At 44.6% G+C, this 230,686-nt stretch carries 197 protein-coding genes, 6 tRNA genes, 5 rRNA genes, 1 pseudogene and 1 riboswitch (2 of these 210 only partly in view); of the genes and pseudogenes, 95 read left to right on the top strand and 114 right to left on the bottom strand.

What is annotated here, in order from left to right:
* Nucleotides 1-591, bottom strand: the 5' portion of a protein-coding gene (locus J7649_RS11365) for a sterol desaturase family protein (protein ID WP_219308119.1). Its footprint begins 66 nt before the window's first position; only the first 591 of its 657 coding nucleotides appear in the window; its start codon is at nucleotides 589-591; the stop codon falls past the left edge of the window.
* Nucleotides 592-699: 108 nt separating this feature from the next.
* On the opposite strand from J7649_RS11365, the gene J7649_RS11360 reads away from it, so the two are divergent.
* Complete coding sequence (locus tag J7649_RS11360) at nucleotides 700-1,710, top strand: AraC family transcriptional regulator (protein WP_005105389.1); 1,011 nt, start codon at nucleotides 700-702, stop codon at nucleotides 1,708-1,710.
* Nucleotides 1,711-1,986: 276 nt separating this feature from the next.
* Here the strand turns inward: J7649_RS11360 and J7649_RS11355 are convergent, their stop codons facing one another.
* Complete coding sequence (locus J7649_RS11355; protein ID WP_005250397.1) at nucleotides 1,987-2,232, bottom strand: hypothetical protein; 246 nt, start codon at nucleotides 2,230-2,232, stop codon at nucleotides 1,987-1,989.
* Nucleotides 2,233-2,311: 79 nt separating this feature from the next.
* Nucleotides 2,312-3,394 carry a DNA/RNA non-specific endonuclease gene (locus J7649_RS11350; protein ID WP_180180831.1) on the bottom strand — a complete coding sequence of 361 codons (1,083 nt, stop codon included), beginning with the start codon at nucleotides 3,392-3,394 and terminating at the stop codon, nucleotides 2,312-2,314.
* Nucleotides 3,395-3,658: 264 nt separating this feature from the next.
* Between J7649_RS11350 and J7649_RS11345 the strand changes: the two genes are divergently transcribed.
* A complete protein-coding gene (locus J7649_RS11345; RefSeq protein WP_219308118.1) occupies nucleotides 3,659-4,312 on the top strand; it encodes a hypothetical protein in 654 nt (217 codons plus the stop codon).
* A 76-nt stretch (nucleotides 4,313-4,388) separates the two neighbouring features.
* Here J7649_RS11345 and J7649_RS11340 read toward each other — a convergent pair whose 3' ends face one another.
* Nucleotides 4,389-6,269, bottom strand: coding sequence for a potassium transporter Kup (locus J7649_RS11340; RefSeq protein ID WP_004729217.1), 1,881 nt, complete (start codon nucleotides 6,267-6,269; stop codon nucleotides 4,389-4,391).
* Between the two features lie 122 nt (nucleotides 6,270-6,391).
* Between J7649_RS11340 and J7649_RS11335 the strand changes: the two genes are divergently transcribed.
* The 3 genes from J7649_RS11335 (at nucleotide 6,392) to J7649_RS11325 (ending at nucleotide 7,450) form a co-directional block, all read left to right on the top strand.
* Nucleotides 6,392-6,482: transfer RNA gene (locus J7649_RS11335), tRNA-Ser, on the top strand.
* Between the two features lie 460 nt (nucleotides 6,483-6,942).
* Nucleotides 6,943-7,170, top strand: a complete 228-nt coding sequence (locus tag J7649_RS11330; protein WP_004647282.1) for a hypothetical protein — start codon at nucleotides 6,943-6,945, stop codon at nucleotides 7,168-7,170.
* 204 nt (nucleotides 7,171-7,374) lie between these two features.
* A tRNA-Thr gene (locus J7649_RS11325) sits at nucleotides 7,375-7,450 on the top strand.
* 75 nt (nucleotides 7,451-7,525) lie between these two features.
* Here the strand turns inward: J7649_RS11325 and J7649_RS11320 are convergent.
* The 6 genes from J7649_RS11320 to J7649_RS11295 form a co-directional block, all read right to left on the bottom strand.
* Nucleotides 7,526-8,374 carry an SAM-dependent methyltransferase gene (locus J7649_RS11320; protein ID WP_219308107.1) on the bottom strand — a complete coding sequence of 283 codons (849 nt, stop codon included), beginning with the start codon at nucleotides 8,372-8,374 and terminating at the stop codon, nucleotides 7,526-7,528.
* Between the two features lie 3 nt (nucleotides 8,375-8,377).
* Entirely contained in the window at nucleotides 8,378-9,685 is a 1,308-nt protein-coding gene (locus J7649_RS11315; RefSeq protein WP_005250386.1) for an FAD-dependent oxidoreductase, read from the bottom strand.
* 621 nt (nucleotides 9,686-10,306) lie between these two features.
* Entirely contained in the window at nucleotides 10,307-10,870 is a 564-nt protein-coding gene (ahpC, locus tag J7649_RS11310) for an alkyl hydroperoxide reductase subunit C (RefSeq protein ID WP_004278673.1), read from the bottom strand.
* A gap of 311 nt (nucleotides 10,871-11,181) precedes the next feature.
* Complete coding sequence (gene ssb, locus J7649_RS11305) at nucleotides 11,182-11,769, bottom strand: single-stranded DNA-binding protein (RefSeq protein ID WP_004281391.1); 588 nt, start codon at nucleotides 11,767-11,769, stop codon at nucleotides 11,182-11,184.
* 51 nt (nucleotides 11,770-11,820) lie between these two features.
* Nucleotides 11,821-13,185, bottom strand: a complete 1,365-nt coding sequence (locus J7649_RS11300; protein WP_219308105.1) for an MFS transporter — start codon at nucleotides 13,183-13,185, stop codon at nucleotides 11,821-11,823.
* A gap of 153 nt (nucleotides 13,186-13,338) precedes the next feature.
* Nucleotides 13,339-14,427 (bottom strand): DUF475 domain-containing protein, encoded by a 1,089-nt coding sequence (locus J7649_RS11295; protein WP_004647275.1) that lies wholly within the window; start codon nucleotides 14,425-14,427, stop codon nucleotides 13,339-13,341.
* A gap of 222 nt (nucleotides 14,428-14,649) precedes the next feature.
* Here J7649_RS11295 and tenA point away from each other — a divergent pair, with 222 nt between their 5' ends.
* The 4 genes and pseudogenes from tenA (at nucleotide 14,650) to J7649_RS16990 (ending at nucleotide 19,859) form a co-directional block, all read left to right on the top strand.
* On the top strand, nucleotides 14,650-15,321 hold the full coding sequence (gene tenA / locus J7649_RS11290; RefSeq protein ID WP_219308102.1) for a thiaminase II: 672 nt from the start codon (nucleotides 14,650-14,652) through the stop codon (nucleotides 15,319-15,321).
* Nucleotides 15,322-15,543: 222 nt separating this feature from the next.
* On the top strand, nucleotides 15,544-15,912 hold the full coding sequence (locus tag J7649_RS11285) for a hypothetical protein (protein WP_004729209.1): 369 nt from the start codon (nucleotides 15,544-15,546) through the stop codon (nucleotides 15,910-15,912).
* A 181-nt stretch (nucleotides 15,913-16,093) separates the two neighbouring features.
* Nucleotides 16,094-18,925 carry an excinuclease ABC subunit UvrA gene (uvrA, locus tag J7649_RS11280; RefSeq protein WP_219308100.1) on the top strand — a complete coding sequence of 944 codons (2,832 nt, stop codon included), beginning with the start codon at nucleotides 16,094-16,096 and terminating at the stop codon, nucleotides 18,923-18,925.
* Nucleotides 18,926-19,013: 88 nt separating this feature from the next.
* Nucleotides 19,014-19,859: pseudogene (locus tag J7649_RS16990) on the top strand (AbiJ-NTD4 domain-containing protein).
* Nucleotides 19,860-19,981: 122 nt separating this feature from the next.
* Here the strand turns inward: J7649_RS16990 and J7649_RS11270 are convergent.
* Complete coding sequence (locus J7649_RS11270) at nucleotides 19,982-21,688, bottom strand: GGDEF domain-containing protein (protein WP_219308098.1); 1,707 nt, start codon at nucleotides 21,686-21,688, stop codon at nucleotides 19,982-19,984.
* Nucleotides 21,689-22,823: 1,135 nt separating this feature from the next.
* On the opposite strand from J7649_RS11270, the gene omp33-36 reads away from it, so the two are divergent.
* A complete protein-coding gene (gene omp33-36, locus J7649_RS11265; protein ID WP_219308095.1) occupies nucleotides 22,824-23,702 on the top strand; it encodes a porin Omp33-36 in 879 nt (292 codons plus the stop codon).
* Between the two features lie 141 nt (nucleotides 23,703-23,843).
* Nucleotides 23,844-24,785, top strand: a complete 942-nt coding sequence (locus J7649_RS11260) for a putative porin (protein ID WP_219308085.1) — start codon at nucleotides 23,844-23,846, stop codon at nucleotides 24,783-24,785.
* Between the two features lie 68 nt (nucleotides 24,786-24,853).
* Here the strand turns inward: J7649_RS11260 and J7649_RS11255 are convergent, their stop codons facing one another.
* The 4 genes from J7649_RS11255 to J7649_RS11240 all read right to left on the bottom strand — a co-directional run bounded on the left by J7649_RS11255 (nucleotide 24,854) and on the right by J7649_RS11240 (nucleotide 30,000).
* The gene (locus J7649_RS11255; RefSeq protein ID WP_219308083.1) at nucleotides 24,854-26,824 is read right to left on the bottom strand and encodes a BCCT family transporter; all 1,971 of its coding nucleotides are present in this window, start codon (nucleotides 26,822-26,824) and stop codon (nucleotides 24,854-24,856) included.
* A 175-nt stretch (nucleotides 26,825-26,999) separates the two neighbouring features.
* On the bottom strand, nucleotides 27,000-27,713 hold the full coding sequence (locus tag J7649_RS11250; RefSeq protein WP_219308081.1) for an ion channel: 714 nt from the start codon (nucleotides 27,711-27,713) through the stop codon (nucleotides 27,000-27,002).
* A 246-nt stretch (nucleotides 27,714-27,959) separates the two neighbouring features.
* On the bottom strand, nucleotides 27,960-29,666 hold the full coding sequence (locus tag J7649_RS11245) for a cation acetate symporter (protein ID WP_082180539.1): 1,707 nt from the start codon (nucleotides 29,664-29,666) through the stop codon (nucleotides 27,960-27,962).
* A gap of 1 nt (nucleotide 29,667) precedes the next feature.
* Nucleotides 29,668-30,000 carry a DUF485 domain-containing protein gene (locus J7649_RS11240; RefSeq protein ID WP_004281374.1) on the bottom strand — a complete coding sequence of 111 codons (333 nt, stop codon included), beginning with the start codon at nucleotides 29,998-30,000 and terminating at the stop codon, nucleotides 29,668-29,670.
* Between the two features lie 182 nt (nucleotides 30,001-30,182).
* On the opposite strand from J7649_RS11240, the gene J7649_RS11235 reads away from it, so the two are divergent.
* Together J7649_RS11235 and J7649_RS11230 are read left to right on the top strand one after the other, a co-directional pair.
* Nucleotides 30,183-33,674, top strand: a complete 3,492-nt coding sequence (locus J7649_RS11235) for a hybrid sensor histidine kinase/response regulator (protein ID WP_219308079.1) — start codon at nucleotides 30,183-30,185, stop codon at nucleotides 33,672-33,674.
* A gap of 410 nt (nucleotides 33,675-34,084) precedes the next feature.
* Entirely contained in the window at nucleotides 34,085-34,846 is a 762-nt protein-coding gene (locus tag J7649_RS11230; protein WP_004647267.1) for a hypothetical protein, read from the top strand.
* An 89-nt stretch (nucleotides 34,847-34,935) separates the two neighbouring features.
* On the opposite strand, the gene J7649_RS11225 is transcribed toward J7649_RS11230, so the two are convergent.
* The gene (locus J7649_RS11225) at nucleotides 34,936-35,586 is read right to left on the bottom strand and encodes a response regulator (protein WP_004281370.1); all 651 of its coding nucleotides are present in this window, start codon (nucleotides 35,584-35,586) and stop codon (nucleotides 34,936-34,938) included.
* A 374-nt stretch (nucleotides 35,587-35,960) separates the two neighbouring features.
* On the opposite strand from J7649_RS11225, the gene msuE reads away from it, so the two are divergent.
* The 3 genes from msuE to J7649_RS11210 all read left to right on the top strand — a co-directional run bounded on the left by msuE (nucleotide 35,961) and on the right by J7649_RS11210 (nucleotide 39,391).
* On the top strand, nucleotides 35,961-36,695 hold the full coding sequence (msuE, locus tag J7649_RS11220) for an FMN reductase (RefSeq protein WP_219308076.1): 735 nt from the start codon (nucleotides 35,961-35,963) through the stop codon (nucleotides 36,693-36,695).
* Nucleotides 36,696-36,721: 26 nt separating this feature from the next.
* On the top strand, nucleotides 36,722-37,834 hold the full coding sequence (sfnG, locus tag J7649_RS11215; RefSeq protein ID WP_219308074.1) for a dimethylsulfone monooxygenase SfnG: 1,113 nt from the start codon (nucleotides 36,722-36,724) through the stop codon (nucleotides 37,832-37,834).
* A gap of 147 nt (nucleotides 37,835-37,981) precedes the next feature.
* Nucleotides 37,982-39,391 carry a cryptochrome/photolyase family protein gene (locus tag J7649_RS11210; RefSeq protein ID WP_219308072.1) on the top strand — a complete coding sequence of 470 codons (1,410 nt, stop codon included), beginning with the start codon at nucleotides 37,982-37,984 and terminating at the stop codon, nucleotides 39,389-39,391.
* A 61-nt stretch (nucleotides 39,392-39,452) separates the two neighbouring features.
* Here the strand turns inward: J7649_RS11210 and J7649_RS11205 are convergent, their stop codons facing one another.
* Both J7649_RS11205 and acs read right to left on the bottom strand, forming a co-directional pair.
* On the bottom strand, nucleotides 39,453-40,634 hold the full coding sequence (locus J7649_RS11205; RefSeq protein ID WP_219308070.1) for an acyl-CoA dehydrogenase family protein: 1,182 nt from the start codon (nucleotides 40,632-40,634) through the stop codon (nucleotides 39,453-39,455).
* Nucleotides 40,635-40,764: 130 nt separating this feature from the next.
* Nucleotides 40,765-42,711 (bottom strand): acetate--CoA ligase, encoded by a 1,947-nt coding sequence (gene acs, locus J7649_RS11200; protein ID WP_219308068.1) that lies wholly within the window; start codon nucleotides 42,709-42,711, stop codon nucleotides 40,765-40,767.
* A gap of 269 nt (nucleotides 42,712-42,980) precedes the next feature.
* On the opposite strand from acs, the gene J7649_RS11195 reads away from it, so the two are divergent.
* Nucleotides 42,981-43,559: a DUF805 domain-containing protein gene (locus tag J7649_RS11195; protein WP_219308066.1), complete on the top strand. Its 579-nt coding sequence runs from the start codon at nucleotides 42,981-42,983 to the stop codon at nucleotides 43,557-43,559.
* A 106-nt stretch (nucleotides 43,560-43,665) separates the two neighbouring features.
* Nucleotides 43,666-44,646 (top strand): mechanosensitive ion channel family protein, encoded by a 981-nt coding sequence (locus tag J7649_RS11190; protein ID WP_004281355.1) that lies wholly within the window; start codon nucleotides 43,666-43,668, stop codon nucleotides 44,644-44,646.
* On the opposite strand, the gene J7649_RS11185 is transcribed toward J7649_RS11190, so the two are convergent.
* From J7649_RS11185 to prfB, 5 genes are all read right to left on the bottom strand, one after another.
* Nucleotides 44,620-45,333, bottom strand: a complete 714-nt coding sequence (locus tag J7649_RS11185) for a 16S rRNA (uracil(1498)-N(3))-methyltransferase (protein WP_219308064.1) — start codon at nucleotides 45,331-45,333, stop codon at nucleotides 44,620-44,622. The two genes, J7649_RS11190 and J7649_RS11185, sit on opposite strands and share 27 nt — an antisense overlap.
* A 228-nt stretch (nucleotides 45,334-45,561) precedes the next feature.
* On the bottom strand, nucleotides 45,562-46,842 hold the full coding sequence (locus tag J7649_RS11180) for a 3-deoxy-D-manno-octulosonic acid transferase (protein ID WP_219308062.1): 1,281 nt from the start codon (nucleotides 46,840-46,842) through the stop codon (nucleotides 45,562-45,564).
* Between the two features lie 82 nt (nucleotides 46,843-46,924).
* Nucleotides 46,925-48,010, bottom strand: coding sequence for an alkene reductase (locus J7649_RS11175; RefSeq protein ID WP_004729181.1), 1,086 nt, complete (start codon nucleotides 48,008-48,010; stop codon nucleotides 46,925-46,927).
* A gap of 15 nt (nucleotides 48,011-48,025) precedes the next feature.
* Nucleotides 48,026-48,325, bottom strand: coding sequence for an ArsR/SmtB family transcription factor (locus J7649_RS11170; RefSeq protein WP_004281346.1), 300 nt, complete (start codon nucleotides 48,323-48,325; stop codon nucleotides 48,026-48,028).
* Between the two features lie 147 nt (nucleotides 48,326-48,472).
* Nucleotides 48,473-49,568, bottom strand: a protein-coding gene (gene prfB / locus J7649_RS11165) for a peptide chain release factor 2 (RefSeq protein WP_101627160.1) whose coding sequence is annotated in 2 segments (ribosomal slippage) — nucleotides 48,473-49,495 and nucleotides 49,497-49,568 — 1,095 coding nt in all. Because the reading frame shifts where the segments join, the coding sequence is not laid out codon by codon here.
* A gap of 500 nt (nucleotides 49,569-50,068) precedes the next feature.
* Between prfB and J7649_RS11160 the strand changes: the two genes are divergently transcribed.
* Entirely contained in the window at nucleotides 50,069-50,848 is a 780-nt protein-coding gene (locus tag J7649_RS11160; RefSeq protein WP_219308060.1) for a putative porin, read from the top strand.
* Nucleotides 50,849-51,023: 175 nt separating this feature from the next.
* Complete coding sequence (locus J7649_RS11155; RefSeq protein WP_219308058.1) at nucleotides 51,024-51,902, top strand: putative porin; 879 nt, start codon at nucleotides 51,024-51,026, stop codon at nucleotides 51,900-51,902.
* Between the two features lie 53 nt (nucleotides 51,903-51,955).
* Here the strand turns inward: J7649_RS11155 and recJ are convergent, their stop codons facing one another.
* The 10 genes from recJ to J7649_RS11105 form a co-directional block, all read right to left on the bottom strand.
* The gene (gene recJ, locus J7649_RS11150) at nucleotides 51,956-53,656 is read right to left on the bottom strand and encodes a single-stranded-DNA-specific exonuclease RecJ (protein ID WP_219308055.1); all 1,701 of its coding nucleotides are present in this window, start codon (nucleotides 53,654-53,656) and stop codon (nucleotides 51,956-51,958) included.
* 2 nt (nucleotides 53,657-53,658) lie between these two features.
* Entirely contained in the window at nucleotides 53,659-54,315 is a 657-nt protein-coding gene (gene pdxH / locus J7649_RS11145) for a pyridoxamine 5'-phosphate oxidase (protein WP_219310108.1), read from the bottom strand.
* Between the two features lie 14 nt (nucleotides 54,316-54,329).
* Nucleotides 54,330-55,661 (bottom strand): phosphoglucosamine mutase, encoded by a 1,332-nt coding sequence (gene glmM / locus J7649_RS11140; RefSeq protein ID WP_004281334.1) that lies wholly within the window; start codon nucleotides 55,659-55,661, stop codon nucleotides 54,330-54,332.
* 123 nt (nucleotides 55,662-55,784) lie between these two features.
* Complete coding sequence (guaB, locus tag J7649_RS11135) at nucleotides 55,785-57,251, bottom strand: IMP dehydrogenase (RefSeq protein WP_004281332.1); 1,467 nt, start codon at nucleotides 57,249-57,251, stop codon at nucleotides 55,785-55,787.
* Between the two features lie 224 nt (nucleotides 57,252-57,475).
* Entirely contained in the window at nucleotides 57,476-57,841 is a 366-nt protein-coding gene (locus J7649_RS11130) for a YkgJ family cysteine cluster protein (RefSeq protein ID WP_219308053.1), read from the bottom strand.
* Between the two features lie 96 nt (nucleotides 57,842-57,937).
* Nucleotides 57,938-58,735 carry an oxygen-binding di-iron domain-containing protein gene (locus J7649_RS11125; protein ID WP_219308051.1) on the bottom strand — a complete coding sequence of 266 codons (798 nt, stop codon included), beginning with the start codon at nucleotides 58,733-58,735 and terminating at the stop codon, nucleotides 57,938-57,940.
* 184 nt (nucleotides 58,736-58,919) lie between these two features.
* The gene (locus J7649_RS11120; protein WP_004729168.1) at nucleotides 58,920-59,495 is read right to left on the bottom strand and encodes a TMEM165/GDT1 family protein; all 576 of its coding nucleotides are present in this window, start codon (nucleotides 59,493-59,495) and stop codon (nucleotides 58,920-58,922) included.
* Nucleotides 59,496-59,567: 72 nt separating this feature from the next.
* A riboswitch (yybP-ykoY riboswitch) is annotated at nucleotides 59,568-59,709 on the bottom strand.
* A 129-nt stretch (nucleotides 59,710-59,838) separates the two neighbouring features.
* Nucleotides 59,839-61,845, bottom strand: a complete 2,007-nt coding sequence (locus tag J7649_RS11115) for a 2-oxo acid dehydrogenase subunit E2 (RefSeq protein ID WP_219308049.1) — start codon at nucleotides 61,843-61,845, stop codon at nucleotides 59,839-59,841.
* 2 nt (nucleotides 61,846-61,847) lie between these two features.
* Complete coding sequence (gene aceE / locus J7649_RS11110; protein WP_219308046.1) at nucleotides 61,848-64,550, bottom strand: pyruvate dehydrogenase (acetyl-transferring), homodimeric type; 2,703 nt, start codon at nucleotides 64,548-64,550, stop codon at nucleotides 61,848-61,850.
* Between the two features lie 332 nt (nucleotides 64,551-64,882).
* Nucleotides 64,883-65,566 (bottom strand): M23 family metallopeptidase, encoded by a 684-nt coding sequence (locus J7649_RS11105; protein ID WP_004281322.1) that lies wholly within the window; start codon nucleotides 65,564-65,566, stop codon nucleotides 64,883-64,885.
* Between the two features lie 107 nt (nucleotides 65,567-65,673).
* On the opposite strand from J7649_RS11105, the gene J7649_RS11100 reads away from it, so the two are divergent.
* Nucleotides 65,674-66,114 (top strand): DciA family protein, encoded by a 441-nt coding sequence (locus tag J7649_RS11100; RefSeq protein WP_004729162.1) that lies wholly within the window; start codon nucleotides 65,674-65,676, stop codon nucleotides 66,112-66,114.
* A 99-nt stretch (nucleotides 66,115-66,213) separates the two neighbouring features.
* Here the strand turns inward: J7649_RS11100 and lpxC are convergent, their stop codons facing one another.
* From lpxC to murG, 7 genes are all read right to left on the bottom strand, one after another.
* Nucleotides 66,214-67,116: a UDP-3-O-acyl-N-acetylglucosamine deacetylase gene (lpxC, locus tag J7649_RS11095; RefSeq protein WP_219308044.1), complete on the bottom strand. Its 903-nt coding sequence runs from the start codon at nucleotides 67,114-67,116 to the stop codon at nucleotides 66,214-66,216.
* 126 nt (nucleotides 67,117-67,242) lie between these two features.
* Nucleotides 67,243-68,439 (bottom strand): cell division protein FtsZ, encoded by a 1,197-nt coding sequence (gene ftsZ, locus J7649_RS11090; RefSeq protein WP_219308042.1) that lies wholly within the window; start codon nucleotides 68,437-68,439, stop codon nucleotides 67,243-67,245.
* Between the two features lie 159 nt (nucleotides 68,440-68,598).
* Nucleotides 68,599-69,861, bottom strand: a complete 1,263-nt coding sequence (gene ftsA, locus J7649_RS11085) for a cell division protein FtsA (protein WP_004647239.1) — start codon at nucleotides 69,859-69,861, stop codon at nucleotides 68,599-68,601.
* Between the two features lie 70 nt (nucleotides 69,862-69,931).
* Complete coding sequence (locus J7649_RS11080; RefSeq protein ID WP_005108153.1) at nucleotides 69,932-70,786, bottom strand: cell division protein FtsQ/DivIB; 855 nt, start codon at nucleotides 70,784-70,786, stop codon at nucleotides 69,932-69,934.
* Nucleotides 70,787-70,788: 2 nt separating this feature from the next.
* Nucleotides 70,789-71,718 (bottom strand): D-alanine--D-alanine ligase, encoded by a 930-nt coding sequence (locus J7649_RS11075; RefSeq protein ID WP_219308040.1) that lies wholly within the window; start codon nucleotides 71,716-71,718, stop codon nucleotides 70,789-70,791.
* A 57-nt stretch (nucleotides 71,719-71,775) separates the two neighbouring features.
* Nucleotides 71,776-73,224, bottom strand: a complete 1,449-nt coding sequence (gene murC / locus J7649_RS11070; RefSeq protein WP_213686551.1) for a UDP-N-acetylmuramate--L-alanine ligase — start codon at nucleotides 73,222-73,224, stop codon at nucleotides 71,776-71,778.
* Between the two features lie 12 nt (nucleotides 73,225-73,236).
* The gene (gene murG, locus J7649_RS11065) at nucleotides 73,237-74,334 is read right to left on the bottom strand and encodes an undecaprenyldiphospho-muramoylpentapeptide beta-N-acetylglucosaminyltransferase (protein ID WP_219308038.1); all 1,098 of its coding nucleotides are present in this window, start codon (nucleotides 74,332-74,334) and stop codon (nucleotides 73,237-73,239) included.
* Nucleotides 74,335-74,758: 424 nt separating this feature from the next.
* On the opposite strand from murG, the gene J7649_RS11060 reads away from it, so the two are divergent.
* Nucleotides 74,759-75,958 carry an MFS transporter gene (locus J7649_RS11060; protein WP_219308036.1) on the top strand — a complete coding sequence of 400 codons (1,200 nt, stop codon included), beginning with the start codon at nucleotides 74,759-74,761 and terminating at the stop codon, nucleotides 75,956-75,958.
* A gap of 51 nt (nucleotides 75,959-76,009) precedes the next feature.
* Here the strand turns inward: J7649_RS11060 and gshB are convergent, their stop codons facing one another.
* A complete protein-coding gene (gene gshB, locus J7649_RS11055) occupies nucleotides 76,010-76,960 on the bottom strand; it encodes a glutathione synthase (protein ID WP_071850283.1) in 951 nt (316 codons plus the stop codon).
* Between the two features lie 143 nt (nucleotides 76,961-77,103).
* On the opposite strand from gshB, the gene J7649_RS11050 reads away from it, so the two are divergent.
* The 4 genes from J7649_RS11050 to J7649_RS11035 all read left to right on the top strand — a co-directional run bounded on the left by J7649_RS11050 (nucleotide 77,104) and on the right by J7649_RS11035 (nucleotide 80,586).
* Nucleotides 77,104-77,304, top strand: coding sequence for a DUF3565 domain-containing protein (locus J7649_RS11050; protein ID WP_005250311.1), 201 nt, complete (start codon nucleotides 77,104-77,106; stop codon nucleotides 77,302-77,304).
* A 124-nt stretch (nucleotides 77,305-77,428) separates the two neighbouring features.
* Nucleotides 77,429-77,740, top strand: a complete 312-nt coding sequence (locus J7649_RS11045) for a hypothetical protein (protein WP_228738641.1) — start codon at nucleotides 77,429-77,431, stop codon at nucleotides 77,738-77,740.
* 145 nt (nucleotides 77,741-77,885) lie between these two features.
* Nucleotides 77,886-79,652, top strand: coding sequence for a copper resistance system multicopper oxidase (locus J7649_RS11040; RefSeq protein ID WP_219308034.1), 1,767 nt, complete (start codon nucleotides 77,886-77,888; stop codon nucleotides 79,650-79,652).
* Nucleotides 79,639-80,586 carry a copper resistance protein B gene (locus tag J7649_RS11035; protein WP_219308032.1) on the top strand — a complete coding sequence of 316 codons (948 nt, stop codon included), beginning with the start codon at nucleotides 79,639-79,641 and terminating at the stop codon, nucleotides 80,584-80,586. Before J7649_RS11040 ends, J7649_RS11035 begins: the two co-directional genes overlap by 14 nt.
* Nucleotides 80,587-80,757: 171 nt before the next feature.
* On the opposite strand, the gene J7649_RS11030 is transcribed toward J7649_RS11035, so the two are convergent.
* Nucleotides 80,758-81,090 carry a hypothetical protein gene (locus J7649_RS11030; RefSeq protein WP_005105347.1) on the bottom strand — a complete coding sequence of 111 codons (333 nt, stop codon included), beginning with the start codon at nucleotides 81,088-81,090 and terminating at the stop codon, nucleotides 80,758-80,760.
* A gap of 546 nt (nucleotides 81,091-81,636) precedes the next feature.
* Here J7649_RS11030 and J7649_RS11025 point away from each other — a divergent pair.
* Entirely contained in the window at nucleotides 81,637-81,846 is a 210-nt protein-coding gene (locus J7649_RS11025) for a cold-shock protein (protein WP_004281299.1), read from the top strand.
* A 54-nt stretch (nucleotides 81,847-81,900) separates the two neighbouring features.
* Here J7649_RS11025 and J7649_RS11020 read toward each other — a convergent pair whose 3' ends face one another.
* A complete protein-coding gene (locus J7649_RS11020) occupies nucleotides 81,901-83,052 on the bottom strand; it encodes an IS4-like element ISAbe18 family transposase (protein WP_004645517.1) in 1,152 nt (383 codons plus the stop codon).
* A gap of 607 nt (nucleotides 83,053-83,659) precedes the next feature.
* On the opposite strand from J7649_RS11020, the gene J7649_RS11015 reads away from it, so the two are divergent.
* Nucleotides 83,660-84,811, top strand: coding sequence for an IS4-like element ISAbe18 family transposase (locus J7649_RS11015; protein WP_004645517.1), 1,152 nt, complete (start codon nucleotides 83,660-83,662; stop codon nucleotides 84,809-84,811).
* Nucleotides 84,812-84,864: 53 nt separating this feature from the next.
* On the opposite strand, the gene pyrE is transcribed toward J7649_RS11015, so the two are convergent.
* Nucleotides 84,865-85,515 carry an orotate phosphoribosyltransferase gene (gene pyrE / locus J7649_RS11010; RefSeq protein ID WP_005267676.1) on the bottom strand — a complete coding sequence of 217 codons (651 nt, stop codon included), beginning with the start codon at nucleotides 85,513-85,515 and terminating at the stop codon, nucleotides 84,865-84,867.
* 40 nt (nucleotides 85,516-85,555) lie between these two features.
* Here pyrE and J7649_RS11005 point away from each other — a divergent pair, with 40 nt between their 5' ends.
* Both J7649_RS11005 and J7649_RS11000 read left to right on the top strand, forming a co-directional pair.
* Nucleotides 85,556-86,374, top strand: coding sequence for an exodeoxyribonuclease III (locus J7649_RS11005; RefSeq protein ID WP_219308029.1), 819 nt, complete (start codon nucleotides 85,556-85,558; stop codon nucleotides 86,372-86,374).
* 473 nt (nucleotides 86,375-86,847) lie between these two features.
* On the top strand, nucleotides 86,848-87,198 hold the full coding sequence (locus tag J7649_RS11000) for a Spx/MgsR family RNA polymerase-binding regulatory protein (RefSeq protein WP_219308027.1): 351 nt from the start codon (nucleotides 86,848-86,850) through the stop codon (nucleotides 87,196-87,198).
* Nucleotides 87,199-87,271: 73 nt separating this feature from the next.
* Here J7649_RS11000 and J7649_RS10995 read toward each other — a convergent pair whose 3' ends face one another.
* The gene (locus J7649_RS10995) at nucleotides 87,272-87,709 is read right to left on the bottom strand and encodes a DUF2147 domain-containing protein (RefSeq protein ID WP_005105342.1); all 438 of its coding nucleotides are present in this window, start codon (nucleotides 87,707-87,709) and stop codon (nucleotides 87,272-87,274) included.
* 156 nt (nucleotides 87,710-87,865) lie between these two features.
* On the opposite strand from J7649_RS10995, the gene J7649_RS10990 reads away from it, so the two are divergent.
* On the top strand, nucleotides 87,866-88,777 hold the full coding sequence (locus tag J7649_RS10990; RefSeq protein ID WP_219308014.1) for an alpha/beta hydrolase: 912 nt from the start codon (nucleotides 87,866-87,868) through the stop codon (nucleotides 88,775-88,777).
* Nucleotides 88,778-88,839: 62 nt separating this feature from the next.
* On the opposite strand, the gene J7649_RS10985 is transcribed toward J7649_RS10990, so the two are convergent.
* Complete coding sequence (locus J7649_RS10985) at nucleotides 88,840-89,409, bottom strand: FMN-dependent NADH-azoreductase (RefSeq protein ID WP_005267680.1); 570 nt, start codon at nucleotides 89,407-89,409, stop codon at nucleotides 88,840-88,842.
* A gap of 342 nt (nucleotides 89,410-89,751) precedes the next feature.
* On the opposite strand from J7649_RS10985, the gene J7649_RS10980 reads away from it, so the two are divergent.
* Nucleotides 89,752-90,948 (top strand): GGDEF domain-containing protein, encoded by a 1,197-nt coding sequence (locus J7649_RS10980; protein ID WP_219308012.1) that lies wholly within the window; start codon nucleotides 89,752-89,754, stop codon nucleotides 90,946-90,948.
* A gap of 28 nt (nucleotides 90,949-90,976) precedes the next feature.
* Here the strand turns inward: J7649_RS10980 and dsbD are convergent, their stop codons facing one another.
* From dsbD to J7649_RS10960, 4 genes are all read right to left on the bottom strand, one after another.
* On the bottom strand, nucleotides 90,977-92,818 hold the full coding sequence (gene dsbD / locus J7649_RS10975; RefSeq protein WP_219310106.1) for a protein-disulfide reductase DsbD: 1,842 nt from the start codon (nucleotides 92,816-92,818) through the stop codon (nucleotides 90,977-90,979).
* A gap of 19 nt (nucleotides 92,819-92,837) precedes the next feature.
* Nucleotides 92,838-93,593, bottom strand: coding sequence for a transporter (locus tag J7649_RS10970; RefSeq protein ID WP_219308010.1), 756 nt, complete (start codon nucleotides 93,591-93,593; stop codon nucleotides 92,838-92,840).
* Nucleotides 93,594-93,614: 21 nt separating this feature from the next.
* Nucleotides 93,615-94,157 carry an ankyrin repeat domain-containing protein gene (locus tag J7649_RS10965; RefSeq protein WP_219308008.1) on the bottom strand — a complete coding sequence of 181 codons (543 nt, stop codon included), beginning with the start codon at nucleotides 94,155-94,157 and terminating at the stop codon, nucleotides 93,615-93,617.
* Nucleotides 94,158-94,284: 127 nt separating this feature from the next.
* Nucleotides 94,285-94,650 carry an HPF/RaiA family ribosome-associated protein gene (locus tag J7649_RS10960; RefSeq protein ID WP_219308006.1) on the bottom strand — a complete coding sequence of 122 codons (366 nt, stop codon included), beginning with the start codon at nucleotides 94,648-94,650 and terminating at the stop codon, nucleotides 94,285-94,287.
* A gap of 1,005 nt (nucleotides 94,651-95,655) precedes the next feature.
* On the opposite strand from J7649_RS10960, the gene J7649_RS10955 reads away from it, so the two are divergent.
* From J7649_RS10955 to J7649_RS10940, 4 genes are all read left to right on the top strand, one after another.
* Nucleotides 95,656-96,381, top strand: a complete 726-nt coding sequence (locus J7649_RS10955) for an outer membrane protein OmpK (RefSeq protein WP_219308004.1) — start codon at nucleotides 95,656-95,658, stop codon at nucleotides 96,379-96,381.
* Nucleotides 96,382-96,460: 79 nt separating this feature from the next.
* Nucleotides 96,461-96,973, top strand: a complete 513-nt coding sequence (locus tag J7649_RS10950; RefSeq protein WP_219307994.1) for a GNAT family N-acetyltransferase — start codon at nucleotides 96,461-96,463, stop codon at nucleotides 96,971-96,973.
* A gap of 137 nt (nucleotides 96,974-97,110) precedes the next feature.
* Complete coding sequence (locus J7649_RS10945; RefSeq protein WP_219307992.1) at nucleotides 97,111-97,833, top strand: hypothetical protein; 723 nt, start codon at nucleotides 97,111-97,113, stop codon at nucleotides 97,831-97,833.
* Nucleotides 97,834-98,010: 177 nt separating this feature from the next.
* Nucleotides 98,011-98,568, top strand: coding sequence for a hypothetical protein (locus J7649_RS10940; protein WP_005250272.1), 558 nt, complete (start codon nucleotides 98,011-98,013; stop codon nucleotides 98,566-98,568).
* 45 nt (nucleotides 98,569-98,613) lie between these two features.
* Here the strand turns inward: J7649_RS10940 and urtE are convergent, their stop codons facing one another.
* From urtE to J7649_RS10905, 7 genes are all read right to left on the bottom strand, one after another.
* Nucleotides 98,614-99,312 carry an urea ABC transporter ATP-binding subunit UrtE gene (gene urtE, locus J7649_RS10935; protein ID WP_219307990.1) on the bottom strand — a complete coding sequence of 233 codons (699 nt, stop codon included), beginning with the start codon at nucleotides 99,310-99,312 and terminating at the stop codon, nucleotides 98,614-98,616.
* 10 nt (nucleotides 99,313-99,322) lie between these two features.
* Complete coding sequence (gene urtD, locus J7649_RS10930) at nucleotides 99,323-100,141, bottom strand: urea ABC transporter ATP-binding protein UrtD (protein ID WP_005245659.1); 819 nt, start codon at nucleotides 100,139-100,141, stop codon at nucleotides 99,323-99,325.
* Nucleotides 100,138-101,211 (bottom strand): urea ABC transporter permease subunit UrtC, encoded by a 1,074-nt coding sequence (urtC, locus tag J7649_RS10925; protein WP_219307988.1) that lies wholly within the window; start codon nucleotides 101,209-101,211, stop codon nucleotides 100,138-100,140. The genes urtD and urtC overlap by 4 nt, the downstream gene beginning before the upstream one ends.
* 4 nt (nucleotides 101,212-101,215) lie before the next feature.
* A complete protein-coding gene (gene urtB, locus J7649_RS10920) occupies nucleotides 101,216-102,847 on the bottom strand; it encodes an urea ABC transporter permease subunit UrtB (protein ID WP_219307986.1) in 1,632 nt (543 codons plus the stop codon).
* A 94-nt stretch (nucleotides 102,848-102,941) separates the two neighbouring features.
* The gene (gene urtA, locus J7649_RS10915) at nucleotides 102,942-104,222 is read right to left on the bottom strand and encodes an urea ABC transporter substrate-binding protein (RefSeq protein ID WP_114540927.1); all 1,281 of its coding nucleotides are present in this window, start codon (nucleotides 104,220-104,222) and stop codon (nucleotides 102,942-102,944) included.
* Nucleotides 104,223-104,581: 359 nt separating this feature from the next.
* Nucleotides 104,582-106,462 (bottom strand): DNA topoisomerase IV subunit B, encoded by a 1,881-nt coding sequence (gene parE / locus J7649_RS10910; RefSeq protein ID WP_219307984.1) that lies wholly within the window; start codon nucleotides 106,460-106,462, stop codon nucleotides 104,582-104,584.
* A 1-nt stretch (nucleotide 106,463) separates the two neighbouring features.
* Nucleotides 106,464-107,057, bottom strand: a complete 594-nt coding sequence (locus tag J7649_RS10905) for a YqiA/YcfP family alpha/beta fold hydrolase (protein ID WP_219307982.1) — start codon at nucleotides 107,055-107,057, stop codon at nucleotides 106,464-106,466.
* Between the two features lie 246 nt (nucleotides 107,058-107,303).
* On the opposite strand from J7649_RS10905, the gene J7649_RS10900 reads away from it, so the two are divergent.
* The gene (locus tag J7649_RS10900; protein ID WP_044108803.1) at nucleotides 107,304-108,635 is read left to right on the top strand and encodes a PGAP1-like alpha/beta domain-containing protein; all 1,332 of its coding nucleotides are present in this window, start codon (nucleotides 107,304-107,306) and stop codon (nucleotides 108,633-108,635) included.
* Nucleotides 108,636-108,688: 53 nt separating this feature from the next.
* Here the strand turns inward: J7649_RS10900 and J7649_RS10895 are convergent, their stop codons facing one another.
* Both J7649_RS10895 and gshA read right to left on the bottom strand, forming a co-directional pair.
* Nucleotides 108,689-109,216, bottom strand: a complete 528-nt coding sequence (locus tag J7649_RS10895; protein ID WP_219307980.1) for a disulfide bond formation protein B — start codon at nucleotides 109,214-109,216, stop codon at nucleotides 108,689-108,691.
* An 18-nt stretch (nucleotides 109,217-109,234) separates the two neighbouring features.
* On the bottom strand, nucleotides 109,235-110,812 hold the full coding sequence (gshA, locus tag J7649_RS10890) for a glutamate--cysteine ligase (protein WP_219307978.1): 1,578 nt from the start codon (nucleotides 110,810-110,812) through the stop codon (nucleotides 109,235-109,237).
* Between the two features lie 211 nt (nucleotides 110,813-111,023).
* Between gshA and J7649_RS10885 the strand changes: the two genes are divergently transcribed.
* Genes J7649_RS10885 through J7649_RS10875 form a run of 3 tightly spaced genes read left to right on the top strand, consistent with a single transcriptional unit; the run spans nucleotide 111,024 to nucleotide 113,480 of the window.
* Nucleotides 111,024-111,563, top strand: a complete 540-nt coding sequence (locus J7649_RS10885) for a DUF924 family protein (protein ID WP_219307976.1) — start codon at nucleotides 111,024-111,026, stop codon at nucleotides 111,561-111,563.
* Between the two features lie 52 nt (nucleotides 111,564-111,615).
* Entirely contained in the window at nucleotides 111,616-112,167 is a 552-nt protein-coding gene (locus J7649_RS10880; protein ID WP_004647203.1) for a CC0125/CC1285 family lipoprotein, read from the top strand.
* An 11-nt stretch (nucleotides 112,168-112,178) separates the two neighbouring features.
* A complete protein-coding gene (locus J7649_RS10875; RefSeq protein WP_219307974.1) occupies nucleotides 112,179-113,480 on the top strand; it encodes a DUF445 domain-containing protein in 1,302 nt (433 codons plus the stop codon).
* A gap of 118 nt (nucleotides 113,481-113,598) precedes the next feature.
* Here the strand turns inward: J7649_RS10875 and J7649_RS10870 are convergent, their stop codons facing one another.
* Nucleotides 113,599-113,886: a DUF2798 domain-containing protein gene (locus J7649_RS10870; RefSeq protein WP_004647201.1), complete on the bottom strand. Its 288-nt coding sequence runs from the start codon at nucleotides 113,884-113,886 to the stop codon at nucleotides 113,599-113,601.
* A 259-nt stretch (nucleotides 113,887-114,145) separates the two neighbouring features.
* Here J7649_RS10870 and argS point away from each other — a divergent pair, with 259 nt between their 5' ends.
* Together argS and J7649_RS10860 are read left to right on the top strand one after the other, a co-directional pair.
* A complete protein-coding gene (gene argS, locus J7649_RS10865) occupies nucleotides 114,146-115,936 on the top strand; it encodes an arginine--tRNA ligase (RefSeq protein WP_004281266.1) in 1,791 nt (596 codons plus the stop codon).
* Nucleotides 115,937-116,293: 357 nt separating this feature from the next.
* A complete protein-coding gene (locus tag J7649_RS10860; RefSeq protein ID WP_005245641.1) occupies nucleotides 116,294-116,911 on the top strand; it encodes an SPOR domain-containing protein in 618 nt (205 codons plus the stop codon).
* Nucleotides 116,912-117,017: 106 nt separating this feature from the next.
* Here J7649_RS10860 and J7649_RS10855 read toward each other — a convergent pair whose 3' ends face one another.
* From J7649_RS10855 to J7649_RS10830, 6 genes are all read right to left on the bottom strand, one after another.
* Entirely contained in the window at nucleotides 117,018-118,169 is a 1,152-nt protein-coding gene (locus tag J7649_RS10855; protein WP_004645517.1) for an IS4-like element ISAbe18 family transposase, read from the bottom strand.
* 207 nt (nucleotides 118,170-118,376) lie between these two features.
* Nucleotides 118,377-119,228, bottom strand: a complete 852-nt coding sequence (gene asd, locus J7649_RS10850) for an archaetidylserine decarboxylase (RefSeq protein ID WP_004729088.1) — start codon at nucleotides 119,226-119,228, stop codon at nucleotides 118,377-118,379.
* Entirely contained in the window at nucleotides 119,225-120,073 is an 849-nt protein-coding gene (locus J7649_RS10845) for a sulfurtransferase (RefSeq protein ID WP_219307972.1), read from the bottom strand. Before J7649_RS10845 ends, asd begins: the two co-directional genes overlap by 4 nt.
* Before the next feature lie 184 nt (nucleotides 120,074-120,257).
* A complete protein-coding gene (gene pncB, locus J7649_RS10840) occupies nucleotides 120,258-121,463 on the bottom strand; it encodes a nicotinate phosphoribosyltransferase (RefSeq protein WP_219307970.1) in 1,206 nt (401 codons plus the stop codon).
* A gap of 119 nt (nucleotides 121,464-121,582) precedes the next feature.
* On the bottom strand, nucleotides 121,583-122,113 hold the full coding sequence (locus J7649_RS10835; RefSeq protein WP_219307968.1) for an ankyrin repeat domain-containing protein: 531 nt from the start codon (nucleotides 122,111-122,113) through the stop codon (nucleotides 121,583-121,585).
* Nucleotides 122,114-122,298: 185 nt separating this feature from the next.
* Nucleotides 122,299-123,813, bottom strand: a complete 1,515-nt coding sequence (locus tag J7649_RS10830; RefSeq protein WP_219307966.1) for a catalase — start codon at nucleotides 123,811-123,813, stop codon at nucleotides 122,299-122,301.
* Between the two features lie 227 nt (nucleotides 123,814-124,040).
* Here J7649_RS10830 and dtd point away from each other — a divergent pair, with 227 nt between their 5' ends.
* Nucleotides 124,041-124,481 carry a D-aminoacyl-tRNA deacylase gene (gene dtd, locus J7649_RS10825; protein WP_219307964.1) on the top strand — a complete coding sequence of 147 codons (441 nt, stop codon included), beginning with the start codon at nucleotides 124,041-124,043 and terminating at the stop codon, nucleotides 124,479-124,481.
* 131 nt (nucleotides 124,482-124,612) lie between these two features.
* Here the strand turns inward: dtd and J7649_RS10820 are convergent, their stop codons facing one another.
* The 3 genes from J7649_RS10820 to serB form a co-directional block, all read right to left on the bottom strand.
* Nucleotides 124,613-125,092, bottom strand: coding sequence for an SCP2 sterol-binding domain-containing protein (locus J7649_RS10820; RefSeq protein WP_004647189.1), 480 nt, complete (start codon nucleotides 125,090-125,092; stop codon nucleotides 124,613-124,615).
* Between the two features lie 141 nt (nucleotides 125,093-125,233).
* Nucleotides 125,234-125,569: a ciprofloxacin tolerance protein AciT gene (aciT, locus tag J7649_RS10815; RefSeq protein ID WP_004647188.1), complete on the bottom strand. Its 336-nt coding sequence runs from the start codon at nucleotides 125,567-125,569 to the stop codon at nucleotides 125,234-125,236.
* 414 nt (nucleotides 125,570-125,983) lie between these two features.
* Nucleotides 125,984-127,204: a phosphoserine phosphatase SerB gene (gene serB / locus J7649_RS10810; RefSeq protein ID WP_180180787.1), complete on the bottom strand. Its 1,221-nt coding sequence runs from the start codon at nucleotides 127,202-127,204 to the stop codon at nucleotides 125,984-125,986.
* A 77-nt stretch (nucleotides 127,205-127,281) separates the two neighbouring features.
* On the opposite strand from serB, the gene J7649_RS10805 reads away from it, so the two are divergent.
* Nucleotides 127,282-128,535, top strand: a complete 1,254-nt coding sequence (locus J7649_RS10805) for a hypothetical protein (RefSeq protein ID WP_219307962.1) — start codon at nucleotides 127,282-127,284, stop codon at nucleotides 128,533-128,535.
* A gap of 94 nt (nucleotides 128,536-128,629) precedes the next feature.
* Here J7649_RS10805 and ppk1 read toward each other — a convergent pair whose 3' ends face one another.
* From ppk1 to mhpT, 4 genes are all read right to left on the bottom strand, one after another.
* Nucleotides 128,630-130,693: a polyphosphate kinase 1 gene (gene ppk1, locus J7649_RS10800; RefSeq protein ID WP_219307960.1), complete on the bottom strand. Its 2,064-nt coding sequence runs from the start codon at nucleotides 130,691-130,693 to the stop codon at nucleotides 128,630-128,632.
* A 177-nt stretch (nucleotides 130,694-130,870) separates the two neighbouring features.
* Nucleotides 130,871-131,818, bottom strand: coding sequence for a bile acid:sodium symporter family protein (locus J7649_RS10795; protein ID WP_219307958.1), 948 nt, complete (start codon nucleotides 131,816-131,818; stop codon nucleotides 130,871-130,873).
* A gap of 126 nt (nucleotides 131,819-131,944) precedes the next feature.
* Complete coding sequence (gene pncA / locus J7649_RS10790; RefSeq protein WP_219307956.1) at nucleotides 131,945-132,574, bottom strand: bifunctional nicotinamidase/pyrazinamidase; 630 nt, start codon at nucleotides 132,572-132,574, stop codon at nucleotides 131,945-131,947.
* A 296-nt stretch (nucleotides 132,575-132,870) separates the two neighbouring features.
* A complete protein-coding gene (gene mhpT, locus J7649_RS10785) occupies nucleotides 132,871-134,076 on the bottom strand; it encodes a 3-(3-hydroxy-phenyl)propionate transporter MhpT (RefSeq protein ID WP_219307954.1) in 1,206 nt (401 codons plus the stop codon).
* Between the two features lie 724 nt (nucleotides 134,077-134,800).
* Here mhpT and dapA point away from each other — a divergent pair.
* Genes dapA through purC form a run of 3 tightly spaced genes read left to right on the top strand, consistent with a single transcriptional unit; the run spans nucleotide 134,801 to nucleotide 137,076 of the window.
* Nucleotides 134,801-135,700 carry a 4-hydroxy-tetrahydrodipicolinate synthase gene (dapA, locus tag J7649_RS10780; RefSeq protein WP_004281249.1) on the top strand — a complete coding sequence of 300 codons (900 nt, stop codon included), beginning with the start codon at nucleotides 134,801-134,803 and terminating at the stop codon, nucleotides 135,698-135,700.
* A gap of 14 nt (nucleotides 135,701-135,714) precedes the next feature.
* A complete protein-coding gene (locus tag J7649_RS10775; protein ID WP_004281248.1) occupies nucleotides 135,715-136,320 on the top strand; it encodes a hypothetical protein in 606 nt (201 codons plus the stop codon).
* Between the two features lie 36 nt (nucleotides 136,321-136,356).
* The gene (gene purC / locus J7649_RS10770; protein WP_219307952.1) at nucleotides 136,357-137,076 is read left to right on the top strand and encodes a phosphoribosylaminoimidazolesuccinocarboxamide synthase; all 720 of its coding nucleotides are present in this window, start codon (nucleotides 136,357-136,359) and stop codon (nucleotides 137,074-137,076) included.
* 302 nt (nucleotides 137,077-137,378) lie between these two features.
* Here purC and J7649_RS10765 read toward each other — a convergent pair whose 3' ends face one another.
* Complete coding sequence (locus J7649_RS10765) at nucleotides 137,379-138,653, bottom strand: replication-associated recombination protein A (protein WP_004281246.1); 1,275 nt, start codon at nucleotides 138,651-138,653, stop codon at nucleotides 137,379-137,381.
* A 263-nt stretch (nucleotides 138,654-138,916) separates the two neighbouring features.
* Between J7649_RS10765 and J7649_RS10760 the strand changes: the two genes are divergently transcribed.
* Nucleotides 138,917-141,055 (top strand): putative bifunctional diguanylate cyclase/phosphodiesterase, encoded by a 2,139-nt coding sequence (locus J7649_RS10760; RefSeq protein ID WP_219307943.1) that lies wholly within the window; start codon nucleotides 138,917-138,919, stop codon nucleotides 141,053-141,055.
* A 19-nt stretch (nucleotides 141,056-141,074) separates the two neighbouring features.
* Here J7649_RS10760 and J7649_RS10755 read toward each other — a convergent pair whose 3' ends face one another.
* Nucleotides 141,075-141,527 (bottom strand): YcgN family cysteine cluster protein, encoded by a 453-nt coding sequence (locus J7649_RS10755; protein WP_005105303.1) that lies wholly within the window; start codon nucleotides 141,525-141,527, stop codon nucleotides 141,075-141,077.
* A 192-nt stretch (nucleotides 141,528-141,719) separates the two neighbouring features.
* On the opposite strand from J7649_RS10755, the gene J7649_RS10750 reads away from it, so the two are divergent.
* Nucleotides 141,720-141,878 carry a DUF1328 domain-containing protein gene (locus tag J7649_RS10750; RefSeq protein WP_004647174.1) on the top strand — a complete coding sequence of 53 codons (159 nt, stop codon included), beginning with the start codon at nucleotides 141,720-141,722 and terminating at the stop codon, nucleotides 141,876-141,878.
* Between the two features lie 125 nt (nucleotides 141,879-142,003).
* Here the strand turns inward: J7649_RS10750 and murJ are convergent, their stop codons facing one another.
* Both murJ and ampD read right to left on the bottom strand, forming a co-directional pair.
* Nucleotides 142,004-143,554, bottom strand: coding sequence for a murein biosynthesis integral membrane protein MurJ (murJ, locus tag J7649_RS10745; RefSeq protein WP_219307941.1), 1,551 nt, complete (start codon nucleotides 143,552-143,554; stop codon nucleotides 142,004-142,006).
* A 60-nt stretch (nucleotides 143,555-143,614) separates the two neighbouring features.
* Nucleotides 143,615-144,205 carry a 1,6-anhydro-N-acetylmuramyl-L-alanine amidase AmpD gene (ampD, locus tag J7649_RS10740; RefSeq protein ID WP_219307939.1) on the bottom strand — a complete coding sequence of 197 codons (591 nt, stop codon included), beginning with the start codon at nucleotides 144,203-144,205 and terminating at the stop codon, nucleotides 143,615-143,617.
* A 182-nt stretch (nucleotides 144,206-144,387) separates the two neighbouring features.
* Between ampD and nadC the strand changes: the two genes are divergently transcribed.
* Nucleotides 144,388-145,233 carry a carboxylating nicotinate-nucleotide diphosphorylase gene (gene nadC / locus J7649_RS10735; protein WP_219307937.1) on the top strand — a complete coding sequence of 282 codons (846 nt, stop codon included), beginning with the start codon at nucleotides 144,388-144,390 and terminating at the stop codon, nucleotides 145,231-145,233.
* Nucleotides 145,234-145,333: 100 nt separating this feature from the next.
* Here the strand turns inward: nadC and J7649_RS10730 are convergent, their stop codons facing one another.
* Together J7649_RS10730 and rph are read right to left on the bottom strand one after the other, a co-directional pair.
* On the bottom strand, nucleotides 145,334-145,531 hold the full coding sequence (locus tag J7649_RS10730) for a hypothetical protein (protein WP_219307935.1): 198 nt from the start codon (nucleotides 145,529-145,531) through the stop codon (nucleotides 145,334-145,336).
* Nucleotides 145,532-145,712: 181 nt separating this feature from the next.
* A complete protein-coding gene (gene rph, locus J7649_RS10725) occupies nucleotides 145,713-146,429 on the bottom strand; it encodes a ribonuclease PH (RefSeq protein ID WP_219307934.1) in 717 nt (238 codons plus the stop codon).
* A 210-nt stretch (nucleotides 146,430-146,639) separates the two neighbouring features.
* Here rph and J7649_RS10720 point away from each other — a divergent pair, with 210 nt between their 5' ends.
* A complete protein-coding gene (locus tag J7649_RS10720; protein ID WP_219307932.1) occupies nucleotides 146,640-147,341 on the top strand; it encodes a TetR family transcriptional regulator in 702 nt (233 codons plus the stop codon).
* 54 nt (nucleotides 147,342-147,395) lie between these two features.
* Here J7649_RS10720 and J7649_RS10715 read toward each other — a convergent pair whose 3' ends face one another.
* On the bottom strand, nucleotides 147,396-148,010 hold the full coding sequence (locus J7649_RS10715; protein WP_004281236.1) for a thiol:disulfide interchange protein DsbA/DsbL: 615 nt from the start codon (nucleotides 148,008-148,010) through the stop codon (nucleotides 147,396-147,398).
* Nucleotides 148,011-148,237: 227 nt separating this feature from the next.
* On the opposite strand from J7649_RS10715, the gene ubiG reads away from it, so the two are divergent.
* The 14 genes from ubiG (at nucleotide 148,238) to J7649_RS10645 (ending at nucleotide 160,269) form a co-directional block, all read left to right on the top strand.
* Nucleotides 148,238-148,966 carry a bifunctional 2-polyprenyl-6-hydroxyphenol methylase/3-demethylubiquinol 3-O-methyltransferase UbiG gene (gene ubiG, locus J7649_RS10710; RefSeq protein ID WP_004729050.1) on the top strand — a complete coding sequence of 243 codons (729 nt, stop codon included), beginning with the start codon at nucleotides 148,238-148,240 and terminating at the stop codon, nucleotides 148,964-148,966.
* Nucleotides 148,963-149,652 carry an HAD family hydrolase gene (locus tag J7649_RS10705; RefSeq protein ID WP_004281234.1) on the top strand — a complete coding sequence of 230 codons (690 nt, stop codon included), beginning with the start codon at nucleotides 148,963-148,965 and terminating at the stop codon, nucleotides 149,650-149,652. Before ubiG ends, J7649_RS10705 begins: the two co-directional genes overlap by 4 nt.
* Nucleotides 149,653-149,691: 39 nt before the next feature.
* On the top strand, nucleotides 149,692-150,438 hold the full coding sequence (locus tag J7649_RS10700; RefSeq protein WP_005094903.1) for a YciK family oxidoreductase: 747 nt from the start codon (nucleotides 149,692-149,694) through the stop codon (nucleotides 150,436-150,438).
* A gap of 156 nt (nucleotides 150,439-150,594) precedes the next feature.
* Nucleotides 150,595-151,014, top strand: a complete 420-nt coding sequence (locus tag J7649_RS10695) for a hypothetical protein (protein ID WP_219307930.1) — start codon at nucleotides 150,595-150,597, stop codon at nucleotides 151,012-151,014.
* A 184-nt stretch (nucleotides 151,015-151,198) separates the two neighbouring features.
* Nucleotides 151,199-151,354: a hypothetical protein gene (locus J7649_RS10690; RefSeq protein WP_004281231.1), complete on the top strand. Its 156-nt coding sequence runs from the start codon at nucleotides 151,199-151,201 to the stop codon at nucleotides 151,352-151,354.
* A gap of 315 nt (nucleotides 151,355-151,669) precedes the next feature.
* Entirely contained in the window at nucleotides 151,670-152,056 is a 387-nt protein-coding gene (locus J7649_RS10685) for an RcnB family protein (protein WP_004281230.1), read from the top strand.
* Nucleotides 152,057-152,298: 242 nt separating this feature from the next.
* On the top strand, nucleotides 152,299-152,685 hold the full coding sequence (locus J7649_RS10680) for an RcnB family protein (RefSeq protein ID WP_005261495.1): 387 nt from the start codon (nucleotides 152,299-152,301) through the stop codon (nucleotides 152,683-152,685).
* A 132-nt stretch (nucleotides 152,686-152,817) separates the two neighbouring features.
* A complete protein-coding gene (argA, locus tag J7649_RS10675) occupies nucleotides 152,818-154,161 on the top strand; it encodes an amino-acid N-acetyltransferase (RefSeq protein ID WP_004729045.1) in 1,344 nt (447 codons plus the stop codon).
* 333 nt (nucleotides 154,162-154,494) lie between these two features.
* Nucleotides 154,495-155,451 carry a sulfonate ABC transporter substrate-binding protein gene (locus J7649_RS10670; RefSeq protein ID WP_219307928.1) on the top strand — a complete coding sequence of 319 codons (957 nt, stop codon included), beginning with the start codon at nucleotides 154,495-154,497 and terminating at the stop codon, nucleotides 155,449-155,451.
* Between the two features lie 24 nt (nucleotides 155,452-155,475).
* Nucleotides 155,476-156,471 (top strand): aliphatic sulfonate ABC transporter substrate-binding protein, encoded by a 996-nt coding sequence (locus tag J7649_RS10665; RefSeq protein ID WP_219307926.1) that lies wholly within the window; start codon nucleotides 155,476-155,478, stop codon nucleotides 156,469-156,471.
* A 36-nt stretch (nucleotides 156,472-156,507) separates the two neighbouring features.
* Nucleotides 156,508-157,683 (top strand): FMNH2-dependent alkanesulfonate monooxygenase, encoded by a 1,176-nt coding sequence (ssuD, locus tag J7649_RS10660; RefSeq protein WP_219307924.1) that lies wholly within the window; start codon nucleotides 156,508-156,510, stop codon nucleotides 157,681-157,683.
* The gene (gene ssuC, locus J7649_RS10655) at nucleotides 157,683-158,498 is read left to right on the top strand and encodes an aliphatic sulfonate ABC transporter permease SsuC (RefSeq protein ID WP_219307922.1); all 816 of its coding nucleotides are present in this window, start codon (nucleotides 157,683-157,685) and stop codon (nucleotides 158,496-158,498) included. Before ssuD ends, ssuC begins: the two co-directional genes overlap by 1 nt.
* Nucleotides 158,499-158,519: 21 nt before the next feature.
* Complete coding sequence (locus tag J7649_RS10650) at nucleotides 158,520-159,326, top strand: ABC transporter ATP-binding protein (protein WP_219307920.1); 807 nt, start codon at nucleotides 158,520-158,522, stop codon at nucleotides 159,324-159,326.
* Nucleotides 159,327-159,648: 322 nt separating this feature from the next.
* Nucleotides 159,649-160,269 carry a TetR family transcriptional regulator C-terminal domain-containing protein gene (locus J7649_RS10645; RefSeq protein WP_004281222.1) on the top strand — a complete coding sequence of 207 codons (621 nt, stop codon included), beginning with the start codon at nucleotides 159,649-159,651 and terminating at the stop codon, nucleotides 160,267-160,269.
* A gap of 66 nt (nucleotides 160,270-160,335) precedes the next feature.
* On the opposite strand, the gene J7649_RS10640 is transcribed toward J7649_RS10645, so the two are convergent.
* Nucleotides 160,336-160,899: a 5'-methylthioadenosine/S-adenosylhomocysteine nucleosidase family protein gene (locus tag J7649_RS10640; RefSeq protein ID WP_005105280.1), complete on the bottom strand. Its 564-nt coding sequence runs from the start codon at nucleotides 160,897-160,899 to the stop codon at nucleotides 160,336-160,338.
* Nucleotides 160,900-161,130: 231 nt separating this feature from the next.
* On the opposite strand from J7649_RS10640, the gene ribF reads away from it, so the two are divergent.
* From ribF to J7649_RS10615, 5 genes are all read left to right on the top strand, one after another.
* Nucleotides 161,131-162,132, top strand: coding sequence for a bifunctional riboflavin kinase/FAD synthetase (gene ribF / locus J7649_RS10635; RefSeq protein WP_219307918.1), 1,002 nt, complete (start codon nucleotides 161,131-161,133; stop codon nucleotides 162,130-162,132).
* Between the two features lie 64 nt (nucleotides 162,133-162,196).
* Complete coding sequence (ileS, locus tag J7649_RS10630; protein ID WP_219307916.1) at nucleotides 162,197-165,043, top strand: isoleucine--tRNA ligase; 2,847 nt, start codon at nucleotides 162,197-162,199, stop codon at nucleotides 165,041-165,043.
* Nucleotides 165,036-165,575, top strand: a complete 540-nt coding sequence (lspA, locus tag J7649_RS10625) for a signal peptidase II (protein WP_005105275.1) — start codon at nucleotides 165,036-165,038, stop codon at nucleotides 165,573-165,575. Before ileS ends, lspA begins: the two co-directional genes overlap by 8 nt.
* Nucleotides 165,568-166,050, top strand: a complete 483-nt coding sequence (locus J7649_RS10620) for an FKBP-type peptidyl-prolyl cis-trans isomerase (protein ID WP_004281217.1) — start codon at nucleotides 165,568-165,570, stop codon at nucleotides 166,048-166,050. Before lspA ends, J7649_RS10620 begins: the two co-directional genes overlap by 8 nt.
* A gap of 137 nt (nucleotides 166,051-166,187) precedes the next feature.
* Entirely contained in the window at nucleotides 166,188-166,730 is a 543-nt protein-coding gene (locus J7649_RS10615; RefSeq protein ID WP_219307914.1) for an NADPH-dependent FMN reductase, read from the top strand.
* Nucleotides 166,731-166,998: 268 nt separating this feature from the next.
* On the opposite strand, the gene J7649_RS10610 is transcribed toward J7649_RS10615, so the two are convergent.
* The 9 genes from J7649_RS10610 to tyrS all read right to left on the bottom strand — a co-directional run bounded on the left by J7649_RS10610 (nucleotide 166,999) and on the right by tyrS (nucleotide 177,527).
* Complete coding sequence (locus J7649_RS10610; protein ID WP_005261480.1) at nucleotides 166,999-167,394, bottom strand: tautomerase family protein; 396 nt, start codon at nucleotides 167,392-167,394, stop codon at nucleotides 166,999-167,001.
* 460 nt (nucleotides 167,395-167,854) lie between these two features.
* Entirely contained in the window at nucleotides 167,855-169,027 is a 1,173-nt protein-coding gene (locus tag J7649_RS10605) for a PQQ-dependent sugar dehydrogenase (protein ID WP_219307912.1), read from the bottom strand.
* Nucleotides 169,028-169,233: 206 nt separating this feature from the next.
* Nucleotides 169,234-169,348: ribosomal RNA gene (gene rrf / locus J7649_RS10600) — 5S ribosomal RNA — on the bottom strand.
* Between the two features lie 191 nt (nucleotides 169,349-169,539).
* Nucleotides 169,540-172,434 (bottom strand): 23S ribosomal RNA (locus J7649_RS10595).
* 494 nt (nucleotides 172,435-172,928) lie between these two features.
* Nucleotides 172,929-173,004 (bottom strand) — tRNA-Ala (locus tag J7649_RS10590).
* A 71-nt stretch (nucleotides 173,005-173,075) separates the two neighbouring features.
* Nucleotides 173,076-173,152, bottom strand: a tRNA-Ile gene (locus J7649_RS10585).
* A 60-nt stretch (nucleotides 173,153-173,212) separates the two neighbouring features.
* Nucleotides 173,213-174,750: ribosomal RNA gene (locus J7649_RS10580) — 16S ribosomal RNA — on the bottom strand.
* 735 nt (nucleotides 174,751-175,485) lie between these two features.
* On the bottom strand, nucleotides 175,486-175,779 hold the full coding sequence (locus J7649_RS10575) for a hypothetical protein (protein WP_219307910.1): 294 nt from the start codon (nucleotides 175,777-175,779) through the stop codon (nucleotides 175,486-175,488).
* 533 nt (nucleotides 175,780-176,312) lie between these two features.
* Nucleotides 176,313-177,527 (bottom strand): tyrosine--tRNA ligase, encoded by a 1,215-nt coding sequence (gene tyrS / locus J7649_RS10570; protein WP_219307908.1) that lies wholly within the window; start codon nucleotides 177,525-177,527, stop codon nucleotides 176,313-176,315.
* An 80-nt stretch (nucleotides 177,528-177,607) separates the two neighbouring features.
* Between tyrS and J7649_RS10565 the strand changes: the two genes are divergently transcribed.
* Complete coding sequence (locus tag J7649_RS10565) at nucleotides 177,608-178,735, top strand: anhydro-N-acetylmuramic acid kinase (protein WP_219307906.1); 1,128 nt, start codon at nucleotides 177,608-177,610, stop codon at nucleotides 178,733-178,735.
* A gap of 103 nt (nucleotides 178,736-178,838) precedes the next feature.
* Here J7649_RS10565 and J7649_RS10560 read toward each other — a convergent pair whose 3' ends face one another.
* From J7649_RS10560 to purE, 3 genes are all read right to left on the bottom strand, one after another.
* The gene (locus tag J7649_RS10560; RefSeq protein WP_219307905.1) at nucleotides 178,839-180,131 is read right to left on the bottom strand and encodes a lytic murein transglycosylase; all 1,293 of its coding nucleotides are present in this window, start codon (nucleotides 180,129-180,131) and stop codon (nucleotides 178,839-178,841) included.
* Nucleotides 180,132-180,845: 714 nt separating this feature from the next.
* Nucleotides 180,846-181,967 carry a 5-(carboxyamino)imidazole ribonucleotide synthase gene (locus J7649_RS10555; protein ID WP_004281903.1) on the bottom strand — a complete coding sequence of 374 codons (1,122 nt, stop codon included), beginning with the start codon at nucleotides 181,965-181,967 and terminating at the stop codon, nucleotides 180,846-180,848.
* Between the two features lie 15 nt (nucleotides 181,968-181,982).
* Nucleotides 181,983-182,495 (bottom strand): 5-(carboxyamino)imidazole ribonucleotide mutase, encoded by a 513-nt coding sequence (gene purE / locus J7649_RS10550; RefSeq protein ID WP_004647147.1) that lies wholly within the window; start codon nucleotides 182,493-182,495, stop codon nucleotides 181,983-181,985.
* Between the two features lie 289 nt (nucleotides 182,496-182,784).
* Between purE and J7649_RS10545 the strand changes: the two genes are divergently transcribed.
* Nucleotides 182,785-184,065: a DUF2254 domain-containing protein gene (locus tag J7649_RS10545; protein WP_219307903.1), complete on the top strand. Its 1,281-nt coding sequence runs from the start codon at nucleotides 182,785-182,787 to the stop codon at nucleotides 184,063-184,065.
* Between the two features lie 6 nt (nucleotides 184,066-184,071).
* On the opposite strand, the gene J7649_RS10540 is transcribed toward J7649_RS10545, so the two are convergent.
* Complete coding sequence (locus J7649_RS10540) at nucleotides 184,072-184,413, bottom strand: DMT family protein (RefSeq protein ID WP_219310104.1); 342 nt, start codon at nucleotides 184,411-184,413, stop codon at nucleotides 184,072-184,074.
* Between the two features lie 242 nt (nucleotides 184,414-184,655).
* Between J7649_RS10540 and mpl the strand changes: the two genes are divergently transcribed.
* Together mpl and J7649_RS10530 are read left to right on the top strand one after the other, a co-directional pair.
* A complete protein-coding gene (mpl, locus tag J7649_RS10535) occupies nucleotides 184,656-186,020 on the top strand; it encodes a UDP-N-acetylmuramate:L-alanyl-gamma-D-glutamyl-meso-diaminopimelate ligase (protein ID WP_219307901.1) in 1,365 nt (454 codons plus the stop codon).
* 359 nt (nucleotides 186,021-186,379) lie between these two features.
* A complete protein-coding gene (locus J7649_RS10530; RefSeq protein WP_219307897.1) occupies nucleotides 186,380-187,462 on the top strand; it encodes a zinc-dependent alcohol dehydrogenase family protein in 1,083 nt (360 codons plus the stop codon).
* 62 nt (nucleotides 187,463-187,524) lie between these two features.
* Here J7649_RS10530 and J7649_RS10525 read toward each other — a convergent pair whose 3' ends face one another.
* Nucleotides 187,525-187,998 carry a BLUF domain-containing protein gene (locus tag J7649_RS10525; protein ID WP_219307895.1) on the bottom strand — a complete coding sequence of 158 codons (474 nt, stop codon included), beginning with the start codon at nucleotides 187,996-187,998 and terminating at the stop codon, nucleotides 187,525-187,527.
* A 196-nt stretch (nucleotides 187,999-188,194) separates the two neighbouring features.
* On the opposite strand from J7649_RS10525, the gene J7649_RS10520 reads away from it, so the two are divergent.
* Entirely contained in the window at nucleotides 188,195-188,542 is a 348-nt protein-coding gene (locus tag J7649_RS10520; RefSeq protein ID WP_219307893.1) for a hypothetical protein, read from the top strand.
* Here the strand turns inward: J7649_RS10520 and J7649_RS10515 are convergent.
* Together J7649_RS10515 and J7649_RS10510 are read right to left on the bottom strand one after the other, a co-directional pair.
* Nucleotides 188,535-188,825, bottom strand: a complete 291-nt coding sequence (locus J7649_RS10515; protein ID WP_005108225.1) for a GNAT family N-acetyltransferase — start codon at nucleotides 188,823-188,825, stop codon at nucleotides 188,535-188,537. The two genes, J7649_RS10520 and J7649_RS10515, sit on opposite strands and share 8 nt — an antisense overlap.
* 31 nt (nucleotides 188,826-188,856) lie before the next feature.
* A complete protein-coding gene (locus tag J7649_RS10510; RefSeq protein ID WP_219307891.1) occupies nucleotides 188,857-189,135 on the bottom strand; it encodes a GNAT family N-acetyltransferase in 279 nt (92 codons plus the stop codon).
* Between the two features lie 155 nt (nucleotides 189,136-189,290).
* On the opposite strand from J7649_RS10510, the gene J7649_RS10505 reads away from it, so the two are divergent.
* Together J7649_RS10505 and J7649_RS10500 are read left to right on the top strand one after the other, a co-directional pair.
* On the top strand, nucleotides 189,291-190,484 hold the full coding sequence (locus J7649_RS10505; protein WP_219307889.1) for a sugar transporter: 1,194 nt from the start codon (nucleotides 189,291-189,293) through the stop codon (nucleotides 190,482-190,484).
* A 331-nt stretch (nucleotides 190,485-190,815) separates the two neighbouring features.
* The gene (locus J7649_RS10500; protein ID WP_004728997.1) at nucleotides 190,816-191,781 is read left to right on the top strand and encodes a TerC family protein; all 966 of its coding nucleotides are present in this window, start codon (nucleotides 190,816-190,818) and stop codon (nucleotides 191,779-191,781) included.
* A 40-nt stretch (nucleotides 191,782-191,821) separates the two neighbouring features.
* Here J7649_RS10500 and J7649_RS10495 read toward each other — a convergent pair whose 3' ends face one another.
* Nucleotides 191,822-192,394: a nucleotidyltransferase family protein gene (locus tag J7649_RS10495; RefSeq protein WP_219307869.1), complete on the bottom strand. Its 573-nt coding sequence runs from the start codon at nucleotides 192,392-192,394 to the stop codon at nucleotides 191,822-191,824.
* 98 nt (nucleotides 192,395-192,492) lie between these two features.
* Between J7649_RS10495 and guaD the strand changes: the two genes are divergently transcribed.
* The 3 genes from guaD (at nucleotide 192,493) to J7649_RS10480 (ending at nucleotide 195,003) form a co-directional block, all read left to right on the top strand.
* Nucleotides 192,493-193,821 carry a guanine deaminase gene (gene guaD / locus J7649_RS10490; RefSeq protein WP_219307867.1) on the top strand — a complete coding sequence of 443 codons (1,329 nt, stop codon included), beginning with the start codon at nucleotides 192,493-192,495 and terminating at the stop codon, nucleotides 193,819-193,821.
* Nucleotides 193,822-194,045: 224 nt separating this feature from the next.
* On the top strand, nucleotides 194,046-194,573 hold the full coding sequence (gene hpt / locus J7649_RS10485) for a hypoxanthine phosphoribosyltransferase (protein ID WP_004647133.1): 528 nt from the start codon (nucleotides 194,046-194,048) through the stop codon (nucleotides 194,571-194,573).
* Nucleotides 194,574-194,745: 172 nt separating this feature from the next.
* Entirely contained in the window at nucleotides 194,746-195,003 is a 258-nt protein-coding gene (locus J7649_RS10480) for a GlsB/YeaQ/YmgE family stress response membrane protein (protein WP_004281926.1), read from the top strand.
* Nucleotides 195,004-195,074: 71 nt separating this feature from the next.
* Here J7649_RS10480 and J7649_RS10475 read toward each other — a convergent pair whose 3' ends face one another.
* Both J7649_RS10475 and J7649_RS10470 read right to left on the bottom strand, forming a co-directional pair.
* A complete protein-coding gene (locus tag J7649_RS10475; protein ID WP_004645517.1) occupies nucleotides 195,075-196,226 on the bottom strand; it encodes an IS4-like element ISAbe18 family transposase in 1,152 nt (383 codons plus the stop codon).
* A 148-nt stretch (nucleotides 196,227-196,374) separates the two neighbouring features.
* Nucleotides 196,375-197,076: a DsbC family protein gene (locus tag J7649_RS10470; RefSeq protein WP_004728989.1), complete on the bottom strand. Its 702-nt coding sequence runs from the start codon at nucleotides 197,074-197,076 to the stop codon at nucleotides 196,375-196,377.
* A gap of 346 nt (nucleotides 197,077-197,422) precedes the next feature.
* On the opposite strand from J7649_RS10470, the gene J7649_RS10465 reads away from it, so the two are divergent.
* Nucleotides 197,423-198,601: an MFS transporter gene (locus J7649_RS10465; protein WP_441298329.1), complete on the top strand. Its 1,179-nt coding sequence runs from the start codon at nucleotides 197,423-197,425 to the stop codon at nucleotides 198,599-198,601.
* A gap of 43 nt (nucleotides 198,602-198,644) precedes the next feature.
* Here J7649_RS10465 and mnmE read toward each other — a convergent pair whose 3' ends face one another.
* From mnmE to rpmH, 5 genes are all read right to left on the bottom strand, one after another.
* Nucleotides 198,645-200,003 (bottom strand): tRNA uridine-5-carboxymethylaminomethyl(34) synthesis GTPase MnmE, encoded by a 1,359-nt coding sequence (mnmE, locus tag J7649_RS10460; protein WP_004728985.1) that lies wholly within the window; start codon nucleotides 200,001-200,003, stop codon nucleotides 198,645-198,647.
* Nucleotides 200,004-200,095: 92 nt separating this feature from the next.
* Entirely contained in the window at nucleotides 200,096-201,859 is a 1,764-nt protein-coding gene (gene yidC / locus J7649_RS10455; protein ID WP_004728983.1) for a membrane protein insertase YidC, read from the bottom strand.
* A 5-nt stretch (nucleotides 201,860-201,864) separates the two neighbouring features.
* A complete protein-coding gene (gene yidD / locus J7649_RS10450; RefSeq protein WP_004281931.1) occupies nucleotides 201,865-202,185 on the bottom strand; it encodes a membrane protein insertion efficiency factor YidD in 321 nt (106 codons plus the stop codon).
* A gap of 9 nt (nucleotides 202,186-202,194) precedes the next feature.
* Nucleotides 202,195-202,587 carry a ribonuclease P protein component gene (gene rnpA / locus J7649_RS10445; RefSeq protein WP_004728981.1) on the bottom strand — a complete coding sequence of 131 codons (393 nt, stop codon included), beginning with the start codon at nucleotides 202,585-202,587 and terminating at the stop codon, nucleotides 202,195-202,197.
* A 29-nt stretch (nucleotides 202,588-202,616) separates the two neighbouring features.
* On the bottom strand, nucleotides 202,617-202,751 hold the full coding sequence (gene rpmH, locus J7649_RS10440; RefSeq protein WP_000831329.1) for a 50S ribosomal protein L34: 135 nt from the start codon (nucleotides 202,749-202,751) through the stop codon (nucleotides 202,617-202,619).
* Between the two features lie 660 nt (nucleotides 202,752-203,411).
* Between rpmH and dnaA the strand changes: the two genes are divergently transcribed.
* The 4 genes from dnaA (at nucleotide 203,412) to gyrB (ending at nucleotide 209,682) form a co-directional block, all read left to right on the top strand.
* A complete protein-coding gene (gene dnaA / locus J7649_RS10435) occupies nucleotides 203,412-204,788 on the top strand; it encodes a chromosomal replication initiator protein DnaA (protein ID WP_004281934.1) in 1,377 nt (458 codons plus the stop codon).
* Between the two features lie 109 nt (nucleotides 204,789-204,897).
* Nucleotides 204,898-206,046, top strand: coding sequence for a DNA polymerase III subunit beta (gene dnaN, locus J7649_RS10430; RefSeq protein WP_004647129.1), 1,149 nt, complete (start codon nucleotides 204,898-204,900; stop codon nucleotides 206,044-206,046).
* Between the two features lie 28 nt (nucleotides 206,047-206,074).
* On the top strand, nucleotides 206,075-207,154 hold the full coding sequence (gene recF, locus J7649_RS10425) for a DNA replication/repair protein RecF (RefSeq protein WP_004728979.1): 1,080 nt from the start codon (nucleotides 206,075-206,077) through the stop codon (nucleotides 207,152-207,154).
* Between the two features lie 56 nt (nucleotides 207,155-207,210).
* On the top strand, nucleotides 207,211-209,682 hold the full coding sequence (gyrB, locus tag J7649_RS10420; protein WP_114541697.1) for a DNA topoisomerase (ATP-hydrolyzing) subunit B: 2,472 nt from the start codon (nucleotides 207,211-207,213) through the stop codon (nucleotides 209,680-209,682).
* A 1,188-nt stretch (nucleotides 209,683-210,870) separates the two neighbouring features.
* On the opposite strand, the gene J7649_RS10415 is transcribed toward gyrB, so the two are convergent.
* Together J7649_RS10415 and J7649_RS10410 are read right to left on the bottom strand one after the other, a co-directional pair.
* Complete coding sequence (locus J7649_RS10415) at nucleotides 210,871-212,034, bottom strand: zinc-dependent alcohol dehydrogenase (protein ID WP_001202407.1); 1,164 nt, start codon at nucleotides 212,032-212,034, stop codon at nucleotides 210,871-210,873.
* A gap of 341 nt (nucleotides 212,035-212,375) precedes the next feature.
* Nucleotides 212,376-214,307 carry an ATP-binding cassette domain-containing protein gene (locus J7649_RS10410; protein ID WP_219307865.1) on the bottom strand — a complete coding sequence of 644 codons (1,932 nt, stop codon included), beginning with the start codon at nucleotides 214,305-214,307 and terminating at the stop codon, nucleotides 212,376-212,378.
* A 217-nt stretch (nucleotides 214,308-214,524) separates the two neighbouring features.
* Here J7649_RS10410 and J7649_RS10405 point away from each other — a divergent pair, with 217 nt between their 5' ends.
* The 4 genes from J7649_RS10405 to erpA all read left to right on the top strand — a co-directional run bounded on the left by J7649_RS10405 (nucleotide 214,525) and on the right by erpA (nucleotide 218,452).
* The gene (locus J7649_RS10405; RefSeq protein WP_004647124.1) at nucleotides 214,525-215,529 is read left to right on the top strand and encodes a putative solute-binding protein; all 1,005 of its coding nucleotides are present in this window, start codon (nucleotides 214,525-214,527) and stop codon (nucleotides 215,527-215,529) included.
* 254 nt (nucleotides 215,530-215,783) lie between these two features.
* Nucleotides 215,784-216,794 (top strand): putative solute-binding protein, encoded by a 1,011-nt coding sequence (locus J7649_RS10400; RefSeq protein ID WP_005094844.1) that lies wholly within the window; start codon nucleotides 215,784-215,786, stop codon nucleotides 216,792-216,794.
* A gap of 193 nt (nucleotides 216,795-216,987) precedes the next feature.
* Nucleotides 216,988-217,995: a putative solute-binding protein gene (locus J7649_RS10395; protein ID WP_044111666.1), complete on the top strand. Its 1,008-nt coding sequence runs from the start codon at nucleotides 216,988-216,990 to the stop codon at nucleotides 217,993-217,995.
* A 121-nt stretch (nucleotides 217,996-218,116) separates the two neighbouring features.
* Nucleotides 218,117-218,452, top strand: coding sequence for an iron-sulfur cluster insertion protein ErpA (erpA, locus tag J7649_RS10390; RefSeq protein ID WP_004281944.1), 336 nt, complete (start codon nucleotides 218,117-218,119; stop codon nucleotides 218,450-218,452).
* A gap of 56 nt (nucleotides 218,453-218,508) precedes the next feature.
* Here erpA and J7649_RS10385 read toward each other — a convergent pair whose 3' ends face one another.
* From J7649_RS10385 to J7649_RS10360, 6 genes are all read right to left on the bottom strand, one after another.
* Nucleotides 218,509-218,886, bottom strand: a complete 378-nt coding sequence (locus J7649_RS10385; RefSeq protein ID WP_016806936.1) for a hypothetical protein — start codon at nucleotides 218,884-218,886, stop codon at nucleotides 218,509-218,511.
* 105 nt (nucleotides 218,887-218,991) lie between these two features.
* Nucleotides 218,992-219,900 carry a matrixin family metalloprotease gene (locus J7649_RS10380; RefSeq protein ID WP_004647120.1) on the bottom strand — a complete coding sequence of 303 codons (909 nt, stop codon included), beginning with the start codon at nucleotides 219,898-219,900 and terminating at the stop codon, nucleotides 218,992-218,994.
* Nucleotides 219,901-219,970: 70 nt separating this feature from the next.
* Entirely contained in the window at nucleotides 219,971-220,801 is an 831-nt protein-coding gene (locus J7649_RS10375) for an OXA-134 family carbapenem-hydrolyzing class D beta-lactamase OXA-283 (protein WP_004647119.1), read from the bottom strand.
* A gap of 146 nt (nucleotides 220,802-220,947) precedes the next feature.
* Complete coding sequence (gene dnaK, locus J7649_RS10370) at nucleotides 220,948-222,888, bottom strand: molecular chaperone DnaK (RefSeq protein WP_004647118.1); 1,941 nt, start codon at nucleotides 222,886-222,888, stop codon at nucleotides 220,948-220,950.
* A gap of 118 nt (nucleotides 222,889-223,006) precedes the next feature.
* Nucleotides 223,007-223,555, bottom strand: a complete 549-nt coding sequence (gene grpE, locus J7649_RS10365; RefSeq protein ID WP_004647116.1) for a nucleotide exchange factor GrpE — start codon at nucleotides 223,553-223,555, stop codon at nucleotides 223,007-223,009.
* Between the two features lie 1,002 nt (nucleotides 223,556-224,557).
* Nucleotides 224,558-225,058, bottom strand: a complete 501-nt coding sequence (locus tag J7649_RS10360; protein ID WP_219307863.1) for a cell envelope integrity TolA family protein — start codon at nucleotides 225,056-225,058, stop codon at nucleotides 224,558-224,560.
* Between the two features lie 217 nt (nucleotides 225,059-225,275).
* On the opposite strand from J7649_RS10360, the gene J7649_RS10355 reads away from it, so the two are divergent.
* Nucleotides 225,276-226,346, top strand: coding sequence for an alpha/beta hydrolase (locus J7649_RS10355; protein WP_219307861.1), 1,071 nt, complete (start codon nucleotides 225,276-225,278; stop codon nucleotides 226,344-226,346).
* A gap of 71 nt (nucleotides 226,347-226,417) precedes the next feature.
* On the opposite strand, the gene J7649_RS10350 is transcribed toward J7649_RS10355, so the two are convergent.
* Entirely contained in the window at nucleotides 226,418-227,092 is a 675-nt protein-coding gene (locus J7649_RS10350) for an acetoacetate decarboxylase family protein (protein WP_219307859.1), read from the bottom strand.
* Between the two features lie 103 nt (nucleotides 227,093-227,195).
* On the opposite strand from J7649_RS10350, the gene J7649_RS10345 reads away from it, so the two are divergent.
* The 5 genes from J7649_RS10345 to J7649_RS10325 all read left to right on the top strand — a co-directional run.
* Nucleotides 227,196-227,768 (top strand): peptidylprolyl isomerase A, encoded by a 573-nt coding sequence (locus J7649_RS10345; RefSeq protein ID WP_004728951.1) that lies wholly within the window; start codon nucleotides 227,196-227,198, stop codon nucleotides 227,766-227,768.
* A gap of 429 nt (nucleotides 227,769-228,197) precedes the next feature.
* Nucleotides 228,198-229,735, top strand: a 16S ribosomal RNA gene (locus J7649_RS10340).
* 60 nt (nucleotides 229,736-229,795) lie between these two features.
* Nucleotides 229,796-229,872 (top strand) — tRNA-Ile (locus J7649_RS10335).
* A 71-nt stretch (nucleotides 229,873-229,943) separates the two neighbouring features.
* Nucleotides 229,944-230,019: transfer RNA gene (locus tag J7649_RS10330), tRNA-Ala, on the top strand.
* A 494-nt stretch (nucleotides 230,020-230,513) separates the two neighbouring features.
* Nucleotides 230,514-230,686 (top strand): 23S ribosomal RNA (locus tag J7649_RS10325); it runs 2,721 nt beyond the window's last position.

Here is a 230,686-nt window from a genome sequence, read left to right as displayed (position 1 = left end):
AGAGTAAGCATCGGCCGATTTAACTGGAAAATATTGTTCTGCCCAGCGGTTGAGTTTTTTCGAGATCGGTGCAGGCAAGCTCAGACCTAAAGGATTCTGTTCCTGCAAATCTGCCGAGGAAATCACACGGGTACCGAGCAGATAATCAAACCAGGGCTTGGTGACGCACCAGTTGGCATCCTGATTACTATTCATATGATGATCATAATGCCAGGGCAATTTCTTTTTGGCCCATTCCGGCTCCAGATGAGCCCGGCGATGTAAATAATAATAGTTGCCTGCACCATATAAGGCAGCCAGTGACATACCTTTGGAAAAAGGATAAAAACTGAGTCCAAAAACGGTCGCGACGACTGCCAGTGAGGCAATTTCATTGCGGGTACGCCAGTTGTCCAGTCCTTCTACATAGCCGAAATCGGAGAATTCTGTTTTGCGCACAACCCGGTGATGCTCCCAGTGTGAGCGCATACTCTCGGGTACTGGACTATAACGGCTCTGTCCCGGCCGGTGAACACCATGCAATACATATTTATGCGCAAACCATTCAAATCCATTTGCGACGACGAGCCCTGCCAGAAAACCTTTCCACATAATCTTTTACCTCTTGGTCTATTTTTAATATAGGCTAAATAAAAGACTAGATATTGACCAAAATATTCAATATGATTGACAAAATACGACAAAATAAAAGAATTAAAAATGCTGGTTCTAAAAAACTACGTAGGTTCAGTATACGGTGGTTTAGGACATTTACTTTTGGACTATTATCAGTTGAAACAGCTTGAAGTCCCTGAGAAATTATTGGCCATTCAAAATCTGGAACGCTTTGATTTCGCCCTATGGCGTGATCTGTTAACAACACTTGATCAACAGCTGCAACGACCAGCTTTAGGCCTGGAAATCGCCCAACTGGTTGAAGCTAAACACCTTGGTATTATTGGCTATCTGGCACTCTCAAGTGAGACCTTGGGTGAAGCCTTCATGCGCTATCATGATTATCATCGTCTGATTTATGATGGCGGCCTACTTCAGCTGCAATGGCAAGGCGATTATCTGTCGATTGGCTGGGTTGAAGTTCCGTTTCATCTGAATACCCAATTGACCGATGAAATCGCGATTGCGCTAATGACGGAATTCGTGAAAGCCAATGTGCAGAACCCGCACGGGGTTCAGTTATATGAAGTGCATTTCCAGCATGCAATGCCTAAAAATATTGCACTCTATGAGCAGTATTTCGGCTGTAAAGTCCGCTTTTCTCAAGCCAGAAATCAGGTATTGATGCATGTCAGTGAACTGTCCAGACCGCTGAAACAGGGCGACCAGAGCTTGCAGAAACTGCTGATGCAACAGGCCAAAGCATTGCTAGAAAAATTTCCGCACTCCACTCTCATTGATCAGCAACTGCAACAGGCAATTCTGATTGGCCTGCAAAAAAACCTGTTTCAGATCGAGCATATTGCCGAGCAGATGAATTTTTCCGTGCGTCAGTTACAACGCCATTTGCAGAAACAGGGCAAAACCTATCAGCAATGTATGCAGGAAATCCGCTGCATGATGGCGATGCAATATCTGAAAGATCCGCACTTGAGTTTGCAGGAAACTGCCATGTTACTCGGTTATTCTGAACAGAGTGCGTTTCAGCGCGCCTTTAAGCAATGGACTCAACTGACGCCGCAGCAGTGGCGCCAACAGAATATGTCAGCCGCTTAAACCACAAGCATGTTGGTTTGATAGATGGGCTTCAAGCAGCGTTGATAATTTAAATCCATTACCCCTATGACCTAATAATAAATATAAAAATAAGAATTTAAAATATGGATAAATATCTTGCCGAATTGCTCGGCACGTTCTGGCTAGTGTTTGGAGATATTGTGGGAGCAGAAAATTAGGCTTTTTAATAAAAACCCTCTAAAAAGCCAGGATTTCCAAATACCATTTTTCTGCATGTTTCACATGGAGCATGCAGATCATCGCGCTTAAAAATGCTTATAAAAATGGATTTTCAATTTCATCCAGGTCATCACGCTGAATTTTTTCTGGCAAATCCGGTGTATTTTCCAGTTGTTGCACCACATCATTCAAAAAAGCCTGCAAGGCTTTGGCCACTTTCAGTCCCTGCTGATCCTTGGTGATTTGCAAGTTGCCATACACGCTGACGCAGTCCAGATCATTTTCCAAAGTCAGATCATGAATGGCATGGGATTCGCTGCCATTTTCAAACGCTTTAAACATATCCTCTTCACCTGTCTTTGTTATTTTTCAATGAACGTCTGATGTCGATGCTACCCGAATCCTGGTTTTTTCAGCAAGCTTATTTCAACAGCTGCAAAATATATTGCAACAAGGCATCAATCAGCTGTTTTACGATGGCATCTTGTGTCGCGTTGTCTATCGCGCCACCAGTCGCTGAGGAGGTCGAACTGCCTGAACCGGAAGACTTAAACTCGCGTTGTAATGCCTGCAGGTTTTCTTCAGAAACCTCTTCGGCACACTGGCTTTCTGCATCCCAGTTGGAGTATTCAATTTTCTGGTTGGCTTTTACGGCATTTCCGGTCAGTGGTAGCTTATAGGTATTGCGCTTCTGCTCTTCGGTAAGCTGCGGAAACAGGTTAATTCCAAGCTGTTCTTCCAGATAGCAGACACTGACAATACGCACTTTCAGTGAATTGTCATTCGGTGCATAGTAAGCACCAATAGCACCGGTTTTCGGCATATAAACCGCCTTATAGACCGCGGTTGGCACGATCACGCCATTGCCAATGGTTTTCAGCTTCTTCCCAGCAAAGACCGGCCCGGTTACCACATAAACATCCTGTTTCTGCTTGGTCACAATGGCACGGGTGGCTTCTTCCAGCTCTCGCCAGACTTGCTGATTATTCTTGGGCGCTTGCGGCACCATATTGGCCAGTGAAAAACTGTCAGACTGCGCGGCCTTGTTAGGCATATCCGCATTCGGCGCCATATGACCGCGGTCATAACCTGAACCACGATAATCCGCCAATGTGGCACGATGCTTCGCACTGACCCGATCTTCTTCATGAAAATTATCTTCACGGGGAATTTTCTGGCTTAAGCGTGCTGGCGTTAAGGCTTCTGCAACCCAAAGTGGCGTTTTAGATACCCCGGAATAACCGACATTAAAGCCATTAAAACACAGCGAATAGCTGTCTTTTTTCAGGCTGTCTTTCATCAAATATGGCGGCACATCCCGATAAAACTGGTTCAGACAGGCAGAATCACTGGAAGAGGATAGTGACACCCACTGACTGATTTTTTCCTGACCAAAAGCGATGGCGAAGCTGCTCGAAGCCACCACGCCCAGAATGACTTTAATACTATTATCATTTAAAAACTGAAAAAAAGAGTTCTTGGATTTACGCTGCTTCTTGGCCATTCTTACACGTACTTTTTAGATCAATACAGATTTTGACCGAGCTTAACAAGCTGTATAAGTGAAGTATATCTTGGCTCTACCATTCGTTTACTAAATAAACAATAAGTATCCAAAATCCCGGGCAGTTGTAACAAACTGTCTAATTTTATTTCTTTTTAAATGAGGTTTCTCGGTGTTTGCGTAGCTTTGTTTGGCTCAGTAGATTGAGTGTGTAAAGCTAACGGCCTATCTCAATTCGTACAATTATTAGCAATGGTGTCAATCATGAATTCCAAACTCTCTAAAGCATTAGGTTTAGGATTATTCACAAGTGTGATCAGCGTAGCTGCATTTGCTGAGCCACCGGTTCAACCAGGTGAAACACTTGAAAGCTTGTCTAAAGCTAAAATTAGTACCAAGGTGAATGGTCAGGAAGCCTCTTTAGAAAGCTTGGTGAACTCTGGTCAAATCCGTCTGGTCGATCCGCGTGCAGCAGTACCGCAACCAACCATGCCAAACACACAAGCACCGATGCCCAATGATCCAACAATGACTCAGGCACCAAACTCAGGCACTGTTTCCCCTCAACCGCCTGTCACAGAACCAGGCATGAATGAATCAGAGGTGCCGGCCAATCTGGTTGAACCAGCCATGGAATCAGAAGTAGAAGCAAGCACGTCTATGACGATGCCTCAACAACCAGCATTGGAAGAACAACAAGCTGCAGTACCAGCAATGTCTGAAGAGCAACAGCAAGCAGCTATTGCCTCAGAACAACCGATGCCTGAAGCACAGCAACAAGCGGCTGCGACTGAAGCAGACGTCAGTAATGAACAAACTGAAATTGCGGCTCAATCTGATGCAGAGCCAGTGCTGATGGAAGAACCTTTGAATGCTGCACCTGAAATGCCAGCAGCTGCGGTAGAACTTGAGCAATAATCTGAAGCTCATTTATTATTTCTCCCATAAAAAAACCAGAGTGTGCCTCTGGTTTTTTTATGCTTTTTTATTTTATTTACATCTGAATCTGGGTGCCCAGCTCGACCACACGGTTGGGTGGAATCTGATAGAAATCACTGACCGGACTGGTATTGCGTTGCATAGAAATAAACAGCTTTTCCCGCCACGGTGCCATACCCTCACCCACAGTATGCATAATCCGTTCACGTGAAATAAAGAAACTGATCTGCATCAGGTCATATTCAAAATCCCATTGCTCATAGGCCTGCTGTAAAGCTTCCGGAATATTCGGCTGATCCTTAAAACCATAATAGATAAACACCCGGTAAAAATGTTCACTCAGTTTTTCCAATTCAATCCGCTCCTGCCTGTCAACAAAAGGAATATCCCGGGTAATCACTGTCAGCATGATATTGCGTTCGTGCAAGACCTTATTGTGCTTAATATTATGCAACATGGCATGCGGAACAATATTTGGTGTACCGGTCAGGAAAATGGCATCGCCTGGCACAAACTTGGTGCCTTCCCCCATCGAAATACTTTTAATAAACAGATCAATCGGCAAGGCATCCTGTTCCAGCCGGTTCAGTACCAACGCACGCCCATCTTTCCAGGTCATGAGAATCGTAAACAGTACCGCGCCAATCAGAATCGGCACCCAGCCACCCGAAGCAATTTTCAAGGACGTTGAGGCCACAAAGACTAAATCCAGTGCCAGGAATGGCACAGCAAATAAAGCTACTTTCCAGACCGGCCAACGCCAGAATCCATAAGCCAGAATCGAGATCAAAATGGTGCCACAGAGCATGGTCATGGTCACCGCAACGCCATAAGCACTCGCCAGATTGGCACTATTTTCAAACAGTAAAATCAGGATCAGCACCGAGATAAACAGCATCCAGTTAATGAAAGGCAGATAAATCTGGCCGCGTTCCAATGCAGAGGTATGCTTGACTGACAGGCGCGGTAAATAACGCAGTTGAATGGCCTGATTGACCATAGAAAATACGCCAGTAATGACCGCCTGTGAGGCAATCACCGCCGCCGCAGTCGCCAGTCCAATCATCGGGAACAAAGCCCAGTCTGGCAGCAGCATATAGAAAGGATTCGCCAGTGCTTCAGGACTACGCAGTAACAAGGCGCCTTGCCCGGCATAATTCAATAATAAACAGGGCAAGACAATAATGAACCAGGCCAGACGAATCGGCAGACGGCCAAAATGCCCCATATCGGCATAAATCGCTTCACCCCCAGTCATGGTCAGAATCACCGCCCCCATGGTCAGAAAAGCCACATAAGGCTGGTCAACTACAAAATGATAGGCCCAGTAGGGATTCACCATCCAGAGTACAAATGGGGTCTGGATAATGCTCCACAAACCAAAACCGCCAATGGACAAAAACCAGAGCATGGTTAAAGGCCCAAAAAATTTGCCCATCGTGGCTGTGCCGTGTCGCTGTACCATAAACAGTCCGGCCAGAATCCCTATCGATAAAGGCACCAACCACTGATTGAAAATGGGCGTGGCAATACTCAGGCCTTCAATGGCTGATAGCACGGAGATTGCTGGGGTAATAATCCCGTCACCGAAAAATAGCGATGCGCCGACAAAACCCAAAGCGATCAGGAATATTTTCTTTTGATCAGAGATTCGTGTGGTACGCAGGTTTAATGCCAGTAGTGACATGATCCCGCCTTCGCCGTTGTTATCGGCACGCATGATTACCATGACATATTTAAAGCTGATGGTAAGCATCATGCACCAGAAAATCAGGGACAGGATGCCGAGTACAGAAGCTTCGCTAATGGCGAGGTGTGCGGTGAGGAAGCATTGGCGCAGTGCATAGAGCGGACTGGTACCAATATCTCCGAAAACGACCCCAAGCGCAGCCAGTGTAATCACTGGGAGAGCTGCCTTTTGTGCAGTGCTTTGCATATATTGTCTTCGTTTTTTAACAAGCATTTTTGCGAATCATAGCACCGCATTAAAAGTTTTTCTGCAAATCAATTGTTTCAGCTTGGCACAGCTGGTTTTTTTCGCTATTATCCTCGGCCTATGGTGAGGTGTCCGAGTGGCTGAAGGAGCACGCCTGGAAAGTGTGTAAACGTTTATAGCGTTTCGAGGGTTCGAATCCCTCTCTCACCGCCAGAATTTAAAAACCCGAATCACATGATTCGGGTTTTTTTATATTTAATTTTATCCATCATCCCATCAGTAAAAAAAATTATCTGCTTAGATCTTAAAATATTATTATCTATCGCCTTAGGCAAAGGCATTGAATTAATACCAGTCCTCGTTCATAAAAATCTTTTGCAACACAACACTTACGCTCAATTCTATTTTTAAAAATCTTCATTTTTCATCAGCCAAAAAACTGATGAATTGTGCAGTTTCTGTACGCCATTCATTTCAGGTTTTTATTTATGTGTTCAAACAAAAAACTGGCACAGAAATAGCTTAATTTTATTGTCATCAAAGCTATGTTATGTTGCTTATAAATCAACTAAAAGGAGAATAAAAACCACAGGATAGAAAGAAATAACCAAGTGAACCGAGCCATTCAAATTTGAAGTTAAAAAATAGATACACTGCTATTCGGAGAGCGAACATGAATAACAGCGCAAACTATGCCAAACAGATTAAAAATGCAAAACGTGGCGGTTATACCCCAACTATTGCCAAGGACATCAATAAACATAAAATTCAAAAAGCCTTGAGACTCATCGAACAGTGGAGAAGCCTCGCTCAAGAACTCAAACCTCAAATGCAGTTTGATATGGCCTTTACTTTAGAGGAATGTGCACAAGAATTAGATCGCATCCTGAAAAACAGATAAACCTTATAACCGACTCATATCCAGAACCAATCCTGTGCTTTCACCCTCGCCCATATCTGCACATATGGGCCATTTCTTTGCACATAATCAAAAACAGAACTTTTCATCCATTCGGTCAAAATAAACAAATCCTGCCGAAACAGTTTAAACGGTTATTTTTTGGCTTGCGTGACCCAAAAAAATCTGTAAAATGCACTCCACCATGCCGGCATAGCTCAGTTGGTAGAGCAACTGACTTGTAATCAGTAGGTCCACAGTTCGAATCCGTGTGCCGGCACCATATCTTAGCCTCGCTTTTAGTGAGGCTTTGATGTTTCTGGGTTTTAGTATTTTGAGCTGAGTCTTCTTGCACTTTCTAGTGCTTCGATTGTGCCGTCACTTGCACATATCTCACAATCCCTTCCTGATATAATTTTCGGCATAGTTTCGCTGTCATCTGAATTTTAAAATGATCCAGTTTTGAACCTTGAGCCTGATCATCTGATGCTTTTGAATTCAAAGTTTTTTGCACATAATCCGCAAAGCCTGAAAATACCGGCTCGGACAGATCCTGAATCTGGATATTTTTAAATTCAAAACGATCCAGACAGGCATACAGTGCCCCCACTGTCATTAAATCTTTTAAATTCACATCAGCAGATTTCAATAAAAACTGATATTTACGCCGTTGTAAGGCATTTAAATTTTCCCAGCGCTCGGACAAAACCAGATGATGAAAACCAATCCGCGCATTTGAATTTAAAACACTACGGATCTGCTCCAAGAATAAAGGCACAGGACTGTGATAAGCCGCATCTAGGCATAGCACCACATCAAAACGCTGGGAAAATGGCAATTCTTTTAAACGCAAAAATGACGCCTGATAAATGGCATTCAGTTCTGGCAGATGTTGCTGAATATTAGCTACACAAGCAGCCTGCAGCTCAACCCCCGCCAGATATTGCACCTGATAGTGTTGTTGCCAGTACAGCAAACTTGCACCCTGACCGCAGCCTAAATCCAGCAGTTTATCTTTTGAATTTAAATTTACAGTTTGTGCAAGGTGATCGACCAGCATACAACAGGCAGCCGCATAATCCTGCTGACCTGCTTGCCAATACCCTAAATTGCTCCAGGGCAATTGCGCATGATCGCCCAACATAGCGGCATCGATTGCATACTTGTGCTGGGGAAGACGCTGACGCAGTGCCTGAAGCCATTGCATGGATTAATAACCCAGTTGCGGAGCAACCTCAACCACAGGTTTTAAACCCTGAAATGGTAAAGGCGCACCAAAGATTTCTGCAATCTTCATCGCTGAGGTCACTGCCGATTCCAGAATCGGCAAACCGTCACATGACCATGAACCGCAGAAGAAGACCTTACGGTTGGCATCCAGATGACGTTGCTGCAATTCCTTATTCAGTGCCACCGTATTAGCATCGACGACTGCACGTGTCAGCATTACCGATTTGATCACTTTCTTCGGATCAATGTCGGTTACCGGACGCCAGGTCTGAAACACGGCCGACTTGCCAACCAAAGAAGGTTCAATCGAGTTAAGCCACACGGTAAATTGCTGACGAGTAAATTTACGGTCCATCATATAGCTGAGTACGGCCCAGTCTTTACGTTTTGGCGGCATTACGCTGGCATCGGTATGAATCACCAGTTCGCCTTGTTCGAATTTGAATTTCTTCAATAATTCAATTTCACTGGCGAATTGTACCGGATCCAGGAACTCCTCAATTTTGGTGGTCGGTGTCGCGACAATCACCCGGTCAAACAGTTTTGAATAACCGGCCGCATTTTCAACTTTGACCTGATCGCCCTGCTCTTGTACCAGTGTAATTGCTGAACCGTCTTCAATTTGAATGCCTTCAATCAGCTTATCGACCAACGCTGGTGTACCGCCTTGCAGACGCAGTAACGCATCGCCATCGGTTAATTGACGCAGAAAAATTAACAACGGTTTAGCTGGCCATTCACCAATGGTTTTCGGATTGCAGGTACAGATGGTATATAGCACCGGCATCACCGCACCGTGCCAGAACACTTCTTCAATCTCGTTACGATTGATAAATTCTGCCAGGCTGATGTCCTGATTTTTCGATTTAAAGAATTTGGTCAATGCAACTTTTAACTGCAACAGGCCTTTGACCAGACGCCAGCCATATTGTTGCAGGCCTTTCCGGTTATTGATGATCGGGATATTGCCAATTCGGCTACGCGATGTGGTCAGCCAGGTTTCAGTTTTATCTTCAAATAACCAGCTGCAGGCCATATAGGTCCGCACCGGATAAGTTTTAATGCCCAGATGTGTGGCTAGACTCAGGGTGTTTTTCCACAGATAGGGGTTCATCACACGTAAAGGTGCGTCAATCAGGCCCCCTTCAAATTCAAGGCTATGACTGTCCATGCCGCGACCTGGAAGTGCTTCAAAAATCGTGATGTGATGCCCTGCGTCCTGGAGAATTCTGGCTGTAGCCAGTCCGGCCATGCCACTACCAATTACTGCGATATCCAAACTGATCATCCGTCATTGAAAAACTACAGAAATTATGTACCATGCGCCAATCAAACAGGTTATTAAAATCTTCCAGAATATATGTTTTTCGTAAAGGCCTTTTTGTTCAATTTCACCTGCTTTTTATTCATTTTTCTGCCTTAGTTAAAATTCCATCAAATCTAAGATTTTATTCATATTTTTATCTAAAAACTTGAAAATTCGCTTTAAAAACAAATAATTTAATTAACCATTTTTATAATCCTTGGTTGACAAATACTTTTTAAATACCTATGATTCGCAGCATAAGAAAACCATAAATTCATCCGGTTCCATTCAGATGCGTTTATGCGAAAATTGTTTAAAACGACAAGAAACTACAGCGCCTTATAAAATAAAAGCCTCTGCGAAAGCAGAGGCTTCTTTGTTTTCAGGCCTAGTCAATCATGCAGCAGGGTATTGCGCTTACTTGATTGCCTCGCATAAGCCGCTTAAAAAGCATAGAGTGCAATTCCTCAATCCTCATGTTGTTCTCAAATAGAAATCAAATGGCATGATGTTTTTGTCTAGAATTCATAAATCTCTAAACTAAAAAAATAAAAAATCCAGCAACTTGTGCTGGATTTTTTGCTTCAAAGAACTAGGTTTGAATTAGATTTTACCCACCAGGTCGATTGATGGAGCAAGTGTTGCTTCACCTTCTTTCCATTTTGCCGGACAAACTTCACCTGGGTGCGCATGTACATATTGTGCAGCTTTCACTTTACGCAGAAGCTCTTGTGCATCACGGCCGATACCACCCGCGTTGATTTCAATGATCTGGATTTTACCTTCTGGATCAATCACGAAAGTACCACGATCTGCCAAACCCTCAGCTTCAATCAGTACTTCGAAGTTTTTAGACAAAGTCCAGGTTGGATCACCAATCAATGGATACTGGATTTTACCAATCACGTCAGAGGTATCATGCCAAGCTTTATGGGTGAAATGAGTATCGGTAGACACGCCATAGATTTCTACACCCATTTTCTGGAATTCAGCATACTGATCAGCAAGATCGCCTAATTCAGTTGGACAAACAAAGGTGAAATCTGCAGGATAGAAAAACACCACTGACCATTTACCTTTCAGGTCTTGCTCAGAAACTTCGATGAACTGACCATTGTGGTAAGCAGTTGCATTGAATGGTTTGATTTCAGTATTGATTAAACTCATGAGATATTTCCTCTGGCTTATTTCTGGGATTGCTTATCTTGTGAAGCTAGAATACGAAAAATTTTAAAATAGGTAAAACCGCAAGTTTTTATAAAAATGATCGCTTTTTTAGATCATAAATTTCTATCAGTATTTATTATCTTATTTATTTTCTCGATGCAGAGTTGTGCTGATCAAAAGCAAGATAATGCTTTAACACTTATGATTCTTCTAATAAGTCGGGCTTTATGCAAACTCAATACCAATCTTCAAGACATAAAAAACCCACCGCATTCAGGTGGGTTTTAATGATGATCTACCGTTCTAATAGATCAAAATGGAAGGTCATCATCTAGATCTGCTGCAGGTGCTGCTGTTGGAGCAGGTGCAGATTTTGGCGCAAAACCACTCGGGTTATTGTTGCCATAACCGCCGCCCTGGTTGTTGTTAAAACCGCCTTGCTGTGGTGCTGAACCATAACCTGATTGCGGGTTATTGCCATAACCGCCTTGGTTGTTGTTCGCCTGATTATTGTTATTAAAGCGTGGCTGGTTAAAGCTGCTCTCGCCCTGATCATTTTGAGGACGGCTAGAGTCTAGCATCTGCATTTGTTCACCACGAATTTCCGTCGTATAGCGTTCCTGACCATTCTGGTCAGTCCACTGACGGGTACGTAATGAACCTTCAATATATACTTTTGAACCTTTACGAAGATATTGCTGCGCAATTTCACCTAAACGGTTATGCAACACGATACGGTGCCATTCCGTTTGTTCTTTACGTTCACCGGTACTTTTATCTGTCCACGAATCGCTGGTTGCGATCGAAAATTGAGTGAGAGAGCCACCATTTGCAAAAGTTTTGGTTTCCGGATCTTTACCCAAAGTACCCACTAAAATAACTTTATTTACACCACGCATTTGCCGTTTACTTCCTATATATTTCTGTATTTTACTTTATAAGAGTTATGCTTAAATGGCTACCTCTTTACCCAACAAGTGCGTTAATTGTTGTCGCGAAGCATCATCAATCTGCTGTTTATCGACTTTTACATAGGCAACTTGCTGTTCAGACATCACCACGACCTCTTCAATACCACGAATCGCCAAAAGCTGAGAAGTCCATTCGTCAGTTTGTCTGCTTTCCGGCAAACGCAACACCAGTGATGACAGATAGCGTGGCTGAGCCAGGCCAAAACTCATCAGCAGCCAGATTATCGCGATCCCTGTCAGGATACTCCAGCCCATCGAGGTATTGTTCATCAGTAATAATTGTCCGCCAATCATACCGCCAAAGAAAGCACCTAAAAACTGGCTGCTGGCATTTACGCCCATCGCGGTGGCTTTGGACTGGATCGGTGCCGCTTTCGACAACCAAGACGGCAACAGAGCCTCCATGACATTAAAGGCAATGAAGAACAGCCCTAGGCCAATCAGCAAGACATATTTTGATTCAAAACCAAATGCCATCACTATCAAACCCAGAATAATACCGGTAATGGCCACCAGAAAAATTGCGCGCATTTTGTGGTATTTTTCTGCCAGGATAATACTTGGAAAGGCAAAAAACAGGCTCAGTACCAACAGCGGCAAATATACCCAGCCATGACTGGAAAGTGGCAGATCCGCAAATTCGATCAGCTGTGAAGGCACATAGATAAACATGGCGGTGAGCAATAAATGCAGGGTAAAAACCGACACATGCAGACGGTTCAGATCACCGATTTTGAGTACCTGTTTCAATTGTGTCAGATAGCCCTGCTGAAAGTTTTTATGATGTCGCGTGACTTTCGGCACCATCAGCAGCATGGCAATCGCCGCCAGGCCCATCACCGTGGTGACCCAGAACAACCCAGAGATACCCACCAGACCTGTCAGCCAGGGCCCCAGACTAAAGGCCACCACAAAAGACAGGCCGATACTCATGCCCATCATCGCCATGGCTTTCATGCGGTTTTCTTCACGGGTGACATCTGCCAGCAACGCCATCACCACAGCAGATACTGCACCACCACCGGCGATTGCTCGGCCGATAATCACGCCATAAATGGTGTCCGACATGGCCGCAATTGCACCGCCCAGCGCAAATAGTAGCAGCCCTAAAACCACCAGTGGCTTACGGCTGTAACGGTCGGCAATCAGGCTGAATGGAATCTGCAATAAAGCCTGGGTCAGACCATAGACCCCGACCGCCAAACCGATCAGTGCAGGTGTTGCATATTGATATGCCTGCCCTGCCACAGAAAACACCGGGATAATCATAAACAACCCCAGCATGCGCAGTGCAAAAATACTGCTCAGGGCAAAGGTTGAACGACGTTCTAAAGCATTCATCATAAATTATGGCGATTGGGTTAATTAATCTGGAGCCCAGATTATAGGACATTCAGCTCATTAATAAGACATGAATTTTATTTGAAATAAAGATGATGCCAATCTAAAAACAAAAAAGCGCAGCCGGAGCTACGCTTTTTATTCAGGAACAGCGCTTTATTTGTCTAAAGCCGCCTGACGCTTTTTGTATTGAATCGAGGCAAATACTGCCCAGACAATAAAGGCTACACCGATCAGACCGGTTACCACTTCTGGCACATGCAGACCGGTTCCGCTGGCAATCATAATGAAAGCCAGTGCACCGATGGCATAATGCGCACCATGTTCCAGGTAGATATAAGCATCCAATGTGCCCTGTTCAACCAGATAGATGGTCATTGAACGGACAAAGATCGCACCAATTGCCAGACCGAGCATGATGATGACCACGTCTGAGGTAATCGCAAAAGCACCGATTACGCCATCAAAACTGAACGAGGCATCCAGGACTTCTAGATAGAGGAAACCACCAATACCGGCTTTCACTACACCGGTCGGTACGCCATTTTCATCATGACGAATCGCATTGCCTTCTTCATCGACTTCCGGTTCACCACCGAGCATATGGCTCAGAACCTGCACCCCGATATAAATTACGATGCCCCAGATCCCCGCCATAGTCACTGCCAGACGCTTAGCTTCATCGACATTGGCTGCCATGATTAACAAGGCTACCAGTGCGATAAACACCGACATCGCCGGTACATTGGCCAGATTGGACAGACGGCGTTCCACCCGTCTGAACCAATGCGTGTCTTTTTCTTCATCCAGGAAGAAGTTCAGGAATACCATCAACAGGAAAGCACCACCAAAAGCAGCAATTTCAGGATGATGTGCCATTAAACGTGCTGAATATTCTTTCGGATCATTCAGGGCCAGACGTACTACTTCCATAAAGCCCAGGTCTGCAGTCACTGCAACAATGACCACTGGGAAGATCAAACGCATCCCGAAGACTGCAATCAGAATACCGACTGTCAGGAACAGCATTTTCCAGAAATGATCCCAACCCCGTAGGACTGAGGCATTGACAACCGCGTTATCAAAGGACAACGACACTTCCATAATCGCCAGAATAGCGGTAATGGTCAGCGCTGTGAGCATGGTTTGCAGACCTGCGTCAGGACCATGGGTATAACCCCAATATGCAGACAAACCAAGACACACGATCGAAAATGCAATCGAGAAACCAAAATGTTTCAACATACACAACGACCTTGGATAAATTAAATAAATGTATGGCTGCGAAAGAGCAGCAATACGAATAGGAAAAGTTAAGCTAATTATGAAACTTTTAGCGCATAAACCAAAGCACTTCCTGAGCCGTTTTATCTTATTTTCTGTTTTTAAAATTTGCCGATCTTTTAAACAGCCCGATCTTTGCTATAGTGCCGCATGGTTTAACTTGAACTGCGAAGGATTTTCAGCATGAGTTTTTCACAAGAGGTATGGCAACGTAATCTCGGACTTTATCAGAAGACCCTGGCCCTGCCCTTTAATCAGCAACTGGCGCAAGGTACTTTAAGCCGTGAAGCCTTTAGTCATTATGTGATTCAGGATGCGCATTATTTACTGGCCTATGGCCGTGCACTGGCCGTGTGTGCCGCCAAAGCTTTTGAAGCGGACGATGTAATCCAGTTTGCCGAGGCAGCCAAAATTGCGATTGTGGTGGAACGTAGCCTGCATGATGGCTTTATGCAAGATTTTGGCATTAGCAAAGAGCAATTTGAGCAGACACCGTTGACGCTGGCATGTCATCACTATACTTCTTATCTGACTTCGACCGCCTGGTCAGAAAGCTACCCGGTGGTGCTAGCCTCGTTGCTGCCTTGTTTCTGGATTTATGCCGAAGTTGGTAAAGATATTGTCGACAACTCTGCGCCGAATAATCCGTATCAGGCTTGGGTGGATACCTATTCACGAGAAGAATTCCACACTGCGGTGCGGAATGTGATTGCGACCGTTGACCGTGTTGCGGCGCGTGTTGATGCCGATACACTAGAAAAAATGCATGCAGCTTATACGCATGCGGCCCGTCTGGAATGGTTGTTCTGGGACAGTGCCTTTGAGCAACGCCAGTGGCCTGGTCTGGATGAATAAGACGGACGAATAAAAAAAGCCCTGTTTAAGATAGGGCTTTTTGGTTATAGCTGATCAAAAAATTTCTACTGTCATAAACCGATCATAAAAACGGCTTAGTCTGAAAAAAACAAGGATAGAACTGGCCGGTACGCTAGACCTAGCTATAAGCCCCAAATTGCCGAACAATAATTGAGAATAATTATCAATTAATAAAATCAATCCCGGAAAGAGGCAGATGATATGCACACTTTAGGCACCGAAGCGATTCGGGCATTTTTTACCCTGCAATGTTGCTGGCTCAATAATGAAGAAATCTATTTGGAACAAGGCTGTCCAGATTGTAGCTCGGCAGCGACTTATCTGATTTACCATACCAACACGCATATCCAGAAACATCTGCTGAAATTTATTGAAAAGTATCGCTGTCATCAGGCGCGACGTAACGATTTGCTCGACCTGGATTTTTTCCAAAAAGACTATGAGGACTTTCTGCACATTCTGGAAAATGAAGTCAATTTTTATGCACGTCTGCATCATGATGTGTCACGTGAACGCTGCTTTGAAGAGATCGAGTCTATCTTTGAACGCCATTATGCAATGGCTTATTAGGTATTGGCCTTGTACATGATCATTGTGAATATTTAGGCAATCGACTACTGCGTTTGTTAATGTTGTGATGAATTGACCAATCACCGACATAACTTGACGTTTAAAATACTTTTATTTGCACTTGAACATTTTTCATCCGGTATCATATAAGGGTTTTTGATGAATATTCTAGGATCCTTGCATGAGCCAAAGCCACATCCGTATTCGAGGCGCACGTACCCATAACCTGAAAAATGTGAACCTTGATATACCACGCGACAAGTTTGTGGTGATTACGGGACTGTCTGGTTCAGGAAAGTCCTCGCTTGCCTTTGATACCTTATATGCCGAAGGTCAGCGCCGTTATGTGGAATCGCTGTCTGCCTATGCCCGCCAGTTCCTCTCCCAGATGGAAAAACCGGAAGTGGATTCTATTGAAGGCTTGAGTCCAGCGATTGCCATCGAACAGAAATCTACCAGTCATAACCCGCGTTCGACCGTGGGTACCATTACCGAAATTTATGACTATTTACGCCTGCTGTATGCGCGTGTCGGTACACCGTTCTGTCCTGAACATGATCTGCCGATGGTGGCACAAACGGTTACTGAAATGGTCGATGCAGTCAAAGCATTAGAAGAAGGCACTGCACTGTTATTGTTAGCACCAGTCGTGCGCGAACGTAAGGGCGAATATACGGCACTGTTTGAACAGCTACAAAGCCAGGGTTTCGTCCGTGCCCGTGTGGATGGCGAGATCATGGAAATTGATCCACCACCAGAACTGGACAAAAAGAAAAAACATACCATTGAAGTCGTAGTTGACCGCTTTAAAGTACGTGATGATCTGGGCAACCGCATTGCAGAAAGTTTTGAAACCGCGCTGCGTCTTGGTGGCGATATCGCCATTTTGTCCTGGATGAAGGGCGAGCATAACGATCGCGTGTTTTCTGCCAAGCATTCCTGCCCGGAATGTGACCGTGCTGTGGCTGAACTGGAACCGCGTTTATTTTCGTTCAACAATCCCTTTGGCGCTTGTCCGGTCTGTGATGGTTTGGGAACCCGTAGCCATTTCAGTGCCGACAAACTGATTCCCAATCCTGAAGTCAGCGTTAGCCAAGGGGCCATTCGTGGCTGGGATCGTCAGCGTCCATATTATTACAGCATGATCCAGAAAGTCGCCGAGCATTTCGGTTTTTCTCTGGAAACGCCATGGAATGAACTGGAGGCCGATACCAAGAAAAAATTTCTGTATGGCACCGGCAAAGAAAAAATTGATCTAAGTTATATCGATGAGCGTGGCCGTCGCCATAATCGGGTGATTCCGTTTGAAGGAATCTTGCCGCATCTGGAACGCCGTTATCGTGAAACTGAAAGCAATTATGTGCGTGATGATCTGGCTCAATATCTGTCCAATGCTGCCTGTGATGCCTGTGATGGTTCACGTCTAAATGAAATTTCGCGTAATGTGAAAATTCTGGACAAGACTATTGCTGACATTACCCGCATGTCGATCGGCGATGCTGAAAGCTATTATCAGGGCATTCATCTGGAAGGTGCGCGGGGTGAAATCGCGGACAAGATTTTCAAGGAAATCCGTGAACGTCTGCACTTTCTGGTTTCGGTCGGCCTGAATTATCTCAGCCTGTCCCGTTCTGCCGAAACTTTGTCTGGTGGTGAAGCACAGCGAATTCGTCTGGCCTCACAGATCGGTGCCGGTTTGATGGGCGTCATGTATGTGCTGGATGAGCCATCAATTGGTCTGCATCAGCGTGATAACGACCGTCTGTTACAGACCTTGATCCGTCTGCGTGACCTAGGCAATACCGTGCTGGTGGTCGAGCATGATGAAGATGCGATTCGTGCCGCCGATCATATTATTGATATCGGTCCGGGTGCCGGTGTGCATGGTGGGCATGTGATTGCCGAAGGAACGTATGATGAAATTCTGGCCAATCCGGACTCGCTGACCGGAAAATATTTATCCGGAAAATTAAAAATTGAAGTGCCGAAAAAACGGATTCAACCGCCTAAGCCTAAAGAACAGATCAAGCTAATGGGAGCATCCGGGCATAACCTGAAAAAAGTCGATCTGACCATTCCTTTAGGTATTATGACCTGTGTTACCGGGGTGTCCGGTTCAGGTAAATCGACCTTGATTAACCGGACTTTGTTACCTTTGGCGGCGACCCAGCTCAATGGTGCCACCACTTTAACTTCGGAAAAGTTTGAATCGATTGATGGTTTACAGTTTCTCGACAAAGTGGTGGATATTGACCAGAGTCCGATTGGACGTACCCCGCGTTCCAATCCGGCGACTTATACCGGCCTATTTACCCCGATTCGTGAACTGTTTTCACAGACGCAAGAAGCCAAGGCACGCGGTTATGCTGCCGGTCGTTTCTCGTTTAACGTGAAAGGTGGCCGCTGTGAAGCCTGTGAAGGTGACGGCATGATCAAGGTAGCGATGCACTTCCTACCGGATATGTATGTGCCATGTGATGCCTGTCATGGCAAACGCTATAATCGTGAAACGCTGGAAGTGAACTATAAGGGCAAGAATATTTCCGATGTCTTGCAGATGACTGTTGAAGATGCGATGCATTTTTTTGATGCCATTCCGGTGATTCACCGCCGTCTAGAAACATTGCATCAGGTCGGTTTGGGTTATATTCGTCTGGGTCAGTCTGCGACCACGCTTTCTGGTGGTGAAGCGCAGCGGGTCAAACTGGCGCGTGAGCTGGCCAAACGCGATACTGGTCAAACCCTGTATATTCTGGATGAACCGACCACAGGTCTGCATTTTCATGATATTGCCAAACTGTTGGATATCCTGCATCAGCTTCGTGACAAGGGCAATACCATTGTAGTGATTGAGCATAATCTGGACGTAATTAAAACTGCCGACTGGGTGGTGGATTTAGGCCCTGAAGGTGGTTCGGGTGGTGGTATGATTGTTGCGGAAGGTACGCCTGAACAGGTCGTGAAAGTCAAAGCTTCACATACGGGTAAATTCTTGAAGCCGTTGTTGAAATAAAAATCTCCTCCTAGCCTCCTCTTTGATAAAGAGGAGGAATTCCCTCCTTTCGCAAAGGAGGGTTAGGGTGGATTAAAAAAATAAATCTATTCTTAAATTTGTTGGGGAAACAAAATGCGCTTTTCAGAAAGAATCAATTAATAAAAACTTAAAAAATTCGTTATGGAATACAATTAGCGAATGTATTTTTAATAAATATTCTCGCCCTTATCGTGCTCGAGCTAATCTTATTTCTGGCAGTAATCTAGAGTCATTTTTCAAATTACTATTTCATAGCCACTTCAAAAAAAGAATTGACCAAATCCCATATTCAATAGAATCTACTATTACTGAAATTGACACTTTATTTTTTGAAACATACAAATGGTATGAAATTTACGACTTTATTAAAGCATTTTTGGATTATTTTCCTTTCGATCTCGATGAGAAAGAAATTTTTACTACTTTAATAAATTCTTGTTTAGAAATTGAAAATTCTGTGTATAGAATAATTAATTATAGAGTTACAGAAATAACATCTTAACAAGAAATCTAATCCATAGAAAATGCTTTAGAACAAGCCAATTCTTATTTAGGTGTGCAACAACATCTTAATCAAGCCTTAAAACTGATGTCTGATCGTCAAAATCCTGATTATCGAAATTCAATTAAAGAATCTGTTTCGGCATTAGAAGGTATGTGTCAAAAAATATTAAAGAAAGACAAAGTAACTTTAGGTGATGCAATTGGTCAAATTGAAAAACAATATCCAATACATCCTGCATTAAAAGCTAGTATTAAATCTTTATATGGGTATACATCAGATGCAGATGGTATTCGCCATGCAATGTTAGACGAATCAAATCTTTCTTATATCGATGCCAAATTTATGCTTGTTGCCTGCACAAATTTTATTAACTATCTCATAGACAAAACCAAAGATTATCAAAATTAGATCACATGACTAGCGACATGGATGTCGCTCGTTCGACTGTGCTAAAGGGACTTAGCATCAGTCGAACAAATGCATTTTGCTACTTTTGTGCAATTCAAAAGTAGAGAAAGCAGTCTTTTGAACTAAACCTCAGCCACCGCATTACGTCCTTTGGCCTTTGCTGCAAACAGAGCATCATCTGCATTTGACAATAAAGCCATCCACGACACGGCACCAATGGCAACCCCGATACTGACCGAAATCTGAATCTCGTCTCCTGCTGCAGTCACAATATGACGCTCAGCCACTTCAGCGCGGATTTTATTGGCCACAATCAATGCCTGCTGCATCTGGATATTTTCAATCAGCACCAGAAATTCATCGCCCCCATAACGTACCAGCAAATCTGTAGCACGGACATTGGCCTTTAAACGCTCGGCCACCAGCTGAATCACCTGATCGCCAATAATATGCCCATATTGATCATTCACCTGTTTAAAATGATCAATATCAATAATCATCAAACAGGTTTGGCTCAATTGACCCGGCTGATTTTCCATAAAACGAATATATTCTTCTAGCGCGAAACGGTTGGATAATCCGGTCAAAGAATCGGAATGGGCAATATTCTTTAAACGGAACTCTAGCGCATCACGTTCTTGCAACATCTGTTGCAATTTCTGAATGGCAGCGAATAAGGAATCAGAATGATTCACTTCACGCAGCCGCATATCAATTTTCTGACGACCCGAGTTTTTAGACAAACTCAACAACATGCGGCGTGCCTGAATCAGCGGCAAAAATACCTGTTTGCGTGCAAAGACCATGGTGGAAATCGCGGTCAGTAATGAAATCAACGATACCAGTACACTCCAGATCAAACGCTGCATATTGCTGTTCATTTCCTGAATAGCGGCATCTCTGCTGTATTGCAGTAGGTAAGTTTGCAGGTCTACCACAGTCGCAAATTTATCTACCATCCCTTCAGTCAGCTCTGTTCCGCTCAAACGGTAGTCACGTTGCTCCAGACTGTCACTGATCAGTTCACTCACAATCGGTAAGCCTTGCTGAATAAACTCGGTTTCTACCCGTCGATGTAAACGAATGAACTCCTCTGTTTTATCTTGAACAGGCTGAATGGTATCAATCAAGGCCCACAAATAACGCACCTGATGTTGGGTCTGTAAAGAACGGGTAATATTTTCAGTGGGAAGCGGCGCTTCAAAAGTCACATGCGCCATGATAGACGAGGCAACCCGCCCCGCCTGATCACGTAAATCAGATAAAAATAGAATCTGGCTGATATAGTTATTCAGAGGGGTGGACGAGCTATCTGAAGCCACCGCCACGTCACGCAAAAGTTCACGGCAACTTTCCCAGGCAGCAAACATGGCCAGAATTGCCTGATCAAGCTCTTGCGCACTGCGTTGCTGACGTGGCATCCGGGTATAGGCATCAACCTGTGCACGTCCTTTTTTCAAACTATTTTCAAGCTGTGAAAGTTGCTGACTCAGGTTGTTAAACCCGACCTCCGTCAAGACATCCGCGGTCTGGGACAATTGCCGATCCACCTGTTGACGATAGCTGATTAACTCTTGCTGATGCTGGGCAAATTCCTGCACCGAACTGGACATGGCTTTATTGGCAGGCGCACGCTCACGCGAAATTTTATTCGCCAGATCAGCGACCTGCTGTAAGGCATTCAATTGTTGATAAGTTTGTCTGGATTTTAAATAACTTTGACTGCTACTCACAATTAAGGGAATACAGATGCAAAGTAAACATAAAATAATAATCGACATCGACCAGTACAAACGTTTACTGATCCACTCAGAGCGTAAGGTATTCATGCTGTTGTATTACGCCCCAATATGACAAGCAAAGCTAAATAGATTGATTATTATACAAATAAAACAGGATGGTCTTAAAGCCTTTAGTCTTACTTCACTTATGTTTTTAATGAATTTTTATCATCTATTATTTTTCAGATACTTAAGTTGGTTTATTTAAAATGTTAATGCAGGGTTTCATGACTACAATTCCCTATAAACTCTTACAAAAACAAGGGAATTTAAGCAGCTAAAAAAATATAAAAACTTGCTTTCTGCACTATTTACACCTGCAACAAATAGGTGCATAATGCACCGCATTAGGGCGAGTTAAATTATTCCTCAGCAGATATTTTAGTTTACCCGCAAATTTTGGCGAAAAAACCCCGATTTTCTATGAAAATTGGGGTTTTTTTTAGCTATTGAATTTTAGACCTACATTTTTACTTTTTAATATGCACTATTTTGGTGCTTAAAATTATTATAATATTTCTTTATCCTCATGTTGTTTTGAGTTGAAGGTTTTTTCACAAACAGAGTGATCTGAAATAAAAAATACTGGACAAAAAAAAGCCCAACCTTGGGGAAAGCTGGGCGATAAAACAAAAAATTGTGGAGAATCAGGCTAAATCACTATGAAAGTGTGAACTCTAACTTGATTTTCATATTATGTAAAATTCCCCTAAAAATGTAAAGTCGATTGCTTCAGTCAAGATTATAAAACATGCCCATTTAGCTCAAAAAACAAACATCCATTCTAAGACCCAAGCTGATGATGCTTTAAAATCAAGCAATCCAATCAAAGACCTGATGCGCCAGACATTTTGCACTTCTTGACACATTTATGAATTAACTCACCTATTATTAATTGTTTTAATAGATAAATATAATATAATTAATCGTATTAATTGATTAAAATAACAACATAATTTCTCCTTAATCTTTAGTCCCGATTCTATATTTAAAGTCTAGATTTTTGTTATACAAGAGTTTTTATATAAAATAGCTTCGGAGCCTAATACTTGAATTTTACACAAAATTAATACAATGATTTAGCTTAAAAAAATAGCGATTTCGAATTGGATTGACTTAATAAATTGTTACAATACAATATGTTCAAAAGTTGTACACATCTTGTAACAAAACGGTAAATATCATGAAAAAACTCGGTTTAGCCACTGCTTTATTATTAGCCATGACCGGTGCTCAAGCATATCAATTTGAAGTTCAAGGTCAATCAGAGTTCATCGACAATACTGCGAATGAACAAGACTTCACTGGTGCAGTTCAAGGTACTTACTACTTCAACAATGTTGATGCTTCTAAAGGTCCTTTAGCTGAAGCTGCTTTTTTAAACCAAGCATCTAATGTTTCTGCTGCTTATACATACGGCGAAGACGGACAAGAATTTGGTGATCGCACTGTGCACCATACTTTCGGTGTAAAAGGTGAAGCGTATATCCCGACTAACGTTGTTCCTGCTTATGCAAGCGCTTCTTATAGCCATACCATCACTGATAACAAAGCTGGTAACCCAACAGATGATAATGGCGACCGTTATGCATTAGAACTGGGTGCTCTAGTTGCTCCTAACTTCCTGGTAGCTGTAGGTTACACAAGCGTTGCAGACCAAACTTCCTATGACGCTTTCAACATGTTCAACAACGGTGTTGCTAAAGCTGCTCTTGAATCAGAAACCATTGCTGATAAGAAAGATGCAATCACTGCCCGCACTAAATATGTAGGCGCGATTGACGGCACTAACATGTCAATTGGTTTTGAAAGTGGCCTGGTTTATGGCAAAGATACTGCCTACAACTTAGGTACAACTCTTTTCCTTAACCCACAGTTAAGCGTTGGTGCATCTTATATGGAATCTAGCTTTGCTGGTTCTCCAGACAAAGCTTGGGGCGCGAACGTAAACTACTTCATCACTCCTGCTGTTGCAGTTGGCGCATCTTATGTAAATGCAAATGCTGAAGGCCAAGCACTGGATACACAAACGATTGGTGTAAATGCCAAATTCCGTTTCTAATTTCTGATTAGATTCTGAATCAAAAAAGGACACGATATGTGTCCTTTTTTGTTAGCAATTTTACTACTGATTAAAGGTTGACCTTTTGTCTTTTATTCATGAAAATTCAAATGTTTTTTCATTAATTTAATTGGAATGCGTATGAAAAAGGTTTATTTAGCATCGGCATTATTATTTGCTGTGACAGGTGCCCAAGCCTACCAAGCTGAAGTTCAAGGTACTGTAGGCTATTACGATGCTGAACTTAACGATGGTAACTATAATGTTGGGGTACAAGGGACTTACTATTTTAAAGATATCGACACCTCTAAAGGACCATTAGCTGAAGCTGCTTTCTTGAATCAAGCGAGCAGTATTTCTGCAGGCTACAATTTTGGCCAGCTTACTGCAGATATTAACCAAACGGTTAATGGTGGCGGCAATTCAGTTACTATAAATGAAGAATTTGATGTAGAACAACAAACTTATGGCATTAAGGGTGAAACCTATATTCCTACAAATGTTGTGCCTGTATATGCAAGCGCATCCTATAACCATTCTAAAACTGATGCTAAAAACGATTTTACAGCTTTAATTCAAAATGATGATTCTGGCGATCGCTACGCACTTGAGCTTGGTGCTCTAGTTGCTCCAAATTTCTTGATGGCACTTGGTTATACGAATATTGCTGCTACGGAATCTCTGGATACATTCAACATTTTAAATAATGGTTTGATGAGTGCTACGATGGAAGCACGCAGTATTAGTGACAAGAAAGATGCTATTACAGCACGAACTAAATATGTAGGTCCAATCGATGGTACTGACATGTCAATTGGTTTTGAAGCTGGTCTAGTTTCTGGCGAAGATACGATGTATCAACTGAAAACAGACCTTTATGTAACGCCTAAACTTGGTCTAGGGGTTTCTTATACAGATGGTAGCTACAAAAGCGCTACTGTTCCAACATCTGCAGTTGGTTTAAATGCGAGCTACTTCGTCACTCCAGCTGTATCACTAGGTGCTAGCTACGTTTATGCTGATGGTAAATATGGCGCAAATGATGCACAACTTGGTGCGTTCAATGCCAAATTCCGTTTCTAATTTCTGATTAGGTTCTGGATCAAAAAAGGACGCATATTGCGTCCTTTTTTATTGTTTTATGACTTCGTTTACTCAGGCGTACGTACCAGACTTAAGAAGTGCAAATGACGTTCATATTGGTCAATAATGTCCTGTAATAGATCTTCTTGCGTCCATTCCATCACATCATAGCCCTGCCCGCCTTCTCTTAAAAAGACTTCTGCCTGATAGGAATCTACGCCCGCATTCTCCAGTTCAGACATAAAGCTTGGACTTAACGTCTGGGTGGCATTGACCTGATAGATAAAATTAATTTCATCCTGATGATCAACCCGGAGCTGTATACCATCTTCTAGCGGGCTAATCGCCACGTGTAATCGGCGTCGTTTCAATTCACTTTGAAAGCTGAGAAATGCCTTATTCACTGTATTGTGAATATACTGCTGCACCTCTTCCTGAGTGTGCGGATAATGCATGATCAGGCCTAAGCGCTGTTGCCAGCTGCGCGGATTCTGGATCGCACGCGGGGTAATCCGTGCGGCTTGCAGTGCATGCATTTTGGTGACATCCAGATGTAGGGCTTTGATTAATCCCCAACACATCAGCAGCATAATGAATGTAAATGGCAAAGCACTCATGATCGTGGCCGATTGCAAAGCCTCTAAGCCTCCTGCCAGTAAAAGGATGATAGCCAGTAAAGCCATGAGTACGGTCCAGAACAGACGCTGCCAGGTCGGTGAATTTTCACTTTTTGCTGTCAGATAATCAGTCACCAATGCTCCTGAATCGGCAGAAGTCACAAAGAACAGCATCACCAGTAAAGTTGCAATGATACTGGTCACTGAGCTGAAAGGCAGATTAGCTAAAAATTCGAATAGAGCCACAGAGGAATCACGTTGAACTGCTTCTAGCAAGCTGGTATTGGCTTCATGCATAATGCTATACAGCGCAGCATTGCCCATAAAGCCCATCCAGATCAAGGTAAATCCAGTCGGGATCAGCAATACACCCACGATAAATTCACGAATACTGCGGCCTTCCGAGACCCGGGCAATAAACATCCCAACAAATGGCGACCAGGAAATCCACCAGGCCCAGTACATGATGGTCCAGCCCCCAATCCAGCCACTTGGCTGGTAGGCATACAGATTAAAGGTCATACTAAACAGATTAGAGACATACTGGCCGGCATTCTGAATAGTTGTCTGTAACAGATAAATACTCGGACCTGCCACAAAGACAAAAATCAGCAACAGCAGTGCAAGTACCAAATTTAGTTCAGATAAACGTTTAATTCCTTTGTCTAATCCAAAAAATACGGAAGTAGCCGCCATGGCACTGACCACAATAATCAAAATGATCTGAGTACTGGGTGCCTGTTCAATGCCAAACAAATAGTTCAAACCTGAATTGATTTGGGTCACCCCGAAACCAAGCGTGGTGGCCACACCAAATACCGTACCAATGGTGGCAAAGGTATCGACGCCATCTCCAATCGGACCATAAATCTTTTGACCAATCAGTGGATACAAGGCCGAACGGATTTTTAAAGGCAATTGATGCCGGTAAGCAAAATAAGCCAAGGATAGGCCAACAAGCGTATAAATAGCCCAGGCATGTAAGCCCCAGTGGAAAAAGGTGACCCGCATAGATTGTTGTGCAGCCAGTACAGTTTCCGGTTCACCGGCAGGTGGCGTGACATAATGCATCACCGGTTCGGCCACGCCAAAGAACATCAGTCCAATCCCCATTCCTGCGGTGAATAACATCGCAAACCAGGAGGCACTGCTATATTTCGGCTGGCTATGGTCGGGTCCCAGTTTGATTTTGCCCATATCCGATAGGGCAATATAAACCAGAAGGATGAGAAATATCGCCACCGACAATACATAGAACCAGCTAAAGGAGGTGGTAATCCACTGGTTCAGTTGCTGGGTGAAAACTGAAAAAGCATCGGGTGCAAATACGACCAACGCTAAAAATATCGCAATAATGGCGACAGTACTAATAAAAACATTTGGATTGATATTGGCAAACCAGGATGGTTTTGTGGAAGGCATACCTCCTCCATTTTTTAAAAATTGGATCGACAAACAGCGTCAAATAATTATTGGTAAGGTCAAAATGATCAGACAGATTCAGTCTATGGAAGCTAGATCTCCTGCTATTTTAGGATGTGACACAAAATAAAGCCGTTAAGTTACTGTAACCAATACAATAAAAGGATGAACTTCATTACTCAGGCGGGTTTTCTCTATTTTTCACGTTCTTTTTATGAGGTAGACGTGCGATATATTGCAAGGCAATTAAGCGGGATACAATCAGCGCCAGATACATCACCCCGACAAACATCTGAATAATCGCTAACATCCGTGCGACCGGACTGACCGGCATGATATCGGACAGTCCTGTTGCAGACTGTACACTGAAACTGAGAAAAATCAGATCCAGCCAGGGTTGATAGGCTTGTAAATCAGGGTCTGAAAAGCTGTATGGCACCAGAAGCTGGCAGATACTGTAGAGGAAGGCAAAGCCCCAGGCCAGTAAGGTAAATACTGCGCCAGCGGCAAAGAGTTCATCCTTGGTCAGATAACGGTCATGGAACATATAACGTAGCAGGCCATAGGCTGCACTGAAATAAGCACCGGCTTCAAACAGGTTGGCGGTGACATGGATCCAGGTATAATGCAGCCCCAGCACAATCAGAGAGGAGAAGAAAATCGCGCCGGCGACAAAGCTGAGTCCTAAAATGGTAAACATCGGAGTCTGGCGAATGACTCTGGCAATCACCAGTAAAACCAGAACACCCAGTACCCAGGTTCCCGCCCGATAAGACACGCTTTCATAACTCAATACCGACAAGATCAAGATCAGCAATTGCAGGCACAACAGCCATGCCGAAGGCAGATGGGTAAAGCTGTTCCAGAACTGCTGCAGAGATTGCTTCATAATGCCCTTCTTGTTGCTCTTCTTGTCACTATCTTCATGTAGGGAACACATTGTTATGGTTAGCCGCTTTTAACATAGCATGCTCAAAGCAGCTTGCAGATATGCGATTTGTATGAAAATTACTGAAATAACACTGCACAAATCCAGCCAGCTCAATTCAATACGGCGTTTATACTAAAGAAAAAACTTGATGATATCTCCATAAAAAAAGCCCCTGACGGGGCTTTTTTTAGCGTAGCGCAGATCTTAGTGATCCGATGCGCCTGAGATACCAATACCGGTTTGTGAACGTACAAACTGGGCATCAAAGGCTTTGCGTTCTGCCTGAGCCTGTGCCGAATTATCCGTCACAGAGAACAACCAGCAGCACAAGAATGACAATGGCATCGCGAAGATTGCAGGACCATTGAACGGGTTCACTGGCGTATCAGAAATACCCAAAGTATCGACCCATACTGCTTTAGACAGCACAATCAAGGTTACTGCGGTTACCAGACCGGCAACACCACCAATAACTGCACCACGTGTCGTCAAACCTTTCCAGAACATAGACAATACTAGTACCGGGAAGTTGGCACATGCCGCAACCGAGAATGCCAGACCGACCATGAAGGCTACGTTTTGTTTCTCGAACAGAATCCCGAGAATCATCGCGAAGATCGCAAGACCTAAAGTCGCAATTTTAGACATACGTAGTTCAGATTCAGGCGTGGTTTGGCCTTTCTTCAACACGTTGGCATACAAGTCATGCGAAATTGCTGAAGCACCTGACAGGGTCAAACCAGCAACCACTGCAAGAATCGTGGCAAATGCAACTGCAGAAATGAAGCCCATGAACAGGTCGCCGCCCACTGCATCAGACAGGTGCACCGCCGCCATGTTATTACCACCCACCAGCTCCAGCTTGCCAGTCACAGCCATTTTCGCAACATCAAGGAATTGCGGGTTGTTCGATACATATAGAATCGCACCGAAACCAATGATGAAGGTTAATAGGTAGAAATAACCAATAAAACCTGTAGCAACTACGACTGATTTACGCGCTTCTTTGGCATCTTTTACCGTGAAGAAACGCATCAGGATATGTGGCAGACCTGCGGTACCAAACATCAATGCCAGACCTAAAGAAATCGCATCAATCGGATTAGACGCCAGACTACCCGGACCCATGATCTTGGTCGCATCTGCCAGGCTCAAGTCATGCACTTTTGAATAAACACCAATCGCCTGCTCAAACATGTTGGTAAAGCTGAAGCCCACGCCTTTCATGACCATAAATGCCATAAAGGTCGCACCAGACAGCAACATCACCGCCTTGATGATCTGTACCCAAGTGGTTGCCAACATACCGCCGAACATCACGTAGGCCATCATCAACAAGCCAACGATCACGACTGCAATGTTATAGTTCAGACCGAATAGAAGTTTGATCAGCTGACCTGCACCCACCATCTGTGCAATCAGATAGAACGCGACCACAACCAGTGAACTTAGAGCAGCCAAGGTACGTACCGGTTTTTCCTGCAAGCGGAAAGACACTACGTCTGACAGGTTGTATTTACCCAGGTTACGCAGACGTTCTGCCACCAGGAACAATACAATCGGCCAGCCCACCATGAAACCCAGTGAATACAGCAAGCCATCAAAACCGGACAGGAATACCATCGCGGAAATACCCAGGAACGATGCAGCTGACATATAGTCACCAGCAATCGCCAGGCCATTCTGGAAACCGGAAATACCGCCACCGGCAGTATAGAAGTCTTTGGTATTGGTGGTTTGTTTTGCTGCCCATTTGGTAATAAACAGCGTAGCACCTACGAAAATCACAAACATGATAATCGCGTGCCAGTTGGTCGCCTGCTGTTCTGCTGCACCCAGATCAGGACCAGCGAATGCAACGCCTGAAGCCACTATCGTGGTCGCCAGGGCAATAAGAGAATTCCATTTCATCTTAGTGGTGTCCTTTTTCATGCGCAATCGCTTCGACTTCACGGATTGCTTCTTCAGTCAATTGATCAAGTTTGTTATTGGCAATGTAGGAATACACACCACACAAGATAAACGACAGGACAATGATACCTAGACCAAGTGGAATACCCCACGTGGTCACACCACCTGAAATTGAAGACAATAGAAATTCTTTGTTGTAACCAACCAGCAACATGAAACCCACATAGACAAATAGCATAATGCCGGTCAACGTCCAGCTGAGCATACTTTTCTTGCGGACCATTTCCTTGAATTTTGGATTTTGTAGAATACGATCTACTTGTACCTCATCCATAATTACTCTCCTGTAGCCCAACCTTGGGCTGCCTATTTTTTAATTTGAATTATCACTGTTGCAAGTTAACAATAATCGTAGGTGCTTGTAATTTAGACTTTGGTCGTTAAAAAATGATCAATTTAAACTGTAGCGTTCACGATGCGTTATCATAGCGGCATGCTCAGTACACATCAGGCTATATGAACAGTTGGCTCATCATAGGGGTACTCGCCCTCTATATCGCATTACTCTTTATCTGCGCTTTCTACGGGGAAAAACATGCCAGCCGGCTGAGTACCCGTGGGCGCATGCTATTGTTTAGTTTAACTTTAGGCGTCTACTGTTCCTCCTGGACCTTTTATGGCGCCACGGGTGCTGCGGTACGTGAAGGCATTATTTTCCTGCCGATCTATCTGGGTCCGCTGCTCTTCGTTGCCGTCGGCTATGACATCTGGCGCCGTCTGGGACGGGTGAGACAGCATCATGCCATTTCTTCGATCGCTGACTTTGTCGCAGCACGCTATGGTAAAAGTGGTCCCCTCGCCTCGCTGGTGACCATTCTGGCGGTGGTGGCGATTGTGCCTTATCTGGCCTTACAGTTACGTGCGATTGCCTTAAGTGCCGCCGTCATTCTGGAACCTTCCGCAGGTGTAACCGGCACGACCAATGGCGTACTGTTTCTGACTGGGGTTCTGGCAATACTGGCGATGATGTTTGGTACCCGGCAGATTGCCAATACTGAACAGCATGGCGGGCTGATGCTGGCCGTAGCATTTGAGTCTTTTGTTAAACTCTTCGCCCTGTTGGCAGTCGCCTGTTTCTTTATGTTTGAAGCACCAGAAAATCTGGCACAGATCAGTAGCGATATCAGTACCACTTTTCATGATGTACAACTGTTTGGCGTGCCACAAAGTTTCTGGATTCAGACCCTGCTCGCGGCACTGGCCATTATCTGCCTACCGCGTCAGTTCCATGTAGCTGTGGTTGAGCTACGTGATGAAAAACATATTCGTGGTGCGCGGCGTTGGTTTGCAGTTTATTTGATTCTGACTACCTTGGCGATTATTCCAATTGCCAGCTGGGCGCTACATGCTGCACCGCAATATCTGGCCATTCCGGATGTGGCGGTCCTGTCCTTACCACTTAGCTATAATCAGGACTGGCTCACTTTATTAGCCTTCTTAGGTGGTTTTTCTGCCTCTACCGGGATGCTGCTGGTGTCTTCTGTGGCACTGTCAATCATGCTCAGCAATGACTTGATCATGCCGGCGTTGTGGCGTTTAAAGCTGATTTCCCGGCATGACAAACGCTTGCCGCTGGTGCTGAAATTTACCCGCCGGGTCTGTATCCTGGGCGTGATGTTGATGGGCTTCCTGTTCTTCAATTTCTTTAATGATATTGACCAGTTGTCGGTTTTTGGTCTGTTGGCATTTAGTGCGGTGGCGCAATTCGCCCCAGCATTAATTGGTGGCCTGTACTGGCGTGGCGGCAGTAAACAGGGTGTCTATGCCGGACTGTTGACCGGTTTTGCCTTGTGGGCTTATACCCTGCTGTTTCCGACCATTTTGCGCAGCCTGCCCGAAGCCTATAGCAGCTTTAGTCAAAGCCTGCTGAATCAAGGTCCTTTTGGCTGGAACTGGTTAAGACCGGAAGCCCTGATCGGTTTTGAGTCTTTTGATCCGCTCACGCATGGAGTAGTCTGGGCACTGGGCTTAAATACCCTACTGTATATCTGGATTTCCCGTATTTTCCGCCCAAGTATTGCCGAACACATTCAGGCCGAAAGTTTCTTCTATTATGAAACCAAGCCACTACCCTCGCAGAGTCCTTCTACCGAGGTCAGCTATTCGCATCAGGATGTTGCCCGTTTAAAAGTCGGCGATCTGATTACCCTGGCCAAACGCATTACCGGCGAAGGCCCAACCACACGCGCTTTCCAGCAATTCTGTACCCAAAACAGCGTTGAGCTGAATGAAAACAGCAGTGCCAATGGCATGTGGTGGCGTTTCACTGAACAGTATCTGGCGGGGACTATCGGGGCAGCTTCAGCACGTACCCTGCTTACTACCGCCATGGTCAATAATGGCCTGGCCTTGGGTCAGGTCGCCAATATTCTCGATCAGGCCTCGCAATGGCAACGCTTCAATCAGAATCTGATCATGACCATGATTGATCACATGACCCAAGGGGTCAGCGTAGTCGATGAAAACATGTGTCTGGTCGCATGGAACAATCAGTATCTGAAACTGTTCGATTATCCGACCGATATTGTCTATGTCGGTTGTCCAATCGCAGACCTGATCCGTTATAACGCTGAACGTGGTGAATGTGGCCCGGGCTCGGTTGAAGAACATGTACGGAAACGGATTCACTGGATGCAGGTCGGCAGTGCCCATGAATTTGAACGGATTCGTAAAGATGGCCGCGTCATTCAGATGCGCGGCAATCCGATCGAAGGCGGCGGGTTCGTTACCACTTTCGCCGATATTACTGCGTTCCGTGAAAATGAAGCCGTGCTTGAAGCCCGCGTTCAGGACCGTACCCAGCAGCTGGCCGATGCATTGTCCGAGCAGCAACTGGCGCGTGAACAGGCCGATAAGGCCAATATGTCAAAAAGCCGCTTCATTGCAGCCGCCAGTCATGACCTGTTGCAGCCAATGCATGCCGCGCGCCTGTTCAGTACCGCACTCGAACAAAGCGTGCAGAATGATGAAGACCGCAAGACCTTACAACAACTGGATCGTGCTTTGCATGGTGCAGAAAGCATGTTGTCTGCCCTGCTGGATATTGCCCGACTGGAAGGCGGCACCATTCAGCCGAAACGTCAGGCTTATCCGCTGCATGACCTGCTCAGCGATCTGGAACTCCAGTTCAAATCCATCGCTGCACAGCGTGGTATCAAGTTCAGTGTGCATGATGCACAGTTCTGGATTGATACCGATCCACAATGGATTCGCCGCATTATCCAGAACTTTGTCAGCAATGCGTTGCGTTATACTGCCAGAGGTAAAGTGGTGGTCGGTGTATTACGTTCGAGCAGCAGACCGAATCATATCCGTATTGGCGTCTGGGATACTGGCCCGGGCATTGCCGAAGAACAGCGCATCAAACTGTTTCAGGAATTTGAACGTTGCGGCCACACCTCGCCTTGGGGTGAACAGGGTCTGGGCCTAGGTTTGGCGATCGTACAACGCATGACCAGCATGCTGGACTATCCGGTACATGTGTCTTCTGCGCTGGGTAAAGGTTCCTGCTTTATGATTGAAGTGCCTGTGATCGAAGCACCAAAAGTTGTCGCAGCACCGGTTCAGGCCGTACCTTTAAAGAGCAAGGCCTTTAAGATTCTGTGTCTGGATAATGATGAAACCATTCTGGAAGGCATGTCGACCTTATTGACCAAATGGGGCTATCAGGTATTTAAAGCCACCGAACCTGAGCAAGCAGCCATGCTGATTCAGCAGGAAAATATTCAGGTCTGGCTGGTGGATCAACATCTGAATCAGGACAAGATCGGTCTGGATTTCATTCTGGAACACCGTTCGAAGGATATTCCGGTCGCCCTGATTACCGCCGATTCCGATCCAGAATTGCCGCAACGTCTGAAAGAGCTGAACATTGTTCTGCTGAAAAAACCGCTAAAACCGGCATCATTACGTTCATGGTTATCCGGACTGAAGATTTCCGACTCCTAAGTAGATTACGATCTGATCAATGCCCATTTCAGACCATGAAATGGGCATTTTTTATACTCAACTGCCACATAAACTTACCTAGGTTGCATAAAATTTATTCTAATGTGCTAAAAGCAGCAAATATGCCGAAAATACAGCTGAATAAATTGACCAAAATGCTCATTTTTTAATTCACTATGGCAAAAACTGACGAATGTATTAATGTACATGTGTACACTTAGTTACAATTAGTTATCTTATTGTTTTTAATAAAAATTAAAGAGTAATTTTCCACTACTATAACTTTAGTCGTATTTTTTATCCCTTGCACTTGGCTCTAAAAATAGAGGAATAAGAAACGATCAGTTCCCATCTCATGCAGCCTTAATTTTTTGGTCGCTGATCTATTTCTGCATATCGGAGTTCTTCACATGAACATAGATCAAAACCATGGCCTGAATCAGACCCAGCAGTTTCACCGTCAATATGGCGCCAATGCCTTATTGCCAAGCATTGACTGGGCACAGATCTTTAAATACAGCAAGCTGAATGATGCCCAGTATCAGGCACTGGAAACGCTGTATCAGAGTGCAGTCCCTCTGGCACTGCAAGTCTTTGATGAATTACATTTTGATGTCTTTGAACCTTATGCCTACAAGCCGCAAGGTCTGGGTCTATTTGAAAAGATTGCTGAACAGGAAGACAAGCTGATTCAGTCTTTAGAAGCTGAAACAGAGGATCTTCCGGCAAAGACCCGTCATCAGATCTGGAGCATGTTGCTGCGTGGTGGCGCGGTACTGGTCTTTAAGGCCTGGCTGGGTAAAGTCAAAAATGAAGAAGATTGCCTGGACACCAGCCAATTTGATGAGCTGTCTGATCTGTTATTTATCAAAACCTGCCCACATGAACTGGCACAACGTTTACATGTCGATCCGAATACGCGCGACGAACATGTCTTCCTGATGTATGATAATGAAGTTTATCTGGATCGTTTTAACAGTCTGGAAACTGCAGCACTATTTGTCGATCTCGGTGTTTATGATGCGACTTTCCTGAGTCTGCGTGATGATCGCGTGGCGGAATATCTGAAATCGAAAGGTTATGTCACCGAAGAGCAGATTGACGAATTGCAATGTGCCTTAAATCCATTGTTTTGTGATGATTTCACCCGCAAGCAGGATTATATCGCCTAGCTGATTCAGGCCTTTGCACTCAATTTTGCAGATTTTGCCCATAAAAAAAGACCTCCAAGGAGGTCTTTTTCAATTCGTATATGCAGAATTTACATTTTGCGGTCTTCAATATTCAGTGCATTAATGGCCAATACCGCTTGTGTCCGGTTTTGTACGCCAAGCTTACGGAAGATTGCAGTCACATGCGCTTTAATCGTCGCTTCTGATACATCCAGTTCATAAGCAATCTGCTTGTTTAATAAACCTTCAGCCACCATCATCAATACCCGGAACTGTTGCGGCGTCAAAGACTGGATCCGTTCTGCCAAAGCCGTTTCATCGGCAGCACGCGGATCAAAATTCATATTGGCTGGCAGATTTGGCGGTAACCAGATTTCACCTTCCAGCACTTCACGAATCGCTTCACCGATATGGCTTGGGTGAGCAGATTTAGGAATATAGCCCATCGCACCATGCGCGATCGCACGCTGGATGATGCTGACTTCTTCATGTGCAGACACAACAATAATCGGTAAAGACGGATACTGTGCGCGGACATGCACCAGGGCAGAAAAGCCGGAAGCGCCCGGCAGGTTTAAATCCAGCAGCACAAGATCAGGCTCAGGGCCATTTTCTAGACGTTCATAAAATTCATTGACTGCCGCAGTTTCATGAATCTGGGCTTGTGGCAGGCTATAACGTACAGCTTGAATCAAGGCATGACGAAATAGTGGATGATCATCAACGATTAAAATATTCATAGGCAACGTGAGAGATCTTGGCACGGTAGTCCCTATTCTAACCACACAACCCGGTTAAGGATATGCAAGACACTACAATTTTTAAAATAATATGCAGTTTTTCTTCAAAATTGCCCATTTTTGCACTATTGCAATAATTGTTTAATTCTCATCACTTTTTTATATATCACTTATTCCTCACTGAAAAAGCTTATCTTTATTCAATATAAATATAAATATCATTCACTTACCCACAAAACCTTCCTTAAAAATCAGGCCTTTGTCGTATATCGCAAAATCAGATAACTTTTCAGCTTTTCGTTATTTTACAGCCCTTCGCTGAATCGGGATTAATAGGGTCATTCCGAGATTAACCCTATTTTCAGGTTCTAAATATGTCTAATTTTAATGCGCAAAAACCCTTAAATATTGTTGCCGTATCTGGCGGTTTAAATCACCCCTCAAAAACCGAAGCCTTGGTTCAGGCCATTCTGGATGAGCTTGGGGAAGCGACACCAATCAATGTGCATTTCATTAAATTTAGTGAAATTGGTTCGCTCTTGGGCGGCGCGATTTATCGCAATCAGTTGCCGCAACGCGTTCAGAATGATCTGGCAGCAGTAGAAGCCGCAGATGCGCTGATTGTTGGCACTCCTGTGTACCGCGCTTCATTTACCGGCCTGTTCAAGCATTTCTTTGACTTTGTTGAGCAAACGGCGCTGGTCGATGTTCCGGTATTACTGGCAGCTTCTGGTGGCAGTGACCGTCATGCGCTGGTGCTTGAACATCAACTGCGTCCTTTATTCAGCTTCTTTCAGGCACAGACTTTACCGATTGGGGTCTATGCCACCGACCGCGATTTCACCCCTGAATATACCATTCACAGTGAACTGCTTCGCGACCGGATTACCCTGGCTGTGGCACGTGCCTTGCCGATTCTTGAATGGGCACCAGCCAAAGGACAACGTGCTGAAGTCATTAAAGAAAAAACCATTCAAGCCAGTCAAAATCTGGGCATTAACAAGCAGATCGAACAGGAAGAAGTGCTGCCTTCAGCAGCCGTGCCGAGCCTGGATGCCGCAGAATCACGTTTACATAGCAAGAAAGTACCAAAGACTCAAGTGGCTTGAATACAGCATTGCAAGGGGTGATGAATATGTCGAATGATAAAAATATCGTATTTGCCTATTGGGTGCCGAATGTCAGTGGCGGCTTGGTGGTCAGTAACATCGAGCAGCGCACCGACTGGAGCTATGATTATAACGTGCGTCTGGCACAAACGGCTGAACAGGCAGGCTTTGATTATGCCCTGACCCAGATCCGTTTTACTGCCGGCTATAACGCAGAAAACCAGCATGAATCGGTGAGCTTCAGTCATGGCATTCTAGCCAAAACTGAACGTCTGAAAGTCATTGCCGCGATTCTACCGGGTCCATGGAAGCCAGCACTGGCTGCCAAACAGCTGGCAACCATTGACCATCTGAGCAATGGCCGGATCGCGATCAATGTAGTGAGTGGCTGGTTCCGCGGTGAGTTTGATGCGATTGGTGAAGAATGGCCGGAACATGACGAGCGTTATGCCCGTTCGGAAGAGTTTATCCGTAGCCTGAAAGGAGTCTGGAGCCAGAATAACTTTAATTTTGAAGGTAAATATTATCAATTCAAAGACTATACCCTGAGTCCTAAACCATTGCAGAAGCCTCATATAGAAATCTTTCAGGGCGGCAGTTCCCGGGCAGCACGTGATATGGCTTCGCGTGTGTCTGACTGGTACTTCACCAATGGCGATACCCCCGAAGAGCTGAAAAAACAGATTGATGATATTCGCGAAAAAGCCAAAGCGAATCATCACTCGGTGAGAATTGGCGTGAATGCCTTTGTGATTGCACGGGATAGCAAGGAAGAAGCGCAGGCCGTCTTGCAGGAAATCATTAGCAAGGCCAACGTGCAGGCGGTAAAATCTTTTGGTGAAGCCACCCGTGAAGCCGGCGCAGCAAGTCAGGAAGGTGAAGGCAACTGGGCCAAATCCACCTTTGAAGATCTGGTGCAATACAATGATGGTTTCCGCACCAATCTGATCGGAACACCGCAGCAGATTGCTGAACGGATTATCGAACTAAAAAAAGTGGGCGTAGATCTGATTCTGTCAGGCTTTTTGCACTTTATTGAAGAAGTCGAATATTTTGGCCAGAAGGTGCTGCCTTTGGTCCGTGAGCTTGAAGCACAACAGGCAACGCCTGTACAGCAAGAAGAAGCTGAGCCCGTATAATCCTTCCAATAAATCTCAGCAGACTCACTCCCTCCCTCAAGGCTCGGCTTGGGGGATTTTTTTATGTGATAAAATTGTTGTCTGGCTAGGTTTGAGACCAGCAATTCCTTAAAATTCTGCACTAACGACTTTCCAAGAATTTTAACAATGCAACTGATCTGGTTTCGTCAAGACCTCCGCATTCATGATCATGCCGCGCTTTGGCATGCCACCCAGCAAGGACCCTGTTTTGCTCTCGTGGTTCTCTCTCCCGAACAATGGAAGCTGCATCAGGATGCCCGGATTAAAATCGATTTTTATCTGCGTCGACTCATTATCTTAAAGCAGCAGTTAGCGCAGCTGAATATTCCGTTAATCATTTTAAATGTTCCCTTATGGCAAAACCTGCCTGCCGAAATGCTAAGCCTGTGCCAAAAACTGCAGATTGATACGCTACATGCCAATATTGAAGTGGGCGTGAATGAACTGCAACGTGATGCACAGCTACAGCAGGTGCTGGAACAGCAGCAGATCCGGGTCGAGCTGTATCATGATCGCAGCCTGTTTCCACTGACCAGTATCCGCAATCAGTCCAATCAGCCCTATCAGATCTATAGCGCATTCAAGAAAAAGTGCTATGAACGACTGATTCAGAATATACCGGGCTGCTATCCTGCCATTCAGCCTCAAGATCCGTTTGAATTACCAGACCAGCTGACCAGCTTTAATCTGCAAAAATTTGCGGCTGATTATAAGGTTGATCATGCTGCCCAGCTCTGGCCTGCAGAAGATCAAGCTGCCTTTGAGCTGCTCGATGATTTTATCGAGGATAAAATAGCTCACTATAAAACCGAGCGAGAGCTACCTGCAGTCGATGGTACCAGCCGCCTGTCACCGTATCTGAATATCGGTATTCTCTCGATCCGTCAATGTATGCAGACCCTGTTTAAGGACAGTTATTTCCAGATTGATGATATCGGTCAGCAGACCTGGCTGGATGAACTGCTCTGGCGCGAGTTTTATCTGCATACCCTGTTTGATTTTCCCCGTGTATCTAGGCATCGGCCTTTTAAGGAAAATACCGATAACATCCAGTGGCGCAATGCACCGGATAATTTGGCTGCCTGGCAACAAGGACAAACCGGGATTCCAATTGTCGATGCCGGCATGCGGCAAATGCGGGCCACTGGCTGGATGCATAACCGGGTGCGCATGATTACTGCGATGTTTCTATGTAAAAACCTGCTGATTGACTGGCGCTTGGGAGAAAGCTGGTTCATGCAGCATCTGATTGATGGTGATCTGGCGGCGAACAATGGCGGTTGGCAATGGTGTGCTTCGACCGGCATGGATGCCGTGCCCTATTTCCGGATTTTTAACCCGGTCAGCCAGTCACAAAAGTTTGATCCGAATGGGGATTATATCCGTCAATGGGTGCCGGAACTGGCGCATCTGAATGCTAAATTTATTCATGAACCTTATGCCAAAAATCCGGATCTTGAACTGGATTATCCGAAACCGATCGTGGATTTAAAGTCTTCTCGTATACGGGCGATTGAAGCGTTTAAGCATATTTAAAACCAAACTTTTTCATCCCGAATAAAACAGTCTCCGTTAAAGAGGCTGTTTTATTTTCAGATCAGGAATAAAAACTTGGATCAGGCACTTTTCCGGTCAGCACCCATTCGCCCACTTCCTGATATTTATAATCTACCGGATCATGCAAGGTCTGAGTGCGGACATTGCGCCAGAAACGGTCCAGATTGAGCTTGGCAGTGGTGGCCCGCGCACCCATCACCTGGAAAATATTCTGGGTAATATAGAGAGAGGTATTGGTTGCGGCAATTTTGGCTGTGGCAATGGCAACCGAGACTTCACCGCGCTGTTCAGCACTTAAATCATTCCCAAGCTCCCAGGCTGCCTGTAAAGCCTGAACCGCTTTATCTGCCAGTAAGCGTACCCCTTCCAGTTGTACATAAAACTCAGCGAAATGCTTCTGGATAAAAGGATCATTCACCGCATCGTCTGTCAGTGATTTGGACCAGGCTTTTTGGGTCTGTACGCCCTGTCTGGCGATTTCAAATGCTCCTTCTGCCACGCCCAAAAACAGATGCACGAAAATCAGCTGGGCAATCAAAGGCCGTAGACTGGAATACGGCGTACTCAGTGGACCTGGATTTAACAGCAATTCATCTTCATGAATGTTGACCTGCTCAAAATGGCTGGTACCACTGTCGGTCTGGCGTTGGCCTATATTGTTCCAGTCACCCAGAAAACTCACACCCTCTCGCTGGGTCGGAATCACACCTATCAGCAATTTTCCGGCTTCGTTATAGCCCGAACACAACAACATATCTGAATCGATCGAACCCGAGCAGAAGCTTTTATCACCATGGAAAATATATTTGTTTTCTGAAACTTTTATGGCTGTGGTACGACGATCCAGTGGATTTAGAGTATTACCCCAAAACAGATTATTTTGGGCAGTCTGTTCAAACCACGCACCATATTGTTCAGGTTGAGAAAATAATTGAACGGTCGCAATCAGCAAATGGTGAAAGCCGTAGACATGGGCCAATGAACTGTCGACTTGGGCAATGGTCTGAATGGTGCTAAAAATGGTCTGCCAGTCGGCACCCTGACCGCCGTACTGTTTTGGAATGGACAGGTCAAGCAAGCCACTCTGACGAATCAGGTCACGCTCGGCTTTGGGATTACCCCCCTGTTTGTCCCGTTCTGCTGCAGTTTGGGCAAAAGTTTCAGCCAGTTCCCGGGCAATCTCTAAGGGCGACTGATCGAGATATGATTGTCGTATATTCATTGTTTTTGGACCTATATTCAGCATGGCTCGAGCTTAGCAGATTGCAGCCTGTCACTATATCCGAAAGCATGCAGAGCTTATTCCCGATATAAAAATACCGGCAGGATGCCGGTATTTAAAAAGTTTAAATTTAAGCTTTATTACGCTGTACCTCTGCGATCAGATGATCCACCACTTGCGGTTCAGCCAGGGTCGAAGTATCTCCGAGACTATCCAGCTCATCGGCTGCAATCTTTCGCAATATCCGGCGCATGATTTTGCCGGAACGGGTTTTCGGCAAGGCCGGTGCCCAGTGCAAGGCATCGGGAGTCGCCACTGGCCCGAGAATCTTGCGTACCCAGCTGACCAGTTCTCCACGTAATTGATCTGAACTGGCAACATCAGCCTGTAAGGTCACAAAGGCACAAATTCCCTGACCTTTAATATCATGCGGCATACCGACTACAGCGGCCTCTGCTACCGATTCATGCGCCACCAGTGCACTTTCAATTTCTGCAGTACCTAAACGGTGTCCGGATACATTCAGGACATCATCCACCCGGCCGGTAATCCAGTAATAACCATCTTTATCGCGACGCGCCCCATCTCCGGTAAAATAAGTACCGGGATAGGTAGAGAAATAAGCTTCAATAAAACGCTCCGGGTCTCCCCAAATGGTACGCATCTGACCCGGCCAGGAATCCTTAATCACCAGATTTCCCTCAGCTTCACCCTCCAGTTCCTTGCCATCGGCATCGACAATAGCCGGTTGTACCCCGAAGAAAGGCCGTGTCGCAGAACCTGGTTTTAAATCAGTCGCACCCGGCAATGGCGTAATCATAAAACCGCCAGTTTCGGTTTGCCACCAGGTATCGATGACGGGACAGCGGCTTTCACCGACCACGGTGTAGTACCAGTTCCAGGCTTCCGGATTAATTGGCTCACCGACCGATCCTAAAATTCTCAGGCTGCTACGGTCACTTTCCCGTACAAAAGCATCGCCCTCACGCATCATGGCGCGGATCGCGGTCGGTGCAGTATAGAGAATGGTCACGTTATGCTTATCAACAATATGTCCAGTACGCGCCCAGCTTGGATATTGCGGCACACCTTCAAACATCACGGTGGTGGTACCATTCGAAAGTGGCCCATACAGTACATAGGAATGCCCGGTGATCCAGCCCACATCTGCGGTACACCAGAATACATCATCCTGCTTGATATCAAATGCTTCACGGAAGGTGCAATTCACATAGGTCAGATAACCGCCAGTGGTATGCATCACGCCCTTGGGCTTGCCGGTGGAACCTGAGGTATACAGGATAAACAGCGGATCTTCGGCATTCATCGGTTCGGGTGGACAGATGTCATTCACTGACATAATTTCCGTGTGATACCACAGATCACGTCCTTCCTGCATTTCAATTGGGTTACCGGTGCGGTGTACCACCATTACATTTTGAATCGAGTCTGTACCCGCCAGTTTCAGTGCTTCATCGACATTGGCTTTCAGTGGAATGGCCTTACCGCCGCGCATGCCGGAATCCGCAGTAATCACCATTTTCGCCTGACAGTCTTCAATCCGGCTGGCCAAAGAATCTGGCGAGAAACCACCAAATACCACGCAATGCACCGCCCCGATCCGGGCACAGGCCAACATAGCAATCGCAGCTTCAGAAACCATCGGCATATACAGCATGACCCGGTCGCCTTTCTGGATGCCATTTTTCTTCAACACATTGGCAAAACGGCAGGTTTCATCATGCAGTTCGGCAAAGGAAATAATCTTGTGCCGCGAAGGATGATCCCCTTCCCAGATGATCGCCGGTTTATAAGGATGTTCTTTCAGGTGCCGATCCAGACAGTTGGCACTGACATTGAGCTGACCATCAGCAAACCATTCGATTTTAAAATCGTCTTTATTAAAACTGGTATTTTTGACTTGGGTAAAGGGCTTGATCCAGTCCAGACGTTGCGCCTGTTCTGCCCAAAATTTATCTGGCTGTTCTATAGAATACTGATAACGTTCGAAGTACTGGTCTTCAAGCGTACGTGCTGTTTTTTTAAATTCTTCGGGTACTGGATAGATCTCTTGCATAGGTCACTTCCTTGATTTTGTTCTATCTCATCACGAGAGGTTAATGCGGCGTTGTTGATTGTTTTTTATGCATAATGGCAGTATGGCCTGCTTATTTCAAATCCGGCAATCATGCTTTCGTCGTAGATTATTTATACAAATTCAATCAAAATAAACCACAACTTACAGTACAGAATCTTCTGCGCAACTGTGTATGATCTGTAGCACAGTCCTTAAAAATAAAACTGACCGCTTGTGGTTATTTCATCTGATTTAGCAGGATACACTTTATGAAATCGCCTGAATCTCCCTACTTTAGCCCGCCTGCATTGCCCGCAACCGATCATCCCCTGTCGATGAAAGGCCGCTTCGGACGCTTGAGCTTTATTGCCTGGTCGGCATTTCTGTATTTCATTTTTTTATTTGGCAGTATCGCACTGGGTCTCAGTATTGATATTGTGAATATTTCTACCCATTCCCTAGATCCCAACTGGCTGATTTCATTGCAAGGCTTGGCCAGTATTGTTGTACTGACCATGGTTCTGGTCTATGTGTATTTCGCTTTAGTGGTGACCGTTCGCCGTTTGCATGATATGAACCGCAGTGGCTGGTGGGCGCTATTATTTTTGCTGCCGCTAGTAAACATTTTTGTATGGCTTTATATCGTTTTTGGTTCGGGCGATCGAGGCACTAATCAGTATGGCCCGGCACGGATGACCTTGCTCTGGGAAAAAATTCTGGCCTGGCTGATGATTATCCTGACCCTGCTTAGCTTGTTGGGATCTATCGCTTTATTCAGTTATATGAGCGGTGAAGAACAAACCCCTACCCCCACGGAAATGATGCAAAAAACCACCAAATACTTTTAACAACAGCGCCGTTATTTTTAAAATTATCTACTGGTGACTTCGAGTCCTTATTAATTTTTTGCTGAACATCAGGCAAAATAGGCGAAATTTGAATTGTGGAATTTTTGTGGCAGAGCAAAACAATACCTTAAGCCAGGTAACTGAGGGCACCACGGAGTTGTTACATCAGGCAACTGAGAAAACGACCCAGACCGTGATTGAACATACCGCCAAGTATAATGATGCTTACAGCACCATTGACAAGATCATGGAGGGCTTCTGGGAGCGTGTGCCTTATTTTTGTATCGCACTGATCGTGATTACGATTTTCTGGTTACTCTCCAAAGTCTTCAAGTTTTTCGTACGTAAAACTTTGGAAAACCGTTCTTATACCCGCCAGAATCTGGTGTTGGTACTCAACCGTGTCGGCAGTACCTTTATTATTTTCTTTGGTATTCTGATTGGACTGGTGATTGCTGTTCCTGGCTTTACCCCGGGTCAGCTGATGAGTGCCCTCGGAATTGGTTCGGTCGCGATCGGTTTTGCCTTCAAGGATATTTTCCAGAACCTGCTCTCTGGCGTGTTGATTCTGCTCAGTGAACCGTTCAAGATTGGCGATGACATTATCGTGAATGGCATGGAAGGTACGGTTGAAGATATCCAGATTCGTGCGACCTTCTTACGTTCACCAGATGGCCGTCGTATTGTCATTCCGAATGCCACGGTCTACACCAGTGCGGTCACGGTGAATACTGCCTATACCCGTCGCCGCTGCGAATTCGTGGTGGGCATCGGCTATGAAGATGACATCCAGAAAGCCAAGGACCTGATCACCGCTATTTTAGATAAAGATCCAACCATCCTGAGCCAGCCAGGCTTTAGTGTCAACGTAACGGCGCTGGCTGACTTTTCTATTACCCTAAAAGCTTTCTGGTGGGTCGATACCACTGAAACCGGCACCGGAACTTCAATCAGTGCGGTGCAGGAACGGGTAATTCAGGCTTTTGCCGAGCATAATATTTCGATTCCTTATCCGGTACAGGAAGTTAAAGTCTATCGTGGTGAGGGCAATGAAGAAGCTTCAGCACGTGCTAAACAGTCGACCTAAAACATAAGGAATCACAGTTTCTGTACGGATAATACGGTTGCCCAATCTCACAGCCTGGCAGCCGTTTTTTATGAGTAAATCAACTTCATATGGAATAAATCCACCCTCCGGACCAATAATAATCGTACAGGGATGCTCAATCGCAAATGGCATCGCTTGCTCTGCATAAGGATGTGCCACATAAGCCGGACCATCCGTACTAATCAAACCCGGCAAGATATCTTCAACAAAGGGTTTAAAGCGTTTATATAGCTCGATTTTCGGAGCAATCGTATCGCCTGCCTGTTCCAGTCCCAGCTCGATATAATGATTTAACTGCTGTAAAAATGGGGTTTGCCAATAGCTTTTATCGACGCGATAGCTATGCAGTAAAATGATTTTTTCAACGCCCAAAGTGACACTGTCCATGATCAGACGGCGCAGTACTTTCGGACGTGGCAAGGCCACAATTAAAGTCACTGGCAATTTTTCTGGAACAGCTTCTTCTTGCAGCGGTTTCAAGCGCACTGCTTTTTCAGAGATTTCGACAATCTCAGTCAGGTAACGCAGACCTTCCCGAATTCCGACTTTTAACGTATCTCCCACCTGGATCTGCAAATGCTGCTGTAAATGTTCCAGTTGCCGAGTTGAGGTAATGGACCAAAGTTCAGTTTCGGTTTGACGTGGGTCAAGCAGGACGATATTCATAAGGAAGATAAAACCAAAACATTAACATGCAAAATATTCAAATTAGGTATTATCGCCAAATTTGAAATCGTGTGTGGCGACATGGATGTTGCCCGCGGTACTGAGGTACAGGAAGTACCTTCAGTACCGCAAAGGATTTTTGCTACTTTTAATCCCTTAAAAGTAGAAATCTTCTACGAATGACCAGTTGTCTCAGAAAGGTAGATTGAGAATATGACTAGCACACACTTAGAGATACTGATCAATCACCTGAATATGCTTGGCAAGTGACCCCGTATTTAATTGCATAATTTGCTGCGCTGCTGCATTCAAATTTTCCGCCTTGAGCGGATCTTGCAAAAGTTCCAGTAATACCTCTGCAGCCTGCTGGGCATCCTGTACTACTGCGACTGCGTCTGCCTGAACAAACTCATCCACGATGGTCTGAAAATTAAAATAGTTTTTGCCTAAAACAGTCGGCACATGCAGCGCAATCGGCTCCAGAATATTATGTCCACCACCTGGTTCATTTAAAGAACCACCCACATAACATGCCTGACTCAAAGCATACCAAAGCCACATTTCACCCATAGAGTCGGCCAGATAAACCTGGGTATCTGCCTCAATATGTTGCCCCAAACTACGGCGCCGGGTTGTTAAACCTAGTAACTGTGTCGCCTGAAACACCTCATCAAAACGTTCCGGATGACGCGGCACTACAATACAGACCAACTTAGGATCAGCCTCTAAAGCAGCTTTTAAAGCACTCAGAATTTCTTTTTCTTCAGGAGCATGAGTACTGGCCAGCGTAATAACTTTATGACCTGCTAAAGACCATTGCTGTTTTAACTGAGCTGCCTGCTGGATAAAGTGCTCGGGCGCAATAATATCAAATTTGATATTGCCCAAAACCTGTGTTTTTTCGGCTGCTATTCCTAACTGGATATAACGTTGCTGGGTGGCTGTATCCTGTGCCAAAAGACCAGTTAAATTCTTGAGCATGCCTCTAGTCAAACCTTTGACCTTGGCATAACCTTTGGCAGATTTTTCAGACAGACGCGCATTCAACAATACACTTGGTATATTGAACTGAGGTGCCTGATCCAGCAGATTCGGCCAAAGCTCGGTTTCCATCAGCAATAAAAGTTTCGGCTGATATTTTTGATAAAATTCACGAATTAAAGTTTTCTGGTCAGCAGGCAAATACACGGCTTGAAACAAATCGAGATAAGGCGCTTTTAAAAAAAGTGATTTAGCGCGTGCCTGACCGGTTTTGGTGGTATTGGTGACCAGCACCGGATGGCCAAGTTTTAAATAATGTTCAATTAACGGTTGGGCAGCATTGGTTTCACCCACCGACACCACATGAAACCAGATGGCATGCAGGTTTTTGGGTGGCTGAAACGGGCCGAAACGTTCTGTCAGTTCTTGTTGTAATTGTTCAGGATCGGTCGCACGTTTACGGATACGCGATTGATATAAGGGTTTAACCAGCGCCAAGGCTGCGTTATACCAAAATGGAGTGGCCACATTGCGCCCCTGTCCAAAGATTCAATGGGCAGAATATAGCAGAGCCACATCAACATGTTAATCAATGTGGCTCATTTTTAGATTATTCTACTGTAGTTAAAGCTTCTGCTTCAGCCAATGTCGGATAATCAATATAGCCTTCCGCGACATTGGTTCCGATCATATTTTCCAGCTTCAGTTCATTCAGCGGCGCATCTTCGAGCAGACGTTCGTATAGATCCGGATTGGCAATATAAGCCTTACCAAAAGCCACCGCATCAGCCTTGCCTGATGCCAACAGCTCAATCGCATCTTCACGACTTAGTTGCATATTGGCAATATAAGGCACTCCATTTGAGCGCTGTTTCATATATTCAGAAATACTGTCTTCTGCCAGATATTCACGGGTAAAGAAGAAGGCAATCTTGCGCTTACCCAGCTGCTCCATGGCATAGCCAAATGTTTCACGTGGATCATTGTCGCCCATGTCATGGTCATCACAACGCGGCGCAAAATGCACCCCTACACGATCTGCGCCCCATACTTCAATCAGTGCATCAGTTGCTTCTAGCAGGAAACGTGTACGATTTTCCACTGAACCGCCGTATTCATCTTCACGCTGATTGGTTTTGCTTTGCAAGAACTGGTCAATCAGATAACCATTGGCAGCATGTAATTCAACACCATCAAAACCGGCCTCTTTAGCACGAATCGCGGCTTGCTTATATTGCTCGGTAATGGCATGAATTTCCGAAATTTCCAGCGGACGCGGCAACACATAAGGACGTTTTGGACGTAACAAGCTGACATGACCCGCCTGTTGTACTGCACTTGCAGAGACTGGTGTTTCACCATTTAACAGATCCGGATGCGATACACGACCAACATGCCAAAGCTGGGCAACAATCAGACCGCCCTTCTCATGAACCGCTTGAGTGACCTTTTTCCAGCCTTCGACCTGAGCATCGGTAAACAATCCTGGAGTATTTAAATAGCCATTGGCTTCTTCAGAAATCACTGTGGCTTCAGAAATAATCAGGCCAGCACTTGCACGTTGCGCATAGTACTCAACCATCATTGGGGTTGGAACGCGATCAGCAGTTGCGCGGTTACGGGTCAGCGGCGCCATGATGACACGGTTTTTAAGCTCTAACGCACCGAGCGTTAAAGGAGAATTTAATTCAGCCATCGTTACTCCCACCTGTTAAAGGTGTTGTTGTAGGTGTTCGATAAATTGTTGAATCAAAGTTTCATTGCGGGAGAAATATGACCACTGTCCATGCTTGGTCGCAGTGATCAGGCCAGTCTGCTGTAATACAGACAAATGATTGGACATGGTGGACTGGGAAACCTGGCCCAAACGTTCAATTTGACCTGCACAGACCCCACGTTGAAAGCCACCACACTCTTCCGCAGACAGATATTGCTCCGGAGATTTTAACCACTCCAGAATTTGTCGACGGGTCGGATTGGCTAAGGCTTTAAAAATTAGATCAAGGTCCATAGGCACATCACAATCAGTGGCGCAACGAAACTTTATTCAGCATCTGCGACCATTATATCGTATTTTTACGATTTATATATCGAATAATTTAGATATAAGAGTCACAATCTGTACAAGCTTGGTTACGCCAGCTATTTAAACAACTTCTTACAAGCCCTGTTTCAAGCTTGCTTCGATAAATTTGTCCAGATCACCGTCCAGAACTGCGCCAGTATTGGAATTTTCCACACCTGTACGCAAATCCTTAATACGTGAATCATCCAGGACATAAGAACGGATCTGGCTACCCCAGCCGATATCAGACTTGGAATCTTCCAGTGCTTGTGCCGCTTCGTTACGTTTGCTCATCTCGAGCTCATAAAGTTTGGCACGTAACTGCTTCCAGGCGTGGTCACGGTTGGCATGTTGTGAACGCTGGTTCTGACAGGCCACCACAATTCCGGTCGGTGCATGGGTTAAACGCACGGCAGAATCTGTTTTGTTAATATGCTGACCACCCGCCCCTGATGCACGATAAGTATCGGTACGAACATCGGACGGATTGATTTCAATTTCGATATTGTCATCAACTTCCGGTGACACAAACACGGCAGAGAACGAGGTATGACGACGGTTGCCCGAGTCAAAGGGCGACTTACGCACTAAACGATGTACACCAGATTCGGTACGTAACCAGCCATAGGCGTACTCACCTTCCACACGAATCGTCGCAGATTTAATCCCGGCAACATCGCCATCAGATTCTTCCATCACTTCTGCTTTAAAGCCATGACGTTCAATCCAGCGTAAATACATACGTAGCAACATAGACGCCCAGTCCTGTGCTTCTGTACCGCCTGAACCAGCTTGAATTTCAAGATAGCAAGGGTTTGGATCCATCGGATTATTGAACATACGGCGAAATTCAAGCTTGGCCAGTTCTTCTTCAGCCGTGCTCAGTTCAGCCTGTACGTCTTCTAGCAAGCTTTCATCATCCGCTTCAACCGCCAGATCAAGCAAAGCCTGTGCATCTTCAAGCTGGGTACTTAAGCGATCCAGCACATTTAATACATTTTCAAGCTCGCCTTTTTCTTTGGCCATTGCTTGAGCACGACTCTGATCATTCCAGATCGTTGGATCTTCTAATTCACGCAGGACTTCTTCTAAACGCTCTTTTTTCAGATCGTAGTCAAAGATACCCCCGTAGTGTTTGACCACGTTCGTTTAAGTCTTTTAATTGGTTTAGATACGGATTAATTTCCACGTGAATTACTCTCAATCAAAATTAGGCACAAAATTCTTAGCCCGATATTATAGCACAGTCTATTTCCGCTATTTTAACGATCCATTCAGTCTAAAGCTCGAATATCTTGAGCATTTAGACCTGTATTTCCCTCATCCAATTTTCAACATCTCATAGACTCTTTTGCGTCTTTTTATCCGAAATTTTTATCGGCTTTTTAGCCCCGTTTTATGACCGAAATATAATTTTGCAATTGATTTTATAATTTAGGATTTCTTATTGGTCTGTATAAAAAATCAGCGAATTCAATAGATTCCACAATATCTACACACTTTTAATAAAACACTACATTATAAATTTAATTTTATTATTCAGTCACTTGTTCAGAAAAAATTACACAAGATTACGCTATTCACATTACTGTAACTTTCCTTTGATTGACGATCTTTGGAATTGCTCTAGACTGAAAGTTGTAACAAAAAGTGTAATGTTTTTAACTCACGATTTGAGGGGTAGTAACCATGAAAAAATTAGCGATTACTTCGGCACTACTTTCAGCAATAGCAATGACTGGTACAGCAGCACATGCTTACCAAGCAGAAATTGGTGCATCAGCAGGAGTGGTTGATCCTGACAACGGTGGAACTAGCGGTTCTTTCGGCGTTGATGGTACATATTACTTCAATCCAGTTCAAACACGTAATGCACCATTAGCAGAAGCAGCATTCCTTGATCGTGCTAGCAACGTGAGTGCGCAATATCAATATAATGAAATTGGTGATTCTGAAGCGCATCGTTATGGCGTAGGTGCAGAGTACTTCGTACCGAATTCTGACTTCTACTTAAGCGGTAACGTCAATGGCCATGATCTGCAGGACAATGATGATCTAGAAAATGATTTAACCACCTATGCAGCTGAAGTCGGTTATCTGCCAGCGCCAGGTCTATTGATTGCGGCTGGTGTGAAAGGTTGGGATAACGACAATGATGATGGCGTAGATCCAACACTTCGTGCTAAATATGTGACGACATTAAGCAATGGTAAAGATATCAACCTGGAAGCAGGTGCAGCGTTTGGTGATCTAGATGAATACAATCTGGCAGCAGATTATTTCATCGACAAAACCTTGAGTGTCGGTGCTGATTATCACAATAATGATATTACCGACAAGAGCGAATTTGGTATCAATGCACGTAAGTTCATTAACCAGCAAGTGAGCTTAGAAGGCCGTGTCGGCTTTGGCGAACAGTTTAACAATGACTACAATACCTTTGGTGTAGCAGCGAAGTACCGCTTCTAATCTAAAACCAAAAGTTAGTCATGCATAGAAACCCATCCTCGGATGGGTTTTTTTATTGCACTCTTAACAAGCATTTAGGTATTTTTTGCACATTGACGGAGCGAATATAAACTGTACAATTTGTTACAACTGTTCATCAAACAGTCATATTTTTATAACAAAGAGAGAAACCTAAATGCTTAAGAAACTTGCTCTTGCTACAGCACTTCTTGCTGGCTTGGGAACTGCACATGCTTACCAAACTGAACTTAATGTTGGGTATGAAAACACTGACTTTGAAAATAATCTAGGTGGATTTGAACTTGACTCTGATGGGGATTTATTTTTTGTTAACGGTAAATACTACTTAAATACCGTAAATACTAAAAATGCTCCTCTAGCTGAAGCTGCCTTTTTAAATAAAGCTAGTAATATTGGTTTAGGATACGTTAATGCTCAAAATGAATTGAGCGAAGCTGGTATTAATGCAGAAGAAGAGTTTGAGATTATTGGTGTTAATGGTGAATTCTTTATTCCTAACTCTCAATTTTATATTTCTGGTAGTTTAAACCAAGTGGATTATACAGCTAGCGCACGTGCTCCTGGGTTTACTTATGATGAATCTGATGACACTACTGGCTATTCTTTAGAAGCTGGTTACTTACCAGTTAATGGGTTATTGTTGGCTCTAGGAGTTGCTAAAGAAAGTGTAGATCCTATGCTTGCTTCTAAAATTGGATTTGCTAGCACCCTTGGTTACGGTGTAGCTGTAGGTGAAGACACCGCTGTTTCTTTGCGAGCTAAATATGTGACTCAAATTGGTAATCATTTTACTAATTTCGAGGGAGTAACATATTTCGGTGATGAAACTGCTTATCGTTTAGCTGCTGATCTTTATATTGATCCTACACTTAGCGTTGGTGTTTCTTTTGCTGACTCTACTGCTGATGAATCAGATACTATTTTTAGTGTTCGTACTCAAAAATTCTTTACCCCTGCAATTGCAGCTGGCGTTAACTACACAACTACTGACGGTGCTGACTCTTTCGGTATTAACGGTACTTTCCGCTTCTAATCCCTCCGATTAAAAGCAAAAAAACCGCTCACCCGAGCGGTTTTTTTTATGGCCTATTGTTCCAAATGGATAATCCGCATTTGCAAGCTGACATTACCATTAAAGATATTTTTATCCAGCTCATAAACCAAGCGCGTATCTTTCATCGGATCAAAGTCATATTTATCCGCTGCATTGAAGGCGATTGCATCCACGACCTGCTCATTCTCCAATGCCACACGTAATTTAAGATGCACATCTTTGAGCCAACGATAGTCCATGATTTTGAACACACCATCAAAAATCGGTTGGGGGAATTTTTGCCCCCATGGACTTAAATTCTGTAATAAATCGACTGTTTCAATGTGAAAAGCAGAAGCTGGTAGCTCTCCATCAGTCCATAAAGTCGCAGTGAATAAGTCCTCATCCATCGCACCAATCAGTACTTCAAAGACCTGCTTAAACTCGACGAAATTTTCTTTTTTCAGGGTTAAACCGGCTGCTGCTGCATGGCCACCAAAATGACTGACTAAATGAGGATATTGCTCTGCCACCTGTTCAATCGCATCACGAATATGAATACCTTCAATCGAACGCGCCGAACCTTTGATATGAATCCCATCCTGATCCGCGGCAAAAACAATACTCGGACGATGGAACTGCTCTTTTAAACGCCCTGCTACAATCCCGATCACTCCCTGATGCCAATGCTGTTCAAACATGATCAACGCAGCAGGTAGTTCAGTGGCATCCCACTGGATTTTATCCAGCTCAAGCAAGGCTTCCTGCTTGATTTTACCTTCCACCTGACGGCGTTCGACATTGAGCTGATTCAGCTGTTCAGCCAGTGGATAAGCAGTTGTCAGATCAGGAGCCAGCAAACATTCGATCCCGATATCCATGGTTTCCATGCGTCCAGCCGCGTTAATCCGTGGGCCTAAAACAAAGCCCAAATCTTGAGCTTTCAGACCAGCAGGATCACGCTTTGCAATATCAAGTAGCGCACTGATTCCTGCTCGGCATAACCCTTGCTGGATCCGTTTCAACCCTGCATCGACCAGAATCCGGTTGTTATAGTCCAGACTCGCGACATCGGCATAAGTACCGAGTGCCACCAGATCAAGATAATTGGTAATTACCGTAGAGGATTTTCCAAGTTTCTTGCGATGGGTAGACAGATTGGCCAGTATATAAAAAGCCACCCCGACCCCAGCCAGTGCTTTGCTTGGAAAGTCGCAACCGAGCTGATTGGGATTGACCACGGCTTCGGCTTTTGGTGTCGGCTTGGTCGTCAGATGGTGATCAGTAATGATCACCTGCATGCCATGATCCTGCGCCTGTTTTACTCCGTCATGGCTGGAAATGCCATTGTCCACGGTAATCAGTAAATCAGGCGTGAAATTGACAAAGGCCAGATCTGCAATTGCGGGCGTCAATCCATACCCATATTTAAAACGGTCTGGTACCAGATATTCAACATTGGCGCCCATATCGCGCAGTGCCAGCACCATGAGTGCAGTACTGGTCGCGCCATCGGCATCATAATCGCCGACAATCACGATTTTCTGGCCATGATCAATCGCCTGATCCATCAATTGAATGGCTTCAGGCAAGCCTTTCATGGTCGGTGCCAGCAAATGCTTCAGCTTGAGCTCAAGTTCCTGCTCGGATTCCACCCCACGACGAGCCAGAATCTCGGCCACAAATGCAGGGACGCCCGGTAAATTTTCAGGGCGTGTCAGCAATGGACGTTGTTTGATTTCCAGTTTTTGCATGGTTATGGCATTAAGCGCTCTAAAGTCCAGCCGGCATCGGTTTTGCGATAACTTAAACGGTCATGCAAACGGTTGGGACGACCCTGCCAGAATTCATAATAATCGGGTTCTAGACGATAACCGCCCCAGAATACCGGCTTGTCCAACTGTTGGTGATTCGCGACCTGGGTATGCAAATCCCAAAAACGTTGCTGCAATTCCTCACGACTGGCCACGACGCCACTTTGCGGGGTACTGATATGTGCAGCAATCTGGCTTTCTCGTGGACGTTTATGATAATAATCGGTCGATTCTTCTTCCGATATTTTCTTTACACGACCTGAAATACGAATCTGGCGCTCCTGATCCTGCCAGTACAACAACAGTTCGGCATAAGGATTTTCAGCCAGATCCAGACCTTTTTGACTATCATAGTTGGTATAAAAGTCATAACCCGCTTCAGTCGCTCCACGTAGCAATACCGTACGCACATGCGGACGACCTTGTGCATTGGCTGTTGCCAAAGACATGGCATAGGGTTCATGCAATTTTGCTTCCAGTGCATGGTTAAACCATTGCAGGAACTGCATATGTGGATTCGGATTGACTTGCTGTTCCTGTAACTCGCCTTTTTCATAATTCAGGCGTAGTTCACTCAGATCCTTGATCAGATCACTCATCATCTATGTTCCTGTTAAGCGGCATTGGCACGCACAGCATCTGCCAGGCTGTTTGCAAGTGTGGTGACTTCAGCCAGATCATCGCCTTCGACCATCACACGAATGACAGGTTCTGTGCCAGATTTACGAATCAATAAACGGCCACGACCTTTAAGCTGCTGTTCGGCTTTTTCAAATTCAGCTGCCAGTGCAGGCACTGAATAAGGATCAAACATGGCATTTAAACGTACATTGACCAAGACATTGGGCAACAGTTTAAAGTCAGCCACAAGTTCATGCAGAGCTTTTTTCTGCTCAACCATCACGGTTAAAACTTGCAGGGCTGCAATAATGGCGTCGCCTGTGGTGCTCTTGTCTAAAGTCAGAATATGACCAGAAGGCTCACCGCCAATTACCCAGCCATTTTCTTCCAGACCTTGCAATACATAACGGTCGCCGACTTTGGCACGTAATAACGGCACTTGTGCTTTTTCCAGCGCCAGTTCCAGCGCCATATTGCTCATTAAGGTACCGACGATACCTGCCGGTTTTTTCGAGCTTTGAGTCGCAAGAATATAAAGAATATGGTCGCCATCAATCAGATTACCGGCTTTATCTACGAGAACCACACGGTCAGCATCCCCATCAAAGGCAATACCCAAATCCGCTTGATGTTGAATCACGGCTTGTTGCAAGCTTTCCGGATGCGTTGAACCACAGCCCTCATTAATATTTAAACCGCTCGGCTCATTGTGAATCGCAATTACACGTGCGCCCAGTTCACGGAACACTGCAGGTCCCACGTTATAGGCTGCACCATTGGCACAATCCACCACAATGGTGAGTTCATTCAGATCCAGATGATACGGGAACGTCGATTTACAGAATTCAATATAGCGACCGTTGGCATCTTTAACCCGGATACTTTTACCCAGATTCGCCGTATCTTCAATCACAAAATCTTTTTCAAGTTCCTGATTAATTTCGTCTTGTAAAGCATCTGGCAATTTTTTACCTTCCGCAGAGAAGAACTTAATGCCGTTATCAAAATACGGGTTATGCGAAGCGGAAATGACAATACCCAAGCTGGCATGTAAGGCACGGGTCAAGTGAGCAATCGCCGGTGTCGGTAGTGGACCTAAAAGATGAACATAAACGCCAGCGGCATTTAAACCTGCCTGCAAGGCTGCTTCCAGGATATAGCCAGACAAACGGGTATCTTTACCCAGAACCACCAATGGTTTGGATTTTTTACTATGACGTTTTAAAACTTTACCAGCCGCAAATCCCAGTTTCAGGGCAAACTCAGGGGTAATCGGCAATTCGCCAAACTTTCCACGAATACCATCCGTACCAAAATAACTCATCTTTATCTCACTTCTTAGCGGATGATTGATATCACCCATTTTTTTCCTTGAGTCACACTTTACACTAAAATAAAAAAGCCGTCATTTGCATGACGGCTTTTTAAAATTTTAAATCACGAGAGATTAACCCACGCGATAGTTTGGTGCTTCTTTGGTAATGGTCACATCATGCACATGCGATTCCGACATACCGGCAGAAGTGATTTTCACAAACTTGGCATTCTGACGCAGATCTTCAATCGTCGCAGAACCGGTATAACCCATCGAAGAACGTAGGCCGCCCATCATCTGATGTACGATATTACCCATTGGGCCTTTGTACGGTACACGACCTTCAATACCTTCAGGAACCAGTTTTTCGGCCCCAGCCTTGGAGTCCTGGAAGTAACGGTCAGCAGAACCTGTTGCACCCGCCATCGCGCCCAATGAACCCATACCACGATAAGCTTTGTAGTAACGGCCCTGGAAGAATTCAACTTCGCCTGGTGCTTCTTCAGTACCGGCCATCAATGAACCAACCATAATCGTGCTTGCGCCCGCACCAATCGCTTTAGCCATATCGCCAGAGAAACGAATACCGCCATCCGCGATCAAAGGAATCTGATCTTTCAGCGCATTGGCAACAGAATCAATTGCGGAGATCTGTGGCATACCAATACCCGCCACAATACGCGTGGTACAGATTGAACCAGGACCAATACCAACTTTAACGGCATCCGCACCCGCATCAAGCAACGCTAGCGCAGCATCACCTGTTGCGATGTTACCGCCAATCACCTGAACTTGTGGATAGTTGGCTTTCACCCAACGTACACGCTCGATCACACCCGCAGAATGACCGTGTGCAGTATCGACTACAATCACATCTACACCTGCATCAACCAAGGCTTCTACGCGACTTGGCGTTTCTGCACCGGTACCGACAGCAGCACCAACACGCAGACGACCCAGATCATCTTTACAGCTGTTTGGATACAATTCAGCTTTACGGAAATCGGTTACCGTAATCAAGCCTTTCAGCTCTTGCTGATCATTGACCACCAGTACTTTTTCAATACGATGCTGTTGCAATAAGGCTTGAATGTTTTCTTTCGATTCGCCTTCACGAACCGTCACCAGACGATCCTGACCAGTCATGATATTGCTGACTGGCTGCTCAAGATTGGTTTCAAAGCGTGTATCACGACCGGTCACGATACCCACCACTTTGCCGTCTTTCACAACGGGCACACCACTGATATTGTTGGCTTGAGTCAGCGCAATCAGTTCACGTACTGTGGTTTCAGGAGTCACTGTAATCGGGTCTTTGACCATACCCGCTTCGAATTTTTTCACACGGCGCACTTCTGCAGCCTGAACAGCGATATCCATGTTCTTGTGCAAAATACCGATACCGCCATTTTGCGCCATTGCAATCGCCATACGGGACTCAGTCACCGTATCCATTGCTGCAGACACAAGAGGAATATTCAGGTTAATGCCACGAGTTAAACGTGTCTTTAGGGAGACATCTTTTGGAAGAACAGTAGAATAGGCAGGGAGTAATAGGACATCATCGAAGGTTAACGCGTCTTGAACGATGGTCAACATAACAGTCTCACTGGTAATTTCCGTGCACTATTATAAACAAATATCGGCTTAAATTTCATTGCAATTGCAAAATTATTTTTTATTCAAGCTTTGTACAAACAGATCTATGTGGGTGCTAAAACAGTATCAATAATACGTCCGATCATGAAGTTCCCTATTTTTAAATAGACCCCGATCATTTTAATCAAGTGAAAAGCAGAGCCTAAGCTCTGCTTTGGGTGGATTTAGCTGACGTATTCAAAACTGTCATCATTGTCGGCTTCATCAGTTTCAATCTGGACAAAGGGCAACATATTGTGTGCAACACGAGCCTTATTGCATTGCTCATCGGCAATCTGCACTTCTTTGCAGGATGAACTTCGCTGCTCATACATACCGCAGCTGACCTGCTGGCCGATGGTGCCATCAAGTGCGATACAGCGTGGATTTTTTTGATTGGTTCCAGCCATACATGAATAGAGTGCTGTCACAGGTTCGGTATAGTGCTCAGGCATATGAATACCTTCAGCCCAATAGAACGAAACCCTGAAATAGGCGCAGCACGCCCCGCAGCTTAAACACGCATCCGGTTTTGGAACTTGAGACAACATTTCTTATAAGTTCTCGTCATCAAAAAAAGTTTTTTGGAGAAGAAATATAAAAAATGTTGTTTTTCCACACAAGAAAAAAATTATTTTTTGTGTGAACTATTCAGGACAGGTAAAAACCGTTTCATCCATCAGGTCAGTGCCGCATTCCAGCGTTTCAATCCAGTCCAGAAACTGGGTAATCTGCTCTTTGCCGATAAATGGTGTGCCATGCTGCGGCACAATCATCTCGATTTCCATGCTGCGTACCATTTTCACCCAAAGACGAATCACCTTGTTATTGCACATATAGCGTTGATGGAAGCTTTTCATTTTTGGGATATGCGCGGCAAAGTTTTCCAGTGGCTTGGCGGCATCTTCAACCATGGACGCACCCATATCACCTGAAAACAGGATTTTGGCAATCGGATCATAAAACTGGAAATTCCCCACCGAATGCAGAAAATGCGCCGGCACCGCCACAATGTGTGATTGACCCAACGGGATGATTTGACCATGATCCGGAAGCTCCACCAATCGATCTAACCAGTTACCTTTCATCCGGTCACTCATAAAGGCCGAGTTTAAGTGCGGCAAGAAGCGCGCCCACAGCTTGGATGCCACCACTTTGGCGTCCGTATACACTAGCCAGCGCGGCATCGAGGTGATGATATCCGGGTCCTGGTGCGAGGCCATGACATAATCCAGGTTGGTCAAACGGGTGTATTTATTCAGTTCCATGGTCAGCGGCACATAGGTTAAATCACCACCCGGATCAAGTACTGCTGCGCGCTCATGATCAATGATCAGAAACTGATTTGCCTGAACGCCTTCACCTTTGACCAGACTGGTAAAACTGATGCACTTATGTGTCCCGTTATCAAACAGAACCTGCGATGTGGTGCGTTCAAAAGCCATGTAAATTCCCCAATTTATAATAAAAATAACGTTTTTATACCCGTATAAAATATAAGGAATTAATCAAACTTACAATCAATAAAACTAGCCATATCACAGTATTTATCAATGTTTTGAGAGAATTTTAACCATAAAAAATCCCGAGTTTTCAGCTCAGGATTCATGTAATTTGTTATTTTATAATTTAAAAGAAATAATGTTGGGCTAGGGTCGCGACACCAATTACCAGGAAAATCGCCGCACCAATTTTATGAATCAGGCTGATCGGCAATCTGTTTGCCAGCTTATCTCCCAAAAACACTGCAGGTGCATTGGCCAGCATCATGCCCAAAGTAGTACCGAGCATGACCCAGAACACGCTATCGAAACGTGCTGCCAGTGCAACTGTGGCAATTTGGGTTTTGTCACCAATTTCTGCCAGAAAGAACAGAATAAAGGTCGCACCAAATACCCCGAATTTTTGCCATTTATTGATACTGGCATTTTCATCCCCGAGTTCATCTGGAATCAGCATCCAGACAGCCATTGCGATAAAGCCAATCGAGACGATCCACAGTAGCACCTCCGGCCCGATCACCGTGGTCACCCATTGTCCCAATACTGCAGAAAGGCCGTGGTTAATCAGCGTTGCCAATAAAATGGCAACTAAAATAGGAACAGGTTTGCGAAAACGTGCGGCAAGCAGCAATGCCAGCAGTTGGGTCTTATCACCCATTTCAGCCAGTGCTACGATTGCAGTCGACAGTAGGAATTCATACATGAGGTTTTTCTCTGGCTAGCATCCAATACCAATGACTCACCGCTCCTGCTAGCCAAAATCTGCAGAGTGGTAAATCAAAGGTCTTGCCAACAAAAGAAAGCTTGGAAAAGCTGACTTGGTTCTTTGCTATGATGACCATGCTCGGTTGAGCAAATATGTTGACCATCACCCTTCTGCTTTGCGCAAAAGGCGGCTACTCCCCAATGAAGTGCGCCAAGTATAGAATCAAATAGATTATTTTTCAATGCAGCAGCAAAAAACCCTGCCGAAGCAGGGTTTTTCTCTTTACACCCTCTTTATATTTCTCCCAGAGAGAGAAAATAAAGGGCATATACATGATTTTTTAGATCAATAAAGTACGGATATCTTTGAGCAGCTTGGTCAGCTTGTTGGTGAAACGAGCAGCATCTGCACCATTGATCACACGGTGATCGTAGGACAATGAAAGCGGCAGCATCAAACGTGGATCAAAGCCTTCACCATTCCACACCGGTTGCATGGTTGCAGGAGAAATCCCCAGAATTGCCACTTGCGGCCAGTTCACCAATGGCGTAAATGCCGTACCGCCGATTGAACCCAGGCTAGTGATAGTGAAGTTCGCACCTTGCAGATCTTTCGGCGACAATTTCTTGTCACGCGCTTTTTGACCCAAGGTTCCTAGCTCAGTGGCAATCTGTTTAATTGACTTCTGATCTGGGTGACGCAGCACAGGCACGGTCAAACCATCTGGCGTTGCGACCGCGATACCCATATGGATCTCATTACGTAGCAATACTGACTTACCATCATCGGCCAAGTGACCAGCAAATTCACGCTCTTCTTTTAACAAGTGCGCAACTGCTTTGATGATGAATGCCATAATGGTCAGGCTCAGGCCTTCTTTCTTGAAGTTGCCTTTCAGTTCATTACGCCATGCTTCGAGTTCAGTAATATCTGCTGCATCAAACTGGGTCACTTGCGGAATGAAATTATTCAGCGACAACTGTGGAATAGACACTTGTTGCAAACGCGTCAAGGCTTTCTCTTCCACACCACCAAAAGCGCTAAAGTCTGGCAGTTTTGGTAGACCTGCGACTTGAGCAGCAGCGGCTACAGGAGCCGCCTGTGGCGTAGTAAGACGCGTTTTGACATAGGCTTTCAGGTCTTCTTTCATGACGCGCGCATGTGGGCCAGATGCTTTGACATCTGCCAACACGACGCCCAGTTCACGTGCCAGTTTACGCACAGCAGGACCGGCATAGACTTTCGAGTTAGCCACACTCTGCTCTTTGGTCAGCTTATCGGCATTATCCGACGTCGCGACTGTTTGAGTAGAAGATGCAGCAGGTGCCGATGCTGCTTTTGCAGCAGGCGCTTTAGGTTCTTCTGCTTTGGCTGCAACAGGTACAGCAGCTGCTTGCGCTTCAGCTTCAATTGTTACCAGTGCAATGCCTTGAGAGACATTTTGACCCAGTTCCACATGAATGGCTTTAATCACGCCGGCTGTAGTGCTTGGCACTTCAACAGTCGCCTTGTCTGATTCCACCACGATGATGCTTTGGTCTTTTTCAACCGTATCACCGACCTGAACCAAAATTTCAGCCACAGCCGCCTTATCTACACCCAGGTCAGGCACCATCACTTCAACATTACCTGCAGGTGCTGCTGACATTTGTGGTGCTTCAACTGCTTTCTCTTGGGCCGCCGCTTGAGCAACTGTTGCTTGAGATGCTTCTGTCTGTGCTGACGCTGCCGAAACAGCCGTTTTCACTTTCAGAATGACCACACCTTCTTTAATGGTATCGCCTTCTTTAATCTCTATGGATTCCACCGTGCCGGAAACCGTACTTGGCACTTCAACAGTCGCCTTGTCTGATTCCACCACTACGATACTTTGATCTACCTCGATTTCATCACCGACAGCGACCAGGATTTCACCGACAGTGGCTTTTTCTACGCCAATATCGGGGATTTGTACATCAACCACTTGTGAGCTTGCTTGAGCCTCAGGAGCAGCAGAAGCTTTAGGCTGATGCGACGCCAGTTCCTGTATGATTTCCTGATCCGGCAATGAAGTCGGAGTATTTTCTGAAGTTTTTTCAGATGCATCTGCTTGCTGTGGCTCTACCACATCCGTGTTGCCATCTTCGGCCTGTAACTCAATCAGTACCGCGCCTTCAGCGACTTCATCACCCTGGCTGACCAGAATGCTTTTTACCACGCCTGCTGAAGTGCTAGGCACTTCAACAGAGGCTTTATCAGATTCAAGCAATACAATGCTGTCATCAATCGCGATCGTATCACCGACTTTGACCAGAATTTCGGCCACTGTTGCCTTATCTACACCAATATCAGGAGTCGTAATTTGCATGCTTAGTTCTCCTCTTTGTAGTCAGCAACAGCATGTACAGATGGGGTTTCTTGAGGTGCCCAAGCCACTGGACGATCTGTATCAAGCTCAAAAGTCGAGATCGCATCTTTTACCAGACGCGCATCAACTTCACCTTCATCTGCCAGTTTTTTCAGGGTTGCAACCACAATATGGGCAGCATCGACACCGAAGTAACTACGCAAGTTGGCACGTGTATCTGAACGGCCATAACCGTCAGTACCCAATGCTACGAATGGACGGCCATCTGGAAGATAAGCACGGATCTGTTCGCTATAAGCACGCATATGATCGGTTGCAGACACCACAATACCTTCAGTACCGCGGAGCTGTTTCGATACCCATGCTTCTTTCACATCTTCAGTCAGCGGATGCAAGCGGTTGTATTCTTCACATGCCATACCGTCACGTGCCAGTTCATTGAAGCTGGTTACGCTGTAGACATTTGAATGAATTTGATATTCCTCACGAAGAATCTTCGCTGCCTTGATCACTTCACGCAGAATCACACCTGAGCCCAGTAACTGAACAGTGGCTTTTTCATCTTCCTCAAGCAGGTACATACCGCGCTTGATGCCTTCTTCAACACCTTTTGGCATTTCCGGATGTTCGTAGTTTTCGTTCATCACGGTCAGGTAATAGAACACACGTTCCTGGTTCACATACATACGTTGTAAACCGTCATGCACGATCACTGCCAATTCATAACCGAAACATGGGTCATAAGAAACACAGTTTGGAATGGTATTAGCCAAGATGTGTGAATGACCATCCTGATGCTGTAAACCTTCACCGTTCAGTGTAGTACGACCCGCAGTTGCACCCAGCAAGAAGCCTTGTGCCTGTGCATCGCCTGCTGCCCATGCAATATCACCAATACGCTGGAAACCAAACATCGAGTAGTACATGTACATCGGAATCATTGGCAGGTTATTGGTTGAATAACTGGTTGCCAATGCTGCCCATGCACTCATCGCACCGGCTTCGTTAATCCCTTCCTGCAACATGTGACCGTCTTTGGCTTCACGGTAATGCATCAGCTGTTCTTGGTCTTCCGGGGTATATTTCTGGCCATGCGCGGCATAAATACCGAGCTGACGGAACATCCCTTCCAGACCGAAAGTACGGGCTTCATCAGGCACGATTGGCACAACACGGTCTTTAATCGCTTTCTCTTTAAGAAGTGCAGAGATTAAACGCACCATCACCATCGTGGTCGATTGTTCTTTACCATTTGAACCGGCCAAGACCGAATCAAATACTGAAAGTCCAGGAATCGCCAGCTGTTCACTTTCTTTACGACGTGCAGGCAGGTAACCACCTAAAGCTTCACGACGTGCCTTCATATATTTCAATTCAGGTGAGTTTTCGCTTGGACGGTAGAATGGTACTTCTTCAAGCTGTTCATCGGTGAAAGGAAGATTGAAACGGTCACGCACGTATTTCAAAGAATTGATTTGCATCTTCTTGATTTGGTGAGTTTTGTTGACTGCTTCGATTTCCTCGGACAAACCATAACCTTTCACGGTTTTCGCCAGAATCACGGTCGGCTGACCTTTGGCCGTACATGCTTCGGCATAAGCAGCAAAGACTTTGTACGGGTCGTGACCACCACGGTTCAGATTATCAATATCTTCGTCACTTAAGTCTTTAACCAACTCAGCTGCTTCTGGATATTTTCCGAAGAATTTTTCACGTGCATAAGCACCACCTTTTACCTGGTAACGCTGGAAATCGCCATCGACGGCTTCTTCCATCACTGCTTTCAGTGCGCCGGATTTATCTTTATCCAGTAGTGGATCCCAATGACGGCCCCACACAACTTTAATCACACGCCAGCCTGCGCCGCGGAATAGTGACTCAAGTTCCTGAATGATCTTGCCATTACCACGTACCGGACCATCCAGACGTTGTAAGTTACAGTTTACTACCCAAATCAGGTTGTCGAGCTTTTCACGACCTGCCAGAGAAATTGCACCCAGGCTTTCCGGCTCATCCATCTCGCCATCGCCCAAATACGCCCAAACCTTACGATCTTCTTCTTTGATCAGGCCACGGTTCATCAGGTACTTTTGAATATGTGCCTGATAAATCGACATGATTGGGCCCAGACCCATCGATACGGTTGGGAACTGCCAGTAGTCCGGCATCAAATAAGGATGCGGATAAGATGGCAGACCTTTACCGCCTACTTCACGACGGAAATTATTCAGATGCTCTTCAGTCAAACGGCCTTCTAAAAATGAACGCGCGTAAATACCCGGTGCACAGTGACCTTGATAATAGATCATGTCGCCGCCAAAGCTGTCGCTGTTGGCACGGAAGAAGTGGTTAAAGCCCACATCATAAAGGGTTGCGGAAGAAGCAAAACTCGCTAGGTGACCACCGAGATCGTCACCGGTTTTATTCGCGCGTAATACCATTGCCAAGGCATTCCAGCGGATCAGCGCGCGAATACGGCGCTCCATGTCCTGGTCGCCTGGCATTGCAGGCTGTTCTTCAACAGAAATCGTATTTAAGTAGGGAGTATTTAAACGCTGAATAGGAACATGCTTTGCAATTGCGCGTTGATAAAGTTTTTCTAACAAAAATGCTGCACGCTCAGTGCCCATGTGCTGCAAAACAGAGTCAAATGCATCTTGCCATTCTTGGGTTTCTTGCGCGTCTGTATCGCCATAAAACGCCATAATCTACAGTTCCTAAAAGCCTAATCTAATCTCTTATATGTACCATATTTGAGACCTCAGCAGGTATGGCCTCAGCTGAATGCGATTTAGCAGTACTATTTAGGAACTAAATGATGGGTGACGTATAATTACACTACATAACAAAAAATAGTCAATAAAGGCGATTTATTATACAATCATTATAATAGTTGGTGATAATATGAGACTTAACTTAAAAGTGATAAAACAAAAAGCCCTTCAAGTTGACTTGAAGAGCCTGCAGTTTAAACGCTTTAAAATGCTTATTGGAGGTTTTTATGTATAGAGATGCTTCTTGTTATTCAGGTCTATACTTAAGGTAACATGGCCAAATAAGTAGATGGGTTTTTACGTTGACCGTCTTTTACTACTTCATAATGTAAGTGTGGACCGGTACAGCGACCAGTACAGCCAACGTTGGCAATATGATCACCTGCTTGCACCTGCTCTCCCACACGTGCAATAAGACGTGAAGCATGGGCATAGCGCGTTAAATAGCCATTGCCATGATTGATTTCAACGTATTGACCATAACCTGTGCCCCAACCTGATTTGGTCACAATCCCTGGACCTGTTGCATAGATTGGTGTACCACTTGGCGCTGCAAGATCAAGGCCTGAATGATTTTCAGCACGGCCACTCATGGTACGGCCACCGTAATTTGAACTTACGCGAGAATTAGGTAAAGGATGAGAAATTAGCCAAGAATAAGCACTGTTTGCTGCCGCTTTATTGGATGAAGTATTGGCATACTTCTGAGCAAGCGTTCGATTGTTCAGTTCAACTGGTTTCTCACGAAGTTGAACATTCAATTTAGTCTGTGCTGGAATATCGATATCATCTGGATGAGTATATGCACCCTGTGCCAGAGTACGCGTCAATTGCTCGATACGATCTGTTGAACCATTTTCTTGATTTAGATTGACTAAATCTGCGAACGCAACCGAAGCCGCTGAAACTGATAAAGAAAATGCCAACAAAATACGTCGCATATGCATAAAAAACCTCTCTAAACTGCTTTAATCGAGTTCCTTGAAGATCTCTATCCTTGATATCCACTAAAAGAAGCGCATAAGATTAAGACATAAATATGTAGGAATTATGTATGTCGGAACCTGTCAACGTTTTTCAACAAACAAGAAAACAGATAAAAACAGGAAACTTTTCGTTTCTCTCGTCACAAGTCGCTGCCTGGCAGAAACTTACGAAACTCGTACAACCGCTATTGCCCCAACCGGAACGCTGGCAAGTTGTCTGCTATCAAAATGGTGTGTTAACGATTACCGGTGAAAATCAGGCCATGATCAGTCAATTGGCCTATCTTCAAAAGCAATACATTTCACAACTCTCTCAAATAAATGAATTAACAGATCTTACTAAACTTCAAGTTTGCTTGCGGAATCCTTCGCAAACGCCACCTGTTTCAGCAACACCTGAAAGAGCCTTAAATGCAGAAACACAAGAATTACTTCGTAGTGCTGCTGACTTTATAAGCGACCCTAAGCTTAGCCAAGCTTTACTACGTTTGGCAAGCAATAAAAAGTAACATCGCAATCAAATGTAATAAATTAAAAAGCGAACATTATGTGATGTGTGTCACAGTATTAAAGCAATAACAAAAACATAAAGACACAAACACAATGACTTATGTCACATTCACATACATGATTGGACAATTGGCTTCGTCATCAAATGTTACAATTTCATAGCAGCTTGGATCACTTTTCACATTGCGTAAAAGTTGATTATTCAAGGCATGTCCAGATTTGTAACCATCAAATTTGGCAATAATCTGATGTCCGAGCAGGTATAAATCACCCACGGCATCCAGAATTTTATGACGTACAAATTCGTCCGAGAAACGTAAACCTTCTTCATTAACGACCCCGGTTTCATCCACACCAATGGCATTTTCCAGACTGGCACCCAGCGCCAGGTTATTGGCTTTGAGATAATCCAGATCTTTCATAAAACCAAAGGTACGCGCTTCACTGACTTCATAAACGAAGGTTTCAGTAGAAAAATCGATACTGGCAGACTGATGTTCTTTTTTAAAGGCAGGATGATCAAAATCAATGGTGAAGTTCAGCTGAAAGCCCTCATGTGGGCTAAAAATGGCACGTTTGTCATCAATCAGTGCTTCAACCGGTTTAATAATCTTGACGAATTTTTTAGCAGCATCCAGCTCTTGCAAACCGCCCTGCATCAACAGGTAAATAAACGGACCTGCACTGCCGTCCATAATCGGGACTTCAGAAGCCGATACTTCAATAATTAGGTTATCAATGCCCAGACCAGCGATCGCACTCATGACATGTTCAATGGTGCCTACTTTGGCATTTTCCTGAACCAGGTTTGAGCACATAAAGGCTTCCTGAATCAGCATGGCATCAGCAGGAATGTCCACCGGCGGAGTCAGGTCTATACGACGAAACACAATTCCCCCATCGGCATGGTGCGGCACAAAGTTAATCATGACTTTTTGCCCACTGTGAAGACCGATTCCGCTCGCTTTCACGACACGTTTTAGGGTACGTTGTTTCAACATGCTTTTATCATCTGTTCATCTATAAAACCGCTATACGTTAGCATATTTGGCCATTGATAAAAAACAAAAAGGTGGCTTAAAAGCCACCTTTCCTGTCTAATCCATCTAAACACATGATGTTACATGTTATTTACGCTGTTGATTCTTAAGATAATCCTGAATGCTCATTGGCGTTGGGCGCGGGCTAGAAACTGAAGCTGCTGCTGGATTCGCTGCTGCACCTGTTTCATGCTGCTGACGCTGAATTGCCGGTACATCATCATCTTCTACCACAGCCTGTGCAGCTGCTGCTGGACGAGTTGCCTGTTGTACATTGGTACGTTTGGTCGGTTCAACTGAATCCGCTGCATGACGGGTTAGACCTGTTGCAATCACAGTCACGCTGATTTCATCACGCGCATCCGGATCAAAAACGGTACCGTAGAACACCTGACCTTCATCTAAATCGACAATCTGGTTCACGACATCGGTAATTTCTTCAATTTCGCCGAAAGTCACATCATCGCCACCAGTCACGTTGATCAGAATACCTTTAGCATTCATGATAGTCACGTTGTCGAGTAATGGACTACGGATTGCCTGTTCAGCAGCCTGACGTGCACGGTTCTCACCACGACCCAGACCGACACCCATCATGGCATAACCACGTGTGCTCATGGCTGTTTTCAAGTCAGCAAAGTCAAGGTTGATATGACCAGGACGGACTACCAAATCAAAAATACTGCGTACTGCATTCAGTAACACATCATCTGCTTTTTTATATGCATCTTTCATTGAAATATCACGGAAGACTTTCAATAGACGCTGGTTTGGAATGATGATTAATGAGTCTACATGCTGCTCAAGGGCTTCGATGCCTTTTTCGGCAGACTGTAGACGGCGTTTGCCTTCAAAGTTAAATGGCGTGGTCACGACACCAACGGTCAAGATACCCATTTCTTTCGCAATTTCAGCCACGACTGGCGCCGCACCGGTACCGGTACCACCGCCCATACCCGCAGTAACAAAGACCATATCGGTCCCTTCAAGCTGCTGGCGGATCAGTTCACGGCTTTCTTCTGCTGCTGTCTGGCCGACTTGCGGATTTGCACCTGCACCCAAACCACGGGTACTTTGCTCGCCCAGCTGAATTTTAAATTCGGCTTCCATGCGATCCAATGCCTGCTTGTCCGTATTGGCACAAACAAACTTTACGCCCTGGATATCGGACTGCAACATATGTTGTACAGCATTACCACCCGCACCACCTACACCAAACACAGTGAAACGGGCTTGACCATTGCTATCGCTATGATCGTCTTCGAAAAATTCAAATGAGGCCATGACCTATAAAATTCCTAATTCATAATTGGCAGTCACTAAGCCCGTATACTGCCTTAATCTTAATAAAATTGTTTTTAAGAATGCTGCTCATGCGTTCACTTGTCAAGTACAAGCCCGATTAACTACATCTTCCCAACAATATTCACAATAAAAATCGACTTAAAAGATTGATTTCAGGGTGTCATTAAAGCCAAACAAGGCTCTTTTGACCCGCTTAGCCAATGACAACCGCTCTACATCATCCTGTTCCACAATCGTGTCCTGGGTATCACTCTGACTAAACATCAGCAAGCCAGCCACCGTACTATATTGCGAGCGACGTAAAGCAGCCTGATGTTGTTCGTCTGCATACACCTGAGTCGGCGGATTACCTAAATGCGCCGAGACCCCCATGGTACGGCGAACAAAACTCACCATCCCTTCGATATGACTGGCATCACCGGTCAATACCACACCATGATACAAGCCCTGGATGGCACCATTTTTCACCAGCTCATCACGTACTAAACCTAAAATTTCTTCATAACGCGCCATGATGATTTCAGTCAGTTCAATCCGGCTGATGGTTTGCGGCCCGTCAATCCCCTGGAACTGAATCATATGGTCCGGCTTGACCACTTTCAGGTCGACACAGCCATACAATAATTTCAGGCGTTCAGCTTCTTCGGTCGTGGTTTGCAATACTGCTGCAATATCGCGGGTCACATGTTCACCGCCACGCTGGAAGGTATGGGTTAGAGCCAAACGACCATCTACATACACCGCAACATTGGTCGTGCCAGCACCGATATCCACCAGACACACGCCATATTCTTTTTCATCTTTGAGCAGGCTGGCTTCAGCAGTGGCCAGGCTCGACACCACCATTTTTTCTACGCCAATATTGGCACCTTTCAGGGCGCGATCAATATTCTGCATGGTACTAATCGGTAGCATCATCAGATGATAATGCCCGGTCATGCTATGTGCCGACATACGAATCGGGTTTAGCACCCATTCCGGTGAATCATCCAGCTCAAAACCCAGAGGCACAGCACTGACCAGATAATGATCTGAAGTCAAATGACTGGCTTTGGCCAATTCCAGTGCACGCACCACTTCACTGGTGGTAATCGCATGTTCGCTATTGTCGATCGAGGTACGACCTGAAGCATAAAAGCTTTTTAATTCGGCACTTGGAATAGAGACCCAAGCAGAATGTACACGACATTCCGCCATATCTTCTGCTTCTTGAACGGCATTTTTAATTGCAGTAATAACTTTATCGAGACTGACAATTTTCCCTTTACTCATGCCTCGGTTACGAGCGGTGGCCATACCAATCACTTGGATATTGTCTGGCGCGTGTACCTTGCCAATCAAAACTGAAACTTTGTGTGTCCCAATGTCAATCGCCACAACCGAGGGAACAGCTTCACTCATTATTCACTACTACCATTACGTGTTTGTTAGATTTATGGCTTTAAATGCCTCTATTTTTTAAAGCCGGTCATTATGGCTTTACTGTTACCTTATTCTCAACGCCCGTGTCATCAATGGTTACAATAAAATGTCCATTTACAATTTTAGGCGGAATTGAATTTTTCCACTGGATCGACAATCCATTGCGATAACGCAGGTCGATGGCCGAAATTTTAGACCAGACTGGCTTTAGATCGCTCTGAGACAGATGGCTCAGGCGTTGTAATTTGCTCATGGTCTGATCTTTATCCACAATTATTCTTAAACCCGAATCAAACTGCATAAACCAGGTCATTCGCTCGGTGAGATATAATTCTTTTAGACGAATGCCTTGTGGCAAAAATAATTGATTAATTTCATTATAACGACGCATCATGGTTTCTGCATGGCTCGCCGGCCCATGTAGTAACGGTAATGCCTGATAATTCTTGGGTGTGACTTCCGTGAAAATCACACCACTGTCACTCAATAAACGTCCCGTTCCCCAACGCGCAATCGCATGATGCGGCATCACCCGCACCCGAATGCCATTTGGCCAGGCTCGGGAAACCACAACCCGATCTACCCAGGACAATTCCAGGGTACGATCACGGATCGCTTCCAAATCCGAAGTAAAATAGTTTTCGGTCACAATCGGTGACACATACTGCATGACCTGACGCTGTTCAGCAGCCGAGCGCGTACCCACGACACCCAGCTCTGCCACGTCACTATTGGTCATGACTTTATATAAGCCCAATATTCCAAAGGCCAGCACCAGTAGCGCAATACACAACAATAACCAGCCACCAAAATTGGTCAGCTTTTCTTTGCGTGTTGGCGGCTTGTCGTGAATTGAAGTAATCGCAGCACGTTTACGGCGCATGGAAACAGGAAGTTGAGCCATATTTAGTGTGCCGAACCAGTCAAGGTCTGTTCCAGAATCGCAACACACAGCTCATCAAAACTGTAACCGACTGCTGCTGCCGCTTTTGGCACCAAAGAATGACTGGTCATGCCCGGTACAGTATTGACTTCCAGCAACCAGAAATTGCCCTGTTCATCCTGCATGGCATCAATCCGGCCCCAACCGCTGGCACCTACCGCTTGGAACGCACGCAGACTTAAGGCTTTTAACTGTTGCTCTTCAGCTTCAGTCAGACCACATGGAATGCCATATTGCACATCATTACGCTGATATTTCGCTTCATAATCGTAGAAAGCGACATCTTGAGGTGGTTCAAGGCGAATCACCGGCAGCGCCTGACCATTTAAAACCACAATGGTATATTCACGGCCGGTAATCCATTTTTCTGCCATCACCACAGCATCATGTTCAGTTGCCTTGGCAATTGCTTCTGCAAAGTCTTCAATTTTCTCAACCTTGCTCATGCCGATACTGGAACCTTCATGTACCGGCTTGATAATCAAAGGCAAACCTAAAGCATTAACAATGTCGGTCGCATCAGAATCTTTGGTGACAATGCGATACGGCGCTGTCGGCAATTCCGAACCCTGCCAGACCTGCTTGGTCTTGACCTTGTCCATGCCGATCGCAGAACCTTGTACGCCCGTACCGGTATACGGTACGTTTAACCATTCCAGTGCGCCCTGGATCTGGCCATCTTCCCCGCCACGTCCATGCAATACAATGAAAGCACGATCATAATTTACCAGCTCTGTGACACTACGCTGCTGCGGGTCAAACGCTTCTGCATTGACCCCTGAACGCACTAATGCCTCAAGTACCGCCGTACCACTGTCTAGAGAAACCTCACGCTCTGCAGATTTACCACCAAGCAACACGGCAACTTTTCCGAATTTTGAAGCATTTGACACGTTTATATCCTTAAACTTTTTTCAATCTGGTCAATTCAATTCAGTCACACAAGATGACTATTTTATATATAAGTGATTTTGTGCAAGTTCGACTGAGATTGCTCCAACATTACCTGCGCCCTGGGTTAATAACAAGTCATTTGCTTGCAATACTTTTCTCATGATCTGATTCAGGTTGCCGTCCGCCGCATCAACCAGAATCGGCTCAACTTCGCCACGTAAACGAATGCTGCGGGCTAAACTACGGCTATCCGCCCCGACAATCGGTTTTTCACCGGCAGGATAAACATCCAGCAACAACAATTGGTCTACAGTCGAAAGCACTTCCACAAAATCATCAAAACAGTCACGGGTACGACTAAAACGATGTGGCTGGAACATCATCACCAGGCGACGGTCTGGATGACTCTGACGCGCGGCTTTAATCGTCGCTTCCACTTCTTTTGGATGGTGACCATAGTCATCCACCAGTTTCACATTACCACCGTCAATTTCAAACTCACCCTGAACTTCAAAGCGGCGACCCACACCACTAAAACCTTCCAGTGCACGGCAGATTGAAGCATCCGACACGCCTTCATCGGTTGCTATACCAATCGCGGCCAGGGCATTCAGCACATTATGCAAACCTGGCTGGTTGACCGTTACACGCAATGGCTCACGCTCTTTACGCAATACGGTAAAGTGGGTTTGCATGCCATCCTGATCAACATCTACTGCGCGGATGTCATTGTCTTCATTGAAACCATAAGTCAGTAACGGACGTGCAATTCGCGGCATGATTTCACGGATATTGGCATCATCACCACAGACTACGGCCAAGCCGTAAAATGGCAATTTTTGTAGGAACTGGATAAAGGTATCTTTCAGGACATCGAAGCTACCGCCATAGGTATCCATATGATCGGCATCAATATTGGTCACCACGGCAGCCATCGGTTCCAGGTGCAGGAAAGAAGCATCTGACTCATCGGCTTCGGCCACGATATAACGGCTGGCACCCAAGGCTGCGTTCATACCGGTACGGTTCAGTAAACCACCGATCACATAGGTTGGATCCATGTTTTCTTCAGCCAGCATACAGGTGATCAGGCTGGTGGTCGTGGTCTTGCCATGCGTGCCGGCAACGGCAATACCATGACGGTAACGCATCAGTTCACCCAGCATTTCCGCGCGGCGAACCACAGGGATACGATTTTCAATCGCAGTTTTAATTTCCGGGTTTTCCTGATCAATCGCGGTAGACACCACGATCACATTAGCACCTTTAATATTATTTGCAGTATGTCCGATATAGACTTTAATCCCGTTTGCTTCCAGCTGCGCTGTGGTCTTAGAAGCCTTGATATCTGAACCAGACACTTTGTAGCCTTGGTTTTTCAGCACTTCTGCAATACCACACATGCCTGCACCACCGATCCCCACAAAATGAATGTGTTTGATACGGCGCATTTCCGGCACTTTGATTAATTTTTTCGCTTGTTCAGCTGGGGTTGTTGGAGACATAGTTTACTCGGATTACAATTCTTGAATTAAACGGACCACATGTTGAGTCGCATCAGGTTGAGCCTGTCGGCGTGCTTTCACGGCCATTTCCATTAACAGCTGGCGATTCAGCATCGGCTCTAATAATGTTTTTAAACTTTCCGGAGTCATCGTGGCCTGCGGGCAAATCTTTGCCGCATTGATATTGGCCAGAAAACCGGCATTGGCCGTCTGGTGATCATCGACCGCACTTGGAAGCGGCACAAAAATCGCAGCTACCCCGGCAGTGGCAATTTCAGTTACGGTCAAAGCTCCGGCACGGCAAATCACCAGATCGGCATCAGAATAGGCTTTGGCCATATCTTCAATAAAGGGCTGTACTTCAACTTGCAGACTGGCCGGTGCATTTTCATAACGTGCCCGTGTCGACTCGGCATGATTTTGCCCACACTGATGATAGACGCTTAATGGCACATTGAGTTGCTTTAAAGCTTCTGGAACCCGTTCATTTAAGGCTTGCGCCCCCAAAGACCCACCAACGATCAGAATATGTAAGGGTAGTCCTGCCTTGTCACGCTCCTGATAACGCCAGGACGGATTTAAAATTTCGCTAATTTCTTGTCGTACCGGATTACCTGTAGTCACGACTTTTTCTTGGGCCGGAAAAGTATTTGGAAAAGCCTGACACACCGTCTTTGCCACACGCGACAATTGGGTGTTGGTAAAACCGGCAACTGCATTCTGCTCATGGATCAGCACCGGAATGCCTAAGATACGCGCGGCCAATCCACCCGGCCCTGCCACATAACCGCCAAAGCCTGCCACGGCATCGACCTGAAGCTGTTTCATGAATTTCATGGCACTTAAGGTGGCTTTCATAATTTTAAAAGGCGCCAAGGCTTTACGCACAAAACCATTGCCACGCACACCCTGAATATCAATCTGATAAATGGGAATATTCTGGTTTTTTAACAGGCGGTTTTCCATGCCTACGGGCGTGGCCAGCCAGGAAACCTGTATACCTTTTTGTTGTAAATCTTTGGCAACAGCTAACGCTGGAAACACATGTCCACCTGTACCTGCGGCCATCATCATGACATGTTTAGGCTGTTTTTGCTGAGCTTCGGTCACAGTTTAATTCTTCAATTCAAAAAATGGAGCAGGAAATCTGATTTAAGTAATCAATTGTAATCACAAACCTCAGGCCATGAAAGTTTATTTACTTTATTTCAACAAGGCTTTAATTGTTTTTTTCACGCAAACTTCTAGTTTAGACTCGTTTTATTTATAAGGTCTGCACTTTTCCTTCGACTTAAGTGACATATCATATCAATTTTAAATAGTTTTCTCATTATATTATCAATAACTTTGCCACGAAGAGCGCTTTATTTACAGCGGTCTTCCGTTTTCTCCCGTTCACCTCCTCTCTTATCATTGGCCGATAATCTTAGGCTTAAATCCTATCAATTTTATAAAAGTTTCATGCTATTCATATCTATATATGAATGATGCTTGATGTACAAGCAGATGCTTTAAATGGACTCAGTTCGGATAGATGTCAAAAATCTCATGTCGTGATGTATGGATTATCTTGGCCGGTTATCTGGCTGCGATCCATGTCGGCAAACTTTCGGCCGTGATTCCTGTATTGCAGCAGGATTTAAACCTGAGTTTTACCCAGGCTGGTTTTTCATTAGCGTTGGTGCAGGCTGCCGGAATGCTGTTTGCGCTATGCATTGGCGCCTTCTCGGAAAAAATGGGATTAAAGCGCTGCCTGATCATGGCCTTAATCATTTTAGGGCTGAGCAGTTTTGCCGGGCTTTGGATTACGCAGCCTGCCACTTTATATGTATTGCGCTTTATGGAAGGAATCGGGTTTTTAACCATTTCCTTGTGTGCGCCAGCAATTTTAAAACGTACCAGCCGCGCTGAGACACTGAATTTCAAGATGGGACTCTGGAGTCCCTATATGGGCATCGGTGTCAGTCTGGCCGTATTGACGATTCCTCTCCTGCTTGAATATCTGGACTGGCAAATGATCTGGGCCATTTTGGGCTGCCTGTGCCTTGTCATTGCTGGCATGATTAAACAATATTTAAATATTGAACCTGTCTTGGTAACACAGCCAGACTCTTCTCAGCCAGCTACGGAAAACACCTCATTCTGGCAGATTGTTCAAATTACCCTGACCCATCCTCCCATTATCTGTCTGGCGATTATTTTTGCCTGTTATACCAGTCAATGGATTACTGTCACGGGCTTCCTGCCTACGCTGTATGTCGAACAGGGGCTGGACTTAAAACGCGCAGGGATGCTGGTCTCGATAGTCGTGCTGGCCAATCTGGGGGGCACTTTTGGCGCAGGCATGTTGCTGCAACAGGGTTATAGACCGCCCACCTTATTGAGTACCGGATTTGTAGCAATGCTCTGCAGCAGTTGCTTGGTATTTGCTGCAAATTCCTGGCTCTCATTTGAATTGCAGGTTGTCAGTGCCGTGCTGTTTTCACTGATTGGCGGGATGATCCCAACCACTGTTTTTGCGATTACCCTGCACTATGCACCACGTGCCTATGCAGCAGCCAGTGTGGGTGTGGTTTTACAAATTTCAGCCTGCGCACAGTTTTTTATACTGACCCTGAGCGCTGCGCTGATATCTGCCACTCAATACTGGGCCAATCTTGCCATTATCACCGTCTGCCTTTCGATGCTGGGTATGGTAATGACGGCATTTTTATTTAAGCGCTATCCCCAATGAAAAAATAAAAAAGAGCCTGCAAGCAGACTCTTTTTTCACCTGATTTTGCTTTTAAACCTGATTGGCCTGACCTGCTTCCAGCACGGCAAACAGATCATCTGCAATCGAGGTGCCAAACTGGGTGTCAATTTCACGGATACAGGTTGGACTGGTTACATTAATTTCAGTAACATAATTTCCGATCACATCCAGCCCTACAAAGACCAGACCTTTTTCTCTGAGATACGGCCCTACTTTTGCTGCAATGGCTTTGTCATTTTCAGTCAGGGGGCGTGCCTCACCTAGGCCACCCGCGGCCAGATTACCACGCACTTCACCATTTTGTGGAATACGGGCCAGACAATACGGCACTGGCTCACCATTAATCATCAGGATGCGTTTATCGCCTTCGACAATTTCCGGAATATAACGCTGCGCCATAATCGGCTGGGTACCATTATTGGTCAGCATTTCAATGGTTGAACCGATGTTGATGCCATCCTGATACAGGCGGAAAATCCCGGTGCCGCCCATACCATCTAGAGGTTTTACAATCACATCGACCTGTTCTTTGAGAAATTCACGGATCAGGCTTTGCTGCGAAGTCACCAAGGTCGGAACTTGCAGATGCGGGAACTGGGTCGCGAACAGTTTTTCATTACAGTCACGCAGGCTTTGCGGTTTGTTGATGATCCATGCCCCTTCGCGCTCTGCCTGCTCCAGAATATAAGTGGTATAGACGAAGTTCATATCAAAAGGCGGATCTTTACGCATCAAGACAACGTCATAAGCAGCGATCGACTCTTTGCGTTTTTCACCGAGTTCATAATAATGGTCGTAGTCTTCAAATACCTGTAACGGCGCGATCAGACCAAAGGCCTTGCCCTGATCGATATATAAATCTTGCTGCAATGCATAACCGAGTTCATGCCCGCGACGGGCTGCTGCCCACAGCATGGCCATGGTCGAGTCTTTCTTCAGGTTTACATTTTCAATGGGATCCATCACAACAAGTACGCGCATGTGTCTCTGCTCTTTTTCAAAAAATGACTTGGCAAGGAGTATAGCTTGTGTGGATTCTTTTGTTTATGGTGATTTTGCATGACTTATTTTGTATAGGTTTTTAGATAGATGCTCAGGCAATTTGAGCTCAAGGGAGGTATGCCATGCAACAGGCCATTATCGGTTTTCACCTGGATGAGGAACAGCATTGGGTTGCAGAACTGGCCTGCGGACATGGCCAGCATGTGCGACATACCCCGCCCTGGCAAAATCGCCCATGGGTGATGACCGAGCAAGGACGTAAAGAAAAACTCGGGATGCTGCTAGACTGTAGAAAATGCGAAAAGTGCGAAACTGAAACCTGAACCTATGAAAAAAGTAGTATGTAGGTGACCTAAAAAATAATCTTGTCCAGAATTTGCTAATTTGAGTTACTGCGTTTATGCTTTTATTGCTCAAACATGCAGCGCATTTTTTCAGGGTGTACTTTTGCTCATACGGCTCGTCAAACAGATCTGGTTGGTGATGCTTGTGGTTTTTGCCATAGGCTGGAGCAGTGTGTCTGTCGCATCTGCAAACACCATGCATCTGGTTATGCCGTCTGAAAAAACGAATCCTCATTGTCTGGAAATGACAAAACCCTCTGCTTCTCACTCGCTGCATAAGACTGATCATCATCAAGATCAGGAACTGATTCAGCCGGACTGTGTCAGTGACAGCAGTCATCAGATTGTCTGGATTGTGGCACTATGGCCTGCCAGAACTTGGTCACCAGCCTGCCCATTACAACGCCCGAGTTAAGCGTGCCTGATCACGGTTATCCGGAAAAAACCCTCCTCCCTGCTTACCATGCCCAGCACCTTGCCGGTTACTGGCAAGAAATCCTGCGCCCACCCAAAGCTTGATCCTGAATTTTTAAATTTTTTTATTCATTAAGGATTAAGTTATGTTGCTTAAAATCAGTCAAAGCCTGTGTCTGGGCTTCGGTCTCATCTCGTCGTCTGCCTTGTTTGCAGCCGTAAAAGAATATCATCTGGTCATTGATGAAAGCCCGATCAATCTCACCGGAAAGACGGTCAAGCGTATCACTGTAAACGGAAAATTCCCTGCACCCTTGCTGGAATTTGAAGAAGGTGATGATGCGGTGATTCATGTACAAAACAACCTGAACAATCAGGATACCTCGCTGCACTGGCATGGCCTGCTCCTGCCCGGGCTGATGGATGGTGTCCCCGGATTTAACGGTTTTCAGGGGATCAAACCGAAACAGTCTTTTACTTATCGCTTCAAGGTTCGTCAAAACGGCACCTACTGGTATCACGCACATTCCAAAGGTCAGGAACAGGACGGCCTCTATGGCGCATTGGTGATTCGCCCCAAAGCCCAGACATTGCTACCTGCACATGAACAAACCGAACGGGATTATGTGGTGATGCTGTCGGATTTTCACGAACAGGGCAGCCAGCAGATTCAGAACAATTTAAAAAAATCGGCCGAATATTATCAGAACCAGCGCGAAACCGTTGGCGATGTATTTAAGCAGGTAAAACGTGACGGTCTCAAGGCCACCTGGTCAGACCGCAAGATGTGGAACCAGATGCGTATGCTGAAAACCGACCTGTCTGATGTTACCGGTTATACCTTTCTGGTCAATGGAAAAACGCCGCAACAAAACTGGAGTGGCCAGTTCCAGCCCAATGAAAAAGTCCGCCTGCGTTTCATCAATGCTTCCGCCATGTCATTTTTCGATGTGCGTATTCCCCAGCTGAAAATGACCGTGGTCAGTGCCGATGGACAACCGGTGCAGCCGGTCAATGTAGATGAATTCCGTATCGGAACTGCTGAAACCTATGATGTGATTGTGGAACCCACTGCAGCGCATTACCAGATTGAAGCGGAATCGATCGACCGCTCAGGCTTTGCCATTGGCAGTCTGCATCAGGCAACTGATTCAAGTAAAGCCCCGGCTCCGGTTCAATTACCAACACCGCGCCCTCGTGCCTTATTGACCATGGAAGATATGGGACATGGCAAACAACATGACATGTCACATGACACACACAGCAGTCAGACCATGCAGACTGCCACAAGTGAACATGATCAACATGCCCAGCACGACATGCATGCAAGTCATAATGCCATGTCCGGAACCAATCAGCCTCATCAGCCGGTTGAGGGCTGGGCCAATATGTCTACGCCTGCAGGGCACAAAGCCTTGCAATATCAAGACCTCAAAGCCCTGACACCGCAACCTGATACCCGCGCAGCAGAACGTGAACTGGTGATTCGTCTGGGTGGAACCATGGAGCGCTACATCTGGACCATGAATGGTAAAAAATTCAGTGATGCCGAGCCACTTCAAGTGAAATATGGCGAGCGGATCCGGCTGAAATTTATCAATGACAGCATGATGGCCCATCCGATGCATTTGCATGGCATGTTTATGCAGCTGGAAAATGGTCAGGCTGCTGCAAATATGCCAAATAAACACACCGTGATTGTGCCGCCCGGGAAAACGGTGACCACCCTGCTCACAGCAGATGAACTGGGAGAATGGGCGATTCACTGCCATCTGCTCTATCACATGAGTGCTGGCATGATGAACAAGCTGATTGTGGCGCATGTGAATGATGATCAAGCATCTCACCCTTCTTCACAAAAAATGCCGTCAAAACCAGCAGCAGCTGAAGGAGCAAGCCATGCACATCACTAATCTTTTTCTAAAGTCAGTGCTCAGCAGTGCACTTACCCTAAGCAGTCTGAGTGTTTTTGCGGCAGCTTCTAGCGAGCATACGGGTCATAATGAACATCAGCATCATAGCGGACATCATGCCATGCAAAACATGACTGATGACCACGCACAGCATACTGAAACAGTAGATGCTGCATCTTATCAACCACCACCAAAGTTATCACATCAACCGCATGCGCCGAGCATACCACAAAATTCAGTCAGTTCTGCCAGCGAACATGATCATCGTAAAGAACATGGTGCACAGATTTATAGCCAGATTATTCTGGACCAGAAATGGCAGCATAGTTCAGAGGGAAATGGGGCATTCAAGTCCAAGAACCAAGCCAGAATTGGCACGGATGAAAATAAAATCTTCCTCAAGCTAGAAGCCGACAAACATGAATCGCATCAGGCCGAATATGATGCCAAAGTGCTGTATAGCCGAAATATTTCCGATTTCTGGGATGTGCAGACCGGGGTGCGCTATCGACAGGAAAATTTAGCCGAGCCTGCTACACAACAGCAGAACGAGCGCTTCGATGCAGTATTTGGGCTACATGGCCTGGCCCCCTACTTTTTCGAAACGGATGCTCATGTTTATGTCGGTGAAGATGACTTTGTCGGATTAAAACTGGAAACAGAGCGTGACCTGTTATTGACGCAGAAACTGATTATGCAGCCCTTTGTCGAACTGGATGTCATCCTGAATGATCAGGCAGCGAATGCGAAAAAAACCGGCCTTAGTCATGCAACCTTGGGTCTGGAAACACGCTATGAACTGAGCAAAAAGCTCATGCCTTATCTGGAAGTCGGTTATGAATACAGCAAAGGCAACCAACAGACAGCCTGGCAGCAAAGTTCTGATTCAGAAAAAGGCTGGATCTATGGTGCAGGTCTAAGAATGATGTTCTAAATTTTTGATACAGAAAATTATGCAGCTACGGGATGTGAAACGCCATTCATGTCCCGTAGCGCTATGGCACTATACATTTGACTGAGAAAGATTTTTTAAGCCTATGAACTGTACATGCGATGCTTTTCTGCACTTTCCCACTCATTAAGAGACTTGTTATTTTGCGAAAAACTAGTCTTCATCGCCTTGATTTCTACTGTTACTTTTAGCCACCAAAGTGCCTAACATAATGATAAAGGTACTCACGCCGCCAATTAACAGGCTCATCAGCCCCATTTCCAGCATAAAATTGCTATCGCCAGTCTCAGGGGCACCCCATAGAAATTGAAGACGATCGCCAAAAACAAAATTGATTGCACATACAATCAGAAAACCAATCAAGGTGGCAATCAGTAAAGTGACCACCAAGTTCTTCCACATTTTACATCCGACGAACAGGATGATCATGGCCAGTCCAACCATGGTGATGATGGATATAAGTAACACACTGTTCCAGTAATCCATGAGACTCACTCGTATTTGGTTTTAAATTAAAATCAAGAAATTCTTATAGTTAATTTTTCCAATTGAATTTTAATATAGGTGGATTTTTATACACAAACAATGACGATAACTATCTTAAAACTACAAATACTAATTTACCCAAAGTTATAAAATACACTGACTTAGTAAAATCTTGCTGGGTACTGAACGATTTTGATTAACATAAAGTAACACAAACACAACGTGTATTTATTGTTTAGCTTCGCTAAAGTTTAAATGCAAATGATAAAGCTCAAGCGAATCAGCTTGAAATGCTTTAAAAAACAAGAATTGAGCTACTTTTATAAGAAAAATAAATAATAAATATAAAAAACTTGAATATTTTCTGATTTAGGCTATGCTGTCTTTAACTAGAAAAAAGCGTTGTTTAGTTAAGCTTCTTTAAGTGCCGCAGTATTATTTATAATCCTCAGTTTTTTCAGATCTTTATTTCAATTCTTGTTGTTTTTCCAAGTTATCCATAGTCATTTGCATGACTAAAATTATTAAAATTTAACAGGTTATATTATGTCTACTACAGTTACCGGTACAGTAAAATGGTTTAACGAAACTAAAGGTTTTGGTTTTATTCAACAAGAATCAGGTCCTGACGTTTTTGCACACTTTAAAGAAATCAGCAGTTCTGGTTTCAAAACTTTGTTTGAAGGTCAGCGCGTTTCTTTTAGCGTGGTTGATGGTCAAAAAGGTCCAAATGCGATCAATATCGTTGCGCTATAATTTAGCACAGCAATAAGAAAAAGCACCTTCAGGTCATTGCTGTCCCACAATTTTTCACAAGAGGAAGCTCATTTGAGCTTCCTCTTGTTTTATGGGTATTTTATCGGGTGAAAATAAAGCTTTTAAAGTTCTTCTTTCAAACAAATTCACTTGAATTATTCTGAGTAAACGTTGAACTGTCCAACCTGTTTTCCCTAAATGTTGAGCGAAACTCACCAATAAATAGGCGATCATCGCAATCCAGATTTGTGTCTGAATTGCGTTCCTGCTGCGGCCTAGAAACGCTTTTAATTTGAGATTCTGCTTAATCGCCTTAAAGAACAGCTCAACTTTCCAACGATCTTTATAAATCGCCGCAATGGTGGAGGCGGCTAAATGAAAGTTATTGCTGAGAAAGCTAAAGTGCTTGCCACTTTGCTGATCTCTATATTCAATTCTTCTTAACACTGGGGCTTTTCTTTTTAGGGCATGTGCGCTATTCAGCTGAATGGTTTCATCTTTTAGAATACCTTTGGATTCAAGCACTGGATGTTGCTGGATCACCTGATACACAGATTTAGGCCTAAAACGTGTGACAAATCCAATGTTTTGAGCAGTCAGATTTGCATACCATTGGTAATCGACATAGCCTTTATCAAAAACTACAATGCTGCCAGCAGGAAACTGGAATTTGCGGCCTTGTACCATGTCATTTTCTTTGCCATTTTCAACTGCAACAAACTCAGGAATATCATTGCTGTGATTCAATCCTATGCTGAGTTTCATGCTGGCTTTTGAGTCGTGAACTTTGGCCCATTCACATAAGGAAAGCGACAGGTCAATATGACTGGCATCCAAGGAATACAAGGGATTCTTAAAGCGAAATTTATGAGCTACTTTTGAGTGTTCATAGTATTTAAGCAACTTGTGAAATAGCTGTTGATACAAGGCAGCAGGCTGCTGCTCATTGATTCGTGCCAGCGTGCTTCGGGGAATAGACTTTGCTCCGAGATGACTTAGCTTTTCCTGTTGGCACTCCAAATTGGATTGAATATCTCTCAGACTTTGTCTACAAGAGAATTGAGACATCAATATGGCAATAAACTGATCCCACCGGGAAGCCGCTCTAAATTTCTGTCCAACATGGTGTACTTTAGCAAGTTGTTCAAAATCCTGTCGCACAACAGGTTTAATTAGCTCATGAAATACGGTATTCTGATGTGACAAAACCTGAATCCTGGTCGTTAAAGTGTTTGTTTGCACTCATATTTTAACTGTTAGGACTCAGGTTTTTTTATTTAAAGCAAACTATGGGACAGCAGTGCCTTCAGGTGCTTTTTTTAGCTCTGAAGATTCATAATTTTGGTGAAAGGTTTTCTACTCCTCTATTTAGCTCATTAACAGTGAATTTTTAAGAATCATGTTCTGAATCATTGCTGTTGTAAGCGTTGCTCTATAAAGAAATAGAAATGAAAAACCCCTGGCATCTGCCAGGGGTTTTCCGTATGGGTTCGCTTAGTATAACTCCTGTCGTACCTTACTTTCCTTGTATTTATCTATTGTTATTCTTGTGTGGAACCTCCTGTTCCTGTTAAAGCCATCATAGGAAATTTCCACTATTCAAAACAGCCGCAAAGTGCTGGAATTGATGTAAGCGAATGCTTACAAGAATAGACAGAGATAATAAATTTCAAATACTTAGAAAATCGAGCATCTATAAAAAAAGGAAGCTCAAGCCACTGCTGTCCCATAGTTTGCTTTAAATAAAAAAACCTGAGTCCTAACAGTTAAAATATGAGTGCAAACAAACACTTTAACGACCAGGATTCAGGTTTTGTCACATCAGAATACCGTATTTCATGAGCTAATTAAACCTGTTGTGCGACAGGATTTTGAACAACTTGCTAAAGTACACCATGTTGGACAGAAATTTAGAGCGGCTTCCCGGTGGGATCAGTTTATTGCCATATTGATGTCTCAATTCTCTTGTAGACAAAGTCTGAGAGATATTCAATCCAATTTGGAGTGCCAACAGGAAAAGCTAAGTCATCTCGGAGCAAAGTCTATTCCCCGAAGCACGCTGGCACGAATCAATGAGCAGCAGCCTGCTGCCTTGTATCAACAGCTATTTCACAAGTTGCTTAAATACTATGAACACTCAAAAGTAGCTCATAAATTTCGCTTTAAGAATCCCTTGTATTCCTTGGATGCCAGTCATATTGACCTGTCGCTTTCCTTATGTGAATGGGCCAAAGTTCACGACTCAAAAGCCAGCATGAAACTCAGCATAGGATTGAATCACAGCAATGATATTCCTGAGTTTGTTGCAGTTGAAAATGGCAAAGAAAATGACATGGTACAAGGCCGCAAATTCCAGTTTCCTGCTGGCAGCATTGTAGTTTTTGATAAAGGCTATGTCGATTACCAATGGTATGCAAATCTGACTGCTCAAAACATTGGATTTGTCACACGTTTTAGGCCTAAATCTGTGTATCAGGTGATCCAGCAACATCCAGTGCTTGAATCCAAAGGTATTCTAAAAGATGAAACCATTCAGCTGAATAGCGCACATGCCCTAAAAAGAAAAGCCCCAGTGTTAAGAAGAATTGAATATAGAGATCAGCAAAGTGGCAAGCACTTTAGCTTTCTCAGCAATAACTTTCATTTAGCCGCCTCCACCATTGCGGCGATTTATAAAGATCGTTGGAAAGTTGAGCTGTTCTTTAAGGCGATTAAGCAGAATCTCAAATTAAAAGCGTTTCTAGGCCGCAGCAGGAACGCAATTCAGACACAAATCTGGATTGCGATGATCGCCTATTTATTGGTGAGTTTCGCTCAACATTTAGGGAAAACAGGTTGGACAGTTCAACGTTTACTCAGAATAATTCAAGTGAATTTGTTTGAAAGAAGAACTTTAAAAGCTTTATTTTCACCCGATAAAATACCCATAAAACAAGAGGAAGCTCAAATGAGCTTCCTCTTGTGAAAAATTGTGGGACAGCAATGAGCTCAAGCTTCCTTTTCTATGCCAATCCAGGCTTAGATCCCGTATTTAACACGGTAATCTTCCATTTTCGCCAAAGCTTCTAGGTCGCCTTTCGCTTCCAGATAGTCCATTAAATCTTTCATGGTAATTAAGGCATGTACAGGAATCTCAAGCTCTTGCTGCACTTCCTGAATGGCAGATAAATCACCCTGACCTTTCTCCTGACGATCAAGCGCCACAAGTACACCGGCAATTTGGGCACCGGCATTTTTCAGGATGGTCACGACTTCACGAATCGCTGTGCCTGCCGTAATTACGTCATCAATGATCCAGACTTTTTTACCTTCTACAGAAGCACCAACCAATACGCCACCCTCGCCATGATCTTTGGCTTCTTTGCGATTAAAACCCCACGGCACACTCACGCCATGATTTTGCGACAGAGCCACCGCGGTCGCTGCTACAAAAGGGATACCTTTATAGGCAGGGCCAAAAATCACTTCAACATGGTCACATTCAGTCAGTTTTGCAGCATAGCCAGAAGCCAGCAGTGTCAAGGCTTCACCATCATTTAACAGACCCGCATTAAAAAAATAGGGACTCACACGTCCCGATTTTAAAGTAAACTCACCAAATTTAAGCACACCGCGTGATAATGCGAGTTCGATAAAAGCTTGCGGGTTAAACTGAGCTGGCGTTGACATGAGGTGCTCCTAAATCCATTAATTAAGGTAAGACTTGCGCATGATACCAAAGAGTAGCTATTCAGGTGATCAAAAAATTCTTCGCGTCGTTTCAATTAATGTCAACGGCTTACGCTCATCTGTCACCAAAGGTCTATTGGAATGGATGGAACAGTCGGATGCCGACGTGATTTGCATACAGGAAAGCCGGATCACGCATGCGCAGTGGACGGACAAATTCAAGCCTGAAGGCTGGTACACGCACCTGTTTCCTGCCGAGCGTCCGGGTTATGCCGGTACGGCCATTTATAGCCGTCTGCCTTTTGTGTCTTTAACTGATGGCCTGGGTTTTGAACTGGCCGATTCACAAGGCCGTTTTATTGCCGCTGAATTTGACTTGGGTCTAGAACAAACCGTACAGATCTGTTCCCTGTACCTACCTTCCGGCTCATCAGGCGATGAAGCACAAGCGCGTAAAGATCACTTTCTGGAAGAATACGCAAAAATTCTGAAACAGTGGCGCGATGAAAATAAATCGGTGATTGTCTGCGGTGACTATAATATCGTGCATAAACGTATTGATATTAAAAACTGGTCGGGCAACCAGAAAGCCTCGGGCTGTTTACCGCATGAACGTGCCTGGCTAGATCATATCTACGATGAGCTTGGTTATGTCGATACTTTCCGTGAAGTCCGCAAAGAAGCCGAATTATACTCCTGGTGGTCAAACCGTGGACAAGCACGCGCCAAGAACGTTGGTTGGCGGATTGATTATCATGCCTGTTCTCCGGACTGGAAAGAGCGCACTGTTAATGCCTGGGTCTATAAAGAACAATGGTTTAGCGACCATGCCCCAGTGATTATCGATTATAAATTATAATTTTCATTATTTAATTCAGTGAACACACGTTCACTGAATTAAGGTTTATCTCTTACATAACATGACGTATTTTTTGGGTTTATCTCAATGTAATAACATAGCATTATAGCGCTACGGCACAAGGACATGTCAGGACGACAACACAAGGACAGGACGCCGTAGGACGAAAATAAAACAGACTATAGATTTAGCTTGTTTTGCATGGATGTGACATTGGACGTTGGATTGAGACCCGCATGATCAGGATGATTAAATGCGGGTTTTCTATTTCTATCATTCCCAAATTTTTATTTTTCTTATTATTTAGATTGTTCTTTTTCTTGCTGCTCATGTTAAAGCTGCTTGATGTCATTTTGATGACATGACTTTTCTGGTATTTAAAATTTTTTCTTTTTTTTCATTTGCTTTTGCATGGTTTGCTGCTGCCAATTTGGTTAAGCTAGTTCATGATTTAAATTTTTTAGATGGCAGCTATGTTAAAAATTTACGGAATTAAAAATTGCACTTCGATGAAGAAAGCCTTTGATCTACTGACTGAGCAAGGTCTGAGTTATGAATTTCATGATTATAAAAAACAGGGCATCGATGCTGAAACCATCAAAACCTGGCTGGATGCCTTGGGTCAGGACGTGGTCCTGAATAAGAAAGGCACCACCTGGCGTAAACTCAGTGAAGAAGAGCAACAAACCGCCCTGTCGAGTGAAAATGCCTTAATTAATGCATTAACCACCCATACCAGTTTAATCAAACGTCCAATACTGGCAACCTCTACAGGATTTATTGCCGGTTTTAATGAAACGGTTTATCGTGGCTTAGACCGCTAATATCTTGTATTGAATAACACTCATAAAAAAAGCCTGACATTGGTCAGGCTTTTGTATATCTGCTTAAAATAAATTAGTTGGCACGAATCCAGGTCTGGTTACGACCCAATGCCGCTACGCCGATGAAACCACGTAGCTCAAGTTTCTTGCCACCGTCTGCCAGCTGGCCTTTCAACTTATAGGTTTTACCGGATTGCGGATCCAGGATCGAACCGCTGTCATAGCTAGTCCCGCCAGCATTTTTTAGACCTTTAACAATGGTCAGGCCTTTCAGAGATTTGTTGTGATATGGACCTTCACATTTCTTGCAGGCATTTTCTTCACCTGGAGTTAACACAGACTGAATACTGGCTGACAAAGTGCCGTTCTTTTGTTCAGTGAATTTAACCATGGCCTTAGGCTGCTTGGTTTTATCATCAATGGTTTTCCATACCGTGCCATTTAAAGGATCCGCGGCATTAGCCAGTGCAGATAAGCCTAGTAGTCCTAACGTAAGCGCTATTTTTTTCATTTTTCTTCATTTCCTTAGTCTGAAAATAGACCCATGTAGTATTAAAAAGTCACAACAATTTTTCAATTTTTAGCTGTGACTATTTAGTGTAACCTTGTAAATATGGTTGGTAAATAATCTACACGATCAATAAAAGCACAAAAAGATGGAAGGAAGATGAAGATAAGCCCGCTAACGAAACAATTAATTACAGAAAGCTTTTTAAAAACGGCCATTCGTGCCCCGAGCAGATTCAGTCTTCCACCGAGTTCAATGCGCATTGCTCTGGAACAGATGTGCAAACTTTTCCCTCAGGATAAAACGGTACAGATTCGCTCGCTCCGACTGGCCGGACTGCGCGCGGAAGAAATTAAGCCGCAGCAGGAATCGACCCAGCTGATTTTTCATATTCATGGCGGCGCATTTTACTTAGGTTCTTTAAATACCCATCGCGCGTTTATGACTCAAATTGCGGCTCGAACCCAGATGCAGGTACTGCATGTCGATTATCCGCTATCACCTGAATCTGCCTATCCAGAAGCATTAGAAGCCTTGTTTGATGTCTATAATCTGCTGCTGGATCAAGGTGTTCAGGCCAAAGATATTATTCTGTCCGGCGATTCTTGCGGTGCCAATCTGGCCTTGGCGCTGGCACTCAAAATACAGCAGGAAAGTCTGCCACAGGTCAGCGGTCTGATTTTGCTATCTCCACTGCTGGATTTAACGTTGACCAGTGAATCTTTACGTTATAACCAGAAGCATGACGTCCTGCTGTCTCTGGAAACAGTTCAAACTGGGATTGAATATTATGTGCCGCGTTCGATTGATCGGGGTGATCCGGAAGTTTCTCCCTTTTTCGCCGATTTAACTGGTTTGCCACCGATTCATATTCAGGTGGGTTCCAAGGAAATTCTGCTGGATGATGCTAGCCGTTTTAAAGAAAAAGCGGAGCAGGCAGGTGTCGAGGTCGAATTTAAACTGTATACCGGCATGTGGCACAACTTCCAGATGTTCAGCGCCTGGTTCGATGAAGCCAAACAGGCGCTGACCGATCTTGCAGAATTTGCCCATCGTCTGGATCGGGATTAAGCATGATTTAGCATATAAAAAGGGTCAGCCGTAGCTGACCCTTTGAAAAGAGGTTTTAGGTTTTAAATGGCCTGAACCTGCTGCAATGCAGTTTGTAGCGCTTGGGCTTTAACCGCTTCTCCCATGTTCACCCCTTCAGCACGAATCACTTCAATATCATTCACGCCAGTAAAGTTAAATACGGTTTTCAAGAAAGCCTCCTGAAAATCAGCCGGGCTTTGCTCACCATACACACCACCACGGCTGCTGGCGATATACACTTTTTTATTGCCCGCCAGACCCACAGGACCTTGTTCGGTATATTTAAAGGTGCGTCCCGCGACACAGATCCGGTCAATCCAGGCTTTCAGGGTCGATGGCAAACCGAAGTTATACATCGCTGCACCAATCACCACGACATCCGCCTGCAAATATTGTTCTAAAATTTCCTCGCCCAATGCCGTCTGTTCTGCATTCTGGCCCATTAAAATTTCGGCGGTAAGATGGGGAATAGGCTGTGCTGCCAGATCCAGATATTCAACCTCAATGGCCTCAGCATATTTTTGCTGCAATTGTTCCACCACGGCCTGAGTTAACTGACGCGAAATAGAAGCATCTCCTAAAATACTGGAATCAATCTGTAAAACTTTCATGGCTTCGCTCTTTATCTTTGGTTGTTTCTAACAATGCAGCCATTTTAACGATTGACTATATTGAAATAATTAGTACAAATAAAACACATCATCCTGAATTTAGAACAAAACTGTATACCTCTTAACCTCTTTAATTTTGATTAAGACCCTTTGACATAGCCTGGATCACTTGCGCTATCGGCAAAGACTGAGCAGATCAGATATCAACTAAATCACAAAAATGTTTTAAATATTGTTGTTTATCAAGCATTCAAACTTATGTTATCTTGTGTAAATAAAGTTATAAATATCCAATAAGTCTTAAAAAAAATCTGCCATAACAATTAAAGTCAGACCGGGACCATGAAGCGAATATCGCCTGTATTAGAAAAAGTGCTAAGACACAGAATCAAGAAATATCTGGTCGAAGATGAAGTCGTGATGAACTGGCGCATCCTGAAGAAATGCATCCTGATGCTGACCTTGGGATGCGGAGTACATCTGACCTGGCTCGGCTGGGATATTTTCGTGTTATTAAATCCCGAATATTGGCAATATGTTCATCTAGAACGGGTCTATACACAAATTACTCTGAACAGCAGCTTTCTGGTAATTCTATTTCTCCTGATTTTTCCCTGTTATAAATTTCAGGGGAATCGTCTGGTGGAACGTTATCTGCCCTATCTGGCAGTCGGTACCTTTGTGGTTTCGCTGTGCCGGGATGCCTATATTGTCGGCGTGATCAGTCCGGTCGCTACCACCGCTTACGTCTGCTTAATTATGGTCGGTCTGGTACTGTTTCATCGCACGCTGGTCTATAGCATGCTGATTCCTGCCTCCATTTTTCTGGGCGGATGCGCCTATTTAAGTTTCAGTCATCAATTGCCTTATTCACCGCTATTTAATATCGATGACAAGCTTTTCTATAATGGTTTCTGGCTGTTATCGATGCTGTATTTCATTTTGCCAATTCTGGCCGTCTGCATGGTGTTATTCGAGATTCTGCTCAGTCAATGGCGTCATCGCGAGCAGCTGATCAAACAACTGAGCCAGATTGATCCACTCACCAACCTGTTTAACCGCCGTAGCATCAACCAATGTCTGGATAAACTGAATGCTGCAGCCACTCCCAATTATGCTTTAGTATTATTAGATCTGGATCATTTCAAAAAAATTAATGATCACTATGGCCATCATAAGGGTGATGAAACCTTAGTCGAAGTGAGTGCTGTGCTGAACCAGCAATTGCGCGAAAGTGATGTGGTCGGCCGTTTTGGCGGGGAAGAATTTATTTTGGTGCTTAAAAATACCAGTCTGGAAAAAGCCGAGCAAGTGGCTGAGCGCTGCCGCATCGCCATTCAGCAATTGCAGATTTTCAGTGATGAGGGTGAACTGATTCCAGTCACCGCCAGTTTCGGGATTGCCATTTCTAGCGCGGAATTACGCCCGCAACAATTATTGAGTCAGGCCGATCAGGCGCTCTATCAGGCCAAAGCCGGCGGACGTAATCTGGTCAAAGCCTATGCTGAACCGGTGCCAGCACAGATGCAGGTTTCTTAAACGGGTTCAGCTTTTTTTAAGAACTAGATTATGGATTTTCACTTTGAGCCAACGCTTGCAGTTGTGCCAGCAATTCTACCTCGCTAAAGGCACCGGTCAAACGCAAGCCACGAATTTCCTGCTGCTGTGCATTCAAAAATAAATACGTTGGCGGCCCGAGAATTTTCCATTGGTTTAACAGCGCTTGATGAGAGGCATTATATTGGCTTAAATCCAGCTTGATCAGGAAATATGGCGCCAGAGCCTGCTGCACCGCTGCAGATTTTAAAATACGATGTTCGATCGGCTGACAGGCGACACACCAGTCGGCGTAGACATCAATAATGATCTTTTGCCCTTGCGGTGCCTTGGCCAAAATCTGCTGAAATTCTGCTGCACTGCGTGCTACATGCCACTTGGCTTCTGTACTCGCCTGCTCCACAAAAAAACGCTGACTGTGCTGATATTGACTATAAGCAATATAAGGCACGGCCAGTACTAGACACAGGATATATAGCCATCTCAAACCGGTACGATGCCAGAAAATCCGGAACAGCACATAAGCCACGAAGGTCATACCCAAAGCTAAGGATAACCATTGTAAAGCCGCTTCTGAAATGAGTGGGCGAATAAAATACAGCGCCAGTGCCAGCATGATAAAGGCAAAGAGCACTTTGATCTGATTCATCCAGTGCCCAGCTTTAGGCAGAATCCGTGCCCCCAGAATACTGGCCAGCAATAAAGGCGTGCCCATCCCAAAACCCAGAGTAAACAGCAACAGAGCCCCCTGCCACTGACTTTGTGTCTGGGAAATAAACAACAATGCACCTGCCAGTGGTGCGGTCATGCATGGTCCTACCAGAAGCGCCGAAATCATGCCCATAACGCCCGCACTGACCAGACTACCTCCCTGCTGCATGGCTTGTGCCCGGTCCAGACGATGAACCAGACGTTGCGGCAGTTTGATTTCAAACAGGCCAAACAGATTCAGGGCAAACAGGACAAATAGCACACTAAAAGCAATTAAAGTCCCAGGTTGCTGCAACCAGCGCTGAAAATTCAGGCCGGCCGAAGATGCAATTAGGCCAAGTACTGCATAGACAGCAGCCATACTGCTGACAAAAGTCAGTGCAATCATCCAGGCTTTCAGGCCTTTACTGTCACGTACAATCAGTGAGGTCAGAATCGGCAGCATCGGCAAGGAACACGGCGTAAACGCCAGTAAAATTCCCAGGCCGAAAAACAGCAAAAGCCCATAGCCCAAAGAGCGTTCAAGCAGTTGAGCTGACCATTTCTGGTCTTGTGCTGCATAGGGTTCGGTTTGTGTGTTGGCTGATGCAGAGATTTCATCTGCTGTAGATTCTGAAGAATCTGCTGTATTAAACAGGGTATTGTGTTGCAGTGATGAAGTATTCAGATCAAGTAAACGCTTTGTTCCTGATCCGGCAGCTTCAAATTGCACCAGACCGGACAAATCGGTCTTGAACTGAATGGTTTGTGGCGGATAACAGATCCGGTCTTTGGCACAACCCTGCCAGCTGACCTGATAGGATCGCCCCGCCTGAGTCGGGATCTGAAACTTTAACTGCTGATAATAAACCTGGGTATGCCCATAGTTGTCATCATATAAATCTTCAGCGGGTGGCAACTCAAACGTCACCGGCTGGTTGCCCTGCCGGACTTCAATTTTATGCTGATACAGATAATAGTTGTCCGGAATCTGCCAGCTCAGTTCAGCCTGCTGTTGACTGGTTGAGATCACACTCACAGGAAAAGCCTGCTCGGCAGACAACAATGCAGTTTCCGCCTGAGCAGGACTGCTGAACAAGGTGCTTCCCAAAATAACCGGGGCAAGCATTTTCCCCCAGGTCGGGAACTGCGAGTATTTCATCATCTGTGAGTTGAATAACTTAGAACAGCACAGAGAAACCTAGGCCTGAGAAGTAACTTCGATCTGCACCATCCAGATCCACACCGACATTCGCATCTAATTGGACACGATCATTTAAGGCATACATGACCCCGGTACCAAGCGCGTATTCATTATCCACACTTTCAGCTTTACGGTAAATCAGTTCAGAATAACCTGACCAGCGATCAGTAATGCGGTAGCCTAGAGAAGGAATCGCAGACACTGCCCAGTTGCTGTCCTGCCATTCATAACGCATGGTCAATGCGGTACTGACCAAGTCATTATATTGATACGACACGACAGAACCTAGGCTGTAAATATCTTCTTCATTGGTGAAACCGGCATTGCCTGTTGCAATGATGGCTTCGGCCAGCAAAGCCATACTGAGTTTGTCATCATCCAGATCAATGGCCTTTTTCAAACCAATACTGACATCGCCCAGACCATCATCTTCTTCGGTCTGGCCATTGGATTTCACTTGTATCCAGGTCGGGCCAGCCCAACCTAAACGCAATTCCAGATCATCACTGAGTCCGGTACGTAACAACATATCTGCACTGAGTGTGGTCGCGGTCTGATCGCCCGACTTGCTATAACGCGCTGTAGGCAAGCCTTGCTCCCAAGCGACATTTCCGACTGGAGTAATTCCAGTACTCAGACCTTCACCTGGTCGATCAAATTCAAAATCTGCTGCGAAAAGCTGTGCACTACAACCGGCCAGTGCAATCAAACCCAAGGTTTTTAATGTTGTCATGTTGGAGCTCTTTATTAAAATTTAACTGAGTTCTTTGGTCATTTTTGCGCCATGCTTGCGAAGCAGTTCTAGCGTCTGTTTTTCTTCATCCAAGGCTTCTGACCAGTTAATTTCATCAAAATCACAATCAAAGAATAGATCACTAATTGAAGATAAAATCGTCATGCCATCTTCATCTTTGCTATTTGGATCGACTTTTTCATCCAGTAAACGCTGTACAGCCGGTGCACATGCGGCACTCGCGGCATCCCAGAGCGGGCCATAAATTTCTTCTGCATCCCACAGATGCAGATTCACTTTGGCCTGGATCAGTTCTTCCAGAATCTGTAAATGTACCGCCAAACGTGCCTGTTTCTCATCTTCTGAAAGTGGTGTTCCGTCTTCATACAGCTCACACACTTCTTCCCACCATTTAAACAGGCCATCTGACCAGACCGAAATCACCGGGCCTTTGTCATGATCAATAAAATTCGGGTTGAGTCCATCTGCCAGCAGCTGTTTGACCTGGTCCAGATTTAATTCTTCGAGTGCTTGCACAAAAAGCTGTTGTTGCGCAGTTAACATGATGGAGCTCACTTTGATTCGTTTTCGACTATTATGCCGAATAAAGCAGGATTTGTTGTGCTTCTCATAACTATATTTTTGTTTAATACGAAAAAAGCCCCGCAGGGCTTTTTCAAATCGGTTCGGCTTACTCTTCGATATCCGCAGTATCTGTGCCTGCTAGGTCAAGAGCACCTGGACGAACATTGTCTTTTTTCTCGATCACATGTTCCAGACTACGTTTCAGTCGGTCAATTGCACCATGGATCGCAGTATCGACATTATGGCCACGATGATTGACTACGACAGGTTTCAAGCCTGCAGGACGCGCTTCAATCATACAGCGAATATCGTCATCGCCGCCTTTGGCGCCATTTTCATCACTGAGATGGACTGAAAAATGGGTAATACGCTCGCTGTGGCGCTGGAATTCTTGATTTAATTCTTCCCGTACATAAGTAATTAAACGATCACTATTCTGAATGTGGTTATCGGTACGAAGTTCAATATTCATATATTACCATCCTCAATCTTTGTAACTTTTGAGTGCAAAATTTTTTATCTTGGCACGTTTGTAGCTTGCTGTTTCGCATCGCATTTCACTTCTTCAAATGATTGGAATCACACCCTCCATTTTGAATGATGAACACATTTTTGAGTCTGCAGAATCGTGTCCTTATATCTTGAATATCGGCTGTATCTGGGAAATATGCAAGTGATATTTTGGTTTTTTAGCAAAAGAATAATCGATTGTGACAACTGCTTACTCAGCTCAAAAATGCAGGATTTTTCAAACGGCAATTGCGCAACTCTTCACACGATTTAATTTGAAATGTTTTTTGGCCAGACCGATAAATCGCTTAAATAACACGCGACCAGAAAACCTAAAAAAGGAGGAATTAAAAATATTTTTTATCGAAATTAGCTCACTTTTATCTAATAATTTTTCTTATAAGATCAGCGCCTAGTCAGCCTTACAGTCCTCAATAGAGGATTCACTTTATCATTGTTTACTTTCTCTTGCAGAACTAGGAAAAATACTCCTTCGTCATTTTAAAATAACAACCTGCAAAAATAATTTTTTATTGAAATAGAAGACCGATCATTCTTATTTTAAGATGCCGAGAATAGGCTTATAAAACGACCATCATTTGAGATTTTAAAAGTAGCTTCATTACACAAACAGAACAAAGCTATTCAGCCTCAGGCTCAAATTAATTGCTAAACAGTCTGTATATTCCCCCTATTTTTACTGGTTTTCTAAACTCATCATCCTGAATTGAAGTGATTTTATATTTTTAGTCCTACATTCAGCCTTTTAAGGCGCTATATATTCAACTTTATTTAAAAAATAATGCTTTAGAAAAGCATCAGCGAAAGACAATGAAAACTGAGGAAGATGATCGTCTGCATTTAACTCATGAGGGCTGAAATATATTTAAGTCAGCGATCACTTTTAACTTTATTTTTACTTATTAATCTGTATGCTTATTCTGCTTTCTCGGGGGGATAGATTTAAATGAAATTTACACAACTTGCAGCACTTTGTGCATTGGCTTCAACTGCTGTATTTGCTCAAGCAAAACCAGTTTGGCAGGACTTTAGCGTTACAGGTCTTTATGGTGAAAACTACGAACAAGTGTTCTCACCTGAAGAAAAACAAACTACTGTGACTTTAGAATATGCAGCAAAAGTTAAATATGCTGATGTATTCTTCTTTGTAGACCGTGCGCGTACGGATGCAGATGCGAAATCAACTTACTTCGAACTCGCACCACGTTTAAGCTTAGGTGAAGTAACAGGTAAAGATTTGTCTTTTGGTCCTGTTAAAGATGTGCTAGTTGCAACCACTTGGGAAGCAGATAGCAGTAACTTTGATAACTTCCTATACGGTATTGGTTTCTCTTTAGATATTCCATATACACAATATGCAAATATCAACTTCTACAAAGCTGAAAATGAGCTTCAGAAAGATGATTATCAAATGACCATCACCTATGCCGTTCCATTTAAAATTGGCGGTGAAGAATTCCTTGCAGATGCATTCCTGGATTGGTCAACTGCTGAAGGTTCTGATCACAAAAGCGAATTAAACTGGACCAGTCAATACAAATGGAATGTAGGTAAACACATTTCTCCAGACACTAAACTTTATGTGGGTGTTGAACATTCAGTTTGGAATAATAAATACGGTTCAAACAAAGATCAAAATGATGTTAGCGTATTGGTTAAATACCATTTCTAATTGATGTATGATCAAAAGCAGAACTTCGGTTCTGCTTTTTTTTAACTGTGATTTCAGCCCAACCCTACAGAACAAGAATATGCCTGATTTTGACATTCGCCCTGCGACCGAACATGATCTTGAAACCATTCTCGAGATTTATAATCAGGAAGTACTCTATGGTACTGCGACCTGGAACAGAACAGCCTTTGATCTGAACTATTTCAAGATCTGGTTTAAGCAGCTTAAAAATCAGAATTTTCCGGTTTTTGTGGTTGAAGATACTCGAAATCAGGTCGTTGCTGGCTATGCCTGTTATGATCAGTTTCGTAGTATTCAGGGCTTTCAACAGACGGTAGAACATTCCATCTTTTTAAACCCGGATTATGCAGGACAAGGTCTAGGTTCTAAATTATTGCAGTATTTAATTGAACAGGCTCAAGTACAGAAACTGCATATCATGGTCGCGGCGATTGATTCTGAAAATACTTCATCGATTCGTCTGCATGAAAAACTGGGTTTCGTTCAAACTGCCTATATGCCGCAAGTCGGACAGAAGTTTGGGCAATGGCGTGATTTAGTCCTCTTACAACTCAATCTGGATCTGGCTTGATTCAGTCTTATTTTAAATTTCTCTCTTGGTCTATTTTCTTAGCGTTAGCTCATTACTAATTTGATCAAAACAGATATTCTATTTACTTATACGAGCGGCTATGTTTTATTCAGCTCAAAATCATACTGAATAACACCATGTATAAATCTCTATTGTCTATTGGTCTTTTAAGTTTAAGTATGCTCACTTTTGCTGATTCAGACTTTGAAAAAGAATTGCGTTCAGGCTGTAGCCAAGTGCAAAGCTATGCAAATAATGGCAAGAAATTCTACGACCAAAAACAATATCAAAAGGCCATAGCGCAATTCAAACAACAAGCCGCCTGGTCATCTTTTTGTGCGATGAATGTAGAAGACGGTGGTACAGCTTTTTCTGAGCGTGATATCACCACGGCATTTAATAATGTTGGCTTAAGTTATGCCAAGCTTGGAAAGCCGCAATGGGCACGCGCCTGGTTTTCCGTTTTTCCGAATGCTAAAGCCAGCCAGTTCAATCTAAAACAGTTGCCTGCACCAGAAAAACCGAAGAATCTTGCAGGCAAATATGTCCGCTATGCAGGTTTTGGCCAGTGGAATACGATGGAAGTTAAACGGGCTTCGAATGCCTACCAAATTGAGTTTAATGGACTCTATATGGGTTTGCGCAGTCTGATTTATGGACCAAATATAGGAGAATTTTCAACCCGGATGCCATTGAATAAAGCTCAGACCAATTACAGCGTAGAAGATTGCAAAATTGATTTGAAATTTCAGTTTAACGCTCAAATTGGACAACAGATTGCGGTGAATAGCAGCAATCCGATGTCTTGTGGTTTTGGACATAATGTCTCGGCAGAGGGTGCATACTTAAAAGTGGAGTAGCGCTTTTGAGCTTAGACACTCTGAGTGATTTTGCAATGGTGGATCTGATTGGAAGTGAATATCATTGTAATTTTTCAATTCAATCAAACTATTGAAACTTCAGAAGAAGTTATATCTAGCCTAATTATTTTTTGTTATATACTCAAATGACTAAAAATAATTTTAAAAGCTAAAAATTTGGATTCCAACTTACTCACATTAGGTAGTTTTATTACTAGCTTAGGCACATTGATTGTTGCAGTATTTGCACTTCATTCTTGGAAAAAACAGTTTAATAAAAGCCTACAACGAGATTTTGTTTTAGATGCATTAGATACTGTACATGAAGTCTCTGCATTGAATTTTAAAATCGTTAACAAATTCAATTATGAAACAGAAAAAGATAATAATTTTCTACTTATATCAGAATATTATTTGAATCCGATACCTGCTAACTATCAAAATTTACTAGAGTCATTAGGACATAGTATGGTTAATTTGGAAAAGGTTTTAAATCGTTTAAGCAAAATCCAAAATGATGAATATTTTGATACACTTTCAGAAAAATACATTGAAACTATATCTGAAATTTACATGTTTTTTGAGTCTGATGAACTAATTGGACTTGATCATCCCGATATAATCAAAATGAGTGAAAAAGGTTGGACTACATCATGGTTAGATAAAGCCTTTGATAAAGAGCGAGTGTTAGAATTTCAGATTGAAGAGTATTTATTAAAACTATTAAAAATCTAAAGAGAGTTTCCCTCTCCCATAGGGAGAGGGTTAGGGTGAGGGAAATTAAATTGCCACCAACTCCCGAATGCCTTTCTCCGGCATTTCACTACCCACACCTTGCGCCACGACTTGGCCACGTGCCATCACGGTATATCCATCAGCAAGTTCTTCAGCAAAGTCATAAAACTGCTCAACCAGCACAATCGCCATCTCACCACCATCCGCCAGTTTACGAATGACCCGGCCAATGTCTTTAATAATAGATGGCTGGATGCCTTCAGTCGGTTCATCCAAAATCAGCACACGCGGTTCAGAAGCAAGTGCACGTGCAATGGCAAGCTGCTGCTGCTGCCCACCGGACAAATCTCCTCCACGGCGATGCTTCATTTCATCTAAAACAGGGAAAATTTCATACAGATGCTCAGGCACTTTACGAGTTTTCGCCCCTTTAAATTTCGCCATGCCAATCAGGAGGTTTTCCTCGACCGTCAGCGTTGAAAAAATATCGCGACCTTGTGGTACATAAGCCAAACCTTCACGGACACGCTGTTCAGGACTGAACTTGGAAATGTCTTTACCATCCAATAAAATTTGCCCAGATTTAATCGGTAAAATCCCCATCAAACACTTAAGCAGTGTGGTTTTACCCACACCATTACGCCCAAGTACCACCGAGCATTCACCCACAGGTGCAGTAAAGGACACATTACGCAAAATATGACTGCCACCATAAAATTGATTGACGTCTTTGACTTCTAACATTGCTGTCTCCTTAACGTCCTAAATATTTTTCAATGACATCTTCATTGGCTTGTACTTCTGCCAATGTGCCTTCTGCCAAAATTGCGCCTTGTGCCAATACCGTGACTTTTTCACTAATGGTGTCAATAAAACTCATGTCATGCTCGACTACTACAAGGGTATGGTTTTTCTTGAGTTCTAAACACAACTCCGCCGTGCGTTCGGTTTCGGCATCGGTCATGCCTGCTACAGGTTCATCAAGCAAAATCAGTTTTGGACGTTGCATCAGCAACATGCCGATTTCTAACCATTGCTTTTGACCATGTGACAGCAAGCCAGCAGGTTTATTAATGAACTCTTGCAGACGAATCTGCGTCAATGATTCATCCAAAGCATTTTGTGCATCGGGATCGAGTTTGCTAAAGAAACTCTTTTTCACCCGTTTGTCTTTGGGTGCAGCAAGTAACAGATTTTCCATGACGGTGAAATTTTCAAACACGGTCGGTTTTTGGAACTTACGCCCAATGCCTGCTTCGGCAATTTGTTCAGTGCTCATTTTGGCTAAATCGTAGTTTTGCCCAAAAAATGCTGTGCCTTCGGTTGGTCGCGTTTTACCGGTAATCACATCCATGAGGGTGGTTTTACCTGCCCCGTTCGGCCCGATGATGCAGCGTAATTCCCCTTCTTCAATGTAGAGCGACAAATCATTTAAGGCACGAAAAGCATCAAACCAGACGCTGACTTTTTCTAAATACAGCGCAATACCGTGGGTAAAGTCCGCGCCTTGTTCTTTAGGACGACCATAGCCTTCAGTGGCATGACCACCATGCGGTTGTAGGATCTCGCTCATTCGCTACGCTCCTTTTTAAAACGGTCAAACAGACCAATAATGCCTTTTGGCAGAAAGATGGTCACCACAATAAATAACGCACCCAAAATCAACAGCCATGCTTCAGGATAAGCCGAAGTAAAATAGGTTTTTACCCCGTTAATGATGCCTGCACCAATTAGTGGGCCAATCAGTGTGCCACGTCCACCCGCTGCCACCCAAACTGCCATTTCAATCGAGTTCACCGGGTTCATTTCACTTGGGTTAATAATGCCAGCTTGTGGTACATATAACGCCCCTGCTATGCCTGCAATCACCGCAGACAGCACCCATGCCGACAGCTTGTACCACAAGGTACGGTAGCCCAAATATTGCAGACGGTTTTCGCTGTCACGAATTGCACCCAACACCCGACCATACGGTTTATTCATCAAATGACGTAAACCGATAAAGCAAAGTAACAACACCAACGCCGTGATAAAGCACAGGCTCGCTCGCATAGATGCCGAAGTAATATCCATGCCTAAAATGGTTTTAAAGCCTGTAAAGCCATTATTGCCACCAAACCCGGTTTCATTGCGGAAGAACAATAACGCTGCAGCAAAGGTCATGGCTTGGGTAATAATGGAGAAATACACACCCTTAATTTTCGAACGGAAAGCAAAAAAACCAAAAATAAACGCAATGATGCCCGGCACTAATACCACAAGCGCGAGTGACCACAGGAAGTATTCAGTTCCAACCCAAAACCATGGTACTTCTGTCCAACTGAGGAAACGCATGAAATCAGGAATACCCTCACCTGCGGATTGGCGTATGAGATACATACCAAAGGCATAACCGCCAAGCGCAAAGTACAAACCATGCCCCAAGCTTAAAATACCGGCATAACCCCAGACCAAATCCAGTGCCAAAGCCACCAAAGCCAAGCACATGATTTTGCCAATCAGGGTGACCCAATAAGCCGATAAATGCAGTGCTGAATCAGCAGGTAACAGATGTAACCATGGCAATGCCAATAAAATGGCAAAGCACACGGCAATCGTAATACCACTATGTGGTTTATCAGATAATAATTGTGTGATCTTCATGTGCTTACTCCACAAAACGGCCTTTAATGGCAAACAAACCTTGTGGACGTTTTTGAATAAACAAAATCACAAGCACCAAGAGAACAATTTTTGCCAGTACCGCACCAATGCCAATTTCCAAGGCTGTACCGCTAATACCCAGACCAAGCGCTGCAAGGACTGCACCCCACACCTGACCTACACCACCGACAACCACCACCAAGAAGGCATCAATAATGTAGTTTTGCCCTAAATCCGGCCCGACGTTACCCACTTGTGCCAAAGCACATCCGGCTAACCCTGCAAGACCTGAACCTAAACCAAAGGCCATCATATCGATACGACTAGAACGAATACCGACTGCTCGCGCCATTTGACGGTTTTGTGTCACCGCACGAACGAAGAGACCAAAACGGGTTTTATTCAGTAGGTAAACCAACAACAAAAGCACTGCAATGGTAAAGACAATAATCGCAATACGGTTATAGGGCAGCATCAAGCTTGGAGTAATCGAGATCCCGCCTGACAGCCAGGAAATGTTAGAAACTTCGACATTTTGCGCACCAAAAGTCATGCGTACCAATTGCATCAAAATCAGGCTGACCCCAAAAGTGGCAAGCAAGGTTTCAAGTTGACGACCGTATAATGGACGAATCACGGTACGTTCAATCAACATACCGATCAGTCCACTCACCAAGAATGCCGCAGGAATCGCGGCGATTAAGTACCACTCGACATAGCTACCCAAATAGCTTTTAAACAGACTTTGCACCACATAAGTAGTATAGGCGCCAATCATAATGAGCTCACCATGCGCCATATTGATGACACCGAGCAAACCATAAGTAATGGCTAAACCGAGTGCTGCAAGCAGTAAAATACTCGCAGTACTCAGCCCTGAAAATAAATGCCCAGTCCATTCACTGGCTTGAATCCGGGTTTTAATACTGCTTTTCGCTTCAAGCAAAGCCGCTTTCAGCTCAGAATGGATATTCGGCTGTGTCAGCTCATTGTCGATCATCGCCAAGACATCGGGACGATTGGAGTCTTGCAAGGCTTTCGCCGCTTGAATTTTAACTAAGACATCTGCATCTTGATAATCCAGACGCGCTTTAAGCTGGGCCAAACGGGCTTTGACTTTGTTATTTTGTTCTTTTAAATACAGCGCATTGATGTGAGCAACATTCAGCTCTGCCAAGTTGCTTTCATAAATATCAATCGCTTCTAAACGCTCGGAAGCATCTTCAGATTTGAGTTTTCTTTGTGCCAAACCAAAGTTGAGCGCTTTACGCAAGGTATTCACCAAAGTCACTTGTGATAAGTCACTCGGCCAATCTGCAACGATGCCTAGACTCGGATAGCTGAGTAATTTTTCGTCCGATTCTAAAATATAGGTTTGACCATTAGCCCCACTATAAAGCTGCTCGTTTTCAACATATTCTGCAAGCTGATCTAACTGCTCAATACTGCCCGGCCATTGCTTCAGTAAAGCACGGCGCTGGGCAAAATCACCTTGCACAAATTGCTGGATTGCATCTTGTTGTATTGCTGCAGTCAATGCAGTGCTATTTGAGGATTGTTCTGCTGATACCAGTTGCACACAAATAACCTGTACAAATACCAGAAAAATAGCGGCGATATTCACGCGAATATTCATTATATTCACCCCTATTCCATTGGAAATTTTCCGTGGAGAGTAAGAAAAAAATCAGAGGACACCTGCCACGGCTGTGGCAGGCAAAAGATAGCTGTTATTTCGGAATGTACGGGCTCCAAGGCTGTGCCTGGATGGCTTGTGGCGTCTTATAGACCACATCAAACTGACCATCGCCACGAATCTGACCAATCATGACCGGCTTGTGTAAGTGATGATTGCTTGCATCCATTTTTAGGGTATAGCCCGATGGTGCTTTGAATTCCTGACCTGCCATCGCTTCACGGACTTTATCGACCTCTGTAGAACCTGCTTTTTCAACGGCTTGCTTCCACATGTTAATCCCGACATAAGTTGCTTCCATTGGGTCATTGGTCACGAGCTTGTCTGCATTCGGCAGTTTGAATTCCACTGCATACTGCTTCATTTTGTTGGTAAATTCTGTATTGACCGGATTCTTCACTGACATGAAATAGTTCCATGACGCCAAATGACCGACCAATGGCTTGGTGTCAATACCACGCAGTTCTTCTTCACCCACCGAGAACGCCATGACGGGAATATCAGAGGCTTTAATGCCCTGATTACCCAATTCACGATAGAACGGCACATTCGAGTCGCCATTGATGGTCGAGATCACCGCAGTCTTTTTACCAGCTGCGAATTTTTTCACATTGCCGACAATGGTTTGATAGTTGCTATGACCAAATGGCGTGTACTCTTCCATGATGTCCGCATCAGCCACGCCTTTAGACTTTAAAAAAGCACGTAAAATCTGGTTGGTGGTACGTGGGTAAACATAGTCTGTACCGAGCAGAACAAAACGCTCCGCTTTACCGCCCTCTTCACTCATCAAGTATTCCACGGCTGGAATGGCTTGCTGGTTAGGCGCAGCACCGGTATAAAAAATATTTTTGGATTGTTCCTGGCCTTCGTACTGTACGGGATAGAACAATAAGCCATTCAGCTCTTCAACCACTGGTAAGACAGATTTACGTGACACCGACGTCCATGCACCGAAAATTACCGCGACTTTGTCTTGGGTAATCAGCTGACGTGCTTGCTCTGCAAACAGTGGCCAGTCAGATGCTGGATCGACCACCACAGGTTCCAGTTTTTTACCCAGTACCCCACCATTATCATTGATTTCCTTAATCGCCATTAAGGCCGTATCTTTCAGTGAGGTCTCAGAAATTGCCATCGTGCCGGACAATGAATGCAGGATCCCGACTTTAATCGTGTCGCCGCTGTCTGCGACTTTGCTTTCTGCGCCCGGGGCTTCTGCTTTTTCAGCAGATTTTGAACACCCCGTTAATGCAACAGCCCCTGCCATGGTTGCGGCTAAAATACTTTTTGAAAATAAATTGCGTTGGAACATCAGATTTTTCTCCAAACTTTATAATGGTGCATTTTTCATGCTTGTCTTGTTGTACATCTGGATGGAGTGATTCAATTTCTGTGCCAAGGCTTCAAAAAATAAAAAAAATTAATTTAACTGATCTCATTATTCGTATTATGAATCATGAATTTAGTCATACTAAAAAGACTTAAAGCCCTATTGCAATGTAGAACTCAGACTCAACTTTAAATAAGTTGCATAAAGACCAATCAAAATATGCCAAAACTAAGATAGAAGATGATGTACAAATAAAGTGCAGCACCTTGAATATTTTTTGCACTGTTTTAAAACAAAAAATCCCGCGCTTGCGGGATTTTTTACTGCTTAAATTCGATAGTTTAAACCACCAAATCTGCCAGATTACCTTTTTGCTCCAACCAGTCTTTGCGGTCACTGGCACGCTTTTTCGCCAAAAGTTTATCCAGTAACCCTGCGGTATGATGAGCATCATCCAGATCCAGTTGCACCAGACGACGCGTGTTTGGATCAAGCGTGGTTTCACGTAACTGACTGGCATTCATCTCGCCCAGACCCTTGAATCGGGTGATTTGCGGATTCTTGGTTTTGCATTTTTTCAGGATGCTATTCAGCTCGTCTTCATCCAAAGCGTAGTGCACATCTTTATTGTCATCGATTCGGAACAATGGTGGCATCGCTACAAATAAATGCCCTTCCTCGACCAGTGTAGGAAAATGCTTTACAAACAAGGCACACAGCAAAGTGGCAATATGCAGACCATCCGAGTCGGCATCGGCCAGAATACAGATCTTGCCATAACGCAGCTCCGATAAATCATCCGAACCCGGATCAACGCCAATCGCAATCGCGATGTTGTGTACTTCCTGAGATGCTAATACTTCATCAGAAGAGACTTCCCAAGTATTCAGGATCTTGCCACGAATTGGCATAATTGCCTGGAAGTTCTTATCACGCGCCTGCTTGGCCGAACCACCCGCAGAATCCCCTTCCACAATAAACAGTTCTGACTGATCCAGATCATGGCCTACACAGTCCGACAGTTTCCCCGGCAAGGTTGGACCCGCGACAATTTTCTTACGTTCTACTTTTTTCGCTGCTTTGAGACGGCGACCGGCTTTGGAAATGGCCATTTCTGCCAGTTGCATGGCGATGTCAGAATTCTGGTTCAACCATAATGCAAAGGCATCTTTGGCAATATTCTGCACAATTCCAGCTGCTTCACGGCTCGATAGACGTTCTTTAGTCTGACCTGAGAATTGCGGCTCCTGAAATTTCAGCGACAGGATATAATTGACGCCGTCCCAGACATCTTCGGCAGAGAGTTTCATATTCCGCGGCAGCAAATTACGCAGTTCACAGAATTCACGCATCGCATCGGTGACGCCTGAACGCAGACCATTCACATGCGTTCCGCCTTGTGCGGTCGGAATCAGGTTGACATAAGATTCCTGGACGCTTTCACCCCCTTCGACATTCCAGCAAATTGCAAATTCTGCGCTGGCACGTTCCGCATCGCCTGTGGCAACAAACGCCGGTGCCGGAATAATTTCACGGTCTTCCAGCTCGTCCATCAAATAATCAACCAGACCATTTTCAAACTGCCAGGTGATCTTTTCATCATTGATCTGATCAACATAGTTGATCTGTAAGCCCGCCGCCAAAACAGCTTTGGCTTTGAGATTATGTTTTAACGCTTTGAGGGCAAATTTAGGAGAATCAAAATATTTGGCTTCAGGCCAGAATTGTACCGTAGTTCCTGATACCCGTTTCGGTGCCTTACCTGCCAGTACTTCAAGCGGTGCAACCGGTTCGCCATTTTCAAAGGCCATTCTGTACAGGTTACCCTGACGCTGAACTTCGACCTCTACACGGGTCGAAAGCGCATTGACCACTGAAATCCCGACGCCATGCAAACCACCGGAAAACTGGTAATTATCGGTGCTGAACTTACCGCCGGCATGCAGTTTGGTCATGATAATTTCAATACCGCTCTGGCCATATTCAGGGTGAATATCCACCGGCATACCACGGCCATTGTCTTCGACTGATAAAGAACCATCTTTATAGACCGTGACGGTAATCTTGTTGGCATGCCCTGCCAGTGCCTCATCGACAGCATTATCAATCACTTCCTGTGCCAAATGGTTGGGACGAGAAGTATCGGTATACATGCCCGGACGACGACGGACCGGATCCAGACCAGATAGAACTTCAAGAGATTGAGCCGTATATTGAGACACGTTATTCGGTTTCCTTTTTTATGCAGTCCAATAAAAACTGTAAGACGAACGGAATTTTTTCCGCAAAATCATCCATCCCGTGACTGCCATGCGCTTCAGTCATCAGCATTGCAGGGGGATGCGCAGCACTATAATAACGATGTGCTTCACGATAATCCAAAACTTCATCGCCTTGTTGCAGCAGAACCAGTATTTTGTCTGCATCTTGTGCAACAGGCAGGGCCAATTGCTGCAGTTGTACCAGATCTGCCTCATCCAAACACCAGTTCGGATGAACCTGATAAGGCAGTTGCTCGTCAAACAGTTCACGAAACAGTTGCCATGGTCGCATTGCCGGATTGATCAGTACAGCAGGCACAGCATGCTGTGCGACCAGATGTGTCGCATAAAATCCGCCGAGACTACTGCCCAGTAACGCCACATCATGCATCGATTCAATCAGGCCAGAAACATGCGCAATGGCAGCATTCGGTGACATGTTTAAATCGGGTAAATGTACCTGAATTTCAGGATACTTTGCACAGTAATGTTGCAGCAATTTCCCCTTGATCGAGTTCGAATTACTCTTAAAACCATGCAAATAAATGATATTCATGAACTACCAACAAAAAACCCATCAATCATCAAAATTTAATTTAAATAATGTGAAGTACACTACGTTATAAGACCAGTTAATTGCTTAAATTGTCTGACAAAAAAGCCCAAAATCTTTTCTCATTCTCGTTATTTTAAGCTGAGGCCCTCAAAATCCGGAAACTCAACAAGAAAAAGAATTTATACCGCGAAGTTCTTTAAAAAGAAAGATGGCACCACATGCGGCTCATTGAAAGGACAGGATCAGATGCCAAGTTTGACACCGTTACATGAAACCTATTGTCGATGGGATCGAACCCCGCCGAGTCAGGCCGATGTACTGGAAGGTCTGGCGCAGCTGGTAACGATGCGCTTTAACGATGTGATCCAGGAGCTGATCAAGAGTATTCAACGCGAAATTTTAATGAGTATTTTCGGTTTAAGTGAAAATAATTCTGAAAAAATTCAGAATATTCCGTCGATTGTGCGGCTCTATCAAATGTCTTATGACATGCTGTTTCATTACGGCAATACCCTGATTGCCCCTGCTTTGCGCCAGATTATTGAACGCTTTCCTAAACTGCATAATAAACCGCTGACACCTTCCTTGCATTTTCTGGTCAGTGTCTTAAATGGCATTATCGGGGATTATCTGCTGAAATATCAAAACCCTCTAGCCCTGCCGATGGTGATCTATGACCATTATGGCTCGCTGCAAAAAGGTGAGCTAAGCGGTCGTATTACTTTGTTTGTACATGGCTTATGCATGAACCATTTAGACTGGTCAAATCGCAAATATGAAGGCATTGGGGCAAAATTACTGGCGCAGCGCGACCGCAATACCATGCTCTACCTGAATTACAATACTGGACGCCGGATTTCTGCCAATGGTCGCAGTCTGGCGAATACCTTACAGGATCTGGTTGTTCGCAATCCTAGAATTACCAGTATTGACCTGATCGGCCATAGCATGGGTGGACTGGTGTCACGCAGCGCACTGTTCTATGGCAAGCAGAATGTGTATAGCTGGGTCAACATGGTGGAGAATCTGGTCTGTCTGGGTTCACCGCATCATGGTGCGGTACTGGAACGTTTTGGTTTTAGCTTGCAGGACAAACTCGGACATTTTCCACTGATCCGGTTGCTTGGCCATCTGGTCAATATTCGCAGTAACGGTATTCTGGATTTACGCCATGGCAGCGTCCGGGATGATGACTGGGAGCATAATCCGCTTCGGATCGGCTTTATGGACGATCACCGTAAACCTGCCCCGATTCCCTCACATATCGATACCTATCTGGTCGCCGGCACCATCGAATTTGAAAACCGCAAGAACAAGACCTTGCATGTGATTGGTGATTATCTGGTCAGTATTAAAAGTGCTTTGGGCGAGCATCCCAATCCGCGTTTCCAGCTCAAAGTCCCCGATGCAAACAAGGCGATTTTTTACGGCCTGAACCATTTTGAAATTCAGTATCATCCGCTAGTGGCCGAGCAGGTGGCGCGCTGGTTCTATCCAAGTGTAGAAGATGAAGCCTTTGATCAGATTCATGAATATGTGATGGATCTGGACAGTCTGGAAGGCATAGCCCTGACCTAAACTGAAGCAAATAAAAAAGCCCTCGATTGAGGGCTTTTTTATTAAATACGGAATTAATATTTATCTCTGAGTCGTTTAACCGGTGCCTTTTTATATTTACGCAGTAGTTGCCACAGGCTAATCAGCAATAAAATACTGAAAAAGATCAAAGACCAGACAGGCAAGGATTGACCCAAGAAGGTCCAGTCAATCGCGGCACATTCCCCTGAACCATTTAAGACCTGTTGCAGTACAGACTGCATCGGCAGGGTTTCCAGCCAGTATTCCAGACCGGGACCACAGCTCGGCACCTGATCCGGGGGCAGGTTCTGTAACCAGACATGACGCGCAGCCACGCCCACAGACCACAAAATACTGAGCGAACCCAGCAAGGTATAGAACCGCTTCATGAGATTAGATGCGGGATTATGCAGGAATGCGATCAGTGAGATGATCCCGAGTCCGATTAATCCGACACGCTGAAACACACAGAGCGGACAAGGCGCCAGACCTTGTACATGCTCAAGATATAAGGCAAATGCCATGCCGATGACAGCAGCCAGAAACAACATACCACTCACGAAGCGATAACCCCATTGCATGGTGAATCCTCTTATTTTTTATCGATATTGGGCTAAATAATCAGCAAAACTGACGCTGCTATCTTGCTCGAGTTGCTGTTGCTGCTGCAATGACTTTTGTGACATTTCTTCAAAATAAGCCAGTGTTTCCGGACTGAGCTGATGTTCCTCATAGATACTGCTATGTTGCTGGGCCAGATGTTGGCCAAAATGCCACATACCGCCCTGTTCACGTGTATCACCCACCACCAAGGCAGACAAGGTGGCATCGACTTCATCGACCCGGATCATCATGGTTTTTAATGCATCGGTATAGAGAGTAGTGTCATAGGCTGAATTTAACAGCTTGGCCAAGGGATGCATACGCTGCAAATGCATGGCACACCAATCTTCAATCGGATAAGACTGGCCATTTTCCATAATTGCGGCATTTGGCGCACGGCCACGGTTCACCACTTCGGCCTGATTCTGTTCAATAATATCCTGTTCATCGCTGAGGAGCGCCGGACTGTCCTGCAATAAACAGTACAAGGCTACCACTTCAAGGAAACCGGCCGTATCTTCATTAATGCCGATCGGGCTGTATGGATTGACATCGACTGCACGTAACTCGACATAGGCAATCCCACGATTTTCCAGTGCCTGTGACGGGGTTTCACCGGCAAGCGGCACCTGTTTCGGGCGCACCAGGCTGTAATATTCATTTTCGATTTGCAGCACATGATCATTGATCTGGATCGGCTGGCCATTGGCATCATCTAGTCCCAAACGGCTAAACGGTTTATACGGCGTTTTGACGGCTTTTTGCAGCCCATCCAGATAGTCCTGCAAATTATTGTAGTGAATACCGAGCTGTTTCTGCGCAGAGTTTTGATAGCCAAAGCGTCCCATACGTAGCGCAGTCGCATAAGGCGAATACAAGGTGCCTTTCACCAATGGCAGCAAGAAATGATCACGGCCAGTCATAAAGCACTGGCAAACCGCCGGACTGGCCCCGATCAGGAACATCACCAGTGGGGTCAGACGAATAAAGTTGCGGATCAGGCCCATATAGCGATGACTGCGATAATCCTGCAAGCTCAATGTCTTCAGAGCCTCGTCCTGTTCCTGCTGTTGTAAGGCCTCGAACAGATGATCCGGGAAAGACAGGTTGTAATGCACACCTGAAATCGTCTGCATACGGCGGCCATAACGCACACCTAGACCATGACGATACAAGGTTTTAAATAAACCGATATTCGAGCTGCCATACTGTGCCAGCGGAATACTGTCATCGCGGCTGTCCAGCATACACGGCATCGACAAAGGCCAGAGCTTTTCATCATTTTCCAGATGGCGATGTACAATTGCATGAATATCGCTGAGATAGTCCAGCGCCTTTTTAATACTGTCCTGTGGCGGAGTAATAAACTCCATCAATGCTTCAGAATAGTCCGTGGTGATATGTGGATGAGTCAAGGCTGAACCCAAGGCACGAGGATGCGCTGCCTGTGACAGGAAACCATCACTTTGCATACGTAAGCTTTCACGCTCGATACCACGCAGCATGCCTTTGATGAGTGACGACTCGACCCAGGTCGGTAACACATTTTGGGAAGTCGATTCAGGTTGACTCATTACAATCTCGCTTAAGGGGGCTAAATTATTAAATTAAAATCATCGGTTTAATCAGTATAACGTGATTTCGTGCCGGCACATGACAGGCTGCCTAGTTTTCAGGCAAACTATTGATTTTTAATTTGGCAAATTTTTAACACAAACTTCCTCTATAAGACATGGAAAATTTGTGATTTTATTAACAAATAGATGCTAATGAATTGTAAATATTATGAATTATCAAGATATTTTAGACTTCTGGTTTCATGCGGACAGCCAGCCCTTATGGTTTAGCCAAAGTCATGAATTCGACCAAAGTATTGCGCAGCAGTTCATGAGCACTCATCAGCAGGCAGCCCGGGCTGAACTTTGGGGCTGGCGTAAAACAGCAGAAGGTCGGCTGGCCGAAATTATTGTGCTAGATCAATTTTCACGAAATTTATTCCGTGATTCTCCCCAAGCTTTTGCCCAAGACAGTTTGGCACTGGCCTTGGCTCAGGAAGCCATCAGCCTGAACCTGGATCAACAGCTCAGTCCAGAACAACGTGCCTTTCTGTATATGCCATTTATGCACAGCGAATCCAAACTAATTCATGAATTCGCCTTAAAACTGTTTCAGCGTCTGGGCAATCCGACCAATCTGGAATTCGAGAAAAAGCATAAAGTCATTATTGACCGCTTTGGACGTTACCCGCATCGGAACCAAATCCTGGGTCGTGAATCGACCAATGAAGAACTTACTTTCCTGACCCAGCCCGATAGCAGTTTTTAAGATTTTTTAAGACCGGCTGTCTGAACTGGATCATTGCATCAGGAGATCGAACATGAAAAACATGCTACTGGGATTGAGTATGATTGCTGCCATCAGCCTGACTGGCTGTGCAACCACACCCTCAAAGCCCTTAACATTTGATCAGTTAGGTCGCTACAGTACCACTCCCCTCAATAGCAACACTTACCGTATCAGCTTTCAGGCCCGTCCCAATATGAGCTTTGGCACAGCTGAAGAAATTACCCTGCTCAAAGCCGCACAGACTACCGTACAAAATGGCTTTCAGTTCTTCAGGGTACTGAATGATCCAAGTAACCGTACTCAACAACCTCCACGGCAGGCCATCGTCTATCCGGCACCGAGCTTTTATCCGTACGGGTATTACCGCCGATATCCGGGGTTCTGGCCAGACCCATTCTATGACCGTCCCTATACCGTGACTCTGGATCCTGCCCAGGTGGCCTATACCATTGAATGCTTCAAGGCCAATCAGGCGCCTCAAGATGCCTTTGATGCCCGCTTGATTTTACAGTCACTTGGGGCTAAATATGGTTTAAGTCCATCCGGTGCAGTGCTGCAACCGCAACCGGCCAATCCCTCCTGACAGGATGATCTATGCAGACAGAGAGTATCTCCCCGAGCTTACAACGCAGTAAACGTTTCGCGACCATCGCCCTGGTGGTCGCCGTACTGACCTGGTTGGCATTGATGGTGGCAGCCAAATTGCTACCTGAATATGTCTGGCTCATTCATATTCTGATGCTCTCGGCAGAAGCGGGTGTGGTCGGTGGTCTTGCGGACTGGTATGCGATTACCGTGCTGTTTCGTAACCCTTTTGGCAGATTGCCCATTCCCAAGTTTTTACGCGACCATACCGAAATCATTCCACGCAACAAGGCCCGTATTGCAGAGTCGATGGGCCGTTTTGTGCAGGAAAATTTTCTTTCTCCGCAAATTGTACAGCGCAGTCTGGACAGTACCGACCTGAGTCTGGCTGCAGGACGCTGGCTGGCCAATCCACAAAATAATGTCCAAGTGACTCAGGTCATTCAACAGACGGTTCCTAAAATCTTTGAATTTGTCGGACAGGAACAGATTGCCGGATTTATCCAGAGCAACAGTGTGCAATGGGTCAAAAATACCCAGATCAATACTCTGGCCAGCGAAATGCTGCATGCCGTTCTGGACAATGATTTCCATCAGGATGTGCTACAGCGTGGACTGGATGTGGCACATGCCTGGATGACCTCGCATCCGGAACAAACCCGCGAGCTGACCCGCAACCTGTTTAAGGAAATGGGCGTGTGGAAACTGGCCAAAGGCGCCAGCTGGATCGGGATTGACGTGCAACAACGCAGTATTGATTCCGTGATCGGGCGGGTTGAAGCCATGCTGGCCGATCCAGATCATCCGTGGCGACTTAAAATTGAGAACATGGGACATAGCTGGATGTTGCAGCTGGCAGATAATGACAGTGAAGCCAGCCAGCGTCTGAATGAAACCAAAGATGCCTTACTGGATAGTCCACAGGTGCTGGATTTTATCAGCGGTGCGGTGGTGATTTTATGTGATGCGATCAAGGCTGACTTGCAAAAACCTGATTCGGGTATTGCGGAAAATCTCAGAATTGCCATTCAACAGGTCGGTGAAAATATCATCTCGAATGCTTCGGTTCGTGAGCTGCTGAATAAACGTCTGAGCTCTATCGCGGTTGACCTGAGTGACCAGTACAGTGAAAAAGTGATTCGCTTTATCAGCGAGCGCATTCACGAATGGGATTCAAGTGAGATGATCGACAAGATTGAAAATGAAGTCGGCGGTGACCTGCATATGATCCGGGTCAATGGGGTCGTGGTCGGTGCCTGTATCGGTCTGGTGCTCGGGATTATCCGGGCGGCGGTAGAGCATTTAATTTAAAGATGACACTATTCGCTCCATACCTAATTTAAAGATGACACTATTCGCCATAGAGCCCGACTTTTAAAATGCTCAAGAATTGACTCCAGCCAGCTCAAATTTAAGATTTAAAAAATGATCATTTGGGTGGCTGAGGTCCGGACATATCGACCAATAGTCCAGTGAATTTGCGCACGAACGGCAATAAGGTCACCACAATCGGGAACGCGATCGCCCATGAAATCATCCAGTTATGAAACCAGAGTGCCATAAATCCATCAATCCAGCCGAGATTGCGCAGCATATTGATCATGGAAATAATGCCACTCATCAGGCAGGACAGGATAAAAGGCACAATAATCAATGCCCATTTTGCAGGGAGTTTGGGAATATGACCGATAATGGTCGGACGTTGTGATGCAGCCACGACATGCTCTTTTTACTGTTTTCAGATGACTAATATAAGCCAAATTCTGTACTGTGAAGCATTGTTTTTTTCATCTGAAATGTTGAGCTTAAAACTGGTTTTATTTTCACGGAATTAATCCGGTTATTTTACCTTTCTTTAATCAAAAACTTCTGGCGAAGTGATCCTCTACTTTTTATTCCCTAGAAATGCTTTTACCTAAACAGCCTGAAATTTGCTATATTTGCTGTTTTTCTGCGATCTCTATTTTCGACTGATTATGAATACGGCAATACAAGCAGCTCTCGATCATGCAGTGCACACTTTACAGGCACAAGGCGTACTCCCATCTGACTGGAACAATACAAGTAATTTGACGCGTACCAAAGACCGAAGCCATGGTGACTTTGCGTCGAATATTGCCATGATCGCGTCGAAAGCTGCGGGTATGAAGCCACGTGATTTAGCGGAAAAAATTCTTGCTGCCCTGCCTGAAGTGGCGGATATCAGCAAGGCAGAAATTGCCGGTCCTGGTTTTATTAACTTCTTCCTGAATGCTGACCAGCGCTTTGCAGTCCTTGATCAAATCCAGGCACAACAGGCGACTTATGGTCGTACCCAGGTCAATGCGGATAAACGTATTCAGGTTGAATTCGTTTCTGCCAACCCAACCTCTAGCCTGCACGTGGGTCATGGTCGTGGTGCTGCGTATGGCATGACGGTTGCGAACTTGCTTGAAGCGACCGGTGCAAAAGTCGATCGCGAATACTATGTCAATGATGCTGGCCGTCAAATGGACATTCTGGCGACTTCGACTTATCTGCGCTACTTAGAATTAACGGGTCAGGAACTGGTATTCCCGAAAAATGCCTACCAGGGTGACTACGTAAAAGAAATTGCACAAAGCATTATTGACCAGGATGGCGATGCTTATGTCCGTCCTGTGGCCGACGTGTATAAAGATGTGCCTGAAGATGTACAGTTTGCAGCCGAATTAGATGCTGATGGCAATAAAGTCGTATTGTCTGGTGATAAAGAAAAACACATTGATGGTTTGATCTTTAATTCACAAGCGTTAATTGGCACAGGCTACCGCGTATTCTTGCAAGCCGCGCTTAAAGCAATCTTAGATGATATTAAAGATGACCTCGGCGAGTTTGGTGTAACCTTCAATCAATGGTTCAGCGAAGAATCATTGACAGACAAAATTGAAGAAGCCTTACAGACTTTAGACCAGCGTGGTTTCCTGTATGAACTGGATGGCAACATCTGGTTTAAATCCACTGCATTCGGTGATGAAAAAGACCGTGTCGTAAAACGCCGTAATGGTCAGACCACCTACTTCGCATCTGACATCGCTTATCACCTGAACAAGTTACAACGTGGCTATACCGATATCATCGATATCTGGGGTTCGGATCACCACGGTTATATCGCACGTGTAAAAGCGGCCATTGATGCGTTGGGCTATGACTCGAAAAAATTAACGGTTCTTCTGGTTCAGTTCGTGAGCCTATGGCGTGGCGGCGAGATGGTACAAATGTCATCTCGTTCAGGTCAGTTCGTGACCTTGCGTGATTTGCGTAAAGAAGTCGGCAATGATGCCGCTCGTTTTTACTACGTGATGCGCAAGTCTGAACAGCACATTGATTTTGACCTGGATCTTGCTGTGTCACAAAGCAAGGACAACGCCGTGTATTACATCCAGTATGCACACGCCCGTATCTGTCGTATGTTAGAAAAAGCAGCGTCTACCAATGTTAACTTTGATGCTACAGCGGCACGTAATTTAGCGGCTAAGCTGGAGCTTGATGCTGAAACTGAAATCCTGGCCAAGCTGGCGGCCTATCCAGAAATTCTGGTCCGTGCTGCAAACAGCTATGAGCCGCATCAAATCGGTAACTACCTAAAAGAACTGGCAGCATTATTCCACGGCTGGTACAACGACAATAAAGTACTCGGTGATGATGCTGAATTGACCCAAGCACGCTTATTGTTATCAGTGAACGTGCGTCAGGTACTGCGTAACGGTCTGGAACTGCTTGGCGTATCAGCTCCTGAGAGCATGTAAGCAAAACACTGTTTTGCATGCTCGCAAGGCGAGAGCTAGGCTCGAAGCAGAAATGTAAAGCACTGCTTTTACATTGATGCAAGAAGGTAAATAGTCAAAGCACTGCTTTTACATTGATGCAAGACAAGAGCTATGCTCGAAGTGAGCATGTAAGCAAAACATTGCCGTTTATCTGCTGAGCAGACATTTTGTAACTTTAGCTATGTGCTTGAAGATACAGATAAATTAAAATTCTGTGTGATTTGTGATCTAGAGGATGACTTTTGTATCCTGATCACATAGGATGAAGTGATAGTAGGGGCATAACTGCTGTTATGCCTTTTCTATATGTCCCGATTAATAAGAGGAAAATCCCAAGTGTTTGGAAAAACGCAACGCGGTGTATCTGAAAGACCGAATAAGCCTAAAAAGCCACTTATTCCAACCTGGCTCGGCACACTCGTGATCATTTTAATCGTGTTAAGTTTTTTGATGGCACTGATGCTCTGGAAGCCATGGGAACCAGTTAAACCGAAAACTCAAACAAGTGCTGAATCTGTCCAAGAAGAAGATACCAATAAAGATTACCGTTTTTATGATCTCTTGCCACAGCAACAAGTGACGCCAATTCCTGAACAGGCCGTCCCTGAAAACAAAAATCAGGATACGGTAGTGATTGTAGAAGCACCTCGACCTGAAGTGGCTACACCTGAGGCGACCACAACTGAGCCTGGCTTAGAAGCCAGCGAAGCACCTGTTGCCGCTCCGGCCAGTTATATTCTGCAAGTTCGCAGCTTTGATGATCCAGATCAAGCCGATGCCCGCCGTGCCGAAATTATTCTCAATGGTTTATCTGCCGATGTGGTACGCAGTGTAGAAAATGGCAAAGTCTGGTATCGCGTGGTTTCAGGCCCATATGATTCTGCCGAAGCCGCGATTATCGCGCAGCAAACCTTGCAGAATAGCGGGATTGATTCCATCGTCGTGAAAAGATAAATTTCTAGAAATAAAAAAAGCGCCTGATGGTGCTTTTTTTTATTTGGATCTCTCTCTAACCGTGTCCTTAATAGGAGAGGAAATCCCATTGCTGTCCCACAATTTTTCACAAGAGGAAGCTCATTTGAGCTTCCTCTTGTTTTATGGGTATTTTATCGGGTGAAAATAAAGCTTTTAAAGTTCTTCTTTCAAACAAATTCACTTGAATTATTCTGAGTAAACGTTGAACTGTCCAACCTGTTTTCCCTAAATGTTGAGCGAAACTCACCAATAAATAGGCGATCATCGCAATCCAGATTTGTGTCTGAATTGCGTTCCTGCTGCGGCCTAGAAACGCTTTTAATTTGAGATTCTGCTTAATCGCCTTAAAGAACAGCTCAACTTTCCAACGATCTTTATAAATCGCCGCAATGGTGGAGGCGGCTAAATGAAAGTTATTGCTGAGAAAGCTAAAGTGCTTGCCACTTTGCTGATCTCTATATTCAATTCTTCTTAACACTGGGGCTTTTCTTTTTAGGGCATGTGCGCTATTCAGCTGAATGGTTTCATCTTTTAGAATACCTTTGGATTCAAGCACTGGATGTTGCTGGATCACCTGATACACAGATTTAGGCCTAAAACGTGTGACAAATCCAATGTTTTGAGCAGTCAGATTTGCATACCATTGGTAATCGACATAGCCTTTATCAAAAACTACAATGCTGCCAGCAGGAAACTGGAATTTGCGGCCTTGTACCATGTCATTTTCTTTGCCATTTTCAACTGCAACAAACTCAGGAATATCATTGCTGTGATTCAATCCTATGCTGAGTTTCATGCTGGCTTTTGAGTCGTGAACTTTGGCCCATTCACATAAGGAAAGCGACAGGTCAATATGACTGGCATCCAAGGAATACAAGGGATTCTTAAAGCGAAATTTATGAGCTACTTTTGAGTGTTCATAGTATTTAAGCAACTTGTGAAATAGCTGTTGATACAAGGCAGCAGGCTGCTGCTCATTGATTCGTGCCAGCGTGCTTCGGGGAATAGACTTTGCTCCGAGATGACTTAGCTTTTCCTGTTGGCACTCCAAATTGGATTGAATATCTCTCAGACTTTGTCTACAAGAGAATTGAGACATCAATATGGCAATAAACTGATCCCACCGGGAAGCCGCTCTAAATTTCTGTCCAACATGGTGTACTTTAGCAAGTTGTTCAAAATCCTGTCGCACAACAGGTTTAATTAGCTCATGAAATACGGTATTCTGATGTGACAAAACCTGAATCCTGGTCGTTAAAGTGTTTGTTTGCACTCATATTTTAACTGTTAGGACTCAGGTTTTTTTATTTAAAGCAAACTATGGGACAGCAGTGGAGGAAATCCCCCTTTTTCAAAAGGGGGACTGAGGGGGATTTTTATTTATTCTAAACGAGAAAATATTTAATTCCTCCAACCTCCCTTTAATAAAGGGAGGCTAAAATCTTTAAACTGTATGCCCCAGCGCTTCACCCATATTCACCAAAGAGTTGGCCTTGAATGCAGCATCCCACTGCATTTTATTTTCTTCAAATAAAATCACTGCAGTTGAACCGAGATAGAAACGCCCCAGCTCCGCCCCTTTTTCCAGGAACAGGTCATGCTGATTGAGTTCGATCCGGCCTGAAGGCTTCACTTTGCCGGTTGCCACGGTTTCAATACCCGCCACAATCATCGCACCGACCAATACCACCGCCATACGGCCGATTTCAGTATCAAACAGACAGACCATACGTTCATTGCGTGCAAACAGGCCCGGAATATTTTCTGCGGTCACCTGATTGACCGAGAATAGCTCGCCCGGTACATATAACGTTTCAGTCAAGGTGCCAGCAAATGGCATATGCACCCGATGATAATCACGTGGCGACAAATATACGGTCGCAAATTCACCGTTTTTGAATGGCTCGGCCAGTTGCGGATCAGCAATCAGGGCTTCAACGGTAAATTTCTGGCCTTTGGCCTGAAACACATCGCCATTTTCAATTTTACCCAGCTGGGAAATCGCACCATCTGCAGGCGAAACAATGCTCGTAGCATCTGGATCAACTGCACGGATACCTTCTTTTAGGGCACGGGTAAAAAATTCATTAAATGATTTGAATTTCAGGGCATTGGCCTGTTCAGCAATCGACATATCAATACCATACTGCGCCTTAAAGGCAGTAATTGCAGCAGTTTTGATAATCGGGTTTTCGCTGGCGGCAATTTTACCCACCACCCGAGACAAGCGATGTTGCGGTACTAATCGTTGAGCTTTAATAAAAAACTGTTGTTTTAAACGTGATGTGATGCTCAAGATGGCAGCTCCCCTGTAGCGATTGGACTATCGAGGCGGTTGCCCCATTCACTCCACGCACCATCATAGGCTCGAATTTTCCAGCCCAGTAAACGACCCAGAATATAGGCCAAACCTGAGCGGTGATGGGACTGGCAGTACACCACAACGGGTTGATTCAAATCAAAGCCCAGTTGTTCCAGACGCTGCTGAGTACGTGGTAAAGGCTGTAATTTTAAATGATTTTCACGATTAAGGGCAGTACTCCATTCAAAATGACGTGCTCCCGGAATGTGACCGCCGCGTCGAGCCGCTAAACGTAGGCCAGTATATTCATCTTGTGTACGGCAATCCCAAATTTGAACCTGTTGATTTTCAACCTGTTGGCGCAGTTCATCATAGCCAATCTGAAAATTCGCCTGATGCTCAAGATTGACCCGCAATATATCCTGCACTGGCACAAACTGCTCCTGACTGGAAGAAGTCGGTAAGCTAGCACCGAGCCAGGCATGAATCCCGCCATTCAATAAGCTGGTATTTTCAAAGCCCAGACAATGCAGGTTCCAGAGCAAACGCCCTGCCCATGCCCCGCCCTCATCATCATAAGCCACCACATGATGTTCAGGAGAAATATTCAGATAATCAATGAGAGCCTGCAAGCCTTCGGTATCCGGTAATAGTCCCATCGCCGTTTCTTCCTGACGCACCAGAAGTTTAGGCTTTAAATGCAAGGCATGCGGAATATGCAGCTGCTCATACACAGAGGCACGGCTCAGGTCGACAATACGAAGTTTTTCATGGCCCAAATAGGGAACTAAATCTTCTGCCTCAATCAGCAGGCCAAAATTAAAAGCTGCAGCGGTCATCGTTATCATGGCTATTATTGGTCAAATCCTGTTGATCTTAGCACAGCTGGTTTTTACACTGATGTGCTTTCTTTGCAGATGATTAGCAAGATTTTAGCTAAACCCTGGTCTTAAATAAGCTTGCATAAAAAAACCGCCTCTATATAGAAACGGTTCTTAAAAATTATGAATTTTTCAAACTGACTTAAGCAGGTTCATTGATCTCAAAAACCTGACGCAAATAGGCCAAGAACGTATCATTATCGGTCATGGTTTTGCCCGGACTATCCGAGATTTTGGCTACTGACTGACGGTTACATTCCACCAGTTTCAGCACAATATTGAGTGGGGTTTGCCCCATATCATTGGTCAGATTGGTGCCAATGCCGAAACTGACCTGAAAACGGTCTTTAAAGTACTGATGCAATTTCCAGGCTTTTTCCAGATTCAGGCCATCACTAAAAGTCAGCATCTTGGTTTTGCTGTCTATTTTCAGCTTTTTATAATGCGCATAGGCCTTGTCACCCCATTCATAAGGGTCGCCACTATCATGACGCAAGCCATCAAACAGCTTAGCAAAGTACAGGTCAAAGTCGCGCAAGAAAGCATCCATCCCAACCACATCGGTTAAGGCAATGCCCAAGTCACCACGATATTCCTGTACCCAGCTTTCCAGTGCAGATTTCTGGAAATTACGTAAACGTACGTCCAGCGCCTGAAAAGCTTGCAGGAATTCATGCGCCATGGTACCAATCGGGATAATGCCCAGCTCTTTGGCCAACAGTACATTACTGGTACCACGGAACACATGCGGTGCGGCTTTGTGAAATTCTTCGACCACATGCTTTTGCCAATCGAAACTGTAACGGCGACGCGTACCAAAATCTGACACCAAAAATGGTGGATCATTGGGGTTTTGCGCAGCATCATACTGTTTTAATAGCTCGATTTTGGCTTTTAAACGGCGTTCGCCTTCAGCCAACACTTCAGGCGTGCGAATGCGGCTGAAATATAGTTCATTGACAATCGCGAGAACGAAGATCTCAAACATCATCGCCTGAACCATCGGGCCTTCCACCACAATATCCAGACGGCCTTGACTGTCGATACTGGCCTTGATGAAACGGCGCTTGAGCTGGAACAGTTCCAGATAATCCACAAAGTCACTTTTGATAAAACGTAAGCTTCTTAAATATTGCAGTTCATCTTCTTTGAATTTGAGCTGACACAGCAGGTCCAGTTGATGATTGAGATCATCCAGAATATCCGTCAGTGGATAGACTGTATCTTCCAGATTACGACAACGGAAATGGTAGACACTATGCGTTTGCGGAAACTTGTGTAAGACCACTTGTAACATGGTGAATTTGTACAAGTCAGTATCTAACAGAGAATGGATAATTGGAGCCATAACTAAGGGAATATCGCTGTGCTTATCTCTGCATTAAAGCATAAAAAGTCATGCAATAATGCAGGATTTACGTACAGCTGGCTGTATTTGCGACAAAAGTATCAGAAGCATAACCCGGTTTATTTCTGGGTGTTGGTCTGAGCTTTTTCCTGTTCCTGAATCAGTTTCTGCAACTGTTTTTCCTGACCAATGACCTTGGCAAATTCGGCTGTGGTCTTTTGTCCGGTTTTTTTCGCCTGGGCATCACAATCCACCTGACGCAGCTGCTTGGCAATCGCAAATTCCATCTTGAATAAAGCCCCCATCAAGGCTGTATTGCCTCGATTATCTCGAGCACAGCGGTCGGCACCATGTTTAAGCAAGCTGGCGACAATATCCTGATGACCATAATAAGTCGCCATCATCAGTGGTGTATAACCGTCTTTATTGCGTACATCGACCGGAAAGCCATGTTTTAAAAATTCGTTGATAACTTCGCTATTGCCAATTTTGGCAGCAGCAAAGAACAGGTCGACCAATTCCTGTTGTGAGTTCATCTGAACATGGTTCACAGTTTTAGCGGGGGAGATCTCCTTCGCGACAGTCACGTTTGCGAATGCGGAACCTATCGTGAGAATACTGGCTAAAAACACAGATGACATAACTTTCATGATGAACTCCAGCAGAAATCGAAGGGAAATTTAAGTCCTGAAAAACTGAATTATCCTGAGATGAGATGAAAAACGGAGTGCCTGTAAAACTCCCCCTAGGGTGCAGGAAAGGTTTGGAGTATTACAGGACTTTTTGGAGGTGATGCGCTATGCCCTAGTCACCAGTTCCTCAAGACCAATCGGGATTAGTCTTTTAATTTTGCAGCTTTGGCTTTAACAGTCGCGAGATTACCGTTTACCGCCTTGGTCATACGTGTACCGTAGTCTGTATCTGCCTTGTAGAAATAAGACAACATGATGTGTTTGGTTTCTGAATCTTTCACTGCACCTAAGTCAGCAGCAAGGTTCATGATCAGGTCATCTTTCTCTTTGGCCGTGTATGAACGGTACAGCTCACCTGCCTGCTTGAAGTTCTGCTCTTTCACGCCAATTTGCTGTACATGACCAGATAATGGTGTTTGTACCGCACGTGCTTTTTCAGTGGCAGCTTTTGGCTCTTTACGGCTTGGCTCATAGTTCACATCCGATTCACGCTCAGAGATATTCATGTAGCCATCTTGGTTATTGTTATTCACATTCACCACTGGACGGTTCACCGGAATTTGCTGGTGATTCGCGCCTAAACGGTACATTTGGGTATCCGAGTAAGAGAAGATACGGCCTTGTAGCAGACGGTCTTCTGATGGCTCGATGCCCGGAACCAGGTTACCTGGCGCAAATGCAGACTGTTCAGTCTCATTGAAGAAGTTCTTCGGCATACGGTTCAGGGTCAAAGTACCGACTTTGGTTTCTGGTACCAGCTCAGTTGGCCAGATTTTGGTTGGATCTAACGGATCAAAATCAAAGCTGTTTAGATCTTTAGGATCAATCACCTGAATATATAGATCCCATTTCGGGAAATTACCCGCATAGATGTTGTTATATAGATCATTGGTCAAGTGGTTGAAATCTTTACCCTGCTGTTCAGCCGCTTCTTTCACGTTCAGGCCTTTCACGCCCTGTTTAGAGCGGAAGTTGAATTTCACGTACTTGTATTCGCCTTTGTCGTTATACAGTTTGTAAGCGTGAACACCAAAACCGTCCTGTTCGCGGTAGCTGGTTGGGACACCTTGCTTGCCATAAACATAAGTCAGCATGTTGGTTGCCCAAGGCTGGCTCGACAGGAAGTCAAATACACGGTTGGCATCTTGTACATTGGTGACCGGGCTTGGTTTCATCGCATGGATGAAATCCGGGAATTTGATCGCATCACGGATAAAGAAGACTGGCGTCTGGTTACCGACTAAGTCCCAGTTACCTTCCTGGGTATAGAATTTGATGGCGAAACCATGAGGGTCACGTAGGGTTTCTGGTGAACTTTTACCATGAATGACGGTAGACATACGCACAAAAACTGGAGTTTTGGTACCGGCCTTGAACAATGAAGCGAGGGTAAGATCAGATAGATCTTTGGTCGCAACGAATTCACCATATGCCCCTGTACCACGCGCATGTACGACACGCTCAGGAATACGCTCACGACCAAAACGTTGTAATTTTTGTACCAGTTGAACGTCCTGAAGGAGTACTGAACCATTTGGACCCGCAGTGATCGAGTTCTGGTTATCACCGACTAGTGCGCCATTGTCTTTAGTTAAAGGAGCAGCTTGTGCAGCTGTGACAGTTGCAATCATTGCAACCAGTAATGAACGCTTAAACATTTCTAAATCTCTCAATTTATTACCTTTCCTGCATGGGCTAAGATACGCCAACACAATAAATAGATAAAACAGATTATTTTTATTAATTCAATCGCTTTAATGGATTTAAAAAAATTAATCAATTGATTTTCAGATATTTAAAGTTCATAAAAACAGCATCTCATACTTCTCCAGATTTTATTTTTGCTACAATCACGTCCATCTATCATTAGCAGTCCATATGTAAAATGCGTGCCTTATTACAAAGAGTTTTAGAAGCTAAAGTCGTGGTCGAGGGTGAAACCACTGGGGAAATTGAAAAAGGAATTCTGGTTTTTCTAGGTTTAGGCAAAGACGATAATCTGGAAAAAGGCAAAAAGCTGATTGATAAAATATTGAAATACCGCTTCTTTGATGATGAACAGGGCAAAATGGGCTGGAACGTTGCCCAGGCTGGCGGTGGTATATTGCTGGTTTCACAATTTACCTTGATGGCACAGACCCAGAAGGGTTTACGTCCAGACTTTGGCCCAGCTATGGCGCCTGCCGAGGCTAAAGCACTTTATGAGCAGCTGGTAGAATATGCCCAAAGCCAGTTTGAACATATGCAAACCGGTATTTTTGCCGCCGACATGAAAGTCCATCTGGTCAATGATGGACCGGTGACGTTTAATTTAGAAGTTGAATAACGACATTATTCATCACATTAAAAAAGCCCTCTAATGAGGGCTTTTTCTTTTAAAAATCTTTCATCCTTTCACCCCCCTCTTTGTGTTTCTCCCAAAGGTAGAAAGAAAAGGTTGGATGAAAGATTTTTAACTTATTTACCAGTTTTCTCTTTAATAAACTGACGTACCATTTTCACTTTTTCTTTGACTGGCTTTGGCAGTTTTGGTGGAATCATTTTTGCCACCTGGTTAAACCAAACCAGCAGGCCAAAGTCGCCTTCCATTTTAATGGTGCCACTTTGCATGCCGGTCATAAATGCCGTCGGGTCACCTTTGACCAAGGTCTTCACACCCTGCTCACTGTCAGCAAACTGCAACACAAAATCAGCTTTTTCAGCATCACCAGAAACGGTATCGATATGACCGTTATCCACAATAATCTGACGTGCCATACCTTCATCCGTACCAATCTGGATACGGAATTGACGCCCATGTACCAGTTCAATGAATTTTGGGCTGGTACGTGCCAACTGCTTCATACGTAAAGCTAAACCTGCGACCAGTAAGTCCAGCGGATCTGTACTCATATCAATAAGAGGAAGTTTTAACACAGGAATGGACGACAGTTTCATGGAGGATGCCTATTCTAATTGTACGAAAATTGACAAATATCCTAGCATAGTTCTGGGCTAGGTGGATTATGCAGTTTGTATCATATTTCCAAACTGAAAAATGCACCCATGGGTGCATTTTTTTCATTGCAACTTGTAGAATTAACGGCTTGAAAGCTGCTGCTGGTCGTCTTCATACACTGGCGTATGTTCGATGCAACGGCGTTTTGCTAAAGCACGCTCAGCACGACGATCTTCACGCAACAACAGGCCAGTCACGACCATCATGACCGCAGTTAACGCGCTCAGATAACTATACGTCATTGGTAGCTCAAACCAGGTTTGAGTTCCTACACGAATCACCTCGATCAGGCCCCATACCAGCATCCCGGCCGCCATAAAGCTTAACCAGCGACGATAAGGCGAGAAGAACACAGCAAGCACAGCTACAGCGACTAAACTGAAGCCCACAATCGTTGCTAAATTCGCTGTTACCATATAACCCCCTCCATCCAGATAGATAGTTTCCGCTTGATATTGCAACGCTTCTATCTATTAAATTTCGTTAAATCAATAAAATGGAATCTGTTGATTTGTATCTCTATGCCTGCATTATGCTGAGTTTTTTGCATAAAAAAAGTCCTGTCATCCAGCCTAACGACATACTTTGTCGCGATATTATATTGTCATTACATTTTTTGCTTTTCACATTTTTGTGGATCAACGACTGCGCCAATGTTGGCGTGTCATTACAAAATTATCAGTAGTTTTTTTAAGTGAAAAAATTATTTTTCCGTTTAAGATGATCGATGTTTTTGTAGCCATATTTCAGCTATTCCTTATATCACTCACCTCATAAGCAATAAAAAACGCGACCCAAAGGTCGCGTTTAAAATCAATCAAAGCCTGTACTTATGCACGGTTCAGGTCTTTATCATGTACGCCGAGTAGATAAAGCACACCGTCCAGACCGACGCTAGAAATCGCCTGATTGGCATTTTGACGTACCAAAGGTTTGGCACGGAAAGCCACACCGAGTCCTGCAATGGATAACATTGGTAAGTCATTGGCGCCATCACCAACTGCAATGGTTTGTTCCAGGGAAATTCCCATTTCTTGGGCGATTTCACCAAGCAAGAGTGCTTTGCGTACGCCATCGACGATATGACCTTTGACTTCACCAGTGACTATACCATCCTGCACATCGAGCGCATTGGCATGCACTTCATCAATATCCAGTTTAGTTTGCAGATATTCCGCAAAATACTGAAAACCACCTGAAAGGATTGCAGTACGATAACCCAATGCTTTTAAAGTCGAAATCAGGCGTTCAGCCCCTTCGGTAATGGTCAGGCGCTCGGCAATTTTCGGAAGTACCGATGCGTCCATACCTTTTAATAAAGCCACACGGGCACGGAAGCTTTGCTGGAAGTCCAGCTCGCCTTGCATGGCACGTTCGGTAATTTCAGCGACCTGCTCACCAACACCGGCTTCAATTGCCAGTTCGTCAATAACTTCCTGCTCGATCAGGGTCGAGTCCATATCAAAGCAAACCAGACGGCGGTTACGGCGATAGGCATTGTCTTCCTGCACCGCAACATCGACATTTAATTCATTGGACAGGCTCAAGCAGGCCGCACGCATGGCAGCTGCATCTAGCATTTGTCCACTTAAACCGAACTGGACACAGGCACGTTTTGGCCCTGCGCTCTGGCCATCTAAAATGGGGCGGCCAGACAGACGGGTCACGGTTTCAATATTAAAGCCCTGACCCGAGACAATCTGGGTCACGGCTTGCAGATGAGAGGCATTTAATTCAGGGGCCAATGCCGTTACGATATAACGTGTGCGTCCACCCTCTTTGACCCACTGATCATATTCAGTCGCAGAGATCGGTTTAAAGCGCACAGTTAACCCGATATCATGTGCTAGAATCAGGATCTCCTTCATGGCTAATGCTGTCGCTGTCTGGTCTTCAGAGGCTACAACAATACCTAAGGTTAACTGATTATGAATAACCGCTTGCCCTACATCTAAAATCTGTAGGGAATGGGCGGACAAAACCTGCATTAATCGTGTAAATTGATTAGGCTGGTCAGGTCCTAAGAATGATATAAGAATGATTTCTCGCATGAATTGACTCGGGTCTGAGCTACAACTATTGTTAGAATCATAATCGAAATTGAACAGAATTGCCTTGGAAGTTTACGTTGAATGCGCCTAGACAAGGGCTATTTGCTAGCCTATTGATTGTAAGTTTTGCTCTGCATACCTTTTTACTGGTATTGGCAACCACTCACCAACTGAATGAAAACCGTGCCAATCAGGGACAGCTGATCACCAGTCAACTGGTGACAGACAGCCTGTCTGAGCTTGAACCACCCAACCGCGTTTCTCTGGCGTTGCTGGCAAATCGTTATGCCACCAATCCAAGTGTCGCTTCCATCCGGATTCTAGATGCGAAAGCTCAGGTTTTAGCCACTGGCGGACTGACCAAAACCCGCGAGGGTGAAGTTTTTGTCCGTGATGCGCTGCAAAATGAGAAAAAAGTCGGTGTGATTGAAATCACTCTGATTGAACCAAGTATTGGTGAAATTCTGCGGACACAATGGCTGGCAATTCTGTTCTCGTTCATCATTCATGGTCTGCTCTGGGTCGCTTATCGTGCCGTGGCACGTCCAAGCCGAACCGAATATCTGGCGCGCATCAATAACGAATCGCGACTGAAATTCGAGATTCAGACCCTGACCCAGGCATTGGAACAGGAAAAGCATAATGCGGCACTGGCGATTGCCCAAGCCCAACAGGCAGTGAAAAACAAAGCCAAAGAAAAAGAACATAAGCCGGCGGTACTGGAAAGCGATAGCCTGAGCTTAAACATCCAGTTCTACGATCCAAAACAGTTACTGGATAGCGTGAATAAAACCGTTTCGGTGCCTTATTTCAATCTCTGTCAAATTTTCCTGAATAAAGCCACTGAACTCTGTGTGCAACGCTATAAGTTAAATAGTTCTGATATTTGTACCGTACATAAATTTGATGAAAAAGGTGCCACCATCAGTATCGCAGCAGACAAACCGAATGCCCTGGCCTGCCTGACCATGATCAGTGCCGTGTTCCAGCTGCTTTCGGAAGTGCTGTATAAACGTTATCGTGAAGAAAAACGTTTTGTGCTACAAACCCGCAGCGCGATTGCCTCTAAAGTCGAGGAGATGCAGCTCAGTTCGGTACAGGCCGCTGAGCGTCTGACTCAGCATCTGGTCGCGAAAGAAAGTGCCTTACATGTACCGAATAGCTTGCTGAAAGATGTGAGTGATCACTTCCAGCTGGTCAGCATGCCGAATCCAACCAATGTCCTGACCCGTCATGCTTTTGTGGTGAATGGGATGGATGCTGAAAGCGCCGAGCTGGCACAGACTTTTAGAACCGAAATTCTAAAATCCAAACAGTCCAAAGCCTCATAAATATCACTGAATATTGCAATTAAAAAAGCCGGATTCAATATCTGGCTTTTTGATGGGTACAAAACAAATACGCCAGCGTATCTTGGCCTACCCTTTAAATTTTTAACTGTTTTTGTTCCAGCAGATATTGCTGGGCATTATAAGGCTGGGCCGGATACTGACAAGGGACTTTATGCCACTGACCATCGGCATCTAACTCCCATGCATTTTGACAATCTTTTAAATAACTGATCAGGCCATCTTTATAAATCCGTTTTTTCAGCTCTGGATCCAGCACCGGGAAACAGGTTTCAACCCTGGAAAACAGGTTGCGCCCCATCCAGTCGGCACTGGCACAATACAGTTTCTTGGCGCCGCCATGCTCAAAATAATAGACCCGGGTATGTTCCAGGAAACGTCCTACGATTGAACGTACCCGAATATTTTCCGACATACCGGTAACTTGTGGAATCAGACAGCAGATTGAACGCACAATAAGGTCAATTTTTACCCCGGCCTGCGAAGCCTGATACAGGGCAGCAATTAATTGCGGTTCGGTAAGCGCATTCACCTTGATGATGATCTGCGCGGCTTTGCCAGCCAGGGCAAATGTCTTTTCCTGTTCAATCAGTTTCAACAGTTCGCTATGCAGGGTAAACGGCGCATGTAGCAGAGCTTTCAGTTTGGCCATTTTCCCCATACCGGTCAGTTCCTGGAACATGCGGTGCACATCCTCACAGATATCCGGCTGTGTGGTCATCAGGCCGTAATCGGTGTACATGCGGGCATTACCGGCATGATAGTTTCCGGTACCCAAATGCGCATAACGCAGTAATTCCTGATTTTCACGCCGGACGATCAGAATCATTTTGGCATGGGTTTTATAACCCACGATGCCATAGACCACTACTGCACCTGCTTCTTGCAGGATATTGGCCACCATAATATTGGATTCTTCATCGAAACGCGCCCGCAGTTCAATCACGGCCGTGACTTCCTTGCCATTGCGTGCGGCTTCTGCCAGTACCTGAACAATTTCCGAATCCGGACCACTGCGGTACAGCGTCTGCTTGATCGCCAGCACCGCTGGATCCTTGGCCGCTTCGCGCAGCAAAGTAATCAGTGGCTGGAATGAATCAAAAGGATGATGCAGCAGCACGTCCTGCGCCTTTAAAATTTCAAAAATACTTTTCTGTTTACGGAAAATTTTGGGAATCACCGGACTGAAATGCGGATACTTTAATTCCGGACGCTCAAAGCTGGTACTCAGACGGGACAAATTGATCGGTCCATCAATCCGGTACAGTTCCTGTTCCGTCAGATCAAATTCATCTAGCAAATAGTCGATAATGTTCTGTGGAGAGTCATTTTCAATTTCCAGACGTACTGCACGACCAAAGCGGCGCGAACACAGTTCGTCTTTTAAGGCTACGGCCAGATCGTCAACATCTTCCGACAATACTAGATCGGCATTGCGGGTGACTCGAAAGGCATAACATCCGGTCGCTTTCATGCCCGGGAACAAATCACTGATATGCTGCTGGATGATCGCAGTCAGAAAAATCTGGGTGGTATTGTTTCCGGTGACGTCTTCCGGAATTTTAATCAGGCAGGGTAAGGAACGTGGTGCCGGCACAATTGCCATCTCGATTTCACGGCCAAAGGCATCTTTACCTTCTAGGCTGATAATAAAGTTCAGACTTTTATTCACCAAACGTGGAAAAGGATGTGAAGGATCCAGGCTGATCGGGGTCAGTACCGGTTGCACTTCTTTGGCAAAAAAGGCTGCAATCCAGGCCTTATGTTTTTCCAGAAGACCCTGATATTGAAGAAACTGAATACCCTGCGCCTGGAGTTCAGGCAGAATTGCATGATTCAGCACCTCATACTGTTTGTTCACTGTGGCATGAATGGACTGGGACAGTTGTTGTAGAACCAGCTCGGTGGGTACAGCATCAGGCGTCCGGGTAGTCGCATTCAGGTCTTGCTGTTTCATCAGCCCGGCAATCCTGATTTCAAAGAACTCATCCAGGTTACGGGAAAAAATAATCAGGAAGTTTAAGCGCTCTAAAATCGGTAAATTCGGATCGAGTGCTTGTGCCAAGACACGACGCTGAAATTCAAATAAGGAAAGTTCCCGATTAAAATAGGTCGCTGACGAATGCTGAAATTGTTCCATGCCCTCTCAATGCTGCTGATTACAGTCTGTTGTTTCACATCATTGAGGGGCGATCTTAGGCAGACTTCATGACACTTATGTTACAAAGTTCGATAAATCCATATAAATTAATATTTTAATTTTTAAAATTATAAAAAATCATCCTCTGGCTTGTTGGGCGCTGTCATCAAACTGCAATTAGGTGTCTGTTTTTTCAGTTTGTCTGGCCGCCCAATAAGTGGCTAAAGCTGGCCCTGAAATATTATGCCACAGGCTAAAAATGGCGCTTGGCAAAGCTGTCATTGGAGATGCAGCAAAATGGGTCGCCGCCAAAGCCACACCCAGACCAGAATTCTGCATCCCCACTTCAATGGATACCGCACGACAGTCTATTTCTGCTAAGTGAAATATACGGCTGGCCCAATAACCCAGTAAATAGCCCATACCATTGTGTAAGGCCACGATCCCTAAAATCATTAACCCGGACTCCAGAATCTGGGTTTTGCTGCCAGCAATAATCGCCGCGACAATTGCCACAATTGCAATCACAGAAATTAACGGCATCACCTGAATATAGGCCGTGACTTTTTGTTTGAGTAGCGCCCGTACGATTAAGCCCAGAATAATCGGGAATAACACCACCTGTAAGATCGACACCAGCATCGACCAGGCATTGATCTCAATCCACTGACTGGCCAACACATAAAAAATGGCTGGGGTTAGAATGGGAGCCAGTAAGGTAGAAACCGAGGTACAGGCGACAGACAAGGCGGTATTGCCCTTGGCCATATAGGTAATCACATTGGATGCCGTTCCGCCCGGACAGCAACCCACCAAGATCACCCCGATCGCAATTTCCGGTGGCAGCTGGAACAACTTGCACAGCAAAAAGGCCAAGCCAGGCATCACCATAAACTGGGCGACGACGCCAATCGCTACCGCTTTCGGACTTTGCAGGACACTTTTAAAATCGCCTACCGTCATGGTCATCCCCATGCCGAACATGATGATGCCCAACATCCACGGAATATAAGCCCGTAACCAGACAAAAGCTTCAGGGATCATCAAGGCAATGCCGGAAAAAAGCACCACCCATAAAGCAAAGGTTTTTTGGACAAATTGGCTAAACTGGAGCAAGGCTGACATGGGTTTCATCCAGGTGACATTAAGGGAGAAAAAGTAAGATAAAACAGGCATCCGTTGATGCCTGAATTTTTATATTTAAATATAAATAAAATCAAAGGAATATTTAAATTCTATCCCTATCCAGCTTTAAGCGGCTTGAACGATATCTTTCACATAGATACGTTTTACGCCATGCGACAGCATATCCTGCCAGGCATGTTGCAAGGAACCATTCAGGTCAATGCCCTTGGTGGCATCGGCAATCACATAGGTTTTAAAGCCCAGTTTGCAGGCATCGATTGCGGTCCAGGCCACACAAAAGTCCGTGGCAATCCCGACCACGAATACCGTATCAATCCCACGTTCACGCAGATAGCCAGCAAGACCCGTCATGGTTTTCCGGTCAGCTTCCATAAAGGCCGAATAACTATCGATCTGGGAATGAAAACCCTTACGAATGATGAGTTGTGCTTGTGGCAAATTTAAATCTGGATGCAATTCGGCATCCAATGTTCCCTGCACACAATGCTTTGGCCATAAGACCTGAGTGCCATAATCCAGCTGAATGCTGTCATAGGCTGCTTTACCGGGATGGTTGTCTACAAAAGAGATATGGTTATCAGGATGCCAATCTTGAGTCAGTATAATATGCTGGAAATGCTGTCCCAATAGATTAATATTTGGAATAATCTGGTCAGCATTGGCTACAGCTAGATTGCCTCCCGGGGTAAATCCTCTCTGTACATCCACGACCAGTAAAGCGACATTATTCTGCATCTGTTTTCATCCATTGAAATCTCGATTTATGCCCAAGCATAGCGCAAAATACCTCAGGATTTTTAGCCCTGCTGCTAAAAATGGTATGACTGTGTATTCTCAGCATGCGCATATGAGCAGATCAATAGATTCATTATTTTTGACAAAAAAGGATGGGTTCCGAGCTAGATCTCTGCAAAAAAATAAGTTTTAAAATAAAGTGATGAATCTTTCTAATAATAAAACAGTGTATTTAATTCTTAAATTCTGAAAATAAAAAAAGCCTGCAAAAGCAGGCTTTTTTAAATCTTGGAACATTACACTTTAGTGCGGTTTACCAGGAACAGCATACATAATGTAGAGATGATGATACATGGGATCGCAGCAGTAATAACCCCCGCAGCACCAAAACCTGCTGTCAATAACTGACCGGCAATGACTGGACCCAGCATGGCACCGATACGGCCAACTGCAGACGCAACACCAACACCAGTACCACGCACTTCTGTGGGATAAACGATACTACCGAAGGCATACAGTACACCCTGACAGCCAATCACGAAGGCACCGGCCAATGCGGCTGCCATATACATCTGGTTCAGCGAGCTTGCGCCATTCAGCGCCAACAGACCTGCCAGAATACCGCCGTACATCAACAGGATCACATAGGCTTTCTTCCAGCGGTCGGTCAGCATACCCAAAATAATCGTACCAATCGTCGCTGTCACCATGAAGTAGAACTGTGCGGTTGAACCATCTTTACGTGTGAAACCAAGTTCCATAAACAATGATGGCAGCCAGCTCAACATGATGTAAACCACCATCAAGGTAAAGAAGTAGCTCACCCAGATACATAGCGTACGTAACAGGTTGTCCGAATTAAACAGGTCCTTGAATGAACCCTGCGATGCAACAGCAAGTTCTGCAGCCGTTTTGTTCTGTGCTTTCAGGTATTCCTTCGATTCAGGCAAAAATAGCATCATCAACGGAATGGCAAAAATCGGTAACAGGCCACCAAGATAGAAAACATTTTTCCAGTTGGCGCCAAATTCAGTCGCCGCAATCAAAGACAAAATCGCTGCACCGACTGGCATACCGCAGTACATCAAGCCGACTGCACGGCCACGGTTTTGTGGAGAGACTGCTTCAGAAGCAAGTGTGATCAGAATTGGCATCGCGCCGCCCAGACCTGCTCCAGCCAGGAAACGCACTGCCAGCAAGCTGTTAAAGCTATTGACCCAGACGGTACATAAGGTAAATACAGCAAATACTGCTGTCGACCAGATCAAGACTTTCTTACGGCCAATGCGGTCCGCAAATCGCCCACCAACCAGTGCACCCGGTAATAAACCCAGAATCCCTGCACTAAAAAACACACCCAACTGGGAACTATCGAGACCAAAATGCTCACGAATACCTGCAGCAGCAATTCCGGCTGCCTGAATATCTAAGCCTTCAATCACCGCAATCAGAAAACAGATCGCGACCGTGACGATAGCATGCTTATTGTCTGATTTTTCCATTGGATTATCCTTGTTCAATCAGCGTTACAAAAGACAGCCATCATCTATGAGCCTGATTGCAGAAATAACTATCAATAAGTTGAACGTTTTGCTTAGATATTCCCAAAGGAGTAGAGGCAGATAAAAATAGGATAAGACCAGATAAAGTCGCAAAAACACTTAATCAGAACACCATAAAGTTCAAGACTTAGACTTTAAGGCTTATACATCAAGTTAAAAAATTAACCGATAAGAAAAAAAATTCTCAATTTATTGATATTTAAAAAAGATTAGTCTTAGTCGTTTTTGGCTTTATTTGTTTTGGTGCGAGAGTGCGATCAAGATGTACGAGGTCTCAATTTATCCAATATAACTATTAATCAAAAATTAAAAGGCATAAAAATGGCAGTTTTCAGCTGATCTTTTTGCACAAGCCTTATCATTATTGGGTTCATTTGGGGTAATCTCCTCCATTGTCTAGACTGGAGACATAACTTTGGTCTCAGGATTTTGCTTTATAAATCATCTTATTTATTACTTGATTGTTTCCAAAAGGCTTTGTATAAAGAATTCAGTAGCTTTTACTAAAGCATATTGTTCTTATGCGTTTGATCAGTCATAATTTGCATAAGCAATATTCAATTCAATGCAAATCTATTGAATTTGCTATAAATCAAAATACAAATCCATCCCAATTTATGTTTTCTCATTCCTTTCGGATGGACAAATAGGATAGTTTTTTAAAATGACTCAGCAAGCACAGACCATTCAAGGTTCCATAGTCGCAATCGTCACCCCTATGTTTGAAGATGGCAGCGTAGATTGGAAGGGTCTCGAGAAGCTGGTTGAATGGCACATTGCAGAGGGCACCAACAGTATTGTCGCCGTTGGAACAACAGGCGAAGCCTCTACTCTCAGTATGAGTGAACACACCCAGGTGATCAAAGAAATCATTCGTGTGGCCAACAAACGTATTCCTATTATTGCCGGCACAGGTGCAAACTCGACCCGTGAAGCGATCGAACTGACCCGCGAAGCCAAAGAGCTGGGGGCAGATGCCGCTTTACTGGTGACGCCATATTATAATAAACCGACTCAGGAAGGCTTGTATCAGCACTATAAAGCTATTGCTGAAGCCGTTGATCTTCCACAGATTCTTTATAATGTTCCGGGCCGTACCGGTGTGGATATGGCCAATGAAACCGTGATTCGCCTGGCGGATATTCCACAAATTATCGGTATTAAAGATGCGACTGGCGATGTACCGCGCGGTGCTGAACTGCTGCAAGGCCTTGTCGGTAAAGATATGACTGTTTATTCGGGTGATGATGCAACTGCGTATCAACTGATCGGTCATGGCGCCAAAGGTAATATCTCGGTCACGGCGAACGTGGCTCCGAAAGCCATGAGCGAAGTGTGTGCAGCTGCGATTGCCGGTGATGCAGCCACAGCTGAACAGTTAAATGCTCAGGTTGCAAATTTACACAATATTTTATTTTGCGAATCGAACCCAATTCCTGTGAAATGGGCACTCCATGACATGGGCTTAATTGGTACGGGTATTCGCCTTCCATTAACACCACTTGCAGAACAATATCGCGCTCCGCTTCATGAAGCACTGGTCGAAGCGGGCGTTATCAAATAAAAGAGCACAAGATTATGCAATTACGTTTAGGACTTAGCCTTACACTTTCAGTATTCAGTTTGGCAGGTTGTAGTTCAATGGCCTTTAATAACGGCACTTTAGACTATAAAGAGACTACTACCCTGGAAGCTTTACAATATCCTGAAGGCGCCATGGTTCGTCCTGCAACGCCATTGTATCCTGCTCCAACAGTTGATCCGCTTGCAATTGAACATGCACCGAAGCTTGAAAACCAGCGTGGCAACCGTTTTGCCTTGCCACGCCCACAAGCCCAGACTGAAAACTCAAATACAGCTGATCTAACCGAAACCAATACGGTGGGTCGACCACAGTTGGTCACTGACGGAAATCTTAATCCGCTGCTTAAAATTGAGGGAAATTCTGCTACAATTTGGCAATATACACTTGCCACCCTCAGCAGTCTGAATCATAGCATCGTTGCGCAGAGCAAAAATCGTTATGAAGTCACGATTAAGGTTGATCAGCAGATCTATGTATTAAGATTATCTTCTGTCGGTTCAAGTAATAACCTCGCTGTGTTCAATGCCGATAACAGTTTTGCCGACCGTGAAAAGGCTGCAGAACTGCTCAACCAGATTTACCAAAATTGGCCAGCCTAGACATTTCTAGGCATTTTTTTTGTAAAAGGTTCCCTCATGTTAAAACAAACCTTGCTCTATACTGGTAAAGCGAAATCTGTCTACACCACAGACAGTTCAGACCATCTGATTTTAGTCTTTCGCGATGATGCCTCAGCATTCAATGGCGAAAAAATTGAGCAACTAGATCGTAAAGGCAAGGTGAACAACCGTTTTAACGCCTTCATTATGGAAAAACTGGCAGAAGCGGGAATTGAGACCCACTTTGAAAAGCTATTGACTCCAAATGAAGTGCTGGTAAAAAAACTGGATATGATCCCGGTTGAATGTGTGATCCGTAACTATGCAGCAGGTTCTTTATGCCGCCGCCTGGGTGTGGAAGAAGGCAAGGAACTGACTCCTCCAACATTTGAATTGTTCTTTAAAGATGATGCGCTTGGTGATCCAATGGTCAATGAGTCACAAGCCATTGCTTTAGGTTGGGCAACTGCTGAACAATTGGCGAAAATGAAAGAATTGACTTACCAAGTGAACGACGTGCTTAAAGCATTGTTTGACGCAGGGAATATGATTCTGGTTGATTTTAAGCTTGAATTCGGCGTGTTCCACGACCGTATCATACTTGGTGATGAATTCTCTCCAGACGGTTGCCGTCTATGGGACAAAGACACCAAGAAAAAACTAGATAAAGACCGTTTCCGTCAAGGTTTAGGCGGCGTAGTTGAAGCCTATGAAGAAGTAGCTGGCCGTTTAGGTATCAATCTAGACAACATCTGATCTGTAAATGCGCAGATTCGAAAAAACCGAGCTTTTTAGCTCGGTTTTTTATTTCCGGCTTTTAATCGGAAAAATAAATTTTTATTATTAAAATGATCGTTTTTACATCAAAAACTATATGCATTAATATTATCACATACCAGGCAAATCAGTGAGTTGACGCACTTTACTCCATATTTTCCGACCAAATTTCTCCTCTACCCTCTAGGATGTTATCTCCCTCAAAAACATCCTACTTTCAGCCCAATTCGCCTTGAATTGGGCTTTTTTTTAATCTGTTCAATTAGTTGGGATACCCAGCTTTATTGCTGCTGTTGTTGCTGTTGCCAACGGCGTTGCTGTAAACGCTCCCCTTCAACTTCACGTTTATTACGTGCTGATTCATACAGTTTGGTATCTTTCAGTTCTGGCGGCATATATTCTTGTAGCACAAAATGCTCAGGATAGTTATGCGGATACAGATAATCCACGCCATAGCCCTGCTCTTTCATCAGCTTGGTCGGTGCATTTCTTAAATGTAAAGGTACAGGCAGATTTGAGGTTTTGTCTGCAAGTTCCATCGCCTTGTTAATCGCCAGATAAGTACTGTTACTTTTGGCACTGGTCGCCAGATAAACCGCACATTGTCCCAAAATAATCCGACATTCTGGCATGCCTACCGCTTGCACAGAACGGAAACACTCACCCGCCAGCAACAAAGCGTTCGGATTGGAATTGCCAATATCTTCAGATGCGGCAATCAGCATACGCCGTGCAATAAACACCGGATCTTCGCCGCCTTTGAGCATGCGAGCCATCCAGTACAAGGCTGCATCCGGATCACTGCCACGAATTGATTTAATAAAGGCCGAGACCAGATCATAGTGCTGTTCACCGGACTTGTCATAACGGGCAATATTCTGCTGTGCGACTTTGACCACCACCGCATTGGTGATGATATTTTCCATATCCGCTTCAAAGGTACTAGCAATCAGATCCAGTAAATTTAGCGCCTTGCGGGCATCTCCTGCCGCGAACTGGATCAGGGCATCAAATTCTTCAATCAGGATATGGCGTTCCTGTAAAAAAGAGTCATTTTGTAAGGCTTGTGTCAGCAGAGTCTGAATCGATTCAGCGCTCAATGCATTCAGGCTATACACCTGACAACGTGACAATAAGGCACTATTCACTTCAAAAGACGGGTTTTCCGTGGTGGCGCCAATTAAGGTAATTTTCCCCTTCTCGACCGCATTTAACAGTGCATCCTGCTGGGATTTATTAAAGCGATGAATTTCGTCAATAAACACCACTGGCGTCAGCAAATCGCCACCTTCTGCAATGATTTCACGCAGCTCTTTCACGCCGGTATTCAGTGCAGACAAGCTGATAAAAGGCCGGTCTACCGCTTGAGCCAGCAGTAAGGCAATGGTGGTTTTTCCGACTCCGGGAGGTCCCCAGAAAATGATCGAAGGCAGATGCCCCTGATCAATCATCTGGCGTAAGGGCGCCTGCTCACCCAGCAAATGTTCCTGCCCGATAATCTGTGTAAGGTCGCGTGGCCGTAAGCGTTCTGGAAGCGGGATATGACTATCTGACATGTTATTATTGGCTCAAACTAAATTCTGATCTCATTCTAACATCAGCAGTTTTGATTCCAAGAATGCAAACATCAAGCATAAAAAATTAATTTATGTAGATATCCTCTATTTTTTTAATTCTGAATGAATTAATCTCTATAAAAGCGAATAATTTGAACATGATTAATTGTGAATTAATTACAGTGTAATTTTCATATTGTTTATTCTAATTAAAAGAAACTTATCTCGCCCCTTGGGCACTTTTGGGTTGTAGTGGTGAATGCATGAAGCATGATAAATTTGAACAGGGAGCTGTGAGTCGGTCTAAGCCACTGACGTCATCATCACTGATTGCACCCCACGTTCACTTGTCTGAATCGGTTTTGTTAAAAAATCTGATCGATGCCTTACCGCAACCCTTGTGGGTCAGCAACAAAAAACATCTGCAATATTTTAACGATGCCTTGACTGATTATCTTGGCGTGAACCTGAATGAACAGGGTCATCCGCAATGGCAGAGCTTTATTCATGCAGAAGACTTGCAGCTGTTTTTAGCGCAGTGGCATGCTGCGCTGGATCAGCATCAGAACTTTGAAACCCAGTGCCGGATTAAACGCAGTGATAGCCATTATCGCATGTGTACCCTAGCGGTAAAATTTCATCATGAACCTGAACATTTGCTGCAATGGGCCGTTTCCCTGACTGATGTGCATGATTATTTTGAAATCCAGCAACAACTTTCTCAAATCGTTTCAACTCAGGAAAATATGCTGGATGCCAGCGCAGACTGCATTAACATTATCAGTCCTGAAGGTGAGATTCGGCATAGCAACCAGTCTGGCTGTCTGGCACAAGAAAATGAGACCACAGAACAAGATCAAGACCGTTCATTGTGCTGGTTAAATCGCTTAACCCCTGAAGCCCGAAAATCCGGACAACGTGCTCTGAAACAGGCTGCCCAAGGCTTAAACAGTCGTTTTTCCAGCAAAATTCAGATCAAAGATCAACCAATCCAATATTGGGATCATCTGCTCACCCCGATTCTGGATCAGCAGAATATTACCCAAAATATTCTCTGTGTATCACGCAATATTAGTCAGCAAAAAATCGCAGAAACCCGTTTAAAAGAAGTGATTAAACGCGATGAACTGACTGGCCTGTATAATCGCAGTACCTTCTATAAAACCTTTAAGCAGGTGCTGTTAAAGGCCAAACAACAGCAGACCATGGCAGGTTTACTGCTGATTGATCTGGACTATTTCCGGCATATTAATGACACCTTGGGCCATATTGCCGGCGATCATCTGTTACATGTCTTAGGCAAACGCTTCCAGACTTGTTTCGGTCCGAATACCATCATCGCCCGTTTGGGTGGTGATGAATTTGTTGTACTGGTCAAAAATTTGGAAAGTGAAGAGCAACTGCTGGCAACGGCGCAAATGGCCTATGCCCAGCTAGATCAGCCCATTAATTATGTCGGCAATAGCATCAGCAGTGCCATGAGTATAGGCTGTGCCATCTATCCACGTGATGCCTTAAATACCTCGAATCTGCTGAAATGTGCCGATATCGCCTTAAATGACCTGAAAAATAGTGGTCGTGGTGGCATCCGCATGTTTAATCAGGAAATGTGTGGATCACTGGAAAATATGACCAAGCAGCTGACTCTGGCACGCAAGATTATTCTCGCCGATCAGATCATTCCCTATTACCAGCCCAAGGTCCGTCTTTCTGATGGTGCAGTGATCGGTTTTGAAGCGCTATTACGCTGGCAAGATCAGAATCAGAACATTCAGTTACCTTCCGAAATTTTTGGTGCCTTTCAGGACTATGAGCTGGCCTCACGCATCAGTGAGACCATGCAGCTGAAAGTTTTCGCCGACATGAGCCGCTGGCAGGCACAAGGTCTGGATCTGTTACCGATTTCAATCAATGCTGCACCGGTTGAATTCCTGCGCGATGACTATGCCGAAAAACTGTTGGCACGCCTGTCCAATTTCGATATTCCGGCCCACAAAGTTGAACTGGAAATTACCGAACAGAGCCTGTCCGAGCATGGTGCCAATTATGTGGTCCGTGCCCTGAACCTGCTGAAACAGGCCGGAATCCAGATTTCGCTGGATGATTTTGGCACCGGACATTCTTCGCTGACCCGTTTACAGGATTATCCGGTCGATTGCATCAAGATTGACCGCAACTTTGTAGAACGCATGAACAGTGACCCATCTGCCCTGGCCATTGTCAAAGCCATTACCCAGATTGGCTCCAGTATTGCACTGGATGTTCTGGTCGAAGGAATCGAGAATACAGAACAGCTGGATACCCTGATCCATTGTGACTGTCAGATAGGACAAGGCTTCTATTTCTATCGTCCGATGGCCGGTGCTTCGGCCCAGGCTCTACTCCATCCGGCAGATCAATAAACGAATCACGCAGGCAGATTCAACGCACCCAGCGTACGATATAATCTTCAATGTCGTCTTGATGAATATCTGCTTCACTCAGGCAGCGCCCTGCTGCCGACTTGCGTGCCTGAATCACGCTTTCTCGTGAACCGCTAATCAGATAATGCCAGGATGGCAGGCTTTTGCCCTGCTCTACCCGGCGATAGGCACAACTCGAAGGCAACCAGTGAATCGTTTCCAGCTTCTCTGGCGTGAGCTGAATACAGTCAGGCACATACTGCAAGCGATCTGGATAATTGGAGCAACGTGCAGTGCTACAATCCAGCAGCTTACATGCCACTTTGGTATAGGCGACTTCCTGAGTATCTTCATCTTCCAGTTTAATCAGACAACACAACCCACAACCATCACATAAGGCCTCCCACTCGACTTGCGTCAGTTCAGCAAGTGAATAGTTTTTCCAGAATTCGGGACGTAAAGTATCGCTCATGATCGGGCCGGAATATTCAAAAATCAGCTGATTATAACAGCCAGAACCCTGCAGACCTACTGTCTCAAATTTTTATTGTTATCACGTAAACTATTGTTAAATCAGAGACAGTTCATCAACACAACACTAACAGTTGCTGGAATCGTTTATTTCTATACTAAATTTGAAAATAAAAACACATGGAGAATATATATGTTTCGCTGGGCTATTATTTTTGCTGTTATTGCATTAATTGCGAGTCTACTTGGTTTCGGTGGCGTCGCAGGCTTGTCTAAGGATTTTGCAATTATCTTGTTGGTAATTGCGGTGATTCTTGCGATCGTTGGTTTTCTTTCGCGCGGCAAGGTCTAGATTTACGCTAGACCTTTTCAAAGCAAGTGTTAGCTTTCAAAAAAAACAAGAGCCTTCTGGCTCTTGTTTTTTTATGGGTATTTTAATGATCTGTTTTGATCAAAAATACTTCTTTTAAGATGAACTTAAGGCTTTAAATGACGTGGTCTAAAACCTGCCACCAGCAAGGCTGCAACATACGCTACCACACCGACAACACATAAGATCAATACTTCTACCACACGCATCCATTGTGATACATCTGCGTTATACCAACTCAGGGCATAGGCCAGAGCTGCAATCATCACCACATTGGCAAACATGAATTGCAGGAAGATTTTTTTCCAGTGCGCCCCAAAACGGAAAATATCACGCTTATGCAGATAATAATAAAGCAGACCAGCATTGACCATCGCTGAACCTGTCGAGGCCAGCGCAAGGGCCATATGCTCCGCTTCCCAGTCAATCAGCTTGAACAAGCCGATAAAGATCACGTTCAGAATCGCATTGGCTGCCACAGCCATCAGACCGACACGCACCGGGGTTCTGGTATCCTGCTTTGCATAAAACCCGGGCGCAAAGACTTTAATCAACATAAAGGCAATCACACCACCGCTCATACATTGCAGCGCCAAAGCCGTCATCTGGGTATCTTCAAAGGTGAACTGGCCACGTTCAAATAGAGCTTGAATAATCGGGGTCGACAGCATAAATAGTGCAATACTGGCGGGTAGGCCAGCCATCACAATCACTTTAGCTGCCCAGTCCATCATGCCACGGAATTTTTCCGGATTTTGCTCGGTATGCCGTGCCGATAAGGACGGCAAAATCACGGTACCAATTGCAACACCGATCAGACCCAGCGGCAATTCGGTCATACGCTCGGCACTATACAGCCAGGATACCGAACCATCCTGCATGAATGAAGCCCAAATGGTATTTAACAATAGATTAATTTGCGTGACAGATACACCAAATAATGCCGGTAGCATCAACTTCATGATACGATCTACGCCTTCGTGCTTGAAGTCAATTTTCGGTGGAATCAGCAGGTTTTTACGCCATAATTCAGGAATCTGGATGGCCAGCTGTAAAATACCGGCAATGATCACAGCCCAGCCCAGCGCCATAATCGGCTCTGCCATATACGGCGTGAGCCAGAGCGCTCCGGCAATCATCGCCACATTCAGCAAGACCGGTGCAAATGCCGGGGTACTGAAAGAGCCATAACTGTTCAGAATACTGCTGGCAAAAGCCGTCAATGACATAAACAACAAATAAGGAATGGTCAGGCGAAACATGTCGGTCGCCAGGGCGAACTTTTCAGGGTCACTATGGAAACCGGGCGCATAGACATACATGATCAATGGCGCAGTAATGATCGCGACCATGGTCAGCGTCGTCATCACTGTCGCCAGACAGCCAAACACCCGGCTAATCAAGATCTGGACTTCGGTATGCGTGCGACTGGTTTTATATTCAGTCAGTACCGGAATAAATGCCTGTGAAAATGCGCCTTCGGCAAATAAACGCCTGAAAAAGTTTGGAATACGAAATGCGACTACGAAGGTATCGAAGTCTTTACCAGCACCAAAGACATTCAGTAAAACAATATCTCGAACCAATCCCAGTACGCGTGACAACATGGTCATCGCACTGACAATGACGGTCGAACGCCAAAGCGCCATCCTATTCACCTAATGTATAAATTTGTGGCTATTGTAATGAAACTTTTGTCAGAAGTTCATTGCTTAATTTCATCGCTCAAGCGAGCTTGAGGTGTTTTTATAATGCTGTAACTGTGCACGAAAATCAGCCCAGTTAAAATACGGTCCTGGATCGGTCTTGCGACCCGGTGCAATATCTGAATGTCCGGCAATATGCTGCTGAATCTTAGAATAATGCTGTTGCAGACAGGCCGTGACGTTTACCAAGGCCTGATATTGTTCAGTTTCAAAAGGCAAGTCATCACTGCCTTCCAGCTCGATCCCGATCGAATAATCATTACATTCTTTTTTGCCCAAGTACGTCGAGCGGCCGGCATGCCAGGCACGATCATTAAAATTGACAAATTGCAGCACTTCGCCAGACCGTAAAATCAGCAAATGGGTCGACACCTGCATCCCTTCAATGGTTTGAAAATAGGGATGTACTGACCAATCCAGCTGGTTCTGAAAAAACTGTTCAATATAACCACCGCCAAACTGTGAAGGTGGCAGGCTGATATTGTGAATCACCAGCAATTGAATCTCGGTCTGTTCTGGCCGCTGATTAAAATTGGGAGACGGGATTTGACGTGCACCGATTAGTTGCCCGTCCTTGACCTGAAACTCAGCTGCCTGTTGCATAAAACCGTTCTCCCCAAAAATAAAATCTGCAAGATCAGCATTGCAGCCGGCTTCATGCTAAAACTTTCAAGGAGAAATCTCAATTCATCCCAGCAAACTGGATGAAAAATCGCTCATCTTTTATGTAACGGTGCTAAGATAAGGCGCAATTTTCACGGCTTAAAAAAGATACGGAAATACTCATGCGCATATCTCAAGCTTTGCTAGACCAGTCCATTCAGATCAATATTCAACAAGCACTTTCAGAAGATATCGGTGAAGGCGATATTACCGCCCTGCTGACTCCTGAAGATGAACAGGCCACTGCCACTATCATTAGCCGTGAAGACATGGTTTTGGCCGGCCAGCCTTGGGTAAATGCCTTGATTCAGGCCTATGATCCAAGTATTGAAGTGATCTGGCTGAAAAATGATGGCGATCATGTTCAAGCCAATCAAGCATTTTTAAAACTGGCCGGATCTGCGCGCAGCTTACTCACCGTGGAACGTCCTGCGCTAAACTTTGTCCAAACCCTGTCTGCGGTTGCGACTAAAACCGCCCACTATGTCAAAGAACTGCAAGGTTTAAACACCAAACTGCTCGATACCCGTAAAACACTTCCGGGTCTGCGTATTGCACAAAAATATGCCGTGGCGATTGGCGGTGGTCAGAACCATCGTCTGGGCCTGTTTGATGCCTTCTTGATTAAAGAAAATCATATTATGGCAGCGGGTGGCATTGCGCAGGCGATTGCCAAGGCACATCAAATTGCACCGGGTAAGCCTGTTGAAGTTGAAGTGGAAACCTGGGATGAGCTGAATCAGGCACTCGAATCCCATGCCGATATCGTGATGCTGGATAATTTCAGTCAGCAGCAGATGATCGACGCAGTGCAACATGTAGCTGGTCGTTGCAAACTTGAAGCCTCAGGCAATATCACCATTGATAATTTACGTGAAGTAGCCAGTACCGGCGTAGATTATATTTCCATGGGTGTGCTGACTAAAGATGTCAAAGCCATTGATCTGTCGATGCGTTTCAATGCTTAAGCCTAAATGGGATAGATGACCGTAGAGGGTGCGAAGCACCCTTTTTTTATTTTTAGAAAATTTTTTTGCGCATATTTTGCTCAATTTTCTATTTTAGACCTTAATCATCGTCGTCGTCCCGATTACCTCGACGATCGCGCTCATCATCGTCACCATCACGGTCGTTATATCTTCCGTTATCCTCATCACGATCCTGATTTAATACTGAACGCTCGTCATCTTCACGATTATTACCCCAGTCACAGGCAGTTAATCCAAACACGCCCAGCAATGAAATTGCACAAAGCCACTGTTTCATGCCGCATTCCTCATTGTGATCTCGCCTGATCCAATATCGATGCAAAACCGGTTCAGATATAGCCGATTCATGTCGGATTTTTGTGATGAAGCTTTGTGATGCAGTTTTTTCATACAGTGATTGCTGAAATTTCAGGCATAAAAAAACGCATCCGTAGATGCGTTTCTCAACATGGGATGGATTACCAGCCTAAAGCTTCTTGCTGTTTTTTCACCAATTCCTGAATGCCTTTCTCGGCCATTTCCAGCATGGCATCCGATTGTGCGCGGGTAAATGGCTTATCTTCTGCAGTGCCTTGAATTTCAATAAATTCACCGGCCTGAGTCATCACCACGTTCAAATCAGTTTGACAGTTTGAATCTTCTTCATAGCAAAGATCCAGTAATACTTCATCTTTAAAAATGCCCACAGAAACTGCAGCCACCAAACCTTTTAATGGATCATGTTTGATTTTTTTTCTTTCCAGCAAGACGTTCATGGCATCGACCAAAGCCACCGAAGCACCCGTAATCGCTGCAGTACGGGTACCGCCATCAGCCTGAATCACGTCACAGTCGATAGTAATGGTATTTTCACCGAGTTTTTTCAGATCGACCATTGAGCGCAAGCTACGACCAATCAGACGCTGAATTTCCTGGGTACGGCCACTCTGTTTGCCACGTGCCGCTTCACGGTCACTACGGGTATGAGTTGAACGTGGCAACATGCCATATTCAGCCGTTACCCAGCCCTGGCCCTGACCTTTGAGGAAACGCGGTACAGAACTATCCACACTGGCAGTGCACAGTACTTTGGTATGACCAAATTCAACCAATACAGAGCCTTCCGCATAACGTGTATAGTTACGGGTAATTTTCACTTCACGTAATTGATCTAATGCTCGTTGGTCGATACGCATAATAAGTCCTGTATGGGTTCAAAATAATTGCGGCTCAGTATAGCAGAAGCCTTTGCCAAGATTAGGCAGCCGGGCGATTCATTTACAAAATCAATGCATCAGCTCGCTACGAGTTGTCGAAATTCTGCCGATCTGTGGCACTACGATTTAATTTAATTTTTGCTAGACTAAAACTCTCTATGAGGGAAGCCAGTGACAGGAAACCCATTTATGTCCTTACGTGAAGATCGCAAGCAGCAAAGTCATCAGGCGTTACTCGATGCGACACTGGCATTCAGCAGTCAGGGCCGCGCTTTCAGCACGATCAGCCTACGTGAAGTTGCGAATGCAGTCGGACTGGTGCCGACGGCATTCTATCGGCATTTTCAGGATATGAACCAGTTGGGTCTGGAATTGCTGGATCAGGTTGCGATTCATATCAAGGGCGTACTCAATCAGCTGGGACAGGCTTATTTGTATCAGCCGAATACCCGAACCCACACCGGGCTGGAACTATTTTTTCAGGCCGTCGAATATCATCCTGAACCCTGGATTTTTTTTGTGGCAGAACGTTGGGGCGGTTCGGACGTGTTACGTGTCGGCATTGAACGGGAAATTCATTTTCTGGCTGAAGATGTCATGCATGAACTGGCCAAGATGCAATCTACCCGACATATTCAGGCGCCACAGGACTTGCAGGCTCTGGCACAGATGCTGATTGAACTGTCCCTGAACTGGGCCATGGGCTGGATTCATCTGCAGCATCAGGCTGATCCAGAGCTGCGCCGCGCCCAATCCAATGCCTTTAAAACCCAAAGCGTGCTACAGATGCAGCTTTTGCTGCGTGGCATTTTGCACTGGTACCGGCGACCTGCCGAAACAGTCGAAACCGCAAGTCCTGTGCTCAATGAAGCGGTCACTCCTCCGGCCTAAATAAAAAAAACCTGCATCATGATGCAGGTTTTTTTACTGATCGTCAGTTCAGACTTATTTGGCTTTACGCTCTTTCTCGATCAGGTAATTCACCACCTGAATGACTTTGGCATCATTACCCTGCACAATATATTTACCATTCACGGTCACTGCCGGAACACCACTTAACTGATACTGAGCAGCCAGATTTTTGGCTTGGGCAATTTTCGAAGTGATCGGGAAAGATTTATAAGTGCTGTTAAATTTCGCTTCAGGAATACCATAGCGGGTATAGAACTTGGCCAATTGCGCCTGTTCTAAAATTGGACGTTGCTTATCATGAATATCATGGAATAATTGTAAATGTGCTTTTTGACGCACACCCAATGCTTCAGACACATAATAAGCACGCGCTGCCTGCTCCCAGAGTGGATTCATTGCAGCCGGCGTACGTACAAAACGTACATCTTTTGGTAATTTTTTCAACCAGCCCTGCATATGTGGTTCAAGCGCGAAACAATGACCACAGCCGTACCAGAAGAATTCACGTACCTCAATTCTGCCCGGTTTTTCGACTTTGACTGGTTTTGCAACCACCTGATAGTCCTGACCTGCCACAAAATTGGCCATAGCATTGCCTGAAAAGGCCAAAACAGATGCGGCAACAGCGCCTAAAAGGAATTTTTTCATTCGGATTATCGTCCTCTAAATCATTATGCTTAGTTTATGTGTTCACTATAAATCAATTATGCCGGTTTCGTTTTCATTCTGTGAACTTTTTTGCTGCTTTTATCGCTTTTTCTGCCAGAATCGCTACACTAAACCATCGAACTGATTTTCAAGGTTTTAAATCAGTTTCTCTGGCCATTCGGCACATATATATTTTTAGCTAATCATGACTGATTGAGGTGACACCGATGTCGCAATTGAATGTTGATCCACAAGAAATTGCCAAGTTTGAAGCATTTGCAGCTATATGGTGGGATCAGCATTCCGAGTTCCGCCCCTTGCACATGATTAATCCACTGCGTTTAAACTGGATTGATGAACATGCCGGAGGCCTGAGCGGCAAAAAAGTGCTGGATGTCGGCTGTGGTGGCGGTATTCTGGCCGAAAGCATGGCGCGACGCGGTGCCGATGTACTCGGGATTGATATGGGCGCAGCCCCTTTAAATGTGGCACGCATCCATGCCGAACAGGAAGGTGTGAACAATATTGAATATCGTCAGGTGCCGGTTGAGCAACTGGCAGAGGAACAGGCTGGCCAATATGACATCGTGACCTGCATGGAAATGCTAGAGCATGTGCCAGATCCGGCATCGATTATTCAGGCCTGTCACAAGCTGGTCAAGCCAGGTGGTCATGTATTCTTCTCGACCATTAACCGTAATCCAAAGTCCTATTTATTTGCGATTATCGGGGCAGAATATGTCTTGCGCATGCTGGCCAAAGGCACCCATGATTACAGCAAATTTATCAAGCCGTCTGAACTGGCACATGATATTCGTAACGCTGGTTTAAAGCTCAAAGACATGACCGGTCTGCACTATAATCCGCTGACCAAGCGTTATTGGCTGGCACCGAATGTTGATGTGAACTACATGGTTTATACCGTGAAAGATAGCGCAGCAGAGACCACAGCATGAAAGCCGTTTTATTTGACCTAGATGGAACCCTGATTGATACCGCTGCCGATTTTATCCGAATTATCCAGCAGATGTGCCGTGAAGAAGGCCGCCCACTGGTTGCACCCGAGCTGATTCGTACCCAGGTCTCCGAAGGCGCTCGCGCTATGGTGAAACTGGTTTATCCGGAACTGCAACTAGAAGATCCGGTCTTTCTGCAACACCGTCAGCGCTTTCTGGACATGTACGGCGCAGATATTGCGGTCGATACCGATCTGTTTGATGGCATGTATCCATTACTTGAACAGCTAGAGGAAAATGACATTCCTTGGGGGATTGTGACCAATAAACCGCGCTGGCTCAGCGAGGCTTTACTGCAAGCGCTGAACCTGAGTGAACGCTGCGCAGTGCTGGTATGTCCGGAAGATGTCACTCGGACCAAACCCGATCCTGAACCGATGTATCTGGCAGCCAAGCAACTGAATCTTGCCGCGGAAGACTGTATCTATGTCGGAGATCATCCCCGAGATATTGATGCCGGCCGTCATGCCCAGATGCTGACCATTCTGGCTGCTTATGGTTATTTGCCGTTGCAATACAAAGACGATTTAAACGCCTGGCAGGCCGACCATATCGTGCATACTGTGACAGAATTACATCAATTGATTCAGACACTAGTACTGAAGCAGCATACTGCGGTATCTTGAACGCTTAACACTAAATAATAAGAAGTGAGGAGGTAGATAATGAAATATTCAGCATATCAACCTCGCCCCGATCTGCTCAAGGATCGTATCATCCTAATCACAGGTGCGGGCGATGGCATTGGACGTGCAGCAGCAATCAGTTATGCCTTGCATGGCGCAACTGTGGTGCTGCATGGGCGTACCTTAAACAAGCTCGAAGTCATTTATGATGAAATTGAAAGTTTGGGTGCGCCGCAACCTGCCATCTTGCCGCTACAACTATCGAGTGCGTCAGAACGTGATTATGAGCTTTTGCTCGATACGCTAGACCGTCAGTTTGGTCGTCTGGACGGCATTCTGCACAATGCCGGCATTTTAGGCGAACGGGTTCCCTTGGCGGATTATCCGGTCAATGTCTGGGATGATGTGATGGCGGTCAATCTGCGTGCACCCTTTGTCATGACCCAAGCGCTGTTACCGCTATTATCCAAATCTGAACATGCTTCAGTGGTTTTTGCCAGCTCAGGTGTAGGCCGCGAAGCCCGCGAACGCTGGGGTGCCTATTCGGTGTCTAAAATTGCTATTGAAGCGGTAAGCCAGTTATTTGCCAAAGAGCAGGTACATCCAAATATACGTTATAACTGCATCAATCCCGGAGCAACGCGGACTGCCATGCGCGCCAAGGCCTATCCGAATGAAGATCCGAAAACCCTGCCTACCCCCGATTCAATCATGCCGGCTTATCTGTATTTGATGGGTAACGACAGTCTGCATATGAATGGCCAGAGTATTGATGCACAGGATTAGATTATTCTGTCTGTCATTCAGGGAGCAATCGCTCCCTTTTTATTTCGTTTTTAGTCGTATTCAGCGCATAAATCTTGGCTAACTTCACCCCGCTCGCATTGAGTTTCACTAAAATAACAGCATACTAAGCCCCAATCTATTTCACTCGAGTGCATCATGACTGAATTAAACAATATTACGGTGACCCATTTAGACGATGGCATGGTGTCGCTGCTGATTGATCAACAGCCTATTTCAGAAAAATACGGCACCAAGTTTGAAGCCAGTATCGTGGATGACATCAAAGCACTCGAAAATGCTCAGAAACTCAAATTGTTCGAGCAATTTGTATTTTCACATCAGGATCTGAATTTTGAACATGCCTATTATTATGTGACTGGCATTGAAAAATTAGACGACAGTTATCGTCTGGCCAAGCATTTTGTTTATCGCATTAAAATTGAAGGTCAGCCAGAAATCGAACATGTCATCAGCAATCAGGGCAAAGCCATGACGGCCGAGGATGTACATGCCTTTATTCAGGCGCATGTGCAGAAATCACTCAACGATTATACTGACCTGAACTACGCTTATTAAAAGTCGGGTCATTGAATAATCTTGGGCACTTTTCGATAAAGTGCCCTTTTTTTCTTAAAATCCTGCAAAAAATAACAATAAATCGGATTTACATATTAAATATATAAAATTATACGGTTTTCCAAATTAAACTGATTGGACTATGCTTTCTTGAATCACAGATAGATCAAATCAGGAGCGCAGCATGGCTGACCAAAAACGTAAAATTGAAACAATTCACCGGATTGAACAGTTGCAGTTATCTGAAGCATTGATTGTGGCACTCGATGACGCCCTACAAGCTGAATCCGTGGCTGACGCGATTCAGTCCTTACAAGGTTTGGCAGAGCAATGGAATTAATCTCAAACTAAACCGGCAAAATTCTTTGTCGTTTCATTAAATCATGAACTTTTTTCTCGCTGACTCAATGCTGTTTTTTTGAGCTAAATCATCGATTTTCGCTTGCATGTTGGCCCTTGCTTTGATGAGATAAGGACATGGCTCGGTAGGCTACTTTATAGAAGTGATGCCGTCGCATATAGTCATGTAAAAACATGACATCATCATAATATCTCTGCATTTGTTATAAAAATTGTGCCTGTTCTTCACAGTTTCTCTGCAATTTTTCCGTACATTAGGTGCTGTAGAAGATGAACAATTTAATGAGGGTTCAACATGAAAAAGGTTTTGGTGGCACTGGCAATTTCTTGCAGTACATTCATGCTGAGCAATGTCGTCATCGCTGCCCCTCATTTCAATGATGAATCCCGTATGGATTCACGTCATGGTCATGACAAGAAGAAAGCCCGTGAGTTCCGAGAGGAAGATCAACAGGATAACCGCCGTATGCGTGAAGAACGTGGGGTGAAACGCCTGCAACAGTTACGCTGGCAGCCGGGTTATGTGATGCCGCAGCATTATCGTGGCAATGGCTATAAAGTTGAATATAAAGACCATCGCCTGCCTCGACCTGACCGCAAGCAGCAATGGTACAAAGTCAATAATGACTATATTCTGGTGGATTCTGAAAACAACAGCATTATCCGGATTGTGGGTGACTAGTTCATAAGTGCATTCAAATTTAATCTTCTTTAAGGCCCAACGATGTTTGGGCTTTTTTATTTCACTGGCTGAAAATTTTTAACCCAAAATCTCGCGGCTTTTCCAGTTTTCAAACTGCGTGATTCATCTACTAAATTTCTTCATGAATTTAACAATTTAACTAAATAGCCCTCACGCTTTCTATGTACTTGTTCGCTAATTTAGTCTCATCGAAATTAGATATACATCTTAAGGTGAGAGCCATGAAAAAAGTCTTAACTACAATCGCGTTATCTCTAAGTGCTTTGTTAGCTACTTCTGCAATGGCAGCACCACAGCATGACTCGCGTTATGACCATAATCCGCATAAACCGGCGCCACACTGGAATGCCAAAGACAGCAAGAAATGGAATGACGACCGTCGCTGGAATGATGACCGCCGTCATAACAACCGTATGGTCAATCCAAGCCGTGACTGGCGCGTAGGACAAACTTTGCCTCGCCAATATGACAACAACCGTTTTGAAGTAAGTGATCGCGAAGCACGCCGTTTGCCAAATACCGGTCGTTTCCAGCAATGGTACAAGGTCAACAATGACTACGTTCTGGTCAATGAGCGTACCAACAAAATTGTACGAATCATTAACTAAGCTTTCTCCATTACTGCTCGTCTTGCAGACACCTGAAGTCCCCTTCAGGTGTTTTTTTATATCTGCACTTCCACTTGCATTTTTTTTCATTAGAATCAAAGCTGGATCTTCAATCATTGAAATGGGCACAGCATGACTTCAGCAGAAACGTCACAAAGCACAACTTTGCAATATGTGCACTGGTTTCGCCATTCTGCGCCTTATATCAATGCGCACCGCAATAAAACCTTTGTAATCATGTTTGATGGCGAAGCCGTCTTAAATGATAACTTTCAGCATATTATTCACGATATTGCTTTATTACATTCTTTGGGCATTCGGCTGATTCTGGTACATGGTGCACGTCCGCAAATTAACCAGAATCTGGCTCAAAGCCAGATTACGACGCCTTTTTACCAGCAGCGTCGGGTCACCACACGTGAATCTTTAAGCTGCGTGATGAATGCCGTCGGTTCGATCCGCCTACAAATTGAAGCACTGCTGTCTATGGGACTGGCCAATTCGCCGATGTATGGCGCCCGGATTGATACCGTTTCAGGGAATTTTGTCACCGCCAAGCCGTATGGCATCCGCGATGGTATCGATTTTCAGTTGACCGGTGAAGTGCGCGCGGTTGATACCGATGCGATTCAGCGCCATCTGGACAGTCATAATATTGTGGTGCTTGGCCCGACCGGTTATTCCACTACCGGAGAAGTTTTTAATCTGCTGGCTGAAGAAGTCGCTACCAAAACTGCGATTCGCCTCAAGGCAGATAAACTGATTTTTCTCGGTAAGCAGCATGGTCTGATGGACAGTAACGGCCAACTCAAACGCGAAGTGACACCGCAACAACTGGATGATTTTATTCCGGTCGAGCAAGATGCATTGGAAAGAGGATTACAGTTAAAAGCCGCACAGGAAGCCTCCATGAACGGCGTACATCGGGTGCATCTGATTTCTTATGCCTATGATGGTGCCCTGCTGGAAGAACTGTTTACCCGTGATGGTTCCGGCACTCTGGTCACCGATGCACATTATGAAGAAGTGCGGATGGCAGATATTCAGGATGTCGGTGGCCTGATCGGTTTGCTGCGTCCATTGGAAGAAGAAGGTATTCTAGTTTATCGCTCCCGTGAACGTCTGGAAAATGAAATCAACCAGTTTGCCGTAATCGAACGGGACGGCATGATTCTGGCCTGTGCCGCCCTCTACCCGATTCCGACCACGGGTGATGAATTGCGTTCTGCAGAAATCGCCTGCGTTGCAGTACATCCAAGTTATCGCAAGTCTAACCGGGGTAGCCAGATCCTGCATTATCTTGAAGAAAAAGCCAAAAGCATGCAGATTCAGCAGCTGTTTATTCTAACCACCCGCACCGCGCACTGGTTTCTGGAACAGGGCTTTGAACCGGCTTCAGTCGATGATCTGCCGGATGCCCGTCAGGCTTTTTATAATTATCAACGCAATTCCATTGTTTGCAAAAAGTCACTTTAAAGTGACTTTTTCTTTTGGTGCCTTAGCTTAATTTTAGATAAAGATATCTGGCAATCTCGATTTAAATTTTAAAATTGCAATGCTGCTTTTCAGCTAAACATATCAGCAGATTAGATTTAAAGAAATAATTATAAATTTCATAAGTTTGATTAACTTAAATAGTAAATATTCATTTTTATATAAATCACTTTTTCGCATAAGTTTTGCGCTTTTTTATTTATCTTTTTTCTTCATTAGAAATTCCTGAATAGTTATTTTTTTGAAAAAACAAAAACGATTAGCGTGTGTCTAAGTTTTCATTCACTAGTTTGTCATTTTCGGGAGTTTTGATTCATGCGCCAATCTCATGTTCAGTTTTTAGCAAAGACTGTGGTACTTGGTACTGCGATGGTGGGTGTCATGATGCTTTCAGGCTGCTCGAAAAAAGAAGAGACCATTACCCTGAATATCGGTTTCCAAAAATACGGCGTATTACCTATTTTAAAAGAACGCGGTACGCTGGAAACCAGCTTAAAACAGCAAGGGGTCAATGTGAAATGGGTAGAATTTCCGGCTGGCCCGCAATTGCTTGAAGGCCTGAATGTCGGCAGCATCTCTTTTGGTGAAGCCGGTGAAGCACCACCGATTTTTGCCCAGGCGGCCAACTCAAATCTGGTCTATGTGGCCAATCAGCCGCAAGCACCTAAGGCCGAAGCCTTGATTGTACCGAAAGATTCACCAATCCAGTCTATTCAGGATCTGAAAGGCAAACGGGTAGCCCTGAACAAAGGTTCAAATGTGCATTACCTGCTGTTAAAAGTTCTGGAAGCCAACAAGCTGACACTCGGTGATATTGAAGTGATTTATCTACCACCTTCCGATGCACGTGCTGCATTTGAACGTGGTGCAGTTGATGCCTGGGTCATCTGGGATCCGTTCTTTGCAGCTGCTGAACATCAGATTGGTGCGCGTGTCATTGCCAGCGGTGAAAATGTGGTGAGCAACCACCAATTCTATCTGGCAGATCGCAAGTTCGCAGAAAGCCATCCTCAGGTGGTACAGGCGGTTGTCAATGAACTAAACCTGACCACGGACTGGGTCGCAAAAAATCAGGACGCTGCCGCTCAGCTCCTGCAAAAACCGACAGGTCTAGCCGTCGATGTCTTAAAAACCTCTATTTCACGCATGGGCTTCGGTGTTAAACCCCTCACGACTGACGTGATTCAAAAACAGCAACAGGTCGCCGATGCGTTTTATGCGCAGCAGCTGATTCCACAAAAGCTGAATATTGATGCAGCAATTATTAAATAACAGCAGAATAATTCGAGAATAAAGATGAGTCATTTAAAAACAGTTTCTTATATCAGTTTAGCGTTATTGAGCTTTAGTCTGACTGGCTGTCAGAAACAGGAAGCACAGCAAAAGACTGCTGCAGACACCAAAGCAACACAACCGGTAAAAACCATTGCGATTGGCTTTCAGAAATCAGCCTTGAATCTGCTGGTGGCACGCGATGAAAAGCTATTAGAACAACAATTCCCGAGTGCCAAAATTGAATGGAAAGAGTTTCCGGCAGGTCCACAAATGCTGGAAGCCTTAGCGGTCGGTGCAGTGGATTATGGCTATGTGGGAAATACTCCGCCTATTTTTGCACAGGCGGCAGACAAAGCCCTGAGCTACGTGGCCTTTGAAAAAGTGGCGGGAAATTCTTTGGCCGTGGTCGTGCCGAAAGACAGTGCGATTCAAAACATTCAACAGTTGAAAGGAAAACGGATCGCGGTTCAAAAAGGTTCAAGTGCCCATGAACTTCTGGCCAAAACCCTGGAAAAAGCAGGATTGGAGTGGTCAGAGATTCAAGCCATTTGGCTTCCCCCTGCGGATGCACGTGCTGCTTTTGACAAAAAAGCCATTGATGCCTGGGCAATCTGGGATCCCTTTCTGGGTGCAGCCGAGTTCGACAGCAAGGTTAAGGTGCTGATTGAATCCAGTGACTTTCCACAAACCTACTCCTTTTATATCGGCAATCCCGAATTTATTCAGAAGCATCCGGATAGCCCCGGGAAGTTTATCCAGGCTTTAAATGCATCTGACCAGTGGATTCTTAAAAACCAGGCTGTAGCTCTAGATATTTATCAGAAAAGTACCGGTCTGAAATCGGAGGTAGCAAAGATTGCATTTGAGCGTCGTCTTAAACCTTCGCCGGTACAACCATTAACGACGGAAGTGATCAAAGCTCAACAGAATATTGCCGATCTTTTCCAGCAGGTTCAACTGATTCCCAAAACCATCAGCGTCCAGCAACAGATCTGGTCGCCAGCAGCCACACATTGATGAGCAAACAAGATCATTTAATTTAAGGAATATCACATGAAAATTTTCTGGTTTATCCCCACTCATGGCGACAGTCGTTACTTAGGCACCAGCAAGGGTGCACGTGTTGTAGATCATGCCTACATGAAGCAGATTGCCGTTGCGGTAGATAACTTAGGTTATGAAGGTGTCCTGATTCCGACTGGCCGTTCTTGTGAAGATCCATGGTTAACCGCAGCCAGCCTGATTGATGCGACCAAAAAATTAAAATTCCTGGTGGCGTTGCGTCCAGGCGTGACCACGCCGGCACTGGCTGCACGTATGGCCGCGACCTTTGACCGCTTGTCTAATGGCCGGGTGCTGCTTAATCTGGTGACTGGCGGTGACGAGCAGGAACTAAAAGGTGACGGCGTCTATGAAGATCACAAAACCCGCTATAAAACAGCAACTGAATACACCACCATCTGGCGTGAAATTTTAAAATGCTCGCATACTGGTGAAAGCTTCACATTCCATGGTGAACGCTTAAGTGTCGATGATGCAAAATTGCTGTATCCACCCATTCAGCAGCCGCATCCGCCTTTATGGTTTGGTGGCTCATCGGATGATGCCATTGAGCTGGCCACGGATCAGGTCGATACTTACTTGACCTGGGGCGAGCCACCGGCAGCAGTCAAAGAAAAAATTGCAGTGGTAAAAGCCAAGGCTGCAGCTAAAGGTCGTGAACTGAATTACGGGATCCGTTTACACGTGATCGTACGCGAAACCAATGAGCAGGCCTGGGCGGCGGCTGAAGAACTGATTCAATATGTGGATGATGCCACTATCGCTGCAGCCCAAGCCAAGTTCAAATCCATGGACTCGGTCGGTCAGCGCCGTATGGCAGAACTGCACAATGGCGATCGCAGCAAACTCGAAGTTTCTCCAAACCTCTGGGCAGGTGTGGGTCTGGTTCGTGGTGGTGCAGGTACGGCACTGGTCGGCGATCCGGAAACTGTCGCTGCACGTATCCAGGAATATGCCGATCTGGGGATCAGCACCTTTATTTTCTCAGGCTATCCACATCTGGAAGAATCCATCCGTTTTGCAGAACTGGTATTCCCTTTACTTCCACTGGAAACCCAGCAAAAACTCACTCAACCAAACTTGACCGGTCCATTTGGTGAAATCGTGGCGAACAACTACACACCGGACGAGAACAAGCAGGCTGAGAAAATTAAGGAGTCTGCTTAATGTCAAAAGTCGTTTCCGTTGAAACCCTGACCCCAAAGCAGGTTTCACGTGGAACAATTCTGGGGCAGCATCTGCTGCCCTGGCTGGTTCCAATTTTCTTGATTGCAGTTTGGCAAATTGCCTCTAGCACAGGCCTGCTGGAAAGCCGGATTCTGCCTGCACCGAGTGCCGTGGTTTTAGCCTTCTGGAATTTATTGCTCAGCGGTGAACTGTGGACGCATGTGCAAGTCAGTGCAGGACGTGCCATCAGCGGATTATTGGTAGGTGGTGGTTTGGGCCTATTGCTGGGTCTGTTAAATGGTTCATCCAAAACTGCCTCTACCCTGCTCGACACCACCTTGCAGATGATCCGCAATATTCCTGCACTGGCACTCATTCCCCTAGTCATCTTATGGTTCGGGATTGATGAATCTGCCAAATTGTTTCTGGTGGCGATTGGGGTATTTTTCCCGATTTATATCAATACCTATCATGGCATCCGCTCCGTCGATCCGCAATTGATCGAGATGGGCAAAAGCTATGGCTTAACTCGCTGGCAACTGTATAAAGAAATTATTCTGCCGGGTGCGATGCCGTCAATTCTGGTCGGACTGCGTTTTTCTCTAGGTCTGGTCTGGGTATTGTTAATCGTGGCCGAAACCATTTCCGCCCAGTCTGGTATTGGTTATATGACCATGAATGCACGTGAATTTTTGCAAACTGACGTGGTTCTGGTAGGTATTTTATTGTATGCCCTGCTCGGCAAACTGGCCGATGTTCTGGCCGCGGCCTTAGAGCGATTCCTGCTGCGCTGGCATGCCGGCTATCAAGAATAAAGAATAAATGAGGAGCATGTGATGACTGATCTCAGTTTAGGGTGTCATGCCAATGACCCGATTGTGCCACTGGACCAACCTGCGGCAGAGATCAATCCTGCTGCAGTGATCGGTGCCGAAATTATCATTGAACAGCTGCACAAGTTTTACGGTTCGGTCAAGGTTCTGGAAGATCTGGACCTGCATATCCAGCCGGGTGAATTTCTGGCAATTGTTGGTCGCAGCGGTTGTGGTAAAAGTACCTTATTGCGCCTGATTGCCGATCTGGAACAGCAAAGCTACGGCGAAATCAAGTTTAAGTCAGCCCGGCATATTCGCGAAGGCATTACTACCGATGATATCCGGGTGATGTTTCAGGACCCTCGCCTGCTGCCCTGGCGCAGCATCGAACAGAATGTTCAACTCGGTTTACCGAAGGAGCAGCATGCCAAAGCTTCGCAAATGCTGGAAAAGGTCGGACTCAAAGAAAAAGCTGGACTGTGGCCTTCACAGCTTTCTGGAGGACAACGGCAACGTACCGCCTTGGCGAGGGCATTATCGCATCAGCCGCGTATTCTACTGCTGGATGAACCGCTCGGCGCCCTGGATGCCCTGACACGTCTGGAAATGCAGAACCTGATTGAACGTCTCTGGACCGAACAAGGCTTTACCGCCATTCTGGTCACGCATGATGTCAGTGAAGCAGTGCAATTGGCAGACCGGATTATCTTGCTGGACAAAGGCCATATTGCCAAAGAATTTAAGGTCAATTTGCCACGTCCCCGGCAAAAAAGTGTGACATTTGCAGAACTAGAACAGCAGGTCTTGCAGGCAGTTTTAGCGACCTGAATACCCAATCCAACCTAAAATCGCGCATGGTTTTGGGTCTTATTCTTATAAAAATACATTTATCTCAATAAGAGAACATTTTTATCAGATTCATTTCAGTATTATTCCTCTCTTGCATTGATGAAGAAAAAAGATGAATAAATGAAGTATTTTCAGAAACTTGAATTTTTCTCTTGGTGTAAATGCATTTAGCCTGTTTTAAATATTGATCTAGAGAATAAATCATCATTATTCAAAAAATTAGCCTGTGACTGTGTGCACAAATCTGATGATTTGCCGTACAATTGAGGATTCCCTTTTTCATTGTTTTTTATATTTGCTAATGGAACAAAAAAAGAGTACTCAAAAACGCAATCAGCTGCTAAATGCTGCACTAGACGTATTTTCCCTATATGGTTTTAATGGGGCAAGTCTGGATGAAATCGCACAAATTGCAGAAATGCATAAGTCGAATATTTTCTATTATTATGAAAATAAAGAAGCCCTGTATGTCGAGGTATTAACCACCGTTCTACAAAAATGGCTGGCGCCTTTACAAACCCTGGAAGCTGAACTTGAACCTGAAGAAGCGATCACCAATTATTTGATGCAAAAAATTGAAGTGTCGCGTACCCAGCCTAAAGCATCTCGTTTATTTGCTTTGGAGGTGATTCAAGGTGCACCGCATATTCTGGAAATTTTAAAAGGTCCGCTGAAAAAACTGGTCAAGCGTAAAGCCAAAGTAATTTCCAACTGGCAAGAGCAAGGCAAGATTTCTGCAGATATTGATCCTGAGTTACTGATTCTGAATATTTGGGCGATTACCCAGAACTATGCAGACTTTGCCACTCAAATGGAAATGGTCACGGGTAAAACTTTGCGTAACCGCAGCATGCAGCAACGCATTATCCAGCATACGGTACACATGATGTTATACGGCGTGATTCCACGTACGGATAAATAAGCAAGCGCTTCTGATTGGCACACGACCATAGTTGCTATGGTCGCCAAGCAAACTTGACCTTCCTGTTTATTTTACCATTTGATATAAATCTAATAATTTTTTCGCACCCAGTAACAGATTTTCTTCCCAATCCAGATGCGCAGTCTCATTGGCTCCATCACTAATGTATTTCACTGAAATCAGCCGAACGCCCAGCTTTTTACAGACTTTTGCCAAAGCATAGCCTTCCATATCGACCAGATTACACGCCACTTTTGAAATACCGGTTTCAAAGCTGTCGCCTGTCCCACAAATTCCTTTCGGCAAATGGTCAAAGAAAGAATCCAGCTCAATCGCACCTGGGAAATGCTGATCCATCGGGGTCATGCCGACCTCAAAGCCGAGGGGTGAAACATCCATATCACGCTGTACAAATTGCGTGACTTCGACCAGTTCATGCGCATCGAAATGCGAACTCCCCGCGCTGCCCAAATTCAGCAAGGTACTGCAACCGGTATTCTGAATCACCTCAAAAGCTTTAAAAGCCGCATTGACTTTACCAATCCCGCTGTAATGTACCTGAATGCCTTCTGCTTCAAATAAGCCTTTGGATTCATTGGGTAGAGCCATGATGAGCGCCAAATCGGACATTCGAAATACCTGATATCAAGAAAAACCCTGATATTAGAAAACAAAAGCGGCTGAATGAAAAGCACCAGTGCTCTGATCAGACATGATCAATGTGTACAAAAACAAAACTGCTCAATGCTAAGGAAGATGAATTTTCAAGAAAAATATTGCATAAAAACACAACAGCAAGACGAAAGCGCGAGATTATGGCAATATATAGCCTCTCGATATTTCTAAGCACTTGATTTGCCCATGCAGCTGCTCCGTCTAAATGCTTTAGCCTCTCATTCTGAATTACCCAAAACTGCCGTGACGATCGGTAATTTTGACGGCGTGCATTTAGGCCATCAGGCGATGATCCGTCAGCTGCAACAGGTGGCTGAAGCACAGGGTTTAAAATCTGTAGTGATGATTTTCGAGCCGCAACCACTTGAATACTTTCAAGGTTATGATGCCCCACCGCGTATTTCATCGTTGCGTGAAAAAGTTGAATACCTGACTGAGCTGGGTGTGGACTATATCGCGGTGGCGAAATTTGACCATACTTTCCGCAGCCTGACTGCAGAAGCCTTTGCCGACATTTTAAAAGAAAAACTGAATGCCCGGCATCTGGTCTTAGGCGATGATTTTCACTTTGGTAAAAACCGCCAAGGCAACAGCGAATTCCTGCGCAATTACGGGTTTGAAGTGACCAATTTAAATACCATTGCTCTAGATGGTGAACGGGTCAGTTCCACCCGGATTCGCCAGACCTTGCAAGCTGGTGATTTAGCCTTGGCCGCACAATTGCTGGGTCGTCCTTATAGCATTACTGGGCGGGTGCAATATGGCGATCAGATTGGTCGAACCATTGATTTCCCGACCATTAATGTACGGCTCAACCGTCATAAGCCCTGCCTGAAAGGAATTTATGGGGTGGAAGTCATTTGTGAAACCCAATCCTTAAAAGACAAAGTAAAAGCCGATTCTGCAACGCAAACCGGCATTGCGGGTTATGACCCAACTGCCCTGTTTGGGGCAGGTCATGTCGGCACACGTCCAGCCATCAAACAAGCACATCCAGAGTGGCGATTAGAAGTACATTTTCCAGATGTTTCTGCTAATCTGTATGGCCTGTTGATGCGGGTGACGTTCTTAAACTATTTACATGGCGAAAAGGACTATCCTTCGCTTGAAGCGCTAAAAGCCGGAATTGATGATGATGTCGAGAAACTGCTTGAGTTTCGTCGAAATCACCCCACATTTCCCTTTTAATATCCCATATTTTTATTGTAAAACGTGTCAGTGACATAACTGATTAGATTGGAAGACGACTTGCATGAGCGATAAGCAAACTCCTGAAAATGCAGTGGACTATAAAGCCACGCTAAACCTCCCAGGTACTGACTTTGCAATGAAAGCAAATTTGGCAGTACGTGAAGCGAAATGGTTAGAAGAGTGGTATGCCGACAACATTTATCAGCAGATTCGTGAATCGCGTATTGGCAAGAAAAAATACGTGCTTCATGACGGCCCTCCTTATGCCAATGGTCAAATCCATTTGGGTCATGCAGTCAATAAAGTACTCAAAGACATCATTATCAAAAGCCGTGTCATGGATGGTTTTGATGCGCCATATGTACCAGGCTGGGACTGTCATGGTTTACCAATCGAACTCAAAGTCGAAGAAAAAGTCGGTAAAGTCGGCGTGAAAGTGGATGCATCAACTTTCCGTAAAGCCTGCCGTGAATATGCCTACACCCAAGTTGAGCTTCAAAAGAAAGACTTCGTACGTATGGGCGTATTCGGTGATTGGGACAATCCTTACCTAACGATGAACTTCAAACAAGAAGCCGACATCGTACGTTCACTGGGTGCAATCGCGAAAGCAGGTCATATCGAGCCAGGTCTTAAACCAGTCAACTGGTGTCTGGACTGTGGTTCATCATTGGCTGAAGCTGAAGTTGAATATGAAGATAAAAAATCGGATGCAATTGACGTCGGTTTTACCGTTGTTGATTTAGCTGATTTGTCTGCTCGTTTAGGTGTAGACGTTGCCGATCGTACCGACATCGTAATCTGGACCACGACACCTTGGACCATGCCTGCTAACCAGGCGGTTGCATTGCATGCGGAGCTTGAGTATCAACTCGTTAAAGCAACAGCCGAAGATAAAGCTGCACAAAACTTCATTTTGGCGAAATCATTGGTTGAGTCTGCGACTCAGCGTTATGGCTTTACTGCATTTGAAGTGCTTGCTGAATTCACAGGTGCAAAACTTGAAAAATTAATCCTACAACATCCTTTAATCGCTGAACGCCAAGTGCCAGTGATCTTGGGTGAACATGTCACTGATGCTAGTGGTACAGGTGCAGTACATACCGCACCGGGCCACGGTGTGGACGACTATAAAGTTGGTTTACAGTACAACTTAAAAGTGGAAAACCCAGTCGGCGGTAATGGTGTGTATTTACCAACATCACCAATCTTCCCGGGTGAGCACATCTACAAAGCCAATCCAAAAATTATTGCGGCATTGACTGAAGCAACCAAGCTTTGGGCACATGTGGTGATCAAGCATAGCTACCCACATTGCTGGCGCCATAAAACGCCGATTATCTTCCGTGCGACCCCACAATGGTTCATCAGCATGGATGCCAAAGGTCTGCGTCAAAATGCGTTAAACGCGATTGAAAACGATATCAGCTTTGTACCGGACTGGGGTAAAAACCGGATTCAGGCGATGATTGAAGGTCGTCCAGATTGGTGTATTTCACGTCAACGTACTTGGGGCGTGCCAATTCCGTTCTTCGTACATAAAGACACCAATGAATTGCATCCGCGTACGCCTGAACTGATCGAAGAAGTCGCGAAACTGATCGAGCAAGAAGGTATTGATGGCTGGTACAACCGTAATGCATCTGAGTTCATCGGTGCGGATGCTGAGCAATATAATGCAGTTCGTGACACCTTAGACGTGTGGTTCGACTCAGGTACAACACACTATGCGGTACTGCGTGAACGTGAAGAATTGACTGATCCTGCTGATTTATATCTGGAAGGTTCAGACCAACACCGTGGGTGGTTCCAATCTTCATTATTGACCTCGATTGCAATCAATGAACGTGCGCCATATAAAGGCTTGCTCACACACGGTTTCGTGGTGGATGAGAAAGGCCGTAAGATGTCGAAGTCGATTGGTAACGTGATCACACCACAAGACATCATTAAAGATATGGGTGCGGATGGTTTACGTTTCTGGATCGCCTCTGCGGATTACCGTTATGAAATGACCGCTGGTAAAGAAATCTTTAGCCGTGCCTCTGACGGTTATCGTCGTATCCGTAACACGCTTCGTTTCTTGCTTGCTAACCTGAATGGCTTCAAACCATCAACAGATGCGCTTCCTGTAGATCAATTGATCGCGCTTGATCAATACATCTTGCAACGTGCATCTGAAGTGCAAGAAACCATTAAGAAAGCATACGAAGATATGAACTTCCATATCGTCACCACTACTTTAACGAATTTCTGTATTAACGACTTAGGTGGTTTCTACTTAGACATTATCAAAGACCGTCAGTACACCACTAAAGCGGATTCGCAAGCACGTCATTCTGCACAAACTGCATTGTATCACCTGGTACAGGCATTCGTGCGTTGGATGTCACCAATCCTGAGCTTTACTGCACAAGAAGCTTGGCCGTTAATTCCTGAGCAATCAGAGAAATACGTGTTCACGGCTGAATGGTATGACATTCCTGTGGCTTCAACTGCAAATGTAGTATCTGAAGCTGAATGGCAAACGCTCATTGCTGTGAAATCTGCAGTAAACAAATTCATTGAAACTGCACGTACCGCCAAAACTGTCGGTTCTAACTTGTCTGCCAAAGTTGAACTTTGGGCAAATGCTGAATTAAAAGCAGTGCTAGATAAGTTAAGTGATGAGCTTCGTTTCGTACTGATCACATCACAAGTGATCGTCAATGAGTTTGATGCAGCACAAGGTGAAGCGTCTGATCTTGAAGGCTTGAATGTGAAAGTTTCAGCAGCGGATGGCGAAAAATGCGTACGTTGCTGGCATGTATTACCAGATGTAAATACACATTCTGCACATCCTGGTCTATGCGGTCGTTGTATCATCAACCTTCCTACAGGCCAAGGCGAAGAGAGAAAATATGCCTAATACCCACAGCAAAAAGGGCTTATTCCAGTTCTATCCACATAATTTATGGTGGGTTGGACTGGCCATTCTGGCGATCATTCTGGATCAATGGACCAAATGGATTGCAGTGACAAATCTGAACTATGCAGATCCTGTTCCTGTGCTGCCCTTTTTAAATTGGACATTGCTACATAACTATGGCGCTGCCTTTAGTTTTCTGTCCGATGCCGGTGGTTGGCAACGCTATTTCTTTACTTCACTGGCAGGTTTAGTGTCTGTAATCTTTGTGTTTTGGCTGATGCGTATGCCAAAAGACATGAAAATCTTGCCGCTGGCGATTGCTCTGATTCTGGGTGGTGCCATCGGTAATTTAATCGACCGGGTCAGCCTCGGCTATGTGGTCGATTTTATTCATGTGTATTACCAGAACAGCCACTTCCCTGCGTTCAATATCGCAGACAGTGCCATTACTGTAGGCACTATTCTGATGCTGATTGATACTTTTTTCTTAGAAAAACATCGAATTCAACGGGCGCAAGCACAACATGACTGATTTTATTCATCCTAACGAAGAAACCCGGGTTGCAGACGGTTCTAAAGTCGAGCTGCACTTTTCTGTCGCAATCGAAAATGGCGTGGAAATTGACAATACCCGTAGCCGTGAAGAACCGGTCAGCCTGGTGATTGGCGATGGTAATTTACTGCCTGGTTTTGAAAAAGCACTGTTTGGTTTACGTGCCGGTGACCGTCGTACGGTGAGCCTGCCTCCAGAAGATGCTTTTGGTCCCTGGAATCCGGAAAACATCCAGAAATTTGATACGGTAAAGTTCGGAGAACGTCCAATCGAAGGTCACATGATCGAGTTTGAAGACAAAGCCAAAGCCACCTTGTATGGTGTAGTGAGATCGGTGAATGACGACATCACTGAAGTGGACTTTAACCATCCATTGGCAGGCAAGAACATCACCTTTGAAGTAGAAATCTTTAAAGTGACACCTGCGGGTCAGCAAGGCATTAAACTGATGTAAGACATCAGCTAATTAACTGATTTTAAAAAAGCTCCTTCGGGAGCTTTTTTTATATTCCGGATACAAATCATCTCTAGTCACCTTCCTGAAATCTGATTAATTTAATTTGATGATCAGACCCGAAGAAAGGATGAAATATGAAAATTTATATTGTGGTTGGGAGTGTGCGTGAGGGACGTACCGCGATTAAAGTGGCACACTGGGTACTGCAGGAAATTAAAAGTTATGCCTTTAGCACTTTAGAAACTGAAATTGTCGATCTAAAAGAATGGAATCTTCCGCTATTTTCTGGCGCTCATCCGCCATTGACCGGAATTTATGATCAGCCCAAACAGCAAGACTGGGCCGACAAAATTGCGCTTGGCGATGCCTTTATTTTTGTCACGCCTGAATACAATCATGGTTATAGTCCTGCTCTGAAAAATGCTCTGGATTATCTCGGTAAGGAATGGCAAGGCAAACCGGCAGCTTATATTGGTTATGGTGCGACCAACGGCTCACGTTCGATTGACCAGATTCGTCAAGTCGGCACTCAACTTGGACTGGTGGATACCAATGCCGTGATTGAAATCCGGGACATCTTTGCGCGCAACAAAGATTATTCCTTCCAAGGCAATGAATTTGATAATAAAAACTTAAAAGCTGTGGTAGATAGACTGATTCAATATGTCAGTGCTTAATGTGGACGACAGTCCTGTACGTTTTAGCCTACATGCAGCGCAGAGTTTAGCCGCTATGCGGTCGTTTTATGCGAGGCTATAGTGAGTACATAGACAGACAGGAAGTCTGCAAAGCGATACGACAACAATAAAAAGCGCCAATCAACAGGACGTTGACAGATTAGACAGGAGTCAGATCTGAGAAGCAAATCCAGAAAAGTCTCGACAGGATGTTGAGGCTTTTTTGTTTTTAAACTTTAGATGTAACGTGAATACTAATCGGGATACATCAGACATCAACCTTAAACCCGAGATCAACATCACAGGCCGCTTGTCCCCCCCGTATCCCCCAATTTTCCAATGCACTTTCTCTCAGATGAATCAGAATATGATCTGCGGGAATACCGATTTCCACGAGACTTTTGACCATCTGCTTATACAAATTGCACTTGGTCTCCAGACTGCGGCCAGCAAAACAGTCAATACTGATCAAGGTGAAATATTCAGGTTTAGCTAAATGGCTCATATACTGAAAACGATGCGCTTCATGCACGACCAGACGAATATTACGATCATATTCAGGCAGCTGAAAGGCGGTTTGTACACAATGAAATACGTTGTTGAGCAATTGTTCCTCAACTGCTTGAGGATATTGTTGCCGAACTTCAATTTGAATCGTAGGCATAGGAGTTTCCTTTTTATTATTTTATCGACGTTTTATTTAAATCAGTTGATGTATATCAAAAGAGTATTCTCTCGCTAAAATGCAGCAAAATCATCACCGCAGTTTATGATTTGGTCAAAAGATCATATTGAAACAGTATTTTTGAATTTATCTTTTTAAAATTCGGCTGTCGGCTTTGACCTACAATCTATGCAGCTAAACTGCCCTATTGCGCTGCGTCGCTTCAGGCTATATTCAGATCATACCAAGACAGGAAGTCTTGTAAGAAAAATAAAAAAAATCACGTAGCAGGATGCTGATCGGTATAACAGACATTATACCTTTAACAGAATATGAAAAGGCCTTCACAGGATGTAGAGGCCTTTTTCTTTCATGTCAGCATCAGCTTAAAAATCCTTTTATCCAGATGGTTAGCTTATTCAATATTTCATATTTAGATAAGCAACCTAAAAGCAGATGATTAAGGTGCTGTCATTTTTAACAAACCTGCTCGCGGACCATCTTGAATCACCCACAGTGAACCATCCTGTGCCTGAGCAACCCCGCGAATCCGCTCTTTCATATCCAGACGTTGAACTTCTTTCACTGGAACCTGGGTGGTATCCACAATCACAATCGCCTTAGAAGACAGACCGGTAGCAATCGCTTTATTTTTCCATTTCGGAAAGACATTAGCAGTATAAAATATTAAATCTGAAGGAGAAATTACCAGAGTCCAATTCAGTGCCGGGGCCTCAAATTCAGGTCGGGTACTGTGGTCAGGAATCGGCTTACCGTCATAATGATCGCCATTGGATACCAGTGGATAACCATAATTTTTAGCTTTGACAATCTTGTTCAGTTCATCGCCGCCTTTCGGTCCCATTTCGATCACCCAAAGCTGCCCTTTCGGATCAAAAGCCATGCCTAGAGGATTACGGTGTCCAAGACTCCAGACCTGCTGGGCAATTTTACCCTGAGTCATAAACGGATTATCGGCAGGGATTGAGCCATCATCATTCAGGCGAATAATTTTGCCGGCATTAGATTGCATGTCCTGTGCAGGGTTGAATTGCTGACGTTCTCCTGAACTGATCCATAACTTACCATCCGACCCGAATACAATCCGATGGGCATAATGTCCCTGGCCTGAAAATTTCGGCACTTGCGTCCAGATCCGTTCAATCTGTTTCAGTTGGGGGGTAGACTGTCTCAAATCAAGTTTGCCACGAACGACCACAGCACCATATCCACCTTGACCCTTTTCAGCATAACTCAGATATACCCATCGATTCTTTGCAAAATCTGGATGTAAAGCAACTTCACCTAAGCCGCCTTGGCCCCCATACGCAACCTGGGGTATACCTTTCACCTCGATTTTTTTCTTGGTTTTTGGATCAAAGAGCTGCAATTTTCCTTTGCGCTCAGTAATCAATAGTCGGCCATCATTTAAAGTAGTAATCGCCCACGGCTCATTAAATTGAGCCACCTGTTCAACCTTATATTTTTGCAAGTTAGAAGAGACTGCATCCGATTTGGCAGCTGATGTAGATGCCTCTTGAGTACTTCTAGAAGATGAATTCTCTGCATGACAGGCAGTAAATGCTAAAGCACAACAACTGAGTAGAATTTTTATTTTAAATTGCGACAACATCCTCTTCTCCATACTGATTTATTGTTCAAATTAACATCAAGATACAGAGTTTCTGGTCTAAATTCAGCATAGAAAAGTAAATAGATATATTTTAAAAATTATAAATAGAATTTCTCTTAATAAAGAATTAGTGTCTAAGCTTTCGACTAAATCCCGCGCATAAAAAAACACCCCCAACCGTTTGGTTGGGGGTGTTTAGAATAATGAGCTGGCGATGACTTACTCTCACATGGGTAACCCCACACTACCATCAGCGCTAAGAGGTTTCACTTCTGAGTTCGGGAAGGGATCAGGTGGTTCACTCTTGCTATTGTCGCCAGCACAACTGTTTATGGATACTTGCTAGGTCTTACGTTTTGCCTTGCTTTCTACCAAATAGAATTCATTAACAGGTATATTTGAGTATCGTATTTTGTTCTTAAGCGTTCACTAAATCAAGCTGTTTTGCTTAATATCGAATCAATTGATCCTCACTTCTTTCGAAGTTCGTACAACAACTGTTTGGGTGTTGTATAGTCAAGCCTCACGAGCAATTAGTATTGGTCAGCTTCATGTATCGCTACACTTCCACATCCAACCTATCAACGTCGTAGTCTTCAACGGCTCTTTAGGAGACATAAAGTCTCGGGGAAATCTTATCTTGAGGTAGGCTTCCCGCTTAGATGCTTTCAGCGGTTATCCCTTCCGAACATAGCTACCCGGCGATGCCACTGGCGTGACAACCGGTACACCAGAGGTTCGTCCACTCTGGTCCTCTCGTACTAGGAGCAGATCCTCTCAAATTTCCAACGCCCACGGTAGATAGGGACCGAACTGTCTCACGACGTTCTAAACCCAGCTCGCGTACCTCTTTAAATGGCGAACAGCCATACCCTTGGGACCTGCTTCAGCCCCAGGATGAGATGAGCCGACATCGAGGTGCCAAACACCGCCGTCGATATGAACTCTTGGGCGGTATCAGCCTGTTATCCCCAGAGTACCTTTTATCCGTTGAGCGATGGCCCTTCCATACAGAACCACCGGATCACTAAGACCTACTTTCGTACCTGCTCGACTTGTGGGTCTCGCAGTTAAGCGCGCTTTTGCCTTTATACTCTACGCGTGATTTCCGACCACGCTGAGCGCACCTTCGTACTCCTCCGTTACTCTTTAGGAGGAGACCGCCCCAGTCAAACTACCCACCAGACATGGTCCTCGTCCCGGATAACGGGACAGAGTTAGAACCTCAATATTACCAGGGTGGTATTTCAAGGACGGCTCCATCGCAACTAGCGTCGCGACTTCAAAGCCTCCCACCTATCCTACACAAGTAAGATCAAAGTTCAATGTCAAGCTGCAGTAAAGGTTCACGGGGTCTTTCCGTCTAGCCGCGGGTACACCGCATCTTCACGGCGAATTCGATTTCACTGAGTCTCTGCTGGAGACAGCGCCCCCATCATTATGCCATTCGTGCAGGTCGGAACTTACCCGACAAGGAATTTCGCTACCTTAGGACCGTTATAGTTACGGCCGCCGTTTACTGGGGCTTCGATCAAGAGCTTCGCTTACGCTAACCCCATCAATTAACCTTCCAGCACCGGGCAGGCATCACACCCTATACGTCCACTTTCGTGTTTGCAGAGTGCTATGTTTTTAATAAACAGTTGCAGGGGCCTGGTTTCTGAGGCTGTCGGCCGCTCAAGGAGCAAGTCCTATCACAGACAACAGCGTACCTTCTCCCGAAGTTACGGTACCATTTTGCCTAGTTCCTTCAGCAGAGTTCTCTCAAGCGCTTTGGTCTACTCGACCTGACCACCTGTGTCGGTTTCGGGTACGATTCCTGTGTAACTGAAGCTTAGAGACTTTTCCTGGAAGCATGGTATCAGCCACTTCACTGTACAAGTACAGCTTGCTATCAGTTCTCAGCATAGAGTACCCCGGATTTGCCTAAGATACATGCCTACAACCTTCCACCTGGACAACCAACGCCAGGCTGACTTAACCTTCTCCGTCCTCTCATCGCATTACACAGAAGTATTGGAATATTAACCAATTTCCCATCGACTACGCCTCTCGGCCTCGCCTTAGGGGTCGACTCACCCAGCCCCGATTAACGTTGGACTGGAACCCTTGGTCTTTCAGCGTGCGAGTTTTTCACTCGCATTGTCGTTACTCACGTCAGCATTCGCACTTCTGATACCTCCAGCAGACTTCTCAATCCACCTTCATCGGCTTACAGAACGCTCCCCTACCACGCATAATAAATTATGCATCCGCAGCTTCGGCATATAGTTTTAGCCCCGTTACATCTTCCGCGCAGGCCGACTCGACTAGTGAGCTATTACGCTTTCTTTAAAGGGTGGCTGCTTCTAAGCCAACCTCCTAGCTGTCTATGCCTTCCCACATCGTTTCCCACTTAACTATAATTTTGGGGCCTTAGCTGGCGGTCTGGATTGTTTTCCTCTTGACTACGGACGTTAGCACCCGCAGTCTGTCTCCCGGATAGTACTCATTGGTATTCGGAGTTTGCATCGGTTTGGTAAGTCGGGATGACCCCCTAGCCGAAACAGTGCTCTACCCCCAATGGTATTCGTCCGAGGCGCTACCTAAATAGCTTTCGGGGAGAACCAGCTATCACCAAGTTTGATTAGCCTTTCACCCCTATCCACAAGTCATCCCCTGGCTTTTCAACGACAGTGGGTTCGGTCCTCCAGTTAGTGTTACCCAACCTTCAACCTGCTCATGGATAGATCACCTGGTTTCGGGTCTATACCCAGCAACTAAACGCCCTATTAAGACTCGGTTTCCCTACGGCTCCCCTATTCGGTTAACCTTGCTACTGAATATAAGTCGCTGACCCATTATACAAAAGGTACGCAGTCACCGGACTAAGCCGGCTCCCACTGCTTGTATGCATGCGGTTTCAGGATCTATTTCACTCCCCTCACAGGGGTTCTTTTCGCCTTTCCCTCACGGTACTGGTTCACTATCGGTCAGTCAGGAGTATTTAGCCTTGGAGGATGGTCCCCCCATATTCAGACAAGGTTTCACGTGCCTCGCCCTACTCGACATCATCATATAAGCCCTTTCGTGTACAGGACTATCACCGTCTACGGTCGCACTTCCCAGAGCGTTCCACTAGAACTTATATGACTTAATGGGCTCTTCCCCTTTCGCTCGCCGCTACTGAGGGAATCTCAATTGATTTCTTTTCCTAAGGGTACTGAGATGTTTCACTTCCCCTCGTTCGCCTTGCAACACTATGTATTCATGTTGCAATACCTACCTTATGGTAAGTGGGTTTCCCCATTCAGACATCTCCGGATCACAGGATATTTGCCGCCTCCCCGGAGCTTTTCGCAGGCTATCACGTCTTTCATCGCCTCTGACTGCCAAGGCATCCACCACATGCACTTAATTACTTGACTATACAACCCCAAACAGTCGTTTATCCTTACAAGTAGGATAAGCAACAGATTGTGATGATCTCTCATCACGCTCATACAGTTGGCGTTTGTGCACTTAAGCACCGTACAGCTTCAATTAGATTCATATACCAAAACGCTTGATTCAGTTAATTTCGCTAGTAACTCATTTCTTTCATCTTCACATCACAGTAATAAATCACTGCTAGTGTTAATGTCAGTCATGAGTATGAACAAATTATTTCAACTCAAATATATTCTGTTAATGATTTTTCCAGCCTTCGTCAGGTCAGGAAACTGTGATAAATCACAGAGGTTATCAAGTGCGCGTATCATAACGCTTGTACTTGTTAATCTCTAGGATCTAAACACTTGATCGCTTAGGAACTAAACAACTTCATCACTGTATGATTACATACTGCGCGAAGCGTAGCTTCTTGCTTAAATTTCAAGTAAAAGCCTTAAAGCAGTGCTTTAAGTTTTATGATCTTGAAATTTGGTGGAGACTAGGAGAGTCGAACTCCTGACCTCCTGCGTGCAAAGCAGGCGCTCTACCAACTAAGCTAAGTCCCCAGCTTATCAATAAGTCAATGTATCGTTCCGTTCTGTTTGCTTCAGCACTTTCATGCTTGGTTAGTCAGATTTGGTGGGTCTGACAAGACTTGAACTTGTGACCCCACGCTTATCAAGCGTGTGCTCTAACCAACTGAGCTACAGACCCTCAGATACATCGTATGAAGAACAACTTGTTGTGGATTCTTACCAATCGTCAATCTTTCGTTAAGGAGGTGATCCAGCCGCAGGTTCCCCTACGGCTACCTTGTTACGACTTCACCCCAGTCATCTGCCACACCGTGGTAAGCGTCCCCCCTAAGGTTAGACTACCTACTTCTGGTGCAACAAACTCCCATGGTGTGACGGGCGGTGTGTACAAGGCCCGGGAACGTATTCACCGCGGCATTCTGATCCGCGATTACTAGCGATTCCGACTTCATGGAGTCGAGTTGCAGACTCCAATCCGGACTACGATCGGCTTTTTGAGATTAGCATCCACTCGCGTGGTAGCAACCCTTTGTACCGACCATTGTAGCACGTGTGTAGCCCTGGTCGTAAGGGCCATGATGACTTGACGTCGTCCCCGCCTTCCTCCAGTTTGTCACTGGCAGTATCCTTAAAGTTCCCGGCTTAACCCGCTGGCAAATAAGGAAAAGGGTTGCGCTCGTTGCGGGACTTAACCCAACATCTCACGACACGAGCTGACGACAGCCATGCAGCACCTGTATGTAAGTTCCCGAAGGCACCAATCCATCTCTGGAAAGTTCTTACTATGTCAAGACCAGGTAAGGTTCTTCGCGTTGCATCGAATTAAACCACATGCTCCACCGCTTGTGCGGGCCCCCGTCAATTCATTTGAGTTTTAGTCTTGCGACCGTACTCCCCAGGCGGTCTACTTATCGCGTTAGCTGCGCCACTAAAGTCTCAAAGACCCCAACGGCTAGTAGACATCGTTTACGGCATGGACTACCAGGGTATCTAATCCTGTTTGCTCCCCATGCTTTCGCACCTCAGTGTCAGTATTAGGCCAGATGGCTGCCTTCGCCATCGGTATTCCTCCAGATCTCTACGCATTTCACCGCTACACCTGGAATTCTACCATCCTCTCCCATACTCTAGCCAACCAGTATCGAATGCAATTCCCAAGTTAAGCTCGGGGATTTCACATTTGACTTAATTGGCCACCTACGCGCGCTTTACGCCCAGTAAATCCGATTAACGCTTGCACCCTCTGTATTACCGCGGCTGCTGGCACAGAGTTAGCCGGTGCTTATTCTGCGAGTAACGTCCACTATCCAAGAGTATTAATCTCGGTAGCCTCCTCCTCGCTTAAAGTGCTTTACAACCAAAAGGCCTTCTTCACACACGCGGCATGGCTGGATCAGGGTTCCCCCCATTGTCCAATATTCCCCACTGCTGCCTCCCGTAGGAGTCTGGGCCGTGTCTCAGTCCCAGTGTGGCGGATCATCCTCTCAGACCCGCTACAGATCGTCGCCTTGGTAGGCCTTTACCCCACCAACTAGCTAATCCGACTTAGGCTCATCTATTAGCGCAAGGCCCGAAGGTCCCCTGCTTTCTCCCGTAGGACGTATGCGGTATTAGCATCCCTTTCGAGATGTTGTCCCCCACTAATAGGCAGATTCCTAAGCATTACTCACCCGTCCGCCGCTAGGTCAAGTAGCAAGCTACTCTTCCCCGCTCGACTTGCATGTGTTAAGCCTGCCGCCAGCGTTCAATCTGAGCCATGATCAAACTCTTCAGTTTAATACTATGTAGTGCCTTAAAGGGCACCAATCTTGGCTCATCAATTTTCTGACAAATATTTCTCAAATAAACTTCGAGTAATTTCTACCATCAATCAATGAAAATAATTTCGATCAATCAACCAGTAAAAATCCACACAAGTTGTTCTTCATAATCTCTTAATGATCTTCCTAACACCTCGTCAGTGCTAGAAGCTGGACTTCGATAAACTTAACAACTCCGCCATTCTGCTTCGTTCGTTTCCGTCTATCTCGTCGGTATGGGTGCATTCTAGAGGATTTCAGAATCATTGCAACCCCTAATTCACTATATTTTTCACGTATGTCTTTTTTTTCTACAAAAATTGCTAAAAAATCGCTTTTTTATCTAATTTTTAAGCGTTTTTATGCAATAAACCCACTAAACACGTCATTTTATTTTTATAACTGAAAATTCATTTAGACCTAAAAGCTATCACAATGATCGATAAAATAGTGTTTTTAGCCTTTTGACATTGAAATCTTGTCTTTTATTTAAATTAGCTCATTAAAAGAAAATCAAAATCACTCTATCTTGCCCAATAAGCTGCTCTAAATCCTAGACTACTCAATTAATGAGTTATTTTTTACGTAAAAAGCTTTTATAAAAGCCTATTCTTAGGCTGCTATATAGAAGAGGTATTCATTTTTTAGTTTTCGAATCCCAAAACCATGCTTAGATCACTTATATATAGAAGATAAAGTCTGTTATTTTGCATTAAGCGACTTTTTCCTGTTGTTGCTGTCCACGCCAGTGTTGCATAACTTCTACAATCATGTCTTTCTTACCCTGATAATCCTCGGCAACAAAGAATAATTTCGCGCGTCGCGGTAACTGCTCTTCAATCAGGGAAAATAAAAAGTAATGCGCGGCCAGATCAAGCTGCATAAATAAAGTATAGACAGATCCATAGAGTTGCTGTTTTTGTTCGACTGGCTGGTATTCAAATAAGAACCGTAAAATGCAATCGATCTGTTCATCAAAAATATCTTCTGTTGGATAGCGATACATTCAATCACCTCTGCTTTAATTTTTTTATGTTTTGCACTTTTCTTTTGGAGTCAATTGAAATGAACTCATTCTTAGAGGTCATTCACCTAAGCTCAATTTGCTGGTTAATTTTAAGTTTAGTTGCTCAATGAGAAAAGTAGGCATGCAGATTTATATTTTGATTACGCAATCAGAATAAATAAAAAAGGAAGAGATCTCTCCCAAAATCTCCTCCTTAGAATTGAATCTTTACCCGATCCATTATGTCATTATTATAGTTATTCACTTTAAAGCTTTTAAAAAGAGCCTCTTGGAAAAGAGACTTTCTCAGTTGTGGAGTACTATTATTTTTACTACCCTCTAGATGCTCTAAACGAATTCTCTAGATGAATAAATCCTATACATAATAAAGATGAAAAGCAAGTGATTTGGGAAAAATTAACTCTTGTTTTCATAGGGTTTTTTTTGACTTTACTTATTTGATTTTTAAATATAGAACATCAATAAAAAAAGCAGACCGAAGCCTGCTTTTATTTCAATAACTTATCCGATTTTTAGTCAACAAAAGTGACTTTAGCGATTGCTTTTTTGCTGGCCTGAACAATCAAAGTCACGTTCTCTTTCACAGAATACGTCGTATCTACCGTCTGCCAATCCACTTTCACTGTGCCACGGCCTAATGCATCCTTAGCTTGGGCTGCATTTTTGGTTAAGCCTGCCTCACGTAAAATCGAGGTAATAAAAATTTCACCACCAAACTCGCCACGCGAAATAGTGACTTCTGGCGTACCTTCAGGTAATTCACCTTCAGTAATGATATTACCCGCGCCTTTGTGGGCATTGGAAGCCGCTTCTGCACCATGGAAACGCTCGACCAGCTCCAGTGCAAGAATCTTTTTGACTTCTTGTGGATTACGGCCTTCAGCCACTTCTTTTAACAACTGTTGAATTTCTTCAATGGTTTTAAAGCTCAGCAGATCAAAATAACGCTCGATCAGAGAATCTGGCATTGAAAGTACTTTCTGGTACATCGCACCCGGTGCATCAAATACACCAATATAGTTACCTAAAGATTTAGACATCTTGTTGACGCCATCTAAACCCTCAAGAATTGGCACTGTGATACAGACTTGTGCTTCTTGATTATAACGACCTTGTAAGGTACGCCCCATCAACAGGTTAAAGGTTTGGTCTGTACCACCCAATTCAACATCTGCTTCCAGCGCAACAGAGTCATAGCCTTGTACCAATGGGTACAAAAATTCATGAATCGCAATTGGCTGCTGGTTGTTATAACGCTTGGTGAAGTCATCACGTTCAAGCATACGCGCAACCGTTTGCTGTGATGCCAGTTGAATCAAATCAGCCGCAGTTTTTTGTGCAAACCATTCCGAGTTAAACACCACTTTGGTTTTGTTTGGATCAAGAATTTTAAATACTTGTTCTTGATATGTTTTAGCATTCTCTAAAACCTGTTCACGTGACAATGGTGGACGTGTTGCGCTCTTACCAGTTGGGTCACCGATCATCGCAGTATAGTCACCGATCAGAAACAACACTTCATGACCCAAATCTTGGAATACTTTTAACTTATTAATGAGAACCGTGTGGCCCAAGTGCAAATCAGGTGCAGTCGGGTCAAAACCCGCTTTAATTTTTAATGGACGATTCAATTTTAATTTCTTGAGAAGATCTTCTTCAGAAATAATTTCGTGGGTGCCTCGTTGAATGAGGGCAAGTTGTTCTTCAGCCGGCAGGAAATTTGACATCACAAAATCCAATACATCAGTTACTCAATTTGTGCGATATACTAACACTTTTTCAGCATATTGCAGGCTTAAGAATAACCATGACAGCGATCTATATTGGGGTAATGACCGGCACGAGCATGGATGGTGTCGATATTGTTGCTGCTTCTTTTGATCCACTCCAGCTTCACGCCACACTCACTTTGGCATTTGATCATGACCTTCGGGATGAACTGATGGCACTGACTTTGCCTGATGACAATGAAATTGACCGCATGGGTAAGGCCGATGTTGCACTGGCACAAATGATTGGTCATGGTATTAATGCGCTGATTGAAAAAAATAACCTCGATAAATCCAGAATTAAGGCGATTGGCTCGCATGGCCAGACTATCCGGCATCGTCCTGAACATGGCTTCACCCTGCAAATTGGTGACCCGAACATCATTACTGAAATTACCCAGATTCCGGTGATTTCAGATTTCCGTCGTCGTGATCTGGCGGCAGGTGGTCAGGGAGCACCTTTAGTTCCGGCATTTCATCAGGATATTTTCCAGCATGACAGCATTCACCGGGTAATTTTAAATCTGGGCGGTATTGCCAATGTCAGCCTGCTACCTGCCGGCAAGCCTGAAGAGGTTTATGGTTTTGATACCGGACCGGCCAATATCCTGATGGATGCTTGGTGTTCCCGTTATACTGGCCAGCCTTTTGATGAAAATGGTAACTGGGCAGCCTATGGCACCCCGATTCGCAGTTTACTCGATCGCTTGCAGTCACACGAATTCTTCTCCAAAGAACCTCCGAAAAGTACTGGTCGTGAAGATTTCAACCTGGAATGGCTGGATGAACAGATTGCTGACTGGCGCAATGACCTGCAATACGATGAACTGGAAGATACCCCGGAAAATGTACAGGCGACTTTATTAAAGCTCACCACCCGTGCCATTAAAAAAGCCATTTACCGCTCCGGCATGGATACCGGACAGGTTTTTGTTTGCGGTGGTGGTGCCTACAACTCACATTTACTGGAGCAGTTGCGCTGGCGCCTGCGCAAACATGAATGGAGCGTACAGACTACCGCCGATCTGGGCCTCAGTCCGACCTGGGTAGAAGCTACTGCCTTTGCCTGGCTGGCCATGCGTTTTATGAACCAGCTGAATGGTAACTTGCCTGCAGTCACTGGTGCCGCTGGCTATCGCGTCCTCGGCACCATTACTGCTGTTTAAATTCAGCGAATTACTATTATCTTGCATGACTATAATAGCTACTCAAAAACAGTCATCACAAAAGGTCTGCATGAATGCAGACCTTTTTTCGTTTTCAATATTTTTATTGCATCATGCGTTTGGCATTTTCATTTCTAAAAGCACGCAGAATCTGCTGACCGGCACGACCTGTAGGACTTAAGCCCAAACGCTGCTGTTCCTGACGAATCGCCTGACGGGTTTTATCTCCAATTAGACCATCCACTGCACCAATATCATAGCCACGGTTTAACAGAAATTGCTGGATCTCACGACGTTCTGCACGCGAAGTTCCCGGATCATCAGTAGGCCATGTGGCCGCAAAGCTACCTTTACCCTGCAAACGGTCTGATAAATGGGCAATGGCCAAGGCATAACTTTCTGCCGCGTTATAGCTATAAATGGCATCGAAGTTTTTAAATACTAAAAATACTGGGCCATTCGATCCTGCAGGTGCAAGCAATCCGGCTTGAGAGGATTGCGATAAATTTCCTTGAATCAATGCCGAACCATCGGCACGAACTACACCTTGATTAATCCAACTACTTAGCGATTTTTTATTGCGACGGCCTTCACCGGAAATCGACATGCCTTGCGGGATCTTGACTTCAAAGCCCCAAGGTTGTCCGCTCTGCCAGCCACGCTTACTTAAAAAGTTGGCGGTCGATGCCAGTGCATCCGGAATACTTGAAACCAGATCACGTCGTCCATCACCATCAAAATCAACTGCAAGCTCATCATAAGTCGATGGCATAAACTGGGTATGACCAAACGCGCCTGCCCAGGAACCCTTTAATTGTTCTTCGCGCACATCACCACGCTGTAACAGTTTCATGGTGGTAAAAAACTCACCGCGGAAATAACTCTGGCGACGACCTTCACAGCTCAAAGTCCCCAAAGCCTGTAATAAAGGATATTTCCCGGAAATATCGCCAAAATTACTCTCGACGCCCCAGACCGCAACCACCGTTTCTGCAGGTACACCATAGGTGGCAGCAACACGATTGAGCACCTCACGATGTTGCTGTAATTTTTGCCGGCCGAGCTGAACCCGCTCTTCATCCACCAAACCAGACAAATAATCCCAAATTGGGGTAGAAAATTCAGGCTGGTAATTCAGGCGTTCAATCACTGAATAATCCGGGTTTAAGTTCTGGGTATAACGATCATAGGTACTGCCGCTTACACCTCTAGCAACAGCTTGACTGCGCAAATTAGCGAGACAGTTTTGAAAATTATTTTGGGAGGCATAATTCGGGATATTTGAACTAGAGGTCAAATCAGTCGGCGTGACACGTTGACCATTAATAATAAGTTCAGCCTGTGCCTGTGAAGCAGCCAAGACCACAGAACCAATAAAAAGTGCAAGCCGTTGCATAAGACCCTTGAATATTTAGATTTTGAATTATGCTTCTACCTTAGCAGCTCATGATGAAAATTAAAGCGCCAATGCGTAAATTTAAATTCATAATTCCTACACTTTTAAATTCATTTTGTAATCTTTAAATTTAAACACGAGTTATCCACAAGCTTGTTTTAAATTCAAATCAGCAGGATTTTTAAATTTAAATTCAAAACATTTGGAATTATTTTTGAATTTAAAAAATTACTGGGGATAACTTGTTTCAGGAAAAGCGAGTCACGATCATCAACATGCTCTAATTACACTCGTTTTTGTTTTAAATTCATTTGAATAATGAGCTAATATTTTTAAATTCAAAAACTTTGAATTCATTTATCCAGTTTTAAATTTGAATTCATATTTTTTGAATTTAAAAGCGCAAGTTTAAATTCAAAGTGCGATTTAAATTTGAATTTATTTTTATGAATTTAAATTCAAAACTGCTTTCCAGTTTTAAATTCAAACTTTGATTTCAAGCTTATCTACAAGTGAATATGGCAAAATTCAGCTGTAAAAAAGGTTTTATTGGATTGTTATATTTATACTCAATTGATCAGTTTATAAGCAATTGATTTAAAAACTGATCCGACCAATGGCAGGTATTTTTGAAGAGGCGCAATCATGCCTGAAAGCAGACAAATAAAAAAGCGATCACCAAAGTGATCGCTTTTTTTATCAGCAAGTTAAAGCCTAGATGGTCATATCTTCGCTCAATGCCAATGGATTCGGTAAAATTTTCGCCAGTTGGCGGCAAAGTACAGACAATTGCGCGCTGTCATTTGGCATCAGGGTAATGTGACCAATCTTGCGGCCTTCGCGCTCTGACTTATTGTAAAGATGCAAATGTGCACCTTCCAGAGCAAGTACATCTGCAGATTTCGGATGCTGACCAATGATGTTCACCAAGACAGTTGGGCGGATCACTTCAGTTGAACCTAAAGGTAAACCTGCCACGGCACGCACATGGTTTTCAAACTGCGAACATACTGCACCTTCAATCGACCAGTGACCCGAGTTATGCACACGTGGTGCCATCTCGTTGGCATATAGGCCATTGTCTGTCACAAACAGCTCAAGGGTCAGCACACCGACATAGTTCAGATGATTCAGCAGGCGAGTGATGTATTCTTGTGCTACCGGCTGCAAGTCAGTACTGTCCGGTGCTGGCACAATCGAGTGCGACAGAATGCCGTCATGATGATGATTTTCCGCCAATGGCCAGGTTTTTACATCACCATCTTGGCCGCGTACTGCAATGATTGAAACTTCACGCGAGAAAGTCACGAAACTTTCAGCAATCAGTTCACCCGCAGGGCCCAATTCTGCCCAGGCCTGATCCATCTGATCGGCCGAACGTAAAACAAATTGACCTTTGCCATCATAACCGCCACGCGAAGTTTTCAGTACGATCGGCAAGCCCAGTTCAGCTACAGCAGCCTGTAAGCTTTCCAGTGAAGTGACCGCTTTGTACGGTGCAACCGGAATAGCCAGTTCATCAAACAAGGCTTTTTCAGACAGACGATGCTGGGCAATCGCCAAAGCCTGACGCGGCGGATGCAGTTGCTTGCTTTGCGTCAGTACATCAACATCTGCAAGTGGCGTATTTTCAAACTCAAGGCTAAATACATCTGCACTGTTAATAAAGTCTTGCAGACCATTTTCAGCTTGGCTCGAAATCACCGGACCCAAAGCAGCAGAAGGACAGTCTGTGCTGGCTTCAAAAAATGTACATTGAATATTTAATGGAAGTGCCGCTTGCGCCATCATACGACCCAGCTGACCGCCACCAAAAATACCGATGGTTTTATCCATAATCTGTATCTCGACTTAAGCCTGGCCTGGAATATTGTTACTTGCGACTTTATCTGTTTGCGCTGCACGGAAATCTGCAACATTTTTTGCGATCTCTGGACGCGTCAAACCCAGAATTTGCGCCGCCATAATGGCAGCATTGGTTGCACCGGCAGGACCGATGGCCAAGGTACCGACTGCAATACCGGCTGGCATTTGCACAATAGACAGCAATGAATCAACACCGTTTAAAATCGAAGATTTCACAGGTACACCCAAAACTGGCAGATCAGTTTTTGCCGCACACATCCCCGGTAAATGCGCTGCGCCACCTGCACCAGCAATAATCACCTGAATACCACGATCACGCGCTTGCTCGGCATATTCAAACAGGCGGTCTGGAGTACGATGTGCAGAAACAACTTCGGCTTCAAATGGGACACCAAGCTGCTTGAGCATATTGGCAGTGTGTTCGAGAGTTGCCCAATCTGATTGAGAACCCATGATAATACCTACGAGAGGAGTATCTTGTGCAGCAGCCGCATTCATTGCAAATTTTCCAGAGATTAAAGTGAGAAAAGATAAATCTCGACGAGAGAGCCAAGCTTGAATAGGAGTACTCATTATAGACTGAAATTGATTTGGTCTAAAGTTCAGCTCAACAATTAAGAATTAAAATTATCTGTTTGGAAAATAGTCGAAAATAAAAAGATAATTTTGTGGCTAAAAATACAAAAATAGGACATACATCACATTAAAAAAAGTATAACTATCAAGATAAAACTTTTTTGCAATGAATAACTTAATACTAAAATCTATACATTGGCAGGGCATTTTTATGTGGTACAAACTAAAAATCTGGCTACAGAACCCCTCAGAAAACTTATGGCTGATGCCAGCCCTTGGCGCCCTCTTTGCGACCTTTTTCTCGCTGTTTGCAATCGCCAGTCGCTATTTCATCCCGACCAGCACTGTTCCCAATATCAGTATTGAAACCCTGAGCAGCCTGCTAGATATTATTGCCTCCAGCATGCTGGCAGTCACCACTTTTTCCCTGTCGATTATGGTCGCAGCCTTTGCATCTGCCTCATCCAGCGGGACACCACGTGCCTATCAGCTGATGATGAGTGATGACAATACCCGCCTTGCCATCAGCAGTTTTATCTCGGCTTTTATTTATGCCGTGATTGCCAAGATTGCGCTCGGGCTTGGCTATTATGGTTCTGCAGGCAGATTTGTACTGTTTATCAGTACCATTCTGGTATTGATGTACCTGATTTATATCCTGATTCGCTGGGTACACACCCTGTCGCAACTAGGCAACCTCACCACCACCATTCACAAAATTGAAGTCGCTGCTTCTACCGCCTTGGCGGAGTTTCGACATCAGCCGAATTTTGGTGCCACCGGACAACGCCCAGAGCAAGCAGTTGCCTTTCGTGTTTTTAGTACCCAGACCGGCTATTTCACCAATTTTAATAGTGAAGGACTGGAGCAACTGGCCGTCAGCCAGCAGCTGCATATCCATCTTCCCCAGCTACCCGGAAAATTTCTGGATCCAATGACGGCACTGGCAGAGGTATATAGCGACCGCGATTTCAGCCCGGAACAGCAGCAGGAGATCCGAAACTCCATTTTGAATCATGTAATCATTGAAACCAATCGCAGCTTTTTACAGGACCCACGTTTTGGTGTAGTGGTGATGAGCGAAGTAGGGCAGAAGGCGATGTCTCCCGCAGTGAACGATGTTGGATCAGCGATTAATGCCGTTGATGCCTTAACTCGAATCCTGATTGATAGCAAGGCCGCGGAAGATTTACCGGAGCGGGATTGTCCGCATATCAGTGTGGATATCTTTGATTTCGGGGATTTGATTTACAGTAGTTTTGCCCCGATGGCCCGAGATTGTGTGGGCTGTATTGAACTCAATCAGAGAATATTGAAATGTTTAGCGATGATTCAACATAACGTACCCGAACCTGAACTAAAACAGGCTGCAGAAATAATGGCGATTGAATTAATCCAGCGCTGCCTGAATAAACTGGAATTTGAACCGGATCGGCAGAAATTACTTTCCGAATTTAGAAGCCATTTCCCACTGACTCAGCTGAGCCATTAGATTAAGTTAAGGGGTACGGAAGATAAAATAGACGCATCCACACAGACATAAAGCGGCCCAGAGATAATCCAGTTTAAAAGGCTGCTTAAACATGAAAATCATAAAAGGAACGAAGACCAGTAGGGTCACGACTTCCTGGGTGATTTTCATTTGACCGACTGCCAGGCCTTGCTGCGCCAGTAATTTGGTCGCTGGAATCATCAGACTATATTCAAACAGGGCAATGGCCCAGCTGAACAAAATCGCTTGCCAGAGCTGTGCATCATGCGGCAAAAATTTTAAATGCCCATACCAGGCCAGGGTCATAAAACAGTTGGCAATTACCAGAAGAAATAAAGCCGGCAGCATTTGCATGCACTCTGCAAAAAAGTCGAACTTATTTTACGGTTTATTTGGCGAAAAGATATTGCATCGCTTTGAAATTTTCTTTGAATTTATCCGTGAAACAGGATTTAAAAAATCCCACAACAAGGCCAGAATTTTCACTATCTTTTCAGCTAAAGCCTTGCTATCGTTGCTTGCAAATTGAATAAATCATGACAACAGCACCAATATAAAGTGATGGGTCAGACAGGAACGGAGTAAAGTAGATGCATCTGCATATTTTGGGTATTTGTGGCACCTTTATGGGCTCGTTAGCGCTACTTGCACGCGATCTGGGCCACCAGGTAACAGGTTCAGACCTGAATGTGTATCCACCCATGTCGACCCAACTTGAAAATGCGGGCATCACTTTAATGCAGGGTTATGACCGCAGTCATTTACAGCCTCATCCGGATCTGGTGATCGTCGGCAATGCCATGAAGCGTGGTATTGATGCAGTCGAATATATGCTGAATGCAGGTCTGCCTTATATTTCAGGTCCGCAGTTCCTGGCTGATCATGTTCTGCAAGGTAAACACGTGCTGGGTGTCGCCGGAACACATGGTAAAACCACGACCACCACGATGCTGGCTTGGGTACTGGATCAAGCCGGTCTGGAGCCAGGTTTTCTGATTGGCGGTGTGCCATTGGGCTTTTCGGAAAGTGCGCGTCTCGGTGGTGGGAAATATTTCTGTGTCGAAGCCGATGAATATGATTCCGCTTTCTTCGACAAGCGTTCCAAGTTCGTGCATTACCATCCAAAAACAGCAATTTTAAATAACCTGGAATTTGACCATGCCGATATCTTTGATGATCTGGCAGCGATTCAAAAGCAGTTCCATCATTTAGTTCGTACCATTCCAAGTGAAGGCCGGATTATCGCGCCGATTACTGAAAGCAATATTGATGAAGTGCTGGAGCAGGGCTGCTGGACACCTGTAGTGCGCACCAGTCTGGATGCCAACGCAAAATCTGAACTTTATGCCGAACAATTGTCAGCAGATGGTTCACATTTCAAAGTCCTGCAACAGGGCGTTGTCAAAGGCGAAGTACAGTGGAATATGACCGGGCAGCATTCGGTGGCCAATGCCTTGGCCACCATTGCCGCTGCTGAACATGTTGGCGTATCAATTGAAACCGCCTGTGAAGCGCTGTCGAATTTTGGTGGGGTGAAACGCCGTATGGAACTGTTAGGCACTGTTCGTGGTATCGAGGTTTATGATGACTTCGCCCATCATCCGACAGCGATTGATACGACCTTAGAAGGTGCGCGCAAACGTCTGGGTGAACGCAAACTCTGGGCAATTATTGAACCGCGCTCCAATACCATGCGCATGGGTAGTCATAAAGATGGCTTGGCTCATTCAGCACGTCTGGCCGATGAAGTGATCTGGTATCAACCGGAAGGACTGGACTGGGATCTGCAACCGGTCATTGAGGCTGCGCCAAACAAGGCCAAAGTTGCACGCACACTGGATGACATCATTCAGACTGTGGTGGCAGAAGCAGGCGAGGGCGATGCCGTAGTAATTATGTCGAATGGCGGTTTTGGCGGTTTGCATCAGAAGCTGATCACTGTTTTACAAGCATAAAACAGATTTAAGTGAAGTGAAGAAGCCCGCCTAGCGGGCTTTTTTTTAGCGTATTAAAACGTTGATTGAGAAAAAGTGAAGGACTGTTCTGATCCTGCAATCCTATGATTTAAATATTAACCCAAAGAGCAGATTTATCTCTGAACTATCCTTGATGATTTTTTGTTGCAATCTGTACACAAGACTCATTGCAGCACCCTATCACTCAAGGCACAATCGGGAAGAACACAGGTATTTATAGGCCTGAAAGCCAGATCATGAATCAGCCCATCGCTGTCACTGTATAAAAGCAATCGAGGCGTTCATTATTCTCGCTGAGTCAGGTCATTCTCATTCCTCACTCCATTAGGAGATGTGTCATGACAACGATGAAAGCGATGGTCTATTACGGCGCAAATGATATCCGCTTTGAAGACCGTCCAGTTCCCACCATTTTGCATCCCGGCGATGCCATCATTAAACTCGAAAAAGTCACCATCTGTGGTACCGACTTGGGTATCTGGAAAGGTAAAAACCCGGAAATTGAGCAGGAGGCCACACGAAAAGAGGGCAGCTTTAACGGGCGTATTTTAGGTCACGAAGGCATTGGTATTGTGGAAGAAGTCGGTTCCGCCGTGCAGAACTTCAAAAAGGGCGACCGGGTGATTATTTCCTGTGTCAGCCGCTGCGGAACCTGTGAAAACTGCCAGAAACAGCTGTATGCACATTGCCGCAATGAAGGCGGCTGGATCATGGGTTATATGATTGACGGCACCCATGCCGAATATGTACGTACGCCCTTTGCCGATACCTCACTCTATCATTTACCCGAAGGCCTGAATCAAGATGTGGCCGTATTCCTTTCAGATATCCTGCCAACTTCACATGAAATTGGCGTGCAATATGGCGATGTCAAACCGGGCGACAATGTGGCGATTGTCGGAGCAGGACCAATCGGCATGAGCTGTCTGCTCACCGCACAGTTCTATTCACCTGCCAATATTATTATGGTGGATATGGATGATAACCGGCTGGAATTTGCCAAGACTGTCGGCGCAACACATACCATCAACTCTGCTAAAGAAGATGCCATTCAAAAGATCCTAGAGATTACCGATGGACGCGGGGTTGACTGTGCCATTGAAGCAGTAGGGGTAGAACCCACCTGGAATATTTGCCAGCATGTCGTGAAAGAGGGCGGGCATATTGCCAACGTCGGCGTGCATGGTAAACCGGTAAGTTTTGAACTGAACAAACTCTGGATTAAAAACCTGACCATCACCACCGGTCTGGTGAATGCCAATACCACAGGCATGCTGCTGAAAACCTGCTGTTCCGGAAAATTGCCCCTAGAAAAACTGGCGACCCATCATTTTAAATTTGCCGATTTTGAAAAAGCCTATGATGTGTTTAAACATGCCTCCGATGAAAAGGCCTTAAAAGTCATGATTGACATGAGCTAATCCACATCAGACAAAAAAGTCCGCTATGCGGACTTTTTTATTTTCAGCATTTACCCCTCAGATCAGAAATAGGGGACATAACCACGCTGCTTATAGCCTTTTGGCGATGCCAGACTGGCCTGATTTTCTTCCAGGCGATACAGTACTTTGAGGAATTCGGCAATTCCTGACTGCTGTAAGGCATGCGGATCAAATTGCTTAAAACCTAAACGTGAAAATAAAGAAGAAATTTCACTGTGTTTATGCACATATTTCATTGACCATTCCGAGAAATGGGACTGCTCTACTATTGCATCTGCAAAACGTAGGACATTGTGATGGCGGAGATCCTGACAAATGCTCTGAAATAAACTTTCCACTACTTCAGCCCGACCTTCAAGGCACTGGAAAAATTTGCCATGGGAATAATACAACACCCCATGAATCTGATGCTGAAGGTTAAACTTCCGGGCAGTGGCTAAAATATCGCTCAAATCTTGTAACAACTCTTGTTCAGATTCTATGCGTTCACTGGCATAGCAAAGCTGTAGCATCATGCCATCTCTCTAGAGGGAAGAATTAAAAACACAATTTAATCAATAATTTTAAATTAAGTCGACTATTTTTTAAGCAAATATCCGTTTTTGCTTACACGGTTTTCAGTTTGCATTTCTGGATTAAACTTTTAACAATAGTGCCTAAATTATTAAACGAATATTTTCATACACCTACCATGAACATGAGGATCACTTGATGTTAAAAGATCTGATTTTAACCCTCGCCTTGTTATGTGTGTGTTTTATCCTGATCATCACTTTAAATAATTGGCATTTCAGCGCTCAAACCAATCTGCTGATCAGTTCAATTTTTATTAGCTGGGCGATTTTGAAATTTGTTGGACATCGTATTTATTTTCATGCCAGTTACCTGCTGATCATGGCAATTTTAGTGATGCTGCAACAGTTTGAAGAAATTTTCTGGGCCATGACCGGCGTGATGGCAGGTTTCGGTTTATATACCCTGTTACAGGTTATATTGATTCCTGCCTTGAAAGAAAAACTGCATTTATCTTTCGGGAAATCCCCTTGGGTAGTTAAATAGCAGTTGCTGCGACATCTGCCAGACTTCGGTCACGTTTAAACATGACATCCACATAAGAACATTGCGGGATGATGGTTAAACTTTTTTCACGGGCAAAATCGACCAGTACATCCAGCATTTTTCGGGCAATACCGTGGCCACGCAGGGAATCATCGACCCAGGTGTGATCGGCAATGATGACGGCATCGCCCCGCCATTGATAAGTGATCTCCGCCAGACGGCGTCCTTGATCTTCCATAAAAAATACACCACCGCGTTTTGAATCTTGATATTTAATTTCCATACGAATCTAAACCTTTGTTATCATTTTAAAATTATAAAACATCATTAAAGCGAGGCTCTCGCTCGAACATGGATTTGGCAAAAGGGCATTTTGGAATAATCCTGATGCCGTGTTCACGGGCAAAATTCACAGCGGCCTCGACTAGATGATGCCCGACGTGCTGTCCGCGTAGGCTGTCATCGACCCAGGTGTGTTCAATCACTAATTGATCTTCATTTACTCTGGAATAACTCATTTCTGCCAGACGTTTTTCATTTGGCTCTACAAACCATAAACCTCCAGTGTCCTGTTGCTGATGCTCAATCAACATGCCGATCCTCTCCTTGTTTTTAAGCCAGACTGACATATTTTTCCCTGCTCTATTGTTAGATTTCTTTTAAAAGATTGTGAATCTGTCCTTCTGACCAATACCGCATTTTGCTCAACAGATTTAAACTGCCGGCCGGTTCTTTTTATCAGATATGTATGTCCAGCTCTTCTTCCACCTCCTCGGTGACACGTCAATGGGTCTGTGTGATTGCTTTAGCCTCTGCTGCCTTTATTTTCAATACCACCGAATTTATCCCGGTGGCACTATTAAGTGATATTGGCGCAAGTTTTTCCATGTCACCGACCCAGGTCGGGTGGATGCTGACGATTTATGCCTGGGTTGTGGCGCTGCTGTCTTTGCCAATGATGTTACTGACCAAAAATATTGAACGGCGCTTTCTGCTAATGGTTTTATTTGCGGTGTTTATTTTCAGTCATGTACTGTCCTATTTTGCCTGGAGCTTTAGCATTCTGGTGCTGAGCCGGATTGGTATTGCCGTGGCACATGCGCTGTTCTGGTCAATTACGGCGTCGCTTGCCGTGCGGGTTGCGCCAAAGGGCAAAGAGTTTCAGGCACTGGGCTTATTGGCTACCGGTACCGCTATGGCCATGGTTCTGGGAATTCCCTTTGGCCGGATGGTCGGGGAGGCCTATGGCTGGCGCAATAGTTTTGCCTTGATTGGGATTGTGGCGAGCGTGGTCTGCGGGCTGCTGGCCAAAACCTTGCCTTTATTGCCAAGTGTCAATTCAGGATCGTTCAGTAGCTTAAAAAGCTTGTTGAAACGTCCCAGCTTGATGCTGGTTTTTGCGCTTACCGTGCTTATGATTAGTGCACAATTTACCGCCTATAGTTACATTGAACCCTTTGCGCTGAATATTGCGCAATTCAGCTCTGCGCAAACCACCAGCTTATTGCTAATTTATGGCGCTGCGGGTCTGATCGGCTCTTACGTATTTGGCCGTTTTGCACCGCATTTTCCCCGACTCACCATTCCGCTATTTACACTCGGGCTGGGAATCTCACTACTGTTATTGCTGCCACTGTCTCAGGGTGTATTTCAGCTTAATAGCTTGGCGTTAATCTGGGGCATCAGCATTATTGGGTTTAGTCTGGCCCTACAAGCCAAGACCTTAAATCTGGCTTCAGATGCGACTGATGTCGCCATGGCGATTTTTTCAGGTCTATACAATGTCGGGATTGGCGGCGGTGCCTTACTCGGCGGTCTGGTAACGGCACATATCGGATTGCATAGTATTGGCTGGGTGGGAGCCATTCTGGCGAGTCTGGGTTTTCTGATCAGCTTATATCTAATTCAGCGTCCGGATTTCTTAGGTAAGAAAGCGCCTTGAAGCATGATTTTTGTAAATGAAATTGTAGTCTTAGCAAAAATCTGTCATGCTTGCTGCACATTGAGCTACCGCTCAAATAAAATTTAGTTTGAACAAGGGGAGTAGCCTCCTCCAAGCGTTTAAGAATGAAATTTCAATTTTTAAACGTGTCAGAATATCGTCATTACACTTTGCAAAAAGTCGGTATCTGAGCATCTTGAAGTCACACTTTATATAAAAAAGTGGAACAGTAAGATGTAGGCAAGACCTTGATCATGTTGTTATAGATGTTTTTCATCTGGCAACTGGTCAAGGTTTTTTTATGGCTAGTTGTCCGATGTGGAGAATTCACATGGAAACCATTGGTACACTCTGGCTGTATCTCGTCTTTTTCGCGATTGTCGCAGTCATGCTGATAATCGATTTTGTCGGCTTTAAGCATCAGCATGGTCAGGAAGTTAAAGTCCGTACTGCTGCCTACTGGAGTATTGCCTGGGTCAGTGTCGCGACTTTATTTGGTGGCGGCTTATGGCTGTATCTGGAGCAGACCGCAGGCACGGCAATTGCCAATGCCAAGGTCATGGAATACTTTGCCGGTTATCTGCTGGAAAAATCCCTGGCGATTGATAACGTCTTTGTCTGGCTGATGATCTTCGCGGCCTTCGCCATTCCACCCGCACTGCAACGCAAGCTGCTGTTATATGGCGTACTGGGTGCGATTGTGCTCAGAACTATCTTTATTTTTATTGGTGCGTGGTTCGTGCAGGAATTCTCCTGGATTCTATATATCTTCGGTGCGTTCCTGGTGTATACCGGCTTCAAATTCCTGCGTGGTCAGCATGAAGAAGACAGCAATATTGAAGATATGGCGATTCTAAAATGGCTGCGTAAACATATGCGTATTACCCCGCAACTTCAGGGCGACAAATTCTTTGTCCGTCAAAATGGTTTGCTCTGGGCAACGCCGTTGTTCCTGGTCCTGATCCTGGTTGAAGCCTCTGATGTCATCTTTGCCGTCGATTCTATTCCGGCTATTTTTGCCGTCACCACCGATCCCTTCATTGTCCTCACTGCAAACCTGATGGCGATTTTAGGCCTGCGCGCAATGTTCTTCCTGCTCTCGGGCGCAGCCTCAAAAATGCATTATCTGCCTTATGGCCTCGGGATCATTCTGGTCTTTATCGGCTTTAAGATGCTGATGCTAGATGTGTTCCATATGCCGATCTGGATTTCTTTGAGCTTTATTGTGATTGTCCTGACTGTGACCGCGATCTTGTCGATTCGTCATAGCAAGAAATATAACGAAACCACCCTGTAAAAAGTAATCATCAAAAAAGCCTGCATCAGCAGGCTTTTTTTTATTGTTCTATCAGGGATAATTTGGGCCATTTTTGCAAAAACTGTTTGCTCAGCATGCGTTGTTCGAACACGGCATAACTGACTAAATTCGGATTCCAACGCAGCTTTAACTCAAATAAATCTGCTAAACCGAAAGGAGCGATCAATTCCAATTCATCATCTTTCAGGCGCAGTGCCAAGGCCGTGACAGTTTCTGGCCATAATGACAGCGCATGACTAATTGAAGTTAAAGGCTCAATACTTTCATTTTGATCGGTACGATACCACTCATGTACAAAGGCTTGATTGGTCACATCCCAACAGATATCTGGAAAATAGTCTTTTAACTGATCTGCAAGTTGCTGTTCTATAGCGCGAGCCTGCTTATTTTCGTCATAGAAAATTACATCGACCTCAGTATGATTCATTTCATATTCCCAGTCATGTAAATGCGCCCAGATCACATGACGTAACACACCCGCTGCGACATAAGCTTCAGAGTGCAATTGTGCTAACTGATGCAAGATGCGCATTAAGGTCGGCTGCGCACGCACGATCTGTTGAAATTGATCATGATCATTGGATGAGGTCATAGAAGAATCGGGATCACTATTTAAATATGAATGTTCATACAAACATGGCAATTTTTTCAGCTACAATCAATCGAAAAAATTAAAAGCGTAGGTTTAAAATGTCTTCTGTAATTGCAACGACAGCGATCCGTGGTCGCTTCCTCGACATTCAGAATACAGTTGCCCAAGCACGTGATATACACGACCAAGTGCGATATGTAGAAGATGGTATAGTCATCATTCACGAAGGTAAAATCCAGTGGTTTGGTCCTTGGCAAGAAGGGCAGTCACGACTTCCTACCAACGCTGAATTACAGCACTATCCAGATCAACTGATTGTTCCCGGTTTTATCGACACCCATATTCATTTCCCGCAAACGGAAATGGTCGGGGCTTATGGTGAACAGCTGCTGGAATGGTTAAATACCTATACATTCCCCACTGAAATCCAGTTCCAAGATGCATCCTATAGCGAAAAAATTGCCGAATTTTTCGTGCAGGAATTGCTTAAAAATGGCACCACCACTGCACTGGTCTTTTGTACCGTTCATCCTGAATCCGTAGATGCTTTATTTAATGCCGCAACCACACGCAATATGCGTCTGATTGCGGGTAAAGTCCTGATGGACCGTCATGCACCGGAAGCGCTGACGGATACAGCAGAAACGGCTTATATTGACTCTAAAACGCTGATTAAAAAATGGCACGGACAGGGGCGGAACCTGTATGCGATTACTCCACGCTTTGCACCAACCTCAACACCTAAACAACTACAAAAAGCCGGACAGCTCAAAGCCGAATATCCGGATGTCTATGTACATACCCATTTAAGTGAAAATAAAAATGAAATTGCTTGGGTAAAAGAACTCTTTCCTGAACGTGAAGGTTATCTGGATGTTTATCATCATTATGGTTTAACCGGCAGCAAATCCGTTTTCGCGCATTGCGTGCATCTGGAAGATGAAGAGTGGGATTGTATGCATCAGACCGACTCAGCCATTGCCTTTTGTCCGACCTCAAATCTATTCCTGGGCAGTGGCTTATTTCCCCTGAAAAAGACTTGGGACAAAGGGGTCAAAGTCGGCTTAGGCACAGACATTGGAGCAGGAACATCATTTAATCAGCTGCAAACCCTGAATGAAGCCTATAAGGTGCAACAGTTGCAGGGTGAAAAACTTTCTGCCTTTGAAGCCTTATATCATGCCACTTTAGGCGGTGCCAAAGCCTTGAGTCTAGATGATCGCCTGGGGAACTTTAATATTGGCAAAGAAGCCGACTTTGTGGTTCTGGATCTCAATGCCACTGCCTTACAGCAGTTACGCCAGAGCAAAGCTAAAAATATTGAAGATGCATTTTTTGCACTGACCATGCTTGGTGATGACCGTAATATTGCAGCCACCTATGTCTATGGAGCAGCCGTTTATGTCAAAGCAGCATCCAGTGAATAAAACAAAAAAATCCCGCCGTCGCCAATACTTGATCCTGTCTGCAATGGCACTGGGCTGTGTTTTTTTATTGAAACGCGATTCAGCAGCGGCTAAAAAATGATTACATTTACAGCCAGCAAAACAGGTGCATCTCTGCTAGGGATGTATTAAAATTGCGACGTATTCAGGTGTTGCAGGTCAACACCTTTTTTATTTTGCTATTTTTACTTTTTAGGTATCTACCCATGACCGTTCAAATGAGCGTAATGATTTCCGCTGAAGAAATTCAAGCTAAAGTCAAAGAGCTTGGTGCTCAAATCAATGCACACTATGCCAATAGTGACAAAGAACTTGTGCTCATCGGTTTATTACGTGGTTCAGTGATTTTTATGGCTGATTTATGTCGTGTGATTTCAAAACCGCATGAATTGGATTTCATGACTGTGTCCAGTTATGGCGGTGGCACGGTATCGTCACGTGATGTAAAAATCCTGAAAGATTTAGACGGTGAAATCCGTGGTAAAGATGTGCTGGTGGTTGAAGATATTATTGACTCAGGCAACACCTTAAGCAAGGTACTCGAAATCCTGCAAACCCGTGAACCTAACTCGATTCAACTGTGTACTTTGGTAAGTAAACCATCGCGTCGTGAAATCGATTTGAAGGTCGAATTTATGGGCTTTGAGGTTGAAGATAAATTTATCGTGGGTTATGGCTTGGACTATGACCAGAAGTACCGTCACCTGCCATTTATTGGTGAAATCGGTCTTTAAAATCAGGTTGAAAAAAGTGGCATAAGCCACTTTTTTTATACCTAAAATACAGAAAAAACCGGGAACAAAAAATAACATCTCGTTTCAGGATTCAACTTTTTATGATCCTGACTTTGTTTCAAGATGATTAAACAGATGTGAAAACAAAGACATGATAAGAAGGAGTATGCATATGTGGACAATTATTGTGGCGATCGTCATTGGTTTTGTAGCAGGTCTAATTGCACGTGCCATTCATCCGGGTAATGACAAGGCAGGCTTTATCATGACCACCTTGCTGGGTATTGCCGGCTCCTTGTTGGCGACTTTTGGTGGTCGTATGCTCGGTCTGTACTCGGCAGATTCCGCAGCAGGTCTGATTGCTTCCGTGATTGGTGCTGTGATTATTCTGTTTATTTATAATATGGTGACCAAACGCCGCACGGTCTAAATCAAGCTGATGCTGACTGGATCACCTTAATAAAAAAAGCACCCCATGAGGCATTGCTGTCCCACAATTTTTCACAAGAGGAAGCTCATTTGAGCTTCCTCTTGTTTTATGGGTATTTTATCGGGTGAAAATAAAGCTTTTAAAGTTCTTCTTTCAAACAAATTCACTTGAATTATTCTGAGTAAACGTTGAACTGTCCAACCTGTTTTCCCTAAATGTTGAGCGAAACTCACCAATAAATAGGCGATCATCGCAATCCAGATTTGTGTCTGAATTGCGTTCCTGCTGCGGCCTAGAAACGCTTTTAATTTGAGATTCTGCTTAATCGCCTTAAAGAACAGCTCAACTTTCCAACGATCTTTATAAATCGCCGCAATGGTGGAGGCGGCTAAATGAAAGTTATTGCTGAGAAAGCTAAAGTGCTTGCCACTTTGCTGATCTCTATATTCAATTCTTCTTAACACTGGGGCTTTTCTTTTTAGGGCATGTGCGCTATTCAGCTGAATGGTTTCATCTTTTAGAATACCTTTGGATTCAAGCACTGGATGTTGCTGGATCACCTGATACACAGATTTAGGCCTAAAACGTGTGACAAATCCAATGTTTTGAGCAGTCAGATTTGCATACCATTGGTAATCGACATAGCCTTTATCAAAAACTACAATGCTGCCAGCAGGAAACTGGAATTTGCGGCCTTGTACCATGTCATTTTCTTTGCCATTTTCAACTGCAACAAACTCAGGAATATCATTGCTGTGATTCAATCCTATGCTGAGTTTCATGCTGGCTTTTGAGTCGTGAACTTTGGCCCATTCACATAAGGAAAGCGACAGGTCAATATGACTGGCATCCAAGGAATACAAGGGATTCTTAAAGCGAAATTTATGAGCTACTTTTGAGTGTTCATAGTATTTAAGCAACTTGTGAAATAGCTGTTGATACAAGGCAGCAGGCTGCTGCTCATTGATTCGTGCCAGCGTGCTTCGGGGAATAGACTTTGCTCCGAGATGACTTAGCTTTTCCTGTTGGCACTCCAAATTGGATTGAATATCTCTCAGACTTTGTCTACAAGAGAATTGAGACATCAATATGGCAATAAACTGATCCCACCGGGAAGCCGCTCTAAATTTCTGTCCAACATGGTGTACTTTAGCAAGTTGTTCAAAATCCTGTCGCACAACAGGTTTAATTAGCTCATGAAATACGGTATTCTGATGTGACAAAACCTGAATCCTGGTCGTTAAAGTGTTTGTTTGCACTCATATTTTAACTGTTAGGACTCAGGTTTTTTTATTTAAAGCAAACTATGGGACAGCAGTGCCCCATGAGGTGCTTTTTTTATATTGAGCGACTGATATCTTTATTTAATTTTTATAAATTGAATTCTTTAAAAATCTGCTCAATCTGCTCTGCCGGATAGGCGCCCATCACCTTAAAACCATTGGAAAAAATAATCGCAGGTGTACCATTCACCCCCATAGACTGAGCCAGTTTTTTATTCCGTTCAATCGGATTGGCACAAGTTTTTTTCGATTTAGGTTGAATTCCTTGAGCAATCAGATTTTCCCATGCCTGAGCTGGATTAGACTCGCAATACACCTGTTTTGAAGGAGCCACCGACTGGGGTTTTAAAGGAAGAATAAAGGTATAAATGGTCAAGTCATTCAGTTTTTCCAGCTCTAGCTCAAGCTTTTTACAATACGGGCAATTTGGGTCAGAAAAGATGGCAATCTGACGTTTACCCGTACCTCTTACACTTTTTACAGCATCCTGAAGCGGTAATTTTTTCCAGTCGATACTATTTTGTTTCAGCATTAAATCACGGGTCAGATTATGTTGATCCTGAATCCGCAGCATCGGACCAGCAATCAGATGCTTGGCATCTTCATTCAGATAAACCACTTGGCCCTGCATGGAACCGCTATAGATACCTTTCATCTCGGTAGTCTGAATATTTTCAATTTTTAAATTGGGACTGTTTTTTGCCAAATTAGCTTGTACCGTATCAATATTGGCAAATGCAAAGCTTGAAATGAATGTACTTAAACTAATGATCAGTGTTTTTTTTAACATGAATGTTCTACATGAATTGGATAAGAATATGCTTCGATTCTAATCGCTCTGCTTTTAAATTTCTCAAACATTTATGTTACTGTTTAGACTCAGTTAAACAAGTTCATAATGTTTCACGTGGAACACCATGTATAGCGTTAGATTGAACTCCAATCTATCTAGAAAACACATCAATATTCATAATAAGTAATTGTTTTATATAGTTAAAATATATTAAATGATAAACATTTTACTCATTCAGCCTTGACCGATTTTCTGTATCCATTCTAAACTGCAGACACTTTCTATTTTCCTCGCTACGCCCTGACATGGATTGGCCAAGGATTAACACTATAACGGCATTTTCATGACAATAACGACCAGCTGGCGACCGTTCTTGATGGTCAGCCTGGCTTTAATGATGGGAACGATTGGCACCGCTTTGGCCAGTCCGCTTTATCCGATTTATCAACAGCTCTGGCATTTGCTGCCCAGCCAGATCACCTACATTTTTGTCGCCTATATGTTTGGCTGCCTCTCGACCTTGTTATTTTTGGGCAGAACCAGTAACAGCATTGGATTTTTACGGACCCTGCAAATTGGTCTGGCCCTGATCACGCTGGGTCTCATCATTTCTGTTTTTGCCCAGAATGCACTAATCCTCTCGATTGGCCGTTTTATTATTGGGATTGCATCGGGCCTGATGACCACTTCTGCCATGATGGGTTTGATGCATACTATCCCAGAAAGCCATAAACACACTGCACCACAATTGATTTCAATCATCACCGCAATGGGTTTTGGTTTGGGACCCTTGGTCGGTGGTGTGATTGCGCAGTTTTCCGCTGCCCCTTTGGTGATGCCATATTTACCGATTATTCTGGGTGCCGTGCTGTGTTTGATTGGCCTGTTCTGGATCAAGGCACCCAAGTTTGAGGTACAGCCCTTTAGCATGGCGCCTAAACTGCAACGACCTGAAGCCCAGTTTCATCGGGTGTTTATGATTATTGCAGTGACAGCTTTTAGTGCCTTTGCCGCCTTTAGCCTGTTTGCTTCCCTGTCACCATCCTTTGTCCGCAATATTTTACCTTGGCATGGTCCTTTGGTCAGTGGGCTGGCCATTACCAGTATTTTAGTCGTCTCAGTGATCGTGCAGTTTATGGCCAAAGCGGTCGCAGCGTCAAAATGTCTGAATATCGGCCTGATGATGATGTGCTTGAGCCTGATGGTTTTGGCGCTATGCATGTATTCGAAAATCAGCCTGCTATTTTTTATCAGTGATATTTGCTTTGGGATCGGCCATGGTTTTGCCCTGATGGGTGCTTTTGCACTGATTCATCAAATGACCAGCTTAGACAACCGTGCAGCAGTGATGTCGACCTATCTGTTTATTGCTTATCTGGGCACTATTGTTCCCATCATTGCTGTGGGTTATCTGGCCGATCACTGGGGGCTGGATTTCGCTGTGATCAGCTTTTGTATCGCGATCAGTCTATTGTGTTTTGCACTGTGGTGGGCGTATCAAAAATCCCGTCTACCAGCCTAAAAAAAGCCCTCACTTGAGGGCTTTTTTGATATTTATTAAATAATTATTTACCAATACAGAACGATCCGAATATCTTGCCCAGCAGGTCATCTGCACTGAAATCACCCGTGATTTCGCCCAAAGCATTTTGCGCCAGACGCAAGGACTCTGCCACCAGTTCACCGGCGTTATACACCACCAGTTGCTCACGCGCCTCAGCCAGATAGATCTGCGTGCGCTTCATTGCATCTAAATGACGGGTACGGGCAATAAAGGTGTCTTCCTCAGGCTGGAAGCCTGCATGCGCTGTAATCGCCTCTATGAGTGCTTGAACACCGGTTTCCTGCTTGGCAGAGACTGCAATATGCCTGAAACCATTTAAATCGCCAATCACAGCTTCAGCACCGGTCAGATCGCATTTATTGCCAATCAGCATTAAACGTTTCGGTTCAATATGTTCAGCAAAATATTCTTGGGCGAGTTGCAGCGGATCTTCGCCCTGGCTTAAGTCATAGACCAAGAGCAATAAATCGGCCTGTTCAATTTCTTTAATCGCGCGGCGGATCCCTTCTTTTTCCACGATATCGCCAGTTTCACGCAAGCCTGCGGTATCGGTGAGGGTAATCGGCAGACCATTTAAGGTGATTTTTTCATGCAAGACATCACGGGTGGTACCGGCAATATCGGTCACAATCGCGCGTTCAATTCCAGCCAATGCATTCAGTAAGGAGGATTTACCGGCATTCGGTTTACCCGCAATCACCACCTGTAAACCTTCACGTAACAACTGACCTTGACGTGCAGATTGCTGGACTTGAGTGACGGCACTGGATACGCCATCCAGCAGATTTAAAATCTTGCCATCCGCCAGAAAATCAATTTCTTCTTCCGGGAAATCAATCGCGGCTTCCACATGCAAACGCAGGTGAATCAGCTGCTCGAGGACTGCATTGACTTTGGTCGAAAATACCCCCTGCAAAGAACGCACGGCAGAACGGGCGGCTGCTTGCGAGGTTGCATCAATCAGGTCGGCAATCGCCTCAGCCTGCACCAGATCCAGCTTGCCATTTTCGAAAGCACGCATGGAGAATTCACCCGCTTTGGCTGCAGTGGCTCCCAGCTCCAGTAAACGGCCAAGCAGGGCATTCTGAATCACCGGACCGCCATGACCTTGTAGCTCCACCACATCTTCACCGGTAAATGAGTTTGGATTCGGGAAGCAGATGACCAGTCCTTCATCCATGACTTCGCCTGTCGCATCGTAGAACTGGCGAAAACCGGCAAAACGGGCCTGGGGGAGTTCTTTTTGTGTCAGGGCTTGAGCAATTTCATAGGATTTTGGGCCAGACAGGCGAATCACCCCAACGCCGCCACGTCCTGGTGGAGTTGCAATCGCAGCAATAGTTGTGGTTCGGTTGAGCATAAAATTCACCTGCAAGGACTCAAAAGTACAGCCAAAAAAAATCCGCCTAAGATTACCATCTTAAGCGGATTTATTCAGCCTATCCGTACAACTTAGTTGGCTGGAGTGGCCTCATCACGTTTGGCACGATCTTTGGCAACAGACTTGTTAATCAAAGTTTGTTGCAGAATCGTGATCAAGTTGTTGACGATCCAGTATAAAACCAAGCCTGCAGGGAAGAACAACAAGAATACCGTAAAGATAATCGGCATAAACTTGAAGACTTTCGCCTGCATTGGATCGGTCGGCTGCGGATTTAACGACTGCTGGATATACATGGTCAAGCCCATCAACAACGGCAGAATGAACCAAGGATCCATTGAAGACAAATCCTGAATCCACAGCATCCATGGCGCATGACGCAGTTCCACAGATTCCATCAATACCCAGTACAAGGCCAGGAAAATCGGCATTTGTAATAACAGCGGTAAACAGCCGGCAAGCGGATTGACCTGTTCACGTTTATACAATGCCATCATTTCTTGAGAGAAGCGCATGCGGTCTTCACCAAACTCTTCTTTCATGCGTTGCATTTCTGGCGCAATCACCCGCATTTTCGCCATCGAGCGATAGCTCTTCGACGACAATGGCCACAGGATCACTTTCACCAGGATGGTCAACAGAATAATTGCCCAACCCCAGTTACCCACCAGACCATGGAAGAATTCAAGACCCACGAACAGCAATTTCGCGATTGGCCATAACCAGCCATAATCAACGGTCTGGTTTAAACCTGCAGCCAAATCTTTCAGTTCTGACTGGATTTTTGGACCTGAATAGAAAGTCGCATCAATTTCAGCCACGGTACCTGCTGGTACATTAAACGTTGGTGAAGTAAAACCGATGATGTTCATGTTATCGGTTGATTTACGTGATTCAAGCTTGGCGCTATAAGCTTCGCCATTGCCTTGAGTCAACTTCAGCTGACCTGGAACCCATGCACTGACAAAGTAGTGCTGTACCATTGCCACCCAACCACCTGTCGCTTCAGTACTGACTTTTTCTTCAACAAAGTTGTCGAATTTAAGCTTGTTGTACTGCTCGTCCGGGGTACCCCATGCACCGCCGAGGAATGTTCCCAGCGTGAAGATCCCTTGATCGGACTTGCCTGGATCTTCCGAGTTATCGCGTTTGATCTGACCGAACATCTGACCTTGCCAGGTCTGGCCACTGCGGTTGACCACTTTGTGATTTACCACGACCGGATATTCACCTTCAGTGAAATTGAAGGTCTTGATAATCTCGATCCCGTCAGCGGTTTTAAACACCAGCGGTACAGACAATACTTTCAGGTTTTCACCGTCTTTGGATTTGACTGTTTTCGCATCTGCCAGGGTATAAGCAGTTTTTTCCAGCTCATACATTGGACGGCCGTTACGGCTGCTGTCCGGTCCATTCAGACCGATCAGGCCAGACTGGGCGACATAAGTACGTTTCGCATCGCTTTCCAGCATGACGAACGGTTCATCGCTGTCTTTGTTCTTGTCATGATTGAGTAATTCAATACGAACAATATCACCACCCTTAGGATTAATCCAAAGATGATAAAGGTCAGTTTGTACTGAAATAAGCTGCTGACTTACAGGTGCTGTGGCATCCGTGGCTTGCTGTGCTGGCACATTTGCTTGTGGCAGATCAGAGGCAACTGTAGCCGTCTGACCATTTGGCAAATCTGCAGATACGTCATGCGAAACAACAGCAGTTTCCTGCTGCGGTTTTGTTTCAGCATTTCCATAATCTTTTTGCCACGCCAAAATGAGCAAATATGCGACAACAAACATGGCTCCGAGAATTGCAATCCTGGCCCATTGTTGCATATGTATTACCCCAAGTGGTGAGAGTGATTTTGGTTCAATAAACGATCACGAAAGGGTACAGCAACGTGAAGCGTTTGAGAATCTATTTGCTGAAATGAAATAAAACGAATCGCTTTTGAGGGAACAGGATCATATCCCGAGCCCCCCCACGGATGACAACGGCAAATACGTTTAGTAGCCAGCCACACTCCACGCCCAGCGCCATGCATCTGGACTGCTTCCAAGGAATATTGAGAACAAGTTGGAATATAACGACAGCGCGGTCCAAGAAGAGGACTAATCGCAATCTGATAGAAACGGATCAACCAATGCAGTAAACGTACCATTGGCCAACTCTACTTTTGTGGGGAGGGGGCTATTTTTGAATGCTTTTTGGCAAGACGGTTCAGTTTCTGCCAGGCAAATTGTAATTGCTGGTGCAATTCTGCATTAGGCACTGCTTCAACACCCATTTTTGGCATGATTACAATGTCTAAGTCATCTAATTGCTGTTGATGCAGGCGAAAACTTTCGCGAGCAAGTCGTTTTACTCGATTTCTTTCGTGTGCACGTCGCACTTTCTTCTTGGCAACAACTAAACCCAAACGGCTATTTGGCAGTTCGGAATGTTTTGCAAGAAATAAGAAATGGGGTTGATGCACTTTAAAAAGCGCACCATCAAAGACACCTTTATAATCGGCAGCACAGCGTAATCGGAACTCTGTGCCAAAACTATAAAGTTTTGTCATAACACCCAAAATCGTCTTAGCGTAACTGATTAAACAGTTAAGCTATGACGACCTTTTGCACGACGGCGAGCTAATACTTGACGACCAGCTTTAGTAGCCATACGAGCACGGAAACCATGAACACGCTTACGCTTTAATTCAGACGGTTGGAATGTACGTTTCATATTGAAACTCCAAAAAATGATCTTTCTGTGAAGGTCCGCGATTTTAGTGCTCATTGCTTGAGCTGTCAATGCAAAAGCGGTTTTCTTTTCAAATAAGATCAAAAAAGATAAAGACCCTGGTTTTTCAAAGAACTGAATAAAAAATAGTTCAATTCAAGTTAATCACAAATTAAGTTATTGTTATATAAATATATATAAGTTATAAACAACTCTATCAACAAAGTTATCCACATGTTATCCAGAGTTTAAATTTAACTTACGGTTTTGAATTTAAATTTGAAGTTTTTTGAGTTATCCACAAAAACTAGTGATCTTATAAATAAATTCAAATTTATAAATTTAAATTTATTACTATTAGGGAGCACTTTTTCTATGGATAAGCCACTTTTTATTTAATTAAACATAAACTTATATTGTGGATAAAACTGTTTCTATTAATTTTATACTTTGTGGATAACTTTATGATATATTTTATCCACAGCTTGCGGATAAACTTATCCACACTGGGTTTTAAATTTAAATTCATACATGTTGATTTCTTTTTGCACAGTTTTTGTGGAAATTGCCATGACAGATGTGGATAACTTGGTTAGAATGGCGACCCGCTTTTGGTCGCGGTCATCTTTTTTGAATGAACAATGGAATGAATAGGGGATTCACATGCTTTGGACGGACTGCTTAAATCGCCTGCGACAAGAGCTCTCTGGAAATGTCTTTACAATGTGGATTCGCCCATTGGTTGCAGAAGAGCTGGAAGACAGCTTGCGTTTGTATGCACCTAATCCTTACTGGACGCGTTACATTCAGGAACATCATCTGGAACTGATTACGATTCTGGCAGAACAGTTGTCTGAAGGACGGGTACGCAAGGTCGAGATTTTGGTCGATTCACGTCCAGGGGCGATTTTATCTGCCAGTGAACAACCGGCGACCACGACTGCGGCATTGACCTCGACACCGATGCCAGTGCCGAAGCCGAAGAAAGAAAAAGAAGACAGCGGCAAAAATAGCCGTAGACGTCAGTTGAATCCATTGTTTACCTTCTCGCTGTTTGTGGAAGGCCGATCGAACCAGATGGCAGCAGAAACCTGTCGCAAGGTACTGACCCAGCTGGGGGCTTCACAGCACAACCCGTTATTTTTATATGGTCCGACCGGTCTGGGTAAAACCCACTTGATGCAGGCGGTCGGCAATGCGCTGTTGCAGGCCAAGCCGAATGCACGCGTCATGTACATGACCGCAGAAAGTTTTGTACAGGACTTTGTCAGCTCGTTGCAGCAGGGTAAAGTCGAAGAGTTTAAGAAAAACTGCCGTTCTCTGGATTTATTACTGGTCGATGATATTCACTTGCTGGCCGGTAAAGAGGCCAGTCTGGTCGAATTTTTCTACACCTTTAACGCACTTTTGGATGAATCCAAGCAAATTATTTTGACTTCGGATCGTTATCCTAAAGAGCTGACAGAGCTGGATCCACGTCTGGTTTCACGTTTTTCTTGGGGCTTGTCGGTCGGGGTTGAACCGCCAGATATTGAAACCCGAATTGAAATTCTGCTGAAAAAAGCAGAAAGCAACCAGGTCGATTTACCACGTAACTGTGCGCTGTTTATTGCCCAGCAGGTGGTGGCTAACGTGCGTGAGCTGGAAGGTGCGCTGAACAAAGTGGTGGCGATTTCACGTTTTAAAGGTACGCCAATTGATCTGGATGTGGTGCGTGAATCTTTAAAAGATGTGCTGGCAATTCGTGCCCGTACCATCAGTACTGAAAATATTCAGCGTGTGGTGAGTGAGTATTTCCGGATTCCACTGAAAGAACTGGTCGGTCCAAAACGTACCCGGATTTATGCCCGCCCACGTCAGCTGGCGATGGGGCTGGCACGTGAATTAACCGGCGACAGTTTTCCGGAAATTGGCATGGCTTTTGGCGGTCGTGATCACAGTACCGTGATGCATGCCTGCGAGAAAGTACAAAGCCTGCGTGAAGAAGATCCGATCTTTAACGAAGACTATAAAAACCTGCAGCGTCTGTTGCAAAGTTGACCTAAATCGCTCAAATTCTATTCTTGCTATGCGGCTGCTTTTGCCGCATAGTAAACCGTCAAAAAAATCACTTTTTCTATATTAATCTTCAGCTTTAGAGGAATGCACTGTGCGTTTAAAAATCGCGAAAGAAAGCTTACTGAATGTTCTCTCACATGTCGTAGGAGCGGTTGAACGTCGCCATACCTTGAATATCCTGTCTAACCTGAAAATTCAGGTGACTACGCAAGCATTGACCGTGACCGGTTCCGACCTGGAAGTCGAACTGGTGGCGAGTACAGCACTGGCTGAAGGTGCATGTCTGCAGGAAGGCGAGACCACAGTTCCTGCACGTAAGCTGATTGATATCTGTAAGTCACTTCCTTCAGCGGCATTGGTGGATTTGCATATTACTGAAGATCAGCGCTGCATCCTTAAATCAGGCAACAGTCGTTTTGTACTGGGTACCTTGCCTGCTGATGATTATCCATTACTGAACACTGAAAACACCCAAGGCACGCAAGTGACGGTGACACAGCGTGAACTTAAACGCCTGTTCGAAAAAACCGCCTTTGCCATGGCAGTTCAGGATGTGCGTTTTTACCTGACCGGTACTTTGCTGGAAATTGATGCCAATCAGCTACGTGCTGTGACCACCGATGGCCACCGCCTAGCACTGTGTGAAACAGCAGCACAATCCACTGCAGCACAGCCGATTCAGGCAATTGTGCCACGTAAGGCCGTTGCAGAATTACAGCGCCTGCTCAGCGTTGAAGATGAGCAATTATCTCTATTGATTGGTCGTGAACTGCTCAATGTGACCATCAATATGCCAAGCCGTGACAAGGAACAGGCGAACATTACCGTGCGTTTCACTACCAAGCTGATTGATGGTAAGTTCCCGGACTACCGCCGTGTGATTCCACGTGGGGGCGACAAAGTCGTGATGATCGCACATGACGTGTTCAAGCAGTCTTTGCAGCGTGTGGCGATTTTAAGTAATGAAAAACTTCGCGGTGTGTTTCTGAACTTCAATGCTGATTCTTTGCAACTTCGTGCCAATAACCCGGAGCAGGATGAAGCGATTGAAGACCTGGCGATTCAATATGCCGATTCACCGCTAGAAATGTCCTTCAATGCGCAGTATCTGATTGAAGTACTCGGTGTGCTGGATGGCGATGATGTGTCAATGACTATGACTGAAGCGAATCAGTCTGTCTTAGTACAAGACCCGGCGCATACTGATCAGACTTATGTCGTCATGCCGATGCGTGTTTAAGCCGCGGCTTCTGATATTCATATAAGACATGCATATTACGCGTTTACATATTGAGCGTGTGCGGAATTTAAAGACGGTTGCTCTCCACGGATTGCAGCCGTTTAATGTTTTTTATGGGCAAAATGGTTCAGGTAAAACCTCGATTTTAGAGGCGATTCATTTACTGGCTGCCGGTCGTTCCTTCCGTACTCATATTCCCAAAAATTATATCCAGCATGGCGCGCAGGATGCGATTGTATTTGCACAGTCTGCGACTGAAAAAATTGGCATGCAAAAAATGGCCAGCGGGGAGCAACTGATCAAGGTCAATGGTGATCTGGTCGCAACCCAGGGACAGCTGGCCAAACTGTTGCCCTTGCAGCTGATTGATCCGCAAAGCACCGATATTATCGATCATGGTGCTAAACCACGACGCCAACTCCTTGACTGGTTAATGTTCCACGTGGAACCAGAGTTTTATCATGCCTGGCAATATTATTCTCGTGCGCTGAAACAGCGAAATAGTTTGCTCAAAAGCAAACGCTTTCTCAGTCTGTCAGATCTGGAACCGTGGAACCAGATGCTCAGTGAATATGGTGAAATTTTACATTCGCAACGTGTCGGGATCGTGGAACAATGGAAGCCCTTTTTTGAAGATGACCTGAAACAGTTATTACCTGATTTGCAAGTCAGTCTGGAATACAGTCCGGGCTTTCACAGTGAAACTGGCCTGCTGAATGATCTGACCAACCAGCATGAAAAAGACTGTGAGCGACGCTATACCGAATATGGTCCACATCGCGCGGATTTGCGTTTAAAGACCCCGATGGGGGATGCCGACGTGATCCTGTCGCGGGGTCAGAAAAAGCTGCTGATGATCGCACTAAAACTGTCGCAAATCGCAATGCTCCATTCTTGTAATAAGGAAACTGTGGTATTATTAGATGATGTGACAGCAGAATTAGATTTAACCGCACAACAACGTTTAATTGAGCGATTGAGCCAACTTGGTAGTCAAGTTTTTATTACCACCTTAGACCATGAATCAGTACAAAAGCACTTACATGATTTGTCTATCTCATATCAGTTATTCAGTGTTGAAAACGGTACAGTTCAAGTTGTGCAATAATATTTTTTGAGTTTTACCCATCTTTGGATAGACCTATTTTTCACTAGGGAGAAACCATGAGTTCAGAAGATCAAGCTGCTTCTCAAACAGAACAAACCATTGAAAAGGCTTATGATTCCTCTAGCATCAAGGTATTACGTGGTTTAGACGCAGTCCGTAAGCGTCCGGGCATGTACATTGGTGATACAGACGATGGTACAGGCCTGCACCACATGGTGTTTGAAGTAGTCGACAACTCGATTGATGAAGCCTTGGCAGGCCACTGTGATGAAATTATAGTGACGATCCATGAAGATGAATCGGTTTCAGTTTCTGATAATGGTCGTGGTATTCCGACCGACATTCACCCTGAAGAAGGTGTGTCTGCAGCAGAGGTGATTTTAACCATTCTGCATGCCGGTGGTAAGTTCGACGACAACAGTTATAAAGTGTCTGGCGGTCTGCATGGTGTCGGTGTTTCCGTAGTCAACGCACTGTCTGAAAAACTCGAATTGACCATTCACCGTGCCGGTAAAATTCATGAACAAGAATACCGTCATGGCGATTCTCAATATCCATTAAAAGTAGTGGGCGATACCGATAGAACCGGTACTCGTGTCCGTTTCTGGCCAAGTGCCGAGACTTTTAGTCAGACCATTTTTAATGTTGATATTTTGGCGCGTCGTTTGCGTGAACTGTCGTTCCTGAACGCAGGTGTGCGTATTGTGCTGCGTGACGAACGCATTAATGCCGAGCATGTCTTTGATTATGAAGGTGGTCTGTCTGAGTTCGTTAAATATATTAACGAAGGCAAAACTCACCTGAATGATATTTTCCATTTCACTGCTGCACAGGCCGATAACGGTATTACGGTAGAAGTCGCATTGCAGTGGAATGATTCTTATCAGGAAAATGTACGTTGCTTTACCAACAACATCCCGCAAAAGGATGGTGGTACGCATTTGGCCGGTTTCCGTGCTGCGTTGACCCGTGGTTTAAATAACTACATGGACAGCGAAAATATCCTGAAAAAGGAAAAAGTTGCGGTATCGGGTGATGATGCACGTGAAGGTCTGACTGCCATTGTGTCAGTCAAGGTGCCTGATCCAAAATTCTCTTCACAGACCAAAGAAAAACTGGTGTCGAGTGAAGTAAAAACGGCTGTCGAACAGGCCATGAATAAGGCATTTTCTGAATATTTATTGGAAAATCCACAAGCAGCCAAAGCGATTGCTGGCAAGATCATTGATGCAGCACGTGCGCGTGATGCAGCGCGTAAAGCCCGTGAAATGACACGTCGTAAGAGTGCGCTAGATATTGCCGGTCTTCCAGGTAAACTGGCCGATTGTCAGGAAAAAGATCCAGCTTTGTCTGAACTGTACCTGGTCGAGGGTGATTCTGCAGGTGGTTCAGCCAAGCAAGGTCGTAACCGTAAAATGCAGGCGATTTTACCACTGAAAGGTAAGATCCTGAATGTGGAACGTGCCCGTTTTGACCGTATGATTTCCTCTGCTGAAGTCGGTACGCTGATTACCGCACTCGGCTGTGGTATTGGTCGTGAGGAATATAATCCGGACAAACTGCGTTATCATAAAATCATCATCATGACCGATGCTGACGTGGATGGTTCGCATATCCGTACCTTACTGTTGACGTTCTTCTTCCGTCAAATGCCGGAACTTGTGGAACGTGGTCATATTTATATCGCACAGCCACCATTATATAAGCTGAAAAAAGGTAAGCAGGAACAGTACATCAAGGACAATGATGCACTGGAGACTTACCTAATTTCGAATGCGATTGATGAGCTGGAACTGCATATCAGTGCAGAAGCGCCTGCGATTCGTGGTGAAGCACTGGCGAATGTGATTGCTGATTATCAGACTTCCCAGAAGAGCTTGGCACGTTTGACCCAACGTTATCCTGCGAGTCTGCTTGATGCCCTACTGTCACTGGAAGGCTTTAAGCTGGATCAGCTGGAAGACAAAAACTATGTGGAAACATGGGGTGAGAATCTACGTGTAGCGATTGAAGCCATTCAGCCTACATTACGTCCAGAATTAACCCTAGAACGTTTTGAAAAAGAACTGGCAGATGGTCAAAAAACTGCAAGCTGGTTGCCACGTATCACGATCTATGTACATAACTTGCCACATAGCTACCTGTTAGACTCAGTACTGTTAGGTTCAAGTGAATATGCACGTTTATTAAAGAACTCGAAGAGTTGGTTTAGCCTGCTTGAAGAGGGTGCATATTTACAAAAAGGCGACCGCAAGATTCAGGTTAGCAATTTCCATCAGGTTTGGCAGCATATCTTGCAGGACTCACGTCGTGGCATGATGATCCAGCGCTATAAAGGTCTGGGTGAGATGAATGCGGAACAGTTGTGGGAAACCACCATGGATCCAGACAACCGTAACATGCTGCAAGTGACAGTTACCGATGCGATTGAAGCGGATCGTATGTTCTCTTGCTTGATGGGCGATGACGTAGAACCACGTCGTGCTTTCATTGAAGAAAATGCCTTGAATGCAGATATTGATGCATAACCCTTCAGGATAAAATCAGATATAAAAAAGCGCCTTTCGAGGCGCTTTTTTTAGACCAATTTTTTACTCATATCATGTGAGCTAGGCAAAATAAAGTAATTTTGGACCGATTTTTAGATATGGAACGGGTTCATTTAGGTTTTAAAAAGCCAAGTTGAGTAAGCCAAATCGACTCTAAGAAAGGGTTTATGTATAGAGATTACCAACTCGGGAGAATACCTGAAATCTGGAGTGAATCTATCGTTATAAAAATGATCTGCATCAGAACTTCTAAAATAATTTTTGAATAGGAAAGTGAGGTAGAAAGACGTTCTTTATACGATGAGAAGTTTGCATGCAGTTCACGACACTAGGTGAAAACTGGATCAGTCAAAGTGGTATTTAAAGATGCGTGTAATAAAAACAGATCGAATACTTTAGGTGGATTCGACTAAAAAATAATAAATCGCCTATTCAGAAGATCTAATATCTCAAAAATAAATAAAAAGCTGCTAAAACTAAATTTTAAATTTTAAATTTTCAATAGCTTATAAGAAACTTGGTCTAATACGCTAAATAATACGTGAATAATATTGCTTCAAGCATCTAGAAAGCCTGATCAGAGATGTGGATAACTCTAAAGTTATCCATAATTTTTATGTGAATAAGATAGTATTTTTCCGCAAGCTTTAATACACGTATTAATTCTTTATTTTAAATTCAAATTTGAAATCGATTATCTTGTGGATAAGTGTTTTTAAATTTAAAATAGCATTTTAAATTTAAAGCTAGATTTGGCGATATATTGCTAGTATGACCAGACTATTCCTTGGATTGGCTTTAAAATAAAAAATTATTATAAATTAAATACTTGTAAATATAGTGTAGTTTCTCTAATCATTACCGTGGAACATATTGTTAACTAAAAACTCAAGATGTAGCTAAACTACATAATTGATTTAATAATCAAGTGAACTTTCATTTTTATTTAAAATCATACTTTTATCGATTTTTGCTTAACTTTTTTATTTCTCATTTTTGAGTTATTTCTTGATTTCATTATTGAAAATCGGGCATTTCTTTTATTACTCGATAGAAAAGAGGGAGGGAATCGCTGAAATGATATTGATTAGGAACAAGAAAAAGAGGATTGATAAAATGACGATGAAAAATAAAAAAGCGCCTGACGGCGCTTTTTTTTAATCATATTTATGGTGTTAGAATGACTTTACGACAGTCTTCTTCCTTTTTATCAAAAATACGGTAACCTTCCGCAGCATCTTCCAGTTTCATGCGATGGGTAATAATCAGATCTGGAGACAGATCTCCATTTTCAATATGTTCTAGCAACTGCGGCAAGTAATTATGCACATGGGTTTGTCCCATTTTAAAGGTCAAACCTTTGTCAAAGGCATCACCAAACAGGAAGCCATGAATTGGACCGGCATAAACTCCAGGTACACTCACCACACCGCCGCGACGGACCGCTGCAATACATTGTCTTAGCGCTGAACCACTCGAACCTTCTAATTTCAGGTTGGTCATTACGGTTTCCAGCATGCTACCTTTGGCTTCAAAACCGACCGCATCAATGACGGCATCGACTCCACGATAACCTGTGGTGTTTTGAATGATAAATTCAGCAGCATCGACTTCATCAAAATTGACAGGAATTACCCCATAGGTTTGATGTGCGAAACGCAGACGGTAAGGATGGTGATCGACCATAAAGATCTGCTCGGCACCGAGCATCCGCGCGCAGGCAGCAGCCAGCAGACCGACCGGACCGGCACCATAAATCGCCACACTGGAACCTCGACCAACTTGGGCATTGTTTACTGCTTGCCACGCGGTTGGCAGAATATCGGTCAGGAATAATACTTTTTCATCAGGCAGGGAACCTGGTACTTTAAATGGTCCGACATTGCCCTTGGGAATCCGCACATATTCGGCCTGACCACCCGGTATACCCCCATACAGATGGCTAAAGCCAAATAAAGCTGCACCTGGTGGAATCTGTTTTTTATTGAGAATTGCACCACGGCCAGTATTGGTATTTTCACAGGCAGCCATGAGTTCATGTTCACAGAAAAAACAGTGACCGCATGCAATCACAAAGGGAATAATCACCCGGTCACCTTTTTTGACTTCGGTTACTTCAGGGCCGACTTCTTCTACAATTCCCATAAATTCATGGCCGAAAATATCACCGTCTTCAGTAGCTGGGATTTTGCCCCGGTATAAATGCAGATCTGAGCCACAGATGGCGGTGGCTGTCACCCGTAAAATAACGTCATCTGGTTCCTGAATCACTGGATCTGGAACGGATTCAACTCGTACATCCCGAGCACCATGATAGGTAAGAGCACGCATGCGGATTTCCTCTCTCTAGTTCAACATTAAACAGACTCGTAGCAAGGCTGCCAAAAATTAAAAAACACTTGTATTAGAGCCTTAGGATGAAACAGTGCGCTGTAAATTAATGTATGAAATAAGGCATCCAACTGTTTAAAAAATAAACTTATATAGGATTTACGTAATTTGTGACCTTATGTGTCGAATGAGTAGAAAAGAATCGAATTAAAGAAGCATCTAGACATAAATGAAAAAATACAGAGGTGAAAAGGTAAGAGAAAACATTAAAAATAGTGAATAAAAAAGAGATGAACAACGTTAGTCATTCATCTCTTATCTTGAATCTTAGTGGAAGAGTTTTAGAAAGACTGTTCCAGACTTTCCAGTTCCATCATCAGTTCTAGCATTTGCTCTTCGGCTGTTTCCAGTTTGGCTTTTAGCTCGGTTTGCTCATTCATCAGTTTCAGCAAATCATTTTTACGTGATGCTTCGTATAAAGCACTGTCACCCAGCAGGTTTTCAATTTCAATCAGTCGCGGCTGTAGTTTGGCCATCTGTGCTTCGCATTTTTCAATATTCTTGCGAATCGGACGACTTAGTTCCCGCTGGCGAGCAGCTTCCTTACGTTGTGCTTCCTTGTCCAGTTTGGAAATAGTCGGTTTGACTTCGACTTGGGATTTCACCGGTTCTGCTGGCTTTTGCCCATTTTTAATTATCTCAATACGGGCTTGGCGTAACCAGTCAGCATAGGCAGTAAGATCACCATCAAACTCACGGCATTGACCATTATGTACCATTAGTAGTTCATCACAGACGCTGGCGATGAGCTGACGTTCATGCGAAACTAGAACTACCGCGCCCTGAAAATCTTGCAAGGCCATGGTCAGTGCATGACGCATATCCAGGTCTAAATGGTTGGTCGGCTCATCCAGAATCAGTACATTCGGACGCTGCCAAACAATCAGTGCTAGGGCCAAACGTGCACGTTCACCGCCTGAGAAGCTTTCGCTTGGCGTATCCATACGTTCGCCACTAAAACCGAAACTACCCAAGAAAGAACGCAGGCTGGCTTCACTGATTTTTTTATCGGCAATACGTGCCAGCTGTAACATCGGACTGGCATTACCATCCAGTGCATCCATCTGATGCTGGGCAAAATAACCAATATTCAGTAGCTCTGAATCTTTACGCAGGCCCTGAATCAGTTTCAGGTCACCGACCAGCGATTTAATCAGCGTGGATTTACCTGCACCATTCATCCCGAGTAACCCGATCCGGCTGTTGGGCGTGATCTGTAAATTTACATTGGTAACAATCAGCTTGTCGCCATAACCAATATCGGCATGTTCCAGTTGCAATAACGGCGAACTCATTTTGGTCGGTTCGCGGAAACTGAAAGTAAATGGTGTATCGATATGGGCAGCAGATAGTTCCTGCATACGTTCCAGCTGTTTGATCCGGCTCTGTGCCTGTTTGGCTTTGGTCGCTTGTGCTTTAAAACGGTCAATATATTTTTGCAGATGCGCGCGGGTTTCCAGCTGCTTTTCATACGCCTGTTGCTGCTGCGCCAGACGTTCACTACGGGTACGCTCGAAAGTCGAATAGTTACCAGTATATAAAATGAGTTCCTGATTTTCGATATGTAAAATATGGTCGGTAATCGCATCGAGGAAGTCCCGGTCATGCGAAATCAGCACCAAGGTGCCTTCATAGGCTTTCAGCCAGTCTTCTAGCCAGAGAATCGCATCCAAGTCCAGATGGTTGGTCGGTTCATCGAGGAGCAGTAAGTCCGAGCGGCTCATTAAGGTACGCGCCAAGTTTAAACGCATACGCCAGCCACCGGAAAAACTTGAAACATCCAGCTGTGATTGATGTTCAAAGAAGCCCAGACCAGCCATCAGTTGTGAAGCTTTGGCAGGAGCAGAATAACCTGAAATTTCATCAAAACGGCCATATAAATGAGCCAGTTCTGCATCATCCAGTTGATCCGGTTGATCGAGTTTCTGCTGAATATCCCAGTATTCTTCATCACCCGACAAGACGAAATCAATGGCTTTCATATTCAGTGCTTTGATTTCCTGAGCCATATGCGCTACGGTCCATACCGCAGGTCGGGTCAGCGAACCGGTGTCCGATTCCATGCCGCCGAGCAAGGCTGAAAACAGGGTTGATTTTCCAGCACCATTGACACCGGTTAGGCCAATTTTCCATCCTGGGTGTAACTGCATCGACGCTTTTTGAAATAAAACACGTCCACCGCGACGTATAGATAACTGGTCTAACTGAATCATTGAGAAATCAAAGCTAAGAAATAAGATGCGCCTATTCTAAAGGAAAGCCCTGTGAAAATGAAAAATCTTACCGTTTTTGCTGAAATAAGTGTGCTTTTCACCTCTGTCAATTGATCTAGGGTGGACGCATAAGTTGAGTAAAAGCTCTATTTTATGCATGAACAGTGGTTTATAGTTCAGGCTGATGGAGCAAAAAATATCATAGAGTCAAATAAAAATGAAAAAGGGATGTTTAATTTTATCGGCACTGGGCATTTTGGTGTCGACTTCAACTCAAGCCAGAGTGAATGTCTGTGTTTTTGATTTACTGGGGAAATCTGGTGAGTCTTACAAACTGCTGGAGGAATGGGCGCTGGCAGCAAAAGGCTGGGGTGCCGAAATTCAGCTAAGCGCTTATCAGGATGAAGCCAAGGTCGATCAGGACGTCAAAGCCGGAAAATGTGATGCCTTCTATATGACCTCAATGCGTGCCCGGGCTTATAACAAATTTGCTGGATCGATTGATGCAATTGGCGGCGTGCCGAATAATGACATTGCCATGAAAGCCATCAGCTATGTACTGGATAAACGCAATAGCAAACGCCTGATCACCCAGATTGGCAAAGAAAAATTCGAAGTGGCGGGTATTGGTCAGATTGGCCCAGCCTATATTTTTGTTCGTGATCGTACTCTAAATAAACTGGAACAGGTCAAAGGCAAGAAATTTGCCGTGCTGCATTATGACTATGCGCAAAAAATCATGGTCGACCGGATTGAAGCAGTACCGGTCATGTCGGAAATTTCCAATTTTATTCGCAAGTTTAATCAGGGCGAAGTGGATATTGTCGCTGCACCGGCTTATGCATTTAAACCGCTGGAATTACAGAAAGGACTAGGCCGTCAAGGCGCAATGATTAATTTTCCGGTGATTAATGTCACTGCTGATCTGATTATTCGTCAGGAAGAGTTTCCGGCAAGCTTTGCCGCACAATCCCGAAACTGGTTTGTGAAACAGTTACCGCGCAGCTTTGCCATGGTCAAGCGCATGGAAGCTGAGATTCCAAGCAAATATATTCTGAATCTAAGCCGTGAAGATCGTGTGGCCTACCAAAAGATTCTGCGTGATGGGCGGATCGATTTAACCAAACAGGGGATTTATGATCAGGGCATGATGAACGTATTGAAACGCGCGCGTTGTACGGTAGAAAGAACCAATTTTGAATGTTCGATTGGTGGCGAATAAATCTGAAATCATGTATATCTTTGTAACTATATCTGGGTAAATGTAATTATAAGAAAGCAGTTTTAAACATTAAGATATTGATATTTAAATATATATTTAAAAATAACTTAGGCAACTATTGCTGATTTATCTTTATAGGCCAAAATGCCGGTTTTAAATGGAGTAAATGCTCTATTTTTTTTAATTAAACTTGCTTAATATTTGTCCCGTGTACGGACACTCAGCGAATAACAAGATTTCAAAGGATAACTACAATGAAAAAAACACTCTTATCATTGGCTGCATTCTCTGCATTTGGTTTTGCAAGTGCGGCGCATGCAGAAAAAGTCGATATCTGTGTGTTTGACTTACTGGGTAAATCCGGTGAGTCTTTCCAGATGGCGCAAGAATGGGCACTGGCTGCAAAAGGCTGGGGCGCAGAAATCAATCTGATTGCCCGTCAGGATGAAGCGGTTGCCGACAATGACTTCAAGGCCGGTAAATGTGATGGTGTGTTTATGACAGCCATGCGTGCCCGTCAATACAATAAATTTGCCGGTTCTATTGATGCACTGGGCGGTGCACCAAGTAATGCCATTGCCCAGCGTGCGATCAGTTTTGCTCTGGACAAACGTAATGCAGCGAAAATGGTCAGTAATATGGGCGGCAAAAAATACGAAATTGCCGGTATTTCACCGTTGGGTTCAGCATTTATTTTTGTTCGTGACAAGAATATCAATTCGATTGAAAAAGCCGCAGGGAAGAAATTCGCCGTACTCGGCTATGACGATGCCCAGAAAATCATGGTACAGCGCGTCGGTGCGCAGGCAGTGATCTCCGATGTTTCTAACTTTGTCGCCAAATTTAACAATGGTCAGGTGGATATGGTCGGTGCACCTGCTTATGCCTACAAGCCATTAGAAATCTATAAAGGTCTGGGTAATAACGGCGCAATGTTTAATTTCCCGGTACTGCATGTCACCTCTGATTTTGTGATTCGTCCGGAAAAATTCCCCGCAGGTTTTGGACAGAAATCGCGTGACTGGTTTATCAAAAACCTGCCAAAGAGCATGGGGATGATCAGCCGTCTGGAAGCGGGTATTCCGTCGAAATATAAAATGAATCTGAGCGCTGAAGATAAAACCAAGTATCAGAAAATGTTACGTGATGGCCGGATGGATATGACCAAACGCGGAATCTATGATGCCAGCATGATGTCGGTCTTAAAACGTGCACGCTGTTCTGTCGATAAGGCCAACTTTGAATGTTCAATTGCTGGCGAATAATCTGATTTTTAAAGAAAAAAGCTTAGATTGATCTAGGCTTTTTTTATGGCTGAACCAGGTCAGATCTGCCATTGTGCAGCGAATAAAATAGCTTAAGCTTGATTAACTATTAAATTCGCATGTTTTATATAAAAAACAATCACATGTGACTAAAAGTGCAATAACAAAAACAAGCGATAAGGAAATGAGGATGATGCATAGAGGATGGAAAGCACTGGCATTGGCTACGGCGACACTGGCTGTTTCAGGTCTGGCGCAAGCTAAACAGGTGATTTGCGTATTTGATCTGGTTGGTAAAAACGGTGATGTCTATAGTGTGATGAAAGACTATCAGTTGGCAGCCAAAAACTGGGGTGCAGATGTCGAACTGCGGGTCAATACCAATGAAGCGGTGGTTGCAGAAGATTTTAAAGCCGGGAAATGTGATGGGATCAGTGTTACCGGTATGCGTGGCCGTCAATTTAATAATTTTACTGGTTCACTCGATGCCATTGGTGCAATTCCAGATCTGAATCTGGCGGTTAAAGTGATGCAGGGACTGGCCAGTCCAACTTTTGCCAAACATATGCTGCAAGGCAAATATGAGGTAGTCGGTGTCATTCCTGTAGGTGATGCTTTTCTGTTAGTGAACGACCGCAGTATTAATACCGTTGCCAAAGCAGCCGGTAAAAAAATTGCCGTACTTGATTATGATGAAGCACAAAAAATCATGGTACAGCAGGTCGGCGCACAGGCAGTGAGTGCCGATGTCACCAATTTTGGTGCCAAGTTTAACAATGGCCAGGTGGATATTATTGGTGCACCAGCAGCAGTATTTAAACCGCTGGAATTACATAAAGGCTTGGGTAGCAAAGGCGCGATTGTGAATTATCCGGTGTTGCAGGTCACTGGTAATATCATTATCCGTCCAGATAAATTTCCGGCAGGTTACGGACAGAAATCACGTGAATGGGTGAGAAGTCAGTTACCACGTGCCTTTGGTATTTTGGGGAAAATGAAAGCGGACATTCCAGCAAAATACTGGATGGATATTCCTGCAGCAGACAAACCGGGTTACCAGAAAATGATGCGGGATTCCCGAATTGACCTGACCAAACGCGGCGTTTATGACAAACGCATGATGAAATTGCTGTGGCAATTCCGCTGCAAACAGAATCCGAAAAACTTTGAATGTGCCTTACAGGATGAGAACTACAAATAATCCTGATAAAATTACTCTGATTTGACTTTTAATCTGTGCAGACTGACCATATATTGAGTGTGCTATACTTAAATATGGTCTTTTCTTTTTAAAGACATTCCATTCAACAGAGGAATCCGCCATGAATGCCCAAGCGCTTGTGCTCACCGACAATGCCGCAAATAAAGTACGCCAGTTGCGTGACAGTGAAGGTAACCAAGACTTAATGCTCCGTGTCTATGTGACCGGTGGCGGCTGTTCAGGTTTCTCTTATGGCTTTAACTTTGCGGAAAGCCAGAATGAAGATGATGCAGAATTTGCCAATGGTGATGTTAAAGTCTTAGTCGATTCATTGAGTTATCAATATCTGGTCGGTTCAGTTGTAGATTATTTAGAAGGTCTGGAAGGTTCACGTTTCGTGGTACAAAACCCGAATGCGACCACGACCTGTGGTTGTGGATCTTCATTCTCGATCTAAATCCATGCACAAAAAAAGTCCTCTCAATGAGGACTTTTTTATATCTGGAGGAAAGTTTAGCTATCCAGTTTTACCGCTTCAAGCAGATCAAAGATTACAGTAGTAACATCCTGACTCAACTCGCGGTTATTGAAAATTTCATAGGCGCTAATGGTAATGTCGGTATCGCTTGGCAACAGACGCTGTTCTTCTTCGATCAGGTCATTGATCGGCAATAAAGTCTGTTTGATTTCCAGATGCAGAATATCTTTATATTCCAGATTTTCATCGTCGAGTTCAATCAGTTGTTCATTGAAATAAGGCAGCAAAATCGAATGAAGATAGGGTTGGATGTCCTCGATATCAAAGATTTCGATATCACGGGTTTCATCAATCGTACTAATGTGGTCATTTACTTCAATTAAAATATGGTAGTAACTCACACGAATCTCCAAAGATGGCCTGAACAATGTAGCCAATCACAATAACATGAAATCAGAATAGAGTGTTTTTTATAATACTTATACACTTAAATTAATTAGGGAATTCAAGCTGATCACTTAACGGTTATAAAGCAAGGTCTTGTCTGCAGGTCGCAGCTGGAAGTGTTGCAGATTCTGTTTACCCAGCACCGGATACATCAGTGCTTCCGGGTCATTATGGTGATACAGCCCCAAGGCATGTCCGAGTTCATGTGCCAGAGTCAGACGGAGATCATCTTCTGCATCAAACTGATAGACATGAATTTGATCACCCATAAACACGCCTTTATGAAATTCGCGGGCAGGGAAACGCTGTTGGGCTTGAATGATATTCTGCTGATGGTTTTGCAGACCATGTTGATGCATGGAAACATTCATATTAAAGGAACTTTGCTGTTCCTGAAGGTACTGAAGTTCCCGTTGAAAACTTTCCGATTTGCGCTGTAAAGCCAAAACCTCATATTCAATCTGCTCATGTTCATAAGCAGATAAATTTGGCTGACGGCGTCGTTGCTGTAAGGCTTGAAATTCACTATTGATCTGGTTTTTTTGCTGAATGAGGCGTTGCTGCTGACTTTCCAGATGCTGATGGGATGCTTCCAGATTTTTGACCTGACGTTGATACTTGGCGTCATCTGCCAGCAACTGTTTTTCGACTTTCTTCAAGGCATCATAGTCTTGCTGGCGTTGATCATAGATCAGGTGAATACTCAGCCTGGCATTTTCATCATAGACCATCAAATCATCACGATTGCTTCCCTGATGCCAGATTTCGATCGCTTCCTTGCTCAGTTGAATGACTTGATCTTTACTTAGTCCAAAGCCTGAATCGACCTGATCAATTCGGAAACGTAAGCGTGTATCGAAAGGATGCGTCAAGCGATCAGCCAGCGAGTTATAGCGCAGTTGAGGATGGGTTTGGGCCTGCATATGTAGATAGGCAGACATGATCAATCCCACTACGAGCAGACAGAGCAGAAGACGCATATTTTTTATTTAAATGTCTATTTTTTAAAAATATAGCTTAATTTTAATGCCTTTCCCATGCTTATTTGCATCATCCTTCAGCTTTTGGATAAAGCCCTAATTCGGCCAAAGCCTGCTGCAAAATTTCAAGGCGGATCGCCGGATCCATACCATTTCGCATCTGCATATTCAGTGAAAATGCCACGATCTCGGCTTGCGGTGTTTCAACCCAGCCGGTGAGCCAGCCGACTTGCGGTTCCACATCCATGCCCCAACCGGATTTGACATATAGTCGATAAGCTTTCCGCTCCTGTAAAAATAACATGGCTTTGACTTGTTGCTGGACTTGAGGATCAAAGGCCAGTTGCTCTCGGGCCAACGCAGAAACAAATTGGACTTCCTGTTTTGGAGTAACTTTCAAAGGGCCTACCAACCAGAAGTTATCGACCTGTTGACCAATCTGCTGATTACCAAATTGGATGCGTTGTACTTCCTGTTGCATCAATTCAAGGCCAATGCGACGTGCCAGTTCCTGATACACGGGTACAGCAGACGCTTGCATGGCTTCGCCGAGAGTCATGTCTTTTTCCCAGGCTGCAAAACTGCGTTTCTTGCCATCCCATTTAAAAATTTCATTGGTTGTGGCTTTGCCATGTTGCAGGCCAATCAGGGCATTGAGCATTTTAAAAGTAGAGGCGGGAACATATTCGGTATCTGCACGGCTTAAATCATTACCATAAACCTGTATCTGTTGACCACGCTGAATCACTAGAACACCCGCGCTTTGCGCCTGATCAAATAATTGGGCAATGGCTTGGGTGGATTGAGTCGAAGTGCTTTGAGATAGGAGAGATGAAACGGGCAGGCTACACGCTGTCAGGCCCAAGCAACTCAGTAAAGGCAGCAAAATTAGAATTTTCATGGGTTCAGGGTATTTTAATGTTGGATTTAACTTAAACAGCTTTTCCTGAAAATACGATCAAATTTTAGTAATTTTTATTTTATTCTTTTAAGTCGAGACATAAAAAAACCGCGCTTTCGCGCGGTTTTTTCAGTTAAAGCGACAAATTATTTTTTGTCATCTTTCACTTCAGTGAACTCAGCATCTACAACGCCGTCGTCCGCTTTTTGAGATTGACCTTCGCCGCCTTGGAATGCATTCGGGTCAAAACCTTGCGCACCACCTTGGCCTTGAGCAGCTTCATATGCACGTTGTGTAATTGGCATGATGATATTTTGCAGCGCTTCAGTTTTCGCTTTGATTTCTTCAACGTCATTTTCTTTAGTTGCAGCTTCAAGCTCAGAAACCGCCGTTTCAACAGCAGTTTTTTCGTCAGCTGTTACTTGTTCACCAAGATCTTTCACTGCTTTTTGTGAAGAAGCAACTAAAGCATCCGCTTCGTTGCGTGCTTTTGCAAGCTCTTCAAATTTACGGTCTTCTTCAGCATTCGCTTCAGCATCTTTGATCATTGCTTCGATTTCAGCATCAGACAAACCTGAGTTTGCTTTAATCTGGATCGATTGCTCTTTACCAGTGCTCTTGTCTTTCGCAGATACTTTCAAGATACCATCAGCATTGATGTCGAAAGATACTTCAATTTGTGGCACACCACGTGGCGCAGGTGGGATGTCGCCTAACTGGAAGTTACCCAACAGTTTGTTTTGCTGCGCCATTTTACGTTCACCTTGGTAAACTGAAATGTCTACAGCAGGCTGGTTGTCCGCAGCGGTTGAGAACACTTGAGATTTCTTCGCAGGAATCGTGGTGTTTTTCTCGATGATTGCAGTCAACACGCCGCCCATGGTTTCAATACCAAGTGTCAACGGAGTTACGTCAAGTAGAAGTACGTCAGTTTTGTCACCTGAAAGTACCGCACCTTGAATCGCAGCACCCATTGCGACTGCTTCATCAGGGTTTACGTCTTTACGTGGCTCTTTACCGAAGAACTCTTGAACCTTTTGTTGAACCATTGGCATACGAGACTGACCACCTACCAGGATCACGTCAGAGATGTCAGAAGTCGAAAGACCTGCATCTTTAAGCGCAATACGGCAAGGTTCAATGGTACGCGCAACCAGGTCAGCAACCAGACCTTCAAGTTTTGCACGTGTTACGTTGATCACTAAGTGTTTAGGACCAGTCGCATCAGCAGTGATGTATGGAAGGTTGATTTCAGTTGCATTTGAAGAAGAAAGCTCGATTTTCGCTTTCTCCGCAGCTTCTTTTAAACGCTGTAACGCCAGTGGATCTTGCTTCAAGTTAAAGTTTTGTTCTTTCTTGAACTCTTCAACCAGGAACTCGATTAACGCGTTATCGAAGTCTTCACCACCTAGGAATGTATCACCGTTAGTCGACAATACTTCGATTTGCTGGTCGCCATCAAGGTCAGCAATTTCAATGATTGAAACGTCGAAAGTACCACCACCCAAGTCGTAAACCGCGATTTTACGGTCGCCTTCTTTTTTGTCCATACCGAACGCAAGTGCAGCAGCAGTTGGCTCGTTGATGATACGTTTAACTTCTAAACCTGCAATTTTACCTGCATCTTTAGTTGCTTGACGCTGTGCATCGTTGAAGTAAGCAGGAACAGTAATAACAGCTTCAGTTACGGTTTCGCCCAGGTAATCTTCAGCAGTTTTCTTCATCTTTTTCAAGATTTCAGCAGAAACCTGTTGTGGCGCCAATTTTTTGTCGTTGACATCAACCCAAGCATCACCGTTGTCTGCTTTGATGATTTTGTAAGGAACCAGACCGATATCTTTTTGTACCGCTTGGTCTTCATAACGACGACCGATCAAACGTTTGATCGCGAACAATGTATTTTTCGGATTCGTTACTGCTTGACGCTTTGCAGATTGACCTACCAGAATTTCGCCATCTTTATAGGCAATAATAGATGGAGTGGTACGCGCGCCTTCAGCGTTTTCGATTACTTTAACTTTGTCGCCTTCAAGTACTGCAACACATGAGTTTGTAGTACCTAAGTCAATACCAATGATTTTAGCCATTTGGATGTTTCCTCTAAAATTTTTTTGTGATTTACACTTGTTATCCGATATGAGAGCCGTTCGATTTTTTTCAAGTAAATTTTTTGAAAAATTTCACAAACTCCCGAAATTATTTGGCTTAAGCGCCGACCATCACCATAGCAGGACGCAATAAGCGACTGTTGAGCGTGTAGCCCTTTTGCAAAACAGTCCCAATTTCATTGGCTTTGGCATTTGGATCAATCCCGACTGCCTGGTGCAGGTCAGCATTGAAACCGTTGTTGGTGTCTACTGCCACAACCCCGAATTTCTCCAAGGTATGCAATAACGATTTAAGGGTCAGTTCAACGCCTTCACGCAATGGTGTTTGCTCTTCACCTGCAGCCACAATGGCACGCTCCAGATTGTCGACTGTTTCTAGAAGCTCTTTAGAGAACTTTTCCAGAACCGTATCTTTATGCTTTTCAGATTCACGCTGAATACGTTCAACACTTTTTTGTGCTTCATAGACTGCATTGGCGGTACGGGCTTTTTCTAACTTTAAATCACCTTCAAGCTGCGCAATCTGCTCTTGTAAAGACTCAACGGAAACTTCAGCCTGCTCGGTTTCAGCTTGAGTTTGCGCTGTATCTTGTTCCGCTTGCTCTTGCTCAAGTTGTTGAGCTTGCTCGTTTTGCTCAGTCGCCATTGATTTACTCCGTTTAAATGGGTTCTTAAACATGTACAGTCCTTAGGCCTCAGTGTTCACTGCGTTTATGCTGAACTGCCATGGTTGTGAAGTTCTTGATTACCTAAAGAAATCGGGGCAGGGTGTAAAAATTCAAGCGTCGACCCAGATTAAATTTAAGATTTATACAAAATACTGAATCCAGCGGATAGCAGAACAAGCTATTCAGAACACAACAGCAGGATAGGATGAGAATAAAATACACGGACATCAGCAGCGATGAATCCGAATTTTGAACTGAATAGATTCAATTCGCGACTAAATCTAAGAATTAAGTATTTGAATATAAACATAAAAAATGAATAATCGTATTTTTGAATCAAATTAATAATTTTAATCCGTTTTAAGTATTGGTAAAAAAATTGCATCATACTTCTATTAACAGCGACCTTGTTCAGAGGAGAGAGCCGAACCGGGTTGCTGTTGCCCTATTTTAGAATTGCTTTTTTCAAGCTGAGTATCCCCAAAACTCAGCTTTTTTTTGCCTGTTTATTTATTAGACATAAAAACGATTAATATCTAAGCAATAAAGTCTTTCACAATAGATGAACTTTTGATTAATATTTATTCCAGATTCTATCGCTGTAGTTTCTTCTTATTTTGAAATGTGTTTTCGTGGCTTATCCTGTTCTCTAGATAAGCCTTTTTTTGTCCAGAATTTACCTTTTTTGAATTTGTTGGAATCAGTCGTCTCTATTTTAGCGGTTTGTAAGATAAAACTTACAGCTTGGATAGTGAATGTCCGCTTCATGAGAGCAAGTTGATTCGATAGGATAATTTGTGTAGAGAACAGGATGTTCTGGTTGAATTGCTGAGAAGCATAAGCGAAGTGGAAGTTCGTTTAACATAACCCTCTGCAAAGGCCCTAAAGAAATTTTCTTTAGGGTCTTTGTCTATCTGGCAGCTACCTTTTTCATTAAAAAAGCCCAGTCTGGGCTTTTAATAGAGAGGGTGATTCAAGTCTTAGTCACGACGATCCCGTGAACGTTGTTCCTGATGGCGTCGGTTGTCATTCCAGCGTTGATTAGAACGATTTTGCTGGACTTTTTTACTGCGCTGATCTGTTGCATGTTTACGCTCCAGATCCTGACGACGTTTACGTTCTGCCTCTGCCTGTTTTTGCCGTTGCGTCATGATATTTTTACGCTGCTGTTCATGGCGCTGCCGTTCCAGTTGGCTTTTACGTCGATCCAACTCTAACTGTCTTTTACGATCTTGCTCCCAATTGCGACGTTGTAATTCCTGTTTACGTCGATCCAGTTCAATGCGTTTGCGTTGCTGTTCATATTCCCAGCGTTGCCGCTCATAGCGACGATCTTGTTCATAACGCCGGTCCAGTTCATAGCGACGATCATAACGCTGATCATAGCGGCCGTCATAATAGCCACCATCTTCAGGAAATGCGACGCAGCCTACAGCTAAAAATGCAGTCGCCAAAGACAGAGCTATAATTTTTCTAGCCATAGGCATCCTCCCGATTTGTAATAAAAAATATACTTAAGCTCGCAAAAGTACGTCAAAAATAACCTTTAAACGGTCAATGATATCTTTTATAAATGAGGGTAACGTATCGAGTAGAAGCTATATGTACATTGATATTAAGACTTATATAAGAATATGGTCACTGAAACACTAATCGTGTAGAAACTATGAAGAATTAAGAGAATAAGGACTAAAAATAATGACTGTGAATCCTCCGGTTCTGAAAAGTGTGATGGAAAAGGGACAAGGGACGGCAGCGCGTATGCTGGACCGCTTACCTGGCATTGCACAGGAAGCATTGGTCAAGGCTCTGGATTATCCTCATGTTTATCCTGATTTAGATCCATTGGTTAAATGCCTGATGGCCATCCAGATAAAACAGGGGCATAGCAGTTTTATTAGTGAGGATCTGGCTCATTCGCGCACATTGTTTGATGCACGTATGAAAGCCATCCGGGCTAGACCGACCGCGGTCAAATTTGTTGAAGAGCTCCGCCTTCCTCTACAGAGTGGCAGCATCTTTGCCCGGCATTATCATCCAGCTCCACAAAAGAAGTTGCCGATGGTGATTTTTTATCATGGCGGTGCATTTATGGTGGGCGGTCTGGACAGCCATGATGAATTCTGTCGCTTGCTGGCAGTACATGCCAAAGTACAGGTGCTAAGCGTAGCTTATCCGCTGACGCCAGAATTTAGCCCCTTGCAGATGGTACAGGTTTGTGAAGATGCCTTGGCGTGGGCACATCAGCATAGCAAGCAGCTAAAAGTCTATAAAAACCGGATTGCCGTGGCAGGGGACAGTGCCGGAGGAAATCTGGCTACTGTCGTGGCACAGCGCAGTGCAGGTAAATCTTATGCCGCACGAGCACAGCTTTTGCTTTATCCGGCGGTCGACTTTAAAAGTCGCCATCCTTCTTTTTATGCCTATAAAGATGGACTGGTGCTTTCAGAGCAGGATATTGATCTGGTGACCTTAATGTATGCCCAAACCCATCAGATTGAACTGGATGATCCGTTGATTTCACCGACCTATGGTGAATTGCAAAACTTGCCGCCAAGTTATGTGATTACTGCACGTCATGATGTCCTGCATGATGAAGGTTCAATCTATGCACATAAACTACGTCAGAATGGCGTGAGTGTTCATTATCATGAATATACCGATCAGGCACATGGTTTTATTAACCTGACGCCGATCTCTCGCCGTGCCAAAAAATATGTGATTGAGATCAGCAAAAACTTCCGCAAATTCTGGGATAAAAATAGTTAAATCGAAAGTATAAATAAAAAAAGGTGTTTCTCATGAAACACCTTTTTTTATAGATAAGTTTTTATCAGTTCTTATACTTTGCTACTGATCTGAGCTTCAGGAAAGATCAAATTGAATTTGGGGACATAAAAGCTTTGCAGCAATTTGGCTTTGGAAAAGTCTGGAAATATATTCTCGGCATCTTGCCACTCTACTTGCGAGAGTTTGGAGAGGTGACCGCGGAACTGTGGACTAAACTGAAAACGCTGCCCTTTCCAGGCTTGCTGAATCTTCAGCATAGACGCTGGAATATGATGACTATTAATGTAGAACTGGCGTGCAGATTTGGTTTTCTTCAGCCGAATCGTCATATGCTGGTTTTGATGCTGAATCTGACACAGCACTTCCTGATCCTTTTCCTGCCATTCAAATTGCGCATGTTCTTTGGGAATGCCCCATAAATACTGACCGTGTACCACAGACTCATGGGTAGACACATAAATTTTAGGAATCGAACTGAGGCGCCGTTTACTAATTAAAGGATGATCCAGAATCAGTAACTCATCATAAGGGCCAATCGGCGAAGCATGATAACGCACCAATAAGACTTGAATCATACGACCCAGCGGAGAAGGGGCGATCCGGAACTGTTTTGCTTGCTCAATAAAGCTGGGGGTCAGCCAATAATTCAGAATAAAACCCTCACCCTGCAAACGCCAAGGTGGAAACTGGTGGATATTTTGCTCCTGTAATAATGCATGCTTCATTCTTATTCTCTTGTCTTTAGTCGGCAGGTCACTGCATTATGAGTTATAAAAGATTAATATATAGTCATTCACAACCATTACTTCTAAGTAGATGAGTTAATAAATGTTAAAGAAATCATTATGTGTCATCGCACTTGCTGCGGTCAGTCTGCCAAGCTTTGCTGCCAATACGATTATTGAGATGAAGACTTCATCTGGAAATATTGAAATTGAACTCTTCAATGACAAAGCCCCAATCTCGGCAAAGAACTTCGAAAGCTATGTAAAGAGCAACTTCTATAAGGACACGATTTTTCACCGTGTCATTCCCGGCTTTATGGTGCAGGGCGGTGGCTTTGATGTAAACATGCAGGAAAAAGCCAATACAAAAGCACCCATTAAAAACGAATCGTCGAATGGTCTGCAAAATAAACGCGGTACTTTAGCCATGGCGCGTACCAATCAGCCGGATTCTGCCCGAGCACAATTCTTTGTGAACCTGGTCGATAATGATTTCCTGGATCGTTCTGCTAGAAATGCCGGCTATACAGTCTTTGGTAAGGTCACTAAAGGCATGGATATCGTCGATCAGATTGCCAAAGTACCGACCCGAAACTATGGAATGCATCAAAATGTGCCGGTGAATCCTGTAAAAATCACCAGTGTGACGATTAAAGCACCAGTCGTGAAAAACTAGGCATAGAATAAAGCAGAAATATTTAATTTATATTTCTGTTTTAAAAATATGTACTTATGTAATGAATTGTATGGAATTGAACCAATTTGGTGCATAAAAATAAAACACTCATGATTCCTGTGCGTTAAAAGCGCTTGCACGTGTAAGAAATTGCCCTATAATGAGCACATACCGACGAGATAGACGGAAACGAACGAAGCAGAATGGCGGAGTTGTTAAGTTTATCGAAGTCCAGCTTCTAGCACTGACGAGGTGTTAGGAAGATCATTAAGAGATTATGAAGAACAACTTGTGTGGATTTTTACTGGTTGATTGATCGAAATTATTTTCATTGATTGATGGTAGAAATTACTCGAAGTTTATTTGAGAAATATTTGTCAGAAAATTGATGAGCCAAGATTGGTGCCCTTTAAGGCACTACATAGTATTAAACTGAAGAGTTTGATCATGGCTCAGATTGAACGCTGGCGGCAGGCTTAACACATGCAAGTCGAGCGGGGAAGAGTAGCTTGCTACTTGACCTAGCGGCGGACGGGTGAGTAATGCTTAGGAATCTGCCTATTAGTGGGGGACAACATCTCGAAAGGGATGCTAATACCGCATACGTCCTACGGGAGAAAGCAGGGGACCTTCGGGCCTTGCGCTAATAGATGAGCCTAAGTCGGATTAGCTAGTTGGTGGGGTAAAGGCCTACCAAGGCGACGATCTGTAGCGGGTCTGAGAGGATGATCCGCCACACTGGGACTGAGACACGGCCCAGACTCCTACGGGAGGCAGCAGTGGGGAATATTGGACAATGGGGGGAACCCTGATCCAGCCATGCCGCGTGTGTGAAGAAGGCCTTTTGGTTGTAAAGCACTTTAAGCGAGGAGGAGGCTACCGAGATTAATACTCTTGGATAGTGGACGTTACTCGCAGAATAAGCACCGGCTAACTCTGTGCCAGCAGCCGCGGTAATACAGAGGGTGCAAGCGTTAATCGGATTTACTGGGCGTAAAGCGCGCGTAGGTGGCCAATTAAGTCAAATGTGAAATCCCCGAGCTTAACTTGGGAATTGCATTCGATACTGGTTGGCTAGAGTATGGGAGAGGATGGTAGAATTCCAGGTGTAGCGGTGAAATGCGTAGAGATCTGGAGGAATACCGATGGCGAAGGCAGCCATCTGGCCTAATACTGACACTGAGGTGCGAAAGCATGGGGAGCAAACAGGATTAGATACCCTGGTAGTCCATGCCGTAAACGATGTCTACTAGCCGTTGGGGTCTTTGAGACTTTAGTGGCGCAGCTAACGCGATAAGTAGACCGCCTGGGGAGTACGGTCGCAAGACTAAAACTCAAATGAATTGACGGGGGCCCGCACAAGCGGTGGAGCATGTGGTTTAATTCGATGCAACGCGAAGAACCTTACCTGGTCTTGACATAGTAAGAACTTTCCAGAGATGGATTGGTGCCTTCGGGAACTTACATACAGGTGCTGCATGGCTGTCGTCAGCTCGTGTCGTGAGATGTTGGGTTAAGTCCCGCAACGAGCGCAACCCTTTTCCTTATTTGCCAGCGGGTTAAGCCGGGAACTTTAAGGATACTGCCAGTGACAAACTGGAGGAAGGCGGGGACGACGTCAAGTCATCATGGCCCTTACGACCAGGGCTACACACGTGCTACAATGGTCGGTACAAAGGGTTGCTACCACGCGAGTGGATGCTAATCTCAAAAAGCCGATCGTAGTCCGGATTGGAGTCTGCAACTCGACTCCATGAAGTCGGAATCGCTAGTAATCGCGGATCAGAATGCCGCGGTGAATACGTTCCCGGGCCTTGTACACACCGCCCGTCACACCATGGGAGTTTGTTGCACCAGAAGTAGGTAGTCTAACCTTAGGGGGGACGCTTACCACGGTGTGGCAGATGACTGGGGTGAAGTCGTAACAAGGTAGCCGTAGGGGAACCTGCGGCTGGATCACCTCCTTAACGAAAGATTGACGATTGGTAAGAATCCACAACAAGTTGTTCTTCATACGATGTATCTGAGGGTCTGTAGCTCAGTTGGTTAGAGCACACGCTTGATAAGCGTGGGGTCACAAGTTCAAGTCTTGTCAGACCCACCAAATCTGACTAACCAAGCATGAAAGTGCTGAAGCAAACAGAACGGAACGATACATTGACTTATTGATAAGCTGGGGACTTAGCTTAGTTGGTAGAGCGCCTGCTTTGCACGCAGGAGGTCAGGAGTTCGACTCTCCTAGTCTCCACCAAATTTCAAGATCATAAAACTTAAAGCACTGCTTTAAGGCTTTTACTTGAAATTTAAGCAAGAAGCTACGCTTCGCGCAGTATGTAATCATACAGTGATGAAGTTGTTTAGTTCCTAAGCGATCAAGTGTTTAGATCCTAGAGATTAACAAGTACAAGCGTTATGATACGCGCACTTGATAACCTCTGTGATTTATCACAGTTTCCTGACCTGACGAAGGCTGGAAAAATCATTAACAGAATATATTTGAGTTGAAATAATTTGTTCATACTCATGACTGACATTAACACTAGCAGTGATTTATTACTGTGATGTGAAGATGAAAGAAATGAGTTACTAGCGAAATTAACTGAATCAAGCGTTTTGGTATATGAATCTAATTGAAGCTGTACGGTGCTTAAGTGCACAAACGCCAACTGTATGAGCGTGATGAGAGATCATCACAATCTGTTGCTTATCCTACTTGTAAGGATAAACGACTGTTTGGGGTTGTATAGTCAAGTAATTAAGTGCATGTGGTGGATGCCTTGGCAGTCAGAGGCGATGAAAGACGTGATAGCCTGCGAAAAGCTCCGGGGAGGCGGCAAATATCCTGTGATCCGGAGATGTCTGAATGGGGAAACCCACTTACCATAAGGTAGGTATTGCAACATGAATACATAGTGTTG

Source organism: Acinetobacter lwoffii, assembly GCF_019343495.1.
GTDB classification, from domain to species: domain Bacteria; phylum Pseudomonadota; class Gammaproteobacteria; order Pseudomonadales; family Moraxellaceae; genus Acinetobacter; species Acinetobacter lwoffii_P.
Note: the sequence above shows the minus strand (reverse complement) of the source record. Positions and strands in the feature narration are given on the sequence as shown.

Bases quoted from the DNA above. Each gene is read 5' to 3' on its own strand.
- J7649_RS11225 (WP_004281370.1), bottom strand. From the start codon at position 35,586: ATGAATATTTTAATCGTTGATGATCATCCACTATTTCGTCATGCCTTG.
- mpl (WP_219307901.1), top strand. From the start codon at position 184,656: ATGCATCTGCATATTTTGGGTATTTGTGGCACCTTTATGGGCTCGTTA.
- J7649_RS11315 (WP_005250386.1), bottom strand. From the start codon at position 9,685: ATGATCAGTTTGGATATCGCAGTAATTGGTAGTGGCATGGCCGGACTG.
- J7649_RS11185 (WP_219308064.1), bottom strand. From the start codon at position 45,333: ATGAATATCGTCCTGCTTGACCCACGTCAAACCGAAACTGAACTTTGG.
- J7649_RS10500 (WP_004728997.1), top strand. From the start codon at position 190,816: ATGGAAACCATTGGTACACTCTGGCTGTATCTCGTCTTTTTCGCGATT.
- J7649_RS11195 (WP_219308066.1), top strand. From the start codon at position 42,981: ATGAAATCGCCTGAATCTCCCTACTTTAGCCCGCCTGCATTGCCCGCA.
- ftsZ (WP_219308042.1), bottom strand. From the start codon at position 68,439: ATGGCCTCATTTGAATTTTTCGAAGACGATCATAGCGATAGCAATGGT.
- ppk1 (WP_219307960.1), bottom strand. From the start codon at position 130,693: ATGGAACAATTTCAGCATTCGTCAGCGACCTATTTTAATCGGGAACTT.
- urtB (WP_219307986.1), bottom strand. From the start codon at position 102,847: ATGAATATTCGCGTGAATATCGCCGCTATTTTTCTGGTATTTGTACAG.
- pncA (WP_219307956.1), bottom strand. From the start codon at position 132,574: ATGCAGAATAATGTCGCTTTACTGGTCGTGGATGTACAGAGAGGATTT.
- J7649_RS11355 (WP_005250397.1), bottom strand. From the start codon at position 2,232: ATGTTTAAAGCGTTTGAAAATGGCAGCGAATCCCATGCCATTCATGAT.
- J7649_RS10835 (WP_219307968.1), bottom strand. From the start codon at position 122,113: ATGAAAGTTATGTCATCTGTGTTTTTAGCCAGTATTCTCACGATAGGT.
- J7649_RS11005 (WP_219308029.1), top strand. From the start codon at position 85,556: ATGATACCAAAGAGTAGCTATTCAGGTGATCAAAAAATTCTTCGCGTC.
- J7649_RS10980 (WP_219308012.1), top strand. From the start codon at position 89,752: ATGAAGCGAATATCGCCTGTATTAGAAAAAGTGCTAAGACACAGAATC.
- omp33-36 (WP_219308095.1), top strand. From the start codon at position 22,824: ATGAAAAAACTCGGTTTAGCCACTGCTTTATTATTAGCCATGACCGGT.
- pdxH (WP_219310108.1), bottom strand. From the start codon at position 54,315: ATGAGTGATCTGATCAAGGATCTGAGTGAACTACGCCTGAATTATGAA.
- J7649_RS10355 (WP_219307861.1), top strand. From the start codon at position 225,276: ATGACTGTGAATCCTCCGGTTCTGAAAAGTGTGATGGAAAAGGGACAA.
- ftsA (WP_004647239.1), bottom strand. From the start codon at position 69,861: ATGAGTGAAGCTGTTCCCTCGGTTGTGGCGATTGACATTGGGACACAC.
- J7649_RS10990 (WP_219308014.1), top strand. From the start codon at position 87,866: ATGAAGATAAGCCCGCTAACGAAACAATTAATTACAGAAAGCTTTTTA.
- pyrE (WP_005267676.1), bottom strand. From the start codon at position 85,515: ATGTCAACGCCAGCTCAGTTTAACCCGCAAGCTTTTATCGAACTCGCA.
- purC (WP_219307952.1), top strand. From the start codon at position 136,357: ATGTTAAAACAAACCTTGCTCTATACTGGTAAAGCGAAATCTGTCTAC.
- J7649_RS10505 (WP_219307889.1), top strand. From the start codon at position 189,291: ATGTCCAGCTCTTCTTCCACCTCCTCGGTGACACGTCAATGGGTCTGT.
- urtD (WP_005245659.1), bottom strand. From the start codon at position 100,141: ATGAGCGAGATCCTACAACCGCATGGTGGTCATGCCACTGAAGGCTAT.
- J7649_RS10350 (WP_219307859.1), bottom strand. From the start codon at position 227,092: ATGAAGCATGCATTATTACAGGAGCAAAATATCCACCAGTTTCCACCT.
- J7649_RS11130 (WP_219308053.1), bottom strand. From the start codon at position 57,841: ATGTTGTCTCAAGTTCCAAAACCGGATGCGTGTTTAAGCTGCGGGGCG.
- J7649_RS11230 (WP_004647267.1), top strand. From the start codon at position 34,085: ATGAACATAGATCAAAACCATGGCCTGAATCAGACCCAGCAGTTTCAC.
- ssuD (WP_219307924.1), top strand. From the start codon at position 156,508: ATGAAAATTTTCTGGTTTATCCCCACTCATGGCGACAGTCGTTACTTA.
- J7649_RS11240 (WP_004281374.1), bottom strand. From the start codon at position 30,000: ATGGATGAGGTACAAGTAGATCGTATTCTACAAAATCCAAAATTCAAG.
- J7649_RS11000 (WP_219308027.1), top strand. From the start codon at position 86,848: ATGTTAAAAATTTACGGAATTAAAAATTGCACTTCGATGAAGAAAGCC.
- J7649_RS10410 (WP_219307865.1), bottom strand. From the start codon at position 214,307: ATGATTCAGTTAGACCAGTTATCTATACGTCGCGGTGGACGTGTTTTA.
- J7649_RS10880 (WP_004647203.1), top strand. From the start codon at position 111,616: ATGAAAAACATGCTACTGGGATTGAGTATGATTGCTGCCATCAGCCTG.
- J7649_RS11285 (WP_004729209.1), top strand. From the start codon at position 15,544: ATGCACACTTTAGGCACCGAAGCGATTCGGGCATTTTTTACCCTGCAA.
- ssb (WP_004281391.1), bottom strand. From the start codon at position 11,769: ATGCGTGGTGTAAATAAAGTTATTTTAGTGGGTACTTTGGGTAAAGAT.
- dnaA (WP_004281934.1), top strand. From the start codon at position 203,412: ATGCTTTGGACGGACTGCTTAAATCGCCTGCGACAAGAGCTCTCTGGA.
- J7649_RS10830 (WP_219307966.1), bottom strand. From the start codon at position 123,813: ATGTTTAAGCGTTCATTACTGGTTGCAATGATTGCAACTGTCACAGCT.
- ribF (WP_219307918.1), top strand. From the start codon at position 161,131: ATGCAGCTGCTCCGTCTAAATGCTTTAGCCTCTCATTCTGAATTACCC.
- purE (WP_004647147.1), bottom strand. From the start codon at position 182,495: ATGAATGCGGCTGCTGCACAAGATACTCCTCTCGTAGGTATTATCATG.
- J7649_RS10995 (WP_005105342.1), bottom strand. From the start codon at position 87,709: ATGAAAAAAATAGCGCTTACGTTAGGACTACTAGGCTTATCTGCACTG.
- J7649_RS11270 (WP_219308098.1), bottom strand. From the start codon at position 21,688: ATGAATACCTTACGCTCTGAGTGGATCAGTAAACGTTTGTACTGGTCG.
- J7649_RS11125 (WP_219308051.1), bottom strand. From the start codon at position 58,735: ATGGCTTTTGAACGCACCACATCGCAGGTTCTGTTTGATAACGGGACA.
- J7649_RS10690 (WP_004281231.1), top strand. From the start codon at position 151,199: ATGGCTGACCAAAAACGTAAAATTGAAACAATTCACCGGATTGAACAG.
- J7649_RS10795 (WP_219307958.1), bottom strand. From the start codon at position 131,818: ATGTCAGCCTTGCTCCAGTTTAGCCAATTTGTCCAAAAAACCTTTGCT.
- uvrA (WP_219308100.1), top strand. From the start codon at position 16,094: ATGAGCCAAAGCCACATCCGTATTCGAGGCGCACGTACCCATAACCTG.
- J7649_RS11040 (WP_219308034.1), top strand. From the start codon at position 77,886: ATGTTGCTTAAAATCAGTCAAAGCCTGTGTCTGGGCTTCGGTCTCATC.
- J7649_RS11035 (WP_219308032.1), top strand. From the start codon at position 79,639: ATGCACATCACTAATCTTTTTCTAAAGTCAGTGCTCAGCAGTGCACTT.
- J7649_RS11100 (WP_004729162.1), top strand. From the start codon at position 65,674: ATGTCGGAACCTGTCAACGTTTTTCAACAAACAAGAAAACAGATAAAA.
- mnmE (WP_004728985.1), bottom strand. From the start codon at position 200,003: ATGCTCAACCGAACCACAACTATTGCTGCGATTGCAACTCCACCAGGA.
- tenA (WP_219308102.1), top strand. From the start codon at position 14,650: ATGAGTTTTTCACAAGAGGTATGGCAACGTAATCTCGGACTTTATCAG.
- yidD (WP_004281931.1), bottom strand. From the start codon at position 202,185: ATGGTACGTTTACTGCATTGGTTGATCCGTTTCTATCAGATTGCGATT.
- lspA (WP_005105275.1), top strand. From the start codon at position 165,036: ATGCCTAATACCCACAGCAAAAAGGGCTTATTCCAGTTCTATCCACAT.
- J7649_RS10985 (WP_005267680.1), bottom strand. From the start codon at position 89,409: ATGAAAGTTTTACAGATTGATTCCAGTATTTTAGGAGATGCTTCTATT.
- J7649_RS10685 (WP_004281230.1), top strand. From the start codon at position 151,670: ATGAAAAAGGTTTTGGTGGCACTGGCAATTTCTTGCAGTACATTCATG.
- dnaK (WP_004647118.1), bottom strand. From the start codon at position 222,888: ATGGCTAAAATCATTGGTATTGACTTAGGTACTACAAACTCATGTGTT.
- aciT (WP_004647188.1), bottom strand. From the start codon at position 125,569: ATGGTAACAGCGAATTTAGCAACGATTGTGGGCTTCAGTTTAGTCGCT.
- J7649_RS11260 (WP_219308085.1), top strand. From the start codon at position 23,844: ATGAAAAAGGTTTATTTAGCATCGGCATTATTATTTGCTGTGACAGGT.
- nadC (WP_219307937.1), top strand. From the start codon at position 144,388: ATGCGCATATCTCAAGCTTTGCTAGACCAGTCCATTCAGATCAATATT.
- rnpA (WP_004728981.1), bottom strand. From the start codon at position 202,587: ATGACAAAACTTTATAGTTTTGGCACAGAGTTCCGATTACGCTGTGCT.
- J7649_RS10540 (WP_219310104.1), bottom strand. From the start codon at position 184,413: ATGCTGCCGGCTTTATTTCTTCTGGTAATTGCCAACTGTTTTATGACC.
- J7649_RS10750 (WP_004647174.1), top strand. From the start codon at position 141,720: ATGTTTCGCTGGGCTATTATTTTTGCTGTTATTGCATTAATTGCGAGT.
- J7649_RS10945 (WP_219307992.1), top strand. From the start codon at position 97,111: ATGTATAAATCTCTATTGTCTATTGGTCTTTTAAGTTTAAGTATGCTC.
- dapA (WP_004281249.1), top strand. From the start codon at position 134,801: ATGACTCAGCAAGCACAGACCATTCAAGGTTCCATAGTCGCAATCGTC.
- J7649_RS11105 (WP_004281322.1), bottom strand. From the start codon at position 65,566: ATGCATATGCGACGTATTTTGTTGGCATTTTCTTTATCAGTTTCAGCG.
- J7649_RS10695 (WP_219307930.1), top strand. From the start codon at position 150,595: ATGACTGAATTAAACAATATTACGGTGACCCATTTAGACGATGGCATG.
- J7649_RS11350 (WP_180180831.1), bottom strand. From the start codon at position 3,394: ATGGCCAAGAAGCAGCGTAAATCCAAGAACTCTTTTTTTCAGTTTTTA.
- urtE (WP_219307990.1), bottom strand. From the start codon at position 99,312: ATGTTAGAAGTCAAAGACGTCAATCAATTTTATGGTGGCAGTCATATT.
- J7649_RS10480 (WP_004281926.1), top strand. From the start codon at position 194,746: ATGTGGACAATTATTGTGGCGATCGTCATTGGTTTTGTAGCAGGTCTA.
- urtC (WP_219307988.1), bottom strand. From the start codon at position 101,211: ATGAAGATCACACAATTATTATCTGATAAACCACATAGTGGTATTACG.
- glmM (WP_004281334.1), bottom strand. From the start codon at position 55,661: ATGAGTTATTTTGGTACGGATGGTATTCGTGGAAAGTTTGGCGAATTG.
- J7649_RS10700 (WP_005094903.1), top strand. From the start codon at position 149,692: ATGAAATATTCAGCATATCAACCTCGCCCCGATCTGCTCAAGGATCGT.
- J7649_RS10720 (WP_219307932.1), top strand. From the start codon at position 146,640: ATGTCCTTACGTGAAGATCGCAAGCAGCAAAGTCATCAGGCGTTACTC.
- J7649_RS11345 (WP_219308118.1), top strand. From the start codon at position 3,659: ATGAATTCCAAACTCTCTAAAGCATTAGGTTTAGGATTATTCACAAGT.
- J7649_RS10565 (WP_219307906.1), top strand. From the start codon at position 177,608: ATGACAGCGATCTATATTGGGGTAATGACCGGCACGAGCATGGATGGT.
- serB (WP_180180787.1), bottom strand. From the start codon at position 127,204: ATGCGAGAAATCATTCTTATATCATTCTTAGGACCTGACCAGCCTAAT.
- J7649_RS10380 (WP_004647120.1), bottom strand. From the start codon at position 219,900: ATGCGTCTTCTGCTCTGTCTGCTCGTAGTGGGATTGATCATGTCTGCC.
- rph (WP_219307934.1), bottom strand. From the start codon at position 146,429: ATGCGTATCGACCAACGAGCATTAGATCAATTACGTGAAGTGAAAATT.
- J7649_RS10665 (WP_219307926.1), top strand. From the start codon at position 155,476: ATGAGTCATTTAAAAACAGTTTCTTATATCAGTTTAGCGTTATTGAGC.
- J7649_RS11255 (WP_219308083.1), bottom strand. From the start codon at position 26,824: ATGCCTTCCACAAAACCATCCTGGTTTGCCAATATCAATCCAAATGTT.
- J7649_RS10900 (WP_044108803.1), top strand. From the start codon at position 107,304: ATGCCAAGTTTGACACCGTTACATGAAACCTATTGTCGATGGGATCGA.
- J7649_RS10575 (WP_219307910.1), bottom strand. From the start codon at position 175,779: ATGTATCGCTATCCAACAGAAGATATTTTTGATGAACAGATCGATTGC.
- aceE (WP_219308046.1), bottom strand. From the start codon at position 64,550: ATGGCGTTTTATGGCGATACAGACGCGCAAGAAACCCAAGAATGGCAA.
- J7649_RS11175 (WP_004729181.1), bottom strand. From the start codon at position 48,010: ATGGCTGAATTAAATTCTCCTTTAACGCTCGGTGCGTTAGAGCTTAAA.
- argA (WP_004729045.1), top strand. From the start codon at position 152,818: ATGACTTCAGCAGAAACGTCACAAAGCACAACTTTGCAATATGTGCAC.
- J7649_RS11340 (WP_004729217.1), bottom strand. From the start codon at position 6,269: ATGCAAAGCACTGCACAAAAGGCAGCTCTCCCAGTGATTACACTGGCT.
- J7649_RS11115 (WP_219308049.1), bottom strand. From the start codon at position 61,845: ATGCAAATTACGACTCCTGATATTGGTGTAGATAAGGCAACAGTGGCC.
- J7649_RS10775 (WP_004281248.1), top strand. From the start codon at position 135,715: ATGCAATTACGTTTAGGACTTAGCCTTACACTTTCAGTATTCAGTTTG.
- hpt (WP_004647133.1), top strand. From the start codon at position 194,046: ATGACCGTTCAAATGAGCGTAATGATTTCCGCTGAAGAAATTCAAGCT.
- J7649_RS10510 (WP_219307891.1), bottom strand. From the start codon at position 189,135: ATGTTGATTGAGCATCAGCAACAGGACACTGGAGGTTTATGGTTTGTA.
- J7649_RS10405 (WP_004647124.1), top strand. From the start codon at position 214,525: ATGAAAAAGGGATGTTTAATTTTATCGGCACTGGGCATTTTGGTGTCG.
- J7649_RS10520 (WP_219307893.1), top strand. From the start codon at position 188,195: ATGTTAAAAGATCTGATTTTAACCCTCGCCTTGTTATGTGTGTGTTTT.
- murC (WP_213686551.1), bottom strand. From the start codon at position 73,224: ATGTCTCCAACAACCCCAGCTGAACAAGCGAAAAAATTAATCAAAGTG.
- J7649_RS10885 (WP_219307976.1), top strand. From the start codon at position 111,024: ATGAATTATCAAGATATTTTAGACTTCTGGTTTCATGCGGACAGCCAG.
- J7649_RS10715 (WP_004281236.1), bottom strand. From the start codon at position 148,010: ATGAAAAAATTCCTTTTAGGCGCTGTTGCCGCATCTGTTTTGGCCTTT.
- ileS (WP_219307916.1), top strand. From the start codon at position 162,197: ATGAGCGATAAGCAAACTCCTGAAAATGCAGTGGACTATAAAGCCACG.
- J7649_RS10605 (WP_219307912.1), bottom strand. From the start codon at position 169,027: ATGTTGTCGCAATTTAAAATAAAAATTCTACTCAGTTGTTGTGCTTTA.
- J7649_RS10875 (WP_219307974.1), top strand. From the start codon at position 112,179: ATGCAGACAGAGAGTATCTCCCCGAGCTTACAACGCAGTAAACGTTTC.
- argS (WP_004281266.1), top strand. From the start codon at position 114,146: ATGAATACGGCAATACAAGCAGCTCTCGATCATGCAGTGCACACTTTA.
- J7649_RS10560 (WP_219307905.1), bottom strand. From the start codon at position 180,131: ATGCAACGGCTTGCACTTTTTATTGGTTCTGTGGTCTTGGCTGCTTCA.
- J7649_RS10845 (WP_219307972.1), bottom strand. From the start codon at position 120,073: ATGACCGCTGCAGCTTTTAATTTTGGCCTGCTGATTGAGGCAGAAGAT.
- J7649_RS11170 (WP_004281346.1), bottom strand. From the start codon at position 48,325: ATGGACCTTGATCTAATTTTTAAAGCCTTAGCCAATCCGACCCGTCGA.
- J7649_RS11320 (WP_219308107.1), bottom strand. From the start codon at position 8,374: ATGCAATGGCTTCAGGCACTGCGTCAGCGTCTTCCCCAGCACAAGTAT.
- recF (WP_004728979.1), top strand. From the start codon at position 206,075: ATGCATATTACGCGTTTACATATTGAGCGTGTGCGGAATTTAAAGACG.
- J7649_RS10545 (WP_219307903.1), top strand. From the start codon at position 182,785: ATGTGGTACAAACTAAAAATCTGGCTACAGAACCCCTCAGAAAACTTA.
- J7649_RS10960 (WP_219308006.1), bottom strand. From the start codon at position 94,650: ATGAATATTGAACTTCGTACCGATAACCACATTCAGAATAGTGATCGT.
- J7649_RS10615 (WP_219307914.1), top strand. From the start codon at position 166,188: ATGAAAATTTATATTGTGGTTGGGAGTGTGCGTGAGGGACGTACCGCG.
- J7649_RS11250 (WP_219308081.1), bottom strand. From the start codon at position 27,713: ATGAAGCAATCTCTGCAGCAGTTCTGGAACAGCTTTACCCATCTGCCT.
- ahpC (WP_004278673.1), bottom strand. From the start codon at position 10,870: ATGAGTTTAATCAATACTGAAATCAAACCATTCAATGCAACTGCTTAC.
- J7649_RS10525 (WP_219307895.1), bottom strand. From the start codon at position 187,998: ATGATGCTACAGCTTTGCTATGCCAGTGAACGCATAGAATCTGAACAA.
- erpA (WP_004281944.1), top strand. From the start codon at position 218,117: ATGAATGCCCAAGCGCTTGTGCTCACCGACAATGCCGCAAATAAAGTA.
- msuE (WP_219308076.1), top strand. From the start codon at position 35,961: ATGTCTAATTTTAATGCGCAAAAACCCTTAAATATTGTTGCCGTATCT.
- gshB (WP_071850283.1), bottom strand. From the start codon at position 76,960: ATGCGCGTACTTGTTGTGATGGATCCCATTGAAAATGTAAACCTGAAG.
- J7649_RS10555 (WP_004281903.1), bottom strand. From the start codon at position 181,967: ATGGATAAAACCATCGGTATTTTTGGTGGCGGTCAGCTGGGTCGTATG.
- J7649_RS10530 (WP_219307897.1), top strand. From the start codon at position 186,380: ATGACAACGATGAAAGCGATGGTCTATTACGGCGCAAATGATATCCGC.
- lpxC (WP_219308044.1), bottom strand. From the start codon at position 67,116: ATGTTGAAACAACGTACCCTAAAACGTGTCGTGAAAGCGAGCGGAATC.
- dsbD (WP_219310106.1), bottom strand. From the start codon at position 92,818: ATGAAATACTCGCAGTTCCCGACCTGGGGGAAAATGCTTGCCCCGGTT.
- rpmH (WP_000831329.1), bottom strand. From the start codon at position 202,751: ATGAAACGTACATTCCAACCGTCTGAATTAAAGCGTAAGCGTGTTCAT.
- J7649_RS10395 (WP_044111666.1), top strand. From the start codon at position 216,988: ATGCATAGAGGATGGAAAGCACTGGCATTGGCTACGGCGACACTGGCT.
- ampD (WP_219307939.1), bottom strand. From the start codon at position 144,205: ATGCAACAGGCAGCTGAGTTTCAGGTCAAGGACGGGCAACTAATCGGT.
- J7649_RS11050 (WP_005250311.1), top strand. From the start codon at position 77,104: ATGCAACAGGCCATTATCGGTTTTCACCTGGATGAGGAACAGCATTGG.
- J7649_RS11210 (WP_219308072.1), top strand. From the start codon at position 37,982: ATGCAACTGATCTGGTTTCGTCAAGACCTCCGCATTCATGATCATGCC.
- acs (WP_219308068.1), bottom strand. From the start codon at position 42,711: ATGCAAGAGATCTATCCAGTACCCGAAGAATTTAAAAAAACAGCACGT.
- J7649_RS10955 (WP_219308004.1), top strand. From the start codon at position 95,656: ATGAAATTTACACAACTTGCAGCACTTTGTGCATTGGCTTCAACTGCT.
- guaD (WP_219307867.1), top strand. From the start codon at position 192,493: ATGTCTTCTGTAATTGCAACGACAGCGATCCGTGGTCGCTTCCTCGAC.
- recJ (WP_219308055.1), bottom strand. From the start codon at position 53,656: ATGCAAAAACTGGAAATCAAACAACGTCCATTGCTGACACGCCCTGAA.
- J7649_RS10755 (WP_005105303.1), bottom strand. From the start codon at position 141,527: ATGAGCGATACTTTACGTCCCGAATTCTGGAAAAACTATTCACTTGCT.
- J7649_RS10705 (WP_004281234.1), top strand. From the start codon at position 148,963: ATGAAAGCCGTTTTATTTGACCTAGATGGAACCCTGATTGATACCGCT.
- J7649_RS10765 (WP_004281246.1), bottom strand. From the start codon at position 138,653: ATGTCAGATAGTCATATCCCGCTTCCAGAACGCTTACGGCCACGCGAC.
- J7649_RS10470 (WP_004728989.1), bottom strand. From the start codon at position 197,076: ATGTTAAAAAAAACACTGATCATTAGTTTAAGTACATTCATTTCAAGC.
- tyrS (WP_219307908.1), bottom strand. From the start codon at position 177,527: ATGTCAAATTTCCTGCCGGCTGAAGAACAACTTGCCCTCATTCAACGA.
- J7649_RS10970 (WP_219308010.1), bottom strand. From the start codon at position 93,593: ATGACAACATTAAAAACCTTGGGTTTGATTGCACTGGCCGGTTGTAGT.
- guaB (WP_004281332.1), bottom strand. From the start codon at position 57,251: ATGTTGACCATCGTTCAAGACGCGTTAACCTTCGATGATGTCCTATTA.
- gshA (WP_219307978.1), bottom strand. From the start codon at position 110,812: ATGAGTCAACCTGAATCGACTTCCCAAAATGTGTTACCGACCTGGGTC.
- J7649_RS11295 (WP_004647275.1), bottom strand. From the start codon at position 14,427: ATGTTGAAACATTTTGGTTTCTCGATTGCATTTTCGATCGTGTGTCTT.
- J7649_RS10495 (WP_219307869.1), bottom strand. From the start codon at position 192,394: ATGACCTCATCCAATGATCATGATCAATTTCAACAGATCGTGCGTGCG.
- J7649_RS11360 (WP_005105389.1), top strand. From the start codon at position 700: ATGCTGGTTCTAAAAAACTACGTAGGTTCAGTATACGGTGGTTTAGGA.
- mhpT (WP_219307954.1), bottom strand. From the start codon at position 134,076: ATGGAAAAATCAGACAATAAGCATGCTATCGTCACGGTCGCGATCTGT.
- urtA (WP_114540927.1), bottom strand. From the start codon at position 104,222: ATGTTCCAACGCAATTTATTTTCAAAAAGTATTTTAGCCGCAACCATG.
- yidC (WP_004728983.1), bottom strand. From the start codon at position 201,859: ATGCAACAATGGGCCAGGATTGCAATTCTCGGAGCCATGTTTGTTGTC.
- J7649_RS10345 (WP_004728951.1), top strand. From the start codon at position 227,196: ATGTTAAAGAAATCATTATGTGTCATCGCACTTGCTGCGGTCAGTCTG.
- J7649_RS10620 (WP_004281217.1), top strand. From the start codon at position 165,568: ATGACTGATTTTATTCATCCTAACGAAGAAACCCGGGTTGCAGACGGT.
- sfnG (WP_219308074.1), top strand. From the start codon at position 36,722: ATGTCGAATGATAAAAATATCGTATTTGCCTATTGGGTGCCGAATGTC.
- J7649_RS11235 (WP_219308079.1), top strand. From the start codon at position 30,183: ATGAACAGTTGGCTCATCATAGGGGTACTCGCCCTCTATATCGCATTA.
- J7649_RS10360 (WP_219307863.1), bottom strand. From the start codon at position 225,058: ATGGCTAGAAAAATTATAGCTCTGTCTTTGGCGACTGCATTTTTAGCT.
- J7649_RS11245 (WP_082180539.1), bottom strand. From the start codon at position 29,666: ATGAAATGGAATTCTCTTATTGCCCTGGCGACCACGATAGTGGCTTCA.
- J7649_RS10650 (WP_219307920.1), top strand. From the start codon at position 158,520: ATGACTGATCTCAGTTTAGGGTGTCATGCCAATGACCCGATTGTGCCA.
- ubiG (WP_004729050.1), top strand. From the start codon at position 148,238: ATGTCGCAATTGAATGTTGATCCACAAGAAATTGCCAAGTTTGAAGCA.
- J7649_RS10465 (WP_441298329.1), top strand. From the start codon at position 197,423: ATGACAATAACGACCAGCTGGCGACCGTTCTTGATGGTCAGCCTGGCT.
- J7649_RS11300 (WP_219308105.1), bottom strand. From the start codon at position 13,185: ATGATGAATGCTTTAGAACGTCGTTCAACCTTTGCCCTGAGCAGTATT.
- J7649_RS10965 (WP_219308008.1), bottom strand. From the start codon at position 94,157: ATGTTAACTGCGCAACAACAGCTTTTTGTGCAAGCACTCGAAGAATTA.
- J7649_RS10645 (WP_004281222.1), top strand. From the start codon at position 159,649: ATGGAACAAAAAAAGAGTACTCAAAAACGCAATCAGCTGCTAAATGCT.
- J7649_RS11060 (WP_219308036.1), top strand. From the start codon at position 74,759: ATGTCAAAAATCTCATGTCGTGATGTATGGATTATCTTGGCCGGTTAT.
- J7649_RS10415 (WP_001202407.1), bottom strand. From the start codon at position 212,034: ATGCGTGCTCTTACCTATCATGGTGCTCGGGATGTACGAGTTGAATCC.
- J7649_RS10400 (WP_005094844.1), top strand. From the start codon at position 215,784: ATGAAAAAAACACTCTTATCATTGGCTGCATTCTCTGCATTTGGTTTT.
- gyrB (WP_114541697.1), top strand. From the start codon at position 207,211: ATGAGTTCAGAAGATCAAGCTGCTTCTCAAACAGAACAAACCATTGAA.
- grpE (WP_004647116.1), bottom strand. From the start codon at position 223,555: ATGGCGACTGAGCAAAACGAGCAAGCTCAACAACTTGAGCAAGAGCAA.
- J7649_RS10730 (WP_219307935.1), bottom strand. From the start codon at position 145,531: ATGAAACAGTGGCTTTGTGCAATTTCATTGCTGGGCGTGTTTGGATTA.
- J7649_RS10515 (WP_005108225.1), bottom strand. From the start codon at position 188,825: ATGGAAATTAAATATCAAGATTCAAAACGCGGTGGTGTATTTTTTATG.
- dtd (WP_219307964.1), top strand. From the start codon at position 124,041: ATGCGTGCCTTATTACAAAGAGTTTTAGAAGCTAAAGTCGTGGTCGAG.
- J7649_RS10820 (WP_004647189.1), bottom strand. From the start codon at position 125,092: ATGAAACTGTCGTCCATTCCTGTGTTAAAACTTCCTCTTATTGATATG.
- J7649_RS10610 (WP_005261480.1), bottom strand. From the start codon at position 167,394: ATGCCTACGATTCAAATTGAAGTTCGGCAACAATATCCTCAAGCAGTT.
- J7649_RS11205 (WP_219308070.1), bottom strand. From the start codon at position 40,634: ATGAATATACGACAATCATATCTCGATCAGTCGCCCTTAGAGATTGCC.
- pncB (WP_219307970.1), bottom strand. From the start codon at position 121,463: ATGGCTCCAATTATCCATTCTCTGTTAGATACTGACTTGTACAAATTC.
- ssuC (WP_219307922.1), top strand. From the start codon at position 157,683: ATGTCAAAAGTCGTTTCCGTTGAAACCCTGACCCCAAAGCAGGTTTCA.
- J7649_RS10680 (WP_005261495.1), top strand. From the start codon at position 152,299: ATGAAAAAAGTCTTAACTACAATCGCGTTATCTCTAAGTGCTTTGTTA.
- J7649_RS11120 (WP_004729168.1), bottom strand. From the start codon at position 59,495: ATGTATGAATTCCTACTGTCGACTGCAATCGTAGCACTGGCTGAAATG.
- J7649_RS11030 (WP_005105347.1), bottom strand. From the start codon at position 81,090: ATGGATTACTGGAACAGTGTGTTACTTATATCCATCATCACCATGGTT.
- J7649_RS10640 (WP_005105280.1), bottom strand. From the start codon at position 160,899: ATGTCCGATTTGGCGCTCATCATGGCTCTACCCAATGAATCCAAAGGC.
- J7649_RS11330 (WP_004647282.1), top strand. From the start codon at position 6,943: ATGAATAACAGCGCAAACTATGCCAAACAGATTAAAAATGCAAAACGT.
- J7649_RS10670 (WP_219307928.1), top strand. From the start codon at position 154,495: ATGCGCCAATCTCATGTTCAGTTTTTAGCAAAGACTGTGGTACTTGGT.
- J7649_RS10905 (WP_219307982.1), bottom strand. From the start codon at position 107,057: ATGAATATCATTTATTTGCATGGTTTTAAGAGTAATTCGAACTCGATC.
- J7649_RS10375 (WP_004647119.1), bottom strand. From the start codon at position 220,801: ATGAAAATTCTAATTTTGCTGCCTTTACTGAGTTGCTTGGGCCTGACA.
- J7649_RS10895 (WP_219307980.1), bottom strand. From the start codon at position 109,216: ATGCAATGGGGTTATCGCTTCGTGAGTGGTATGTTGTTTCTGGCTGCT.
- J7649_RS11080 (WP_005108153.1), bottom strand. From the start codon at position 70,786: ATGGCTCAACTTCCTGTTTCCATGCGCCGTAAACGTGCTGCGATTACT.
- J7649_RS11160 (WP_219308060.1), top strand. From the start codon at position 50,069: ATGAAAAAATTAGCGATTACTTCGGCACTACTTTCAGCAATAGCAATG.
- J7649_RS11155 (WP_219308058.1), top strand. From the start codon at position 51,024: ATGCTTAAGAAACTTGCTCTTGCTACAGCACTTCTTGCTGGCTTGGGA.
- J7649_RS10950 (WP_219307994.1), top strand. From the start codon at position 96,461: ATGCCTGATTTTGACATTCGCCCTGCGACCGAACATGATCTTGAAACC.
- J7649_RS11025 (WP_004281299.1), top strand. From the start codon at position 81,637: ATGTCTACTACAGTTACCGGTACAGTAAAATGGTTTAACGAAACTAAA.
- J7649_RS10760 (WP_219307943.1), top strand. From the start codon at position 138,917: ATGAAGCATGATAAATTTGAACAGGGAGCTGTGAGTCGGTCTAAGCCA.